This window comes from Paenibacillus sp. FSL R7-0204 (assembly GCF_038002225.1).
GTDB lineage: Bacteria > Bacillota > Bacilli > Paenibacillales > Paenibacillaceae > Paenibacillus_AQ.
Genome location: NZ_JBBOCA010000001.1, coordinates 230,687 through 461,372 on the forward strand (window position 1 = coordinate 230,687; position 230,686 = coordinate 461,372).

Sequence of the window (230,686 nt, forward strand, 5' to 3'; positions counted from 1 at the left end):
GACCAGGAGAAGGAGGAAGCGGTACGGCTGGGCAAGAAGCTGGATGAGCTGACCCTGACCTTGAAGGCCAAAGCAGGTGAAGGCGGCCGTCTCTTCGGCGCTATCACCAGCAAGCAGATCGGCGAGGCACTGGCAGCTACCCAGGGGATCGTAATCGACAAGCGCAAAATTGAGCTGAGCGATTCGATCCGCCATGTAGGCACGTTCCAGGTAACGGTAAAGCTGCATACTGAAGTAAAGGCTAACCTCACGGTTCAGGTAACGGAGGAGTAGGATGGGTGGAGATCTCTTTTTCGATCGGGTTCCCCCGCAGAATCTGGAGGCAGAACAGGCCGTACTGGGTGCCGTTCTACTATCGGATGAAGCGCTAATTACCGCGATGGAGCGGGTGAATACCGAAGACTTCTACGACAAACCGCATCAGATGATATTTGAGGCGATGGTGCAGCTCGGAGAAGAGAGCCAGCCGATTGACCTGATTACATTGACATCCCGGCTCCAGGATAAGGGGGAGCTTGAGGATATCGGCGGGGTCAGCTATCTGGCGAAGCTGGCACATGCGGTGCCGACTGCGGCCAACGTCGATTATTACGCCCAGATCATTGAAGAAAAGGCGATGCTGCGGCGGCTAATCCGCACAGCCACGCAGATTGTCAGCGAAGGCTATACCGGCGGCGAAGATGTGGGCATTATGCTGAGTGACGCCGAGCGGCGAATCCTGGAGATCTCGAACCGCCGCAGCGGCAGCGGGTTCATTGCCATTCGCGATGTGCTCATGCAGGTATTCGACCGGGTAGAGCTGCTCCATCAGAATAAAGGCGGAACCTCGGGGATTCCGACCGGGTTCGTTGACCTTGACCATATGACGAACGGCTTCCAGCGTAATGACTTAATTATTGTGGCGGCCCGTCCTTCCGTCGGGAAGACGGCCTTTGCCCTGAATATCGCGCAAAACGTGGCGGTACGGGCGAAGGAGACGGTAGCCATCTTCAGTCTGGAAATGTCGGCGCCCCAGCTGGTTCAGCGTATGATCTGCGCAGAGGCCAATCTGGACGCCAATATTATGCGTACCGGTGATTTCAAGAGCGATGATGACTGGTCCAAGCTCACGATGGGCATCCAGTCGCTGTCCGAGTCCGAAATCTACATCGACGACACCCCGGGCATCACGGTTACCGATATCCGGGCGAAATGCCGCCGGCTCAAGAAGGAAAAGGGACTCGGAATGATTGTCATCGACTACCTGCAGCTGATCCAGGGCCGGGGCAAGGCCGGCGAGAACCGCCAGCAGGAGGTATCGGAAATCTCCCGTACCCTGAAGCAGATTGCCCGTGAGCTTGACGTTCCCGTCATTGCCCTGTCCCAGCTAAGCCGCGGTGTGGAGCAGCGCCAGGACAAACGGCCGATGATGAGTGACCTTCGTGAATCAGGCTCTATCGAGCAGGATGCCGATATCGTAGCGTTCCTGTACCGTGATGATTATTATAATCAGGATACCGAGAAGAAGAATATTATCGAAATTATTATCGCCAAGCAGCGTAACGGTCCGGTAGGGACGGTGGAGCTTGTGTTCCTTAAGAACTTCAACAAGTTCGTCAACTACGAGCGGGCCCATGCAGAACCATTTGCAGGTTAGGCAAATTTGGTACAATACACGAACGATCGCACATTCCAGTCTGTGATCGTTCGTTTTTATTTGACTTTAAAAAGTGCCGCTGTTACACTGATTATTGTGCTTTGGCGGCCTGCCCGCCTGGTGTCCGGAGGGCTGCGTACAAGATGAAGCGCGTACAGAGCCCCTATGATAAGCGGAAAAATAATGGTGCTTGCTAGCACCTACGGAGGAATGTACATGTCAACGGTAGTCGTCGTGGGAACACAATGGGGAGACGAAGGCAAAGGCAAGATCACGGATTTTCTGGCGGAAAGTGCAGATGTGGTCGCCCGGTATCAAGGGGGGAACAATGCCGGTCACACGATTCTGATTGACGGAAAGAAGTTCAAGCTGAGCTTGATTCCATCTGGTGTATTTTATAAAGAGAAGACTTGTGTTATCGGCAACGGAATGGTTATCAACCCGGAAGCGCTGATCCAAGAAATTAATTATATTCATGACAATGGCTTCGATACGAAGAACCTGGTAATCAGCGATCGTGCCCATGTCATTATGCCTTATCATATGGTGCTGGATGCACTTGAGGAAGACCGCAAAGGACCGAACAAAATCGGTACAACACGCAAGGGGATTGGCCCGTGCTACATGGATAAGGCTGCCCGTAACGGCATCCGGATTGCCGATCTGATGGACGCTGAGGAGTTCGAGCTGAGACTTCGTCCACTGATGGAAGAGAAGAATCAGGTGATCACTCAGGTATATGGCGCTGAGCCGCTGAATGTGGAAGAGATTCTGACCAAATATCTGGAGTATGCAGAAGTGCTGCGCGGCTATGTAACTGACACTTCGGTGGTGCTGAATGATGCGATTGATGCGGATTCCCGGGTGCTGTTCGAAGGTGCGCAGGGCGTGATGCTCGATATCGACCAGGGAACTTATCCGTTCGTTACTTCATCGAATCCATCAGCTGGCGGCGTCTGCATCGGCTCGGGCGTGGGCCCGTCCAAGATTAAACAGGTTATCGGTGTGGCGAAGTCTTATACTACCCGCGTCGGCGACGGCCCGTTCCCTACAGAGCTGAACGATGCGACCGGTGATTATATCCGCGAGACCGGGCATGAGTACGGAACAGTAACCGGACGCGCCCGCCGCGTAGGCTGGTTCGACAGTGTAGTGGTGCGTCACGCCCGCCGCGTCAGCGGAATCACCGGCCTGTCGCTGAACTCGCTGGACGTTCTGAGCGGTCTTGAGACTGTGAAGATCTGCACCGGCTACAAGTACCGTGGAGATATTATCACACATTACCCGGCAAGCCTGAAAATGCTGGCAGAATGTGAAGCGGTCTACGAGGAGCTTCCAGGCTGGAGTGAGGACATCACTGGGGCGAAGACGCTGGAGGATTTGCCGGCCAACACACGCAAATACGTGGAACGTGTATCGGAGCTGACGGGGATTCCAATCTCGATCTTCTCTGTAGGCCGCAACCGTGAACAGACTAATCAAGTACTGCCAATCTATATCTAGACTGAAGCAGAACTAAATAGATACGTATAGGAGCAGGGGCCTTAGTAGGGCTCCTGTTTCTGTATGTCCAGATGTTTTTTCAGCAGGTTAATCAGCCATTCTGTGCTTCGGGGACGTTTCCCGGACGTTGTTCTAGTCAATACTGTGAGAATGGGATCATAGCGAACTGATTCTTCAGAGGTTGAATAGAGCAGGGTGTAAGGGAGTGAGATTGGTGAAAATAGTGAAGCGTGCGCTGAGCGTCTGCCTGATTGTGGTGCTGGCGAGCAGCCTGTCCATGCTGACAACGGCCTATGTGGTGAATACGTATATCCAGTCGGTGCTGGCCAGCTTCGATATCAAGCTGGACGGGCCAGGGCCGGGAATCGGTGGCTTCGTGAAGAGTCTGACTGGTATGGGCGGCAGCGGGGCTGCCTCCAAGGAGAATTCCAAAGCGGCCTCAAGCGAGACTAAGAACTCTACCAAGGAGGCTGATTCTGGCAAGACGGACGGGGAGAAGAAGGATAGCAGTGGCGGAAAAGCCGGGAATCTTCAAGAGAAAGCGGTGGACGAGACGGTTCCGGATAATGCACTGCCTGTGATGGGACAAGCCGCGGCGGGAGAAGAACAAAGTGAGCAGGGGCTGGACCAGAATCTGGTAATGACGCCGGAGGCTATGAACGATCTGAAGCAGAATCTGCCCGCTAATGCGAAATCCAATATCTTCAATATTCTGATGAACAAGCTTCCCCAGGAGGAGATGATTAAGATCTCCGCTGCCCTGGAGGGCGGCTTGACAGAGAGCGAAGTTACAGAACTGCAGGGTATCATTGCGAAGTACGTCAATGAGGATGAATATAAGGCGCTGATGAAAATGCTTACACCGGATAGTAGTGGGATGAACCAGAATTAAAAATTGTCATTTTTTGGACACGATTTCGCCGTTTAAAACGCATATTTTGGGAATAAACCCGCGAATTTCGCGGGTTTCGCCATGGGAGCAAAGTTGAAATATTTCTTCAGGCTGTGGTACAGTAAAAAAGGACTAATAAGGGTTAATATTTTGTAACCTTTTTCGAAATATAAGAATGTATATCTTTCACGCTATACATTATCCTTATATTTCTCGCTGGAACGGTGCCGTCCTTCAAAAGGACAGCAAAGCCGTTTCCACTTGTATGCGTCATACAGTCATATTCGTACTCATGCAAATCGGATGCGCGAAGCATATACATTCTTGTTTTTACAGCCGAAAGGGAGAGTTTCATGAAAGGATTTAAGTTTATACGCCGGATGGGGAACCTGCGGAACCGTGCAGAAGCATCCGCAGGATCTGGTGCAGCAGGTGAACAAGGTACAGATGCAATGACTTCGGGTGAATCCCGTGTCTTTCAGCCGGAGATGAAATCCCGCCGCCGCCGGCGTTCATGGATAATGGCTTCTGCCGGTCTGGTTCTGCTGGCCACCTTCCTGGTGGGGGCACAGAAGAAGCAGGTAACAGCGAATACAGTAACCTACTACAAGGTGCTGGTGAACGGCGAGGAGATTGGTGCGCTGAACCAGCAGGCGGAGTTGAACAAGCTGTTCGAGGAGAAGAGACGGGAATATCAGCTCAAGTATCCTGACTCTGTGATGGTCCTGCAGACCGGCGGTATTACTACCGAGGCCCAGCGGGCTTACAAGCCGGAGGTTAACAGCGAGGCTACACTGGACAAGCTGGATGGTATGCTCAAGGCTTATGCTGTAGGCGTACAACTGGCTGTGGACGGGGAACCGCTGGGAATTGTGAAGGATCAGGAGACGGCGGCGGCAGTGCTTCAGGCCGTTAAGGCGCATTACGCTCCGCAGAATGCGGCAGCTCCGGGTGCGAAGCTGAAGAAGACGGCGGCCAAGGCGGGAGCGGCTGGTTCAGCCGCCAATGATCAGGTGGAGTCAGTCAAGATTCGGGAGGAAGTCAACATCGTTCCGGTGAAGGCAGATCCCAATAAGGTGCTTAGCGTAGAAGAAGCAGTCAAGGTACTCACCGAAGGCAGAGAGGCGCCGCTGCGCTATGCGGTTCAGGAAGGCGACACAGTCTCTGCTATTGCTTCCCGGTTTAACATTACCCAGGCGGAAATTTTCCGCAATAATCCTGGGGTGAAGGAGCTTAGTCTGCAGATTGGGGATGAATTGCAGCTAACGGTGCCGCAGCCTGATCTTACGGTAGTGACCGTAGAACAGGTAACCGAAGAGGTGGTCACGGAGCCTGAGGTTATTATCCGCAAGAGCGACCAGCTGCCGGCAGGCAAGCGGAAGGTAGTCCGTCCGGGACAAACCGGGCTTAAAACGATGAATTACAGGCTGACCAAAGAGAACGGACAGGTGGTTCAGGAGGAGTGGCTAGGTCAGAGCGTAGTGAAGGCTTCTCTGCCCGAAGTGGTCTATTCCGGCACCAAGGTTGTAGGTGAAGGAACAGGAATGTTTGCCTGGCCGGTTAGCGGAGCGATGATCTCCAGCAGCTACGGCGAGCGTTGGGGACGCACACACAAGGGAGTCGATCTGGTATCTGGCAACCGCACGATCAAGGCTGCGGATGCAGGGACGGTAAGCTTCGCCGGTGTGCAGAACGGTTACGGCAATGTGGTGATCGTTAACCATAACAACGGATACGTTACGTACTATGGGCATTTAAGCAGTATCTCGGTCTCAACCGGACAGAAGCTGGGACAGGGCAGTTCCATCGGTATTATGGGCAGCACCGGGCGCTCGACGGGGACGCACCTGCATTTCGAGATCCGCAAAAACGGGACGGCCATCAATCCGATGAAGTTCCTGAAATAATGGATAAAAGCTAGACTACCATTCTATAATTCTTTTCTGCCGTCCGGATGAATTCGGGCGGTTTTTATTTTCCGTTGTAACGCATTTCTACTTGAATTATAGGTTTTTGGGGCCCCCGGAAAGTACCTGAGTTATCCTCGAAGCTAAAGCCTCACTTTGTGGGGTTAATTTGATGTGACACTAAGCCAGGTATGTTAAAATAAAAGAATCAGGGTTTCGAGTATCGTTAGAAAGGTGAAGCTGAGCATATGCAAATGGGAACGATTCTGGTAGTGGATGATGAACAACCTATTGCTGATATATTGAAATTCAATCTGGAAAAAGAGGGCTACGAGGTCATCTGCGCCTTCGACGGCAACAGTGCGGTGGAGCTGGCTCTGTCCAAACGCCCCGATCTGATGCTGCTGGATCTCATGCTGCCCGGCAAGGACGGAATGGATGTCTGCCGTGAGGTGCGCTCTGCCCATCTGGATATTCCTATCATTATGCTTACCGCCAAGGATGGGGAGATTGATAAAGTGCTGGGTCTGGAGCTTGGTGCGGATGATTATGTGACCAAGCCGTTCAGTACCCGTGAGCTGCTGGCCAGGGTTAAGGCCCAAATGCGACGCCAGCATAAGCCGTCCCCGTCGGAAGCGCCGAGTGAAGCGGTGGAGAGCAAGCAGGGTGTCTATCATTTCGGATTATTCATTGATACGGATATGTACATGGTCTACAAGGATAGTGAGCCGCTGGATCTGACACATCGTGAATATGAGCTGCTCTATTATATGATCCGCCATGCGGGCAAGGTAATGACCCGGGAGCATCTGCTGCAGGCTGTGTGGGGCTTCGAATATTTCGGCGATGTGCGGACGGTGGATGTGACCATCCGCCGGCTCAGAGAAAAAATTGAGGAGAATCCCAGCAAGCCGGAGTATATTCATACCCGGCGCGGACTCGGTTATTTGATGCATAGCCCCAAAAACGGAGGGTTGTAATGAAGGCACTGTCCTTTTTCCGGACGATTCAGGCCAGGCTTATCGTAATCTACGTGCTGCTGATTCTGATTGCGATGCAGCTGATCGGCGTATACTTTGTCAGCTCGATGAAGAACTCGCTGACGGATAACTTCACCAAGGATCTGAAGGCCCGGGCCGAGATGCTCTCGATCCTCACCGCTGACAAATTCGGCAGTGAGACAGGAACAGCCGATGAGGAGTCGGCGGTGGAGAGCCTGCGCGGCATGGTGAATAATCTGTATATCAATGGTGCAGAAATTCAGGTGCTGGATGCGAGCGGCAAGATTATTACCACCTCGATCCCTTCACAGAATGACTATGTCGGCCAGCGGAACACGCAGACCGTGGTCAGCCGCGCCTTGCAGGGCATCAGCGATAATGAGGAATATATCATCGCTGATGATAATGTGCGCAAGAAGGTAGTGGCGAAGCCGGTAATTTCCGGTGATAAGGTGGTAGGCGCCATCTATATAGCTGCCGATATGAAAGACTTATATGCCACCATGAGCCGGATTAACAGTGTGTTCCTCTCGGGGCTGCTGCTGGCGCTGGCGTTGACGGCCGTACTGGGGGTCATTCTGGCCCATACGATCACACATCCGATTAAGGAGATGACCAAGCATGCCACGGCTGTGGCCGAAGGGCGCTTCAACCGGAAGGTTCCTGTGTTCGGCAATGATGAGATTGGCCAGCTGAGCCAGGCCTTCAACTATATGACGGACCGGCTGCGCGAGGCGCTGCTGCAGAACGAAGAGGAGAAGGAGAAGCTGTCGTCCATTCTCGCCAATATGAGTGATGGTGTCGTAGCCACAGACGAGAGCGGCGCGGTCATTCTGATGAATACACGCGCTGCCCTGATGCTGGGCGCGGAAGGACCGCTTCCGGCAGGAGCCTCGCTTGGCGGGCTGCTGGGGCTGGAGCCTGAGCAGTCTGTCTCGGTAACTCAGGGCGTTCCACAGTCGGCTATGCTCCATCTGTCCCCCATGGTCGGCGAGGACCCCAATATTGTGCGGGTGACCTTCACCCCGATTCACCGCCGCGAAGGCGGACGGATCGCCGGGACGATTGCGGTGCTGCAGGATGTTACGGAGCAGGAGAATCTGGAGGAGTCCCGCCGGGAGTTCGTGGCGAATGTGTCGCATGAGCTGCGGACGCCGCTTACGACGATCAAGAGCTATGCGGAGGCGCTGGATGACGGAGCACTTGAAGATCCGCAGCTCGCCGTGCGGTTCGTCGGCGTTATCCGCAATGAGACGGAGCGCATGATCCGGCTGGTTACGGATCTGCTGCATCTGTCGCGGCTGGATTCCAAGGAATCCAGCCTGCGCATTCAGCAGACGGATATCACCGAGATGCTGGAGGATGTGGCGGACCGCTTCTCCTTCCAGATCCGCCAGAAGCGGATTCACATCAGCACCAGGGTGCGTAAGGATGTCGCTACAGCCTGGCTGGACCGCGACCAGATTGATCAGGTGCTGGGCAATCTGGTTTCCAATGCCCTCAAGTATACGCCAGAGGGCGGGACGATCCAGCTGGAGGCGCATAAGAACGAGGACGGAATGCTGGCCGTGTCTGTCCGCGACTCCGGTATAGGGATTCCGAAGAAGGATATTGAGCGCATCTTTGAACGCTTCTACCGGGTCGATAAGGCGCGCTCGCGGAACATGGGCGGTACAGGTCTGGGGCTGTCCATTGCCCGGGAAATTGTCAAAGCCCACGGCGGCTCCATTTCCTTGCAATCGGAGCTGAATGAGGGCTCGGTGGTCACGTTCACACTGCCTTTGATGAAGCAAAGGGGGAGTGAGGCGTGAAGGAGAGAATCAAATCATGGATGCTGGTTCTGCTTATACTCGGAAGCCTCGTGGAGAGCTATTACCTGATCTACAGGCTGCCCGGCAGCGACTCGGCGGTGTTGTCGAAGACCTTATATGTGAAGACGGATAATATGGGGCCGGAGGAGAAGGTGGAGAACCTGCTCTACCCCGATAAGATGATTATTCATATGGGCGGGGACAAGCATACGCTGTTCTACCCCAGCTCCACCTTCTATAATCTCATTATGAACCGCCTGAAGGGCCGCAGCTTCGAGAGCTTCCAGCGGCGGTCCGTACAGGACTTCGACTGGGACAAGATCCGCAGCGAGAATCCCGGCATTGAGCTGTCGTTCGGGGCAGGCATTCCGGTAACGCTGCTGCAGCGGGTTATGCAGATCTCGCCGGATTCGCTGTTCGAGGGGGAGAGTATTGACCGGATCTGGATCTATAATATCAAAAACGACTCCAAAGCCCATGCCATCTTCTTCAGCACACGCGGGGATATTGTGTACGAGGCGGCTAAGGCCGATCTTACGGTTCAGGATGTGCAGCAGCATGTGGACTTCGGCAAGAATCTGACTCTGTATACAGCCGTGAACGGTGAGTATTATATCCCTGAGGCGGATGTTCCGCTGGTTAAGGTCGTGATGCCTGCGGGTATGTATACCATTGAGCAAATGCAGAGCAATCTGTTCTTCGATGCAGGCAGCACCAGATACATTCCGGAGAAGGATGGCTCCAAGATTTATACGGATAGCAAGCGCAGCCTGCAGGTAGACCAAGAACAGAACTGGATGAGCTATAGCGACCCGGCTGCACTGCCGGATGGCGACAGTACGCCGGCAAAGGATGCGCTGGAGGCGGTGGATTTCGTGAACCGGCATGGCGGCTGGAACGGAACCTACAGGCTGGCTGCTACGGAGGAGGGCCGGCAGGACCGCAAGGTTTCTTTTCAGCAATATTATGGCGCTTATCCGTCCGGCTCCTATCCGATCATGAGTAATCCGCAGCTTCAGTACGGCGTAATCCATCTGGAGCTCCAACAGGGAACGGTCTCTTCCTATGAGCGCTCCCTGATGTATACGAATGAGGAGAAGTCTGAGAAGACCATTGTCGAGCTGCCCGGCGGCGAACTGCTGAAGCAGCGGCTGGCGCAGATCGGCAGCTCCTTGCGGATTATTGAGCTTACACCTGCCTATATGCCTGCGCTGGCCGGGGAGAGGCTGCAGCTTTATCCGGTCTGGCGGGTTACGCTCAGCGATGGCAGTGAGCTTACACTGAATTAGGGCGGAGTTAAACCAGGCGGACAGAATACCGATTCGAGGAGGGACGTTATGGACTGGGGAAGGGCCAAGAGTGTATTGATATATGCCTTTCTGGTGCTGAATCTGCTGCTGTGCTATCAGCTATGGATTGATGTGCGTGATCAGGTCAGCGCTGGACTTGACTTCACTTCCCTGTCTGCTGAGACTCAGGCGGTAATGGAAGAGAAAAACATCCGGCTGCTGTGTCCGATTCCGGCTGGCACTCCACAGCTGCCTGATATCACGTACCGGTATTCGGCCGAAGAGCAGAATGAACTGCCTGTGAAGCTTAAGGAGCCGATCGACAGCAAGCTGATGTACTCCTCATTCTCGGAGCTGAGCAACCTGCTGAAGAGCCAGATTCCCGACATTGCCAATTACCGGTTCGATTCACAGGAGAGTGAAGTCGGCAAGTTCGTCCTGCATCCGCTGGTGGATAACAAGTGGTCCCTGTTCAGAGTGCGGCTGGAGCTGATTAACAGTGACCAGAAGATTGTGGCCTACCGCTGGCCGAAGATTGAGATCGCAGCAAGCCGGAGCGAGGATCTGCAGAAGGTGCTCCCGGCGTCACAGGCGCTTAGCAGTCTGATCGAGAAGTATTTTCCTGCGGATGCCGCAGTGAAGGAGATTGAGCTGGGCTATTACGGTGAGCTGTTCAACTCCGAGAGCCAGGTGGCTTCGCCGATGTGGCGGTTCATCTTGGAGGACGGCAGCGCCTACTATATGGATGCGATCAGTGCGGACATTATCAGTCCGAAGACAACAGAGTAGAAGGAGCAGGAGAGATATGGGGATTTCATTTACAGTACTGTCCAGCGGTTCTACCGGGAATGTGACAGTGGTGCGCAACGGCGAGACCACACTTATGATCGACGCGGGTCTGAGCGCGAAGCGGATTGACGAGCTGCTGGCCATGCGCGAACTGACGGGAGCGGAGCTGGACGGAATTCTTGTGACCCACGAGCATTCGGATCATATTAAGGGGCTGGGCGCGATGGCCCGCAAGTATAATCTTCCGATCTATGCGAATTCGAACACCTGGGGAGCCATTGAGAAGGGGATTGGCAAGATTGAGGAGCATAACCGGGTCATTATGGAGACCGGGCAGCACCGGGATTTCGGCAGTATGCGGGTGGAATCCTTCGCCATCTCCCACGATGCTGCGGAGCCGGTAGCTTACAATTTCTATGACGGCAAGGAGAAGCTATGTGTTGCGACAGACCTCGGGTATGTCAGCGACAAGGTGAGAACGGCCATATCGGATGCCGATGTACTGGTGCTGGAGTCGAATCATGATATCGAAATGCTGCGGATGGGGCGTTATCCCTGGAATACGAAGCGGCGGATTCTCGGCGATCTGGGGCATCTGTCCAATGAGGCGGCAGGCGCAGCGCTCAGCGAGATTCTGAGCGGGCGGACCAAGCGCGCCTATCTGGCCCATCTGAGCAGAGACCATAATATGATGGATCTGGCGAAGATGTCCGTGCGCGGGGCTATGGAGGACCGGGGCTGCTTTTACAAAGACAGTGAGTTCAGGCTCTGCGACACCTACTATGACCGGCCTACGCCATGGGATAAGGTGAGCCAGTCATAAGGCGGTCAACCTCGGTAATCTTGTGCTCCAGCTCCTGGCGGGAGAATAGCCCTTTATCAATTAACAGCTCAATCATTGCATGCTGGACAAGAATCAGCTGATAATGTTCATCCTTAAGGTCCCCTAGCTTGCCAATGAATTGCACCAGATCTTTACTTGTTGAAAAAGATTCCATAGTCCGGCCCTCCTTGTGAAATGGATAGTAATGAAGCTGTGAATAATTTACATTTATTTAACAGAGAAAACATGTGGGCAGCGCGGCTGCCTGTGATACAATCATATAGAGCGTTCTAATCCTATTGTAGTCTTTTAAGTTGCAAAATATTCCGGATACAAGCTGTTAAACTTTTTAGTAGCTTATTAGAATAATAGACATCCCTTGCGCTTAGAACCCACTGGAATGTGGTGAATAAATCAAGTGAAACCTTTTAGTACTTCGTGAAGTCTAAGAGATATAGCGGTTAAGCTCGGGCGTGGTTGCTTGGCGTTCAGTCGTGAATGCGGTGGCAATAGAGGGGAGAGAGTGTAACATGGGATTATTTGATGATGATTTCTATTCAACCAAGGTGTCACGGCGCAAAAGCGGCAAATCTAACTCAACCAGCGGATATGCTGACGGCAAGTGGGCTGTCCGCAAATCGAAGCGGTCGCTGGCAACCTGGCAGATCTCGCTGATCAGCTCTGTCTGCAGTGCTGTAGCGGCTGTGCTGCTGTTCAGTCTGGTAACGGGACAGTTCACCACTGAGAGAGCTCAGGCCCCGGTGGTTATTGATAAGGTGGCTGCGAGCAGCGCAGATCCGTATGACCGGATTATTCAGGCTGCTGCACATATCCGACCTGCGGTAGTGAGCATCATTAATCATAAAAAAGATAATAAGGAACTTAATATTCTCGATGAATCCGCTCTAGGCTCGGGAGTTATCTATAAGAAGGACGACAATAAGGCATTTATCATCACGAATAACCATGTCATTGAGGGTACCGGCAAGCTGGAAGTGGTTACAGTAGACGGCGTGACACACAAGGCTGAGCTGGTGGGCGCCGACAAGGTGAGTGATATTGCTGTACTCTCCATTGACGGCAAGGGAATCGACCGGATTGCTGAGATCGGGGATTCCTCCAAGCTGCGTCTGGGTGAGACTGTCATTGCCATCGGTAACCCGCTAGGACTTGGGGATACACTAACTTCCGGCATTGTCAGCTACACAGAGCGGACGATACCGGTGTCACTGAACCAGGACGGCGTGTACGATTGGGAGCAGGAAGTGATCCAGACGGATGCAGCCATTAACGAGGGCAACAGCGGGGGCGCTCTGGTCGATCTGGACGGCAAGGTGATTGGTATCAATACGATGAAGATCTCCGATACGGGGGTAGAGGGATTGGGCTTTGCGATTCCCGCCAATCGTGTAGTGGACACAGCCAATGAGCTTACCTCCAAAGGCCGTATAGCCCGGTCATACCTGGGCGTCTATTCAGTGGATCTGAATAATCCGTATGTGCCGCTGGCCGATGACCAGCGCAAGGAGCTTAATCTTCCGTCTACAGTAACGGATGGGGTTGTGGTCCTGGATGCTGTGGGACCGGCGAAGGATGCAGGCCTGCAGCTTAACGATGTGATTACGAAGTTCAACGATAAGCCGATTACCTCCACGCTGTCGCTGCGCAAATATCTGTACGATCATACCAAGATCGGAGATAAGCTGAAGATTACCTTCTACCGTAATGGTGAAGTGAAGCAGACAACAGTCCAGCTTCTTGAGAAGCCAGAGGAATAAAATTGGAAATGGCCGTATATAATAATGAGGCAGTCACGATTACGGAAACAGTTTAAGCCGTCCTTTTCAGGAAAAAAGAAGAGGGCGGGGCTGTTTCAAGAATAAATAAATGGGGTAATTGGTAGTATTGGGTATAAATATTACAAATCATTATGACTGGTAGCCCTTACATTGGGAAGTAGTCCTTATAAGGGGAAAAACGGAGAAATTAGGATGGAACAGCTTGCCTTTGTTATTAAGGTGTGGTAACATGAAATCATTCATACATTGATACCTTATTCTCGCATTGAAAAGGGCTGTCAACCAAAGCTACAACCTTTCTCAATGTGTGAATTTTTTCTTTGTCTGAAGATAAAAAGAACATATTAATTTAAATTTGTGGAGGTAACACACATGCAAACAGGTACAGTTAAATGGTTCAACGCAGAAAAAGGATTCGGTTTCATCGAAGTTGAAGGCGGAAGCGACGTATTCGTTCACTTCAGCGCAATCACTGGCGACGGCTTCAAAACTTTGGACGAAGGCCAACGCGTTGAATTCAACGTTGTTCAAGGCAACCGTGGACCACAAGCCGAAAACGTTGTAAAACTGTAATTAATAGAAGATACCGTCCCCGCTTGTGAAAGTTGGGACGGTCTTTTTTTATCGTTACTTGCTTGCAACATAAAGGAAGGAGGAACGGCAATGAACTACCGGAAAAAGCCTTTGGAGGAAGTACCGGAAGAAAATACCGCAATTTGGGCCTGTACCAATGAGGATTGTAATGGATGGATGAGGGATAATTTCGCATTTGAACATGCACCTTCCTGCCGTCTCTGTCATTCCCCAATGGTTCGTAGCATGAAGATGCTGCCGCAATTGCTTAATTCAAATGGCGATCTCAAATCGCTTAAGAAAGGTATTTCCATTACCTAGACCAATACCTTTATGAGTCAAGACAACTTATATATGATAGACACATTCAAGACGGTGAATCCGTCTTATTTTTTTTGCTTTTAAACGCAATATTGTGATATTTGTCACAAATTTATTGTTTTTTATGCCTAAATGGGGCGTATAATGTGATAATTATCACACTTCGAGTGATAGAAATTTGACAAAATAGACATACGAAATGGGGAGAAGGAAGGGGAGAAATATGGATACAGTACTGCTGTCGCGTATACAATTTGCGTCGACGACGATTTTTCATTATTTCTTTGTGCCAGTATCGATCGGACTTGCGCTCATAATTGCCATTATGGAGACCATGTACGTAAGAAAGGGCAATGAAGAGTACAAAAGAATGGCGCAATTCTGGGGGAAGCTATTCCTGATTAACTTCGCAGTAGGTGTAGTAACAGGGATCTTGCAGGAATTCCAGTTCGGAATGAACTGGTCAGATTATTCGCGCTTCGTCGGTGATGTGTTCGGGGCTCCGCTTGCGATTGAAGCCTTGTTGGCCTTCTTCCTGGAGTCCACGTTCATCGGAATCTGGATCTTCGGCTGGGATAAGGTGTCCAAGCGGATTCATCTATTATCCATCTGGCTGGTCGCCTTCGGGACGATGCTGTCGGCATTCTGGATTCTGCTGGCTAACTCGTTCATGCAGCATCCGGTCGGCTTCCAGATTAACAATGGCCGGGCTGAGATGAATGACATCTTCGCACTGATTACGAACGGCCAGCTGCTGGTGGAATTTCCGCATACAGTGCTTGCCGCTTACGCTACAGGCGCCTTCCTGGTAACAGGGATCAGTGCTTACAAATTGCTTAAGAAGCAGGACGTTGCCTTTTTCCGAAAATCATTCGAGATTGCAGCCATTGTAGGGGTTATCTCTTCCTTCGGCGTTGCGGTTGCAGGACATGCACAGGCTCAATATCTGGTAGAGACACAGCCAATGAAGATGGCCGCATCCGAAGCGCTGTGGGGTGAGAGCGGCGACCCGGCACCTTGGACCGTATTTGCCAATATCGATGTGAAGAACCAGACCAACAGCAATGAAGTTCAGGTTCCGTATCTGCTGAGCTTCCTGTCCTACAGTAAATTCTCCGGTGATGTGAAGGGGATGCTGGAGCTGCAGAAGGAGTATGAAGTAGCCTACGGACCAGGAGATTATATTCCGCCCGTCAAAACAACCTTCTGGAGCTTCCGGATCATGGTTGCTGCAGGCACGCTGATGATGCTGTTTGGGGTATATGCTATCTACCTCATGTGGCGCAAAAAGATGGACAGACCGAATACCTGGTTCATGCGCTTCATGTTCTGGGGACTGTTGCTTCCGCCGATTGCCAACACGGCCGGTTGGATTATGACAGAGATCGGGCGTCAGCCATGGACGGTATTCGGACTTATGACTACAGAAGACAGTGTGTCGCCTAATATTACAAGCGGACAGGTGCTTTTCTCGGTGATTTCTTTTACCGCGATCTATGCCATATTGGGTGCAGTGCTGGTCGGCCTGTTCGTCAAAGTGATCAAAAAAGGTCCTTATGCTATGGATAACGAACACGGTGAATCCCACGATCCGTATAACAAGGAGGGCTAACCAATGTCACTTAATGAATTATGGTTTCTGCTGATTGCGGTGCTGTTCGTCGGATTCTTCTTCCTGGAGGGCTTCGACTTCGGTGTAGGGATGGAGACGCAGATTCTGGCCAAGAATGATACGGAGCGCCGGATACTGATCAATTCGATCGGGCCGTTCTGGGATGCAAATGAGGTATGGCTGATTACGGGTGCCGGTGCAATGTTCGCGGCCTTCCCGCATTGGTATGCTACGCTGTTCAGCGGTTTCTATATACCGTTTGTATTTGCTCTGCTGGCGTTGATCGCACGTGGTGTCGCCTTCGAGTTCAGAGGTAAACGCGATTCCAAGGCTTGGCAGAAAACATGGGATGTCTGCATCTTCTTCGGCAGCTTCCTGCCGCCGTTCCTGCTCGCCGTGGTATTCGCCAGCTTCATCAAGGGCTTGCCGATTGATAAGGATATGCAGATGTATGCCGGATTCTTCGATATCGTTAATGCATATACGGTGGTTGCAGGGATTACGGTTGTCCTGCTGTGTCTGGTACACGGGCTGATGTTCACTACGCTCCGCACGCTTGGAGATCTGCAGGAACGGGCACGTAAGCTGGCCCAGAAGCTGCTGATTCCACTGGCGGCGCTGCTGGTAGCCTTCGTAGTGATGACGTATACTATGACGGATATCTTCGATAAACGCGGAACGCTGCTGTGGATTGTAGTCGTTCTCGCTGTAGCCGCTTATCTGCTGGCCGGATATTTCATGATGAGGAAGAAGGACGGCTATGCCTTCGGAATGACTGGTGCAGTGATGGCGCTGTCTGTTGCATCGATCTTCATCGGACTGTTCCCGCGGGTGATGATCAGTTCGCTGGATCAGGCATTCAACCTGACCATTACGAATGCGGCCTCCGGCCAATATTCGCTGAAGGTGATGACGATTGTAGCGCTGACTCTGCTGCCGTTCGTGCTGGGCTATCAGATATGGAGTTATTTCATCTTCCACAAACGGGTTCATGAGAAGGAGCATCTTGAATACTAATGGATAAAAATTTGCTTGGGTACAAAGGAGTTAAGCCCGTCTTTCTGCTGGTTGGCTTCCTAACCCTGGTGCAAAGCTTCTCCATTCTTCTGCTGGCGAAGTCGCTGGCAGAAGCTGTCTCTGCGCTGTTTGCGGGAGAACCGCTGAAGGAACAAGGGGCTAGAGCGCTCTTGTTCCTTCTTGCGTTTCTTGTGCGTCATGCCTGTGCTATGCTGATGAGCCGGGCGGCGTACCGCTTCGCGGAAGCGACCGGCAGCAGCATGCGGAGACAGATGATGGACAAGCTGTTCCAGTTAGGACCAAGACTGGCTGGCGACCGGGGGACCGGAAATATGGTCACATTAGTCCTTGAAGGAGTAACGAAGTTCCGCACATACCTGGAGCTGATTATTCCACGGATGGTCGGTATGGCGGTAACACCCGCTCTGCTGCTTGTCTATGTGTTCACCCTGGATACGTCCAGCGGTGTCATTCTTACCTTAACGATGCCGATCATTATTGTATTCATGATCCTGATCGGGATGACGGCCCGCAAGCAGATGGACCGTCAGCTGAAGTCTTACCGTACCTTATCGAATCACTTTGTGGATTCGCTGCGCGGTCTGGAGACGCTGAAATTCCTTGGACGAAGCCGCAGTCACAGTGAGAGTATCGCCAAGGTCAGTGACCGCTACCGTTCAGCAACTATGCGTACGCTGCGAGTGGCCTTCCTGTCCTCGTTCGCACTGGATTTCTTCACCATGCTGTCTGTCGCTTCGGTAGCGGTAAGCCTTGGTCTGCGTCTGGTCAATGAACAGATGACGCTGGTTACCGGACTGACGATCCTGATTCTCGCGCCGGAATATTTCCTGCCGGTGCGGCTGGTGGGTGCAGATTTCCATGCCACATTGGACGGCAAGGAAGCTGGCGAAGCAATGAAGGACATCATTGACCGTGAGACCGTCCAGGCGAAGCTGCTGGAGCCGGGTGGGCAGAAGGAGATGGCGGGCCTGGGCGGAGCTTGGTCAGACGACTTTTTCACGTGGAACAATAAGAGCCACCTGAAGCTTGACGGGGTAGGCGTGACCTATGAAGCGGACGGAGTGACGTCACTGGAAGCTGTTCATCTTGAATTCAGCGGCTATCGCAAGATTGGCATTATCGGGGAGAGCGGCGCAGGCAAGTCTACACTCATAGATATTCTGGGCGGCTTCCTGCATCCAACCTCTGGAGCGCTTACGATTAATGGAGGCCTGGTCAGTGCGCTGACCGATGAGGGATGGCGGAAGCAGACGGCTTATATTCCGCAGCGCCCGTATATCTTCAGCGGCACGCTGGCTGATAATGTCCGGTTCTATTATCCCGAGGCTTCGCAGGAGGCTGTAGCTGCCGCGCTGGAGTCAGCCGGTTTATCGAAGCTGGTGTCCTCGCTGCCGGAAGGTCTGAACGAAATGATCGGCGGCGGCGGCCGTTCGCTCAGCGGCGGACAGGAGCAGCGTGTGGCTCTGGCCCGCGCTCTGCTGAGCAGCCGCCCGATCATGCTGCTGGATGAGCCGACGGCCCATCTGGACATTGAGACGGAATATGAGCTGAAGGAGACGATGCTGCCCCTGTTCGAAGGCAAGCTGGTATTCCTGGCTACACACCGCCTGCACTGGATGACCGACATGGATCTGATTGTCGTTATGCAGCAGGGACGGGTGGCTGAAATAGGCACACACGACGAGCTGACTGCGCGGAGGGGTGCTTATTATGAGCTTATTCAAAGTCAATTGGAGGGAATCCATTGAAACGTGAAGGATGGTTTGCTCCCTATTACTCTGCCTACTTCTGGCGGTTCGTGTTAATCATCTTGCTGGGCGCACTGACCATCTTCTCGGCGTCTTCGCTGATGTACACCTCAGGCTTCCTGATCTCGAAGGCCTCGATTCCGCCGGAAAATATACTGATGATCTATGTCCCTATTGTCGGTGTGCGCACCTTCGGGACCAGCCGGGCTGTTATTCACTATGTGGAGCGGCTGGTGGGACATGACACGATACTGCGCATTCTGTCGAAGATGCGGGTCCGGCTGTACCATATGCTGGAGCCGCAGGCGCTGTTCTTGTCCTCACGCTTCCGTACCGGGGATATTCTCGGTATGCTTGCCGATGATATCGAATATTTGCAGAATGTGTATCTGCGTACGGTCTTTCCGGGTATTATCGCGCTATTGATCTATGCAGCGGCGATGATTGCGCTTGGGACGTTCGATGTGGCCTTTGCTCTGCTTATGGGACTCTATATGCTGGTGCTGGTTGTCGTATTGCCGCTGATCTCCCTCTTACTGACCCAGAAGCGTCAGCGTCAGGTGAAGCAGGAGCGCAACCGGCTGTATCAAAAGCTGACAGATGCTGTCCTCGGCTTAAGCGACTGGGTTATCAGCGGGCGGCAGAGCCAGTTCGTCGATACGTATGAAGCGGACGAGCAGGCGGTTGCCCGCATAGACGGTTCGCTGCGGCGCTGGGCGCGGCTGCGTATGTTCATCGGTCAGGCGGTTGTCGGACTGGCCGTGTTGTCTTTGTTATACTGGGCAGCTGGACAGTATGCTGAAGGGGCGATTGCCGGAACGCTGATTGCGGCGTTCGTGCTGGTGGTCTTCCCGGTGGCGGATGCCTTTCTGCCCGTATCCGAGGCCGTGGAGAAAATTCCGCAATACCGGAATTCACTGGTGCGGCTGGAGGGCGTGGAAGCCGCAGCGGGAGATGCACCGCTTAGCGCGGGAACTGCTGCTGGGAGTGCGGGAGCGGAGGCTGACGCTGTGCTGCAGGCGGCTAAGGCCAGCGGACAGGTTCAGATTGAACTGAAGTCGGCGGGCTACCGCTATGCGGCGGGCGACGACTTCTCTGTTCAGGGGCTGGACCTTGCGCTGCCGCAGGGGCGGAAGGTTGCCGTGATCGGCCGCAGCGGAGCCGGTAAATCGACACTGCTCAAGCTGGTGCAGGGCGTGATAGCGCCCACCATCGGCTCCGTGACGATTAACGGAATCGATGCTGCGGCTTACGGTGAGCGGATTCCGCAGCTCATCGCGGTGCTGAACCAGAGCCCGCATCTGTTCGACACCACGGTGGCGAACAATATCCGGCTCGGGGACCCGGGGGCCTCGGAGGCAGCGGTCCAGCAGGCGGCAGCCCTGGCGAAGCTGGATACGCTGATCTCTTCGCTGCCGGAGGGCTATGATACTCCGGTACGCGAGGCGGGGCAGCGCTTCTCCGGCGGAGAGCGCCAGCGGATGGCCCTGGCACGTATTCTGCTGCAGAATACGCCGGTGGTTGTGCTGGACGAGCCAACCGTTGGACTAGACCCGCGCACGGAGCGCGAGCTGCTGGCCACGATGTTCGAGGCAATGACCGGCAAGACGCTGATCTGGGTCACGCATCATCTGGTGGGCGCCGAGCAGATGGACGAGGTCATCTTCATGGAGAACGGCCAAGTGGAGATGCGCGGCACCCATGCCGAGCTGATGGAGCAGCAGCCGCGTTACCGCAAGCTCTATGAGCTGGACCGGCCGGGTCAATATCTGAATGGGGCAGATGGTGTGTAGAGGCTAGGATTAGAGCCGAGGTAAGTGTGTGAGTACAACGGAAAAGCTCTTCCTGTCCCGCTGGGGGCAGGAAGAGCTTTTTTTGCACGTGGGCCCAATGTAATCGGAAAACCGATCACATTGGGCGAGTGCTGGGTGTGCGGGCGGGATGTAACCGGAAAACCGATCACATTGGGCGAGTGCTGGGTGTGCGGGCGGAATGTAACCGGAAAACCGATCACATTGGGCGAGTGCTGGGTGTGCGGGCGGGATGTAATCGGAAAACCGATCACATTGGGCGAGTGCTGGGGTGTGCGGGCCGGATGTAATCGAAAAACCGATCACATTGGGCGAAAGTGCTGGGTGTTGGGGCCGGGTGTATGCGGAAAAAGGTGCCTGGCTGTGGATGGGACAAGTTCATGAACTAAGGTATACTGAAACGGATGATCCTGTCAGGATCAATTAGAACGGGGTGGAAGCATGTGATAACGGAGGGCTCCTGCGATTATAAATAAGGAGAGATTAATCAATGGAATCAACAACGTGCGAATTAACATGGAATCTGGACCGGATCTATCCCTCGTTCAAGTCGGAGGGATTTCAGCAGGACCGCAGGCAGGTGGAGAGCCTTGCCGGGGAGCTGAATGCATGGTCGGCCTCGCAGCCCATCAGCGGGCTGGACGCTGCAGACCTGATGGAAGAGTTCCTTAAACAATATAATGCGTATCAACAGCTATATTTGCGTCTGTTCAGCTACGCGGAGCTGCGGTTCAGTGCGGACAGCCAGTGTGAGGAAGCTGTAAATCTGATGGACGAGCTGGAAGAGGTGACTAGCGGGGCAGGGGAAGCCTTGGTCCGCTTCAGCAAGTGGCTGGCAGGGGTAAGTGCGGTTGAACTGGAGCGGAGTCTCCGTTCAAGCGCTTATCTGGAGCAGCATAGCTTCTATCTGCGCGGGTTACAGGGGAAATCGCAGCATATGCTCAGCGCAGAAGGCGAAGCGGTGATTGCCCGGATGCAGAACACCGGCTCCAAAGCGTGGGAGCGGCTGTACATGCAGACGCTGTCTACACTGCGGACCGATCTGGAGCTGACAGGGGTGACCCGCAGTGTGACGCTGGCGGAGCTGCGGAATCTGGTCTACGACCCCGATCCTGCGGTACGGCAGGCAGCGGCTGAAGCAGAGCATGAGGCTTGCCGCAGCGTAGCGGAGCAGAGTGCTGCCTGTATTAATGCCGTCAGTGGTGAGGCAGCGACTGTCTATGAGCTGAGAGGCTATGCCTCCCCGCTGCATAAGGTGCTGGAAGCAGCACGGATGGATCAGGTGACGCTGGAGGTAATGCTTCAGGCCATCCGGGAGAGCCTGCCGGTCTTCCGGCAATATTATGCCGGGAAGGCGGGGCGGCTGGGGCATGCGGAGGGACAGCTGCCGTTCTGGGATGTTTTTGCGCCCGTTGGTACGGAGTCTTCAGTCCGCGTAACCTATGCCGAGGCCCAGGCGATGATTATCGCGGGGTTTAACAGGTTCAGCCCCGAGTTGGGCGGGTTCGCCCGCAAGGTGTTCGGGGAGCGCTGGATTGATGCCGAGCCGCGCAGCGGAAAGGGCAATTTCGGGATGTGTATTGATATCGTCCCGATAGGAGAGAGCCGGATCATAACAAGCTTCCACGGCCAATATATAGATGTGAGTGTGCTGGCCCACGAGATTGGGCATGCGTATCATACCAGCCGCCTCGCAGGACATACGATGGTCAACATGGATTATCCGGTGCCGATTGCGGAGACGGCGTCGATTTTTTACGAGAGTCTGATTCATGTTGAACTCTTGAACTCGCTGGCTGCGGAGGAAGCGGATGCGATCCTGGAACGGAGTCTCTCGGATGCAGGGTATTATATTGTCGATTTCTATGCCAGGTACTGCTTCGAGAGCGCGCTCTATGCCCGCCGGTTATCCGGTCCCCTTCCATTAGAGGAGCTGAACGCACTGATGCTGGAATCAATGGCTGCGGCTTACGGGGACAGCGTGCTGCCCGGGTCCATTCATCCTTACCAGTGGATTAGCAAGGCGGGGTATTATATGGCAGGCAATGAGTTCCTGAACTTCCCGTATTCCTTCGGGCTGCTGTTCTCCAAGGGGCTGTATGCCCAGTACCAAAAGCAGGGGCAGGCGTTCGTGAGCCGCTATGAACAGTTCCTGTCAGCGACCAGTACCCGGAGCATCGCAGACGCTGCGAAGCTGATGGATATTGATGTGCATTCCCTGAATTTCTGGCAGGAGGCGCTCGGATTCATTGCCGGGGATGTCCGGAAGTTTACGGGGCGGGAATAGAGTCGCGTTTTGCGCTGCGGGAGGTTCCTTTTTGCAGGGAAGTGTGGTAGAACAGTAGTATAAGTCTACGCCGCAGCGGCACAGAAAGGGATGCTTGATTGAATGTATGTAGTCTGTAAGGAACACGTAGAGCTGGCCATCGACAAATTTGTGGACGAGTACGAGGATGCACCGGATGTAGTCGATCTGAAGGAGACGGAGTTCTCGGACTGGGACCCGCCGGCGAAATGTGCGGAATGTGAACGAAATGCGGAATATCTGGTCGTCTGAGGGCGGCCGGAATAAGAAACACCCTGTGGCCGTGAAGGCTGCAGGGTGTTTTGGCGTGCGGGCGTATGTGCGAAGGGTACAGTTGCGGATTTAGCATTACCTAAAATGTCTCTAGCAGTCTGCGGCTTTCGCGATCTCGGACAGCGGGCTTCGCTGACTGCCCCGCAGGTAGATGAAGGCGGAGCCAATCGCCACGATTGCCGCAACTGATAAGCCCCAGTAGATGTTGGAGTAAGCGGCCTGAAGCGGCAGGCTGCGCTGCCATTCCAGGGCGCTGGCGGCCATCGCTACGCTGAAGGCACCGCTGAAGAACTGCAGCAGCTGGAAGAGTCCCATCCCGGAGCCGATCTGCGAAGCAGGCAGGATACGCGAGATTTCATTCGACACACTGCTCGACAGTACAGTGAAGGACAGGCTCATGATCATGTAGACGAGCATGACGGCGATCCAGGATTGTCCGGCGAATAGGGCGAACAATACGGTGGCGGCCAGAACGAGCAGCGGTGCGAAGCGCAGAATTCCGGTGTTGCCGTAGCGGTCAATCATCCGTCCGACCAGGCGGGAGACGAAGATGGCCAGCAGTGAGCCCGGGAAGATGACCAGACCGGCATGGCTGGCGCTGAAGCCGAAGCGGTGAGTCAGAATCTGCGGCAGCAGGAACAGGGTAGCGAAGCTGCACAGGTAAGAGGCAACCCCGATCAGTGCCAGTACGAGATATGGCCGGTTGCTGAACAGCGCGGGCAGCACGAATGGATCAGGGGTTGTGCGGATACGCCCTACAAATAAGGCAATCGCGGCGATACCGGCGATCAGTGCGATCCATAGTCCGCTGGTCAGGAACAGCAGCAGGCCTGTAGTACCCACGCCGAGGAAGATCCCGCCCAGGACGTCGAATGAGCCGCTAGCCGGAACTTCCTTAGGCAGCAGGATCAGGAACAGCGGCACCAGCAGCAGAATGGCGGCAGTGACTGCGAACAGCCAGGTCCAGCCGAGGTATTCAACAATGGAGCCGCCGGCTACCGGACCCAGACCCAGTCCCAGGGAGACGGCTGACATGATCGTCGCCATGGCTTTGCCGCGCCGGGCCTGCGGAATGTAGCGGGTGAACAGCACAAGGGACAGCGACATCACGGCGCCTGCACCTGAGGCTTGCAGAATACGCACAATCAGCAGGAAAATGAAGCTGGTGCTGAAGAATCCGGCCACAGCAGCAAGCCCTAAGGTGAGCAGCCCGATAATCAGCAACCGGCGGATCGGCAGAAAGTCCGAGAGCCGGCTGTATGTGATTGAGGCAATAGAGAACATGATGGAATACCCGGTTACAATCCAGGAGGCGGACGCTGCGGTGATGCCGAAGGTCTCGGTCACATCAGGCAGGGCCAGATTGAACATCGCTGTGTTCATAATAACGAGGACGACAGCAACGCTGAATAGCAGAGTTAGCAGTCCTTCCCGTGGAAGAGCCGCTTCCAGAGCAGCTATTGAATGCTCTTGATCGCCCTCAGAAGCAGGTGATGAGGTCATGAGAAAGCCACTCCTTCATTAAGTTATTATATAGTTCGATTACTTACGAACTATTGAAATATAGCATGCGCTAATGTAAAATGCAATTAGGAAATCATCGTGAAAAGAAGTACTATTATATACTCTGAAGGAGTCTTATTCATGAAGCAGCTCCATCATCCGGACCGCAAGGACATTCAGCTCGCCTCGGTGCTCTATGCGCTTAGCGACCCGATCCGTCTATATGTAGTGTCGGAGATCTGTAACCACGGCCCCAAGGCCTGCAACAGCTTCAAGGTGCCGATTGCCAAGTCCACGTTGACCCACCATGCCCGGACGCTGCGCGAGGCGGGTGTCATTCATACCCGGGTGCAGGGTACCCAGCGTATTCTGTCCCTGCGGACGGAAGATCTCGACGAACGGTTCCCCGGGCTGCTGGATTCCGTATTGCAGGCTTACGTCCGTCCTGGCCCAGATGAGGGATTCGGGGAAGCGGAAGAAGAAGGGCAAGAACAGGGATAATTAATTATATTACGCATGATATCATCGCCACTCCGGGTTCTGGGGTGGTTTTTTGATCTGTTTAGAGCATACAAGCGTTACCATTGACAGAATTGTATCGGTTGCAGTAATATTTTAAATTGTAATGATAATCATTCTCGATTAGAAAAGAGGAAGTCAACGCTATGTTCGCATCTAAAGGTAAGAGGCTGCTGCAAGGCCTGCTCGTATTATTGGTTATCTCCATGGCCGCTGCAGGCTGTTCATCGAATACTACGGAGAAATCATCGGCTGCCGGAGACCCGCAAGCCACGAAGACCATTACAATGGCGTGGCCCCGGGATATCGGACCGATGAATCCGCATTTATATAATCCGTCCCAGCTGTTAGCCCAGTCTATGATCTATGAGCCGCTTGTCAGTTATCAGGACGGGAAGCTTGTTCCGGCTCTGGCCGAATCCTGGACACTGTCGCAGGATGGCAAGGTATACACGTTCAAGATCCGCAGCAACGTCAAGTTCTCGGACGGCACGGCTTTTACCGCACAGCTGGTGAAGAAGAATATGGATGCGGTCTTACATAATAAGAAGCTGCACACGTGGCTGGGCGTGATCCCGCTGATTGAGAAGACAGAGGCGCTTGATGACACTACGTTCCGGCTCACGCTGACGGAATCGTATTACCCGGCACTGTACGATCTTGCGGTGGTGCGGCCGGTACGCTTCCTTGGCGAGGCGGGCTTCCCCGAGGATGGCGATACGTCCAAGGGCATTCGCAGCCCGATTGGAACCGGACCTTGGGTGCTAAGCGAGTATAAGAAGGATGAATCGGCAACCTTTACACCGAATCCTTACTATTGGGGCGATAAGCCGAAGGTGGACAAGGTGGTGGTGAAGGTGATCCCGGATGCACAGACCCGTGTGCTGTCTTTTGAAAAAGGGGATCTGGACCTGATCTACGGCGAAGGTCTCATCAGCTATGACGCCTACAAGGAGCTTGAGAGCAGCGGAAAATATGTCACTAAGCTGTCTGAGCCGGTCGCAACCCGCAATCTGGTGCTGAATACCATGAACGCGAAGCTGGCTGATCTTAAGGTCCGTCAGGCACTTAGCATGGGCTTCAATAAGGAAGCGATGGTCGAAGGCGTGACGCTGGGGCTGGAGGAGAAGGCGGACAATATCCTGCCGCCGAATCTGCCTTATACCAATATCAAGGTGAGCCCGGTAAAATATGATGTGGAGCAGGCGAATGCGCTGCTGGATGAAGCGGGCTGGAAGCTGCCTTCAGGTGTGGGCGTGCGGGAGAAGCATGGACAGCAGCTTGAGCTGGAGCTGATGTATGACAAGGCGGATCAGACGATGAAGGCGATGGCGGAGACTCTGCAAGCTGAATGGGCGGGGATCGGTGTGAATCTGAAAATCACCGGCGTCGAGCTGACCGTCTACATCCAGCGCAGAAAGGCCAATGAGTTCGATATGAATTTCTACTCGACCTTTGGTGCGCCGTATGACCCGCATTCCTTCATGACAGCCGTGGTTCAGCCGGGCTATGGGGTCTCGGATACCCTGGCGGCCTTGCCGATGAAAGCTGAGATTGATAAGAAAATCAAAGCAGGGATGGCAACAACAGATGATAATGCCCGTACCGGGCTGTTCAGCTCTGTGCTCACTACGCTGCAGGAACAGTCTTCGATCCTTCCGATCTCTTACATCAAGCAGATGGCAGTGTACCGGGACAATGTGACTGAGTTCAAGTTCCCGTCCAACCGGGATGAATATCCGCTTCAAGGCACCAAGAAGAACTAGCAGTCACGCGGGAGGGTTCTAAGTGGGCATATATATTGGAAAAAGAGTGCTGGCGATCATCCCCATCCTTCTGTTCTCCTCATTGCTGATGTTCGTGATGATCCGGGTGGGGCCGGTCGACCCGGCTGAGGCTTATCTGGCAGCGGCCCATATCCAGCCGGATGATGAAGTGCTGGCCGCCAAGCGGCATGAATTCGGGCTGGACCAGCCGCTGCTGACGCAATATGTTCAATCGGTAGGCCGGCTGCTCCGGCTGGATTTCGGCCATTCCTATCTGTCCAATATGCCCGTATGGGGAGAGGTTGCCCAGAAGCTGCCCGCAACGCTTCAGCTTGCGTCCGCCAGTATCGTGCTGGCGCTGGTGGTCAGCATCCCGCTTGGGGTGCTGGCGGCGATTTACAAAAACCGGCTGGTGGATCATGTGATCCGGGTATTCGCCTATATCGGCGCCTGTGTTCCGGTCTTCTGGATCGGCTATCTGCTGATGTTCTTCATCTCGGTCAAGCTGGAATGGCTGCCTGTGGAGGGCAGAGGGTCTGTGCAGCATCTGATTCTACCGTCTATTACCCTGGCCCTCTGGCTGATTGCCATCTACGCGCGTCTGCTGCGGACGACCGTTCTGGAGGAACTGAAGGAGGCTTATGTCCGTTATGCCCGGGCCAGAGGGATTAAGGAGCGTGTGATTCTGTATAAATACGTGCTGAGAATTGCCATAGCACCGCTTATTACAGGACTGGGCATCAATCTGGGGAAGCTGCTGACAGGAGCGATTATCGTAGAACAGGTATTCTCCTGGCCGGGCTTCGGCCGGTACTTCATTGAAGCGATCATTAACCGTGACATTCCGGTGATTCAATGCTATGTCATGCTCTCCGTCTGTGTGATTGCCGGGAGCAATCTGATCGCCGATCTGCTGCAGCTGTTCCTGGACCCGCGAATTGCGCGTAAAGGGAGGGCCAGTCAAGGATGAATAACTTAAGCAGCCGTCTCAAAGGCAGGAGAGTGATCATGATCTGCGGCAGCCTGCTGATCCTGTTTGGACTTGCCGGCCTGTTGGCCCCGTGGATCTCACCGCATGACCCGATACGGGTGAACCTGGCAGCGAAGCTCAGTCCGCCTTCGTGGGAATATCTTCTTGGGACAGATCAGCTGGGGCGGGACAATCTATCCAGGCTGCTGTATGGAACACGGATTTCGCTGGGCTTTGCTTCACTTGTTTTTGCCGCTTCTTTAGGGGTGGGACTGCTCGCAGGTGTGGTTTCGGGGTACATCGGCGGGTGGCTGGATGCTGTGCTGATGCGGTTGTGCGATGGCATTATGTCTTTTCCCAGTATGATTCTGGTCTTCGGTCTAATCGGGATTCTGGGGCCGGGCCTGTCTCAATTGGTTATTGCGCTGATGCTGGTGCAGTGGGTGTACTTCGCCCGGATGTTCCGGAATATGATTGTCAGCCTGAAGGAGCGCAATTTCATCACGGCAGCGCGGATCAGCGGCTCCTCCCCATGGCAGATCATGAGCAGGCACCTTATTCCCAACATTCTGCCGTCGATTGTGGTGATTGGGACGCTGGAGATGGGCTGGGCGATTATGGATATCTCCGCGATGTCCTTCCTGGGCCTGGGCGTCCAGGCGCCTACACCGGAATGGGGGGCGATGCTGAACGAAGGGAAATCCTTCATCCGCAATCATCCCGAGCTGATGCTCTATCCGGGCTTGATGATTATTATGGTTGTAGCTTCGTTTAATCTGTTGGGCGAGGCGCTGTCTGAACGGTATGGGATCAAACGAGGCTCCTGAAAGAAGGAATGAGCGAATCATGGAACAAGCGGAAGTTCTGCTGCAGGTGAAGGGTCTGAAGGTATCTGTGGAGACAGCGGCAGGAGTTCTGCCCCTTATTGAGGATGTTAATCTGGAGCTGAAGCCGGGGCGTGTGCTGGGTCTTGTGGGGGGCAGCGGCAGCGGAAAAACCGTTACGGCGCTGGCGCTCCTTCAGATGCTAGACCGGCAGACGAGCGTGATCGAAGGCAGTATCCGGCTGCATACCTGTGAGCTGAACGGGCTGCCGGAGAAGGACATGCGCAGGCTTCGCGGCAGTAGTCTTGCGCTGATTATGCAGAATCCGATGACGGCCTTCTCTCCGGTGTATACCATTGGTGCGCAATTCGTGGAGTCGATTCGTACACATATGAAGCTGGGGAAAAAAGAAGCCAGAGCCTGCATGGTCCGTTCCCTGGCCGATGTGAATCTGCCTGATCCCGCAGCGCTACTGCACAAGTATCCTTATGAGCTGAGCGGCGGGATGCTCCAGCGGGTGATGCTGGCGCTCACCCTGTGCCTGAAGCCCTCCGTGATCATTGCCGATGAACCTACTACGGCTCTGGATGTATCCAATCAGCTTCAGGTGCTGCGGCAGCTGGACCGAATTCGGCAGGAGCATGGAACTGCTATTCTGCTGATCTCCCATGACCTCGGCGTCATTGCGGAGCTGGCTGATGAAGTTGCGGTCATGCAGCACGGGCGGATTGTTGAGACCGCTGATGTATTCGAGTTGTTCGACCATCCCCGGCATGAATATACCCGGGAGCTGCTTGCGGCAAGGCCGCTGCTTCAGCTTAGTCCGCAGTTAGGGGGCCAGCTATGACTGGAATAGCGGCAGAATACATGCTTGAGGTTAGGGAAGTTACCCATACCTATGCTGCATCCCGCCGGTGGAGGCGTTCGGAGAAGCAGGAACCTGTGCTGTCCGGCGTGTCTCTTCATATAGAGGAGGGAACCTGCCTGGGGCTGCTGGGATCAAGCGGAGCCGGTAAAAGCACACTGGGCCGGGTTATTCTCGGGCTGGAGCCGCCCCGCGCGGGCCAGGTGCTGATTCAAGGCCAGGATCTGTATAAGCTGAGTCCGCAGGCGCGCAGGACCATACGCCGCGATCTGCAGGTGGTCTTTCAGGATTGTTATTCAGCCGTGAATCCCCGGATGACAGCCGAGCAGATTATTGGCGAGCCGCTGTCCAACTACGAATCCTTGAGTGTTCAGGAGCAGAAGCGGACGGTAGGCGAGCTGCTGGAGTGTGTCGGACTAAGCGCGGCAGACATGCAGAAGCAGCCCTACCAGTTCAGCGGAGGACAGCTGCAGCGGATTAATATTGCCAGAGCGATTGCGCTCAAGCCTAAGCTCATCGTGTTGGATGAGGCGGTTAGTAGTCTGGATATGATTAACCAGACTACTATTCTGCGGCTGCTGGGGGAGCTGCGGGCTGCGTTCGGCCTGTCATATCTGTTCATCACCCATGATATTAAGGCCGCCTGTATGATCTCAGACGCACTGGCTGTCATGGATCAGGGCAGGATCGTGGAATATAACGACAGCAAGGAGCAGTTCCTGCATTCCTCTCATCCTGCGGTTCGGGGCTTGCTCGACTCCATGCTTGCGGAGCATCCGCGGAACCGGCACAGGGATCTGCCTGGGAATGCTGCACAACGGTAAACATCCGGTGAGCAACAGAGGAGACTATGGTCTCGCCTCTTGCTCACCTTTTTGATGTGGATCAAGCTCCTTATAGGACTCATTTGCTTCCGCCAGTACCTCCGCTCCGCCCGACGCCAGGAACTCCTCCACGAACTCTCCGAATTCCTCAAGCGGACGCTCCCCGGTGATGAAGGCAATATATGCCTGGTCTCTTAGCTTAATAAGCCCAGGGCTGTTCCTGATCAGAGAGGGCGTAGCTACCTCCAGAGCATTATAGATTCCGTCGTGATCCAGCCCCAGGGTTGCCGCCCATTGCTCGCTCCGTCCGGCAGGAAGGATGGGCAGGGTCATGCCGATCCCCGCGCCGATCGTATTCTGGTAGCTGAACATATGGTTATACGGCGGCAGCAGGATGATGTCCTTCTTGTCCGTTCCGGCCCAGTCCCAGTGTGTCCCCTGAATACCATACTGCAGAGATGCCGCCTCATCGGGGTCAGGATTTGCGCTGACGTAGTCCAGCAGCTGGAGGATCTTCTCCAGCTTGCCCGGCTCCTGGGTAGCATCCGCGCCAATGGCGGTGAAGCTCATCAGCATATCGTAGGCTTTGGAGCCGCGTTTGCCGTCCGGACCGCTAACCGGCCGCCCGAAAGCGATCTTGGCCTGCGGATGCTTCGCGGTTAACTCCTTGACGTTAAACATTGCTTCTACCGGAACCAGCCTGGCTGCCTTCTGGTCATCCAGTTTCCAGTCCGTATAATCTCCTGCCTGTGTCCAGTGATAATAATTGCCCATGGAGGTCATGCCGATCCGTCCGTTAATGAAGGCGTGCGACAGATGCTTGTAGCCTCCGCTATTCTCCCCGGTGATGAACTCGGGATCAATGACCCCGTCCTTGTACCATTTGCGGAGATAACGCAGTGCTTCCTGCATATCCGGCTCCAGAGCGCCAATGACCAGCCCCTGATCCTTCCGGCTGAAGTAGAGCTGATCCGTGAAGACCATCTGCCCGAATGCGCCGAAGACCACATTCATGCCCTCCTGAGACAAGCCATAGGTGTCCCGGATCCCGTTGCCGTCCGGGTCTTCGTTCGCTATGGCATAGATGAATTTCTCGAAATCGGCCAGGGTGTCCGGCACCTTAAGGCCGAGCTTATCCAGCCAATCCTGCCGGTAGACCACAGGGACCCGATAGATATTGGTAGGATTAATGACTGGAATGCCATAATAGGACCCGTTAATGCGCCCATATTGCTGATAGGCGGGTGCATTCTCGCGGATGGCCTTAAGAATATTGGGAGCGTAGGTGTTCAGCAATTCCTCAGGAATAGGGGCGAGCACGCCCTGCTGCTGGTACTTCAGCAGATCCTGGGTCTGCCGGACCCGGAACAGGTCGGGAATGCTGCCTTGCACCAGCTTCAGGTCGAGCAGGGATTCGTATTTGTTATTCGGCAGATTCCAGAACTCCAGATCTACCTTGAACTTCTGCTCCAGCTCCCGCACCATTACGGCATCCTCCGCAACCGGCAGATTCTGATGCATCGTCCAGGAGATTTTGAGCTTCGGGGCAGAGGCAGCAGGCACAGCAGAATCAGCAGAATCAGAAGCGGAAACGGATGTGTCCGGCAGCTCTTGTCCAGGCGCAGACGAGAGGGAAGCGGACTGCCCGCTGCAGCCGCAGATCAGCCCCAGGAGGGGCAAGAGCACTAATCTTTTATACATATACATATGGCACCCTCCTTATCCCAGGCTAATCTCTGCCTGCGGCGGCAGTGTATTCACGGTTCGCAGATAATTCCCCGGCGTACAGCCGTAGATCTCCTTGAAGCGCTTGATGAAGTAGGGAGTCGTTCCATAACCGACCGTGCCGGCAATTTGTTCGATCGACATGTTGTTGTTCTCAATCAGCCGCCGGGCCTCTTCCATCCGTATGCCCGTAATATAGTCAATGTAGGTGATCCCCAGCTCTTCCTTGAACAGCTTGCTTAGATACTTGGGACTGATGAAGACCTTGCCGGATACGGCATCCAGCGATAGATCCCCGGACAGATGCTCCCCGATATAGGCCTTGGCCGCTTCAATGGTCGAGAGTGCGCGGTCACTGTTCCGCTTCTGCGTCTCCATAATGAAGGTGCCGATGGAAGCGGCGAACCACTCCTGCAAATGCCGGATATCCGGCAGGGCAATATATTCGTTATACAGATCCAGAGGCCCGTGGGCGGAAGGGGTGTAGCGGATGCTTTTCAGATAATCTGAGTACATAAATACGGTGTTCGCCAGAACGAAGTGGCAATAATCCGCCGGGTAGCTGCCTTCCCGCATGACGGCTATCAGCTGCTCCAGCGCGGCCAGAGTCTCATCCAGCTGCCGGGTCTGCAGCTTATCCTTGAATCTCATCAGCACAGGCTGCGGGATTTCGTCAAGACTCTGCTCCTTCATCAGCAGCTCCCGGTCCTTCAAGACCCTGCTCTCCGGCAGAAAATAAGCATATTTCATCAAGGTCTGCGCTTCAGCGTAGCTCGTGTGGAGAAGGCTGATGGCATCCACCCAGCAGCCCTGCGAGAGCTGAATATTCAGCTGGAACTGCTGCTCCGCCGCTGCTGTAATCCGGTCCGAGAGCTGTTTGAGCAGCGTCCCGGAGGCTTCGCGCGCGCTGATAATGACAACGGTCTGCTTGTCCGGCAGCTCCTCAGCCAGAATGCGGATTCCTTGAAGCCGGATCGCCTCAAGCGTCCCGGTCATCCCGCTCATGGCTGCCTGCAAGCCGCGTAGACTCATGCGGGCGTAGGCTCCACGGGTGTTGAGGAGCAGGCAACAGTAATGGCGGTGTTCCGGGGAGAGTCCCAGGAATTGCGGATCTACAGTTACGCTGCCCTGGGCAGGGCTGTCCTGAAGGAGATTCAGGATCATGTTCTGCCGGATATGCGGACTGCTGGCCTCAAGCGTCCCCTCCAGTGTGGTGATTTTGTCGTTCAGGCGGATGAAGGCGGAGTCAATAATTCCGAATTCGTTAAGGGCTGGTCCCCGCACTCCTGGCACCTCACGCCCCGGGCCGTAGAGGTCCTTGATAGTCCGAAGCAGCCGCTTAAGCGGACTGTAATTCAATTTGGCCAGAATGCCGGACAGACAGATTCCTACCAATAGAGCAAGCAGACACAGGGAGAGGATGACCCTTTGGACAACGAGCCATTTCTCATAGAACAGGTTCGCCGGAGCCGCACTGAAGAGCTTCCACCCGGTGGTCGGCAGGTCCTGATAGGAAATGATGTAGGTGCTGCCCCCGATCTCCTGGCTCATGTTACCGGATGTCTCAGGAGAGGCTAGCGCATTCGAGATACTGGCAGCATAGGTATCGGCCTGGGCCGCAGCATCCGGATTCGAGCCGGCCACGATTCCGCCGGAGGGCGTAGCAATGAAGCTGCTCTGATAGCGGGCAGGCATCATATTCTGCAGAATGGCGCGCAGGGCACTCTCCTTCAGATCAATGGCAATCAGCAGCTCACTGGCTGCCCCGGGGGACTGGAACGGATAGCTGTGCACATAGGTGATCAGCTGGCTGCCGCTGCCGCCGGGGATGCTGGAGACGATATCGTCCGGCACGAAACGGGCCTCCGTCCAGAGGCTGTTACGGGAATTAAGGTTCATGCCGTTCACCCAATCCATCCAGTAGGCGGCACCCGCCTGCTGGTCCGCACGGAATTTCAGCCCATACAGCGAGGACAGCAGGAGATGCTGCCTGGGAGCATATAGATGTACGGCTTGAATCAGGTCCGAATGATTGGATACCTGCATGTTCAGCGACTCCTGGAGACTGCTTACCTTGCTGAGATTCGCTGGAAGTGAGGCATCTGGCAACATACGGAGCGCAGCCCGCTGGTTCAGAGAGACTTCCAGATAGATCTGCTGGACCCGCTGAAGCACGGAGGCTTCAAGGGTACGAGCGGTATTGTCAAGGATGAGCCGGTTACGGCCCTGAAGCTCTTCCTTATAATGGTTCGAGAAATACAGATAGAAGGCAGAGCAGAGTAAGAGGACAATGACTAACACAACTGAGATGTATGAAGCGGCTAGGGCGGCAAAGGCAGAGTTCCATTTTCGCAAGATGTATTCTCCTCCCAGGCGGATTATACACTAGCCCCTCACCAATCTGTTCGGGATTCATGTTAAATCCATGTAAAATGGCCGGAAAAAAGCTGAATTGTTCCCAAAATCATAGAATTGCGAAATTGTGTTATTGAGCGGCGGTGGAGGCAGGTGCTATATTGAGTCCGATTCAGGCAATCAAAATAACAAGATAGGGGCTGACACATTGAACTTGAAGTCGAAAAGAAAGCTGTTGTCTGTTACGGCAGGTCTGGTACTCCTCACGAATTCTATCGCGGTACATCCTGCAGAGGCGGCCACGGGTAATTCATTAACTGAGCTGCCAGCTGCTCCGGCTTGGGGACATTTCGTAGATACTTATAAGAATAACACACCTGTGAATACGGCGGTGTATTCCAATCCCTCGATCGGCGTTCTCTCCGGCTTCCTGGATCTCTGGACACCGGGCGCCACCTGGGATACCGGAACGAAGCTGAACAGCAGTGTGCTGGATTACAACATTCAGTATGTGGCGGATCTGTCTAAGACCCGTACTCCGGCAGAGGAGGAGGCAGCGTATTACGATGACCGGCGGAACCAGACCTATGGAGCGGCTGACGGCCTTGGACCATTATCTGAGGTGTACCGTACGATGTCAGGGACCTTCACGACCATTAACAGCATTCCAGATGATGCGACTTCCGTGAAATATAGTGACGGTAATGACAGCAACAAGGCCGGTGATTCCAATTCAAGCTTGGGCAAAATGGTAGACCTGATCGGAATCATCCGCGGCAATTATGCTTCAACCAGCCAGGCCAAGAACTTCTACAGCTACAAGCGTCCGTTCCGCTGGAAGGATACCTCTGTCATCGTACCGACACTGGTGCCGGCGATGAGCAAGACGCCTGCCACAGACGGCGGCTTCCCGAGCGGACATACCAACGCTTCCTATCTGGCGGCCCTGGCTCTGGCGTACTCCGTACCTGAGCGCTTCCAGGAGCTGATGACCCGGGCCTCGGAGATGGGCAACAACCGTGTCGTCGCCGGGATGCACTCACCGCTGGATGTTATGGGCGGACGAGTGACGGCAATGGCTTTCGCAGCAGGTGCGCTGACAGACCCGGATAATGCGGCATTGAAGCAGGCGGCCTACACTCAGGCTCATGAGGTGCTGCTCACACAGACGGGTACCGCAGAAGACCGGTTCACGGATTATGCGAAGAATAAGGCCCAGTATACCCAGCGGCTGACCTACGGCTTCCCTCAGATTCACTCCACGACTGTGCCTGCTGTTGCTCCTAAGGGAGCGGAGGTCTTGCTGGAGACCCGCCTGCCTTACCTGACTGCGGATCAGCGTAGAGCAGTTCTCGTAACAACGGCACTCCCTTCCGGTTATCCACTGTTGGATGATCCCGAAGGCTGGGGACGATTGAACCTGTTCGCCGCTGCTGACGGGTACGGTGCATTCGCTGAGCCTGTAACGGTAGCGATGGACGCTGCGAAGGGCGGCTTCCATGCCGCAGACCGCTGGCGCAATGATATCTCCGGGACGGGCGGACTGACCAAGGAGGGTACAGGCACGCTTAAGCTCGCGGGCAGCAACACGTATTCCGGCGGTACTGAAGTGAACGCGGGTGTCCTGGAAGGAGACACGGCAACAGCCTTCGGCAAAGGGAATGTGACGAATACCGGCGGTTCTGTAGTTGAGAACGTCTACGGTAAAATAGTGATCGGCGGCAGCTTCACCCAAGCCTCCGAAGGTACGCTTGTCCTGGGCCTTACCGGAGCAGACGATATCCTTGAAGTTGAGGGTGCCCTGAAGGTTGACGGGAAGCTGAAGGTGAACTTCGCGAACAGCTACGTTCCAGGCAGCGGCCTGATTCCGCTCATTACGCATGGCGTCAGCCAGCGCAGCGGGCAGTTTGCTTCCGTGCAGGTTGAAGGATTGCCAAGCAAATATAACGCCCAGGTCGTCTACCTGAGCGATCAGATCGCGCTTAGTATTACAGATACGACAAGCGGAGGAACTGGCGGCGGTAATCCGGGCGGAACGCCGGGTACTCCGGCTGGAAATACCGGCACGGTACCAGGGACTGCCGGCACCACTCCAGGGAATGGAAGCACTACTCCTGCTGAACCGGAAAAACAGCCACAGAGCGGCGTTAATCCGTTCCAATCCGGAGTGGTGAGCCGCGAGACAGTATACAAGACCGTGACTGAAGCTATTGCGGCTTCGAAGAATGAGAGCATCAGCTTCAAGGATACCGCAGGCCACTGGGGCAGCAGCACCATCGCTACAGCCGTGAAGCTGCAGATCATCAGCGGCTATGCGGACGGCACCTTCCGTCCGGATGCACCGGTGACCAGAGCTGAATTCGCAGCGATGATCGCCCGCTCCTTCGGGATAGGCACTACATCGGAGGCCTCTAAATTTGGGGATACAGCCTCCAATTGGGCGGCTGGCTATATCGGTGCCTTGGCGGACAAAGGCATCGTAACCGGCTACGCAGACGGCAGCTTCAAGCCAGGGGCGACCATTACCCGAGCTGAGATGGTCACGATTATCGGCCGTGTGCTGAATCTCGGTGCGCTTCAGACTGGCACCCCGGCGAGCTTCACCGATGTCAGCAGCAGCTACTGGGCAGCTGACGCCATCCGCCAGGCCGCTTCGGCTAATCTGGTGAAGGGCATCTCTGCTTCTGCGTTCGCGCCAAAGAGTCAGGCTACCCGCGCCGAAGCGGTGGCTGTGATTATCCGCGCGCTGGAGAGCGACAGCTCGGTTAAGGCTTTGATTGCGGGCTTGTAGGCAGCGGGGTTGTTAACTGCAAGTGAGTGAGAGGTAGGCTGTAAGTAAGAATTCTTATGGATAGAAAGCAGGAAGTACAAGCCGTTGGCTTGTGCTTTTTGCTATGTTACAGTCACTTAGCCACTTTGGGTGTCGTTTTGCGTGCATTCATCACAATGCGGGACAATAAGGGCATATTTGACAAATTCAATCTACAAGTGTAATGTATAGAACAGAGATTGTATCTACACTTGTAGATCTAATGCCGCCACCACGGAATGGAGCTGTTATGATGAGTACAACGCCGAAGATTTCGGAAGCCGAATGGGAAATTATGAAGATTATCTGGGAGCATCATCCGCTCACCTCGGAACAAATCACCCGGCTCCTGCCTGCATCTGTGGAATGGAGCGAGCAGACGGTGCGCACCTTCGTCACCCGGCTGCTTAAGAAGAAGGCGATAGCGTATGAGAAATCCGGCCGGAGCTATCTCTATTATCCGCTGGTGTCAGAGAATGAGTGTGTCCGGGCCGAGAGCCGCTCTTTCCTGAAGCGCGTATTTGGCGGGGCTACCCAGTTAATGGTAACCAGCTTCCTGGAGGATGTCGAGCTGTCCAAGCAGGAGATTGAACAACTCGAACAGCTGCTGAGGGAGAAGAAGTCGCAGGGTACCAGCGGCAACTCAGGTAAGCAGGAATGAATATGGTCTACGGATGGTTTGCCGGTATCGCGGAACAGACACTGGCGGCAAGCATGGTGATTCTGGCTGTATTGTTCATTCAATATGTTCTGCGGAGATTCATCAACGCCCGGGTGCGTTACCTCCTGTGGCTGCTTGTTATCGCCCGGCTATTATTGCCTGCCGTACCGGACAGCCCTGTCAGCATGTTGCATATTCTCGGCAATAGTAAGCATCTCTTAACAACTATCCTGGACAAGGGGCCGGACATCGGGGCTTCTCAGGGTGAGTATCAGGAGCTTCCGCCGGGAGAGGGAGATCGGGTTACATATCCGGTCAATAACACCGCTCTGAATGTACAGGGGCAGGCAGACACAGTCCGGCAGAAGGATGGTGCTGTAGCGGATAACCGCAGCTCTGCGCAAGCCGCAGGCTACCCGCTCTGGATGAAGATCGGCACCATGATCTGGCTACTGGGTGCTGCGTTTATGCTGTTGAATGGACTCCTGTATATCCGGCGGATGCACCGCGAACGCAGACGGCTTAGACGGGTGAATGCCCCGGAGATTCTTAAGGTGGTTCTTGCTACCAGACGCCAGTTTGGAATCAGGAGAGCGATACCTATCTATACCGGAGGTTCGGCTAACAACCCATATCTGTCAGGACTAACGCGTCCATGGATTTTTGTCCCGGAGCAAGCTCTGCGGGAACTGGATGCTTCCCGGCTGCGGCACATCCTCGCGCATGAGCTTGCCCACTACAAGCGGAGGGATATGCTATGGAACCTGCTAGGGAGCCTAGCCGCAACGATACATTGGTTCAATCCCCTGATGTGGCTGGCGATCCGGCGGATGAAGATCGATAGAGAGGTTGCGTGCGACGCCTATGTGCTGGAGGTATTGGGAGAAGAGGAGGCAATTGATTACGGGCTTACTCTGGTAGAGTTCCTGAAGCGCTTCTCACGAGTCCGGGAGCGGAGGGGGCATCTTTATTTCTCTAACCCGCAGCAGCGGCAACAGATCAGGAGAAGAATCAGTATGATTCAATCCTTCAAAAAAGGCTCCTACCGCGTCTCCGCAGCAGCTGTAATTCTGGTCGCCCTGCTCAGCGTCGTGACGCTAACAGGTGTCTCTGGGGAGCCCGGTGGCTCTGCTGTCACGGAACCTGAGGCCAATTCCGCTGGCACGCATGCAGAAGTCGTTGCTGCGGGGGAACGCGTAGAAACGGCAACGGAGCAAGGGGAGACACTGGTGCCGTTAACGAGCATAGATGAACAACAGACGGAGTATGCCATCAGGCATAATCTTCTGGTGCCGATGAATGTGGAGATTGAGCAAGACGGTTACCAGGTCACAGTGACAGGCTTCATGGCAGACAAGAACCAATTCCTTATCTTCTATACTGCGAAAGTGGACGGCGGTAGGTCACTATTCTCCGGTGATCCTCGTTTTGTAGAATGCATCATTACGGATGGTATTACCGGCAAGGTGATCAACGGCCGGACCCACGCGCTGGTCAGCAGCAGCAGCCCGGAGCCGCATATTGCATATGCGGTTGCCAGACTTAAGTTCGCGACTCCTTTGACGGACCTGCCCTCAAGGATTAAGGTGGAGTTCCATTTGCGCACACTGGCAGCCAATGAGTCCAACATTCAGGAGTCTCCGGCACTCCAGACAACCTTTGATGTGAGGTCAAATTACTGGAAGCAAGAGACGCATACCATCACATCGCCAGAAACGCTTAATGTAGCGGGACACAAGATCAGAGTGAAATTACAATTGACACCCTTAACAACCATAGCCACTTTTTATTCAGATGAACCTTTGTTTAAGAATAAGGAATTTATGAAATCATTCCATGAGAAGTACGGTTCTCCATTCCTGTGGTGGAGCAAGACTGGAACGGAAGACTATAGGCAGCAGCCAGGCACTTCATCAATTACGTTTACAGACTATGAAATGAAGATGGTTACAGAAAGCTATTATTTGTTAGATAAGCTGCAATCTCTGCGGCTGGAATTCATGAAGAGTCCGGCGAAACTTACTGGAATGAAGGATCTTGAGCATACATACCAGATGACCTTTGATGTTCCCGGACAGGATCAGAGCTGATCCGGATGAAACAACCAACTTGTATTGAAGGAGAGTGTAGTAATGATTAGTATGAAGCGGGATACAATGGAGATTAAACATATGGCACAGACGCATCCAGGACAGGAACAAAAGCAAGGGTCGGCACCAAATAAACGGCGGTCCTCCAGGAACCGGCTATCTACCGCCATCGTCGCAGTCATGACAACCGCAGCGCTGGTGCTTAGCCCTTTTGCTGTGACAGGTCAAGCTTTGGCCGCCTCGGCAACCGCCGCGAAACCGTCGGCAGCGCTTGCCCCCTTTGTAAATCCCGAGATTCAGGGTTATCGACAGGTTGAGTATGCCATCAAACACAATCTGGTGCAGCCGCTGAACACAGTCGTCAAAAAAGACGGTTACCAGTTGACGGTGAACGGCTTCATCGCAGACAAATATGAGCTGATCATCCTTTTTACAGCCCAAGCCGACAGTAAGAGAGCATTCGTGTTCATGCCGCCCAAGGGTCATAGTCTCCAATTGTCTGATGCGGTTACGGGCAAGGTCATCAGTGGCAAGAAAATGAATGATGCTTCCATTCAAAGCACTAGTCCGGCAAAGAAAGATCATATTATGTATGGAATTGCTAAAATTCCGTTAAGCAGTCCATTGACCACGCCGCCCAAAAAAGTAGCCGCACAATTTCAGTTAGGCACCTTAACCGCCATTGAGCTGAACCAGCTAAAGGCACTGGATGCTGAAATGCTCGCTGCCGCCGAAAAGGCCCGTGCGGACAACCCGGACCAGACCTCATCGTTCAGCTACAGTCCTGAACTGCTGAAGAAGTATGATGTAATCAAGTCCAACGTGAAGTATAGCCCTGTGCTGAAGGTGGTCTTTGATATCAATCCCAAGGTCTGGAAGCAGGAGACCCGTACACTGACGCCGGAGGAAACGATTGATGTGGCAGGGCACAAGATTAAAGTAAAGCTGGAATTGACACCGTTCACGACGATAACCACACTATCCTCAGACGAAGCATTGTTTAAAAACAGAGAGTTTATGGAGACCTTCTATATGGAATATAATCCATCGCTATTGGTCAAGAACGGAACCGGTGATTATAAATCGCAAGAGGGAGCTTCTGTCTATACCTATGCAGACCATGAGATGAAAATCGTGTCAGAGAGCTACTTCTTCTTGAATAAACCGCAGTCGCTTCGCCTGGATTTCACCAATATGAAAGACCGTAAGATTACACAGCAGCTGATTGTTGATATGTCTAAGCAGTAAATTACAGGCTATCTGAAGTATCTTAGGGCCATCCGTGAAGGGTGACTCTTCTTTTGTTGGGTACAGGGTGTGCGGGGAATGTCTTCTAAGCAGGGCATGTTATGGGCAGGGATGTGATAAAATACAGGGACATGACAAGATCAGACCGATGGAGGAATTATGTTAATTCAACTGATAAGCGTAGGCAAATTGAAGGAAAAGTATCTGACGCTCGGCATCGCGGAATATGCGAAACGGCTCACGCCCTACCTCAAATTCCAGATGATTGAGGTGGCGGATGAGAAGGCCCCTGATAACCTCAGCGACGCGGAGGTTGTTCAGGTTAAGGAACGCGAGGGGGAGCGTATCCTCGCGCAGATTAAGAGCGAGGCGCATGTCATTGCGCTCGCGATCGACGGCAAGCTCTGGAGCTCCGAGGAGCTTGCCGCCGAGATCGACCGGCTCGGCACCTACGGGACGAGCCATGTCGTCTTCGTCATCGGAGGCAGCCATGGGCTCTCCGATGAGGTGATGCGCCGCGCCCAGCAGCGCATGAGCTTCGGCCGCATGACGCTGCCCCATCAGCTCATGCGTCTGGTGCTGGTGGAGCAGGTTTACCGGGCGGTGAAGATTAATCGGGGGGAACCGTATCACAAGTAGGGGCAAGTTTTTACTGGTGAAACCGCCAATTTAAGGAGAGGGTTACTCAGAATCCGATCCTAAAAAACCTCATTTGCGAGGGGTGCTTCTGTTGTATGGGGTATTTTTGGGAGAACTGCTCAGATGGTGAGGCTATAGGCAGCAGCGAACTTTTGCCGAGAGACAACACAAGTCCCTGCATGTTGAGTTGCTGGTAGGGGAAGTCGTTTTGAATGTGTTAGACTGCAGTACTCATTGTCCATGCTACTTTCGTGGTTTGTCGGTAAGCAAGAGAAAGCAACCTCCGTCCAAAATGGATAGAGATTACTTTACTATGAATACGGTGGCATAAGATCGGATTAAGCTGCTTGCCTGTTGTACGAAATTCTTTCTCACATGGTGTACAAGCAGTTAATTAATTATGGTAAAATGAGGATATTCAACTACAAGAGGAAATATAGTTTTTGAATATATATGCTGAATTATGTAATACGATTTTAGCTAGAGGGTAAATATGGCTGCTCCTGTACATGAAATTGACGAGTATTTAAGTGTACAAACCCAAAAATCTAGGATTTATGCAACCGGTATTATTAATAATGAAAAAAAGAGGTGACAAGTATGAGTATTTCATTAGTAACTCAGGATCAAGGTATTAAGCATATTGTACAATTATTTCTTAATAAAAACTTAATACCACTATTTGGTTCTGGTTTTACCGGGAATTGTAAATCTTTTAACTCAGTTGTACCTGATGGTAATAAGGCAACAAATATAATGAAGCAACTTATACTAGACAATTGCCAAGAGATCTCATTAGATGATATAAAGGACTTTGACTTTAATGAGACTTCTAAATATTTCTATAAACTCGTGCCACCAGAAAAAAGATTGATTTTTTTTAGAGATAATTTTACACATGTAGAAATTAGTGATTATCGAAAAGACTTTCTAGAATTAGCGTGGTCGTATGCTTATACATTAAATATTGACGATGGTATTGAAAGAACAAAGCTATTCCAAGCTGTATTACCGTACAAAAAGCTAAATAGACCAGATACTTCTATAAGGCTATTGTATAAACTGCATGGTGATGCATTAACCGAAGTTACGTATAAAGACTATGAAAATATAATATTTAGTGACGAGCAATATCTTCAATCTATCACAAATGAACAAAATAAGGATTTTTCAAATAATTTAATTGGCGATTATTCGCAAAAAAACTTATTGTTTATTGGTTGTAGTTTGAAAAATGAACCTGATTTAAAATATATATTTAGAAAGATAGAGGATAACAGGAATACTCTACGTATTTATGTTACGAGCAAAGAACCTACTTTTTTGGAGTTATCAAATTTAGAGGAATATGGAGTAAATCAAATATTGTTGGTTTCAGACTATGAATTGTTTTATCGGGAATTTGTTAAGGAAATAAAGGCGCTACAAATGGAAACTGAAACCGATATCTTTAGTTATACGAATCCAATGGTAATTGGTAAGAGTGAAAGGGAAGAAGCAATTGAATTAATCTCGGGAACAAATATTTTCAAAAGCAAGAATAATGAATTTTATAAAGGTGGGCTTCATGTCCATAGAACAATCATTAAAAGTCTTGAGAATAAAATTGATAAAAATGCATGTGTAGTAGTGAGGGGGAGAAGGTTTAGCGGAAAAACGTTTCTTTTATGCTCTTTATTAGAACGCCAGAAGAAGTATACTACCTACTTTTTTCCATCAATATCTCAAGTAGATGAAGAACTTATTTTTAATCTATTTACTAAGTGCAAGAAGTCGCTATTCGTATTTGACAGTAATTCTCTTTCTTCAAGTGCATATAAATTTGTAGCAAATAGCCAACAATTGTTGGAAGAAAGAGAAAATAAAATTGTTGTTTCAGTGAATTCGAATGATAATTATATTCTAGATAGTATGAGTGCTGATATGGTTGAAATACCTAGTTTTTTTGATGAGACTGAGCTAAGTATAAGTCGGCAATTATCTAATACATATGGTCTAATAAATCGAAGAAGAAGTAATACCAACATTGATTACTTAGTGAGACTCTCAGAAGAGCAAAAAATAAGCATCACATTATCTGATTTCCATAAGAAACTAACATATAAAGAGAAAATTTTAATCTTGTTGCTGTGCGTATTGGATAAAGTATACCTGACAGATGTATATGCCTTAGGTATTTCCCCAAAAGAAATTCAAAGTTTCGTAGAAAGGTTCCCAACTTTAATAGAGGAAATTCCTGTAGATCGAAATGAGGCTAACACTCATTCTGCTTATAAAATTGTGCACAACAGTAAAATTGCTTTGCTTTTTATGTTAAACACATTACCTAAAAATGAAATAATAGAAAGTATAAACTATATTGTTCTAAAACTTAAAAATGATAGACAGAGATATAGAATGTATATTGAAGTAATTCTATTTGATACATTAAATCAATTATTTGGTGGGAAACATGGAGCAGGTCATTTGATTTTTCAGGTTTACGAATCATTAGAAAAAAAGTTAAGTTTCGATATGCACTATTGGTTACAAAGAGCTAAAACAATTTATCGTTTATTTCCCACTGACAAACAAAAATTAGATGAGGCATATAAGTGGGCAAAGAAGTCTTATGCTGATGGAAATAAACCTATTAGATATAAAGCTGCTTTAACTGCCTCATTGATTTGTTGTTTGTTATATAATTTAGAGGAAGACGATAAGGAAAGGTTTTTTAATCAACGAGAAGCTATTATGCTTGGGTACGATGCATTGTTTCTAGACTTACATTTTAATTATAAATACATTAATAGTGAGCTGCTAGAGAGTAAGAAAAGGGACTACAGCGCTTCACTTTTACTAAATATTTGCAAAGACTATATTGCTGAATATCCTAGCCATGAATTATGTGATAAAGCAAAGATAATATGCGAAAAATTGCAAGAAATATCTGAGAAGTATGAATATGCTAAGGTTTAACTATTAAAATAATAAAAGCCGATAGCGTATACCTAGGATTTATATACTGAATTTTGTTTAGATATCACGCGACGGCGGATTATGGACTTCGCCAAACTGCAGTTCGTTGACAAGAACCCTTGTCCGATTTATGGACAGGGGTTCAATATAGTCATACTGAAACTTCGCTCGACCAATCGTTGAGTCTTTTTTTATAATCAAAAAACTCGCAGGAGCCTGTATTTGCAGCATGAGGTCCATAGGAGCTAGATAGGTCACGCTCCGGTCGGAACGGTGCGTAAACGGGCTTCTGCGAGTTTATTTGTGCTATAGAATAATGATGTACCTGAATGAAGCCTTGCCATATTAGGATGAAAGCTTCTTGCGCGGTTTTGGCTAAAGGTCTGAGGTATTAATAGTTGTTGTATTTGGATGTTTATTAGAATCTGGGGTTTATTAAAATTAGGTAAATATTTCTCTATTATATTAGCACTTCCATTTTTCGGATATTCAAGTTAAAATTACCCTATAATTTACTATGCAAATGAAGAAATGAATTTTTGATTATCAATACTGGTTTAGACAGAATTAATTACATCGTTGCTTTAATGCTTAATTTAATACGCCCTAATTGATTTCTGCAAAAAATAACCGTGAAAGAGGTCTCCTAATGCTCACAGTAGATTCTTTAATCAGAAAAGGATATTTTCTACAGAGACTTTGGCAGATACACTTAATACCATTATTCAAAATATAAGTAACTATCCTGATAAACCAGCAAGTGCCACTAAGCACTCAATACCTAGAGTTAAGCACCTTCGAAGAATGTTGAGCATTCCTAATCCATTACTTCAGATTAAGCTATGCAACGCTATTGAAGATAACTGGAATACTATTGATGGATTCTTGTCTAATACGAATATGACTCTTACAAAACCAGTTATTTTGCAAGATTCCAAAAGAGCTGTCTCACGTTTACGTCATTATTCGTATATTCCGGTTCAGCAGGCATTAGATTCGACGAGTGTAAGGTATGTGTTGCGAACAGACATTTCTCGTTTTTACCCAACTATATATACCCATAGTATTCCGTGGGCTTTGCATACAAAAGAAGTAGCAAAAATCAACAGAAAAGATGCCTTATATGGAAACTTACTGGACAAACGTGTTAGAAACTCTATGGATGGTCAAACTTTAGGCATCCCGGTGGGACCAGATACATCATTAATCATTGCAGAAATTATTGCAACGTCAATGGATGTGAAATTAAGAAGTAGACTGGGCGATATTAAAGGGTTTAGATATATGGATGACTACTATCTTTACTTTAGTTCTAAACCCGAGGCTGAATTTGCTTTAAGTACTCTCCATAGCATTATGAAAGATTTTGAACTTGAATTGAACCCTAATAAAACTTTTATTGAAGAACTTCCCGTATCATTGGAACAAAAATGGGTTTCGGAATTAAGGAATTATAATATTAGGGAAACAGTTAAAGGCCAACATACAGACCTTATCGGATATTTTAGCCTCGCATTTGATTACTCAAAAACGTATACTAATGATCGTGTGTTGAAATATGCCTTATCAAGAATTAAAAATATAGAGATAAAAAATGAAAATTGGTCTTTGTACGAAAGCTTAATATTAAATTCCGTGATTGCAGAGCCCAGTGTAATACCCATTGCTGCATTAATTTTTTATAAACGAAAAGATGAAGGTCATATAATAAATACATCTCTCATTTCAGACACAATTACAGAAATAATCATGAATAGTGTGAAATTTAATTATGACAATGAGGTTGCTTGGTGTCTCTGGATGAGCAAATTGCTTAACATCGAAGTTAAGGAAAGCGCCGCAATAGAAATTTCAAAATCTGATGATAATGTAGTTGCTTTAGCGGCACTAGATTTGCTCAATAGTAACTTGATACCAAGAGGTTTAGATAATAGAAAGTGGAAATCTATAATGAAGAGTAGTGAATTATATACCGACAACTGGCTTTTAGCTTATGAAGCTTATGTTAAAGGATGGCTACCCTCAGCAAGTGGACGAGATTATGTTTCGAGCGATGGATTTTTCGGAACGTTGAAAGCAAACAATGTTGAGTTTTACAGAGGTGTTACCCCGTTGATACCTGCTCCTTTAATTGCTGAAGAAACAAGAGATGCAGAAGATACTACTGACAATGTTGGGAACGATACACTTGACCAAGATGAAACAATAGACTATTAGTATAACTAAGAACCTTTATCAGAAAAACATAAGGAATTCATAATTATAGATTAAGTAAAAATCAATTAGGGGAGGCCAGAAAATGGATCTCCCTTAATTTGCTTTTGAAAATAAATTAAATAAAACAATATACAACGAACCGCGGAGGGAGAGGAAGAGGCAATGCCAACAATGGCAAACTCATCAATACCAGCTCCAAGAGAATGGAATGAATTTGAGGATATAGTCGCTAGTTGCTTACGGATACGCTGGGGAAATAAAAATTTGAGTAGAATTGGAAGAAAGGGACAAGTTCAACACGGTGTTGATATTTATGGCAATGATGATCTAGGAAGAAAGGCGGGCGTGCAGTGCAAACTAATAGAAGGTAAAATAAACTTAAAAGTTGTAGTCTCAGAGGTTTTAAAAGCTGAAAATTTTGTTCCTTATTTAGACATATACTACATAGCAACAACAGCATCTCGCGATGCCAAATTCCAGAGAGACATACGTATGCTATCTGAACAACGAAAAACGGAACATAAATTCCCTATACAAATGCTGTTTTGGGAAGATCTTATTCAAGATCTAGCAACTGATTCTATGGAATTAAATAAGCATTACCCGGAATTGAATTTAAGAACGAGCAATGAAAAAAATAAAAGAAGAGCAATTCAAATAAACAATAAAGTTTTCAAACTTTTTTTAATTCCTATTTTATTAATATTGTTATATATTTGGCAACCTGTTCTTATAAAAGATGTATTAAATTCCAGTAGCATTATCTTATTTGAGAATTTAGTGGGTTTAATTTTATACTCTATTTTAATTGGTTTTATAGTTATAGTACTAAGGATTAGCGATTCTAAATTTAATGAAGAAATAAAAGAGAGTTACCGGCCCAAAATATATGAATCAAAAGAAAAGACACCCATATCAACTAAAGTATTTGATGATGACTTTTTATATAATGGCAAGTGGAGAGTTTTGCGTGAAGTACGCATTCTGAACACTACTGGCTATGATATAAAAAATATTGTAGGTAAGGTAATATTCTATGATAATCATTATAAAGTAGATGAAATCAACTTTATCGAGGATGATATTCCATCACGAAAAGGTATAAGAATTGATAAACTTGTTGAGCATAAAAAGGAAGAAAACTGGAATGAGTTCCATACCGAGATCATCTCCATGGAGTCGAGTAAAGGGACAGAAAAAGATATAAAGATTTATGGGACATACTTTATAAGAACTTATTTCTTGTTACTGAATCGGTATAATTATATAAGGGCTTTTGGTAGACGCATTTTGCCTTATGAAATTACCTGGCTTAGGATTGTAGGTAATGATTTATGGGACAGGCTAATGTTTATGCCGTCCAGTTGGAGTTCAAAAGGCATTAACAAGGGCCTATTTTGGATTCGTTTAAGAAAGCGTCTCATACAGGTAACCGTTATTCTTTTATCTGTATGTTATTCGTCCTATGCTATAGGTAGTTTTATCATTATGGTTATCAAGTTAGTAGTATGCTGGTATAGCTTAGCTACTGTTTATATTTAAGCATATTTGAATATTTTAAGAGGTGAATTATTGATAGTTGTTAAAAATTGTCCCTTTAAGTTACGAAGCTGGAATACTTTTTATCCAAACGTACCGCTGCATGTCGAATATGAACTTACCGAGAGCGGTCAAGGAGCAGAAAAGGTATTGTGATTTAAATCCCTCCACTTTAGGATGGCCTTTAAACTTGCCGCTAAAGACAGCGCGGTGAACCGTATCATAAATGACGGCTAAAAAGGAAGTATCAAGTGATATAAAGTATCTTGGTAGACTTGGTATTCTTAACGAATTATAATTTAGTTAAAAATGGGCTTATGGGTGAACAAAGTGGATAGAATAACTAAGAGTTTGATAGATGATTTCTCTAAAGTAATGGAATTGGAAACCAAAGATCAAAGTAAATTGTTTGAAATGTTCGCCACTTATTCAATCTTATCTAAGCATCATAGTGAAAAATTTGAACTTGATGATGTAGTTGGTGGAGAAGGAGGAGATTGTGGAATAGATGGACTAGCAATTATTTTTAGTGGTGTTTTAGTAAATACTCTAGAAGAAATTGATGATATATTAGAACGTTCTGGTATTATATCTGAAGTTAATATTATTTTAGTACAATCAAAGACTTCTGCTTCCTTTGATGGTGGGGAAATGAGAACTTTTGGAGACGGTGTAGTCGACTTTTTTTCGGAAAATCCAACACTAGTAAGAAATGATTTTATTCAGAAGAAGGCATTATTAGTTGAAAAAATTATCAGTATAGCTGCAAAAGTGAAAAAAATAACATGCAAGATGTTTTATGTTACAACTGGTAAATGGTTAGATGATCAAAACTTGTTGTCAAGGATTTCTAAAATACAGGAGGACATTGAGAATTTAAGTTTATTTAAAGAAATTTCCTTTTCTACACTAGGAGCTAAAGAAATTCAAAAATATTACAGAGAAACACAGGAAAGAGTTAGTGCAACGATAAAATTTCAAAACAAGGTATTGATTCCGGACATTGATGGGGTTCAAGAATCGTATATTGGAACTTTGGAATTAAAAGAATTTTTAAATATAATAATCGATGATTTAGGCAATATTAAAAGAGGGATTTTTTATGATAATGTGAGAGATTTTCAAGGAGAAAATGACGTTAATGTGAGTATTGAAAAAACTTTGCGTTCTAGTAAATCTGGAAGGCTAGCAGTTCTTAACAATGGAATTACAATAGTTACAAAAAGTCTGACAGTAGCTAGAAATGACTTTTCTTTAGAAGACTATCAAATTGTTAATGGGTGTCAAACATCTCATGTTATCTATAATAATAGAGACATTGTGAATAAAGATATTTCTTTACCGATCAAGATAATCGTCCCTGCGAATGACGAAGTGATAAATGATATTATTATTGCAAATAATAGTCAAACAGAAGTGAAGAAAGAAGAGTTAATGGCGCTGAGTGATTTTCAAAAAAATCTTGAGCTTTTTTACAATACTATTGATGATCCTAAAAAACGTTTATTTTATGAAAGAAGATCCAAGCAATATGATTCTGACTCTGGAATAGAAAGAGTGAGAATTGTTACTATATCCTCACAAGTGAGAAGTTTCGCGTCAATGTTTCTTGACAAACCTCATCTTGCTAGTAGGTTTTATGGTCAATTGTTAGAAGAACTAAGAGATGTAGCTTTTTTAGAAGACCATGAACTTTTACCATACTATACTAGCTCTTATGCTTTATATAAATTAGAGTTTTATTTTAGAAATAAAAATTTAGATTCAAAATACCGGAAATTTAAATATCACATATTAATGATGCTTAAAAATTATACGAATAATGAGAAAGTTCCGCCGTTTAACTCTAAAAAAGTTAATAAACTTTCAGAAGAAATTAATAAAATTTTGTATAACAGTAACCTACTTGATATATTCAAAGAACTGACTTCTATTATTGAAGAAGTTGTAGAAGATATTAATGATACAGAAACAACAAAAAGAATAAGCCTAAATAAAGAGTTAGTTGATAAGTTACAAGAATTAAAAAAGGAAACCGTCTGATTAAAAGGCGCATTTCGCAAATTTTGCGAGTGCGCCTTTTATGTGAATTCACTAGCCGTTATAGCGTGTACTATTTAAAGTCGGATTCCTGAGGGCTATATCTAAAACGGCGAGACCTGGACGTTCATTGGAGCGAAATATGTCTCATCATCGGATAGTCCGGATTTTCCTACAGACAATGTTGACGAATTTGATATTCATAGATTATTGAGATCTCAATTAAAATTCGAAAAGAGATCCTGAACGATAATGTTAGTAATTAATAAAATTTTTCACTAATAAAAAGGCGCCCATCGAGGTGCCTTTAAAAATATCCTCAATATGTAGAGCAAAGGATTACTTCTGTAGAGGCGGAATCTGTTCATGAATCAGGGACTAATCCTTGCCCATGCACATAGTTGCAAAAGCATCCTGAGAAACTGCCGACCATTGTATGAGCGGAGGATGACGCTAGCCTCTCCAGGCTGTGTATGGGCCTTTAAGGCCTATTACATCCCCATCCTCAAACACAACTCCTCCAAAACCTCACCCGCCCGTCTCATCACTCTCTTCATATCCTCGTCCGTTATCATCTCTAACTCCTTCCCCTCCCCGTTAACGAGATAATTCAGTTCACCCACAAACACCACAATCTCAAGCCCAGGATGATAGTCGGTATGTATCAGGAGTAACAGATCATTTAATGATATCTCTGAGCCGAACTCTGTCTTGTATTGTTTGTGATTTCTCATAATATGAGCTAATTTCATGTGATAACGGGCTAGACTTGTATAGTCGTTGATTTTCTCTTGCAAGCTTCTTTCCATAGTGAAAGCCTCCCATAGCATATTTGGAAAAGTATTACACCTATTATAATACCTATAAGTATTATAATAAATAATAATATCTATTAATTGGTGTTTACCTTTAGGAAACTTGTCTACACTTTGGACATGGAGAGGTGAATACGGTGATGGATAAGGAAATATTGAAGCAGGTAGGAGCTCGGATACGTGCTCTTCGGAAAGAGCGGGCACTGTCACAAGAGGCGCTTGGGGAGAAGGGCGGATTTCATTTTTCATACATAGGGCAGATCGAACGTGGGGAGAAGAACGTTTCTTTATTGAATTTACATAAGATTGCAGAATCGCTTGAAGTGAGTATTATTCAGTTATTTGCGTACCAGGGTGAAGAGTTCATGGTTACCGCAGCAGAGCGTGATATTCAGGATATTGTAGGCATGCTCCGTGAGGCCAATGATGAGAAATTACGTGTGGCTAAAAATGTACTGAAGGAATTATTATAAAGAATAATTATGAAGCAAGCCTCTCAGGGCAAAAAAGATCGTTAGAAACAAAAGCGCAAGCCATTGGTTTGTGCTTTTTGCAGTAGTTTAAGACCTGACGATATACTTTTAAGAACACCTTTGGACAAAATCAATGGTGCTGAGTTTGAGCGGTTGTGGTCTCTGTACTTCAGGGATCAAGGGTATAGTGTTAAAGAAGTAGGAGTAGGAGGTAGGGATGGTGGTGTGGATTTGGTCATTATTGATAAACGTGGCGAGAGAACTGCGGTTCAAGCCAAATGTTATGCTGACCACAATAAAGTACAGGTTATGACGGTTCGTGAACTGGTAGGCGCTAAAAGAAATCATGACTGCTTTCTATCTTTGCTGGTCACTACTTCCGATCCTACAGCAGATGCGAAGCCTGTCGAAAGACCAAGGCTATATAGGCGTAACAAAAATATCTTTAATAAAAAAATGTCGCTTTAACTAGTATGCACAACTTGCCGCTTCAGCCATCGCGGAGAAACGTACCATAAGTAGGGGCAAGTTTTTTGTTGGTACATTTCAGAGCTATTAAACAGGATAATACAGTTAATAAATGAAACTTTCTGGCGATAAATGAGCAAGGGAGGTCAATAAGATTATCGAAAAATACGGAAGTGACAGAGAGCGGTTTCTAATGGATTTAATCAATTTGATGGTGCCGGTAAAGGGGGGGACCATTGAATTACGCGATTATATTAACACAAATAAATGGTTTAGCTCTGACTACAGGTTATCAGATCCTGGAAGTAATAAAAAAGCTATTACATGGACTGAAACGATCGAACCTTTCCATGTAATGAAGTATCCGGTAACCCAGCAGTTGTATCATTTTGTCATGTATGAAGAAGAAGTAGAACCGAATGTGAATAATCTGCCAATTACGGAAGTTTCGTGGATGGACTCGCTTGTCTTTTGTAATGAATTGTCCAGAATGCTTGGAAGGACGGAATGCTACATATTCACAAATGAAAGTGAGAACACGATATATAGCAAGACAGCAAATGGCTTTCGATTACTGTCAGACGCTGAATGGCAATATGCGTGCAAAGCGGGAACTACGGGATACCGATATGCAAGAATTGATCAAATTGCATGGTATCAAGAAAACTCCAATGACTCCGTTCATCAAGTAGGACAACTGCTTCCTAATCCATGGTGACTTTTTGATATGATTGGGAACGTTTGGGAATGGTGCTGGGATCTATATGATACTGAACGATATGGGAACTATAGAGTCTTCCGGGGAGGTAGCTGGGCTGAAGTTGAGAACAACTGTGGTTCTACCAGTAGAAGGAAAAGCATGCCCGATCTCAAGATAGATGATCTTGGTTTTAGAATAGCACTTACAAAACCTTGAGAACGTGACATCAAGCATGCCGAAATTGACTTAAATTCATCATGAATACCATTCTGCAAGGATGATCCTCAACTTGCCGTTACAGACAGCGCGGAGAACCATACCATAAGTGACGGCGAAAATCAATTTATAGAAATCGGAAGCCACTTCTGATATTTCGCGGCCATTGGCCGAGGTGGACCGCGTCCACATGTGCGGCTGCAGGCGACCCGGTCCCTCATTCCTAATTATCTGGCCAGTCAGAATTCTGATTGGCTTTTCTGTTTTACCAAGCCACAACTCCATGCTCATCAAAAAATCCACCAGTTGGGCCATCACTAAGTATTGTGGCAAGCTCCACTACAATGGAAGCTGCTTGTTCGACTGTACGATAGCCACTATTACCATTTAGATCGGTAGCTGTAAATCCAGGGCAAACGGAGTTGATTTTAATAGGAGAATCGCTTAAGTCTTTAGCTAAGGAAACGGTTAAAGCATTTACAGCCGTTTTAGAACTATTGTAGGCGAGCGAATTCGCATTATAAAATTCCGACGTTGAGTCTGAATTCAAGGTTGAGGAACCTAATGCGCTGGAAAGATTAACGATTCTTCCGGCAGATGAATTTCTGAGCAGTGGAAGCATTGCTTTAGTGACAGAAAATACACCGAAAACGTTTGTCTCATAGGTACTCTTGAGAACAGACAATTCCAGTTCACTTGGAGTGGTGTTTTCTTCGAAAAACACGCCTGCATTATTAATCAAGATATCAAGCAATCCATACTCTTGCTCAATCCATTCTGCTGCGGAGAGAACAGAGCTGGGGTTCGTGACATCAAGAACCACTGTTTTAGCTTTAATGTTCTCCTTTTCCAATAACGTTACGGCCTCATGTCCTTTATTTTCGCTTCTTGCTCCTATTAAAATCTTATACCCCATATTTCCCAATTGTCTTGCTGTCTCAAAACCGATACCTTTGTTTGCACCTGTAATTAATACGATCTTAGATTTATTCATAAAATTGCCTCCCTACATTCTTGTTTTAATACGGCTGCGTTTACCGCATGAGTTAAGAATATCAAGGGGACGAATACATTTCTTTGCCTACAAGCTCATTCTATTTGTTTATTTAGCTCATTTTTTAGCCTCTTTAGGCATCCTTCTTCAACCTCTGCTGACGTCTAAACTCTGACGGTGGAAGTCCGAATCTTTCCTTGAATACTTTGGAAAAGTGAGCGATATTTTCGAATCCGGTCGAAAAACAGATATCCGTAACAGATAACGCTGTTTCCGCTAACAGTTCCTTGGCTTTATCCAGCCTTCGATTGCGAACCCATTTGAGCGGGGAGGTGTTGTATATTGCTTGAAAATCCCTCTTGAACGCCGCCAGGCTTCTGCCAGACAAATAGGCCAGGTCGTTAAGGGAAACGGGGTTCATGAAGTTCTCCTCCATGATCTTTGTGATGCTGCTTCTGTCCTTGCTTATGGGTTGCATCATTTGATGCAACAAACGATCATTCGAATCTGCTATGTGAAACAGCAATTCCATCAGTTTCACACGTACCAGTCCTTCTTTGACTTCGTCAGGGTGCTCGAAATAGGGTTGTAACGACTCGATATAGCTTCCAAGGCGGTCATTGATCGGAAAGACTGTTATCGGAACAACATCATTCACGAGACAAATTGGTTTTAAACCGGCGAATTTCAGGAATTCATCTACTATCTTCTCGTTCAGAAAAAACATCATATAGTCGAGGATGTAATCGGAATCGGGTTCACCCGCTTTCTCGTACTCGACTCCCATTGATTTATGAATAAACATCATTTCGTTGCTCCGCATCGTATATTCTTGATCACCGAAGCGAACTGTATAGACACCCGACTTGACGATTAGCAGAAGATGATCCTGCAAAAAAAAGGTTCCTTTTATGCCTTGCGTGTAAAAGCAGATTTCGATAGCGGACATCCCATCCAGCTTCAAGCTCCCTTTTTTATTCGGAAACTTTACCAGTTCATTAGGCACCTTGACCATTTTGCTTGATCTCATAGTCATGGACGTCCCGCTCTACTTGTACCTGCGATTGCTCTAGTTTCCATTTTTTAATCATCCTTTCAGTTATGCCATTCTGCGCTTACCTGTAGAATAATTTTCTTGACAAACGTTTCAACACTTATCCTTTTAGTATAACTGGAACGCGGCGAGAATACTTTGCTGAAAAGCTCAAACGACTTGTTCATTTATCTCCAAACGAGCAAGTTTTCCTAGGCGTTCCGATGCGGCGGATGTTTCCCCGCGCATTAAAGACGTTCAAATGGACACCCTTCTGATGGACGACGGTACGATCTGGCTTCAGCGACCGTGGGCAGCGTCGGGTTATCAGAAGGTGAACGTTGGCGCCTCAGCAATTTACAGTGCTAAACGTGCTTTTAGCGAATTATACGACTATGGAATTTCCAGTAAAGGTGAACTCATTTTATGGTACAATGGTTCTCTTCCTACATTTGATTCAACGCAAAACGACATCAAACTGGTTACGGGGCAATACTATTTGAAAAATGACGGCTCGGTGTGGAGCCTGCAAAGCCGTAAGCAAATAGAAAGTTTAACCGACATTTCATTGCTTGCAACAGGCTTTCGATCAACAGCTTATGTGACGAATAGCGGAGAGATTCATCACAATCTATAGTCTCCTCAGCAGGTGGTCAGAAGTGGCTGGTTCTGCAGACGAATGGAAGTTGGAACATCTACGGTGAGGCCTTACCAGTGGATTACGGAGGTGAATAATAATGGACAGCCAATTAGTTGATCCCTACGAGTTACAGTTACGCAAAGCGCTTAACAAAGTACTACCGGATGCCTATGAAAGTCTAAAAACCCTCGACCAAATGCCAACTGAAATTGGAATGAACGTGCTGGGGGTTCTTGTTAATTATGCTTGCGAGAGTCAGAACATAACTGTAATTACTTTAGCAAGAGATGGTATTAAGAAAATACCACACAAGTGGTTGACACAATACTATCCTGAAGTTGTTAATAGAAGTATTGATTGGGCGGACGAATGGCAATATATTAGATTACTAGAAGTGACACAAGAGGTAGCTCCAGAATTATTAAAATTATTTATTGATCGAGGATTATTCTCAGAAAATGATGAAATTCATGAAACAGCAGAGTGTTTTAGGAGCAAGTTGAACTGAAGCTGAATGCACCATAAGTAGGGGCAAGTTTTTTAGCCTGTGTAAAGTCGATTTAAGCCATTGATTGCCTATTCCCTAAATCTATCCAATGCTATGATTTTACATATCAGATGTGCACCTGATGGCAGTGAGTTGTGAATCAAGTCAAGGAGATGAGAAGATGAGTAAAGATGATTTTTTGCGGTCCATGCTATCCGATAAGGTCAACATGACCCCGAATGGGTTCGTGGCCGATCAATTAAGCCCCGAACAATTCAAGGATTGTCACGAGCTGATATTTGACAGTCTATTTGAAATTCATACGTCTGACATATCGGGAATAGGGGGCTATGGACGGTTCAACGAGGATGGCACACCGGAATATGAGAGTGGTAGAGATTTTCTGATCGACACGTTTGCTGAGGACAAAGAAGGGTATTGGTATAATTGGAGGGAGATGTTCGGAACGACGGTTTTGCAACGGGATTTCTTTGAGCAGTACTACAAAGAGATGGAGGCTCGAATTCCTTATTGCGAGGGCAGACGTTATTTAGTAAATAACTTTACGTTTTTCATCAACATGATTACGGATGGTAAAACCACGGTGGGGTTTCCCGACTGGAGCTACTCTGGCATTGGAGACTGCCTGATCGATTTTGCAATCATGGACTTAAACAAGCCTTATCTGCGAATACCGGAGCTTCTCATGGAGTACTGCAAGAATCGGAAAATCATCATTCCCGACTTCAAGGAAAGGTTCTTATGTATGGCGTATTATAAAGGGATAGATGGATTGCGCTGGCACGCATCGATCGACGATACAGAATCGTGTACAAGTATGATGAAATCTATCAGCGAACTAAAAGATCGAATTTACGCTTTGTAGACGGTGATAATATGAAATATGAGAATGGCAGCGACATCCTTCCAGAGGAACTATTGAGAGAAGTTCAAAAGTACGCCTCAGGTAAACTTGTTTACATCCCCGCTGGAGAGGAAAAGAAAGCTTGGGGTGCAGCCTCCGGTTACCGGGAGCAGTTGCAGAGAAGAAATCGTATGATTCGCAACAAGTACGCCCATGGACGTACCGTGTCGGAGCTTGCTGACGAATACTTCTTATCTTTGGATTCAATTAAAAAAATCCTTTACTCGAAGAAACAGGCTGACTATGCAGCATATGCCCCGACTATTGAGTCGGCTGTGGAATATGCGAATGGCGGGATACTTGAAGAGTGGATGTATTGCTACTGGCAGCTTTCTAAAAACGCATCTGTCCATACAGAAAATGCCGTTGTAGACCGAATCTATTTTGGGGTCGTAAAGTTTCCATTGCGTCTTATTCAAAGGGATGAATTCGATATCGGTAACTCCCATGTGAATGTAACCGAAGATCATTCCGCTCTACCGCCTCTTATCATTGAGTATCATCAAGGGAAGTTTTACTGTACCGAACAGAAGGAGATATTGGCGGGACTGATCCAACGCAAGGTTAATTCGTACCCGACCATTATCGTGTTGCGGGAGGTTACCGATTATAAGAGGTTTACGAATCATTTTGGAACTGTGCTATTTTTTGTAAAATAAATCATAAATTGGGTAATCTCGCAAAGGATGGCCCTAAAACTTGCCACAGCGCGGGGAATCGTACCATAAGTAGTAGTAAGCGGAAAGCAACACAGCTCCTCTAAAACCTCACCCGCCTGTCTCATTACTCTCTTCATATCATCGTCCTTAACCATCTCTAACTCCCTTCCTTCCCCGTTAACGAGATAATTCAATTCCCCACAAATACCACAATCTCAAACCCAGGGTGCCTTCCAGGCCGCCCTTTGTTTTCACCTGCGTGTCCAGAGTCACGCATTATCTAGTTGGGAAAGTCCAACCAAAGGAGGGACCAAGCCACCTTTGTAGCTAGGATGCTTGCACATGGCGAAATCTGTGTGTAGAAGCGTATCGACGAAAGTACCGGTCAAAGACCGGGCGAGCAACAATTCAGGCCGCAACATGAAGTGAATCCTGCCGCGTCGTCAAAAAGGCCCTGCGAAAGGGAAAAGAGGGGGCCGAGTCCTGGAACTATGGATGAGGGCCAAGGAGAACAACAAGCGTAAATTCCATGCCTTGTACGACAAAGTCTATCGGTGGGATGTGCTATGCGAAGCCTGGAAACGGGTGAGCGCGAATAAGGGAGCTGCGGGAGTGGATGCCGTGACACTCGCTGAAATCGAGAAACAAGGAGTTACGAGATTTCTCAAAAACTCATATTGTCGAAGTAGCCTTGGATATCGACGTCGACTACCTAATTTCCTTTGCGGTTGCAGGCTTTTCGGATTCGCTCGAGCGCTCCTTTCGCACTTCATTTCGGACGAAATCCGAAGGAGACTTCCTTAAAATCGGCTTCAAAGATGGGTTCAATCATCGTTTTGTTGCCAACTGTAGGACCCGGTCGCACACGGTGGGAATGCTTAGCGGTCTTGGCTTCCCGTCCTTCTTCGGGATGTCGTGCCGCCGAACGGGCTGCGGATGTAATGGCCTTCTTTCAGTTCTCGCTCATCAGGAAAAACTCATGAAACTGGTACAGATGCGTATCAATGACAGGTAGATCATTTGATTTCTACATAATCAGGTTAATTAAGCTCCTAACGGGCAGGAATGGCGACATCTGCTTCTGTTTTACCAAGCCACAACTCCATGCTCATCAAAAAAGCCACCAGTTGGACCTTCACTATTTATTGTGGCAAGCTCCACTACAATGGAAGCTGCTTGTTCGACTGAACGATAGCCGCTCAGGACTATCAATTGCTTGGTTCGCCTGGCGCTGTAGAGGATCGTGTGTTATCGAGTCTATATAGTGAAAATACGAATAGAATTAGAATTCAAATGCTTCAAGAGCTTATTGAACTTGCGAAAAAGGAAGGAGCTATCCACTCTTCCGTCTCTTTGGAGACTGTTCTTGAATTGTTAAACGCGATTGGAACCCTTCAATTATCTTGGGCAAAATCAGGAAACTATAAAGAAAAGATGGCTGAGATGAACCGTCTGTTGTTATTCGGGTTGATTGGCAATTAGTGGGGATTGGCATGTGCATCTAGAGGATACGGATGCCGTTTGGGATGAGGAAACGGGTTGACAAATGCCGGAATATAAGTAATGGTAAAGCGAGGAATTGAAATAGCGATATATTTGAACGCGTATGCTGTGATAGAAGCGGATACTTCACACATGAGGTATCCGCTTTACTTTGCCAATATAGACTATACCGTAATTAACTTAATTCTTCGTAAATACACCATTGTTTCTACTAAAAGGAAGTAATTCGAAATATTGGACTAACCTATTCTGTGTAGGAGTTGCATGGGTTTGGATACCAGAGCTGGTCTTGCTGCTACCCAAGCCACTGTAAGAGTCGTCAGGACACAAAGGCCAACACCATACAGCATCCATTGGATGTCAAGATGGACAGGCAACTTGAACATAAGTTTAAGGGCAGCCGTCGTTAACAACAAAGCAATCCCTGTACCTGCTATTCCTGAAACTAACGACAAAATAAAATTTTCTAATAGAATAGACCGCAATGTTTTGCTATTGGAAACACCCACTACCTTAATAATTGCAATTTCTTTACTTTTTCTTAGAAGGCTAATCACAATCTGATTGCCGATGGTAAGAATAGCTGTAATGAATGCAAATAAAGTGACTATAGAGAAAAATACGCTAATCATACGGATCATTGAATTTAAGCTTTCGGAGGCTGTACTTGAAACAGAATACGCCATTGCCGAGACTGGAAGGGAAGCGTTTAATGCTGAGAGTAATTCTGATGTCTGAGTCCCTCCGTTAATAGAGAACATAACTCGGGTAGGCGAACCATACTCGGATAGTATATTTTTTGTAGTTCTCATACCCACCGTTTTTACGAAGCCTGACTCAAAAAAGCCTATGATTTTGAACGGAATCTGCTTGTCTCCAAGTGTGATTTCAATTGTATCACCCGTCTTGATCCCTAATTGTTGATAATCACTCAATAATAATGCAGTCTTCTGCGAAGAATCGTCTTGGGTGAGATCACGTCCTCCTATAACCGAATAGGATCTGATTTCCAGGGAAGGGTCAACGCCCTCAATGCTCAATTTATTGGTTGTGAAAAATTTATTTTGCTCAGCTTTTTCCTGAAAAAGAGAAGTAGCTTCGCTTCCATTAATTGAATTAAGCCAACCATTCATTTGGATACCTGTCGTCCACTCCTCAACATTGAGATGATGGAATGTTTGTTCGACCGCATCAGAGTCATGCAACGCGCTCGTAACAAGAAGATTTCCCTTGGCTTCAGACTCTAACTGCTGACTGACAGACTGAGTTAAGTTATCAGCAAACAATTCGCTGGCTACTGCTGATGTAACACCAACGCTTAAGATGAGCGCTAGTAATCCATATCTTTTTCTTCCAGAGGATAAATTATGAAAAGGGATATACCAACGAGGAGGCATGTACATTCTCAAGCCCCCAATCACTCTGAACATAAACGAAAAAATAGAAGAACATAGTTTCACTAATACACTCGCCATTATAACGATAAGGAGGACTCCCAGAAAGGACAAAGCGACTTTTGCACTAAGTGATTCGTTAGAACCAAGAAAAAGTGTTTTTTGTAAGTAAAATGCTACAGTTAATGAAAGGAGAACAATTAAAAATGCTCTCTTCCAAAAATGCATCCGGTAGGGAGGAATTTGGTAGTTTCCTTCATGCAAGAGCTTCATAGGTGAGACCAGCAGCATTCCTTTTAGTGGAATCCATGTGGATAGAAGTGCCACAATCATACCTGTAACAAAGGTAATGAGGGTAACTTTCCATGAGAACTCCCAAGATAATGGAATTGCTAGCATGCTGCCCAGATAAGAAGTCAACCAGGTACTCACTAGGAGGCCGGATGCTAATCCTGCTAAAGTTCCTAGGGCTCCAATTAGAACTCCTTCGGTTAAAAAAGTGCTTGCGACCGAACGTGAGCGTACGCCTATAGCCTTCATAACAGCAATATCATGCATTCTTGTACTCATCGCCTGCTTCATGGTATTAGAGACTGTAAGCGCACTGGTTGCCAGAGCAAGCAGGCTGAACAGTTGCAGCAGCAGCAGAATAGTTTTTGCTTGAGCAAGGCTTTCATTTGTCCGTTCTTCCGTATCTATCAGGGTGACACTTGGAAGTTGTTTCTCTATTGCTGTTTTCCAGGAGGATCCGGGTATACCTGCATTCCAATGAATGAGTATTTCATTCGTTTTATTCGCTGGAGTATTTAATAGATTAGCGGCTTGACTTAATTGAAGGTAAGCTGTTCCGAAAATATCTGCATCCCCATAGGACTCTTGTACATTATGTACGAGCCCCTTTACTTTGTATTCATTCATACTTCCATCGGATGCGCTTGGCAGCCAGATATGTTCACCTACCTTAACCTGAAGACGATCAGCTGCCCCCTCAGCCAAAAGAACCTCATTCTCTTGAAGAGAACGGACACCGGGATATTGATTCTCTCCATAATAAGGGTAAGTCTGCGGATCAATTCCTTTTATAATAATACTTGTTGTTTTATTCTTTGACTGCACCATACTTTGTCCAACGTAGGAGGCTGACAAACTGGAGTTTTTATCCGCTTGAAGGATTGCTTTTTCCACTGACTTGATGTCCAGCGGTTTCAGATAGGACTGAACTAGAACATCTCCACCAAGCAGTTGCTGGGCGGAATTCTCGATCGAACGTGGTGCCAGCTCGGACAATAAAAACATACAAAAGAAGCTGGCGCTTCCAATAGTAAGAGACAGGATGGTGAAAATCGCTCTAAGTTTGTTACGTAATATGCTCCTTCCAGCAGAGCTTAGCCATATCATTACCTGTTCACCGTCCTCTGCTCAGCTGTGTGTTATCAGATTCAACTCGTCCATCCCTAATATGAATAACTCGGTCAGATTTAGCGGCTACTTCTGGGTCATGGGTAGCAATAATGAAGGTCATACTCAATTGCTCTTTTAAGCGAAATATCAGTTCTAGTACTTTCTGTCCTGAATCCCGGTCGAGATTTCCTGTTGGTTCATCTGCAATGACTAACGACGGCCTATTTATTAATGCTCTCGCAATAGCGACACGCTGCTGTTGTCCGCCCGACAGTTGGTTGGGTAAGTGCTTCATCCGATTACCCATTCCCACTAGCCTTAGCATTTCCTCGGCCTTTCTACGTATTTCACTGTGTCTGATGCCTTTGATGCAAAACATCGGCAGCATTACATTTTCAAGAGCAGTCATTGTCGAAATAAGGTTAAAGGATTGAAATATAAAACCGATTTTTTGAGCACGGTAATCTGACAACTGCCCTTCAGATAGAGCCTCAACGGATTTCCCCTCCAGCGCTACTTTCCCTTTACTCGGCTCATCAAGGGTTCCCATGATTCCAAGCAACGTTGATTTACCACTGCCGCTGGGTCCCATAATACTTACAATTTCTTTTTTGTAGAACTTCAGATTAATTTCTTTGAGGATAGATATCATGCCGGCTTCGGATTCATAATTCTTGTCAAGATTTTGGATGGCTAGAATCGGTTGCTCTACAATCAATAGAATGTACCTTCTTTCGTTTGATTTTTTTGACTAACAATATTATGAAATTAAAGATCAATATTAAGCCTACTATCAAAAATCCTCTAAAGTCGTTCCAATTCCAGGATTGTAGAAGCTCGGTAAAGGAGAAGATATAACGCAGCATATAAACTAGGGCGATGCTGAAAACAATCAGGTATAAAAAGGAATAGGCTAAAAAAACTTTTTTGTAGACACTGCTCATACTGAGAATAGTTGCTCTGAATTTCTCACGTGCAAGTGGTTTCATGCATACATATCCTAGTAGTCCTTGTTTCATTAATGTAAAGGTTCTAGTATGCAGGTTGGGAATCCCGAGCATGTCGGTAAGCACCCAAAAACCATCAAGACGCAACAACGGATTTAAATTGCTGATAATAGACAGAAGAATAAAATGATTAGCTGTAAATAATATGCTGCTCCCTATTATTATAGATGATATTTCGTATAATATGAATATCCATAATTGAAAATAAATCCCTCCAAGATCAATCACTACCCGTTGTTTTCTGCTGGCTTTCCAAGCATCACTTAAGTCAACAAATAGAACAGGAGCTAAAAAGAACAATCCAATGCCCATATCCTTTGGTTTCACCTTATACCGAAAAGCGGCCACGGTATGCCCAAATTCATGGATTATAGCTGAAAACAAAATCATTAAAAAAGTAATGCCCCAAAAGAGATAAGAATTCAAGTCTGCTTGTAGAGCCGCATGATTTAATTTATACACATAACTGTACAGTGCAATACAAATAAAAACCCCGAAAACACAAACACCTGTTAAAGAGTAAAGAGGCTGGAAGTAACGGGAAACCCCCTCTAGCCGACCGGCATTAAATAGTGGGGTGCGAAAGCGGATAGCAGAGGAATGTTTAGCTATTTTCTCTTTCCCAACAACAATTCCTTTCTCCGTTAAAAGGTGTTCCAGCAAATACTGAAGCTCTTCTGGGTGTGCGGAAATCTGATATTTGTCAGATAGAAGCTCAGAAATCTCATTAATTGAGTTTTTGCCGTCCATATAGTTAAAAATGGTTGCGATTTTTTCTGTGACTTTCATCCGCAATCCATTGTCGAAATGAACTAAATAGCGTGTCCCATCTTCCCAAACATCCATTTCTTGAATTTTATACGGGATTAATTGGGGATAAGTTATTGCAGCTATCGCACTCATAGTCATCCTCTTCCTTAGACGGTACCCAATGCTTCGAATAGGTGCTTATTATATCTAAGATATGCTTCTATTGTCTCATTTGCATAATTACAGTAAGGTTTGGTAATGTCTCCATTTCTCATTAAATTGGCATAAGCGCAACCACCGCCGCAAAAAAGAGAGATTGAACACTCGGTGCATTCCTTGGAATCTGTAATTCCTCTGTCCCATTGTTGATGGGCCTCTGAATTTAGTTTATATTCCGGGAAAAAGGTTCCTATAGCGGTTTCGGCACGGCCCACAGAATCAGGGCAGGCATAAATGAGTCCCTCTGTTCCGAATGAATAGAACCGTTGTTCACGCGCACTGCATTCTTTAAAGTGGGGAACACTGGTAACACCTGAAGAAGTACAGGTATCCATATCATTCATTCTGCTCCAGTCAAAAGAACGAATCGTATTTCTAATTCTTGAGGTACGCATATTTATTACCGAACCTAATCTTGCGTTATATTTATCAATAAAAGAATCCAAGTCACCGAACATTTCATATAAGGCAATTAACAGTTCATGTTCAGGTAAGTGATCTGGCATCGGTTCACTGAAATGATTAGTAACGGGAGTAACCTGCCAGCCAAAGTGAGGTTGAGTATTCCAACCCTTATATTCAATAAAATTAGCGAGTTCGGTCAGATGCCCCAAATTTTCTTTATTTACATTCGTCCGGGCGGCAACTGCAAAACCTCTTTCCAGGGCCATATCAATATTTTGGACAATACGGTCATAAGTTCCTTGCCCGCCAGCCATAATCCGCCGTTTGTCATGAACTGCCTGTGGACCATCAAGTGAAATTTGGAAAAAATCCCAGTGTTCATGATAGGGTTGAAATATATCCATAAACTGATGCAAAAAGGTCCCATTGGTTATAGCGCACATACGGAAACCGTATTCATTAACCGCACGATCAACGATTTCTTTAACGCTATCCTTAGTTTTTGGAAGAAGCGGCTCTCCTCCATAAAGCACCATTCGGTGCTGTGCTCCTATGAAGCGCCCACGGGCTTCTTCCATTTTGATGATGTTGGAAATAGCTTCGAACATTTTAGTTATTTCATCCGAATCCAATGCATGGCTAAAATCATGAATTTGGTGACCTTGATAGCAATAGGGACACCGCAAATTACAAGCATATGTCGTACATACGTTGAAGGTCATTCCCCACTTGCTTTTTGCCGTCATTTTATCCATAGCATCCTTAACTCTAAAGAGAATCTGCCGTTCTTCTGCAAGACTATTGAAAACATATCCTCTCTTGATAAAAAAGGAGAGCAGCTCTTGCTCATCAGGATTGTCTTGCTGAGGATTCTTCTGTTCAATCTGATCAAGCCGTTCTTTAACGCTGCTGTCTACTACATCTACTGCGCCACTAAGAGAATTAATTAATATATAGTTCCCCTTGTTTATAGGATGAACAGAATTATATGTACTTCTAATCATAAAATAACCTCCTCGTATCGTATACGTTCCTCCTGCAATTCATTCAGATAATCACCGAGCATCCTCTCGGCATTGGGACAACAAGGGGAGTCAAGACTACCGTATGTCGATAAGGCTTGTGCAGCACAGCCCCCACCGCAAATCATCGCGGCAGAACAATCTTTACATTGAGGTATTTGTAGAATGTTGAAATTTCTCCATTGTTCAAAAACCGGTTCTTTAATAAAGGCAGGAGAAAATTGCCCGATACGATATTCAGATTTCCCGACTAAATCCGGACAGGCATACATATTATTGTCGGGTCCAAAAGCATAGGTTTTTCCTTCAGCAGCCTCACAGTAAACAAGCTGCGGCGAAATAATCCCAACTCTATCTTTTAATTCAGGATCAAGCAGCATGCCTGTCCGGAAGAAGCGGAACATCTCAGGACTAAGACCAATTTTTTTTTGTTTCTCAAGCTCTATAAAATCAGGAACATGCCGAATCAATGATTTTGCAATTTCATAACCTTTCATCAAAGTAGAGCTTAGTCCCTGGCAAGTATGGTCTGTTACAGGAGCAAAAGTTACTGAGAAGGAAGGGTGATTAAAAAAGCCACATTGATGATAGTAATTGATTAGTTCGGGGACGTTGTTGATATTAGTTTTATCTATATTAATTCGGATCATAACAGAAATATTGCGGTTTAATAATTCATTAATTCCTTGATGTATCCGTCCAAAAGTACCCTGTCCCCCCGATAAGAACCGGCGGCGATCATGTATTTCTTCAGGGCCATCAACCGAAACCATCACACTTAAACAATCACGAAAGCGTTCAAAAATGTCGGCGAAAGCCTTTAAATGATAGCCATTCGTATTACAGCCAATTATAAAATTTCGCTTAGCTGCTTCTTCGCATATTTTTTCAACAAGATTTTTGGCGGGGGGCATGAGAGGTTCACCGCCGAAGAGATTAATTAATCCTTTATCCAGTTTGCTCTCTTTGTGGAGAATATCAATTGCGGAAAAAACATCGGTTATTTGTTGATCTGTCATGAATTGTGTACTTTCATGAAGTAAGTGATCTTCAAAGCAATAGCTACAACGGAAGTTGCAGGCATAAGTGGGACAAACAATATAATGCATAAATTGATCATAATTAATAATTTGTGAGGCTTGGTTTATCCGTAGTTCCTGTCCTTCATTATTCTCAAACATGTAGCCCCTCTTTAATAAGAGATCAATGTCGTCTTTATCAAACACATCTGATAGATCAGACAGTTCCCGATTCTCTGCTGAATCCAGTAAAGCAAGCATTTCTGGAGAGAAAAAATCTACTGCACCAGTCAAAGTATTGATAACAAGCGCTTTCTCGTCGAACTCATATTTTAGGTAATATTTATTCACTATCATACAGTTTCTCCTTACCTTATATACTTTTGAAAATATTAAAATAGTTTAATTAAACACATACTGGTGTGTTCAAATGAATTAATCGTAAAAAAAAGCCGCGCAAGACGGCTTTTTTATTCCTCAAATTTGAAAGCAACAATTCCAGCAGCAAAGATTAATGCAGGCCATTTCGTCACGATTTTCCAAAGTTTCTACTTGATCAAATAATTCCGTCCAGAGATCCTTGTCCTCGTTCACAGAACGAGCCTTAAACTGATTTTCGCTCGACATAATAAACCTCCTTATTAATAGTTTTATCCAAATGGAAATTTGAATAAAATTGTAAACAATTATATTCACAAGCCAATAATCCTCTTTATTTCCATTAGACAACGAGTCCATTTTATAACTTTCTATACTTTTATTATGTGAAAATTGTCACAATATTACATTTGTTGTGATTCAATTGGAAAATATCATCCGGAAGGTTGGTCTGTTCATTTCGCAAAGGACGGCTTGGAACCTTATCATAAAGAGGTGGGTTTACTTTTATAAATAATGGTCTGATTATAAGCTATCAGACCCTGGAAGGGGAACGGATCGGAAGGTTGTTACATGGACTGAAACCATAGAACCTTTCTACGTTATGAAGTATCCGGTAACACAGTGTCTATATCGTTTTGCCATGTTCGGGGAGGTTATGGAATCTATTATGAGTAACCTGCCTGTTACGGAAGTTTCATGGCTAGATTCGCTTGTCTTTTGTAATACATTGTCCAGAATACTTGGCAGGGTTGAATGCTACACAATTAGTAACGAAACTGAGAATACGATATACGACAAAACAGCGAACGGCTTTCGGTTACTAACAGACGCTGAATGGCAGTATGCGTGTAAGGGGGGAACGAAGGGATATCGGTACGAACGTATTGAGCAAATTGCATGGTATAAAGAGAACTCCAATGGATCAGCACAACCCGTCGGAGAACTGCTTCCAAATCCATGGGGGCTTTATGACATGGTAGGGAATGTATGGGAATGGTGTTGGGATCTATATGATACCGAACGATACAGGGATTATAGGGTTTTTCGGGGAGGCAGTTGGGCTGAAGTTGAAAACAACTGTGGTTCTACGATTAGAAGAAAAAGCATGCCGACATTCAAGATAGACGACCTTGGCTTTAGAATTGCCTGCAGAAAGCAATTCTAAGCTGCAAAAGAGTGAATTACATTTTAACTGCTCCCGCTCCACTTTTGCCCTGAGTCACCGCACACAAATGCCGTTGAGGAACAAGCCGACCAAATGAGCAATACGATAGGCCCGTTAAACTAAAGGGATCAAGGCTGCATAACCTTCACCATTTGCGCCTCGAATTCGGCGTAAGTGATTTTACCCAAAGCCAAATCCATGCTATGAAGGTGTATTTGTTCTGTTTTCGAATAGTCGCGCTTCACTTTCAGTGACTGCTCCTCCCCCGGGAGGGGCTCCAGGACATGACACTTGTTCGAAAAAGCTTCGAAATAGCGGTAGCCGAATTTGCGTTGCGAAACTGCGTTTATATGAATTCCATCAGGATTCGCGGTTAACTCTGCCGCTGTTACAAAATAACAATTTGTCTGTTCGTTAGCGAAGCGCTGCAATTGTTCATTGATCTGTCTATACTCTGTCGCTTGCTGTCCAAAACCAGTCTTCCCAAGGAAATCACCAAGTCCGCCAATGATGAGCGGCACCTCATCAAGCTTCAATTCGTTTCTTAGGGTCCCGATGATAAGGGTTAATTTCTCGTAATACGTTTCATGCAGCGATTGATAACTGTCGCTCTCACCTTGGTGCCAAAGAATTCCGCAGATCTGACTGGACCGCAAGGCGAAGCGGGCTTCGGACAAAGCATGCTGAAAAAGGATGCCCTCAGGATGCCAATCATTCAAAGAACTGCCGCCTTCTGCACAAGGAATCAAACCAATTTCTTCATTAGGATTGGCGTTCGACCAGGCATCGGCGAAAGACGCCGCCAGGCTTACACCGGAGACCGGACGGTCATAATTAATCGGCTCTGTCATCATCTGCCACTGTCCATTACGCAGCATTTTTATTTTTTCATTATATATAGGGTCGACTTCATGCAAGAATCCACGGCCTGCCATATTAGATTGACCCAACATTAAAAATGATTTTATCATGTAATTTTCACTCCTTTACATAGCTATTATAGACTAATTGAATCATTGTATAGTCTGTCTTTTCGTCGCAGGATGAACAACAGCAGATGATACACACCAACTTTAAAGGAATCTCACGGACATGAACCTGCGTTAAATCCAGAATGCCTTCTTTATTTTCGAATTTTGGGGAGTCCGGTGCAGATGCATTGGTGCGAACCTAACTTAAAGTTTTCTTTAAGTTTCATTAACGGGCTAATCTATCATGATAAAATACAACGAGGAAAATCACTATAATCTATCTTACTTCATGGGGAAAACTCTATGAAAAGGCGAATGGTCCGTTTGTTGATATTATTGCTGCTGGGCTTGCCCCTCCCCGCTGCTTACGCGGCAAGCGAGGGTACATATTCAGACGCTCATGGGCACTGGGCGGAGAAACAAAACCAATGATGGATTGGATACGTTTAAATCATGCCCGCGCCGAGATGATCGTCATGCTTTTATCGGGGAAGTATCCTAAGAAGGAGGAAGAAGAATGCGTAAAAAGATAAAACAGCTTATGGCCTGCGTTCTATCTTTTCTGCTGATAACAACACTGCTGCCTGAATGGCTCGGGGAGAAGGCCTATGCTGCAGATCTTTATATCATCAGCACGTTTGCGGGCACGGGTTCTAGCGGTTATTCAGGAGACGGGAAAGCGGCGACGTCGGCCCAATTGAACTCCCCGACTGGAGTGGCTGTAGACAGCAGCGGGAATGTGTATATAGTGGATTCATATGAAAATCGAATTCGGAAAGTAGATTCGACGGGGAAGATTAGCACGTTTGCGGGCAAGGGTACTGGCGGCTATTCAGGAGACGGAGAAGCGGCGACGTTGGCCGAATTGAACAACCCACGTGGAGTGGCTGTAGACAGCGGCGGGAATGTGTATATAGCGGATTCTTATAACTATCGAATTCGGAAAGTAGATCGGACGGGGAACATTAGTACGTTTGCGGGTACCAGTATTACCGGCGGCTATTTAGGAGACGGAGGAGCGGCGACATCGGCCAGATTGAGAAACCCGACTGGAGTAGCCGTAGACAGTAGCGGGAATGTGTATATAGCGGATTCATATGACAATCGAATTCGGAAAGTAGATTCGACGGGGAAGATTAGCACGTTTGCGGGCACGGGTACTGGCGGCTATTCAGGAGACGGGGAGGCGGCGACATCGGCCCAATTGACCTCCCCGTTTGGAGTGGCCGTAGACAGCAACGGGAATGTGTATATAGCGGAAAATGCTACCAATCGAATTCGGAAAGTAGATTCGATGGGGACCATTAGCACATTTGCGGGCACGGGTACTCGCGGCTATTCAGGAGACGGGGAAGCGGCGACGTCGGCCCAATTAAACTCCCCGACTGGAGTGGCTGTAGACAGCAGCGGGAATGTGTATATAGCGGATAATTCTAACCATCGAATTCGGAAAGTAGATTCGACGGGGAATATTAGCACGTTGGCGGGTACCGGTACTAACGGCGGCTATTTAGGAGACGGAGGGGCGGCGACATCGGCCAGATTGAGAAACCCGACTAGAGTAGCCGTAGACAGTAGCGGGAATGTGTATATAGCGGATTTATATAACTATAGGATCCGGAAGCTGACTTTTGTTGCTCCTGCACAAACAGTCAGCGCAGCTGCAGCCACTCCTACTCCCGGAGCCGGCGTGGATGACGCAATCACGCTGACCGTGAAGAACGCGCTGGAGAACACGGATACGGCGTTCAGCGGAGCGCATAATGTGACGATATCCGGTTACGTGCAAGCACCGGACGGCTCGTATGGCAGCTTCAACGGGACGGCCTTGACCGCGTCACCGAACACGATCAGCGTGACGTTTGCGGACGGGGTAGCCACGGCGAATCTGAAGCTGAACAAGGCAGCAGAGCATACCATCGCCCTGAGCGTGGCAGGCGTGGCCACGCCGGCGGCGAATACACTGAGCATCACGCCAGTGGCGGGAAGCACGTCTTCGATGGCACTGACCACGGACGTTACGGCACCAGCCGGCAACGGAGGCGCGTTCGCACAGCAGCCGGTCGTGACGCTTCGCGATGCTTACGGCAATACGAGCGTGAGCGACAATAGCACCATCGTGACCGTATCAAAGAAGGATACAGGAACGTGGACGCTGACAGGAACGGCGACGGCGACGGCAAGCGCGGGCGTCGTGACCTTTAGCGGTCTTGGCGCAACGAACGCAGCCGGGGTAACGGGAGCGCGGCTCGCCTTCGATGCGAGCGGCCTGGCGCAGATTACGAGCGCGGCCGTCACGCTTCCAGCGCCTACACCAGCACAAAAGGTCAGCGCATCCGCAGCCACTCTTACTCCCGGAGCCGGTGTAGACGATGCGATCACGCTGACCGTGAAAAATGCGCTGGAGAACACGGATACGACGTTCAGCGGAGCGTATGATGTGACGATATCCGGTTACGTGCAAGCGCCGGACGGCTCGTACGGCAGCTTCAACGGGACAGCCTTGACCGCGTCACCGAATACGATCAGCGTGACGTTTGCGAACGGGGTAGCCACGGCGAATCTGAAGCTGAACAAGGCGGCAGCGCAAACCATCGGCCTGAGCGTGGCAGACGTGGCCACGCCGGCGGCGAATACGCTGAGCATTACGCCAGTAGCGGGAAGCGCGTCTTCAATGGAGCTGACCACGGACGTTGCGGCACCAGCCGGTAACGGAGGCGCGTTCGCACAGCAGCCGGTCGTGACGCTTCGCGATGCTTACGGCAATACGAGCGTGAGCGACAGCACAACGGTTGTGACCGTATCAAAGAAGGATACGGGGACGTGGACGCTGACGGGAACGGCGACGGCAACGGCAAGCGCGGGAGTCGCGACCTTTAGCGGTCTTGGCGCAACGAACGCAGCCGGAGTAACGGGAGCGCAGCTCGCCTTCGATGCGAGCGGCCTGGCGCAGATTACGAGTGCGGCTGTCAAGCTTCCGGCTCCGACGCCAGCGCAAAAGGTCAGTGCAGCCGCAGCGGCTCCTGCTCCCGGAGTCGGGGTGGATGATGCGATCACGTTGACCGTGAAGAATGCGCTGGAGAACACGGATACGACGTTCAGCGGAGCGCATAATGTGACGATATCCGGTTACGTGCAAGCGCCGGACGGCTCGTATGGCAGCTTCAACGGGACGGCCTTGACCGCGTCGCCGAACACGATCAGCGTGACGTTTGCGAACGGGGTAGCCACGGCGAATCTGAAGCTGAACAAGGCGGCAGCGCAAACCATCGGCCTGAGCGTGGCAGACGTGGCCACGCCGGCGGCGAATACGCTGAGCATTACGCCAGTAGCGGGAAGCGCGTCTTCAATGGAGCTGACCACGGACGTTGCGGCACCAGCCGGTAACGGAGGCGCGTTCGCGCAGCAGCCGGTCGTGACACTTCGTGATGCTTACGGCAATATGAGCGTGGGCGACAGCACAACGGTTGTGACCGTATCGAAGAAGGATACAGGAACGTGGACGCTGACAGGAACGGCGACGGCAACGGCAAGCGAGGGAGTCGCGACCTTTAGCGGTCTTGGCGCAACGAACGCAGCCGGAGTAACGGGAGCGCAGCTCGCCTTCGATGCGAGCGGCCTGGCGCAGATTACGAGTGCGGCTGTCAAGCTTCCGGCTCCGACGCCAGCGCAAAAGGTCAGTGCAGCCGCAGCGGCTCCTGCTCCCGGAGTCGGGGTGGATGATGCGATCACGTTGACCGTGAAGAATGCGCTGGAGAACACGGATACGACGTTCAGCGGAGCGCATAATGTGACGATATCCGGTTACGTGCAAGCGCCGGACGGCTCGTATGGCAGCTTCAACGGGACGGCCTTGACCGCGTCGCCGAACACGATCAGCGTGACGTTTGCGAACGGGGTAGCCACGGCGAATCTGAAGCTGAACAAGGCGGCAGCGCAAACCATCCGCCTGAGCGTGGCCGGTGTGGCTACGCCGGCGGCGAATACGCTGAGCATTACGCCAGTGGCGGGAAGCACGGCTTCGATGGTGCTGACCACGGAGGTTACGGCACCAGCCGGCAACGGAGGTGCGTTCGCGCAGCAGCCGGTCGTGACGCTTCGCGATGCTTATGGCAATACGAGCGTGAGCGACAGCACCACGGTGGTGACCGTATCGAAGAAGGATACAGGAACGTGGATGCTGACGGGAACGGCGACGGCAACGGCAAGCGAGGGAGTCGCGACCTTTAGCGCTCTTGGCGCAACGAACGCAGCCGGGGTAACGGGAGCGCGGCTCGCCTTCGATGCGAGCGGTCTGGCGCAGATTACGAGCGCGGCCGTCACGCTTCCGGCTCCGACGCCAGCGCATACGGTCAGTGCAGCCGCAGCGGCTCCTGCTCCCGGAGTCGGGGTGGATGATGCGATCACGTTGACCGTGAAGAATGCGCTGGAGAACACGGATACGACGTTCAGCGGAGCGTATGATGTGGCGATATCCGGTTACGTGCAAGCGCCGGACGGCTCGTATGGCAGCTTCAACGGGACAGCCTTGACCGCGTCACCGAATACGATCCGTGTTACGTTTGTGAACGGGGTGGCCACGGCGAATCTGAAGCTGAACAAGGCGGCAGCGCAAACCATCGGCCTGAGCGTGGCAGACGTGGCCACGCCGGCGGCGAATACGCTGAGCATTACGCCAGTAGCGGGAAGCGCGTCTTCAATGGAGCTGACCACGGACGTTGCGGCACCAGCCGGTAACGGAGGCGCGTTCGCGCAGCAGCCGGTCGTGACACTTCGTGATGCTTACGGCAATATGAGCGTGGGCGACAGCACAACGGTTGTGACCGTATCGAAGAAGGATACAGGAACGTGGACGCTGACAGGAACGGCGACGGCAACGGCAAGCGCGGGAGTCGCGACCTTTAGCGGTCTTGGCGCAACGAACGCAGCCGGGGTAACCGGAGCGCGGCTCGCCTTCGATGCGAGCGGCCTAGCGCAGATTACGAGCGCGGCCGTCACGCTTCCGGCTCCGACGCCAGCGCAAACGGTCAGCGCAGCTGCAGCGGCTCCCGCTCCCGAAGTCGGTGTAGACGATGCGATCATGCTGAGCGTGAAGAACGCACTGGAGAACACGGATACGACGTTCAGCGGAGCGCATAATGTGACGATATCCGGTTACGTGCAAGCGCCGGACGGCTCGTATGGCAGCTTCAACGGGACAGCCTTGACCGCGTCACCGAATACGATCCGTGTTACGTTTGTGAACGGGGTGGCCACGGCGAAACTGAAGCTGAACAAGGCGGCAGCGCAAACCATCCGCCTGAGCGTGGCTGGTGTGGCTACGCCGGCGGCGAATACGCTGAGCATTACGCCAGTGGCGGGAAGCACGGCTTCGATGGTGCTGACCACGGAGGTTACGGCACCAGCCGGCAACGGAGGTGCGTTCGCGCAGCAGCCGGTCGTGACGCTTCGCGATGCTTATGGCAATACGAGCGTGAGCGACAGCACCACGGTGGTGACCGTATCGAAGAAGGATACAGGAACGTGGATGCTGACGGGAACGGCGACGGCAACGGCAAGCGAGGGAGTCGCGACCTTTAGCGCTCTTGGCGCAACGAACGCAGCCGGGGTAACGGGAGCGCAGCTCGCCTTCGATGCGAGCGGCCTGGCGCAGATTACGAGCCAGTCTGTGACACTCCCCTGGCCTGGAGTAGCTGCGCCGAGAGTGGAGTCTGTTACAACGGGAGCCAGTCATGTGCTTTTGAATTGGAGCGAAGTGTATGGGTCAGTCAGCTACGCCGTGTACCAGGGGACAGCTTCCGGCACTTATGGAGATGCGGTCGCTACAGTGACCGGATTAACGTATGATGTCAGGGGATTAACCAATGGGACAACATATTATTTTGTCGTAAAATCCGTGAATCCATCCGGAATCAGCACAGCTTCTGATGAAGTGAGCGCAACGCCGCAAGTTCCAGCGCCTGGAGTACCGGTACTGGGGCCAGCTACTCCGGGAGATGCTCGAATAAGCCTAAAGTGGGATCCGGTGATCGGTTCCACGGGGTACAAAATATTCAAAAGTACAACCTCCGGCGCTTATGGATCAGAGGAAGCTTCGGTAAGTGGTTCGGTATACGGCTATGATGTAATGGGATTAACGAACGGTACAACGTACTATTTTGTCATCCAAGCTACGAACCCGGGAGGGGACAGCACTTCTTCTAATGAAGTGAGCGCAACGCCGCGAACGGTTCCATCGGCTCCAACGGGCGTAACTGCAGTAGCTGGCGATGGACAAGCAACGGTAAGCTTCACTACCCCAGCCAATGGCGGAAGTGACATCACTTACTACGAGGTCACCGCTATGCCGGGAAATATTACGGTAAAAGGAGCGGGCAGCCCAATCACGGTAACAGGGCTATCCAATGGAGTGACGTATACGTTTACGGTGCAAGCTGTCAATAGTGCGGGCAGCAGCGTAGCTTCTGATACCTCTAATGCCGTGACGCCGAGACAACCATCCGGCGGCACGGATACATCGACGCCATCGACGCCATCGACGCCATCGACGCCATCGACACCAACGACACCATCGACGCCATCGGCATCATCGACACCTAATCCGGCACCGACTCCTGGTTCTCCAGAGCCTACGGTTGATGTATTTAACAATAGCATTGTTAATGAAACCAATCTAGTAAAGACGATTGAATCCAAAGTAGCGGAAGCGAAGGAAGCAAACGCTACAATTGATTTTACTGACACGCAAGGGCACTGGGCTGAAAAGACAATCAATATCTTCGTCCACTTGAAACTGATAAATGGCTATGACGATGGTACGGTTAGGCCGAATAATCCGATCACCCGCGCGGAGTTCGCCGCGATGCTGAATCGCGTGTTCAATATCCAAGCTGGTAACAATACGAATGTTGTATTGAAGGACATAGATGATCACTGGGCGAAAGAAGCGGTTGAGAATCTAGTAGCGGCAGGGGTAATCAATGGCTACACGGACGGTACGTTCAAGCCGAATCAGACGATTACACGAGAAGAAATGGTGGTCATGCTGTCCCATATCGTAGACGTAAATAACGTGGCGAAAGATACAATAAAGGGCAACTTCAATGATTTGAATGGTGCTTATGCAGCTAGCGAGATTATAGCAGCAGCGCAAGCAGGTATTGTTAGCGGTAAAGGGAATGGAAGATTCGATCCCAAGAACAATGCCACACGTGCAGAAGCGTTGCAGATCATCTTGAATGTGTTGGAGCTTAACCCCCAGTTGAAGACGTTGTTGGATTTGCTCAGCTAGTGTCGATTTTCTGAATATTTCAATTGCAAAGGACGCCCGATCAGGGCGTCCTTCATTTCGCTATATAGATGGTACGCTGAACCGCATCATAATAGTGGTAAAACGACGAGTGGAATTAATGATTAGTTCAAAGTACACGATAAGACTTTGTCTCCAAATGCCTTAATATCCTCCAAGTAGTCGTATCCTGGTGGATTTGGACCGACTTGATTGTACATTCTAACCGCGACTAGCCGATGTTCAGGAATAACCAAACAGGCACAGCCAGTTAGTCCTAGAATTTGGTAGGACCCGGGTGGGAGTGTGTTCCCTATTTCAGAAACAGCTCTAGGCTTATCCTGAATCCACCATGCGAAGCCATTTCTAGGCAAAGTATCATCAAGATTTGCGGGGCTCTGATTGATTGTAGCTTGTTCTATAACCTCTTTCGGAACAAGCTGTTGTCCATTAACGAGTCCACGGTTCAAATGAAGGTGACCCCAATAAGCCAATTCACGGGTACTTACAAAAAGATTGGCTTCTTCCCCTTGGTCATCAGCATATTCTTCATTTAACCATACTAAATTGTCATCGCTGTTCTTAAACCAACCAGTCTCAATGAAATTGCAGGGTTTGAAAGCATATTGTTGCATGACCTCTGACAGGGGTGCTTCAAATAATTCCCGTATTAATCTAATGAGCATATTGATTCCTATATTGTTATAATTCCAATTCGATCCCGGCGGGAAGAGTTTCTCTTGATTATTTTTGAGTCCATGAGTATGTGTTAATAAATGTCTTATTCTAACCCCTTCTACAGCAGCTAGGTTTAGATCTTCTAAGTATTCTGAAATATAATCATCAATGCTTGAGAGCTTATTTTGGTATAAGGCCAAGCTGATCGCAAAGCCAATGTATGACTTTCTTACTGAAGCAACATTAAACCGGGTTGAGGGCATCACTGATTGTATCTTTGAATTATACTCATATGAGCCAAAGTAGCTTTCATTAACAATGGTGTCATTATGGATGATAAGTGTAGCGGCTGCGGAACAGGAGATTTGGTTCTTAGCTTTAATTACATAGTCAGTAAGCGCCAAATATTTATCATTTTTAGTATATACTACTTCTTTTTGTAGGAACATAATCTCGTTTCACCTCTGTTTAAAATAAAGATGCCGGTATAGAATATAAAAATCATATCATTTTTTGGAAGTTTTGGGCTATAGTAACGCTGGAAAGGTACATTGGGCTATCTTATTTTGAGTGGAACATTTCCGTCACATCCCACGGAAGGAAGATGGTGTCGCATTCGTTGTATATGGATAGTAAATTCACATCAGTGCAAAAAGGTATTTTCCTTGCTATAATAACCTCTCTTTACCTCCTCATCCTCCAACACAACTCCTCTAAAACCTCACCCGCCCGTCTCATCACTCTCTTCATATCCCCGTCTTTTATCATTTCTAACTCCTTCCCCTCCCCGTTAACGATATAATTCAATTCCCCTACAAACACCACAATCTCAAGCCCGGGGTGATAGTCGGTATGTATCAGGAGTAACAGATCATTTAATGATATCTCTGAACCGAACTCTGTCTTATGCTCATAGATGTATAACGCACGAATCATGGAGATAAGGGATGAATGACAAAGAAAGAACGCAGTCTTGTATTGCTTGTGATTTCTCATAATATGAGCTAACTTCATGTGATAACGGGCTAGACTTGTATAGTCGTTAATTTTCTCTTGCAAGCTTCTTCCCATAGTGAAAGCCCCCCATAGCATATTTGGAAAAGTATTACACCTATTATAATACCTATAAGTATTATAATAAATAATAATATCTATTAATTGGTGTTTACCTTTAAGAAACTTGTCTACACTTTGGACATGGAGAGGTGAATACGGTGATGGATAAGGAAATATTGAAGCAGGTCGGAGCCCGGATTCGTGCTCTTCGGAAAGAGCGGGGACTGTCGCAGGAGGCACTTGGGGAGAAGGGTGGATTTCATTTTTCATACATAGGGCAGATTGAACGTGGGGAGAAGAACGTTTCTTTATTGAATTTACATAAGATTTCAGAATCACTTGAGGTGAATATCATTCAATTGTTTGCGTACCAGGATGAAGAGTTCATGGTTACCGCAGCAGAGCGTGATATTCAGGATATTGTAGGCATGCTCCGTGAGGCCAATGAGGAGAAGGTACGCGTGGCTAAAAATGTACTGAAGGAATTATTATAAAGAATAATCATGAGACAAGCCTCTCAAGGCAAATAAGGTTGTTAGAACAAAAGCGCAAGCCATTGGTTTGTGCTATTTGCCGTAGCTTAAATGTAGTTTCTTATTTTATGATCAATGGTGCTAAGTTTGAGCGGTTAAAAGAAGTAGGAGGTAAGGATAATCTATGACTGAATTATTAGCGCCAGCAGGCAATATGGAAGCTTTGAAAGCTGCAATATCCAATGGTTGTGATGCGGTATACTTAGGGATGCAAAAATTTGGTGCACGCGCGTATTCATCTAATTTTGACTTGGAAACGTTAAAAGAGGCTGTTACGTATGCGCACCTGAGGGACGTTAAAATCTATGTTGCCATGAATACCATCGTGTTCGAAAACGAAGTGGAAGAGATGAAAGAGCAGATACACGAATTAAATGAAATCGGTGTGGATGGCATTATCGTCCAGGACCTGACGGCCTTCGATTATATCGTTAAAAACTTTCATGATATGGAAGCACATTGTTCCACTCAGATGGGAATAGACGATGTAGACGGAACTTTATTGTTTAAAGAACTTGGTGCGAAAAGAGTGGTTCTGTCCCGTGAGGTTAAGATTGAAACAGTAAAAGAGATCAAAAGAGTAGCTGACATCCCTTTAGAAATTTTCGTTCACGGTGCGTTATGTGTATCGTATTCGGGAAACTGTCTAATGTCAGGATTACTCGGCAATCGATGCGCAAATCGCGGAAGATGTGTGGGTTCATGCCGTAAGGAGTATGAGCTAATGGATAAGACAACAGATACCTCTTTAGGGAAAAGCTATATTCTATCTACTAAGGACTTAAACACAATCGATTACATCCATGATTTGAAAGAAATCGATTCTTTAAAAATAGAGGGTAGAATGAAAGCACCTACGTATGTGGCTAATGTTGTATCCAAATATCGCATGGCCTTAGATCATAAAATCACCGAAGAAGATAAAGAAAATCTGAAAAAAACATTCAATCGGACATTTACTAAAGGATATTTGTTTCACGAAGACCGGAGAAATATTACGAACATCTCAAGACCTAATAACTTTGGTTATGAAATTGGAACCATCACCAAGATTGAGAAAGACAGGTATGAAATAACGCTTACACGTACTTTAAATCAAAACGATACCATCCGGATAAGTCATAACAATGAAGATGTTAATTTAGCGATTGCCAAACTATACGATAAAAATGGCGACTTAATCAACAAAGCAGATGATGTCTGCTATATCAAAGTCAAAGAAAAGTTGTCTGTGGGAGATATAGTCTATAAAACGAAGGATTATTTCTATCACAAAGAATTAGAAGCCTCACTGGAAAAAGAATTTAAGCGGTTTGACCTGGATCTTAGAGTATATGCATATCCAGATTCAAAGCTTGTCATAGAGGCGGAGGGCTTAGGCTTTAACTATTCCTATGAAAGCGAGGAAATACTAGGCGAAGCCATTAATAATCCAACAACCAAAGACCAGGTCATCAAGCAATTCTCCAGATTAAATGATTCGATATTCGAGCTTAATCATGTCGATTATGAGGAAGGCAATGCTTTTATTCCAGCTAAACTGTTAAATGCAGCAAGAAGAGATATTGTACTGGGCTTGTATGACTTAAAGCTTAACAGCCAGCAGAAAAGAACCAAGGCTGTGAAAGCAAAAGAAAAAATAAGCTTTGCCCCTGAACAACCATACCTTACGGCCTCTGTAACGAATCAGGAACAGTATGATGCTTGCGTGAGCTATGGAATTAAGGAAATTTATTTTGACAATGTGGTTAGAAGAAATCAGAATGATTATGAGGAAAAAGAAGGACAGCTGCTGATCGGAGGATATGGCGGGATTCATCACTACAAAGGAACAAATCCGTTCGTTACGGACTATTCTCTAAATGTTATTAATGCTACTAGCTGCTATGAACTATATAAATTAGGTGCCAAACGAGTCACTTTATCTTATGAAATGAATAAGAGCCAAATTGAAGATGTAATAAATGCCTATGTTGAAGAAAATGACGGCTATCCTGCGCTGGAAATGATTGTGTATGGCAAGGCTCCGTTGATATTCACCAAATATTGTCCGATGAGAAAAATGAATCAATGCAGAATTTGCAGAACGAAGAGCTATGAGTTAAAAGATGAGCAAGGAACGTTCCCTATCCTTTCCCATGAGGATTGTACAGCGACTATTCTTAATGGGAAGACGCTTAATCTGTTGGATGAGCTGCCAAACCTCAAAGGAATCGAGGCGCTCCGATTAAACTTCACAGTTGAATCTAAAGAGCAGGTTGTGGAAGTCATTAATATGGCCTCAGGCAAATTAAATAACTCGATGAATAATGCGGCCTTCAATCAGGAAACAGACACAAGAGGGCATTATAATAAAGAGATTGTGTAGTCGTGGAATTCATTAAATGTTCTAAAATCAATCATAAGGATGACCTTCAGATGAAAATATTATTAGTTGAAGATGATAAGACGATCGCGTCGGGACTGGAATATTCGCTGCAGCAAGAGGGTTATTGGACTGTTCTCTGCCATGATGCCGCTTCAGCCCGAAAGGTGCTCGCCGAAGACATCGATCAGTTCACTTTGTGCCTGTTCGATTTACAGCTTCCAGACGGAACGGGCTATGAATTATGCAAGATGGTGAAGGAACGACGGGATATCCCGGTCATTTTCTTAACAGTGATTGATGATGAGGTCAATGTCGTGATGGGACTCGATATGGGAGCCGATGATTACATTACCAAACCTTTTCGGGTTCGTGAGCTTCTCTCCCGGATCAAGTCCGTCTTGCGGAGATACCAGAAGCTGTCCCATGCCGGAGCGGTCATCGACATTGACAATGTGCGCATCCATACGCTGGAAGGCAAAGTATATAAAAACGGTGCCGAAATTTCGCTAACCGCTCTGGAATACCGCTTATTGCTGATCTTTGGCAACCACGTTGGACAGGTCCTCACCAGGAATCAGCTCTTGGAGCAAATCTGGGACGTGGCCGGCGACTTCGTGAATGACAATACGTTAACGGTTTATATCAAAAGGCTAAGGGAAAAGCTGGAGGATAATCCAGAGCAGCCGGCTCTGATCAAAACGGTACGCGGTTTAGGCTATAAGGTTGGTGATTAGATGCTGCGCAATCGGGAAAATCAAATATTATTACTCGTCATGGGTTCGATCAGCTTATCGGCGATCGGCATTGCTGCTTTCATTTCGTCTGTCACCGCAGCCCTGGTTATTATTGTATCCGTGCTGCTTACCGGCACAGCTGTATTATTCACAAAACGGAGATATTACGAGCTAGAGAAGCTGTCCGTCTATTTGCGGGAGATTAGCAGCGGCCTGGCCTCCCTTGACCCTCGCGATAATCAAGAAGGTGAGCTTAGCATCTTAAAGAATGATATTTACAAGGTGACACGCATGCTCTCCGAGCATCGTTCGCTATTGCAGCGGGATAAGCTTCAACTGACCGATGCCATCTCCGATATTTCACATCAGCTCAAAACACCGATCACCTCTATGACAGTCATGGCAGATCTGTTAAGCGCCCCTGATCTGCCTCCACTCAAAAGAACGGAGTTCACCCATCATATTCGCATTCAGCTTGAACGGATCGATTGGCTTGTTTCATCCTTATTAAAGCTAGCGAAAATGGAAGCGGGAACTATCCCGTTCAAAAAAGATCGAATACACATGAGAACCTTAATCCAAAAGGCACTGGAGCCGGTTATGATTCCGATGGATATTAAAGGACAGACCGTTTCCATCACAGGGGATGACAACGTCTCTTTTGCCGGCGATTTCCGTTGGACTGCTGAAGCGGTTATCAATATTTTGAAAAATGGAGTGGAGCATACACCTGAGGGCGGTGCGATTACCATCACATTTTCCGACAACGTGTTATACACGGAAATCGTTATTGCTGACAACGGAGAGGGCATTCCGAAAGAGGATTTGCCTTATATTTTCAAACGTTTTTATAAAGGAAAAAATGCAAATGAAGGAAGCATCGGTATAGGGCTTGCGATGGCTCACAGCATCATTGCAAGCCAGAACGGCGTGATTGATGTAACGAGCGACAGCGGGAGGGGTACAGAGTTTCGGATCAAATTTTATAAGCATGTGATTTAACAGCATTCCGTAAGTGACTGAACTGTCACCTCCAACGTCACTGTAAAGTCATTTTGGACAGTTAAAATGATATTTATCAGATGAACAATGGAGGTACAACCATGCAAATGAACCAGCAACGCAAGATTACTTTTATTATCACGATAGGCTACGCCCTGATTATTCTTTATTTTATGTTTTTTGCTTTCGGCAGAGCGGATACTGTAGATCAAACCAGTCAGTACACCTTTATTTTTTTGCCGGACGATTTTTTTAGGGTGCCGGGTCTTTCCGATCTTCTACATCCTACACTGATGGACTTGGTGGGTATTGGAAATATTGCAGCCTTCATACCTTTGGGCATACTGTTTCCGCTGTTATACCGCACCAGCTTTGTTCGCTTCATGACAGGGTTTATCCTGTCCATTCTTGTGGTGGAGACCATCCAGGCACTAACATTCCTCGGCAGCTTTGACACGAACGACGTCATAAAGAACTCATTGGGCGCTGCTATTGGATTCGGGGCGTACCAGATTGGCTTCCGTACAAAAAACTACTGGAGAAATATCACTGCTACGGGAATTGCCGGTGCTGTCTTAATGCTCGGCGTGTGGGGGGTCTTCGGAGTAGTTGATCAAGTGTTCACCAAAGAGTTGGCCCCTTTTGTAGCGATAAACGAATGGGAAGATAGTACCGGAAATCGAGTAACGGGAACCAAACAGGACAGTCTTAAGATTGGCGGTCAAGACGTGACACCCCAATATAATGTGTATGGCATCGAAGGTAAAAAGAAGGAAACATATACGTATTCGCTAGGCAATAAGAGTGATCTGTATCTTAGCTTGAATTATGGAATTCCTGATCATAAGGATTTTCAGGGCAGCCTTAAGGTTACCGTGGACGGGCATGAGCTCCTGTCTGTATCTGCAGAAGATCAGCTCCATGAGCCGGACAATAGGATCCTTCATCTCACCGGGGCTAATGAGCTTAAGATAACCATTGAGGGGAATGAAATCCTTTGGGATGTTGGATATAGAGAGATGGTATATAACTGGAATTGAGCTTCTAGGGAAGGAGGGATGGAAATGGAGATTTTAACCATTGAAAATTTGTCCAAAATATACGGCACAGGCGAATCGGCGGTGAAGGCGCTTGATGATGTTTCCTTTTCGGTCCAAAAAGGTGAATTCGTCGTAATTATCGGACCTTCCGGATCGGGGAAATCGACACTCCTTCATATGCTGGGCGGTGTGGATCGACCGACTGGCGGGAAAGTGTATGTTCAGGATACGGATATGTATACCTTGGACGAAACGCAGCTGGCCATCTTCAGACGCAGGCAAATCGGGCTGATCTACCAGTTTTTCAATCTGCTTCCCGTCCTGACTGTGGAAGAGAATATTACGCTGCCGCTCTTGCTGGATCAACAAAAGGTAGATCAAAAGCAGTTGGCTGATCTTGTGAATACGTTGAATTTGCAGCATCGATTAAACCATCTGCCGAATCAGCTATCCGGTGGACAGCAGCAGCGTGTCTCGATTGGCAGGGCGATCATCGGCAATCCTGCGATCATGCTGGCCGACGAACCCACCGGGAATCTGGACAGCAGGAATAGCAGCGAGATCGTCGATTTATTGAAAATGCTGAATAAGACCTATCATCAGACCCTGCTCGTAATCACGCATGACGAACGGATCGCCCTGCAAGCCGACAGAATCATTTCAATTGAAGATGGGAGGATTGCCAAAGACGAGGTGATAAGGCGATGAATATTGTCAATACATTAACCATCCGGCATCTGAAGCAGAACAAGAGACGAACACTTGTGACTATTCTTGGCGTAATTATTTCGGTATCCATGATGACCGCTGTCATTACGCTTATTTTTTCCTTTGCGGATTTAATGATCAGACAAACGATCACAGATACAGGGGAGTGGCATGTTCAGTATCAAGATATAACCAAGGAACAGCTTGCGGCGATAAAGGGCGATGATGCAACCAAAACGGTTGCAATCACAAGAGACCTTGGGTATGCCCCATTAGAAGGGGGACAAAATTCCAATAAGCCGTACTTGTTCATTAAGGAATATGATGTGCAAGGGTTCACACAATTTCAGATTGAAATAAGCAAGGGGCGTCTTCCGCACACGGACAAGGAGGTTGTGATCTCCGAGTCTGTTGCAACAAATGGCAAAGTGAAGTACGAAATCGGCGACCGTCTAACGCTTCGCGTCGGCGACCGATTCAAACAAGGGGGCGATCATCCCCTGGATCAGACGGAACCGCTGCGCAGGAAAGACGGCACATTGACCGAGACATTACAGCATAGCATAATTAGGGATTATACGGTGGTAGGCTTCATTAAACGTCCGGTGTCGGAAACGGCTTGGGCCCCGGCTTATACGATCATTAGCTATGTCGATGATCATATCATCGGAGGGGACGATCAGGTCGATGCGTCGGTGGTCTTGCAGCAGGCCAATCCGTTCTTGTTCGCACATGCGGAGAAGCTGGCTGAGAAAAACCAAATTGACACTGTCCAATATAATAACGATTTGCTTCGTTATTATGGCTTGTCCAGCAGCGGAGCCTCATCCAGCATGATGTTCTCATTATCGGCAATCATTATGGGGGCCATTATAATTGGCGCGGTTGGACTCATCTATAACGCTTTTGCGATATCCGTCTCGGAACGTTCCCGCCATTTAGGGATGCTCGCGAGCGTGGGGGCGACGAAAAGGCAGAAGCGAAATTCCGTATTTTTTGAAGGTATCGTCATTGGTTTGATCAGCATTCCCATTGGCATCTTATGCGGTCTTGCCGGAATCGGAATCACCTTTTCGTTCATGAACACAATGATTGAAGGGGCATTATGGACTAGTGAAAAGCTGAGGCTTATCGTCACGCCGTTATTGCTCTTGATTACTTGTCTTGTTTCGATGCTGACGATTTTCGTTTCGGTGTATCTCCCGGCGGTTAAAGCATCCAGGGTATCTCCCATGGACGCGATTCGCCAAACCACTGACGTAAAGCTTACGGCCAAAGCAGTGAAGACGCCGAAGATCATTCGTAAGCTCTTCGGAATCGAAGCAGAAATCGGGCTGAAAAACTTAAAAAGGAACAAACGAAGATATCATGTTATTCTTTTTTCGCTTGTCATCAGCATCGTTTTGTTTTTGACGATATCGTTTTTCACGACTGGCCTGACACAATCTCTGGCATTGTCGCTGGAAGGCATCAATTACGATATTGAAGTGTCGTCCAGTAATGGCGAAAGACTAGATGACCGGTTGATGCAATCGCTTGTATCTCTGGATGGCGTTACGGAATATAGCGTCAGTCATGAGTTAGTCAGGAACGCTTGGGTCGATGCAGCAAGCATCGCCGACGAGTTGCAAGAGAAGGTTAAGCAGGATAAAAGTATGCTGCAAGACGGGAAATACCCTTACGAAATTAAGCTCTATGCACTGAATGATTCGAGCCTGCAAGCCTATGCCAGAGCGGCCCACGCAGATTACGAACAGCTTACGGATCTGGATCATCCCGCCGCAATCGTGATGGATACGATTCATTACAAAGATATAGATACGGGTAAATATATTCAGACGAAGTCCATATATGCGAATATCGGTCAACATATCGAGCTAACGAGTTTTTTTAATGAGAGCGGGGAAGAAACGAAGGCAAATAAAGTGATAGTTGCCGCATTGACGGATAAGGCACCGATGGGGATGAGCCCGGTAGGCGTAGGCGGGTTAAATATGATCGTGTCGGAACGCGTCATGAATCGGCTGGCAGACAGCGAGGAGCTGGCTAACGCTTCGATGTACCTCCATTTGAAAAGCACGGAATCGGTGAAAACGCAGCAGGAAATTGAAGCGATGAATGAGACCAATCTGAATGTCTACAATGTATATCAATCCAGAATAAGAGAAGAACAACAGATTCTGCTGATGAACGTCTTTTCTTACGGTTTCATCGTATTAATCTCTGCGATTTCCGTTGCGAACATCTTCAATACGATCTCAACAGGGCTGGCTCTTCGCAAACGGGAATTTGCGATGCTGAAATCCGTAGGCGCGACGCCAAAGGGGTTTGCAAAAATGCTGAACTATGAGAGTGTTTTTTATGGGGTCAAGTCGCTCTTGTATGGTCTTCCTGTCAGTTTCGCCGTGATGGTTCTGATCTATAAAGCATTTGCGAACAAATTCAGCTATGGGTTCACCCTGCCCTGGATGAGCATTCTGTCTGTCATTGTGTGTGTATTTGTCATTGTCAGCTCTGCGGTTGTTTATTCCGGAGCTAAAATAAAAAAGGAGAATATTATTGATGCATTAAAGCAAGAGAATATATGATTTTTGGCGTTTAGGAAGTTCTGTAAAGAAGATTTAGTATTCACACACGGTGACTACAGCCTGCCAATCCTATGGTGTATCAGAGATTGATTATGCAAAAATAAGATTCTACCAAGTTGTAGAGCATTTGGTTTGGGCCTGATATGAACACAAGGAGGATACGGGGATGAGAATGCCAAGCGACAGCGAGCTGACATTGCTACTCGAAGGAGATGAGCAACAGCTGCAGCAATTTTCTTTTGCGAACAGCGTCATCATAGATTGGAGAGAAGAGGACGAGGAGATCGTTCGATTGTTCGGTAAACAGCTTCCCGATGAAACGGTCGAGGTGACGCCTACGGACAAAGGACTGGATGTTACCTACAATGGACAAATGCATTCGATTGCGCTTACCTTTATCGGAAATGATCGTTATATCACGATTCGCGGTTTTCAGGAGCTGATCCGGGACAAATACGAAATTCGACTGTTTGAGGCCTCGTATCTTTCCGATACGCACGAATTTTTGATTTTACCGAAGCGGAAGTGGGAGGAACTAGATGCCCGTTATCCGGTGCGGAGTAGGGAGATATTCCGTGTCATCGATGATGAGCTGGATTTTCCGTGATTAGAACATGATGAATTTATATGGAGCGGAGCATCACTTGATGGTGGTGTCAGATTCGATTGATGCGGAAGAGCACCGGCATTCTTTTTTACAGGTGACGATCTCATTAACAGGCGAATTTGACATTGAGGTGGCAGGGCAAAGCTTGAGTGGTCCAGGGATCATTATCAATTCGAATGTCGTTCATCGCTTAAAAGAAGCAGGACACCCGTTGATGCTCCTTCTGATAGACAGCACCTCTGAGATGGCTGCAAGCTTTAAGCGGCTTCTGGCGGGGCAGCAGGTTCATATGTTTCCGCAAGGAATGATGAAGAGCATTCGCGAATTTGTGCGTAAAGAGTATGCTGGCGTTAAGGACCCGGACAGCTATCGTTCTTTTCTGGGACAACTCATGATGCTATTGGGCGTACAACAGGTGAATACTGCTATTGTTGATCCGAGAATAAGAGAGTGTATTCAGCTCATCAAAGATTGCACCGACTCCGAACACTCCATCAGTCAATTTGCCCGGCAATTTGGTTTATCCAACAGCAGATTGTCGCACCTCTTTAAAGAAAATACTGGCATATCGCTTAGCGGGTACATGGTGCTGCACAAGCTGCAGAAGGCAACCTATTTCATTTTTGAGGGGCTCAGCATCACGGATGCGGCTATGGCCGCAGGATTTGACAGTCCGTCCCATTTAGCCGCCACCAGCAAGCAATTGCTGGGAATGACGGCGAAGGGTATTCGCAAAGATAGCGTCTTTTTAAAAGTTTCTTGCCTGCATTAACCTTACAATGGGTGCAGGAGGTGTGTTCCATGAGTGCATACTTGAAGGAAACCGAATTGTTGAACTATTCTCACCCGTTAATCCAGCAAATTGTTCACAGCCGCCAGTGGGATTCGATGTCCAGGAAGGACCAAATTCTCGGCATCTATAACTACGTTCGTGACGAAATCCGCTTCGGCTATAACCGGGCGGATGATATTCCGGCATCGGAAGTATTGCAGGATGGCTACGGTCAGTGTAATACAAAGGGAGTGCTGTTTATGGCGCTGCTAAGGGCTGTGGGCGTGCCATGCCGTATGCATGGATTTGCCATCGACAAGAAGCTGCAAAAGGGGGCAATGAAAGGGTGGTATTACCGATTATCCCCCCAGGAGATCATTCATAGCTGGGTTGAAGTGCTATATGAAGATAAGTGGTTGAATATTGAGGGATTTATACTGGATGTCCCCTATTTGACCAAGCTTCAGCAAAAATTCGAACAGTGTACGGGTTCATTTTGCGGTTATGGCGTTGCGACCGATAATTTTCAAAAGCCGGAGATCTATTGGAACGAAAATGATACCTATGTGCAAAAAGAAGGCATCGTTCAGGATTTCGGGATTTACGACAGCCCCGATGCCTTCTTCACGGGTCATCCGCAAGGGCTCAGCCCGTTCAAGAAAATAATCTATAGCAGGATGGTCCGGCATCTGATGAACCGGAACGTCGATCACATCAGGCGGGGGTAAGATAAGCTAACGGTTTTAAGGACCATCCTCAATACCCGACGACTTAGCCCCGCGCCATCGTATTTGCGATCAAAGGTTAGGAGGTCCCCTCTTTTTTCTTAACCTACATGAGCCACAGCCCGAACCTCTACCCACTGTTCCGGAAATGCCAGGTAAGTCACCCCGATCATGCTCCCCGCCGGCCGATGCTCTCCGACATACTTTTTGAACAGTCCGATCGCGGTTTCCCCGTGCTCCTGCGCCCCTTTACTTCAAAGTAAAGCTATTATAGACTGAGCGAAAATAAAGGGATAGTACGCACAAACAAGTGGGCTACTATCCGAAAGGATAGCGTGAATATGGGCATTTCTGATTTGAAGGGCAAGGAGACGGTGATCCAAGACACACCATTCGGTTATACGATGTCGGTGATCGGCGGGAAGTGGAAGATGGCGATTCTGTATCTGCTGTCCGCCAAACCCTCGATTCGGTTCAACGAAATGCAGAGACAGCTCGGAGCGGTGACTTACAAGGTTCTCAGCGCGCAGCTTAAGGAATTGGAGGCTGACGGGCTGGTGAAGCGCGTGGAGTATCCGCAGATTCCGCCCAAAGTGGAGTATTCGCTGACACCGAAAGGGCAGACCCTTCTACCTGTGTTGGAGCAGCTGTGCGAGTGGGGAGCACAGAATCGGTGAGGTTCCTACATTCACATTAGCGCCAAAATCATACCCATGGGCACGGGCTACCAGCTAGGGCTGGGGATTTCATAGACAACATAGAAGTTCCAATTTATAAAGTGTATGGAAAGGGTACCAGATTAATTAGTCCTGCCTCATTCACAATTCCTGTAATGCTAGGGCTCTCACAGCAGCTTGTTTTAAAGCATCCATCAAGATCAAGTACGGATGCGGGCCGTAACTGATGCGAGCGACGCCTAATAATGCCAGCTTCTGGAGTGGGGGTGAGTCCGAGGAAATCATAACATTAACAGGGATTGAAGACTGCTGGCATAATTTCTCGATCAGCCTCTCGTTACACAAACCCGGCACAAAAATTCCGTGAGCTCCGGCCTCTGTATAGGCATGTACCCTTTGAAGGACAGCATCCAAGTGAGCCTCGTCATGCTCATCTGTTGGTGTCTCTAAGAAGACATCAGTTCGAGCATTAATAAAAAGGGGAATCGAAGTATGCTCAGCGGCTTCCCGCACAGCTGCGATACGCAAGGCTTGCTCATCTATGGCGTATAATCCCGGCTCATGGATCTTTTGATCTTCAAGATTGACTCCTACGGCTCCACACCCGATGATCTTTAGCACATTGTTCTTGATCATTTCGGGAGATGATCCATAACCGCCTTCTATATCAATTGTAATGGGCAGATCTACGCTATTGCTTATCCGCTGAAGATTGGATAGAACGAGGTCGAAAGGAAGCTTCTCTCCATCCTCGTATCCATGTGCAGCAGCTACAGACCAGCTGCCGGTGGCAATGACTTGGCCCCCTGCTCCTTGAATAATTTGCGCGCTTCCTGCGTCCCAGGCATTGACAAGGACTAGCGGATTGCCGCTTCTGTGCAGATCGTGTAACTTCTGTGCCTGTTCAAGTTGATTGTTCATTTTTTGAACCCCCGGTTTTCTCATGATTTAGCAGCCATTCTTTGCGTGCGACTCCACCGCCATACCCGCCGAGTTCACCACTGACGTTAATTACGCGATGACAGGGAATGACGATCGCCAGTTGATTGGCCCCATTCGCTTGTGCTACCGCACGATATGCGGTGGGCTTGCCAAGCGCCAGTGCGATATCGGCGTAAGAGCTTGTTTCGCCCGCTGGAATCTTCTGTAACTGTTCCCACACACTCTTCTGAAATGGCGATCCCATTAGATGGAGAGGGGTCTTAAATTCGGTTAACATTCCTTCAAAATACTGGCTTAGTTCATTCTCGATAGACTGAATAGGGGTGGTCTGTCCTGGTATAATTGCCGCTTGAAGTCTTGTCCTTAACCGTTCGACCTCACGTTCTAGACCTCGGCGATCTACGAATTCCAGGAGATATAGCTCATTGTCATCCGCTATTGCCATCATAGGGCCGAGTTGCGTGTCCAGCCAGGATGCCCTAAGAATAAGGCTATCATCTAACCGCGTAGGCGTTGCGCCCATAATGCGGGAGAAGGCGTCACGGAATCCGCTGCTGGAATCGTAGCCAGAAGCTAATTGTGTATCAATAATCTTTCCCCCCGACCGGATGCTCTTCAAGGCCAGTCCCATTCGACGGGACCTGGCATATTCAACGAATGTCATGCCAAAGCGCTTTTTAAATTGACGGCGGGCGGTCGATTCGTCAATGGATAATGCCTTGAAGTCTTGTCCCTTCCACCGCTTCTCCGGGTTTTGCTCAACGGCCTCGACCAGTAGCCGGACGATATCGGAGACATGATTCGGGTGGGACAAGGGCCGGCAGCGCTGGCATGGGCGGAAGGAGGCTAGAAGTGCCTGCTGCGCTGTCTCGTAGAACTCGCAGTTATCGTACTTTGGCTTCCTGGCTGGACAAGTAGGTCGGCAAAATACGCCGGTGGAGGTGACTCCCACATAGAAGACACCTTCATAGTCAGACTTTTTCTCGATAAGGGCTTTATAATACTCCAATTTGCGTTCCTCATTTTGAATCATGATCACACCTGCATGTTTCAGGATGAGTATAGTATACCTCCTGCTAACAGCGTCCATAGCCGAAAATCAGGCACGTATTCTCTTTTCAAGCAAAATGCTGGGCGATATTAGTTAAATACTCTTCTTCATCCGTATTTTCTTTCATCTGAATGAGCATCTTTGCATCCTCTCCAACAATATACCGGAATTGATTTGTACCGTCTGTGGCCGCTTGGTATATGGTTTCGGCAACGATTTCTGGAGGGGAGGCGTAGGACGTTTGTTTTTCCATCTCACCCAATTTCGTGCGAAACGCAGCAGTAAATAGCTTGTAGTCTGTTAAATCATCATTATAAAAGAATTCCATGGACCTTCCACCGAAGTCCGTATGAATAGCACCGGGTTCAATCAACTTTACTTTGATGTTTTGTGATGCTAATTCATAAGAGACGGACTCAGAAAAACCCTCTACTGCAAACTTGGACGAATGATATAAAGACATCGTAGGGAAGGTCACTCTCCCACCCATAGAAGAGATGTTGATCAGCATCCCTTTTTGATTCAATCGGAAATGTGGCAGCATGGCTTTAGTCATACGGATCAGACCAAAAACGTTCACTTCAAACTGTCTTCTAATCTGCTCCTCCGTAGCGGCTTCTATCAGACCCATTGTTCCATATCCAGCATTATTGAGAAGAACATCAATAGTACCGAACCGCTCAATCGCTTCTGTTAACGCAGTTTGAATAGTATCTGATTGTTCAACATCAAGCCTTAGTATCAACACATTATCCAGTGTAATAAACTCAGTTTCTTGTTCAGGTGAACGCATCGTGGCAACTACGTTCCATCCTTTTTCAGCAAAATGCTTTGCTGTAGCTCTCCCAATGCCTGATGAAGCACCCGTGATAAAAATTGTGTTCATATCCATTCCTCCTATAAATTCTGCTCTTGCACTAACTTCTCCAGGCTTACCAATCCCTCAGCAATGGTTGTAAGTTTAGCCTTGTATTCTTCTATCCCGATTTGGATGCAGATGATCTGTGCTGGATGCATTTCATCTTTATAAAGCGAATATTGCTCAAGTAATTGATCTAATTTGGTGTTTGATGCCTCTTGGGCTTGCTTCAACCACACAATCACCTTGTCATATCCGACGAATTCACCAAAATACAGCCTCATCATAAAATCAGATTTCCTGATGCTGTCTCCTTCTAGCGGGCCTAGTAAATAGGCGTTAAAACATTCTCTGCCTTTAGGCGTTATAGTTAGAAGATTCTTATTAGGCTTACCGTCCTGGAGCACATTTTCCTTAGTGATTAACCCCTCCTTTTCCATTCGGGCAAGAGTGGGATAGATCGTTCCATAACTGGAACTATAGAAATTAGAGAATACATTTTCTAATGACTGTTTTATTTGGTACCCAGTCGACGCTTCTTTCATAAGTATGCCTAAAATAACATCCTGACTGTTCAAAATTTGGCCTCCTTATAGGTTAGGGAAATTTGTATATCACGACCACAATATATCACTTAGATATATATCAAGTCAATATATTATCATTAGATATATAAAATTTTATTGTTTTTGGCGATCAAGGGGGGTAGCCCCAACCAACTAGTCGTGACCTATGAGACAAACGGAGGCTCGGCGATTAGCCTTGACCCCGGCGATCGGCACGGTGAGTGCCGACGTTCGAGATTTACAATGCAGACGGAATAACGAAAGCAACGACACTGGAGACGGGCATGAAGGTCATCGTAACCTCGAAATCTGGAGCGAATAAGGTTACGTGCACGATAATAGTGAGTTCTCCGAATTTAGCATTGAATAGACCCGCGACGGTGGAGCAGTACGTGCAACGCTTCGCAACTGCGGCCAAAGCTGTGGAAGGCAGCGTCATTAATGATAGCAAGTGGTGCTCCAAGTCCAGCAACCGTTGGCTGCAGATTGATCTTGGCTCCGTGATGCAAGTGAACCAATTCATCATCAAGCACGCAGCAGAAGGCGGAGAGACGACTTCATATAACACGAAAGCGTATAATATTCAGGTCAGTAATGATGGGGCGAACTGGAACACGGTGGTTAACGTAACCAACAATAGGCTCGGTATTACGGCAGACAATATAACAGCAGTATCGGCCCGATATATTAAGCTTAACGTAACGGTACCTACACAAACCACGAATGCTGCGGCAAGAATCTATGAGTTTGAGGTATACGGACCAGGGTTTACAACCTAACATTGCGACGTATGTGGATGCAGGTTTTGGATTAAAAGAGGGTGTCCCATAAGCCATGAAATGGCTGGGACACCCTCTAAGTGCGGACACTCCTTTATATCTAATATTACCCTTCAATTTCGCTTGCTAGGAGGCTTTTGTTCATATAGAAATGTAACCCTTGGAGTCAAACCGTACTTTATGCTTAGATACACTACGGTGAACAACGCGTGAGAATGGCATCTAAATTGGGTTCCTCAATGTTCTTTGGGGCGAGAGACACGTTCCATTAGCATAGCTGCCCTGTGCCGGGGAAGAAAACGGCCCATCTGAGCGGCCAGGTGATTATTTCGCCCGTCGACGATATAACTGCTGCCTTTGTCGATCCCGCGAAATCCGGCTTGAACGACTTTCTCTGGAGTGGACAATGTGCTACCCGCCGCCATGTCCCTGTTGCCGACAGCATCGAAAAAGCCTGTATCCGTCGCACCCGGGCAAAGGGTAAGGACGCGCACCCCGCGTCCACGGGTTTCGGCCCACAACGCTTCGGAGAAAGATAACACGAAAGCCTTGGTTGCACCGTAGACAGCCGAATAGGCGCAAGGTGCAAATGCGGCCATTGAAGCCACGTTGACGACGACTCCGTCCTTGCGTTCCAGCATGCCGGGCAGAAAATGATGCGTCAGGTCGACAAGAGCCGCAGTGTTCAGCATAATTTCCGCCTGCTCGCGCTCTGGATCAATCTCCTCAAAGCGGCCATGCGTGCCAATGCCTGCGTTATTGATTAGAATATCTACCGTTAGGCCGAGCGCTGCAATGGATTCGGCCAGCTGGCGCGGGGCACCTGCTTTGGCCAAATCGCAGGGCAGGGCATAGGCCTGCACCCCATGCTTACGTTGAATTTCGCCGGCCAATGCTTGCAGCTTCTTTTCTGAGCGTGCAGCTAGTACGACATGGCAGCCTCGTGCCGCCAGCGCCCCGGCATACACTTCGCCAATTCCGGATGAAGCCCCGGTGACCACTGCCAGCTTGCCCTGATATGAATATGTATTCATGACACAGCCCCCCTCGTCTTGATATCGTGTTATGATCATACCAACGATAGAAGGGGCTAACCACTGTGCCTCTTTACTATTAACGGAACTAACAGGCTAAGCTTGCGGCCGCCCTTCGGCGTCTTGCTTCAGCAGGTCCGCTAGCCGCTCTTCCGTTCCCGAACCGGGTGTAGGAACGAAGAAGCACCATTGCAGTCCCGGATTATTGTCGAGGGCCGCGCAATGGATCGTGAACGACAATTCCTGTCCGCCTGGAAGGAGATAATGGACCGGGGCAGAGCTTTTTTGCCTGATCTCATGCCACTCCCACAACCGTATGAAGTCTTCGCTATTCTGTCTAAGACGCTCATATCGTTCCATGTACATGGGGTTGTTTTTGTTGCTGTCGAAGCCTGCCCGGATTAACGCCGTCATGAAACGGGCAAATTCTTCCCAGTTGTCAAGCCTCTTGGGGTACTCCGGATCCAGAAACACCAGCGTCACCATGTTTCGTTCGCTTTCCGGCAATCGGCTGAAGTCCGCGACAACGAGCTCCGCTCCCCGATTCCAGACGATCATATCGGCAAACTCATTGGCAATGAAAGAAGGATAACGCATTTGATCCACAAGGTTTTGCAAAAATCCGGTATCGGGTTGTTCTGAACTCCGGGTCATGCTGAAGCTGATTGAATCAGGTGCGGCCAGGTCAAATAAGTGCTTCCGCTCGTCTGCATCCAGTTGCAGCGCTTGGCTGATGTTGGACAAGATTTCCGGGGAAGGATTCCTCTCCCGGCCCTGTTCTAGCCAGGTATAATAAGTTACGCTGACATTGGCCAGATAGGCGACTTCTTCCCTTCGAAGTCCCGGAGTACGTCTTCGGCCAGGCAAGGGCTTGATTCCCGCATGTTCAGGCTGAAGCCGATGTCTGCGCGATTTGATGAATTCCCCCAGTGCGGATGAAAAATCGTGGTTCTCCATACAGGCGCTGCCTCCTCTAGCGTTCCATCTTTACTGTGATATACATAGAGTATACCCGCTCAAGTAAGGTCAATGATAAGGAAAGTTTCATCCATAAACAACGGGTGTAGCTACTCTTTTACCATCCGAGAAAGTGGGCAATACAAAAGTTCATAAAATTAATTTCTACATGGGGAAAGTCCCTGAAGGTGTAACAAAAATAGCTGTAGCTGTAACTCTGACAGAGGATAATAGCACGGGATTTTCGAAGAAATTGGTCGAGACGCTCTAATTGGGGGGAGTGGCTGTCGCAGGTTTATTCAAATGACACAGACCGCTTAATTTGCCGTCTTATTGACAAAATCAATCTCATTTCTGATCCCTTTATGGGCGTCATTCCACAGGCCCTTGGTCAGGCGGATGCGCAGCAGGCATGTGTTAGGGTCCTCATCGTTATTGGCTTCGTTATACCAATCGGCGAATATTGTGCGCAGCTTGGTCATCATCCCGGCATTTTTCTCGTCACATACCCAGCCCAGGTTTTCACCGATACCATCTGCCGTAAAGTTCTCGACGATGATACATACGGCGACTTCGGGGTTTTGGGCGATCTGTTGCATCTTGCCTGAGGTCGCGTAAGTGACGGTGTAGAACGCGCCGTCCTCATAATAGGCATCCACAATGCGGGCGGCGGGACGGCTTGAGCCATTGGCCCCCGGTTCCAGCGCGATGGTGGACAAAGAGATTAGGCCGTCCTTGTTCCCCACTTGTTCTTCCAGCAGCTTCATGGCTTCGTCGTATTTGCTCATTATATTCCCTCCTAAAGTGTCATAAGGCATATTAACAAGTTTATCATTGTAAAGTCTTAGAGCATGTGAAGAATAATACGATAAAAAAATTAAATCGCCGCTTGAAGTTAATTTGGTTCAGCTGTTTGCATATCAGAATGAAGAGTTTTTGGTCATCTCAGCAGAGAGCGATATTCAGGATATCGTAAGTATGCTAATGCGGAGAAATCTTAAAATTTTCATAATCTTCTTTGCAGAGGAAGTTTTATGCATTTATCTGTCTTGGTACAATTTCGAACTCGCTAGGCTGTAAACTAACGGGATACGATATTTCAATAATAAGGAAGTTCTGTTCGAAAGCCACACTAAAACGCTACTGACAAACCGCTGTCAGTAGCGTTTTAGTATACTGGATTCAGCTTAAGTAAAAAGGAGTTGCGTTCGGCAATGGATACGAAAGAAACGTTGCGTAAATTCGAGGATACGGAAAATGGAAGTCCTTCATATTGGATAGGGGTCGTCTCAGCGAACCACGCGCAGGGGGGCGTTAATGGCGGCTTTGCCCAGATGTGTCACGGTAAAGCAGCGCCGTTACGCAGGATGCAGCCTGGGGATTGGCTTGTGTATTATTCTCCCCGCATGGAGATAGGAGAAGGCGAGCCGCTGCAAGCGTTCACCGCTATTGGCCGGGTTATGGACGACCGTGTATACGAATATGCGATGTCCGCGACGTTCGTACCTTACCGCAGGAAGATTGAATATGTTCCCTGCCAGGAGGCGAGAATCAAGGGCTTACTTGATCGGTTGGCCTTCACACGCGGCCAGCGGAATTGGGGCTACCCCTTCCGTAACGGCCACTTCGGAATAAGCCGTGAAGATTTCTTGATTATCGCGGAAGCAATGCATGTGGCCATCCCAGTGGTGATAACTGGTATGTATCAGCAGCAATAGATCATTTAATGATATCTCTGAGTCAAACTCTGTCTGATATTCAGGATATAGTAGGCATGCTAATTAGAAACAAAAGCGCAAGCCATTGGTTTGTGCTATTTGCCGTAGCTTAAGTGTAGTTCATATTTTATGATTAATGGTGCTGAATTTGAGCGGTTATTGAAGTAGGAGGTAAGGATAACATTCTACCATTTATCTTCATATTGCATTTCAACCCAGCTATGAATGATCTCCTGGTAGGGTGGTTCGGCATCTGATGAACCGGAACGTCGATCACATAAGGCAGGGGTAATAGATGCACTAAAGAAGACCAATAGGAGGGGAAGTCATGCAAGATCAAAAAGAAATGCTTGAGATCAACAAAGCAGGATGGGATGAAGTAGCTGATCAATATTTTGGAATACATGCTTTGCCGCAATATGGGCCATATGCACCTACAGAGGATGAATTGCATCTTCTAGGTGATGTTACTGGCAAGACAGTACTTGAGATAGGCTGTGGCAGTGGACACTCGCTCTTGTACATGGCAAACAGAGGCGCAGGGGATATCTGGGGAATTGATTTATCGACGACTCAGGTTAATTACGCTAAGGAACTGCTCCAGGAGAACAGATTGACCGGGAACATACAACAAATGTCTATGGAAAACATAGATGACTTGCCCAGTGAATATTTTGATATCGTATTCTCTGTTTATGCATTAGGCTGGACAGTCGATATGGCACGGACACTATCTAACATCTACAAAAGACTAAAAAACGGCGGGGTATTGGTATTTAGTTGGGAACATCCCATACAAAGCAGACTGATGTATGAGGATGACAAAATAACCTATACTCAATCCTATCATTCCGAAGGACCTTATAAGGTAACTTGGCGTGGAGTACCCGTGATCATGCACCATCGAAAAGTCAGCACAATATTAAATGAACTTTCAAATGCTGGCTTTTTTATAGAACGGGTAATTGAAGAATCACGAGTTCCTGAGACAGACGAAAGTTCACCGACTACATGGTATTCGGGGATGAAGGCACGTTTAAGTCCTCCAACCATTATCATCAAATGTATAAAGAAATAAGCTAACTATTTCAATTTTATATCAATTCAATCAACTGAATGTGAATCCATCCAAAAGTGAAATATACCCCTTTTTAGGTATGTATGTGTGGACTGGAATGTAATAAAATGTCGAAGTAAGCAATGAGTATCTGAAAATGAAGAGGAAAGGAGTGACATATATGTTTCCACCAAGAAGCGGATTTAATAACAAAGGTGGCAGGGGACCGCTACAAATTGTAGTGAACCTACTTGTGAACAGCGAGCAAGTGAGAACAGCGCCTGCCAAATAAGCATTCGGTACGGGAAGAGCTGCACCTAAGTCTTTGGACTTTCGGGCAGCTTTTTCTTGTGGGACAACATTCATCCGATAAGTAAGAAAAAGAACAGATCTACATAATGCAAGGAGTTGGAATTAATCAGATGAGCTATTACTTTCAAGTCTGCAGTTCAGAGAGCTATCAGGATAAATACATGATATTTCTATTGGAACATTACAATGAACTAAATCTGCCGTATCCTTTTTCAATCTCGCTGAGTTTTCTGGCAAGCTCTGTTCTAATGCAAAAAGAAGCTATCTTGTGCTTCAACGATGAGGATGAAGTTGTCGGGGCGATTGGTTACATTTGCGGGACTGCGGAGAACCAATACAAGGATACGCATGTGGCACAAATCCAGATTGTTTTCTTTATTGAAACGTATCGCCGAAGCCGGCTGTTCCTAGAGAGTCTGCAATTTCTGGTGCAATATATATCACAACTACCTGAGCCTATTGTTGAGCTCCGTTTTTGGGTCCCGGTCCATCTCCGGCTGCAAAGACTTCTTACCAAGCTTGCAGAGAAAACAGCGACATGGGATACACAGCAAGGTGGGATTGATGAATATCATGCCGATTTCAAGGAATGGCAAGCATACGTAATGAAGTTCAGAAATGAAGACTATTTCACTTCTCAGTGCTTGCTCTGTTGTGATTCTTGAGATAGCTAAGCTCATATGAACGATTAGGAGGTGGGGCGGTTTATGCTTGCCCATTACAGGAATTGTCAAAATGATGAAGATTATGCGCAGTTTACTTTATATTTTATCCGAAACCGAAAAGATTTTAACCGCCAATTCTCACTTGCGGATGCACTTGTACATGTGTTGGAATTCATCCCCAACTCCCACATTATATTAATAACGGACAAGATGGGGGCAATGATAGGTTGGGGGCATTATCGCTATCTCAATACTGAGAATGAATTTGATCCCAAAGGTGAAATTGTTTTTGTTAATTCTGTCATTGTCCACCCCCCCTATCGCAGCAGTCGCGTATTTATTCAGGGGTTCCGCTATTTGGTACAACAAATTGTCGCAGAGAATTGTGGCGTTAACTATCTACAATTTTGCGCTCAGATCGACAACATTTATCTAAATCGACTGTACGCGAAGTTTTCCCGCGTTATTGGGCAAAGAGAAGGCTACCATGGAATTGAAAATGTCTATTCCTCGGATTTCGGACAGCTACTTCAGTATCTGAAGCTCAGTTGAGGTATTTCCCTATCGGGCAGGTTTGTCCTGATCCGGATGCTTATGTCGACTGCTTTTCGAAAGATGCACTTGTTCTCGATGAAGGTAAAGAATGGGCAGGCAAAGCTGCTATAAAACAATGGAGTGCCGAATATCATTTTGGAGCTAACATAACACTTGAACCCATACAGAATAAACAGCAAGGGGAAGAAAACGTAGTAGTTTTCAAGGTTGATGGGGATTTCGACAAAACCGGCCTCCCGGACCCTCTCTATTTGGATTTTTATTTTCAGATTCGCAACGATAAGATTAAGCAGCTTGCGATCCGGCTGTCTAAAGGATTGGAATAAGTAGACAAAGGCTAATCAGATAAGGAACGTGAGGAACCCAAAGATGATACTAAATCATGTGTTATTGAAGCTGAAGGACCGGAGACCGGAGCATATCGAGCAAGCTCAAACCGTTCTACTAGGCTTGAGAGGGAAAATAAACGTTCTTCTCGATGTTCAGGCTGAAGCTAATGTTCGCCCTGGTCTTTCAGCATACGATTTGATCCTGATCACCAAGTTTGCTTCCTTAGAAGACATGGATGAATACCTTATCCACCCGGCTCATCAGGAAGTCGCCAGGTGGATGGGTACGGTTCTGGAAACACAGGCGTCTGTCTGCTGCTCAATCTAATAGAAGTTAGCTACCAATGCCTCTTCAGTCACATAACTGCGAAATATTAACAGCGCCATGTTCTTCATTAGTGAAGAGTATGGTGCTGTTTTCATTTACGTAAGGTCTTAAAAGGGTTTCATGGTTATCGATCACAGTGATTTAGAATGTTCACAGATTGTATTATTACCTGCGGTGATCCCCTCTCTTTTAAGATGGTTATCGCCAGCATCACACATTTCTTTTAATAGTGGAAGGAATGTCCGGCCATAGTCTGATATTGAGTATTCCACTCTAATGGGAACCTCGTCTGCATATACCGCGCGATGCACTAATCCATCCTGCTGCATTTGCTTTAATTGTTCGTTTAAAACTTTATGTGAGACGCCTTCACAAATCTTGAGTAAGTCTTTTGTACGCTTTTGCTCATATCCTAATTGATACAGAATAATGCTTTTCCATTTACCACTAATGATATTTTGTACCACATCAAATCCTGTATTTATTGTATTCATGAGATCCTCCTTACTTTGAAGTAACCTAGTGACTATAAAGTGCAGTATTTTCAATTGTATACGCTCCAGATAATATGATTATAACAAATCTAAGATATGGGAGGCGTTAAAATGAGTCTGCAAGATATTATTCTAAAAAGGAAATCAGTCAGACATTATGATCCTAACTATACGATTGAAAGAAAGGAAATACTTGATTCGATTGAACTGGCTGCCAAATCACCCAATGGAAATAACATTCAGAGTACACGTTATTTACTCATCGAAGATAAGGAGTTGCGCGCCAAAGTTAAACCAATTGCATATAACCAGGAGCAGGTTGAAACCTCCAGCTATTTGATTTTGATCTTGGGGGATTATCGTGCTTTTCATAATGAGAATATCCATGCTATTCAAGACAAGGCTTTGGAGAAAGGTTATTTCACCCAAGAGACTAAAACGTATTTAACCAATGCAGCCATTGGTTATTATCGAAACATGTCTAATCAAGATTATTTAAAAGAGCTGGTCCGCGATGGCAGTCTGGCTGCAATGGCCTTAGTCCTTATTTTGAACGAAAAAGGTTACCAGACCATCACGATGTCAGGTTATGATAAAGCTGCTCTTTTCGAAGAGCTCAATATTCCCCAGCACTATGAAGACATTATGTTATTAAGTGTGGGCAGAGGGATTCAAGAGGGTCATTCCACTGTAAGACATGATATTGAGGATATAACGTTTATAGATAGGGTACCTTCGTTGCTACTTGGCAATGATGGGAACCCATAATTCCTGCTCTATTTTGTCTCCTGGAGCCAAATAAGTTTGCAGGAATATGCTATGTATTTTGAAACGATATTAGTTGAGCCATAGAGGTGAACGTTATGAGTTTTGGAGAAAAAGATGCAGTACCCTTTGAATTCCTTGAGTTGGTTGGAGATGACGAGGCTTCATTGATTTGGGTGAATACAGCGAAGACTTATTTTATTCAGAGTGAAAGTGGATTAAATAAGTATTTGAAAATTCAGGAAATCGGTAAAGCTGAATCTTTAGAAAGACAAGCCCAAAGGTTATTGTGGTTATACAATAAGTTACCTGTTCCGGAGGTTATTGATTTCGGTGTGATCGGGAATTATGAGTTTTTATTAACACTTGAATTGCCAGGTGTTGAAGCTTCCAACAAGCAATATTCTTCAAATACAGAAGAAATGATCTCTTTATTGGCACGAGGTCTTCGGAGAATTCATGAAGTTTCAATTGAAGATTGTCCTTTTGATCATTCATTTGAACAGCTTATGAGCACTATTCAGTACAAGTTGAGTAGAGGGATTAAGTTTGATTCAACGGAGCTGCACAGAAGATTTGGTGAGGACAATGTTGAAAAGTTGCTGATTGAAGTCAACAATTATTCCCGGGAACTCAAAGAAGATTTAGTATTCACACACGGTGACTACAGCCTGCCAAACATCATCATTGCTGATGATTCTATAAGTGGATTTATTGATCTGGGGAATTGCGGGATTGCGGACCGTTATTACGATTTGGCAGTAGCTGAGAAGAGCATTATCAGAAACTTCGGCGAGCAATGGGTCAAGTTATTTTTTTCATCCTATGGTGTATCAGAGATTGATTATGAAAAAATAAGATTCTACCAAGTTGTAGAGCATTTGGTTTGGGCCTGATATGAACACAAGGAGGATACTGGGATGAGGATGCCAAGCGACAGCGAGCTGACATTGCTATTCGAAGGAGATGGGCGACAGCTTCAACAATTTGCTTTTGCGAACAGCGTCATTGTAGATTGGGGAGAGGAGGACGAGGAGATCGTCCGCTTGTTCGGTAAACAGCTTCCCGATGAAACGGTCGAGGTGACGCCTACGGACAAAGGACTGGATGTTACCTACAATGGACAAATGCATTCAATTGCGCTTACCTTTACCGGAAATGATCGCTATATCACGATTCGCGGCTTTCAGGAGCTGATCCGGGACAAATACGAAATCCGGCTTTTTGAGGCCTCATATTTTTCGGATACGCACGAATTTTTGATTTTACCGAAGCAGAAGTGGGAGGAACTGGATGACCGTTATCCGGTGCGGGTTAGGGAGATATTCCGTATCATCGATGATGAGTTGGATTTTCCGTAACTGTGCAAGTGGTTAACCAAGCTTCAGCAAGAATTCGAACAGGCTAATGCATTTCTTACACTACAAGGAAACATAGTGATTAGTGTAGCCTTCTTTGAACAATCTGAAGGTTTTGAAATCACGGAAGAACAAGCGGAGTTACTGGGAGATCTGCATTTTAGAAAGATTGATCTTTCTGACGAAATCTTCGTGATTGATGTAAATGGCTACATTGGCAACAGCACAAGAAATGAGATTGAGTATGCTGGAAAAACGGGTAAGGCCATCCGCTACTACTCTGATGGAGAGATTCCGCAAATTCTAAAACGCTACTGACATTACTCTGCCAGTAGCGTTGTTTAGTTGAACCCTCTCTCTTTTTCTTAACCAACATGCGCCACAGCCCGTACCTCTACCCACTGTTCCGGGAATGCCAGGTAAGTCACCCCGATCATGCTCCCCGCCGGCCGATGCTCTCCGACATACTTTTTGAACAGTCCGATCGCGGTTTCCCCGTGCTCCTGCGCATTCGTCAGATACAGCTCCACGTAAGCCAGATTATCCTTGGTCGCTCCGAACTCTTGTAACACGGTATCCAAATTCTTCAGCGTCTGTGTCATCTGTGCCTGAATATCGCCTGCTCCAACGAAGCTGCCCTCCGTATCATGGGAGAACTGTCCCGAGATATACAGCGTGTTGTCGACAAGGTACCCCTGCGAAATCCCGTGATCCCAGAGGGTATGGTTGTACGTTCGAATGGTTGTCATTGCTTTAGCCCCTTTACTTCAAAGTAAAGCTATTATAGACTGAGCAAAAATAAAGGGATAGTACGCACAAAGAAGTGGGCTACTATCCGAAAGGATAGCGTGAACATGGGCATTTCAGATTTGAAGGGCAAAGAGACGGTGATCCAAGACACACCATTCGGTTATACGATGTCGGTGATCGGCGGGAAGTGGAAGATGGCGATTCTGTATCTGCTGTCCGCCAAACCCTCGATTCGATTCAATGAAATGCAGAGACAGCTCGGAGCGGTGACTTACAAGGTTCTCAGCGCGCAGCTTAAGGAATTGGAGGCTGACGGGCTGGTGAAGCGCGTGGAGTATCCGCAGATTCCGCCCAAAGTGGAGTATTCGCTGACACCGAAAGGGCAGACCCTTCTACCTGTGTTGGAGCAGCTGTGCGAGTGGGGAGCACAGAACCGGTGAGGTTCATACATTCACATTAGCGCCAAAAGGTAATTTCCTCGCTACCCAGGCGCACGGACTCATGGCCCTCATCTTTGGCCTTGCCGATGGATAAGATCATGACCGGAACATACCTGTGGTCGTCCAGATCAAAGGCGCTAACGATCTGATCACGTTCAAAGCCTGCCATCGGATTGGTGTCATACCCATGAGCACGGGCTACCAGCATCAGTTGCATCGCGAATAAACTTGCATCAATTTTGGCAATTTCGATCTTTAATTCTCTAGGTATTTGCGGATACATGCTCAGAATTTGCGCAACCTGCTTGTCGCGTATGTCTTTGGGCATTTTTCCTTGCTCCACAGCAGTATCATAGATTTTCTCTACATATAAATCGCTCTGCGTATCTCCCAAAATGATGAGCATCGCCGCAGATGTATCATTTTGCCGCGTATTGAACTGGACCAGAGGCCGAAGCTTGTCTTTCCCTTCAGGGGAGTGAACCACGATTATACGCCATGGCTGCATATTCGCAGAAGAGGGCGCAAGGCTTGCTTCTTGAATCATAGCGTGCAGCTCTTCCTCCGAAATTTTGACGTCCTCATCGTACTGTCGTATGGAACGGCGGCCGGTTAGAATGTTGACAAAATCATTATTTTGAATAGATTCCAGCATAAATGCACTCCTTCTGATGTAACCCATTATTTTGACAGTAGTGCTGCCCCGGGTTATCATATTTTTATTTTGAACTATGAACCTTGGTTTATAGCAAATATAAATGAATGATTGATTTAGAAGGAGCAGAATATGAGAGCGAATGAAGTTTCCAGGCTGACGGAATTACCCATATCCACCTTGCGATTCTATGAACGTAAACAGTTGATTCCCGAACAGTTTATTTCGAGGGATGAAAATAATTACCGCGTATACGATGAAGGAGTGGTCACCTATTTGCAGGATGTGAGAATGCTACTTACTTTAGGTTTAACGATCCAGGACTTAGTTTTACTTATCAATGAGAGCTCGTATATTAAGAAGGAAGCATTGGTAAAGGAGAAAATCAAAGAAATCCAGGAGTTAGAAGCCAAGTTGAATGCATCCCAAAAGTTTTTGGGTGATGTGCTGGAGGGCAGAGCGCATTTTCAGACCGGATGTAAATCGCAGTAATGGTGCTTATATAAACTTTAACGGCTCTGTGAATTTCATAGATTACGTCACCACAACAACGTCCGAATGTAGCGTCAGGCTACAAAGAGAGGTATGAAGCCCTTAAGATTGACTTTGGACCGGAGATAGCCGAAGATCAGGCGCTTATTTTGTATTAGCAGTATGCCCGATAAAAGCATAGTAAAAAGAGCCGCCACTTTTATGTTAGTGAAGGCTCTATGCTACGTAGTGAGATAAAAAATAAGTTTTAATGAGTCCTTTCAAGACGACGGCCATTGATAAACCAACTTGGCACCAAAACAAGAATTGTGAGAATACATTCAATCCCAAAAACCGTTTGCAAACCGGCAACAATACTGTGCGTTCTATCTTGAATCGCAGCGGGATCAGGTGAATGGTGAAGATAACGATTGGCTCTGGATGACATGATGCCGACGAACAAAGCGATGCCAATTCCCCCGGCAATCTGTTGGAGCGTATTGTAGATGGCTGTGCCGTGGGGGACCAGGTGACGCGGAAGCTGATTCATTCCTGCTGTCTGAGCCGGCATGACGACAAACGATATGCCTAAGAATAATAGGACATGATCGAACAGAACGGAGCCTCGGGTTGTATCGCTATCGATACCGGCAAACAGCCACAGTGATAGGGCGATCATGAGCAGTCCGGGCATTATGACGAATCTCGGCCCGAATTTATCGAACAATTTTCCCGTTACAGGCATCAGTATTGCGTTCAAAATACAGCCTGGCATCAGAAGTAACCCTGTCCCGAAGGCCGTTAACTGCATCACATCCTGCATATAGATCGGCAGCAATGTCGTGGTGGCGAATAAAACCATCATGAGCACCACTATCAATACAGCTACCAAAGAAAAAGCGGGATACCGGAATACGGAAAGATCAATCAAAGGCTCTTTAATTTTGAGTTGCCGCCAAATAAGTAAGAGCAAGAAGAGCCCGCCTATAGCAATCAAACTGTAACTCCCAGGACTAGCCCCGACACCGGTCTGGCTAAAACCGTAGGTGATAAAACCAAACCCGATGGTTGACATCACAATGGATAGAAGATCGACCCGTGGTTTTGTTATTTCTGTAACATTCTTTAAATTTATGAATGCATAAATAATTGAAAACAACACGACAGGAATCACCATGTAGAACAGCCACCGCCAGTCCAAGGTATCGATAACCAAACCTGACAAAGCCGGTCCGATGACTGGGGCGACCATGATGACAAGCCCCATGAGACCCATGGCAGCCCCCCTGCGTTCTGGAGGATAGAGGGCAAGAATTGTATTCATCATCAGCGGAATCAATAATCCTGTCCCGCAAGCCTGAACAACCCTGCCTATCAGCAAGACTTCGAATCCAGGGGAGACTGCACACAAGCAGGTACCTGCTAAAAATAACGCCATTGCGGACATAAACATCCGGCGAGTCGTGAACCATTGCTGCAGCAATGCGGTCACCGGCACCAGTATGCCGATCATCAGCATATAACCGGTAGATAACCATTGTATGGTTGAAGCGGTAACGTTGAACTCACGCATTAATCCGGGAAAAGTATTAGTAAGTAAATTTTCGTTAAGGAACGCAATAAACGCACCGATGAGCAGGGCGGCTAGCATCGCCCCACTCTTCATTCTGCTTGTCTCTTGAACCTGTTCGTTCATCTTCCACCTCCAGAGAATATTCATTACCAAATCTTCACCTGTCTGATTGTGCAGATTATCCTACACCATCACCTTCTAATAAGGAGTAGAAATTATCGCGGTCTTCATCATCAAATTTGCCAAGCGCCTGTACCCTGACAAATTGATGTCCGCCATACATATCGATCTCCTCACCATTACTATTGTAGAGCGCGATCATATGACCATCCCGATTCCGCTCTATATACCCGTAACAAGCTGCCTCGGGCTCTTCCCCGAAAAAGAGTGAAAATCTGATTTTGTCCACACTATTCATACAGATCTCCCTTCCGAATTTCTCATTGATCTGAAGACTATTTTACGTGACACCGTTTCAAATGGAAAAAGCGATATCACTCTGCATACTCGGGAATCCATTCCTATTTTAATAACATAAGGGGGTCTCCCTCGCTATGCCGCTCATTCTCAAATTATTTCTTGACGGGACGCGATTAGGGGAGTATTATACTGTGCCGGTTCATCAATCAGAGTAAATCCGCTATCGCGAAAAGCTATGACCAATCATGCTTTTTACATATAACCTGCATTCTTTGCCCTCATGCTATACTCAGTACACTAAAAAGTTGTAAGGAGATGTAGCGATGATACCCTTTCGCAATGATCATGTAGGCAGCTTCCTGCGTCCTGCGAACTTAAGCCAGGCGCGTGAACAATATAAAGCAGGCAACATCACATATGAAGCCTTAAAAGCGGTGGAAGATCAAGAGATTATCCGGATTATTGAGAAGCAGAAGGACAATGGCGTATTCGCAGTGACGGATGGGGAATTCCGCAGAAGCTGGTGGCATTTTGACTTTCTGGGCGGCCTAGACGGCGTAGAGCTGTATGAGGAGATCGACGGGCCCAAGTTCCATAATATGCAGACCCGTAAGGGTGGCATTCGTGTGGTGGGTAAAGTAGATTTCTCCAGCCATCCCTTTATCGGGCATTTTGAGTTTTTGCTAAAGCATGCAGGTGACGCCGTAGCGAAGCAAACCATTCCAAGTCCCAACATGCTGATCTACCGGCTGGAGCCTGGGGCTAATAGTTATAACGACCGGGAGCATTTCCTTCAAGATACGATTGCGGCGTACCAAAAAGCCATTCAAGCGTTCTATGATGCCGGATGCCGGTACCTGCAACTGGATGATACAGCATGGGCAGACCTTTTCTCAGAAGCGGGTCACGATAAGCTGCGGGCAAAGGGTCTGGAACCGGCGGAAGAGCTCAAGATCATGCAGCGCATGATTAACGAAACCTTGGCTCATAAACCGGTAGACTTAGTTGTGACGATGCACATTTGCCGGGGGAACTATAAATCCAACTACTTCTCAACCGGCGGCTATGATTACGCTTCTGAGGTCATTTTTGGCGGCTTAGACGTAGATGGCCTATTCCTGGAATTTGATGATGAGCGTTCAGGCAGCTTCGAGCCCTTGAAATATGTGAACCGGCCGGATTTGAAAATCGTGCTGGGTCTGCTCACATCCAAAACAGGCGAACTAGAAGATAAAGAGCATATTAAAGCCCGGATTGCCGAAGCAGCAACCTATGTGCCCCTTGAGCAGCTGTGCTTGAGCCCGCAATGCGGATTCTCCTCTACAGAGGAAGGCAATATTCTTACGGAAGAACAACAGTGGCGCAAGCTTCGTTATGTGAAGGAAATTGCCGAAGAAGTGTGGAAGTCAGACCAAGAGACCGTTGTTGTGGAGGCCTTCATTAATGGTCAGAATGTACCCTCCCTTTCGCAGTCAGCCAAAGAGAATCCGGCGAAACCGGCTGAAATCGTAGGCTATTTCCCTGTCACTACGAAGGAACAAGCGGTGGAAGCGATTGAAGCGGCGGCAGAAGCTTTTAAAATATGGAAGAAGACCTCGATTGATGAACGTATTACCCGGATGCGTAAGGCAATAGAGAAGATTAGAGCAGCGGAGAATGAAATTGTCCATCTGCTGTCCAGAGAGCATGGCAAGCCCCTATATGATGCCCATGGTGAGATTTATGTCTCGTTAATGTGGATGGAGTTCGCTTGTAATGAAGCTGCATCCGTTCTACAGGAAGAGGTCCAGGAGCATGATCAAGGTAAAACCATCCTGTCCTATGATCCAATGGGTGTGGTGGCAGCGATCAGTCCATGGAATTATCCGATTGCGTTATCTACGATTAAAATTGCTCCTGCCTTACTTGCGGGCAATACGATTGTGCTCAAACCGAGTCCGTTTGCGCCACTGGCGGCGGCGAAGGTGGCAGAGCTGATCGCAGGTGAGTTCCCGGCGGGTGTCATCAATGTCGTTCATGGGGATGCGGATGTGGGCGTTGAGCTGACGAGTAATCCTCTTGTCTCCAAAATCGCCTTCACAGGCGGAACCGCAACAGCCAAGCACATCATCAAAGCGGCTTCGGAAACGATTAAGGATATGACGCTGGAGCTGGGCGGCAATGATGCGGCGATCTTCCTGGATAGCTTTGATGTTCAAGATGAGCGGGCCATGCGCCGGATTGTTATTTCTAACTTCCTGACGACAGGCCAGATTTGTATGATTGCCAAGCGTGTATACGTACACCGTTCTATCTATGATGCTTTTGTTGAAAAATATATCGAGGCGGCTAACCGCTGGATTCGCATCGGTGATCCCTTTGATGCCAATACGACAGTAGGTCCGGTGAATAACCTGAAGCAGAAGAATTACGTGCAGGGTCTGATTGAGGGTGCACGCCAGCGCGGAGCTAAGGTCATTCCGCTCGGCCAAATTCTGGATCAGCAGCGGTTTGAACAAGGGTATTACCTGCAGCCTACGCTTGTTCTGGACTGCGATTACCATGATCCTATTGTGGTGGAGGAGCAGTTCGGTCCTACCGTTCCGATTCTGCCCTTTGACGATGTGGAGCAGGTGATTCATCTGCACAATGAGAGCATCTATGGATTGACGAGCTCGGTGTGGGGGCAAGAAGAGGAGGCCATCTTGGTCGCACGTCAGCTCGAAGCGGGAACGACCATGATCAACACGGCTGCTGTGCAGGGGCTCGATGTCCGGTTCCCGTTCGGCGGCTTCAAGCAGTCCGGTATCGGCCGTGAATACGGCGCAGAGGGCATCCGTACGTATACAGAGCTGCATGTGATCAATGTTCCGAAGACACTGGATCTTCCTTATATCCCAGAGTAAACCGGCAGTTTTTTGGAGAAACATGATATCATTAAGGAGCGGGACTGCTCAAAGTACGGGTTTAAGGAGATAAAATCATGAAGAAAAAGAAGATTGCTTGTTTACACGCCCACTATTCAAATATCCAGTATATTCAAAACGCTCTTACCTCTGATGAGTTGGAATTGGTTCATTTTGTGGATCCTGGTTTGATGAGTAGAATTACATCAGATAAAAATTTCGATGAAGGACAAGCCAAAAATAAAGTCATCGAACAAATAGAATGGATATCACAAGCAAATGTTGAGGCTATTCTTATCACATGTACTAATTATATTGCTCTTCTTGAAGAAAACCGGCTACATACATCTATTCCTATAATAAAAATCGATGAGCCTTTCTTTAGTTCGGTCTGCAGTATTACAGAACCACAAGTTCTATTATTCACTAATCCAGCAACCGTCGCAGGGACAATGAGCAGGCTTAATGAATTTGCTTCTATCCAGGATAAGCCAATTCATATTGAGGCACGTGTCATAGAGAATACATTTGAGCTAATCATGCAAGGTAAAAATGAGCAATACGTTGAAGAATTATCAAAGTACATAAAGGGGATACTTGCATCAGAAAAAAACAAGAAAATTTCTGTTGCACAATTATCTATGGTGGAATCAGCCGTTAAAGTTGAGCAAGAGTTAAATGTAAAAATCGGGAATCCGTTGGATTCACTGATAATACATTTCGAGAGCTTGTTGCTCAACTAACGGGCAATGTGAACATTAGGCAGACAACAATAAACCGACCAAAATCCTTAGTGGACTTTGATCGGTTTATTCCGTATTTTTCCGAAGAAAAATCGAACGAAATATTCTTTATTCCCCAATATATAGTGTAAGACCGAAGGGAGGGGTGATGAATGGAGCATCCAAAAGAATATTCTCAGCTCATTACGCTTACGCTAGCCGGCAGTCGTGAAGCATTTAGTGAGCTATATGAAGCCACGATTAGGGATGTATATCAAACCGTTCATTTCCTCGTTCGCGAAACATCTGAGGTGGATGATATCGTTCAGGAGATTTATATTCAAATGCGCAGATCTCTTGACCATTTTGACATCAGTCGTCCCTTTAGACCCTGGCTTATGGGAATAGCAGTGCGACAAATTCATGCCTACCGGAGAAAGAGATGGACGCATCTCCGAGTTCTCAAAAAGGCAGAGCAGGTCAATTTGGTGGTGGAGCCTGAATTCACAAGTAAGATTGTCGACAAGATCTCTAACCACTCCTTGCTTGCTAGCGTAGATAGTCTTCCGTATAAGCTGAAGCAGGTGATTATTCTGCATTATTTAAATGAATTATCGCAGGAAGAAAGTGCCGTAATCCTCGGGATTCCTCTAGGTACCGTGAAATCCCGTATTCATGCTGCACTGCGCAAGCTTCGTCAGAAGCCAGAGAATCAGACTCTTTTTAAGGGAAAGGTGGAGGATCTGCATGAATTTCAATGAAAAGCTGCGAACAGTTCTGCAGGAAGAGGCCAGAAATTTAAATGCCCCACCGGAACTGAAGGAGAGAATACTAAATCAGACCGTAACCGGACAAGGGGGAAGACGAATGAAAAAGAAGTGGATCGTAGCAGGCGTTTTGGCAGCTACTTTATTAATTCCTACTGGAGCGTTTGCCGGATATCATTATCTGGCGGATAGCATATATGGTTCGAAAGAAGCAGCTGCTACGATTGGCCTAAGCCAGCAGAAATATGAGGAGTTAGAGGCTAAGCTGCAGAGGTTGAAGCATAATTTTAGCGAGGAAGAAGCTGCCACGGTTATGTCCTTATTGAAGGAATTAGGCGATTACAATCTACTGGCAGCAGATTCAAAGGGGAGTTTTCACATAGAACGGCTTAATGCAGAAGATCAGAAGGCTTACAAGAAATTACTGGTGGAGCTTGAACCGTATTTCAAGAAAATGAACGAAACGGATAAATCCAAGGCAAAGGCATCTGGTACAGATCGTGGCGCTTTCTGGGATAGCTTGCTTGAGAAGGCTGAACAAAGACTCGCTAAACAGGACTATAGGGAGCTTGAACCCATAATAAATGAGTTGAAAAGCTATGATGCCAAGGTAACTGATCCAGACGGAAGTGTTCATATGGATCGCTTGTCGACAGAAGAAATACAAAAGCAAGAGAAGTTATTGGAGGCGCTCACCCCTTATGCTAATAAGCTGGACCTAATGGTTAAAAAAAGCTCTTAAACCTTACTCTCTCAGTATGACTTGAAAACCAGTCATTATGATTCAAAACTCGCAGAAGCTTTATTTACCAGCAAACTGACCATACAGCAGGGGAGGTCGGAATGGTGCATAAATGGGCTTTTGCGAGTTTTTTGTGCTACAAAATTTCTTAGCAAAAAACTACATGAAGCCGATAGATAAAGAAGAAGAAATGAGTAGGAGAGGGATACTCTTGGCTAATTTTTCATGGAATCACCAAATGAAAATGAAGTACATCTTTTTATTCCTGGGGTTACTATTAGTTGTTCTATCGGGCTCACGCTTATTATGGATGGAGTTGTTTGGCGGTTTACAACAGGATTCGATAAAAAACGGGGAACTCCATTTGCGTAATTGGAATGCAGAAGACGGGCAGATTGTTTTGCTTGACGGGGAATGGGAATTGTATTCCTCACATTGGTTCAAGGATGGCAAAAAGCAGCAGGGCTTGGCCTTGAGTGAGCCAAGGATGATTCAAGTTCCAGGGGGATGGAATCAAGCTGTGCATCCCGGGACCTCTACTCCATATGGATTCGGCTCGTACCGCTTACGAATATATGTGAATCCGCAGCAGTATCTCAACTATAGTATTCGTGTGCCAAGTATACGCACTTCGTCGGAAGTATACGTAAACGGCCGGTTACTGGCTAAATCCGGGCGGGTAGCGGATTCGGAAGAAGCCTCTATCGCTAAGAATCTTCCGTATTCTACGACCTTTAGGGCCGACAAAGATGGTGTAATCGAATTGGTAATTCAAGCGTCCAATTATGTGGATAGCCGGAGCGGTGGCATTGTCCGGTCTATTAAATTCGGGACAGAAGAAGCAATTACCCAGGAGATGAAACTTTCGGTATCTATGCAGGTTCTGACAACGGTTATCTTTCTGATCCATTCTGCCTATGCGTTTATATTATTTGTATTGGGTAACAAGCAGACAAAGTTGCTGTATTTCTCTTTGCTGACATTCTCTTTCACACTAAGCGGTGCGTTAAGCAGTGATGAGAAGCTGTTCCATCAAATCATTTATATCGGCAACGTATGGGATTTCCGGCTATCCAATGTAGCTTTTTTAGTTGGAGCCTATGCATTATTGGAGTGTACGAATCATCGCGAACTAGCTCTTTGGCACAGAATATATCCTGTATTTAGGGCACTGATCTTGGGGACCGCAGGGATTACGCTATTGTTGGATACCTATCAGTTAACCAGCATCTTCCCTGTGTATAATCTGCTAGGCGGTACTGCTGGAGTCGTTGCAACGATTGCGATCTGTAGAACAGTGGTCAAGGATATGAGAGGGAATCTGTTATTGTTGTTCTCCATCCTTGCGTTGATCCATCATGTGATCTGGATGCTCTTCTGGCGGGAGGGCGGTTATAGTCTTCTCTATTATCCGTTTGATTTGATTATTTCAATGGGGTGTTTGGCCTCAGTATGGTTTAGGAATTATTTTAAAATGTACGAAAACACGAATGAGCTTGCAACAACCCTGCAAAGAATGAATGACCATAAGGATCAATTCCTGGCGAATGCTTCACATGAGTTCAAAAATCCGCTGCACAGCATGCTCAACCTATCACAATCTGTTATGAAACGGGAACAGCATGTAATGCAGGCGAGAAGCATCAAAGAGCTTGAAACTGTTTCTTCTGTAGGGCACCGGCTAACCTTGATATTAAACGATTTGATTGATGTGATGAGCCTGCGGGAAGGCAATCCCCGTATCAGCAAAAAGGTTATACCGATCCAGCCGATCGTGACGGGAGTACTTGATATGCTGCAATTGAATGCAGAGGTGAAATCTATACAAATTACAAATCAAATTCCTGAAGATTTTCCTCTGGTCCATGCAGATGAGAACCGGATTATTCAGATCCTCTTCAATTTACTTCATAATGCTGTGAAATACACAAATGATGGAGTTATTTTGATTTCGGCTTATGTAAACGACGGGAGGGCTTATGTCGTTGTTACTGATACCGGAATTGGAATGGATGAGGACATGCTCAAATGCCTATTCCACCCATACGAGCAAGCCAACACAACGGAGACCATGGTTGAAGGCGGCTTCGGGTTAGGGCTGAGTATAAGCAAACAACTGGCGGAGCTTCATGGGGGCACATTGGATGTAACCTCCATTAAAGGAGAAGGTTCGCAATTCAGCTTCTCTTTACAACTGGCAGGCTTGGAAGCGGAGGCGGAGAGTGCGCCGGCGAACTCTTTTGAACCGTTACCCATATCTGCTGTAGAAATTCAAGAACCTGTTCCAATGAACATGGGCAACGCAAATCCCCTGAGTGACGAGACACCGGCAACGTTCTTCAAGATGGATTCCGACCGTCCGGTTCTATTAATTATTGATGATGATCCTGTTAACCTTCAAGTGCTTGAAGCCATACTGCCACCAGACGAATATGATACAACCATGGTAACCAGTGCCAGACAGGCGTTGGCTATTCTGGGTACGAAGGAATGGGATGTGGTAATCTCTGATATCATGATGCCGATGATGTCCGGATATGAACTGACACGAAGGATTCGTGAGCGATTCACCTTCACAGAGCTTCCGGTTCTGCTTCTTACTGCAAGAAGCCAGCCACAGGATATACACAGCGGTTTCCTGGCGGGAGCAAACGATTATGTGACGAAGCCGGTAGAGGCCATAGAACTTAAATTGCGGATACAGGCGCTAACGACGATCAAACAATCCATTCGGGAACAGCTGCGATTAGAAACTGTATGGCTGCAAGCCCAAATTAAGCCTCATTTCTTGTTTAATGCTTTGAATGCTATATCAGCATTAACGGATATTAATCTGGAGAAAATGCGTGATTTGCTTGATGAATTCACTAATTATCTGCGAAACAAATTTAAATTCCAGAACATTGCAAGTCTTGTTCCGGTTGCAGAAGAGCTGAGTTTAGTGCGTTCTTATTTATATATTGAACAAGTACGGTTTGAAGAGAGGCTGCAGGTGATTTGGGAGATTGATGATCACAGGTGCATCAAAGTCCCGTTTCTTACGATTCAGCCTCTCGTTGAGAATGCAATTAAACATGGAATCATGAAGCGCAAGCGTGGAGGCAGCATTGTCATACGTATTTCCTGCGTGGAGACCCGGGCAGAGATCACAATTAAAGATGATGGGGTCGGAATGGATGAGGTTCAATTGCAGCGATTATTGGAAAGGCATAAAGGAAGTGATTCCGGCATCGGATTAATCAATACGGATCAGCGATTGAAGCGGCATTTCGGAACAGGCCTTCATATCACAAGCTCGCTGGATGCAGGGACAACGGTAACTTTTCACGTTCCGCTCAGCAGTAATGAATAACAATGATGAGATCGGACGGAAGGATGAAGTGGAAACGGTACCGTCCTTTTAAAGGACGGTACCGTTTCCACTTGTACAGTTTAGTTTCGTACGCAGCGTTAATGTTATCCACGCGATCCAGACCTCGGCTTCTCCAACCGGCTACGTTCACGCATAGCGTTGATTTGCCTCGCATGTCTTTCGTCCCGGCGGCCTTGTCTCGTTCGGAGTTGGCTCAGCATAACGAGCAGGCCCAGGGTGCCGAGTACATAAGAGACGATGGGATTCACTTCATTCCACAGGTTGACACCGGCCAGAAGTAATACTGCGCCAATGATGGTGGCAATTAACCGCTGTGTATTTTTATTCTGCGTCTCGATTAATTTTTGCTCGAGGGAGCTCGCCAGCTTGACCCTTAAGCCTCCGCTATCCATTTTATCGATTGCAGACATGAACTTCTTGGTCGTTGGAAGGATGTCTTTGAGCATATTCTTGCCATCCTCTACAACTTTGGAGATGACACTTCCCCGCAGATCCCTCCGCACCACCTGTTCCACATAAGGCTTAACCGTCCCGACCAGATCAAGGTCCGGGTCCAGTCCGGTACAGAGTCCGTACACGGTGCCTATGGCTTTGCCCAGGAATGTGGTATTGGCAGGTAATTGAAAAGGCTGAGAGTAGAGGAAATTGCGTAATTCCTCCACATTGTCGCCTGACGTCACAAAACTCAGGTCAAATGTATCGCCGTTGATTTGTTCGAATAATAACGTAAGGTTCCTGGAGAAGACCTCCAGATCAACATTCCGTCTTAAAAATCTTAACCGGTTCAGGGCATCGATGGCGCCGTGTGCGTCCTTCAAGTATACGGCCAGCAGGAGGGCGACCATCTGGGTCTTCATATCTCCGGGAATTCGCCCAACCATGCCAAAATCGATCAGGGCGATGGTGCCGTCAGGCTGCACGAGCACATTGCCAGGGTGGGGGTCTGCGTGAAACAAGCCATTCAATAAAATCTGTTCCACGAACATTTCGATCAGCGATGTTGCCAGTTGGGTCCGGTCTACCCCCCAAGCCTCGAGCTTGGCGAAATCATTGATTTTGACACCGTCCATAAACTCCATGGTCAGCACCTGCGATGTAGTACAGGACCAATGGATGTGCGGAATCACGACATCCTTCCGGTGGGCTAGCTGCTGCTTGAACTCTTCGGCATTACGCCCTTCTTGCTGATAGTCGAGCTCTTCCATAATGGTGTCATGAAACTCATCGTACACGGCATCAAGATCCATGAAGTCTGTAATCATCTTCTGGCGCTTCAATAACGAAATAGCGACCTGAATGGATTTCCAATCAATCGCGATAATGTCCTCCACCCCGGGCCGCATCACCTTCACGGCGACTTGCTCACCTGTCCGTAAGGTGGCCCGGTGGACCTGTCCAAAGGATGCTGCTGCAATAGGAGTCTCGTTGAACTCAGCATACATCTTGCTGATGGATACCCCGAGTTCACGCTCTACCTTCTGCTGGATCTCGGAGAAATCTACGAATTCTACAGAATCCTGCAGCTTGGACAATTCTTCAATAACTTCCTTCGGCAGCATATCTACCTGCGCACTCACATGCTGCCCAAGCTTGATAATTAACCCGCCCATATCCATGGCGGTTGTCGTGAAATACGCTGCCTGCTTGCGGTATAAGGCTTTGGTTCTCGCTGCAAAGCGCCGCCGTGACATCAAGTACTTCAGCTTGCCCAGCCACCAGAAATCCCAGGCGAACTTGAAAATCATCCGCATGGTTCTTCGGAACCGTACATCCTTCATTAATTTAAGGAATTCGCTCATTCTTGCTCACCTACCAGAGGTCCATTATGCTGCATCCCAAATCTCTCCTTCTAATCATCCATGTGCCTAATTGTATGATATTTCATACCAGACAGATATACAATTAAAGGCTTGGGCGGCTGGCTGCTGATGACTCAGGTTCGTCCCTGAATGCCCGGCGGCCGAGCAAGCCGACCACCAAAGCCAGCGATGTCAGAACCGCCGCCAGCAGATACAGGTTGACGATCCCGAACCGTTCGGCCAGTCCTGCCATGACCAGCAGCGAGATGCAGAACACCAGATGCAGCAGCGAGGCTTGCGCCGACAGCACCTTGGGCAGCATCTGCTTACTGGTGCTGCGCTGGATGAGGGTGCGCCGGTTAATCACCGACAGCTCCGCGAACGGTCCCATCAGCAGGACAAGGACCAGTGCTATATACGGCTGGGTATTCAGAGCATACACCATGGTGAGCAGGCCATAGCCCGCCATACCGATGAGCATCGCCCCCAGATAACGGTTGCCGATGAGACGCACTGCCGACAGGACCAGCAGCCCGCCGCCGACCGTTCCTGCGAAATAGGCTGCGTTAATGAAGCCCCACCATTCTTCGCCTTGCTTCAGCGCCACCTGGACGAAGGCCAGTGTGAACGCGCCGACCCAGACCGAGCCACCAAGCATGTCGATGATGTCCATGAAGGTCAGCATCCGCAGGCGGGGCATACGCCAGATGACTTGCCAGCCTTCGGTCAAGGTCTTCCATTTCGAAGAAGAAGGTTCCGGTTCCGAGTCTGCCTTCTGTCCCTGCATCTGAGCCATTGCTTCTGCTGGCTCTCTCACTCCAAGCGTAAATGCGGCTGCTAGCCCGTAGATGGCCGCTGTCAGCAGCAGCGCCGGGCTGGGCCCAAGGAATGCGACCAATAGGCCGCTCAGTCCCCAGCCCGCAAACTGCACGACCTGATCACTGACGCTGATCAGACCGTTGGCTTGAAGCAGCCCCTCCTCCCGCGTTACGAGCCGCGGCACCAGTGCATTACGGGCTGGAACGCTCCAGCCGTCCAGGAAGGACATGACGAAGACCAGGGCAAAGACCAGTGTGAGTGAAGCCGCCGTACTGTTAAGCTGGAGGTACAGAGCCAGCACCACAAACAGCAGGAACTGGCCTGTCTGGGAGATCAGCAGCAGTGAGGGCAGCTTGAACCGGTTGATAAGCAGCGGGGCGATGAAGCCGCTCACCATCTGGGCGGCGCTGCGCATCAGCGGCATCAGCGCCGCCGAGACAAGCGAATCCGTCCGGTCCAGCACCAGCACCGTCAGCGCCATAATATACAGGACATCGGCGGCATTCGCCGCCGTCTGAGTTGTCCAGAGATAATAGAAGGAACGTGTTAATAACCGTGGTTTCAAGAAATTCCGGGCCTCCATTTCTGCATCCATAACCTCAAATGTAAGATAAGGATAACAATAATGGAAATTTCAGATTTTGACAAACCTTACTGAGGGAACATGAAGTCGTTAGATTGTTCATTTCATATGACGGGTCAATGCCCAGAATATCAGAGCCAGAGCACTGACCATTGCACCGAGCAGGCACACTCCATTCCAGCCCCAGTAAGCATACATGCTGGTAGATGCGATTGATCCGGTGGCGCTGCCAATCGAATAGAAGACCATATAACCGGCAGTAATTCTGCTGCGGGCTTCCGGGCGCAGATGAAGGATCATGCTCTGGTTGGTGACGTGTACGGCTTGTACGGCCAGGTCAAGAAGGATAATCCCAATGATTAACGCGAGCAGCGAATGCGGGGTATAACTGATTGGCAGCCATGAAAGAAGCAGCAGAGTCAGCGCTACGCCGGTGGTCTTTTGCCCCAAACCCCGATCGGCCAGACGGCCTGCCCGCGCTGCTGCTAACGCCCCGGTAACTCCGGCGAGACCAAACGCTCCAATCGCGGTATGTGACAGGGACAGCGGCGGAGCACTGAGGGGCAGCACCAGGGAAGTCCACAAGATACTGAACGCGGCGAAAATCAGCAGGCATAACACAGCACGGACTCGCAGCAGCCGTTCTTGTGCGAATAGCGTGAACAGTGAACGGAGAAGCTGCGGGTAGGATAAAGATTCTCTCCGGGGCTCAGACTGCGGCAGCACCCTGAACAATACACCTGCCATGATTAACGTGAGTCCTGCGGAGACAAGGTAGACCGAACGCCAACCGGCCAGATCCGTTAACGCGCCGGCGAATGTCCGCGCCAGTAGAATACCAATGACAATTCCGCTGGTCACCACACCGACTGTGCGCCCGCGTTCGGCCGGGGCAGACAAGGTGGCTGCGAATGCAACAAGCGTCTGTGTCACTACCGCAAGCAGTCCGACCGCAGCAATGCCTATGAATAACACCATGCTGGTGGGGGCAGTACCCACGACAATCAAAGCCATCACGGATACCAGCATCTGTCCGGCAATCAGCCGGCGCCGACCCAGCAGATCGCCCAGCGGCACCAGCAACAGTAGTCCAAGGGCGTAGCAAATCTGAGTCACTGTAATCACGATGCCGACGGAAGAATGCGTAATCCCGAATTCGCTGGAGATCACGTCCAGTAAGGGCTGGGCGTAATAAATGTTGGCTACCGCCAGTCCGCAGGTGATGGCAAATAAGAGCGCAACCTTACGGGTCATTAAAGATGCAGATACTGGTTCTGCTGCTACGTCATTAAATTTCGGTTCTTTCACAAAGCCCGCCAAACATAACGCCTCCTTCGATATATGGATATAATAATATACTGATCGGTATGAAATAATTCCTGATTAATATACCGCTAACCAAAATTAATTGTCAAGGAGTAACTGTGTATGTTCACTCTGATTGACAGGAGGATCTGCGGCAAATACAATCGTAATATACCATTCGATATGAAATGAGGGAGTTCAATGGCCCGGCCGCGTGAATTTGATGAGGATAAGGCGCTAGAGGCAGCGATGCATGTGTTTTGGGAAAAAGGGTTCGAGGCGGCCTCTTTAAGCGACTTAACCGCAAGAATGGGCATTCAGCGTCCAAGCCTATACTCTGCCTTTGGAGATAAAAAAGGATTATTTGAAGCTGCCTTGCGAAAATATACAAGTTCCCATGCCGCGTATGTCCGGGGCAGTCTGCACAAGCATTCTTCGGTGAAAGAGGCATTCCGTACTTTTTTTGAAGATGTGGTGTCCAAAGAATATGAGAAAAGCCCGAGCACGGGGTGCTTCTGCATCAATTCAATGGTGGAGCTGGCTCCCCATGATGAGAAGTTCGAGATTCTGACCAGGGAACATCAGATGTACCTCTCGGTCATCTTCCAGGAAACGATTGAACGGGGTATGCAGTCAGGGGAGCTAGATGCCGGGATTAATGCCAAGAATCTGGCGCAGACACTTGTCATCTCGTTAATAGGACTTACGGTGTTCCTGAAGTCCCGTCCTGACATGGCAGTTGTTGATACTTTTGTAAAAGAGATACTTAACTTATTAACCATATCCTAATCAAAAGAGGAAAGGTGATGGCCATCTTCATGGAATCAACTAAAGAGAGGGAACTCTCCTTCGATATCCGCAGAACCTTTATCTTGGGTGCCTATATGCGGGAGTGGCAGATGCCGGAATACCGGGTCATTCTGAAGAAGCCCGAAACAGGAGCCTATGTTGAGATCTATTATTTTCCTGCAGTGGAGGGGGAAGAGATTACGAGGTTTGCAACAGTCGGGTTATCCGCGACTCACCGCCCGAATGGGCAAGCTGTGGGTACAGAGTGGGTGATGGCTCTGACCTCTGACTTAGGCGGAGAGTCTATGGACCGGATATTTACCTATCTCAGTGATCTTATCGCCCATCATATAGAGGCTGCCGGTGATTCGCGGATACCTAGGGTTATGGAAGAGAGCCCGCTTGCCCCGGCTAACTGGACAACCACTGCTTTTCTATTGGATGAGCTGAGGGGGGAAAGTGAAGAGCTGGAGGAGATTCAGGTCGGGAGCGAGAGGGTTGAGATCCTATGGGCGCTGCCAGTCACGGCGCAGGAGGCTGCATTAATTTTAAATGAAGGCGTGGAGGCCTTTGATTTCTACATCGAGGAGATCGAGCATTCCATTATTGATCCGCGGCGCTAGTCAGACTCCAGTTCGCCGATACGTTCTGCGCCGTATAACTGGTTTAGATGTTCGATATGCGTGATTCCCCAATCATTCATGGCCTGCATAATGCCTGACAAGCTTCGTCCGTATTCCGTGATGGAATACTCCACCTTTGGCGGGATCTGGTGGTAAATCTCGCGGTGGACAATATTGTGGTATTCCAGCTCACGCAATTGTTGTGTGAGCATTTTCTTGGTGATCTCAGGAATGGCTCGCTGTAATTCGCTGAATCTCATGGTTCCGTTAGAGAAGAGGCGCAGCAGAATGACGGGCTTCCATTTCCCCACGAAGATTTCTAATGCGGACTCGAATTTGCAGTAGGTCATGCCGCTGCCCCCTTGATTCACGTAAGGTATCTTTTAAGTAACTAGGTTTAATAAAAGTGTCTACTTCTCATGTGAAACCCTTCATATTATTATGCAACTAAGGTTTCTGGAGCGCAAGAAGAACCGCCTGTCCGGGTGGATGGGATGCGGATGGTGTTTGCGTGAACATATGAGAGGGAGTGACACTGTACATGAATATTGTGCTATGGGTCTTACAAATTGTTCTAGGTGCGGGGTTCTTGTATTCGGGCTGGCTGAAGGCATTTCAATTGGAATCGGCCCGGGCGGCCTGGAGCTGGGTGAATGATGTGCCGCAGGGGCTGGTTATGGGGATCGGCATCGCTGAGCTGCTGGGGATCTTAGGGTTGATTTTACCGATGGCGCTCCGAATCCAGCCGCAGCTCACTCCGCTCGCCGCTATGGGTCTGGCTGCTGCCGCATGTTCCGGCTTGGTCTTCCATCTACTGCGGGGCGAACCGGATGTGTGGATCAACATCATCTTTATAGTGCTGGCGATCATCATTACTGTTGGGCGTTTCCGGCTGTTGCAGGGAGGTTAGGGGTCGTCCCTTGACCCCGCAGTAGCACTATCATTATTTATGATACTCACCTTCTCTTCTAATCATTTTACCTGACCGCTGTAACAGCCTACACTTTGTATGAAGCCACTACAGCGTAAAACAGGAGGATATGAAGATGAAGGCAATTACACTTGGACCGCAGGGTCTGCAATATACGGATCATCCGGACAAGCGTCCTGAACAGGGGCAGGTCAAGGTAAGGCTAAAGACAGCCGGACTCAACCACAGGGATTTGTTCATCATCGCGGCTGCCGCTTCTGCTACAGAAGGTGCGTCTGGTCCGATTCATCCTTGCGTGCTTGGTTCAGACGGGGCTGGCGTAATTGCAGAGACGGGTGAAGGGGTAACCGGCCTGTTTCAAGGGATGGAAGTTATCATTAATCCGTGTCTGGGCTGGGATCGGGCGGATGAGGTGCCTGTGGTTCCTGACATATTAGGGTACCCTGCAGACGGGACTTTTGCGGAATATGTCATTGTGCCAGAGCAGAATGTTGTGCCTAAGCCAGCGTATCTGTCCTGGGAAGAGGCGGGTGTGTTACCCTTAGCGGCACTCACTGCGTACCGGGCGTTATTTACCAGAGGGGACCTGAAGCAGGGCGAGCATGTGCTGATTCCTGGCATTGGCGGCGGAGTGGCTACGTTTGCCGCTCTTATGGCGGCAGCGGCTGGGGCGCAGGTTACAGTCACGTCCAGAAGTGAAGCGAAGCGTGCGCAAGCTCTGCAATTACCGGTTACACGGGTGATAGACAGCAACAGCCGTTGGCGGGAGGAGCTTCAGCATCAGCCTGTAGACCTGATCCTGGATAGTGTAGGGCCGGCGACATTCGGGCAATACTTCGAGGTCATTAAGCCTAACGGGAAAATCGTCATGTTCGGCGCAAGCTCAGGCGATGATCTCACCATTCCGGCAAGAGCGATATTCTTCCCGCAGCTTCAGTTGCTTGGAACGTCTATGGGCAGCCATGAAGAATTCACCGCTATGCTTCAGTTCATGGAGCAGCATCAGATACACCCTATCCTGGATAGCGTGTATTCCTTAGCGGAGACTCCGCTTGCCCTTCAGCGGATGGAGCGCGCGGAACAGCTGGGGAACATTGCCCTGAGAATAGGCTAAGGGTAAAGAGACAGGACATAGAGACGCTACTGATTCGGCCCGATAGCCTTGCGCCAGCCAAATGTGATCGGTTTTTCGTCTACAATAAAAACGCTACTGACATAACGTTGTCAGTAGCGTTTTTTTATCATTGGACATGTAAACATTCAAGAAAGGATGAACACTTATGAATTTCGCTTCGATACGTATCATTACTGACGACATTGAGGGTCTGGTTGAATTCTATGAACAAGTGACGGGGGTGACAGCGGAACGGCCCGCTCCTGTATTTGCCGAATTCGTAATGCCTTCATGTACACTTGCCATCGGCCACTCCAAGACAGCGCAGCTATTCGGTACTGACTCTGTAGTGGCGGCCAGTAACCGAACGGTCATTCTGGAGTTCCGCGTTGACGATGTTGAAGCGGAGTATGCACGCTTGAAGCCAACTGTTGAGGATTGGGTACAGGAGCCAACCACGATGCCGTGGGGGAACCGTTCGATGCTGTTCCGAGATCCCGACGGCAACCTGGTGAATCTTTTTCAGCCGGTGACGGAGGATGCGGTTAAACGGTTTGAGGGCAGGTAACGAAAGAAAAAGCTGAAGGTCCCGACGGGTAGCCTCCAGCTTTTTTGTGCATAAAGCCATGTCTAGTCCCCGTAACTCTTCAGCCACGATTTCAGTGATCGGCTCATAATCTCATATTGGCTCTGTGCATCATCGGGATGCAGCTCAATTCCCCCGGACGGGCCCAGGATAATCATATCTACACGGGTCTGGTCCTTAAAGGTAATGGTCCCGGTGTTGCTCGCTCCGAACGAATTCCCTGCATCAAAAGGTCTAAGCTCAGCATCCTGTATCATTTGGATCATTCTATTCGTTTCTTCTTCGTTTAATACGGTGGGGTTAATCATGCCGATGCTGATTTCCTGAACCTGCCCCGAGTCCAGCTTCTCTTTGAACTGCTCTGACCAGCGGGCGTCTGCGCTGCCAGAGGAGCAGCTGGATACCATCATGATGAAACCGGCGATTACCAGGACCACACCGGTTACCCGTTCCACCCCTAAGGCCAGCCCGCTGGGCTCCGCATTCTTAAACCTCCAGCCCAGCCGTAAATACCAGGCTACCTTAGGCCAAATGGCGATAACCAATCCAATAGCTATGATTACAGCACCCATAAATCCAGTCAAATAAATCACATCCTATGTCGGTTCATTCATATTTACTACGGGGAAATATTCGTTCAGGTTTCTTATATAGAAATGCCATCCTGCGAAGGATGGTCTTTACCCTTTTGAAGGGAAAACGCGGCAGCTTACAGAAATAGTATATTAGACAAGAAAATCAATCCAATGAAAGGATAGGGCCATGAGTAACTTCATCCAGAAGCATTGGACGGAGGAGCGTGAGCTGCCGGGGATCAATTGTATTGCTTGGGCAGATGGGGAATGAGGGCTTCATTGCCTGCACCGATGCGGGCGCCGCAAGTAGAATCAAGAAATGCCTTTGCCAGTATTCTAAAATGAACATAGAGCGGTTGGAACGAGGGGGTGAGCGGACGGTGTACGAGTGGCACAGGCAGATCCAGACTATTGTCGATGATATGGACCAAAGCATTAAGCAGCATAACAGTGAGGCCATAACGCTGCAATCTCTTGCTGACAAGCTGGGGTATTCGGAGTTTCATACGACGAGGAAATTCAAAGAGATATCCGGGATGCAGCTTAGGGATTACCTTCGCCACCGGAAGCTGGCTTTTGCACTGAAGGAGGTGCGGGACAGCGGCAAAAGCATCCTGGATATTGCGCTCGACTATGGATTCTCCTCCCATGAAGCCTTTACGCGCGCGTTCAAGGTGACCTATGGTGTGGCCCCAAGCGAGTACCGGAGACACCCGTATCCTGTTGTCCTTCGTACCAAAATCAACCCGTTTGACCGCTACTTATTCGGACTAGGAGAGGTTGGCATGATTAAATCTACAGAAGAGGTTAAGATTTATTTCGTAACCATTCCGGCGCACAAATTCCTGCACATTAAGAACTACGAGAGCAACGGGTACTGGGATTTCTGGCAGAAGCAGAGCCTGATTCCAGGGCAGGACTGCGAGACCATCACCGGCTTGCTGGATAGTATCAAGGGCAAGCTGGATGATGACGGCGGAAGCGACACGAACAGCGGCAACGGCCAGATTATGGCCTATATGAATGACCCGGACGGCAGGCTCTGCGATTGGGGATTTCCACGTACAGAGTGCTATGGGGTGCGTCTCCCTTATGAGTATGAAGGTGAAGTCCCCGCGCAGATGCTGATGGCGGATGTCCCCGAGGCCGAGTATATCGTATTCGAGCACGGGCCATTCGATTATGAGCAGGAGAACCGCAGTGTTGAGGAACGGATGGAGCAGGCGATGGCCACTTTTGACTATACAGGCACTGGCTACTGCTTCGATCCCAGCCCCGGCCGGATCATCTACTTCTATTTCAACCCGGATCGGTACTTCAAGTATGTCCGGCCTGTTCAGAAGTCATAATTGCTGCCAAGCGCCTGCTGCTCTCATAGGGTGGGTGCTTTACTGATTTCCATAGAAGAAGAGTAATGTAACTCTATGCATGACATACAGCACTGAGAACATCCATAATTTGTGATTAACTTGTAAGAGTTGATGATGAAAGGGCGATATTCCTTATGGATGTAAAAAATTCCAATACATATGGCGGCGTAGCGGCTCAGGCGCGAATAAGGTATACTCGTCCTCTGCTGCTTGCCCTAATGGCGATACTGCTGATCAGCAGCCTGACAGCCTGCAGCGGCAACTCTTCTGCGGGCGAAACAGCAAGTCCGTCTGCACAATCAGCCAGTCCATCGGCACCTCCTGCCCGATTGGCCCAGGCAACCCCTGGAGCAACCCCGCTAACGACCAAAGCGACCGGCCAGATTTATCTGTATGGCGAATCCCATGGCGTTGCCAAGATTATGGACAAGGAATATGAAGCTTGGTCTGATTATTACCACAACAAGGGCTTGAGACACCTATTCGTGGAGCAGTCCTATTACGCTGCCGAATACTTGAACCTGTGGATGCAGTCGGACAATGATGACATTTTGGAGGAGCTTTATCAGGATTGGGAAGGGACTCAGGGTCACATTCCCTATACGAAGACTTTTTTTCGAAAAATAAAAAGCGGATGTCCTGATACTATTTTCCACGGAACAGATATTGGGCATGGGCGAGAGACTACTGGTAACCGGTTCTTGTCTTATCTGGCGGACCATAATCTGACCGGATCGGAGATGTATACCTTAACAAAAGAAGTGATTCAACAGGGCTGGTTCTATTATAGAAGTCATAATGAGGTATACCGGGAGAATAAGATGACGGAGAATTTCATCCGAGAATTTGAAAAGCTGGGCAGCGAGAGCATTATGGGCATTTACGGTTCAGCGCATACCGGAGTCGACAAAATGGACATCATCACCCAATCGGTCCCTTGCATGGCGAATCAATTACATAAGTATTATGGCGGCAACCTGCATACGGAGGACATAAGCTGGATGGTTAAGGATATTGACCGTATCCGGGTGGATCACATCACCTTGCAGGGCAAGAAGTACACGGCTTCGTATTATGGGAAGCAGGATTTGAACGGGTTCAAGGATTACGCCTCCCGGGAGTTTTGGCGACTGGAGGGAGCTTATGAAGATGTCAATAAGCTGCCACTGACGGGTAATGTTCTTCCCTATGATGAATATCCGATGTTGATCGAAGAAGGACAGGTATTTGCCATCAGTTTTACTAAAACAGACGGTTCGGTGGAAAGAGAATACTATGTGGCTAACGGTAAGCAGTGGGAGGGAAGGGATGCGACGTGGAAACTTAAGATAACGGAATGATCTGCTGTATGTAAGCAAACCTGCGGAAATGGTATATTAGTGTAGGAGTTTCCATTTCTTAAGCGGATGGGCAGGTGTATCATTTGGACATGAATAGTGGAAAAGGAAAAGCTCTTATCAGGGAATTTATAACTTGGGCGGAGGAGCAGGGCTGGGAGATTAGGAGGAAGTCTGGTTCTCAGCTACATTTAGATAGCGTCATTACTTCCCGATATAAAGGACTGCCCGATGAGTATTTAGAATTTCTAAAGGTAGTTGAGACGTGCGTTGCACCGGATGAGCAAACCTGGTTTATTGGTGAGGCTGAGTTCAATCATAGCGCGGAAACCGAGTTTCGGTGGAATGAATTTGAAACGCTTAGTTTGGAGGCCGCAGCGGGTGATTCAGCCTGGCAGTCCGAGATCACGGCCTGGTGGGATCATCACTTGCCGATCGTAATGTCTGTGAAGGATGGATATTCCTTCTATGCCATCGACTTAACAACGGATAGCGGGGCTATTGTCCATGGATATGAGCCTGAATTCGAAGAGGTTGAGCAGGTAGCCGATTCGTTCGGGGAATTCCTGGCCTGGCTGATGTCGGATTCGAGTAGATAGATTCTAAGATGCGAGAAGATCAGAACCTGAGGGAATAGGTTCTGATCTTTTTTATTGATTAGGAGATTATGATTTTCGTCCGATGTGGATAAGTTGTGCATAAAGTTGGGGGTAAGTGTCTTGGAGCATCGGCAGGATGACTTTATTCTGGTTCAGTAATAGGAATGATTTCGCTGATTTCACCGAACAGCCGGATTTGGTCGAAAAACCGATCACATTCGGTGCGGCAGAGGCGTGTGAGCCGGATTTGGTCGAAAAACCGATCACATCCGGTGCGGCAGAGGCGTGTGGGCCGGATAAGGTCGAAAAACCGATCACATCCGGTGCGGCAGAGGCGTGTGGGCCGGATTTGGTCGAAAAACCGATCACATTCGGTGCGGCAGAGGCGTGTGGGCCAGATAAGGTCGAAAAACTGATCACATCCGGTGCGGCAGAGGCGTGTGGGCCAGATAAGGTCGAAAAACTGATCACATTGGGGATGCCGCAGGCATTTTATGCTTGGATAGAGCTTGAGAGTTGCTTCAATCCTGCTCCTGGCCCCGGTCATGCTCTATTTCAACCATTTTAATAAAGTCGGAAGGGGCAATTTTTAACCCTCAGTTGACAGAATTCTCCCATCTTCTTTAAGTGGGGGATGAATGGAAACGGTCTAATCTACATGGATTCTAACCGCCTAAGATGTTATAATCAAAGTATTCAGTCGTATCTTGGAAAGGTCAGTGAAATTAATGAAATTAGACTCGAATAATCATTCAGTGTTCTCCCTTCACTTCCACCTTATTCTAGTCATCAAGTATCGTAGGAAAGTAATTACAGATCCAATATCCGAACGTCTGAAAGAGATATTTGCATACATTCAGCCTACTTACAATGTGACTTTGCAGGAATGGAATCATGACAGGGATCACGTTCATATCCTAATGAAAACTCATCCTAATACCGACATTTCTAAATTTCTCAACGCTTATAAGAGTGCATCATCTAGGCTGATCAAGAAGGAGTTTCCTACCCTCCGAAAATCACTTTGGAAAGAGGCTTTTTGGTCACGCTCCTATTGCTTGCTTACAACGGGTGGAGCGCCAATAGACGTCATTCAAAAATACATCGAAAACCAAGGTGTGAAAGGGTGATCGCCATTGCTGAAAGCCTACAAATACCGTATCTATCCAAGCCAAGGGCAACAACACTACTTCGCTAAAGTGTTCGGATGCGTTCGCTTCATCTACAATAAAATGCTTGCAGATAAAATTGAACATTACAAGCAAACGGAAACGATGCTGAGGAATACACCCGCACAATACAAAAAGGAATTCGACTGGCTGAAAGAAGTCGATAGCCTTGCCTTAGCGAATACACAACTGAATTTAGACAAGGCTTATAAGAATTTTTTTCGGGATAAGAAAACGGGATTTCCTAAATTCAAGAGCAAGAAGACGAATAATCATAGCTTTACAACGAATAACCAAAATGGAACAGTGGCTATAGAGGATGGATATCTCAAGATTCCAAAGCTAAAAACGGGCATTAAAATCAAGCTGCACCGCCCATTCGTGGGGCTGATCAAATCATGCACGATTTCAAAAACACCAACGGGAAAGTATTATGCTTCCGTATTGGTTGAAACGGATATCGTTCAGTTGCCCAAAATGCATACGAAGATTGGCGTTGATCTTGGGCTGAAAGACTTTGCTATGACTTCAAATGGCGAAATCCTATCCAATCCTAAATACTTGCGTACGTCTGAAAAGCGATTAGCGAAGCTGCAAAAGGATGTATCGCGGAAGAAGAAGGGAAGCATAACCGTCATAAAGCTAGGCTGAAAGTTGCCAAGCACCATGAAAAAATAGCGAATCAGCGTAAAGACTTCTTGCATAAAACGTCTGCCAAAATGATAAACGAAAACCAAGTTATCGTGATGGAAGACTTACGTGTAAAGAATATGATGCAGAATCACAAACTTGCAAAAGCGATTAGCGAGGTATCTTGGAGTATGTTCCGTTCGATGCTTGAATATAAGGCTCAATGGTATGGCAGAGAACTTATTATTGCCCCTAAGCACTATGCAAGCAGTCAGCTTTGCTCCTGTTGCGGTTATAAGAATGCAGAGGTGAAGAATCTTGCCTTGCGAGAGTGGACTTGTCCAGAATGTAACGTGCATCATGATCGCGATGTAAACGCTGCTCAAAACCTACTGAAACTAGCCATGTGATATTGCAATGATTGGGCTAGGGACTAGCCTTTGAGCTTGGGTAAACTTGGAGCAGTAGCTTCATTGACCAAGAAGCCGCCACCTCTTAGGTGGATGGTAGTTCACACCTCTGCAAAGCTCAAATATTTTGGTAATGGATGGCTCGTTGCGGCCGACCTCGATCATAGAGAAATAGGAACGATCTACGTTGCATTCGTGAGCAAGGTCCTCTTGGCTCAAGCCTTGCTTGGCTCGCATCGCTTTAATGATTTTTCCGATAATTTGTTTAAGTGTGTTGGGTGTATCGTTCAAGGAAAATACGCCTCTAATCCATTTGGAATTGTTCCAGTAACAGTTACCTACACCTGCCCGGCCATTTCCAAAAACCTGGACATTGCACTGGAAAGCACGGAGTTGCGGCGGTATATCAACCATACCTCTAGCTTCCGGTATTCTTCGGGCAGGCGGTGGGAGATGATTCGGCCGGCCTCTTCTGCCTTGCGGATCGAGGACTTAGGCAGCAGCGATACGCCGAGTCCGGCAGATACTCCGTGTAGTATCATTTCCAGCGTGCCGAATTCCCGGATCTGAACCGAGTGCACCCCGCTCTCGCGCAGGAAGCGCTCCGCTTTGATGCGGTGTGTGCAACCAACGTCGAAGAACAGCATAGGCTTGTGCAGCAACTCATGCAACTCAGTTGTCCCCGGTTCAGCAATTAGCACCAGTTCCTCCTCGTATGCCGCAACATGCCCGATCTCCGGCTGGTCTATAGGTCCATAGACAAAGGCGCCATCCAGCTTATGGTCAAGCACCTTGTGCAGAAGGTCATGTGTTTCGCCTGTGATGAGCGACAGATGGACGTCGGGGTAGCGGGAATGGTAGCCGGCGATCATGGATGTGAGATGAATGACCGCAGTCGTCTCAATAGAGCCGATTCGCAGCGGGCCAGCCGGGTGCTCTGAGTATTGTGTTGATTGTACAGCCTCATCCATTAGCATCAGTATAGCATTCGCGTATTCCAGCAGATTCTCGCCCGCAGGCGTTAACGTCATTCCACGGTTGGACCGGTGAAACAGCGGGACCTTCAGCTCGGCCTCCAGGAACTGAATCCGGCTGGTCACATTGGACTGAACATAGTTCAAGGCTTGCGCAGCCTTCGTAATCGTACCCTCACGGGCCACAGCCTGAAAAATCCTCAAATCTCCACTTTCCATTGCGGTGTCACCTTCTGTATATCATAATCTGTGATCGTTCCTTCGAATGCTACCACACCCCGAAGCCCGGATCATACTCCCGGACGGCCGAATTAATCGCCTCCACTATACGGGGAAGGTCCTCTTCCGGGTAGCCATAGTCCTCGGGCATGGCCTGCGGGTGAACAATAGCAGATACGCTGCCGGGGTACAGCTCAATCTTATGCTCTTTCATCCCAATCTCGAAAGAATCCTTGAATGTCAAACCGTCATGGACCAGAAAAAAGTACAGGTCGTGTATATCATCCTCTTCAACGATGAGCACACCTTGTTCGTTCAGCTTCATAAGATAACCTCCTGCTCGAATAGGGTTACATCTATTATATTCGATTTGTTATGAGAGAAGCTCGGTAGGACAGGGGAGTTGCCGACTCGTATTTCTTGAAGATCTTAATGAAATAACCGGCATCGCAAAAATTCAAGTGATTGCTGATCTCGTTGATTGACCAATCCGTTGTTGCCAGCAGCTCCTTCGCCCACCCGATCTTCATGCGGGCGACATATAGGGAGAAATGCTCTCCCATCTCCCTGGTGAACAGGCGGCTGAAGTAGCTCGGGCTGATATGGCATAGCTGTGCCAGCGATTTCAGCGAGAAATTCTCCTCCCGGTGGCTTAGCATATAGTCCAAAGCAGGCTGCAGCGTAGAACTTATGCATTCCGTCTTGTATGCGCTTCCCGAAGAGGCCGGAGTCTTGGGAGCCGAGGGCGGCTCTAGGGGCAGCGCAGACAGCCCGGGCTTCGGCTTGGACTCCTGCTGCGGGTTCAAGGCCTCATGCTGCTGGTTCCGCTCCAGCAGCTCATACTTCAGGATCGATTCCTTGACCACATAGTTGCACAAATGATAGAGCATGTCGGCGGTGGCCACGATCTCCTCATACGTCATGACGGGCAGCAGCTCATACTTGCGGGCCCGTTCCTCCGTCATGGCGTCCTGTTGCGGACGGGATACAATCTGCTCCAGATTCGGGCCGCTTCCCTCCGCCAGCCGGATCTGTCCGGCCATCAGCGCACCGATGTACTGATTATCGACAATGATAGGGATAGCAATGTCGAGAATATCGAAGTGGCAGCGGTAGATATAGGGCCGGCTCAGCCGTACAGCCTCCAGACCTCCGCGCGCGTCACATTTTTGACAATAGGGCGAGAATTCCTTGTCGCTGCGCACGGTCTGGCAGAAGGCCTGACAGCGGCTATGTGCTGTAACCGGCACGCCTTTATAATCGACCATAATGATGGCCATGCGCGTCACTAGGGACAACGATTCCTGAAGCTTGCCCCATTCATCCATATCAATGATATATTTCAAATCGAATTTAGATTGCATTCGGCTCACCCTTTCCATCTACAGTCACAAGTGGGAACAAGATAATTATAATTCAGATGCTGACAACATAATAATACTATTTTGCAGCATATTAATTCGTTTGCTTTGTCCCATGCGCCCCTCTAACCACTTGTCTATAATGGGGACATACGACTCGAGGAGGAATGAAAGAATGAGAAGAACCTTTATTAGCCCGGCTAAATACACACAAGGTGAGGATGAGCTGCTTCAATTGGGATACTTCGTCAGTACTTTCGGCACATCGGCTCTGCTGATTGCGCACCCGGATGATGTGAAGCGTGTGCAGGCCAAGCTCGATGCCACCAGCAGTCAATTCGGCATTACCCTCGTGAAGGGGGATTTCCAGGGCGAATGCTCCCGGCAGGAGATTTCCAGACTACAGGAGCTGGCCCGTGAGCACAAGTGTGCTTGTACAATCGGTCTTGGCGGAGGCAAAGCGATCGACACGGCCAAATGTGTGGCAGAAGGCGATGCGCTGATTATCGTTCCTACCATTGCGGCCACCGATGCACCCACCAGCCATTCCGCTGTGATTTACACTTCTGAAGGCGCTTTCGAGGATTATGCTTACTTCAAAGCCAGCCCTTCGGTGGTGCTGATTGATACGACTGTTATTGCGCAGGCTCCTACCCGCTTCCTGGTATCCGGGATGGGCGATGCCCTCTCCACCTACTTCGAGGCCAGAGCTACTGCGGCATCCTATTCCAATGTCAATGCGGGGCTTCCTTGCGGAGTGCATGCAGGCGTGATTACGGAGGCCAAAGGCACCAAAGCCGCGCTGGCCCTTGCCCGCTTATGCTACGATACACTGCTGGAGGATGGCGCCAAGGCCAAGCTGGCTTGTGATCAGAACGTGGTGACACCAGCGCTGGAGAATATAATCGAAACGAACATCCTGCTGTCGGGACTTGGCTTCGAGAGCAGCGGTCTGGCTGCCGCACATGCCATCCATAACGGCCTGACGGCGCTTGAAGGCACCCATCATTATTACCATGGCGAGAAGGTGGCCTTCAGCACGATTGCCCAGCTCGTTCTGGAGAACGCGCAGCAGGCAGAGATCGATCAGGTGTTGTCCTTCTGCCACTCTGTGGGCCTTCCCGTATGCCTGGCCGATATTGGTGTCGCTTCTATCTCCCATGAGGAGCTGCTGGAAGTGGCCCGCAAGGCGTGTATCCCGGAAGAGTCGATTCATTCGATGCCGTTCCCAGTTACCGCTGAAGCGGTTGCCGCTGCCATTACTGTCGCTGACAAGCTGGGCGAAGCCTTCAAGAAGAGTAAGGAGCAGCGCGTATGAAAAAGATAATCAACGATCCGGCCAATCTCGTCCGTGAGATGTGCAGTGGACTGGTGATGGCTCATCCGCAGCTGACATTCGACAGCAAATACAAAATTGTCTCCAGGTCTGCGCCGAATCCTGACAAGGTAACGCTGATCAGCGGCGGGGGCAGCGGCCATGAGCCGGCGCATGCCGGGCTGGTCGGACCGGGAATGCTGGATGCCGCAGTCTGCGGCGATGTCTTCGCCTCCCCGTCACAGATTCAGGTCTATCAGGCGATCCGCAACCATACCGGCCATAAGGGCGCTCTGCTGATCATCAAGAATTACAGCGGCGATATGATGAACTTCCAGAATGCGGCTTATCTGGCGGCTGAGGACGGCCTTGCTGTGGACTATGTGAAGGTTGATGATGATATTGCAGTAGAAGACAGCCTGTATACGGTGGGACGCCGAGGGGTTGCTGGCACGATTCTGGTGCATAAGGTTGCCGGGGCGGCTGCTGAGGCCGGACTGCCGCTGGCCGAGGTGAAGCAGGCCGCGCAGCATGCAGCTGCTCATGTGCGCAGTCTTGGTTTTGCTTTTACTTCCTGTACCGTTCCGGCCAAGGGTACGCCTACCTTCCAGCTTCAGGAGGATGAGATGGAGTATGGGGTCGGCATTCATGGGGAGCCGGGCATCCGCAGAGAAAAGCTGCTGACCGGCGATGAGCTGGCGGAACGTATGATCTCTGCCCTGCTGACCAGTCTGAACCTGGATCAGCCAGGCGGCGGAGAGGTGGTGGTGCTGGTCAACGGCTTCGGCGCAACGCCTCTGCAGGAGCTGTACCTGCTCAATCACTCCGTGATCCGTAGTCTGGGAGAACGGGGGATCATCATCCGCCAATCTCTTGTAGGCAACTATATGACCAGCATAGATATGGCCGGCGCTTCCATCAGCCTGATGAAGCTGGATGATGAGCTGCGCAGATGGCTTGCTGAGCCTTGCGATACTCCGGCGCTCCGGTTAACGGGTGAGCTTGCGCCGGTGCAATACGTCAGCCCGCTTCCACAGCAGGAGGCTCAGGCTGAGGTGAGCCTGACGGCCGAGACCGATCCGGGCTTCGCTGTCCTCCGTGACGAACGGCTGCGGCTTACGAACATCATCTATCTGGTGGATAAGATGAGCGAGATTATTATCGCGAATGAGGCTCCCTTCTGTGAGCTGGATGCTCATGCGGGTGATGGAGACTTCGGGATGAGTGTCGCCAAGGGCTTCAAGCAATTGAAGCGGGAATGGAAGGAGCTTGTGCAGCATCACTCTACGGATATCGGAAGCTTCCTTCAGGCCTGCTCTCTGATCATTATGGAGCATTGCGGCGGAGCTTCCGGTCCAATCTGGGGCTCAGCCTTCCGTTCAGCAGGCAAATATGCCATAGGCCGGACCTCGCTGAATACGCTGGAGATGGCCGGGATGCTGGACGCGGCGGCTCAGGGCATCCAGGCTACTGGTGAACGCTCCTTCGGTCGCGGGGCAGTCGTGGGTGACAAGACGCTGATCGATGCGCTGATTCCTTGTGCCGAAGCCTGGAAGAGCAGCGCGCAGCAGCAGCTGTCCTTGAAGGAGGCCTTCGCCAGGGGGGCTGAAGCCGCTGTCACGGGGGCGGAGCGTACGAAATCCATCGTTGCGCGGATGGGCCGGGCCGGGACGGTAGGCGAGCGCAGCATCGGCTACCCGGATGCGGGCGCATTTGCCCTGGGGGTTATTTTCACAGAGCTGTCTAATGCTGTCCAATAGACCTTCCATGGCCATAAGCCCGCCTGCCACTTCACCGTGGCGGCGGGCTTATTCTTGTCTAATAAACGAGGAGCCTGGAACATATGCAGGGTGTGATATGATGGAAGACAATCGGCCAGGCCATTATGTGACATTCTTTGAATATGCAGGAGGGATCATCATGGAATTAGAGAAGCAGGCTGATCAGCTTGAGCGGATCAGGACGAAGCTGGAGCAGGCCCTGTGCAAGGATGCGGAGTTCGCGGAATTTGGGGCTTCATCGCATCGATATAAGCTGAAAGAGAAGCTTACAGCAGGCGAGCTGGCGGACTGGGAGGCACAATATGGGATCAGGCTTCCTGAACCGTTCGCCCGGTTCTTGACAGAGATCGGGAACGGCGGGGCCGGACCGTATTACGGGATTTATCCGCTTGCACAGGCCACCTCCTATACCGAGCTTCCGGCACTCCAAGGCCGGGCGGCGCTTCATCCCGGAATGACCGCAGAGGAATGGAATCTATTGACGGAGCCTCTGACGGGGGAGCGGGACATCTCGGATGAAGAGTACGAGGAAGCGAGAAACAAGGCGCTTGGCGGAATGCTGTGTATCGGCACCCAGGGCTGCGAATATGAGATGTATCTCGTGCTGGAAGGGGAGCACCGGGGGAGGATTGTGTATACCTCGGAATTTTTCCCTGACCGCCCGTTCTTCTTCGTCTATGAAGATAACTTCCTGGACTGGTACGAGCGCTGGCTGGATGAGATTATTCTGGATTATGACAACGCATGGTTTGGCAGCCGGCTGCCGGGTGACGAGAATACGCTTATTCAGCTGTATCGGAACACTCCTGACGGGAAGCTGCAGGCCAAGGCGCTGGAGGCCATGTTCAAGTTCAAGCGAATCGCCCCGTCGACCCTGGAATTCCTGAAGCATGTGACGGAGCATAGCCCCCGGGATTCCACAACAGCCATCTCGCTGCTCTGCAAAACGTCCTTTGCGGCGGGCAGGCCCTATCTGCAGAAGCTGCTACAGTCGGATGATGCTGAGGGAGCGCTCCGCGCCTTAACCATTCTGCATACTTACGGCAAGAATGAGGACCGGACCGAATTCATTCCGCTGATCCGGCAGAGGCTTGAGAGGCTTGAAGGGATTAATGATGCGGAAACTCTGCGTTATGCCGGTTATATTCTAAAAGACTGCGATGCTGTGAACCTCCGCGATTTCGCACCCTTCCTGTGCCATACCAGCCTGGTTATGCAGACGGCTGCGATCTATGCCGTGAGAGACTGCGGGAATAAGCAGGAGAGCTGGCAGATCATTGAGCAGATGTTCCGTACCGGAGGTACAGAGGTACTGCGCAGCTCCATTTCACATTGGGACGTTATTCCACATGAGAAGCTGCTGCCTTACTATAAGGCGATATGGCCCGAATACAAAGGAAATCCTAATTTCAGGGAGAAATTCACCGCTTGCCTGCGGGAGCTGCACCTGCCGGATGATTATTTGGGCTGAGCGGATGGGGGCGATCTATTCCAGATTAGATGTAGACCTCACCGCCTCATCCAACTGTTGTCTCCGAGCCTCATTTAAGCTAATACTGGTTGAAGATGGTGTATTGTACGATTAATAAGAAAAGTTAGACTATGCAAATAAAACAATATTCTAATAGGAGAATTCCCATGAGACTTCGAGATAAAGTCGTTCTCGTTACAGGCGTTACGGGCACGGCAGGAGATAAAATTGCCAGAAAATGTGTTAGCGAGGGAGCGGAGGTCAAAGGGCTTATCCGAAATAGGGACCAGATCGCGCTATGTGAAGAGCTCGGCATTACACCCGTCATCGGAGACTTGACAGATAGAGCTGTTATCGCGGAAGCGCTTCGGAATGTGAATATTATTATTCACGCTGCGGCGTATCTGGGGGAGGATCGGGCAACTGCCGAGGCGTCCAATGTTCAGGGGGTCCAGAGTCTGGTTGACGGTGCTGTATCTGCGGGAGTGGAGCGCTTCGTGCATATTTCTACGGTATCGGTCTATGGTCATTTTGATGGAGAGGTGGAGCTGGATGAAGCTAGAAGCCTTGCCTTCGGCCACGGGGAGGTATACATTTCAACCAAATGTGAATCGGAACGGATCGTACAAGCTGCAAGGGCTAACGGTTTGACAAGTGTGATCCTGCGTCCTGGAGTGATCTGCTCCGAATCCAACTCGCACTGGGGCGACCGACTGATCACTAAGCTTGCTGATTCCGGGGAAGTGGACTGGATTCATCCAGAGGACTTAACGCCCTGGGTGCATGCGGACAACCTGGCTGAGATGTGTGTACTGGCAGCGACGCAGCCTGCGGCTGGGAACCAGTGCTATAACGCAATTGACGGAAATTATCCGGAAAAAGATTTTACGATGCGTATCGGTCTTGCCCTGAACAAGAAGTTCGTTATACCGGGCGGAGACCCCATAAGAACGGCGTATAGCTGCGACAAAATAAAAAACGAGCTCGGCTACAGCCCGGTCAAAACGTTCGAGGAGACCGTTGTCCGGCTGGAGCAGCAAGCTAGGGGAGAGCGAAATGTATCATAAACCGAAGGCCATGCGTTCCGTTCTAGATCCAAAGTATTTGGAATATTGCCTTAGTCCTCTGTACGACATTGGAGATTGGCGAGATTGCCTGTTCTGGTTACGCGGCTTGAACGATACTTACAGAATCCGTACCGGCAGAGGCACTTATATTCTTCGGATCTACCGCCAATCGATAGCTGAAAGTGATGTTGTCTATGAATTGTCTCTCCTGACACAGCTGGAACACCAATTAAGCGCAGTAAATACAAAGGTTTCCGTTCCCCTGCCTCAAAAGAACAGCAGCTTATATACGGTCATCGATGCGCCGGAGGGCCCGAGAGTTGCCGTGATTTACAGCTATCTGACAGGCACTGAGAACGTGCTGCATGATGAGGAATCATGTGCTTCTTTCGGAAAATCTGCTGCTGAATTGCATGCTGCCATGGACAGGGTCTCCTTAGATTTGCCTAGACCGGATCTGGATACCTGCGCTCTGATCTCCCGGCCGCTGGACCGTATTGTGGATTATCTCGGTGAGGGACACCGCTCAGCTGCGTACCTGCGCGAGTTCGCCGGGGCATTAACGGAGCGGATCAATGCTGCTAGTCCGGGCCTGGACTGGGGCATCTGCCACGGAGATTTGCACGGGAATAACAATGCCTTCCAGGAGGGCGATACGTTCACGCATTATGATTTTGAATGGGCGGCACAAGGTTGGCGAGCCTACGACTTGGCCCAGGTCCGGCACAGAAAACGTCTGCCGCAGGAGAAGAAGGAACCGCTGTGGCAGGCGTTAATGTCGGGCTACCGCTCGGTCAGAGACTTCTCCGAACAAGATGAATCTGCAATTGATCTGTTTATGATTGCCCGCCGGTTGTGGGTGATGGGACTTGATGTCGAGTTCATCAGTGACAGCGGCGCGCTGGATTACACGGAAGACTGGCTGGAGGATTTCATTAGTGAGTTCCGCTCTTATGATATAGTGTGATGATCCATGAGGAGGAGGACGGGGATGTACACCATCTATAAGCATTGTCCTGTCTTTAAAAATGAACAGATCACCCTGCGGCCTGTGCAAGAGGAGGATGTTGCAGGTCTGCTCAACTGTTACGGGGATCAGAAGGCGGTACCCTTATTCAACGCGGATAATTGTAACGGCGATACATTCTACTATCCCACAGCGGAGCGGATGAAGCAGGCGCTTGATTTCTGGAGGTACAGCTATGACACGGAGCAGTTTGTCCGCATGACGATCATCTGGAATCCTACTAACGAGATCATCGGAACGGTGGAGATGTTTAACCGCGGGGAGGCTCCCGGCTATGGGGTGCATGGCGTTTTGCGCGTAGATGTGATGAGCGTATATGAGCAGGAAGAGGTGCTGAGTGCTGTCCTGGAGCTGGCGCAGGAGTATTTCTACCATGCATTCGATGTGGAATGGATCATGACCAAAGCCATCGGCGCTGCGGTAGAGCGCAGGGCTGTTCTTACAGGGCAGGGGTATATTCCGCTCAAGGAGTTCGAGCTGTCGGATTATTATGGCCGCGTAAAAAAGGAGCTCTAGTGCCGATTACCCTCCGCTAGGCAAGATGCTGTTAAAAGCCCACTCCAGCTGGGCATCCGCCCAGGCATCTTCTCCGCGAATGCATATGATGATTATGCCTAATGAAGCGAAAGAGGAGCGATGGATATGGGATTTATACCAGTGCCGGGAGGCGGCGGAGGATTTCCGGGGATACCGGGATTTCCGGGTGGACCAGGCTTGCCGGGAGGGCCGGGGATTCCAGGGATACCAGGCGGAGGGCCTGGGGGATTTCCGGGGACGCCCGGGGGTGCGCCGGGAGGAGTAGCCGCACCGACGGCGCCACCGCCGCAATTCGTACCGCAAGCACCAGCGGTCACGGCTTATGCGGTTGACCCCGGGGGCATTAGAGGATGCCTGTTCCGCAACACTTATATCTGGCTGAACAATGGTGAGCAGTTCTGGTTCTACCCGGTATTCGTGGGCCGTAATTCGGTCGCAGGCTTCAGATGGAATGGCTTCTTCTGGGGATACTACGGCGTTGATTTGAACCGGGTTAGCTCGTTCACCTGCTTCTAGCCTGGCTGCATCTCCCTGTTTGGCGTACCGTGACTTGGTTAAGTATAGATCAAGATCACGGACAGGGAGGTGTACTATGGACAACCTGTGGATGGCATTCGTCTACCCTGGCAGCTTCTTGAGTCTGCTGGGGGTAGTGTTACTGATTATTGGTTATCAGCGGCGGCGCACAGGCCGGCGTACCCGTCTGGAGAGTGTGGCCCAGCCGGGTACGCCGGCACCGGGTGGACCCGGCACAGCATCGTTCCAGCGGGAGGTACGGTATTCGCTGATGGGAGGCATTCTGCTTGGAATCGGACTGCTTCTGTTCGCTGGACTGGGCATTACTTCACTGTTCAGCTAGGACAAGCCTTAACTTAGCACGCTTATAAGAGCAGCCGGGCCAGCCGGTGAATCCCCTGCTCAATCAAGTTCTCATCCACCTTGGCAAATCCCAGCACCCAACCCTTCCTGCGGCTCTTAAGGCAGTAATGGGCAAGCGGATATACCCGGATTCCCTGCTCCAGGGCTAACCGGGTCACGGCTTCCTCGTCGCAGTCTGGCTCCGCCTCAAGGAATACATGCAGCCCCGTCTCTGCTCCGCTCAGGATGAACCGCTCCCCTAGACCACTGGACGTTATCGCCTTGGTGATGGCTTCATGTCTGCGGCGGTACACATTGCGGACTCTGCGCATATGGCGCATGAAATGACCCTTCTGGATGAAGTGTACTAAAGTGAGCTGATCCATCACCGGAAGGTGGCGGTAGGTCAGCTCCTGTATACGCGCCAACTGGGCAATGGCCCGTGCCGGGCCGATAATCGCCGAGATGCGTATGGCCGGGGCGATCATTTTGGAGAAGCTCATCAGATACAGGGTATTATTCGGCGCCTGGCTATAGAGCGTGGGCAGCGGGTCGCCACGGTAGCGGAATTCACTGTCATAGCCATCTTCTATAATCCATAGCTGGTCCTGCACAGCCTGATGCAGCAACTGCTGCCTGCGCGGCTCTGACATCACGGAGCCTATGGCGCACTGGTGCGAAGGGGTCACGAAGATGAGCCGGGATTCGGGGTGGATCTGGTCAACCACAAGACCCTGCCCGTCTACAGGCACAGATGCTACGCGCATCCGCCGGTAATTCATCGCCATCCAGGCCGCAGGGAAGCCGGGATCTTCCACAGAGACGGTATCTCCTTCCGTGAGCAGGGATTGGGCAATCAGGTCAAGGCTGTGCTGCGCTCCTGAGGTCAACAGAATCTGATCGGGCTCAACCCATATGCCCCGCTCAAGCAGCAAGTAACGCTGAATCTGTTCCCTGAGCGGCAGGAGACCGTACGGATTGCCGTAGGACCAATCGGATAATTCCATTGCAGCGGAGGCGTGAAGCAGCGATTGCCGCCATTGATTCTGGAAGGTCCTGTCCACATAAGGCTCATGGGGGGTGAAATCAATTTCCACCCCTTGAGGCTGATGGCCTCCGAACCAGTCCTGCAGCTGATCTACCGCTGAGTTCAGCAGGGGAAGCGATGGAGGAACGGGTCCTTCTGGTATGATCTCCCGGGTTGTCTGGGTGACAGGGTTCCAATGGCTTACCCGTGTTCCGCCCCGCCGGGAGGTTACGGTATACCCTCTGCTGAGCAGCTCCTCGTAGACGAGCTGCACCGTGGAGCGTGATACCCCGAGCTGCTCGGCGAGCTCACGGGAAGGGAGCAGCAGCTCGCCCGGCGCCCAGATGCCTTGTGTAATATTATGAATGGCCTGATTCAGCAATTGCTGCCAGATCGGACTTGCGTCGTTACGGTTGACGAACATTATAAGGAATCCCCTCCCGGTTGTTGTTTTGGTACAGTGTCTTAATTATGGATTGCTCGGAACCGTCCTCTTTGGATATTTTAGCACAGTCCAATAGTTGATATACTACCGAATAACGTATACGCGGAGGACGCGGGGAGGAGAGGGTTCGATATGAATCCGGTTCGTTACAAGGTTAGGGAATGTAAGGATGAGGCGAGGATAGAACAGTTTTTGAAGCAGGCGAGAATTGGGTTCTTGGGATTAGCGGATGGGAATCTCCCCTATGTTGTGCCGCTTAACTATGTATGGATGGGCGGGAAGCTGTATATCCACGGGGCCGGAGATGGAAGACGCAATCAGGTGATGAGTGAGAATTCAGAGATATGCTTCACGGTCTGTGAGGAATACGGAACCATCACGAACCCCGTGCCCGCCAAGACGGATACCGCCTATATGAGCGTGATGGTATTTGGGCAGGCAGAGCCGGTGACGGATCTGGATGAAGCTACGGAGGTCCTGCAGGAGATGATGAACAAATATGTACCCGGATACTATAACCGGCCTCTGTCCAAGCAGCATGTTGAGAAATACCGGTCGGCTGTGTACGGCGGGCCCGTACAAGTGTACCGGATCACTCCGCAGCATCTGACAGCCAAAGAGAATCCGGTTGAAGCAGAGAGTATGTACAAGCCAGGGACGAATGATGGGCAGAGCGTGTGACGTCTGCACTCCAAACTGAATAGAGAATGAGCGCTCGGGCCGGTAACGGCCCGGGCTTGTTCGCGTTATGGCATGGGCGAATGTAATCGGAAAACCGAATACAATGGGCCGGGCAGGGGCGCGCGGACAGAAATGTAATCGAAAAACCGATCACAATGCGCCGCGAGGGGGGGGATGGACGGAAATGTAAGTGGAAAACCGATTACAATGGGCCGGGTGGGGGCGCGTGGGCCAAATGTAATCGAAAAACCGATTACAACGGTGCGACCCCCTTATCCCGGAGTCCTCCGTATCAAATCGGTACTTGTCGTAGATATGCTCTTTATTTCGCTTTTTCTCTCGGCCAGAAGAAGCGGGAGCGGTCTTCTTGGGTCAGGACCCACTCCGCAAAGGTAGCTGGCGGCATGTTCCGAAGGCTCGTATGCATTCTGCGGTTGTTGTAGAAGTCCATGTACCGATCCACCGCTTCATAGGCCTCTTCGAACGTGTCGAAGGCCTCTTTGCGGAACAAATCCCGGTCGATATTACTGTGGAACGATTCAATAAAAGCGTTTAAATCCGGCGTTCGAGGCGGAATGCGTTCATGGGTCATTTCCCAGCTTTCACACATGTCGCCAAACAGATGGCTGACGAACTGTGGGCCGTTGTCGGTGCGGATCACCGGGCGTGCGCTGTCAGGGGCGCAGTGTTGCTCCATGGCGCGTCCCAGCGTCTGGCAGGCGTGCTTGGCCTCACACGACGATCCGCGGTGGTAGCCGACGATGACACGGGTAAACACATCGATAATGCTCAGGACAAAGAAATGCCGGTCGCGGCCCGCCACGTACCCGTACTTAATGTCCATCTGCCAGAGCTGGCCTGCTCCGGTAATGACCCGGTTCTCCGGCAGCTTCCGGGGATGCTTAAAACGCTTGTGACGCTGCGGCTGCAGGATATCCAGCGCCTGACACAGCCGGTAACTTTTCTTGTGATTGAGCTTTAAACGGTGCTGGTTCCACAAGCACTTGGCCAGCAGTTTGTATCCGTACACGTGCTCTTCTCCAGCGATTAATTCTAGCAGCCATTCCTGGATTTCCTCGTCGCTAATTTTCGCTCCAGACTCGGTCAGAGAGTAGCCGGGTACGGGTCTTCCGCGCCCCTGGAGTACGGCCTGTGCATCCTGTGACTTGCGTTTCTTACGGTCGTAGTACGTGGACTCTGCGAGCCCGATGAGACGTAGTACCAACGCTGCGGAATATCCCTGCTTAATGAACATCTCGGCTACCTCGATTTTTTCGGATAAGCAGGGGTTGGCTTTTTTAGCAGTTCACGCAGAATCTCAATCTCTAACTCCTTTTCACCGAGCATCTTGACCGCCTTCTCATATTTCTGCTCGACCTCTACCAGGCGCTTCAGTTCCTCTACCTGCTCCTGGGGGTACGGATGATCTTGTTCTCCATGGGCTTCCCGGTAATCCCTCACCCACTGATTCACCGTGGACGGAGTCACCCCATACTTTCGGGCAACCACCGCCGCCTTAATGCCAGATAACACCTCTTGCGCTGCCTTCTCTCTTGTTCCTGTTAAGTGTCCCATACCGTTCATCCTCCTCCTATCTCTAGTCTACATTTTTGTGGGGGAGGACTCCAACTTCATTAGGGGGCTGTGGAGACAATGCGCCGCGAGGGGGGGATGGACGGAAATGTAATCGAAAAACCGATCACAATGGGCAGGGTGAGGGCGTGTGGACCAAATGTAAGCGAGGATAGAGGGCCGGCAAAGTTGCTGTGAGCCCCAGGATATCGTATGGTTGAGTTAATATAGCAAACAAAGGTAGTATAGAGAATATTAGTAGGATCGAGAATACAGGTAGGATCGAGCAGAAAGGATGAAGCAAATGTCCACAGATAACCAAGCTCTTCCCCCGGCTCCGATTACAGAACCCGGACGGTATGTCCTTGATCTGACGGGGCCCGGCAGCCACACGCTTGAACGCAAGCCCGGTATGGGCAGCTTATCGATCGGCCCCAAGGGCTTGAAGCAACCAGCGGAGGTGCTGGTCGCTGCGGAAGAGCGCATCAACTGGTCCGTCTTCGAGCCCTTCGCCACCCCGGCCGGCTCGCCATGGCCGCGTTATATAAGCTATACCGGCGGTGATGCGGGGTTCCTCGAGTGGGCGGAGCGGCGGCCTATTGAGACTATAAGCTGGACCCCGGTGCTGCCGGAGGGTGCATCCTTGGACGGTAGTCAGGCGGATATCTATACCCTGGGTATCAGACTGGGTCCTCTGGCAAATGGACAGCTGAGCCTGGTCCTGCCGGACAAGCTGTACAACCTGAGCTTGTCTGGTGATCTGACCCGCTTCTCGGCTTCCGGCCATCTGCCGGCTTATCTGGGCCTGGTGCCGGACACGAACCGGCGCAAGAGCGATGCGCCTTACCGGTTGCCGGACCTCGGCGTGCTGAATGGGGTGACCACTCTGGCGTTGAATAGCCCGCCCTTGGGCCAGCCCATCTCGCTGGACGGCCTGGAGCAATTCCCGAACCTGGAGTCGCTCAGCCTGTGGGGAAGCTTCTGCGATCTGGAGGCGCTTGCCCGCCTGACGGGGCTGACCAGCCTGGAGCTCCGTTTCATGCCGGAGCTGGAAGGCCTGCCTTCCCTGGATACATGGCCGCTGCTGAACCGGTTCATCGCCTACAATGTCGAGGAGGCCGTAGGCAAACGTCTGCGGCAGCAGATGAAGGCGCGCGCCAAGGTGCGCCCTTGGGATGAGTATGCGTCGGTGAGCCAGCTGAGGAAGCCCGAGTGGTGGGTGAGTGAGTACGGCCGCCCGTTCTCCGCCTGGCCGAAGCGTCTCGCCAAGCTGGCGAACGAAGCCTACGATACTGCACAAGCAGATATGGCGGAGGCCCGCAATCTTGAAGAGGCGGAAGCAGCCATTACCGCCTTCACCCTGTGCTTCAATTCACTGAAGGGCATCGAGACTACCGAGAGGGAAGACCTTGGCGAAGCCGTATGGCAGCTCAGCCAGTCAGAGCACCAGATCGGGCAGCCTATAACAGAGGAATTGGCGCAGAGCTGGTTCGATGCGGCCCGTGATTATTAACTAAAAAGTTTATAAAAAATAAGATAAATCTTAAAATTTAGTTTCATTAGTGATAAACTAGGATCAGGATTGATCCAAACGGTGTGTGACCTGGTCCGCGCTGGCTTGCTATGGCGCCTAAGCAGGAGTGTCTGCATCCTTCCTGCAAATCGTAGGGTAGAAGGACGGTATAATATGAGCAACCAACAAACAAAAACAGACGTTATTTTAATTGGTGCTGGAATCATGAGTGCAACACTTGGTTCATTGTTAAAGGAATTAGTACCGGATTGGCAAATAACCGTGTTTGAGCGGCGTGCGGGTGCCGGGGAGGAGAGCTCAGGTGAATGGAACAATGCGGGAACGGGGCATTCTTCACTCTGCGAGCTTAACTATACTACAGAGCAGCCGGACGGATCGATTGACATCAGCAAGGCGATTAAGGTGAACGAGGAATTTCAGTTCTCCAAGCAATTCTGGTCCTATCTGGTGAGCCAGAAACGAATACACAATCCGCAGGATTTCATTGTTCCTGTGCCACATATGAGCTTTGTGGAAGGGCAGAAGGATGTTACATTTTTACAAAAACGATTTGAAGCGCTTTCAAATAGCCCGCTGTTTCAAGGGATGGAATTCTCCGATGATCCAAAGCGCCTGATGGAATGGATTCCGCTGATGATGAAGAACCGGAAGCTGGACCAGCCGATAGCGGCGACCAAAATCGATTCGGGAACGGATGTGAACTTCGGCGCCCTGACCCGTATGCTGTTCAACCACTTGCAGAGCAATAACACCGATATCAGATATAATCATCAGGTGGATGACCTGAAGCGCGCGCAGGACGGCTCCTGGGAGCTGAAGGTGAAGAATCTCGCCAGCGGCGTGACAGAGCGTCATAACGCCAAGTTCGTCTTCATCGGCGGCGGGGGAGGAAGTCTGCATCTGCTGCAGAAATCCGGTATCCCGGAAGGCAAAAAGATTGGCGGATTCCCGGTAAGCGGACTGTTCATGGTCTGCAAGAAGCCGGAGATTGTAGCCCAGCATCATGCCAAGGTGTATGGAAAGGCTGCGGTGGGTGCGCCTCCGATGTCTGTTCCGCATCTGGATACCCGGGTGATCGATAAGCAGGAATCCCTGTTCTTCGGGCCGTTTGCCGGCTTCTCGCCTAAGTTCCTGAAATACGGCTCTATGTTCGATCTGATTACCTCGGTCAAGCCGGATAATCTGGTTACGATGCTTGCAGCAGGAGCGAAGAACCTGTCATTGACCAAATATCTGATCGGGCAGGTCATGCTGTCCAAAGAACAGCGCATGGAAGCGCTGCGGGAGTTCATCCCGGATGCGAACAGCGAGGATTGGGAGCTGGTGGTGGCGGGCCAGCGGGTGCAGATTATTAAGGATACAGCGGCCGGTAAGGGCATGCTTCAATTCGGAACGGAAGTGATCAGCAGTGCGGACGGCTCCATCGCCGCATTGCTGGGAGCCTCGCCAGGGGCGTCAACAGCCGTCTCTGTCATGCTGGAGGTCATCACCAAGTGCTTCCCGCAGCAGATCAAGGCCTGGGAGCCGAAGATCAAGCAGATGATTCCTGCCTACGGCATGTCCCTGTCCGCTAACCCGAAGCTATTGAACGACATTCATGCTTCTGCAGCGCACACGCTGGGCCTGACGAATGGAACAGATGGGCATGAGCCGCCGGCCGCGGTCAATCATCTATAGCCATAGAGAGCGTGCGGCTGACCACCAGCCAGCTCTTATATACATGCAAAGAGGCCATCCCCGGGGATAGCCTCTTTGTCTTGCTGTGTTCATCTCCCGGACTGAGTACTTCAAGGGCGATCAAGCCTTATGAGTCTTGAACAGCCGGATCGCCAGAATCAGAGCTACCGCCACAGCGGCGAGGCCCGCCCAGTTCAGGTGGAGCACAGAGGTACGGCTGATCACATAGCCGCCTAAGCCCGATCCCAGCGCGAATCCGAACTGGATGAAGGATGTATTTACGCTCAGGGCCATATCCGGGTTCCGGGGAACCAGGGTGACCAGCAGGAGCTGCTGTGCAGGGGAGATGCTCCAGGTCCCCAGCATGAAGATCATCAGGATCAGGAGGAGGAAGATCACAGGAACGCCCGTTAGTGCGAACAGGAGGAGCGTGGCTGCCTGTAACAGGAGTCCTGCGATAATGGTGAACTTCGATCCTTTAGAATCGGCCAATTGCCCGCCTAACTTGGAGCCCATGAAGCTGCAGACTCCCGCCAGGAAGAGCACCCCGCTAATTTCGGTGACAGACAGAGAGGATGCGGCCTGCAGGTAAGGGGTAATATAAGTGAAGAGTGTAGCGTAACCCCCTACATACAATAAGCTGATCGCCAGAGCGGTAACAATTCTGGAATCCTTAAGCACAGAGAGCTGCATCTTCAGGGTGACGGCTTCTTTTTCTTTTATGGCAGGGACCTTGGCTGAGATGATGAACAGCGGAATAAGGCTGAGCCCCCCGACGATGATGAACAGAGCCCTCCACCCAAAGTATCCGCTGAAAAAAGTGCCGGCCGGTACGCCCAGAACCAGCGAGCTGCTGAGTCCCATCAGAATAATGCCAATCGCATTGCCTCTGCGCTCCTTCTCCACGAGCCTTGTAGCTACAGCCATGGCGACTACAGTAGCTATGCCCCCGCTTGCTCCTTGAATAACCCGTACCCCTAGCATAGCTTCATAGGGCAGTCTCAGAAGCATCAGCCCATTGCTGGCAATGAATACGCCGAGGGCGGTCAGCAGCAGCTTTTTGCGGTCCATATTGAGAGTCAGTGCAATGAGCACCGGTGCAATAATCGCTGCGGACAGCGCGAATACAGTCACCAGCAGCCCCGCTTCGGAGGTGGATACGCCCAGATCTGAGGCAATCATCTCAATCACACCTGTAATAATGTATTCAATCGTCCCGATCAGAAAAACGGCAAGTGCCAGAATATATATCGTCAATCGGTTATTCAAGTTCATTCGCTCCTTGTGGTTTCATATCCTTGTACATTCATAACGGAATCGGCCGCCGTTCTTGTCATCACTCTACGATGCTGTTAAGGTTAAGTCAAAGAAACGTTTCTGAATGAAACGTTCATTTTTTTTGAACGAAGGAGTGACATCGAATGGAATTGCGCCAACTTAGAACCTTCTATACGCTGGCTTCCACGCTTAATTTCGCCCGCGCCGCCGAAGCGCAGAACTATGTTCCCTCAACGGTTACGATGCAAATGAAGGCCCTGGAGGAAGAATTGGGGGTGAAGCTGGTAGACCGGCTCGGCAAAAATGTAACGTTAACCGATACCGGAAAAACGTTCCTGCGTTATGCAGACAACATCCTGTGTATGGTGGAGGAGGCGCAGCATGCCCTCAAGCAGCCCGGTGAGCTGACAGGCACCATCGTGATCAGCGCAGATGAGACGTTATGCACCTACCGGCTTCCCGCCGTGCTGCAACGCTTCCGGCAGCTCCACCCCGGGGTCCGGCTGATCTTCCTGCCGCTCGTGAGTCCAAGCCTCAGGCAGAGCCTGCGGGACGGGGATGTCGATGTGATCTTCATGCTGGATGAAGTGAAGGGCGAGAGCGGATTTTGCGGAGAAAAAATAAGAGACGAGCGCTTCTGCCTCCTGGCTGCTCCCGATCATCCGCTGGCATCGCGTCCGGCGCTGGCTATCCAGGATTTTCACGGCGAGACCTTCCTGCTGACAGAGCAGGGGTGCTCCTACCGCAGCTTCTTCGAACGCAGCCTGTCCCAGAAGGGGATGGCGGGTATCACGGAGCTGGAGTTTCATAGTGCAGAGGCGATCAAACAATGCGCGAAGCTGGGGATGGGCATCGCCATCCTGCCTGAAATGGCCGTAAGCGAAGAATTGAAGCGGGGGGAGCTGGTCTCCCTGCCGTGGGATTTGACCGCAGTATCTTTTGCCACCCAAATGTTCTGGCACGAGGAGAAGTGGCTCTCCCCGGCAATTGAGGCTTTTATCCGTCTGGCCCGGGATCTCGAATCCTCCCCTTGACCTTAGGTCAGACCTAGGGTGTATCGTAGAGATATTCCAAGCCGCAGTCCGGGGAGTGATTAGAATGAGAAGTGAAATAACGATTAGTGAACTGGCCAAGCTAATGAATGTGTCGGTCCACCAGATCCGGTATTTTGAAAAGAAGGGTGTTCTGGGGCCTGCTTATACCGGTGAGAATCAGTACAGAATGTACAGTATGGATCAAGTGTATCAGCTCGCGCATATCCTGCTGCTCCGCAAGCTTGAAGTGCCTGTTCAGTCGATTAATGAATGTATGGGCTATAGTCCGGAGCAGCATCGCGGGCTGCTGGAGCACTCTCTCGAAGGCATTGAACAGGAGCTGGCGCGTCTTCGGGAGCTGCGGCAGTTCATCCGCAAGATGCTGGAGGAGGAGCAGAGCTACAGCTCGCAGGCGGAGCCCTTTCAGAGGGTGTTGCAGCCTGAAGTCCATCTCTCCCGGATGCTGCAGCTGGATTCGTATAGTCAGCTCAGTGCGGCACTGCTTGCGGAGCAGGCAGCAGGGATACAAGATTTGTTCGAGTCGGATATTTATTATGTGGCGGAGGAGCAGGCTACCGTGGCCCTATATCTGGAGGGGCAGGCTCCAGGCGATCTGACTCTTCCGGCTGGTGAGTACCTGACGCTGCAATGTGTGATGCAGGAAGAGGAGCTTGAAGAACAGTGTGACGGTCTCTTCACCTATGCTGCCGCAGAAGCGATTCCGCTGGCGGGACCCCTGGTGGTGATTGAACGGTCGTATCTGTCGCTGTTCGCTCCGGGCAAGCTGCACTATGAGCTGAAGGCGCTGATTCAGCCGGGAGCACCTGCGCAAGGGACGGTTTCCTTATGAGCGCAGCCCCGATTACGATAGAGCCGATGCGGCCGGAGTATAACCGGCCGGTAAGCCGGTTGCTGGCCCAGGCGTTCCAAGCCAAGTTCCAAAGGCGGCTGCACCTCAGCGGGGATGTGCTGGCTGAAGGTCTGGAGGCGCTGCTCGACTATGCTCCGGCCGGACCGTTCGTCCTCAGAAGCGTCGCCTTGCAGCAGGGAGAGGTGATTGGCAGCATCGGGATGAAATATAAGCCTGCGGCGGATCAGCAGGTAAGGGGTAAGCTGCTGCCCGCGTTGCCTGCTGTATTCCCTCTGCTAAGGAGACGCGGCATGGTCCGGCTGCTGGCTGGTCTGGCGACACTTGAACATTACCCCGAGGCCGGCGAGTGTTATATTACCGATCTGGCGGTTCATCCGGCCCACCACAGCAAAGGCATAGGCCGGCTGCTGCTCGGATGGGCCGGGGAGGTTGTGGCTGCCGATCCCGGCCTGGACCGCCTCGGCCTGCATGTTGCAGCCAGCAATCCGCGGGCCAGACAGCTCTATGAGCGGCTGTTCTTTCAGACAAGTGCCCGTCAGAACAGGCAGCTCCTGCACTTATTATTGGGCGAACGGACATGGGAATACATGGTCCTGGCCCAAGAAGGGGGACAGATAGAGAAATGATGAGGAACAAGAAAATTTGGATTTATTTATGTGTCGTAGTGCTTTTGCTGATTGGCGGGGCAGGAATGTATATCGTGCAGCAGAACCGTTTTGCGATGACGGAGCAGGCCATCCAGATTGCGTCGCCCGAAGGCAAGCTGACCGGAACGCTGGTGTTGCCTAAGGAGTCTTCCGCTTCCGGCAAGCTGGGATTAGTCCTCTTCATTCATGGAGACGGGCCGATTAATGCCTCGCATGATGATGGATATAAGCCGCTATGGGAGCGGTTAGCCACTCTGGGGTATGCCTCCTTGTCTCTTGATAAAAGAGGGATCGGCGGTTCCGCAGGCGATTGGCTGGATCAGAGTATAGATGACCGGGTGGAGGAAGCCCGCGAGGCTATCGCATGGGCCCGGAAGCAGCCGAATATCGATTCGGACCGGATCGGGGTGTGGGGCGCCAGTCAGGCAGGCTGGGTGATTCCCAAGCTGGCGGGCAAGGAGCCGCTCGCTTTCAGCATCCTGGTCTCCCCGGCTATTAACTGGCTGCGCCAGGGTGCCTATCATACCCGGCAGCAAATGCTGCAGGAAGGGAAATCGGAAGCAGAGATTCAAGCGGAAGTGGCATCTAACAACGAGGTTCTGGAGATTTTGGCGCGGAAGGCGAGCTATGAAGACTATCTGGCTGTAGTGAAGGAAGATGACCCGATGACGCGGGAGCGGTGGACCTTTGTCAGCAAGAATTACCTGTCGGATGCCGGGGAGGATCTTAAGCAATTCCATTCCCCGGTGCTGTTGCTGCTGGGCAAGCAGGATATTCATGTAGACTGGCAGGAGACAGAGCAGGTGTACCGCAAGCTCGTCCGGCCGGAGCTGCTGAGCGTGGCGGTCTTCCCGGAGGCTGAGCATTCGATGCTGAGCAAGAAGACGGCGGATTCCAGCTTCAGAGCGCTCATGATCAGCCTCTTCGCCCCGCGCCACATTACAGTTCCAGGCTATATGGATCGGATTGGGGAATTCCTTAAGGAGCTGGAATAGCAGCCCGCTCCCTTAACACCGTAATTACTACGTATACCGGCTCATCATTTCAAGCAGGTACTTACGGAATTCTTCACGGTAGTCCTTCGGCTCCATAATCTCCAGATGGGTGCCGAAGCCGGCCAGGAATTGATATCCGATCGGGTGCTGCGGAATATAGAACGTAGCCAGCAGTTGTTCCGCGTTATAGGCTTCGATGCTCTTGCGGCCATAACGTTCAATGAATTGATCCTTAATCCCCGGCGAGATCAGCGCCTTCACTTCGGTTAACTGCGGCGGAACTTCAGCCTCCCGTGCCTGATTCAGCATATCCGCTCTGGGGCTGAAGGTCTGTTCCTTCCGCTCCAGCTGCTCCATCCGGGAGAGCTTGAACATCCGTGCCCCCATCCGCTCCAGGCAGAAGCCCTTCAGATACCAGCTCGATTCACTGAAATGAAGCTGGTAGGGCTCCACTGTCCGTGTAGTCGGAGTGCCGGATCTGTCGGTGTAGCCGAAGGACAGCAGCCAGCTCCCGGCGATGGCCTCCTGACAGAGCTTCATGGCTCCGGCAAGCTCCGCGCGGCCCGCCCAATCATAGAAGGAGAGTTGAACTGACCCCTTAGGAGCGATGGGACTTACCATCGCTTCTATTTTGCGCAGCGTCATGGCCACGTCCTCGCTGATCATGAGCTGCTCCAGACCGCCGAGTGCAGCCAGTATATTCTCCAGGTCGGAGCTGCTCAGCAGCCGCTTGTCCATCTTGTATTCTTCCATAATACCGTAGCCGCCCTGCACGCCGGGTGTGGCATATATCGGAATGTGCGCCAGACTGAGCGTCTCCATATCGCGGAGAATCGTCCGTTTGGACACGCCGAATAATTGGGCGAACTCTGAGCTGGGCACAATGTCTTTTTTGAGCAGAATCATGATGATGGTAATCAGCCGCTCCACCTTGTCCATCCGGTTCCCTCTTTCTTGAGTTGAGTACGAAACGGTGACATACTGCCGTCACCTATCGTGTATTATACTACATTTATCTTACGAAGGAGGTTATGCTCTATGTCAGCTATTGCTTATCTTAATTTCGGTGGTGTTGCCGAGCAGGCGATTTCATTTTACACAGAGGCTCTACAGGCCACCCAGGTGAAAAAGGTCAAATTCGGAGATATGCCGCAGGACCCGAATTATCCCCTGTCGGACAAGGAGTCAGCGATGATTATGGAATCCTCTATAGAATTCGCAGGCGGCAAAATTATGATGTCCGACCTTCTGCCCTCGATGCAAGCGGTAATGGGAGAGCTGGTGAAGGGGAACAACCTCACGATCAGCCTGGTCATTGAGGACAAGCAGAAGCTGGAAGCGTACTTTAAGGGCCTGTCTGCGGGCGGACATGTCATCATGCCTTTATCCGCTACACCATGGTCTTCGTGCTTCGGCTTGCTGGTGGATCAGTATGGTGTGGGGTGGAAATTCAACAGTGATGCCGTGCAATTCCTTGATAATGTGCTGGCCAGCCGGGGCAAGCTCTGAAATATTTTGGCAGAATGCGGAAGAGTGGAAGGATTTATCCATCATGTATTGAAAGATAGGAGTACCTGATACCGGTGTATATCGCCTAAGCGAATAAGAGTAGTGATTTTACAGCTGTGGTGGTTGTGTTGCTGGCGGCCATCCGTTCAGGAATCATTGGTGAAAAGAGGAAGTTGAGCTGATGTCAAACCTTCGTCTGAGCAATACCCGGTTATCTGGAGCGGATGGCGTTCGTGCGATCGCCTGCCTGTCAGTCATCCTGCATCACTTGTCGCAAAAGCTGATCATGCCCGCACAAAAACCCTGGCTCCAGGAGCTGCAATCCGTGCTGCTTCTGGGGAACAGCGGGGTCAGCTTGTTTTTTCTGCTAAGCGGCTTCCTGCTGTCGTTCCCCTTCTGGAGTGCGTATCTGAATAACGATCCATATCCAAGCCTGCGGACGTACACCCTACGCCGTGCCGCGAGAATCATGCCCGGCTTCTATGTGTCCCTGCTGGTGTGTCTGTTCCTGACCTGGAGGCTGGATATTCCGATGGAGTACTTAGGGCGGCGTATTGTCACAGCCTTCACCTTCACATCGGGCTTCCACTACACCACGTTCTTCCCCTCCGACTTGAACGGGCCGCTCTGGTCGATCAGCTTCGAGGTATTCTGCTACCTGCTGATGCCACTCTTCATGGCAGTGTTATTCATGCTCGGCAAGCGGCATTCCTTCGGTAAGGCGATCCTGTTCTGGGTCGCCGTATTTGGGCTGGTGCTTGCTGCCAATGCCCTCATTCATCATTGGTTTACTCCAAGCGAGCAGGGCCGGGGCTGGGACTATGGCCAGGTCGGCGGTGCGAAATTCTGGATGCCGAATTACAATCCGGTCGGGTTCTTCGGCCACTTCACCATTGGGATTCTGGCGGCAGGCATAACGAATGCCTTGCTGCAGCGCCGTACCAGAGTGGAACGGCTCAGCAGGCTGGGCGTGTTCGATGCTGCCGCAGTGCTTGCTCTGGGTCTTGCCGGTCTCCTGATCTGGCGAATGCGCCACGCAGGCGAATTCGACTTCAGTCTCCAACAGCAGCCGTATATGTTCCCGGTCTATGCTATATTGTTCGGCATCGTACTGTTCTCGGCACCGTTCAGCCGGTACGCCGGGCGCATGCTGGATAACCGCTTTTTCCGGTTTACGGCCAAGGTGTCATTCGGCCTGTACATATGGCACTACCTGTTCATTACCTTGATCGAGAAGTATGGCCTCCAGGATTTCCATTACTCCGGGGTCAGGGATGTGTGGCGCTGGCTGGGCATCAGTATGTCTGTTGTGGTCATCTCTTACGCAGCGGCCACTATTTCGTATTACGCCATAGAACAGCCGTTCATTAACTGGTCCAAAGGCAAGCCGTTCTTCCGGCGCAAGCCGAAGGAGTCCTCATCGTCTACAGCCGCATAGGATTGACTTTTTCATAACCCCCATGATACATTGTGTATACACGGAATACACAATTTGTTGAGGGGGTTAGTTATGCTGGCTTTAGATATCCGGAATTTAAATAAAAAATATCCTAATTTTCAGATTAAAGACGTCTCTTTTCAATTGGAGCAGGGTTATATCATGGGCTTCATCGGGGTCAACGGTGCGGGCAAGACCACCACGATCAAATCGATCCTGAATATGGTTCAGGCCGACAGCGGCGAGATCAGCATTCTGGGCAAGAACATCGCTGAACATGAAACAGAATTGAAGCAGGACATCGGCTGCGCCTTCGGCGATATCGATTTCTATACACGCAGCAGGCTTAAGACGCTGACGGGTATTACGAAGAAGTTCTATAAGAACTGGAGTGACGAGACGTATTACAGCTATCTGAACCGGTTCAAGCTGGATGAGAATAAAAAAATAGCGGAGCTGTCCACCGGGATGAAGGTGAAGTACAGCCTGACTCTAGCCTTATCGCATGGCGCCAGGCTGCTGATTCTGGATGAGCCGACCAGCGGACTCGATCCGGTCTCCAGAGACGATCTGCTGGATATTTTCCAGGAGCTTATCATGGGCGGCGAGATCAGCATTCTGTTCTCCACGCATATTACCTCTGACCTCGAGCGCTGTGCGGATTATATCACCTTCATTGAGCAAGGGCAGATTGTGGCAAGTAGCGAGAAGAACGAGTTCAAGGAGTCGTACCGGTTACTTAGCGGCAGCGAGTCGCAGCTTAACGAAGTGAAGGGGAAGCTGATCTCCTGCAAAATCAACTCCTTCGGCTTCACCGGATTGATCCATACCCGGGATCTTGATCCCGCCTGGACGTTTAGCACGGCCATCCCGACTCTCGACGACATCATGATCTACTTTGCCAAAAAGGAGGGTGCATATGTATAATCTGGTGCTGAAGGATTTGAAGCTAGGCGTTAATCCCTGGTTCTTCGCATTACCTGTAATTTTAGGCGGTCTGATGCTCATTCCGGGCTGGGTCTACTTTATCGTCCCGATGTATTTCTGCTTCATTACCGTACCGAACATGTTCGGAGGATTTAAGAGCCAGAATGATCTCATATTCAGCACGATGATGCCTGTGACCAAACCAGACATCGTGAAGTCCAGAATAGCTGTGATTGTCATTCTTGAGCTGATGCATCTGCTCATTGCCATGATTTTCAGTATCTTTACGTTTCGCCTGTATCCGCAGATGACTTATATTTTCTTTCCGCCTTATATGGGCTTCTGGGGCTTGTGCTTCATTATGCTGGCGGTGTTCAACCTTATATTTATCTCGATGTACTACAAGACGGCATATAAGTATGGCGCGGCTACGACTGCATCGACGGCTGCGGCGATCCTGTTCGCGGGCCTGGTCCAATGGGCCGGAATTCAGAATAGCTGGATGCACGGCATTTTCTACGGCTCCGGGACCGAGAATACGGCGCTTCAGTTCTCGATTCTGATCGGGGGCATCCTTATTTTCGCAGCCTTCACCCTGCTTGCCTACCGGATTGCGGTACGAAGATTCCTGAAAGTGGAGATCTTATGAACGTAACGATCTCCAGCACCTCCGACAAGCCGATCTACCAGCAGCTGCACGAACAGATCAGCGCACAGATTCTTGGTGGCGAGCTGGAAAGCGGCTATTGCTTACCCCCCATCCGGCAGGCTGCCCTGGAGCTGCATGTCAGTGTCATCACGGTGAAGAAGGCCTGGGAGGAACTGGAGCGGAGCGGCTTGATCCACACGGTAACTGGCAAAGGCTGCTTTGTCGCCGAATTCTCACCGGATGAGATGCTGCGGATTCGTAACGAGATGGTCTTGAAGCAGATGGAGGGCGACATTCAGTATTACAAGTCTTTTGGCCTTACGCTTGATGAAGTGACCGCGCTGCTGGGGAAGATTTACTAAGTACACCGAAACAGGCTTTTCGCGATCCCTCTTCCAATGGGAGCAGAAAAGCCTGTTTGTTGTTAGGGAGTATGCTTTTAATAGAGCAGGGCGTGGGTGCGCGAAGGCCAAATGTAATCGAAAAAGCGACTACAATGGGACCGGGGACGGCGCAAAGGCCAAATGTAATCGAAAAACCGACTACAGTGGGACCGGAATTGGCGCGAAGGCCAAATGTAATCGAAAAACCGATCACAATGGGACCGGGGACGGCGCAAAGGCCAAATGTAATCGAAAAACCGATCACAATGGGACCGGGATTGGCGCGAAGGCCAAGTGTAATCGAAAAACCGACTACAATGGGACCGGGATTGGCGGGAAGGCCAAATGTAATCGAAAAACTGACTACAGTGGGACCGGGATTGGCGCGAAGGCCAAATGTAATCGAAAAACCGACTAAAATGGGACCCGGTGGCGGGCTATGATCCTATCTTTAATGATAGTGAGGGAACTGTTCCACTACAAAGATTTGGGAGAGTGAAAATTGAAGCTACTTCGTTTACTAAAAGCGAACCTGTAGAGTTTGAACTATGGTCAGGCTTATATCAGCACACCCCTACCTTGGAAATAGTGGAGGGGTGTGCTGTATACCTGCATCACTCCTCAAATTTGACATGATCCAGTATCGTATTCCCCCACTCAGGGAGCAAGCGGGCCTCTCCCGCAAAGCGGCTTCCGGCGATCGAGCCGTTTTGAAACAGCGCCCCCTCAAAGCTGCATTCCTCGAACCGGCAATACAATAATAAGGCACTGCGGAAGTTGGCGTCATCAAAGCGGCAGCGGGTGAAGGATACATCATTTGCAATCACTTTGCTTAAGTTGCAGCCGGTGAAATCACAATCATGGAACTCTTTGCTCATTCTGGCACCATTCAGCTTCGCTCCCCGGAAGGAACAGTGGCCAAAGGTATGGGTCACGAATCTGTTGTCCAGCTTGACCCCGTCCAGGCAACAATGGGTAAGCGTTGAGGTATTGAGGCTTGCCGCATCCTCGAAGCGTGAATAAGAGAAATCAATGCCCTGTAGAGTGAGGTACTGTATGCTCTCTATCAGAGTAACTCCCCGGTAATCTTCCAGTCCTGCCTCCGTCTGTCCATAAGGGGAGAGGGGAAAGGAGCGGTCTTGTTGATGGAGATTATGTTTACCTGAAATCGCGGCTAGACGGCGGTTCACTTCAGAGAGCTGGTCGTCCTGCCATCTGGCCAAGAGGAATTTCTTATTCAAGGTAGCCCCTCCTTACATTAATTTGGTAAAATAAATGAAATCTAGTTTATATGTTAGTATGCCAAGTAACTATAGACAAGCCATTAAAGGAGGCCATCCACCCGTGGGAAGATCGTTTGCAAATCTGCATATCAAGTCAGGTGACCTGGAGAAGACCCTGCAAGCCTTACAAGAGCTGACCAGCAAGCATGGCAAAGTACTGGGTTATCCTGAGGCGCCGGAGCGTAAGGCCGTTATCTATGTAAGCCAAAGTAATGAGGGCTGGATCAGCGTGCTTCACGATTATTTCGTATGGGGTACGGTGAAAAAGGTAGGCAGAACGTTGTCCGGGCTGCTGGATGAGCCGGTGATGACGGTGGCATATATGAATGAGGAGATTTTCGAGCTGTCGTTCTTTGAGCAGGGGGAGATCCAGGCCGAACGAATCTTCTGTGAGCCGTGGACCCGGGAGGAGTATGAACAGCTGCGGGAAGAGCGTATAGCAGACGAATATATCCAGCGGGTGCTCGGCATGCAAGCTGATGAGGAGAACTTCGGCGGATTCACCAGCCTTACGGGCCCGGAGCAAGCGGTGGAGCGGTTGTCCGAGATTACTGGAATGTCTCTATGGAGCGATGCGGAATGGTTACCGTATGAAGAGACGCTCAGAGCACGCTTTGTTACGTATGAATGGTAGAAGAAGATGCTAAAAAACAGCGGATTCTACAAGCTGCGCTTCTTCATCACACCCGAGGAGCTTAAGAGAGTCGTAGAGCTTCTGGAGCCAACGCAGGTGCGGTACTATTTAACCAATTATACCCATACAGAGCATGATCAGAATCAGGTAGTGGAGATGTATCGCGCCTTCTATCAATATTATACAGCTGCGGAAAAAGAGAGCGGGGTCCGCCCTTTCTTCATCTATTCGATGTCGGTTCTGCCGGATACGGAGAGCTTTGGTTTTTTTGCGAGAAATGAGGGGATTTCTATTCCCTATCACGGGCAATGGGCAGAGAACGAGCTGCCCTGTATTCTGATCTCCTGCCCTAAGGGGCACCGCGTCAATGCTCAGGATGAGCAAGGGGAGTATTATCTCTATGAGGATGTCCGGGAGCACAAGCCGCTAAGCTATGCCCTGTACAAGGAAATTACCAGCTCTATTCAAAAAATGACCAAGCCTCTCCGCTTCTCGGCGCAAGACCCGGAGGCGATGGAGGAACAGAAGCCCTCTGCACGCATAAGCCGTGCTGCGGCTGAAGATTTAAGCAACTCGTGGATGGTCAGACAATATGGACTTGTGATCCATGGGCAATCAGGGCCTAGCTGATGTATTGGGTTATCCATAAAAGGGAGGGGAGCGGATGGCGCTGAAGTTGATCTGTACCTGGGGTGTGCTCGCTCTATCATGCTGTGCGGTATGGTGGAGCTTCAAGACCGAAAAGCTGATCGCCGTCTCCTGGCTGATGTTCCTGCTCCCTGCCATTCTCCAGCTTGTTGCTGCTGTGCGGATCGGGCCGGGCAAAGCCAAGTTATTTCTTGTATTCGGCTGTATTAATCTACTGTTCGCGGCCCTGACCGGTGCGGCCGTCTGGTACCTGGTCCAACTGGCAGATGCCTATAGAAGGGGGAAATAATTCAAGTGATGCCTTAAGCCGGGGAGGGAGACTAATGCAACTGGGTTTTACGCTGGATACCCATGGAACATGTGTGGGTGTACTTAGAGATGAATTGGTCCCGTTAGAGGAACTGGCGAATACATGGGAGTTCCCCTATGCGATCTTTGTGGTGTTCCGGGTATTGCCTGACAGCTATGGACGGAGAACGTTCAGACGCTTTGACAGCGGGGATCATACCCTCTATTTGGATCTCAGCCTCAGCTATGAACAGTACCAGCGTATGTCCAAGAATGAGCAGCGCGAGGCCTTGGGCATTCACCTGTACAGCTATCTGACAGAGTCCATTGCCAAGTATACCAAGCAAGCCGGTAAGACTGCCCAAGCGGAGCTGCTGGAACGGGTGAAATGCTGGATGCTGGCCAATAACTGGCTGGAAGGGAAAATCCATCAGGCACGCCTCCTCCTCTCCCAGGAGCTGGGGATCTATGAGGTCAGTCAGGCCTTGAAGCTGCCGCTGGAAGAGATCGAGTATATTCTGCTGCGCATGAATGACGATGCGCCCGCTGTTGTTCATCCTGACAATCTTTAATCATCCCTTAGCAGGGAAAGGGGAGTACAACTATGTATGAGCGTCTGAACTTTGACACCTCTGCCCCCGATGAACAGGGAGAATTCCCGGTCATGCGTTATGACCTGATGAACGATCTGATCGAGGAATACGCCCCGACATTCGCCGGATTCCTGGAACAGCTGATCGACGAGAGGAAATAGCCATGAATACGGAACAGGAAGTACAGCGGCTGGCGGCGGAGATCGTGGAGGCGGCGAGAAGGTCGTTTCGGGAGCTTTTTGCGAATGGGGAGCATTATTATTACTGTACGTTGTATACAACTGGTGAGGGACATGCACCCAGCCTCTCCGCCTGGTCGCGGGAAGCGCTGGAGCAGGAGGCGGCCAGACAGGCAGGGGACGGCAGCACACCGGCAGCAGAGATCGCCGAGCTTATCAAATGGTCTTATGCCGATTCGCCTTATTGCTGCTTCGGGGATGAGCATTTCGATGAGGTCAAGCAGTCCTTCCAGGCGCGTCCGTCCATTGCAGTGTTGGAGGCTGACGCATGGAACCATGAGTTCGGGCTGCGGCTGGAGGCCATGGAGCTGGCGATGCGGATGCTGGATGCTGAGGGGCTGTTCGCGCTCAATCAGCCCAGGAAGGACGTATGCGTGCTTGCCGAAGTGATGCCGCCGGATGAGGGGAATACGGACATTGCCCTGCGGCTGAACCAGGCAGAATCTCCGGCGATGCGGGCCTGGCTGGCGGAAGCCGCAGAATAAGGTTATTGATGAATAACTCACGCAGGAAACCGGGGGAATGACGAATGTATATCGTATCTGAGCCCAAACGGCTGTCAGAGCATCACAGTCAGCAGCTCGAAGCAGAGAATACCGTTCTGTATCCGCCAGCGTACCTCCAGTTCTTGCAGCGGTATGGTGAAGGGACGTATCGCGGGTGGATGAATGTGCAACTGCCTGACCCGGAGGTGCTGCGGCCTTTTGCCGAATACGGGTTATGGGAGCATGATGAAGACAGTCCTATAACGGAGCAGCAGATCGGCGAGTGTACCGCTATAGGAACCACCGTGGACGGTGATTTCCTGGCGGTCCATCCCGGGGTGAACGGGCTGCTGTGGCTGCCCCGTCATGCAGAGCAGATTCAAGCGATCCCGCTGCCAGCCGGGGAAGAGGAAGAGGCTGTTGGCTATGCCCTGATCCTGGACGGCATCTACCGCCGGATGTATGGGCGGAGCCAGGAGGAGAGCGTCTATTATGAGCCGTGGACGGGAACCCGCGAGCATTTCTTCCTGCGGATGCCGCCGGGAGAGGGCCAGCTGGCGCTCACGGAGCTGGCTGACCTGTGCCGGGCGGAGTCTCCGCCGGATCTCTTCATTGAGAATTCTTACGTCTGCTACCTGTTCTACCGGAATCTGGGCGGCTATATCCGCCTGAATCTGGCGGGTGGGCAGGAGGTAGCCGTCTTCTATGAGCAGGCTGCCGGGCAGGTATCTGCCAAGATGAAAGAGTGGCTTCTGTCTAAGGGATGCGTGCTGTATTCATAGGAGTGAAGAATAAGGAGGAGTGCGGATGATTGTCCTGAAGGACATAGGGAAATTCGAGGTGCTGCCGGAGCGGGCGATGCAGATCTATCAGGGGGATGTTCCGGCCTTGCAGGCTGCCATTGCTGCGGGCTGGGATATTGAAGCGGGGCTAGAGCTTAGCAAGCATACCACAGTCAGCCCGCTCGACCTGGCGATTATCACGCAGCAGACAGGGGTGGTGAAGCTGCTGGTGGAGCAAGGCGCGAAGCTGAATGTCCGCCAGAATCCGGCCTTCCTGCGGGCGGTCCGTTATGGCAAGGAGGATATCGTCCGCTACCTTGCTTCACAGGGCGCGAAGCTGGACCTGCTCAGCCGGACAGGATCGGGCGCTTATTCACAGGCCTACTACGGTAACAAGAAGAATATCCCGCTGATCCAGGAGCTGGTTCTGGACATCCGGCAACATGCTGGAGCTGTGCTGCGGCAGGCCGCCTCGGACCATGACCTGAAGACGCTTACCTATCTGATGGAACAGGGAGTCGATATCAACTACAATAAGCCGGATATGGTCTATCCTTACGGGGCGACGCCGCTGACGGTGGCTGCCCGGATGGGGAATCTGAACATGGTCCGCTTCCTGGTAGAACGCGGTGCAGACCTAATGATTGCGGAGAAGGACGGCGAGCGGCCGTATACAATTGCTGTCAGCAGCAAGGATGCCGCCATGGCGGAATACCTGAAATCGCTGGAACCGCCGGATGTCCATAATGTGGAGAACAAGAAATACGAGCTGGCCAAGTATAAATTGCCCGATGAGCTGGTCCGCTTCCTTACAGGGGACCAGCTGCGCCTGACGCTGGCCCCCAATGAGTATGAGATCGGGTACATCGACTTCTTCAGCTTCACTGACACGATAGAGATGAAGGCTGGCCGGCGCAAGCTGCTGCGCCTGTCTGCCGATATTGACAATTATTCCGACCTGGTTCTGGTCTGGAACCCGCAGAAGAAGGGGCAGCTCGGCTGCTATGATCTGGAGCATCAGACGTATGCGGATCTGTGCAGCTTCCCGGAATTTGTTGCGCAGCCTGAACACTACCTCATACAGTTCATGGAGGGAGAGCTGGACGGGTCATGAAGGAGAGTCTGTCTAAAGTGAATCATAATCATGAGACCTATGAGACCCCGGAGACCCTGAACGGACTGGAGGACATGCGCTCCGAGCTAACCGGGTATTGTTACCGGATGATGGGCTCCATCTTCGAGGCGGAGGATGCCGTCCAGGATACCATGATCCGGGCCTGGCAGCACCAGGAGCAGATGAGGCAGCAGGCCTCTCTCCGAGCCTGGATGTACCGGGTAGCCACCAATGTCTGTCTTGACCGGTTGAGAAGCGCCAAGCGGCGGGCGCTGCCGATGGATCTCTCGGAACCGGCCGCTGCCGTTACGGAGCCTAGGGAGAGCCTGCCTCAGCATTCCTGGATCTGGCCCGCTCCGGGCTATGTGGATGACCCTGGTAATATTCTGGTCAGCAGAGAGACCCTCCGGCTGTCCTTCATTGCACTGCTTCAGCTGCTGCCGCCCCGCCAGCGTGCTGTGCTGATTCTGCAGGAGGTGTTCCGGTGGTCGGCAGCCGAGACCGCCGGGGCACTGGAGATGACTGTGGCCGCAGTGAACAGCGCGATGCAGCGGGCACGGGCAACCATGGCCAAGGCACAGCTCCGGTCCGAGGCCTTGCAGGCTGATGATAATGAAGTGGACGAAGGACTGATTACCCGGTACGTGGAGGCTTTTGAACAATACAATATTACTGCGTTGTTAGACCTATTCCAGGAGAACGGCAGCCTGTCGATGCCGCCGTTTACGATGTGGGTGCAGGGCGGCGCGGATATCGCGGCCTTCTACCAGATCACACACAGTCACTGTGTGGGATCACGGATGGTGCCCGTCCAGGTGAACGGGAACCGGCCCGCATTTGCCCAGTACGTTCCCTCAGGAGAAGATGGATTGCTGGTCCCGTGGGCGATTCATGTGCTTGAGCTGAGCGGGGGGAAGATCGCGCATGTTCATCATTTTATAGATGCTGAATTATTTATTCGCTTCGGATTGCCGGAGCACCGATGATTCTGCCGCGGCCGGAACGTCTATACTAATGAAACGCACAAGCGAGACCATTCCGAACTCAAGGAGGAACACACAATGACTATCAAACTTACTCCCTACATCACCCTGGAGGGGCGCACGCGGGAGGCTATTCAATTCTATGCACAGACTATGGGGGCTGAAGTTCTCTCTATCCTGACGTATGGTGATATGCCGGACCTCCCGGACACGTTCCCGGATGAGGTGCGGAGTCTGGTGGCCCATGCCAAGGTACAGGTGGGCGGCACGGAGCTGATGTTCTCGGATACTCCCGGCGGTACACCGGTTGAGAGCGGGAAGCGGGTAACGGTCTGCGTTACTACGGACAGTGTGGAGGAATCACGGAGAATTTTCGATGCCCTGCAGGAGGGCGGGAAGGTTAATATGCCGTTTCGGGAGGAGCCGTTCAGCCCCGGCTTCGGCGATCTGACGGACAAGTTCGGGGTGACGTTCCAGATCTATACGGAGCTTGGGTAGAGTGGAGAGCGAGTAGGAGAGGGTTTCGGGCATGATGAAGACGAACATTGAAGTACCCATACGTTGTACAGGTGTTGCTGTAGTATTGCTGAAGAATACACCCTCTGGTCATCATGTCCTGTTACTGAAGCGGGCCGGTTCGGTACTGAGGGATGCCTGGTGCTACATCGGTGGAGGGATTGAAGAAGGAGAACAAGCGTGGGAGGCTGCGCTAAGAGAGATTCGGGAAGAGACCGGGATTACGCGGGTCGCTCTCTACACCTCCAATACCTTCGACCAGATCTATTCGGCAAAAGAAAACTATATCTACGTCGCCCCGGTGTTCGTGGGATACGTGGATGAGACCCAGGATGTCATTCTTAATCATGAGCATAGTGATTATGAATGGCTGCCGGTGAATGAAGCCATTGAGCGGGCCGCTTTACCGGGAAATGATGACGTGCTTGCTGCGGTCGAGAAGCATTTCATCAAGAAGACTCCGGCAGAGTGGTTACGTGTTGACACGCCATAAGAGGGCCGGAGAAGGGCTGCACGCGATGAGCGTGCAGCTTTCTTTTGCTCTCTGGTGAGTGCATCTGCCCAATGTAATCGAAAAACCGATCACATTTGGCGTTGCGTGGGCGCGTGGGCTCAATGTAATCGAAAAACCGATCACAATTGGCGTTGCGTGGGCGCGTGGGCTCAATGTAGTCGAAAAACCGACCACATTCGGCGTTGCGTGGGCGCGTGGGCCGAATGTAATCGAAAAACCGATCACATTTGGCGTTGTGTGGGCGCGTGGGCCAAATGGTAGGTCTATTTCTATCATTTTCGCAAAATAGCCAGTCCATGCAAACTATACCCGAGCAGACTCTTGTCCTCACAGGTCCGCAGATGAAGCTGAAGCCAGCGTTCAAAATCTTCTTGCTGTGCCTCATTAATTTGCGTAGCAAACAGATAACCGACCCCGTCTGTTCCAATATGGGCCACGATCTCTGTGTGATAGGCAGCTGCCATGTGTTCCATTTCAGAGGGAGACATATGTAGGAATAGGCCATCTTTCGTCTGGTTGGCATGCCAGGTAAGTACATCTTCCATATTTCCTAGTCTATCGCCTACGCCTAATAACGAAACTGCTGCATTGTTAATATAGGAGACCGCAAGCAGCCCTCCCGGCTTCAGCACGCGAAGGCATTCGGTCATGGCCAGCTGTCTGTCTTCATTGCCGATATGGTAAAAAGCGCCCATGTTCAGGACAACATCAAAGACTTCACTGTCAAAACGGGATAAATCCGTGATGCTTCCTGTATACATATCAGCTAATACCGGGCGTATGCGCTGCTTCTCTCTGATGAGTTCTACATTATGAGGAACAATATCTCCGGCAACGACCTTATGCCCCAATTCTGCAAGCTGAAAGGAGTAATTCCCCGTTCCTGCGCAGCCGTCAAGAATGTAGGCTTCCGGCTTAAATAGCTTTTTGAAGTAAGACATCGTTGTGATCCATTCGATCTGATGCCCGTTATCCCTGAACAGCCTTCCCTCCTCATCATAGGAATCATAGTAATCCGTTATCGCACTCACCATATTGCCCTCCTTATCGTTGGCCGGGCCTTATTAAGCACAACTGCCCTCCCCCTACCTTAACGGATCGGGGGAGAGCAGGCTATGACGGGAGTTACTTGAAGATCCGCTGCGAGAACTGATAGAGTCCGCTGCTCCAGACCTTGCCTTCATGTCCGCCTACATCCAGATACCACAGATGCGGAACATTCATGCTGGTCAGGCTGTTATGGAAATTCTGGCTGACATAGAGCAGGCCGTCCGAAGCGCCGCAGGAGATCCAGAGCAGCTTCAGCTGGCTGGCCGTCTGCGCCGGATTAGTGATCAGCTGTGAGGCCGATTTCGTATTCGGAGCAGAGGAGAACGCGCCGATCCAGGAGAACTTGTCCAGATGCTTCAGGCCGAAGTTCAGGGTCTGTCCGCCGCCCATGGATAAGCCTGCCAGGGCGCGGTTTTGCTTGTTTTTGTATACCGGGAAGTGAGAGTCAACGTAAGGAATGAGATCATTAATCAGGTCAAATTCAAACCGCTCGAAGGCGGCTACCTTGTCCGGTGCATAAATATCGCCGATCGGGCGGTCATCCGCCATGGCGCGGCCATTCGGGAACACGACAATCATCGGCTCCAGCTTGTTCTGGGAGTACAGGTTGTCCAGAATGTTCCGCGGATTCATCCCGTTCAGCCATTCGTTCTGATCCCCGCCGATGCCGTGCAGCAGGTAGAGCACGTTGTAGGTCTTGGAAGGGGTATAACCCGGAGGGGTGTATACCATCGCGTTTCTTGACTTGCCTACAGTAGTCGAATAATAAGAAATCTGCTGTACGTTGCCGTGGGGAATATTATTACGGTATCCGTCATAGCCTTGCGGAGCGGGAGTGATGGTGCTGGTTACAGCCGCAGCGGCATCCGCAGAGAGGCTCAACTCCTGCTCTTCTGCTACAGGTGATGCAAAAGACATTGCAGGCAACAGCAGGACTGTCGCCAGAGCCAGACTTGCAATTCGGGTCATTATTTTCTTCATTTCATATCTCCTCCTTCATTCGATTGGTGAAGCCTATTTGCCCTCCCTCTACAGAAACGGAGCCGCCTCCTCCTCTCCCGACATAATATGTAAGCGCATCCATATCGAGAATACCATATATAGGATATTATGTAAATTGTTTTCGGAGATTTTTCATAGAAAAAGGTAAGTCAGCAGTACTTCTTAATGTTGTCATACCGGAAGCAGCAGGGTAATAGATAGGAATAGGAGCTTCCAAATATCTGGATTTGAGGCGGGAGCCAAGGACTGGAGGGATGGATCATGATAGGACAGAGTGTATCAGGAATCAGTCCGGTACAGGTCATCATGGCCTACGGCGGCACACAGAGCGATGTCAGTTCCCTGGAGAAGCAGCGGAACCGGCTGATGATGGAGCTGGACCGGGTGAACGCGGCGCAGGGCGGGCAGTCGACTTCCTACCGCCGGGAGCAGCTCCAGCGGCAGATCCGCCTCCTTGAGGTTCAGCTCGCGCACAAAGCCGGAAGCAGCGCGGTCACGGATGTAAGCACTGCCGCCCAGAAAGTTCAGGCTCCGCCTTGGCGGATGGAGTGGAAGGGCGGCCTTAAGGGTATCGGCCAGACCGATCCCCGGACGGCAACGGTGAATGCAGAGGGGCGTTTCGATGCTTTAATCTAAGCCGAGAGTCAAAAATTTCCTTTAATCCATTGTGACTCACCCAGAATTTCCTGGAATAAAGCGCTTTAAAAAAGCATTGACATCGTCTGATTAAAAACATACAATATGGCTATATTAAGGAGTGTCACTGATACGATCAGGCACCACCATTGTCGATGATTCTACAAGAAATGTTTTTTCTTGTGTATCTGACTGTGGTGGTTTTTTGTTTTCAGAGGGAGGAAATGTAGATGAAATTCAAGAAATCCCTAAACAATAACATCGCCTTGGCAGAAGACCTGGAAGGGAATGAGCTGATAGTCATTGGAACCGGAGTGGGTTTCAAAAAGGTAAAGGGGCAGGAGCTTAAGCAGGAAGACATCCAAAAAACGTTCCGAATCGGCGCTGACGAACGATACCAGCGGATGGAGCAATTCTTCAATGAAATCCCTTTGCAGGTCATAGATGTCACGGATCAGATTATTCAGTTAGGCAAACAGAATATCAGTACGAAGCTAAATGATTCCATTCTTCTGCCATTGGCCGATCATATCCATTATGCCTTGGAGCGTCTGAAGAATGAGCTGGAGATTCAGAATCCGCTGCAATGGGAGATTAGGAATCTCTACCCCAAAGAGTTCATGACAGGACAAACGGCTGTAAGCCTGATTAATGAAGCCTTCCAGGTGAAGCTGCATGATTCCGAAGCCAGTTTCATCGCACTGCATTTCGTGAATGCCCAGATTGACCGCGGGACTATGAGTCAGACGATGAAGGTTACAACGATTATTAATCAGATTATCGGGCTGATGACGGAGCATTTCAATATCAAGCTGGAGCAGGATTCGATTAATTACTCTAGATTTATCACGCATTTGCGGTATTTTATTGTCAGGCAAATGAACAAGGTTGTGCTTTCGTTCAAGGACGAGCATTTTCTATATGACGTATTATCGTCAAGATATCCCGACAGTTACGAGTGTGTAGGAAAGATTAAGCACTTTGTAGAAAAGGAATACGGTTTCTCAATTAACAAGGACGAAATGGTCTATCTAATCATTCATGTGGAGCGAATGACTTCGCGCTCCGGTACAGAGTGATTCCCGGTCCTTGAAATATGGAGTGTTACTGACTCGATCAGGCACCACCAAATGTTGCCGACTCTGCGGCTCAAGCAGAACGGGATTACATTTGGTTTTTTTTATGCCTACATTCTTAGGAGGAATGACAAGTGAACAACAGAGAAATGTCAGAGGAGATTATCAGCCGTATAGGGGGAAATGCGAACATCGTTCAAGCCTGGCACTGCATTACAAGGCTGCGCTTCAATGTAAAGGACGAGAAGCAGGTTCAGGTCGCTGAAATTACGAAGCTGCCGGGGGTACTTGGGGCACAATTTCAGAATGACCAGTTCCAGGTCGTGATCGGAAATAACGTGGCTTCCGTCTATACCGAGGTAGAGAATGTTATGAAGGAAACTGCATCGTCTGAGTCAAGCGGAGCAGACCGCTCAGGCTCAGGAGCGAGAGGCTTAAATGCCGTGCTTGATACGATCTCCGGAATATTCACACCTATTCTGCCGGCGATAGTAGGCGCGGGAATGCTCAAGGGCGTACTTGCTCTATTGGTCTCACTGGGCTGGATTTCACAGAGCAGCGGAGAATACAGCGTATTTACAATGATTTCTAATGCCTCGTTTTATTTTCTTCCGTTCCTGCTTGCCGTCTCTGCTGCCAGAAAGTTTAAGGTGAATGAATATCTGGCTCTGACACTGGCCGGAACCCTGCTGTATCCAACGATCTTGGATGCGTATACTGCCGGAAAGCTTGAAGCGATTCCCTTTCTAGGTCTACCTGTCTCCATTGTAAATTACACACAATCGGTGATTCCAATCATTCTGGGCGTATGGTTGCTCAGTTATGTCTATCGTCTAATCGACCGGTTCATTCCGAATACGCTCAAAATCATCTTCACACCTATGCTTGTTCTCGCTATTACGGTGCCTATCATGCTTATCGCTATCGGCCCCCTGGGGAATTTCGGGGGAATCTATCTGGAGAAGGGTGTCTCCTGGCTGTTCGCCCACTCCGGGCCGCTGACAGGGATTGTGCTTGGAGGGTTGATGCCGCTGATTGTAATGACAGGTATGCATTATGCTTTCTTCCCGGGAACCTTGCAGAATTTAAGCAAACTGGGATACGACGTTCTGTTGTTGCCGATTAATCTAATTACCAATCTGAGTCAAGCGGGAGCGGTACTCGCCGTATTTCTCCGTACCCGAGATCCGAAGATGAAGTCGGTGGCCCTGTCGAGCGGGATTTCCGCATTGTTGGGAATTACGGAGCCTGCACTGTACGGCGTTAGCCTTAAGCTCAAAAGGCCCTTCTACGCTTCAATTATCGGTGGGGCGGCAGGAGGCGGGTTCATCACTGCCGTGGGCCTGAAATGTTACGGCTTTGCCGTCCCGGGCCTGTTATCGCTCCCGCTCTATATTGAGCCAGGTGGGGGAATGAGGAATTTCAGTTATGCGCTGATCGGAATCGCCATCAGCTTCGTCGTCTCCTTCGTGATGACGTTAATCCTCTGGAAGGAGTCAGATCCTGCAAAGCCCGGCAGGGTTAAGCATAAGGGGAAGGCTGGAGGCGAGCAGAGCGAAGCAACTTCCGCTGTACCTGAGGCTATCCAATCTGTACAGGACAAAAAGAATGAAATCTTCAGTCCCTTCCAGGGCGAGCTGGTTCCACTTCGTGACTTGCCGGACAAGACCTTTGCCAACGAGCTGACAGGTAAAGGGATTGCGGTTAAGCCTACCGAAGGGCGGATGAACGCTCCTTTTGACGGAGTGGTTACGATGGTGGCCAAATCGAAGCACGCCGTAATGCTGCGCTCCAATGATGGGGTGGAGGTGCTGGTTCATATCGGATTAAATACCGTATCGCTTAAGGGCCAGCATTTCGAGGTAAAAGTCGTACCCGAGCAAAAGGTGCAAAAAGGCGACCTGCTGGTCGAGTTCGATCTGGAGGCTATTGAAGCCAAGGGTCTGAATGTAGTCTCGCCGGTCATTGTGACCAATACGCCGGACTATCTGGATGTTGTTCCCGTTCACGTGAAGGGGGTGATTCCAATGAACGGAATCCTGCTGTTCACAATTAAATAATTAGCAATTCTAAAAATAATATAATTTTGGAAGGAGTTCGATGAATCATGTTAAAACATACTGAGGGATTATCGTTTCCACAAGGATTCTTATGGGGAGGAGCTACAGCCGCCAACCAATTGGAGGGGGCTTACGATGCAGATGGCAAAGGCCTGTCCACCTCCGATATGGCACCATTTGTTCCGCATGAATTGCGGGGCGGCAAGGACTTTACGTTCGATGTAGATTCTGTACAACTTGAGGAGTACCTCAGCGGCAATAGCGAAGTTTATTTTCCCAAGCGGAAGGGCGTAGACTTCTATAATCATTATAAAGAAGACATTGCCCTTTTTGCCGAAATGGGATTTAAGGTCCTTCGTATTTCAGTAGCCTGGACGCGCATTTTCCCTACAGGAGAAGAAACAGTGCCTAATGAAGCTGGTCTGGCTTTTTACGATAAGGTTTTTGATGAGCTGCTGAAGCATGGCATTGAGCCGCTGGTTACGATGTCCCATTATGAAATGCCCGTGGAACTGTCTCGGAAATATAACGGCTGGGAAAACCGTATTATGATTGACCTGTATCTGAAGTTTGCCAATACTCTATTTGACCGTTACAAAGATAAAGTGAAGTACTGGATCACCTTCAACGAAATGAACATGATCCTGACCAGCCTGTACACCGGAGGCGGCATTCTCGAAGACCGCATTCAGGGAACCAAGGAGCAGGTGGCTTATCAGGCTACCCACCACCAGTTCGTGGCCAGTGCGCTGGCGGTCAAAAGCTGCAAGGAAAAAATCCCTGGCGCTCAAATCGGCTGTATGATCTGCCGTCTGGAGACCTATGCCGCATCCACCAAGCCGGAAGATGCGCTGCAGACGCTCAAGGAGGATCAGATGAACCTGTTCTATCCGGAGGTTCAGGCACGCGGGGAATACCCGGCTTACATGGACCGGTACTTCAAGGAGAACCAGATCGAACTGGTGAAAGAACCCGGTGACGATCAGATTCTAAAGGACAATACGGTTGATTACATCGCGTTCAGCTATTATATGACCTATATTGGCAAATACGACCCGAATGACAACAGCAACTCAGGTATGCTCGTTAGCCAGATCAAGAATCCGCATCTTCAGGTTTCGGAATGGGGTTGGCCGATTGATCCGATTGGCCTGAGAATTACGCTGAACCGCCTGTATGACCGCTACCGGATGCCTCTGTTCATTGTTGAGAACGGTCTTGGGGCGAAGGATGTTGTGGAAGAAGACGGATCTATTCATGATTCATACCGCATTGATTATCTCCAGAAGCATATTGAGCAAATGAGAGAAGCGGTTCAGGATGGAGTAGAGCTGATGGGCTTCACCAGTTGGGGGCCGATTGATATCATAAGTTGTTCGACTTCAGAGATGGAGAAACGTTATGGCTTCATCTATGTCGATCAAGACAACTCCGGCAAGGGAACCTTGAAGAGATCACGCAAGGACTCCTTCTATTGGTACAAAAAAGTGATCGAAAGCAATGGTGCAGAGCTGTAAAATAACCCCACAAAAGTGGAGCTTTAGCTTCGGTGCTTACTCAAGTACTTTGCGGGAACCAGAGCATATAAATGATTATCACCGCCGGACTATGTTCCGGCGGTTTTTTGCATATGGTGCCGGCTTAAGGCTGGCGGATGAGTGGAAGGGCGGCCTAGAACAGTATAATTGTGTCCCTGGAGAGTGGGTTTGCCACCCTCCTTTCTTTTTGGCCCGGGATTATAGTAAGGAATGACTCTATGTATCCTGCTGGGAATTGAAAGCGGTTGCCTGGAGCCAAATCGATCTGGAGGAGGTATTTATGCTTACTCACAAAGTCATGAGATTGCTGCTGGTGCTTGCCGTTGCATTCACGGGGTTCATCCCGCAGACCGCCGGTGCAGCTGAACCGGAACCGGGAACGGAACCGGTACCGCAGGTGGCCGCCGCTGGCCCGGCAACCATCCAGAATTACCCGATGCCGTCTATCTATACTCCGTCTTCTGTTTACTCGTTGAAGGTGAACAATGAGGCGGTCCCCGTCATCAAGTATTTGCCTGATTATGACTACGCCCAGTTCTCCTTTGACGGAACGGTCAGCCTTGAGGTGACGGCAGACAAGCCGATTACCTCGTATTCGATCAGCCCGCTGGCCAAGAACATCACGGGGACGGTCAACGGCAACAAGCTGACCTTCACGCTGTCGGCCTCTACCTATGTGATCGTAGATATTAATGCGCCTGCGAACGAAGATCCGAATGAGAAGGACCCGGACAAGCGCCGAAAAAGACTCGTGATCGCCGCCGATCCGCTGGAGACTGACATCCCCGCGTCCTCCGGCCCGGGAATCTACAATGTGACCGCTGCACCGTACAACGCAGACAAGACGGGGGCGACGATAACCTCGGGCGCTATCCAGCAGGCGATTGATGCTGCCAATCAGGCCGGAGGCGGTATCGTCTATATTCCGGCGGGCGTATATAAGAGCAGCAACCTGACCCTCAAAAGCAATGTCACCTTCTACCTGGCCGGAGGAGCCGTCATTGTTGGAACAGGCCGGGGCGAGGACTACCGGAATGACTTCCGCAAGGATTCGATCTCGGATGGAACCTATTTCATCCGCACCGCTACTAATTCCGTGAATATCACCATGCGGGGACGCGGAACCATTGACGGCAAAGGGATAGAAATGCGCAAACGCAAGATGACGAACCCGCCTGCAACCCATAAGCAGGGAGAAGGATTCATTAATAACCTGGTGGTGCCGATGGCGACCAGCAACTTCAAGTTCGACGGATTAACCCTTCGGGACGGCGGCTTCTGGGCGTTTCTGGTCGTCCGCTCCGATAACGTAACCATCACCAACTATAAGGGATACCAGGATTTATTTACGCTTGAGGATGATGCCATCGATATTAACGAGAGCCAGAACGTGCTGGTGAAGCATGCGCTTGCCATCTCGGATGACGATACCTTCTCCACCAAGACCTGGCCGCAGAAAGGAATGTCCAAGGACTGGCCGGGAGCCATCGAGCATCTGGAGAATGTGGTCTTCGAGGACTGCTTCGCCTGGACACGCTGCGCCGCCTTCAAGCTGGGGATGGGCATATGCACGCCGCAGATTGGCGTAACCATCCGCAATTCGTATGTATATCAAAGCGCGCGGGCGCTGCTGGTGGATCATGCCTATACAGAGAATCCGCTCCCGGTCGAAGGCTGGGCCCAGGATGTGACCTTCGAGAATATCGATATTGAACGGGTGGGCATCAACCAGTTCGGCAATTACTGGCTGCGGGTCTCCACCAGTACAGCAGGGGATGTAAGCAATGTTATTCTCCGGAACATCAATGTCCGCGAGACGGGAGGAGATTCTCCTATTCAGGGCAATCCCACCAGAGGCGGGATGGTGAACGGGGTTACTTTTGAAAATGTGGTGGTCAAAGGAACGCTGGCGAAGAATCTCAGTGATCTGAAGGTGAGCATCAAGAATGAGAATGTAAGCGGAGTCGTCTTCGCGAATACGGATCAGGCCTGGTTCAGCGATCACTTCACCTCCGGGCTGCTCCCGGATTGGACCGTGGCTTCAGGTACCAACAGTTGGGCGGTAACCGATCGAACAGGGAACCGGGTGCTGTCCACCAGCCAGACCACGACGGCGCTGATTACCGCCAAGGCCGGTACATCCTGGACAGATTACACGTATGAATCCAGAGCCAGACTGCCTCTCATTAATGGAAGCGAGAACGCAGGCATTGTCTTCCGGGTGCAGGATCAGAACAACTTCTATATGTACCGGATCGATGCCAGCACAAGCCAGCTGCAGCTCTACAAGGCTGTAGCCGGAACGTTGACGCAGGTCTCGACTACCTCGTTCGTGCCTGTTAAGAACCAATGGTATACCCTTAAGGCGACGGTCCAGGGCAACACTATCAAAGGGTATGTGGACGGAGTGCTGAAGACAACATGGACCAATCCGGTCAATGAATTAACCACGGGCGGAATCGGCTTCCGCACCACTTCAGCCGGGGTCTGGTATGACGATGCCAAGGTGACTGCCATTCACAATCCGCCCACTGATATTACACTCAGCGCTACCCAGGTGCCAGAGCTTACAACTCCAGGAGGTGTAGTGGGCACCTTCACTACAGCCCATCCGGATGCGGGCCAGACCTTTACTTACGCGCTGGTTCCCGGGCAGGGAGACGCCGATAACAGCAGCTTCTCCATTGCCCCGCAGGGAGACAGGCTGATCCTCCGCACTATGCCCGATTATGAAGCGAAGAGCAGCTACAGCATCCGGGTGAAGAGCATTGATGCCAATGGCCTGTCTCTGGAGAAGAGCTTCACGATTCAGGTTACAGATGTGGACGAGACTCCGATTGATGCCAATCCGAATTCCGTCCGGTTCACGGATAACTTTGAGGATGGGAATACGACGGGCTGGACGGCTGCCAGCGGGACCTGGAGTGTAACCACTGACGGCAGTACGAAAGCCTTGATCCAGACAAAAGGAAATGGGGCGGGGCTCATTACAGCCGGGGATTCATGGCAAGATATTGCTATGGAAGCCAAGGTGAAGGTTCCCATCGCGAATGCTAATGCCGGCATTCTTTTCCGGGTGCAGGACGCCAATAACTATTACATGTACCGCATCAATGTAAACGACAAGAAGCTGGAGCTGTTTAAGGCGGTAAACGGAACGCTGACCCCTGTGTCCAGTACCCTCTTCGCCGATGCGGCTGCGGGCCAGTGGTATACGCTGAAGGCAGTCATCAAAGGAAATAGAATTCTAGGCTTTGTGGACGGCCAGTTGAAGCTTGAATGGACGAACCCGCAAACGGAATTAACTGCAGGTAAGATCGGCTTCCGAACAACCTCCCAGAATGCGGTGTTCGATAATGCCCGCGTTACAGGGATACACAAGGTGACGGCCAATGCGCTTAAGACGGTAACCCAAGATGTGTATGAAGCGGTTACGCCTGAAGGTAACCGGCTCAGCGTTAGCCCGGGCAGCCCTTTTGCAGGGGAAACACTTACCCTGACGGCCGAAGGCCATAACCAGAGCCTGGTACCTGCCACCCCCGGAGATGAACGTTATCATCCGGAGGCCTGGAACTCCACAGAGGAAGGTATGGCAGGCGTCTTCACCGTAACGGATGATGTGTATCAGGCTGCATATGTTCCGTCTGCTGTAGGTGATTACAAGATAACCGTTATCTACCGCAAGCAGATATGGGACGGCTCAGCCTGGGCCGATACGGAGCTGACGGATACCCTGATGGTAGACATTAAGGTCATCCCGAAACCGGCAGATGTGGAGGATGACAGCACCACTGAGCAGGACCCGCCGGTCCTCGGTTAACCTATAGATTACTATCTCTATCCCGGTGTGTAAGCAGTGATATGCTTATGTGCCGGGATTTTTTGCGTTAAAAAAGATTAGCATATAAGTGCAACCGGCACCCGGAATTCTCTACTATATAGATAAGAGGATACCAAAGGAGAAACAGCAGATGGAAGATCAGGGAATCATTCAGCTATACTTACAGCGCTCACAGCAGGCCATATTCGAGACCCGGAACAAATACGGCGCGTACTGCCGGGCGATCGCCAGGAACATTGTCGCGAACTCTTCCGATATCGAAGAGTGTGAGAACGATACATACCTGGCTGCATGGAACGCTATTCCGCCTAACCAGCCGAGAAGGCTGCCGGTATTCCTGGGGCGGATCACCCGCAATATCGCGCTCGACAAGCATGGTTATAATACAGCCAAGAAGCGGAGCCGCCAGCTTGAGGTGATTCTGGAGGAGCTGGAGGACTGTCTGCCTGCGGCGGAGACCGTGGAAACTCAGTATGCCGCCGGTGAGACCGCGCGGTTAATCAATGAATTCCTGTACGGGCTGGAGGAGGGGACACGAAATTTATTCATCAGGCGGTATTGGTATGCGGATTCCATAGAATCCCTGGCCGGCAGGTTCGATATGAGCAGCAGTAAGGTGAAATCGAGCCTATTCAGGACCCGGAACAAGCTTAGAGTTCATTTAGACCAGGGGGGCGTTCACGTATGAAGCGGGAGGACTTGTATAAGGAGATCGGACTGATTGACGAGGAGCTGATTGCGGCGGCTGAACACAGCGGAGTAAGGGGCAGGGGCAGGGGCAGGAGACACCGGTTCTCCAAAAGATGGATCGCACTGGTCGCCTGTCTGGTCGTGTACAGCTCAACTTCTACCGTGCTGCTTGCCACAGAATACACCAGAAATAAAACGGAGGAGCCCTACATCCGTTATCTGACAGCGGAGGATATGGAGCTGGAGCCTCCTGCCAAGTATACTGCGGACAAATTCCTGCAAGCCTTAACCAGCGGGAACGATGACAAGGTATATATTGCGGTGAATCGGCTGGTGGAGGGCTTCAATGATCCCAAGGCGAGGGAGCTGGCGCTTCAGAAGCTGCGGCCCTTCTTGACCAGTGATTCCGCGAAGATTGCGGAGTCGGCGGCTTTTGCCACCGATATCCTGTCGAAAAGCTACCAGAGTCCGTATCTCCACAAAATGGCTGACGGGAGCATCGTATTTGCCTTATTCAACAACTATTCGGATTACGGCACCCAGAATGTGCTGTGGCGCATACAAGATGATGTGCTGGAACCGTATTTCAGCTTCGCGGCCCCCTCCATGTATATCAAAGAAATGATCGCGTCACCGGACCGGAAACTCCTGGCGGTGGTCACTGGCTCCAATAAGAGTGAATTCGTGCAAATCCTGAATGTGGAGAAGGGGACGATCAGCCCGGAGCTGGTAGAGTCGGCGAGAATCAGACATGGCGCGCAGCGTAAGCTGGATACTTGGACGCGCAGTGATCATGAGAATTACAGCTATCCGAGTCAACTTGTGTGGAAAGATAATGACACGTTAGCGTTCGAGGGCTCCCTGGCCTACGATAATACAGCGATTATTGAGAATGTTACCGTAACCTATAAGTTTAGCAATAAGCTCATGGAAGTGAGAGACCTGAAGTAATCTGTGCTGTACATCATAATAGCTGCGAATGGATGAGACATCCGTTTGCGGCTTTTTTGCTGCTGGCGTGAAGCCGGCCATGCCGAATGTGCTGATGCGCAGAGAATTTAAGAAAGTTTTAATCTTTACCCGACTTGTTCTTAAACAGTTGAGCCTATTCTTGAGTACAGGGAGGGAGCAACTTGAAGAATTGGGCCCGTAAAGATTCATCGATTGCATGGTTGTTTCTGGCACCCAGTGTGGTTGGGTTCGCCCTATTCTATCTGATTCCGTTCGGCATGGGCGTGTTCTACTCCTTCATGGACCGCACGGTGGGCGGCCAATACGTGGGACTGCAGAATTACCGGGAGGTGATTGCCGGCGAATCCTTCCGGAAGGCGGCCTCTAATACCTTCTACTTCAGTATGGTGAGTGTTCCGCTGCTGATTGTGCTGTCGCTGGGACTAGCGCTGCTGCTGCACCGGAAGTTGTATTTTCAGAAATGGCTGCGGACGGCGTATGTCCTCCCGCTGGTCGTTCCTGTCGCCTCGATTATACTGGTCTGGCAGATCCTGTTCGACTGGAACGGAGTATTGAACGCCTGGCTGAGCGGCTTCGGCCGGACGCGGGTGGACTGGATGAAGACGGAGGCGGCGCGGAATGTCATCATGCTGATGTATGTCTGGAAAAACATCGGGTATAACGTGATCCTGTTCCTGGCCGGCTTGCAGCAGATTCCGAAGGATTATTATGAGACCGCCCAGATCGAGGGGGCCGGACGGATAAGGCAGTTCCGTAGCATTACGCTGGTCTATTTAACCTCAACGATGTTTTTTGTCGTCATTATGTCGGTCATTAATTCCTTCAAGGTCTTCCGGGAGACGTATCTGATAGCCGGAGCTTACCCGCATGACAGTATCTATATGCTGCAGCACTATATGAACAATATGTTCCTGTCGCTTGACCTCCAGAAGATGACGGCTGCCTCGACCTTAATGGTCGGCGGCATTCTGATCATCGTGCTCGGATTGTTCGCTATGGAACGCCGCTACCGGCGATATATGGAATAGAGGTGGAGAGGTCTTGCCAGTTGGTAAAGTCGTATACAAGCTAACGTTAAGCGTCCTAATGGGGGCGATTGCCCTACTGATGCTGTTCCCCATCGGAGTGACCCTCATCAATTCGTTCATGAGCAGCCGCGAAATCGGGATCAATTACGGCCCCATCGGACAGATGAATCAGGTAACTCCAGGCAGGAGCGATCCGTTCGCCAACCTGAAATGGCTGCCGGATCAGGTCTCTCTGGAGCAATATGGCAAGGTGTTGCTGGACAGCCCGATGTACTTGTCGATGTTCTGGAATTCGGTCTTCCTGGTGGTGCCGATCATTGCCGGACAGACGCTGATCGCCGCGCTCGCGGCCTATGCGTTCTCCAAGCTGAGATTCCGGGGCCGGGAAGCGCTGTTCCTGGTCTATGTCCTGACGATGCTGATGCCCTTTCAGGTCACGCTGGTGCCCAATTACATCATGGCAGACCGGCTGGGGCTGCTGAATAGCGCGGGGGCCATTATCCTGCCCGGTATTTTTGCCGCCTTCGGTGTGTTCATGCTCAGGCAGTTCATGCTGGATATCCCGTATGCCTACATCGAAGCGGCCAAGATGGACGGAGCCGGACATTTGCGTATTTTCTATACGATTATTGTTCCGATGGTCCAGCCGGGCCTGGCCGCTCTGACGATTCTGTTATTCGTCGATTATTGGAATATGGTGGAGCAGCCGCTTATTTTCCTGGACGACCCGCTGAGGCAGCCCTTATCCGTCTACTTATCGAATATCAGCAGTGAGAAGGGCCTGGCGTTCGCCGCTTCCATGATCTATATGGCACCGATGGTCCTGCTGTTTCTGTATGCGGAGACGTATTTCATTGAAGGGATTCAATTGTCCGGAATCAAGGGCTGATGTTCGTGTGTGAGGGATTTTAATGGCAGGAGGAGATAGACGGAATATGGAGACTACAGGAGTGCCCGCAGACCGCAGGCGCAAAAAAAATATCAGAACAGCCTTCCTTCTGCTCATGGGCGTGTTACTCTTCTTCACCTTCTTCAGCAATACGCTGCAGTCGTTGACCCTGCCCAAAGTGACCACGGTAAAGCCGCAGACCAAGAGCCTAGAATTCACGCTGGAGGGCAGCGGGAAGCTTACGCCCGTGAGTGAAGCGAAGCTCCTGAATGCCAGCGGCTGGAAGGTCCGGCAGGTTCTTGTGAAGGAGGGGGAACGGGTTACGAAGGGGCAGCCGCTGATCCGCTATGACAGCCAGGCGGCCGAAGCGGAGCTGAAGGATGAAGTCGCGGCGCTCGATAAGCAAAAGATCGCGCAGCAGACGCTGCAGGATCAGTTCATTCAGATCTACGCGGAAGGTGATGAGCTTCAGATTCGCAAGGCCCGGCGCGAGATTGAAGCGGGTAAGGTCGATCAGGTCACCCAGGCGCGGAAAATTGCCGGATTGAGAGAGCGGTTAACGGCGCAGCAGCAGCTTGCGGCCCCCTTCGACGGGGTGGTTACCCAGGTGAATGCCATTGCGGGAATGCTGTCTGCGGGGGAAGCGGATCTGGTCCTGTCGAGCAGCAGCAAGGGGTATCGGTTCGACTTCACGGCAGACGCGGAGCTGTTAGCCAGCCTCGGGGTTACCTTGGGGGAGCAGCTTGAGGTGCAGGTTCAACCGGCAGAGGGCAAGCAGGCCCGTTCCTTGCAGGGTAAGGTTGCAGAGATCAAGGATGCTCAGGCGCGTACCGGCAGCGCATCTGCTGAGGAGAACGGCAGGGTGGAGCAAATTGCGCAGAAGAATGTCTTCATTGTGCTGAATGAAGAGTCGCTTAAGGGGGGTGAGCAGGTTCAGATTAAGCTGAAGAAGCCTTCCCGGCAGGAGGGACTCCTCGTATCCAATAAGGTTATCCGCCAATTGGGTGAGCGCAGCTATATCTATAAGATCGAGGAGCAGAGGGGGGCGCTGGGCAATACCTTTATCGCCCGCGAGGTTACGATCCGCTCCAGTACCACCAATGGCATAGACAGCATCATCCAGACGGATAACCTGTATGAGGATGAGCTGATTATTCTGGAGAGCAGCGAGCCCCTGCAGGACGGCAACCGTGTACGTCTGCAGTAGCTACAGTAGTACAACCTATTATACGAATGATTATTAGGAGGAATTTCGATGAGAACGAAGCTGAAGATGGGCTTTCTGGGAATGAGTCTTGCTTTTACAACGGTGATGACCGCATGCAGTTCGGGGAACAGCGCGGAAGCTCCAAGCACAGACGGAAAGACCGTTCTGACATTATCGGTTAGGCAGGACAGTGAATTCTACCGTGCGCTGGAGAAGAAATTTGAGCAGGCCTATCCCGACATTGACCTGCAGGTGAAGGCGTACAAGGCGATTGGTGAGAAAGCACAGGATTATGAGAAATACATCAAAAGCGCCGGCACGGAGCTGCTCTCGGGCAAAGGAGCCGATATCTATGAAACCAGCAGTCTGCCAGTCAGCGAATACGTGAACAAGCAGCTCTTCCTGAATATGGACGATTACCTGAAGCAGTCGCAAACGCTGAAGCAGGAGGATCTGGAGCTTAATGTGCTGAATGCCCTGAAGCTGAACGGCGGCACCTATATGATTCCTTCCGGGTACGGTCTGAGAGCGTTCCTTGGGGACGGGGATGCGCTGAAGCAAGTGAACGTAGACGATAAGAGCTGGACCTGGCAGCAATTCAGCGGGAGTGCCAAATCCATGATTGAAGCCGGGCAGAAGGCCGGCTCCGGGCACCGCTTCGCGCTCCAGGAGTATCCGCCGGAGATGCTGCTTCAGGAGATGGTCATGGACGGCTATAACCAGTTCGTAGACGCTGCGGCGCGCAAAGCCAAATTCGATTCCCCTGCCTTCATATTTATGATGCAGCAGATCAAAGAGATGTATGACGATGGAGTGATGAGCGCCGGCTCGGGAGAAGCCGATAATCAATTGTTCTACTCCGCGTTTCTGCAGACCCCGGCTGATTTCGTCAATGTGCCGTATACTTACTTCGCCAATCCGAAGCTGCTGATTAAGCCGCATAGCGGAAGCTCCGGCGCCATGCGGATTGTTCCGACCGCTACGTTCTCGATACAGGCCAATTCGCCGGTGGCAGAACAGGCCTGGAAGTTCATGAAGTTCCTGCTGTCGGAGGAAGGGCAGGCCCTGCAGAGCGAGGAAGGCTTCTCCATGCTCAAATCGGTAAATGACAAGCGGCTCAGCGAGCTTCAGCAGGAAGTGAAGAACGGGACGTATAAGCTTCCAAACGACCAGCCTGCAAGTGTGCCTGACGAGCAATTCAAGGTATTCAGAGAGATGATGAATACTGCGGATAACTTCGCCATGCTGGATGTCAAAATTCTGAACATCGCCGGAGAAGAGGCAGCCTCCTTCTTCAGTGGACAGAAGACAGCGGAGGAAGTGGCGAAGCTGATCCAGAACAAGGCGACGACCTATCTGAACGAATAGATTCAGGTCTAGGAGGGCTCCGGTATGAAGCGAGTTACTATTCTGATCGCAGAGGACGAGAAAGAGATTGCCGGCCTGATTGCCCTGCACCTGGAGAAGGAAGGGTATCACTGCATTCAGGTATTCGACGGACAAGCGGCCGTGCAGGCTATTCAGTCCCAATCCATTGATCTGGCCATCCTGGATATTATGATGCCGAAGCTGGACGGATACGAGGTCACCCGCCAGGTGCGGGTGAAGCATAATCTGCCGATTATTTTCCTCAGTGCCAAGACTTCTGACTTCGATAAGATTACCGGTCTTGTCATGGGCGCGGACGATTATATGATCAAGCCGTTCAATCCGATGGAGCTGCTGGCCCGGGTCAATTCCCAGTTACGGCGCTCCCTGCAGTTCAGCCAGCCTCCGGGTGCCTCTCTGACTTCGGTTCTGGAGCTGGGCGGGCTGATCATCTCCCCTGACCAGCACACCGTTACGCTGTATGGAGAAGAGATTGACCTTACGCCGAAGGAATTCGACATCCTCTATTTGCTGGCGAGCCACCCGAAGCAGGTGTTCAGTGCAGAGAGCATATTTCAGCAGGTATGGGGCGAGGCGTACTATGAGAGCGGGAATACAGTGATGGTACATATCCGCACCCTGCGCAGGAAGCTGGGAGAGGATCAGAACAAGGACCGGTTCATCAAAACCATCTGGGGTGTCGGGTACACGTTCAATGCCTAAGAGACGCCAGGGCTTCAGAACCAGACTGGTTCAGTTACTGGGCGTAAGCATGCTGCTCTCCGCCGGGATCACCTACGGGATCTTCAAGCTGCTTCAGCTCTATTACGCCGGGGTGAAGTGGGAGGACCCGGAGGCGGAAATCCGCCGGTTCATCTACAGGATCGGAGACTTCAATGTGTCTCTGATGCTGTTCATTCCAATTATGCTGATCTTATTCTTCATGTTCACCAAGCCGTACATCCGCTACCTTAACGAGATTTCCAAGGGGATTCATCATCTGGCGGGCGGAGATTTCCATAATCAGGTGCGGATTGCCTCAAGGGATGAGTTCAGCGCAATCGCAGAGGATCTGAATGTGGCCGGAGCCAAGCTGCAGGAGGCGGTGCAAAGAGGTGATTTCGCCGAGAGCAGCAAGGACCAGCTAGTCGTCAATCTGGCGCATGATCTGCGTACACCGCTGACGTCTGTTCTCGGATATTTGGATCTGATTCTGAGGGATGAGCAATTACCAGTGGAGACGATCCGGCATTACGCGACGATTGCCTTCACCAAGTCCCAGCGGCTGGAGAAGCTGATTGACGAGCTGTTCGAGATCACCAGGATGAACCATGGCACACTGCCTGTGGTGAAGACATATCTGGATATTACCGAATTACTAAGGCAATTGAACGAGGAGATGTACCCGGTATTCGAGCGCAATGGCCTGACCTCCCGGCTGAATGTGACTCCTGGCCTAATGATTTACGGGGACGGGGATCTGCTGGTACGCGTATTAGGCAATCTGCTGACCAACGCCGCCCGTTACGGGCAGGAAGGCGGTTATGTGGATATTAACAGCCGTCTCGATGCAGGTGCAGTAGCGGTTGAGGTCATCAATTACGGAAAACCCATTCCGCCGGAGGAGCAGCCGCATATCTTCGAGATGTATTACTCGGGGGACCGGGCACGGACACATCAGGAGGGCGGGACCGGCCTGGGACTGTTCATTGCACGCAATATTGTAGAGCAGCATGACGGGAGCCTGTCTGTAGAGAGCAATGAGCTGCGGACGAGGTTCGAGGTCCGGCTGCCGCAAGCTTAAGCGAAGTTAAGGGAGGAGAGAATTATGAATCATACCACTAGAAAATATGCTGTCGCCATGCTAAGCCTGGCGGTTCTCAGCCAGTCCATCGCCTTCGGAGCCTATGCGGCGGCCGGGCCTTCAGCGGGAAAGGCGGCTACAGCCGCCGTGTCCACGCTGGAGGGACTGGGGGCGGTCTCATTGAAGAGCGGGGTGAGCGTGAAGCTGCTGGACGCTGCCCTTCAGCCCCAGGAGAGCGGGAATATGATTACGTACACCCTGAATTACGTCAACGGGAGTAACAGCAGCGTGAGCCTGATTGATTATTTCTCCAAGGTTACTACCTCAAGCGGCGCAGTTATTCAAGGCAAGCCGGTGACGGGCAGTGCTGCGATCAAGTCTATTCCGGCTAATAGCAGCCAGTCGGTCACGTATTATGTCAATGCGGGTAAGGCTGCCAAAATAACCGGAGTCCGAATCGCCCTGTTCGGCTGGGACTTCAGCCAGGCGAATTACCAGAAGAAGCTGGGGATGTTCACGATTCCGGGTTCCTATTCGGTAGCCACCGCCAGAGGGCAGAGCAAGAAGCTGGTCCTGGCGGGTATGCCGGTGATCAGTAAGGCCGAGAGCCTGCAGATCGTTAAGGCTAACGGAAAAGTGTATGCCAGGGTGGGCATCAGCTTCGCCAATTCGGGCACCAAGGTGCTTAAGGACACGGGTCTGAAGGGATATCTGATAGCCTCGGGAGGCTCCAGATTTGAACTGAATGCCGCTCCTGCCGATTATCAGATTCAGCCCAAGGAGAAACGGACCGTGCAGTATCTGGCGGACATCCCCTCCTATACGAAGACGGATAATATGTCCCTGCAGTTCGTCCAGGAAGACAGCGGGCTGCAGCTGAACCTGCCGGTGGCTGAGTATAAGCTGCCTGCTGCACAGTCGCCTAACTTCACCGTACCCGTTAACGCTGTCGCCAAGCTTAAGGTTGCCAACAATTCTATTGACACCCAATTGGCAAGCGCAGCGGTATATTCGGAGGATAACCTGGCGAAATGGAGCCTGAAATTCCGGGTGCGCAACACAGGCAACCAAGCGGTGACGATTCCGGCTTACCCCTTCAGCCTGACGACTGCCGAAGGGTACAGCTATCCGGTCAGCAATAAGGCGCTGGCCGGTCTGAGTCTGAAGCCGCTGGAGGAGCGGGTAGTCGAGCTCAGTGCAGAGCTGCCCCTGAAGCTTAATCAGGGAGTGCTCCAGCTACAGATGAACGAGCCGGCAGAAGAGGGCCGGATCGCCTTCCCGGCGGCTTACTATCAGATTCCCTACTCCTTACAGCCGAATCATCTGCTGGCGACTGAGTACCCCGTGCAGAACAGTCTGGGTACCTTTGTAGTGAAGCTGGAATCGGTGGAACGCCTGCCGTGGTCGGACCGCGATCAGGTCGTGACCAAGATCAGCCTCCGCAACTCAGGGTCCACGAATGTTCAGCTTCCGGCCCTTACAGCGCTTCTGAAGGCGGGGGATCTAGATATCAGCGGCAGTGCGCAGATGGTGATCGAAGGCTCCAAGAGCCAATTGGCCCCGCAGGAGATAGCGGTTCTGTACATTACGGGGAACCTTCCTTATTCTTATCAACTGACGAAGCTGAAGGTGATCCTCCAGTATCCTTCGGAAGAGACCCAGGCGAATTTCCTTACGCTGTTCACCAGCCAGGTGGAGAATACCTTAAGAACCGCAGCGGCCGGGGAACCGTTCCGCCTGGAGCTGGCCGGCAAGAAGGCAGAGATTCTGGAGCGGCAGACCCGGATCTATCCCGGCACGGATTCCAAGCTGGTCTATACTGAACTGGTGATGACCAACGAGGAACTACGCAAGACCCAGCCGGCGCAGCTGGTGGGGTATTACCGGACCCCGGATCATCAATATTTCGAGGCGGTAATCTCGCAGTCCGCCGCGGCCCTGAACCCCAAAGAGAAGAGTCTCGTAACCGTCTGGAGCAAGCTTCCTCTGGAGATCAACGCGTCGGATCTAACTCTCTTCCTCGGGGAAGGCATCGCCGAAGGCAAGCTGACCGCACCCGGCGCAGTGCCGACCGCTTATATCGAGACCGTGGGCCTGGGGCTGAGTCCGGCCAATCCTGCTCCGCAGCCGTCCCTTCAGAAGCTGGACCTGTTCCCGTACTCCCTGTCCGTGAACCAGGTGACCGCTACGATGCCTGAAGACCGGGAGTCCATAGAGGTACAGATGAACTACCGGCTCACCCGCAGTGAGCAGTATGTTGCTGAGGCGAATGAGCATAAGCTCGTAGCCGAGCTGATCGATCCGTTCGGCCAGCCTTCGGAGAAGGTTCTGCCTCTGGGCGAGGAACTGACAAGTGCAGGATTCTCGGACAGCTTGTCCTTTACGCTGAACAATCGGGCATATAAGACTCTCACTGGTGCCACAGTAAGGTTGAACATCTATGACGAGTTCCAGGGCAAGCGGATGCTGCTGGGCAGCGAGAGCTATGCTGTGGTGTATGAGCGGCCTGCGGTGAAGAAATGGGAGGGGGAGTGATAGTGCAGATTAAAGAACAGGCTGCTTTCCAAGTGATGGATAGCAGCCTGTTTTTCTTATATTGGTTTGGATGACTTCCGTCTTCTGAGGTAGATCCACATTATGAATACGACTGCTAGTGCAATTAGAGCGCTTATCATAATAGGTCTTAGTAAGTTCTTACTATCATCAGTATTGTATGCAGAAGCAACAGTTCCCGAACCATCTTTGGCATTCTCTGATGAATCGTTTTGTAAGGATTGCAGTACATCTATTAAATGCTCCGGTGGCTGAGGTTCTGAATTGCTGCCTAATCCTTTTGATTCTGTTGATGAGGCCTGCTGTGGGGCAATAATGAGCTCCTGATTATCTTTTTTGAAAGCAGCGATATATTCGTCCCGCTCACGGATAAGGGTAGGCTCACTCACATTCCCCTCAGTTTGCAGAGCTTGAATGGCATAAGCCAAGGTTTCAGGATTTGCCCCGAACTCGTTAACCTGATAAGAACCGTTTGAATCTTTTTGAATGACCATCTTAGATTTGGTTACCCCATTCGACAAAATAAGAAATTCCCACGATTCCTGAGGAGTGACTGTTTCAAGTAGACTGTCAGAAGCTTCCATCAATTTTGCGCCATCAATGAAATGAATCTGCATTCCTTCACCGACAGTAATTTCACCAATCTCTGTTTCATTTGTATAACCGTATCCTTCGGGGTCCTTAGAGAACCCTTCTTTAATTAAGCTCAAGCCCTCTGTATTGGAAAAAGAAACCACATCTTCTACAATGCCTTGGGCCTGTATAGGTGAGAGTAAATGTAGAAGTAACAAAAATGAGGAAACACTTGCCAGGAATATCTTTTTCCTCATGCAAATCCCTCCTTAAATATATTTGTTGAAGCCATGAAGTCCCCATCTACAAGTTCTATCGTAGCTGGAGCCATCTTGAACGTTGGTGTATAGTTCTGAGAAGTGTAAATAATAAAAGATTCGATTCAACTTTAGAAACGAAGGACATAAGGGGGAAGTTGCACTTAATTGGAAAAAAATATAATTTGGGCCTGTAAAAGATTCAGGGCAAAAAGACGAGGGCAGGGAATTTGTTTTTCATAAAGGAAGAAAAAGTGGCGTCACGGCTGAAATAGTCGGTGTTTCCAGGAATACAATAAGCTCCATAGAAACGGGGCAGTTTAATCCCACTGCAAAATTGGCTTTGATTTTATGTATTGCACTGGATAAAAAGTTTGAAGACATGTTTTACTTTTAAGAAGCTTTTGAGCAAAGCAAAGGAAACAGGGAATGGTTCTGACACCCCAAAACAAGCCTACAGAATATCTTCCAGGGCTTGTTTTGGGTGTATTAAATTACGCTACGCTCTAACCAGCAGCCCAAACATCCAGTTCAATCTTTAACTCAGGCAGTCCCAAGCCCTGGATATAAGCAACCGTCATCGAAGGAGGTGTAGGGCCGAACACTTCATTCCAGATGGAATAGAAATGATCCCAGTCGATTTCCTCCGTGGCCCAGATGTTGATTTTGATGACATGGTCCGGGGTTAGCTGCTGTGAGGACAGAACGGCGACAATATTACTCATGGTATTGGTTACTTGCTGGTTGAGATCGGCAGGAATATTATTGTTCTGATCGATCCCGATTTGACCGGAAAAGACATACATTTCAGCGTCTCTGCTGATCTTGGTCACATGGCTGTAGCTTCCAACCGGTTTTGCTATATTTTCAGGGTTATATCTTTGAATGACATTATTATTTAGGCTCATAATTGTAAGTCTCCTTTTAAATTGGCTGTTTTTTTAGAAAATAGACAGACCTGTCCCGTCCGCATTGATTCTAAAAGAAAACAGCAGTCGAATACCCGATTCCAGCAGACAAATATTGAATAGATCTCTTTTTCATCAGGTACCCCTCCTAATCATTTAAAATTTAACTTACTGTAAGAATGATAACATACCCTCAATAAAAAGCCAAAATACAGGATGCGATAAGAGGAGGGACATGCCATAAGTTAAAATTTACCTCCGTCGTAATACTTCCGCCCTGTTGGCCCGCTGGACCGTGTGCGATGATGGAACCATCAAACGGCTGCAAGATCGCCGGGAGATCTTCAGGCTATTACGGTCCTTCCTTCTACTCAATTGGATGAATTAGGGCCGCAGCTCTCCTGAAGGATGCTTACTCAGAGAGGAGGCGTCCAGGCTATTGTATTCCTTCCTTCTACCCATGGACTTAAACCGAGTAGGGATAGGGCTCTCCTGGACACTTTTACTATGCAAATAAACCGGATCTACCTGCGTAGAGCAGGCAAAATGATGCTGAAACACACACCTGACGCTGCTGACACGAAGAAGCTCCCGAAGGGGTACTTGGCCGCAGCCCTCCGCAATCTGCAGGGGCTTGGGTATACCCTGTCTCCTGCCTTGTTCCGGGCGGTCCAGAAGCTGCCCCGCGAGGCCTTCGAGCAGCTGTACTATCCGCTGATTGCGGATGTAAGACGGATGGTTGGCGCGCATGTGCATTATGCACCGATGTATCCGGGGTTCCCGGAGCAGGTCATGCAGGAGGACGAAGCAGAGCTGTATTTCAATGCGATGTTCCATTATTACACCTGGGAGCTTCCATATGCTGATTCTGTGCAGCAAACACCCCTTGAGGAACAGGTGAAGCTGAAGGTCATTGATCTGGGGAGCATCACAGAGTTCCGGACCCTAATCCGCCAGCTGATGGAGGCCAGAGGCTCGATCTCGGCAGAGGATCAGAAGGATATTGATGCAGTGATTGCGAATACAGCCAACGAAGAGCTGGATGAGCTTTTGCCGGAGGAGATCCCGTTCAAGGAGAATGCCGGATTCGTGGCTGCCTCGCTGCTTAGGCATGGTAAGGCGGATGTAGCGAGAATAAGCCCTTACTTCAAGACAGCAACCGATGTGCTGCGGCTGGCGGTGGCCTGGTCGGAAGGCGATGTTAGTCTGGCCTTGCCCACCCGTTTCCGCAAGTTCAAGCGTAGTGAACGCCGGCTGCTGCTGGGGCTCTTGGAACGGTGCCATCCCATCACCGAGGATATGCTGAGATACCGGGAGCGCTGGATTCGCCTCGGCGAGATCCTGCATCCATCTGAATATAAGCAGCGGTATAAGCGCTGTGAGGAAGCTTTTGATATCCTGCGTAACAAAAAAGCCTTCACGACCTTTAACGGAAGTGTGGAGCTGGCCCTTCAGTATCACCAGATGTGGACGGCGCTGGATCTGCTGGCGAAGCGTCCGGGTGAATTCGCACGAAGACTGGCGAAGCTGCTGCGGATGACCCGGGAGCCTGAGTATGTCGTGATGGCCTTCGGCGAAGTGGCCGGTCAGGTATCGACTCCGGTGCTGCTACAGGTGAAGAACTTCTTCGAACGCCAGCGGGAGCAGTCTGAGCTGAGGGTGTTTTTCCCCAAGGGAAATGTCGCTAAAGCCTGGGCCACCCCTAATACCCTGCCGGAGATCAGTGAAGAAGCCTGCCGGGATATTGTGGATCTCTGCGAGCAGACGCTGGTGGCACGGTTTGCTGTCCGGCCATCCTTGGGAAAGGTATATGTGGATGAGCGTCTGAAGGACTATCTTGTGCCGTTCTCCCAGCGGTCGGCCAGCAAAGCGCTGCATACCCTGGTACGGGGAAGCCGGATTCCGATGGAAGAAGGGAACACGGTCCGTTTCTTCTGCTGGTGGAAGGAAGGGAAGATGGACGGTACCCCTACAGGCCGCGTTGATATTGACCTGTCAGCAGTGATGTATGATAAGAATTGGAATTATGTCGAACATATCTCTTATACCAATCTGCGCTCGGCACAATATCATGCAGCCCATAGCGGGGATATTGTAACGGCACCCTACGGGGCCAGTGAGTTCATCGACCTGCATATTCCTTCTATTGTTGAATATGGCGGAAGGTATGTGGTAGCTGCCCTCCATTCTTTCACAGGACAGCCGTACTGCAATCTGCCGGAGTGCTTCACGGGGTGGATGATGCGGAAGAAGCCGGGGTCCGGTGAAATTTATGAGCCAGCCACGGTGTCGAACAAGATTGATGTCACGGCGGATACCCAAATCGCCATTCCTGTGATACTGGATCTGGTGGAGCGGACCGTGATCTGGACAGACCTGTCCCTGACCAGAGATCCTTTCTATCCTAATAATGTGGAGGTCAACCAGAAGGGGATGGTGATCATCGGCAAGGCGATGACCTCCTTGAAGAAGCCTGATCTGTATGATCTCTTCACGCTGCACGCCAAGGCCCGCGGTCAGCTGGCCGTATCACCACAGCAGGCCGATACCGTATTCTCGGTAGACCAGGGAGTGACTCCGTACCACATTGAGCAGATTATGGCCGAATATGTAGTATGAGCAGAACGGGCAACCGGTTTGTTCAAAAAAGAAAGGGGTGTCTCAGCCATGATATGGCGTGGGACACCCCTTCTTTTATTAGTTCTTTGCAGTTAAGAGAAATCCTGCAAAAAGTGCAACAATGCTGCTCCTTACAAGCGGCCGACGAGAGAAGGCACCGGCATCCTTCACCAGTTAGGACGGTACCTACTCAATCCCGATCCCATACCAGCCGTCTGCAAGTGTAGTCAGCTTATACTTAACCGGCTCTGCTGCATAGGCCTGCTCCACCATGCTCTGACTTGCGCAATAGACAATATGATAGGTGGGGCCATGCTCCCTTTCCCAGTCGAATACGAACCGGAGGAGCGGCTTCCCGTCCTGCCTGCTGTAGCGCACGAAGTCCAGGCTGTCCCCGGACCATGCAGCGATCTGCCGGATTTTGTCTTGCAGGCCGGGATTCATTCTGTCATGGAGCCGGGGGGCAGCGGCATTGCCATTATTGGAGTAGATGAAAGTATTCGCGATATCGCTCCGTTCATCCAGACTGTCCATCAACAGCAGGGTCTCCGACTTCACGGCCTCAAACTGCCTGCTATGCTCACGGAATAGTTCGTATTTCGCCTCTGAGGAATTGTAGCCGATGATGGAGCCTGCTCCTGCAAGCAACAGTATAACTGTAATGCCAAGTAAGATTCGTGTCCTGCGGCTCAATAGCTTCACCTGCCTGATTGAATTGAAATTAATTCACGGAGCCGCTAAAAGGCAGCTCGTAGTCAATTGTTGTAATGAACGGCACATATTTGCCGTTGAACAGTTTGAAGTGCTGCAGGGTGAACCAATCCATAAACCCCGGGAAATTAATTTCATCATCGGCATCCAAGCCAAAATGATCATAGAAATGGAATGCCAACTTGCCGCTGAATTGATTTCCATTGATCTTGAAGTCCTTGACCGTAATATTATGGCCATGGAAAGCGTGAATGGCCAGAGATAACGCCAGATTGCTCTTCTCCGTAAAAACCGGATACGGGCTTGTCGGAAATTGATTCACGTAATTATTCACGATATTCCGGCTACTGTTCGGGTCAAATTTCAGCCTGGACAAATCACCGTTGTTATTGCGCAGCTCCTGCACAACATAATTCTTGATGAGCCCTACATAGTTCTGGGTGCTGGAGTCAGTGCCCTGAGCCATGCTGGTCAGCACACTGGTCAAGATACTGCTCCCCAAACCCACTGTATATATGACGATGCCATGGTCGGCAGCCCGCTTAGTCAGTGCGGTGTCATAAGAGCCTTCCCTGTCGGTAAGCATAATAATGTACTTCAGGACATCCGTTCTGCCGCCGGCGGTGAACAGACTAATCGCACTGGCAATCCCGCTGCTCAGAGTTGTTCCGCCGTTCGCATCAATTCGCCCCGCAAGGGCGTGGAAAACGATGTTATTTCTTGGAGTATATGAATCTATGATATTTGCATAAAGAGGTTTAGGCAACAACAAATGGAAAAAAAGAACCTAATCCTCCAAATGATTGGTTCTCAGCAGGCGGCCGAAGACCGCGATCTCAAAATTTGTGGAAAACGGGGCTTGCATCCCTTCATAAATTCTGTTATCTTGATATTAACAAAATGTAATTATCAATTGGTTAATAACTAATTCGTTTTGCGGGATACAGAGAAATCGGAGGGATGAGCATGAAGAAGGCACCCGGCAACTGGAGCGGGTTTGAACTCGCCTGGCTGGTGATATTTACGCTAATTGCGGTTGTTTTTACGGTGATCTCCAAGGATTCGCTCTTCGGGTTCACGGTATTCATCACCGGGGTACTATGCGTGGTGCTGACGGCGAAGGGGAAGCTGGCGAGCTATGGATTCGGGATGTATAATACGTTCGGTTATGCTTATTTGGCCTATATCAACGGATTATTCGGCGAGGTTATGCTGAATCTGCTATTCTTTGTGCCGATGAATATTGTAGGCTTCTATATGTGGAAAAGAAACATGCACGGCGGCAAGCTGTCCATGCGCCAAATGGAGACGAGGGGGATTCTTCTTACCATTGCAGCCTGTGTGGCAGGGGCGCTGCTGCTGGGCTTCGGCTTATCGTTCATTCCCGCGCAGAATTCACCTTACATCGATGCCCTGACTACCGTGTTATCGGTAGTGGCAACGATCCTGATGGTACGGCGTTTCAAGGAGCAATGGCTGGTCTATATTGTGCTGAATATGTTCACTGTGCTGCTCTGGGTGATCCGGACGCTTGAAGGCAGCGGGGAGGGTCTGCTGATGATTGTCATGTGGAGCGCCTATCTGATTAATGCAGTCTACGGCTACTACAACTGGAATAAAGGGGCTAAGGAGGCGCTGTCATGAAGACACTTGGATTAACACTCGGGAAGTTCGCTCCGCTGCATAAAGGGCATCAGTTCATGTTCGAGACGGCACTGCAGGAGGTGGACGAATTGATCGTGGTGATCTACGAGACGACCGTCTCTCCAGTCCCGCTGCAGATCCGGGCGAACTGGATTCGCAGCCTTTATCCTGCAGTCCGGGTAATAGAAGCCTGGGATGGACCCGATGGATACTCGGATGACAGGGAGCATGAGATCCGGGAGGAGCGGTATATTCTCGGACTGCTGAAGGGCGAGCAGGTGACTCATTTTTATTCGAGTGAATTCTATGGAGAGCATATGAGTCAGGCACTGGGCGCTATTGACCGGCGGGTGGATGAGACGAGGGTGCAGGTGCCGGTATCGGCTACGATGGTCCGTTCGGACCCCTACAAATACCGTGATTATGTCAGCGGGATTGTGTACCGCGATTTGATTACGAAGGTCGTGTTCGTAGGGGCGATGTCTACCGGTAAGTCGACGATCACCGAAGCACTTGCCCGGAAGTACGGCACTTCCTTCGCCAGCGAATACGGGCGGGATTACTGGACGGAGCATCAGGTGGACCGCCGGATTGGGCTGGAGGCTTTTGACGAGATTGCGGTGGGGCATCTGGAGCGGGAAGAGCAGGCGCTGCTTGAGGCCAATAGGTATTTATTCGTCGATACGAATGCGATCACCACGTATATGTATGCGCTGGATTACCATGGGAAGGCACCTGAGCTGCTAACCCGGCTATCTCTGGAGAATGCGCAGCGATATGATCTCTTCTTCCTGTGTGACGATGATATGCTCTATGACGACACGTGGGACCGCAGCGGGGATCAGAAGCGGCATGTGTTCCACCAGCAGATTATCGCGGACCTGAAGGAGCGGCGGATTCCTTATATTACCCTGAGGGGGACGCTTACGGAACGTATAAGCAAGGTAGACAGTGTACTGGCAAAGTTCAAGCCGTACGGGAACTATTTCGGAGAGCTGGAGCATTGAGCCAGAGACAGAAGGAGGCGGAGAGAGTGGAATTGAGAGATGCTAACGGACTTACAGAGCGTGAATTCCTGGAGCAGTACCGGGCCGGGGACTATGAACGGCCTTCCGTGGCGGCGGATATGGTGATCTTCACCGCCACGGATACAGCGGCAGACTATGAACCCGGGGCTGCGGCGAAGGAGTTGCGCCTCCTGCTGATCCGCAGAGGCGGGCATCCCTGCCTGGGTAAGTGGGCGCTGCCGGGCGGCTTCGTCCAGCCGGACGAGACCACGGATCAGGCGGCCGCACGCGAGCTGGAGGAGGAGACCGGTGTTACAGGTGTATATCTGGAGCAGCTTCGCACCTTCTCTGACCCCGGGCGTGATCCCCGTACGTGGGTGATCAGCAGCAGCTATATGGCGCTTGTCGACAGCCGCCGCATCCAATTAGCGGCAGGGGATGATGCCGAGGCTGCGGCATGGTTCAAGGTAAGTTACCGGCTCCGGCAGGAGCATAAGGAGCTGCTGGAGCAAGGCTGCATCCGCACCCGTACCTATGAGCTTCGGCTGGAAGCGGGCGGGCAGGAGCTGGCAGCAGTGATTGAACAGACGGTGACAGCGACACCGGCGGCCAGATCGGTGCAATATGCCGTCTTGTCCAATGACGGACTCGCTTTTGATCACGCCAAGATCATTGCCTATGCCATTGAACGGCTGCGCCAAGAGTCGGAAAGAACAGGAATCGCGCTGCTCTTAATGCCTGAGCAATTCACCCTGGCCGAGTTGCAGCAGGTCTGCGAGGTGATTCTCGGCCAGGAGCTGCCGAAGGCTGTCTTCCTGGACAAGGTGGCTGCGCTTATAACTGCAACCAACCTGTACACAGAGCATACGGAAGACACCCCCTCCCGCCGCTTGTATCAGCGGAACTGGGGAGAAGTCTGAATTTTTAATTAGGAGGCATCATCAATGAACGCAGGAAGAGCAATATTAAAAACCATGGAATTCAGCCACGAACTGGATGTGCAGCACAACTAGATTACACAATCCAAGATGCCGGTACGCAAAAGTGACTCCTTCGATAAGCAGGTCATGCTGCTCGAAGAAGCCCAGGGTGAAAGCGCGTTTTAATCCACCTACAAAAAGATGAAGAAGGTCAACATCCTGTCCGGTCTGTTCGCCCTGCCGGTGCTGCTGGTGGTTGCCATCGCCGCGATCTACGGCAGGTATATTAACCGGGGTTATGATGTGTTCGGCTATTTCATTTGCTCAGGCGCGGTAATGCGCATCGTGACCTTCCCGCCCCCGGATGGGGAGACATTGCTGAGGTGCAGACTGCCTCCGTGCTGCTCGGCCACAGACCGCGCAATGTAGAGCCCCATTCCGTGATGATCCCCGGAGCTGCGGCTCGGATCGCCCCGGTAAAATTGGTTAGTCGCCTCCCGGAGGTCGGCCGCTGAGAAGCCGCTGCCGGTATCGGTAACCGTGAACTGAACCGCCGCCGCTTCACCCTGGACGAGCAGGGCAATGCTTGCCCCGGGCGGGGTGTGCTCGGCCGCATTGGCGATCAGGTTCATGATTCCCCGCAGCAGCAGCTCCTTGTGGATGTACAGGAATTCCGGCAGCTTCTCCTGCCGGACAGAGGTCCGCAGGTCCCTGCCCGCAGCGAGGGCCTTCATCTGCCGCTCCAGCTCGGACATAATCTCTGCAGCCGGGACCCGAGTCTGCTGGCGGGATGAGCCGGCCTGCAGACTGGACAAGTCAATGACCTCCTGCACGAAGGCTTCGATGTCTGCGGCGCTGCGGCGGATATAGCCGCTGTATTCACGCTGCGGCTCAGTCTCTACAATCTCCTGCAGCAGCTCGGCATTGCCCCGGATAATGGTCAGCGGCGTCTTGATGTCATGGGCCAGTGCGGAGATCTGTTCCCTGCGGGAGCGCTCCAGCTCCCACTGCTTCTCCAGTGAAGTCTGCAGGGCATCCTTCATCCGGTCCAGGGAGCCCAGCACCTCGTCAATCTCCCGGATGCCGCTGGGCTGGACGGTGAACTCCAGATTCTCGCGCCGGATGTTCTCGGTCGCTTCCTGCAGCCCGGCCATCCGCTCCGAGAGCTTCCGGCCGAACCTGGCCGCGAGCAGGCCAGCCTGAAGCAGAAATCCGAGCACGAAGAGCACGGGGGCCAGCAGCTGGGGATTCGGCAGCGAGCTGCGCAGCACTGGAGAAGCATACTGCGGTGTCAGAACATAGCGGAAGATCCACAGCTTCTGCCCATGCTCGGCGGTGGTGTAGTAGTAGGAGCTTCTGTTGTTCCCCTCCTGGACAATTCTCCAGGCTTGCTTCGCCTCTTTAGCCGTCAGATTGCCGGCCAGCGGCTTTCCGTCCAAGGTAAATACGGTGTAATCCAGCCGGTCCGGGACCTGCGGGGCTGTGTCCGCTGCACCCGCAGCCAACTGCTGCTTGAACTGGTTGATCTCCTTCTCATCATAGTTGGCAGGCAGCACGGCACCCCAGGCGAACGCCAGCGTGAATGCGCCAAGCAGTCCTCCCAGCAGCAGAAGCGTGCCCAGACTCAGCAGCAGCAGGTATTGCAGGAAAAAGGTGCGCAGCCGCACGGTTTTGCGTTGTTTTACAGCTTCCACTTATATCCGATCCCCCAGATGGTTTCAATGGCCTCAAGCCCGTACCGGCCCAGCTTGGCGCGGATGTTCTTGACATGCTCCGTAATGGCACTGCTGTCACTCTCCCCGTCATATCCGAAGACCCCTTCATAGATATTCTCCTTGGAGAAGACCTGACCGCGGTGGCGGGCCAGAAACTCGCAGATTTCATATTCACTTTTGGTCAGCGGCACCTTGTCCTCCCGGGCGTACAGCTCTTTACCGGAGAGGTTGAAACGTACAGGGTCCATATACAGAATATTGCGCTTCTCCCGGCTCTCCCGCCGCAGATGAGCATTGATCCGCGCCCGCAGCGCACCTATGCCGAAGGGCTTTATAATATAGTCATCTGCCCCCAGCCCCAGTCCGTACATCAGGTCACTTTCCAGCGTCTTCGCCGTCAGGAACAGGATCGGACAATCCACCGCCGTGCGGATCTCCCGGCACAGGGTGAAGCCGTCCACGCCGGGCATCATTACATCCAGCAGAATCAGGTCATATGCACCGAGGTCGATCCCGCGCACCAGCGTGGAATCAGAGAAGGTGGTTACCAGATGGCGGTCGGTACTGAGCGCGTTGGCTATCAGGGACAGGATGGCGGGTTCGTCGTCTACCACAAGTATTTTGGCCATAGTCATGGATTCCCTCATTTACAGATTAGTAGGCTAGTTATCCGCAGAGCGGCCCTCCCACTTGTAGAACCATAACATACTGAGGAGGCCGGCAGCTATCGTTGCTACTATACAGATGGATACGCCGGTGGCCAATCTCGTTTCGGCAAAAGGCGGCAACCCTCCCGAATGCTGAATCTCCAGCAGGGAGAGGAAACGGCCGCCCCAGGCGAAGGGGATATACGGCCACAGGATATCGCCAAGACCGGTCAGCATCAGGGCAGCGAGCAGGCTTCCCGTGATTCCTATGCCGATAGAGACGCCCCGTCCGAAGCGCAGGCTGACTGCGAAGTGAAGCAGATAGAGCAGGATATTGCTTGCGAACAGGATTACAGAGCCGGTGAGATAAAAGGGTATGCCGTGCCGGTCCTGCCCCAGCATTCCGGCAAAGCCCAGGCTGAACAGGACGAAGACCAGCAGGACAGCCCCCAGGCTGAACCCCAGCAGGAGCAGCAGCTTGCTCAAAAAGGTTGTTGTCCTGCCCGCAGGCAGAGCCAGCATCCCCTGGAACCCTCCGGAGGCGGCCTCCTGCTCCGCCGCCATCGCACAGACCAGCCCGATGAGGGTAGGAAACGCACAAGCGACTGCCTGCATGAACCCCATCACCTTGCCCGCTTCACTGGCAGAGGAGATGGAATAGTAGGCCAGGAACAGGCCGGCCCCGATCAGCGGGGTCAGCAGATGGATCAGGAGAAACGGGGTGCGCCGTATTTTGAGCAGATCGGCCCTGAGCAGACCCGGAAGTGCATTCATACTACTTCGCCTCCTGTCTACGGAACCATAAGGTGGTGAGCAGGAACAGGATGGCGAACCATCCGAGAGAGACCAGCGTACCCGGAAGAATCATGTCTGTGCTGCGTAGCGGACTGTCCGCCGGGACCGGCAGGCCGTTCGGCAGGATGGACAGCACCGGACACATGAGCCTGAAGGTAATCGTATAAGGAATGTAGTCCCACAAGCCGCCCCGGTCGAATTCAACTACACCTAGAATAGTACCGGCCAGATTCAGCAGGACTGCTGCGAATAATCCGAGGCGGGCAGCCAGGAACAGGCAGAGCGGGATCTGCCACAGGAAGGTGAGGAAGATCAATATGCTGCCCGCCAGACTGCTCAGCAGTGTAATCGTCTGTCCGAACAGTAGCCCCCCGGCTGTAACACCGGTCAGGAACACGAGGAGCGCAGCCATTAGCCAATACGCACAGGCGATGATTTTCCCGGCCCAGAGCGTTCCCGGTGTAAAGGGTAAGGCCAGCAGTCCGCGGTACTTCAGCTTCGCATCCTTCTGCAGCGCCAGCGAGCAGACCAGGCTCAGCGCTCCAGGCAACAGTATCGTGTACCACCAGTTATAAGACCCGCTCTGAAAAAAGCTGCCGCCCATCAGAACAGCGCACAAGAACAGAGTGAATACAGGAGCGATCCAGGCCAGCTTGGGAATGAAGGTACGCCGCCATTTCAGGTGTTCCGCCCTAACGATATTAAGCATGAGCACCACCCTCCCTCCGGTGGGCTGTTACGACCTGCATGAACAGCGCCTCCAGGTCCTGATCGGGGGAGATCGCCCCCTGATAGCCCAGCGCGCCGCCCGCGATGATGCCAATATGGTCGGCCGTCTGCTCCACCTCGGAGAGGATGTGGCTCGACAGGATGACGGTGATTCCCTGCTCCGGGAAGGAGCGGATCAGCTCCCGCAGCTCCTGAATCCCGATCGGGTCCAGCCCGTTCGTCGGCTCGTCCAGAATCAGCAGCTCCGGCTGGTTCAAGAGTGCAATGGCGATGCCGAGCCGCTGCTTCATGCCCATGGAGAATTGTCCGGCGCGTTTTTTCCCGGTTGCGCTCAAATCTACAATAGCAAGTACCTCTTCGATACGCGACTGCGGCAGTCTCAGGGCCAGCGTGCGTACCTTGAGATTTTCCCGGGCGGTCAGATTATCGTACAGCGGCGGTGCTTCAATCAATACGCCGATCCGGCTTAAGTCCTTCCGGGTCCATTCCTGCCCCTGGAAGCGGATCGTTCCGGAATCAGGACGCAGCATGCCGGTAATCATTTTGAGCAGGGTCGATTTGCCTGCACCGTTCGGACCGAGCAGCCCGTAGACGGAATTGCGCGCGACTGTTAACGATACGTTATTGACGGCTGTCTGGCGCTTGAAGCTTTTACATAGATCCTGTATTTCCAGAATATTGTCCTGCATAGTATATCATCCTTTCTCTACCTCTACTCTAAGGGCAGATTCTAAGGTTTCTGTAAGGATGACATGGCAGAGCCCCTGCCTGGGTGAACAGGAGGGGCTCTGTGTTGACTTTGCAGCGGCCGGCGGGAAGGATTAACGGCGCCGGAAGGCGCCGCCGCGGGCCAGGGCAAAGAAGATCAATAGTGCAACGATGGAGCCGATAATGGCCGGAACAATGTGGAAGCCACCTACTACAGGGCCCCTTGGACCAAGCAGCTCGGAGCCCAGCCAGGAGCCGATGAACCCGGCGATTACATTGCCGAGTACGCCTCCCGGAACATCACGCCCGATTAGATTGCCGCTTAGCCAGCCGATGAGTCCCCCTACGATGATTACCCAGAGCAGATACATTGATTTGTCCCCTTTCTAGTTGGTTTATTCAAGGTATGTTGAGAAGCGGGCAAGGTGAACCATCTGCGAAGGTTTATTTTTGGAAAGCGGTGAAAACAGGTGATCTGCGCTGCGGGGAGATTAACGTCCTTTGCCGGTGTTAATATTAAGTATAGAAGGAGGGATCGGATGAACAAAATTCTCGTAATCGATGATGAAGCGGCTCTGCGGGACCTGATCGAGCTTGTGCTCCGCAGAGAGAATTATGAGGTGCGGACAGCGGAGAACGGAAGTGCGGGGCTTACGACCCTGGATGCTTTTCAGCCGGATCTGGTGGTACTGGATCTGATGCTGCCCGATTGCTCCGGCTATGACCTGTGCAAGGAGATCACCAAGCGGCAGGCGGTTCCTGTCATCATGCTGTCGGCCAAGAATGAGATTATAGATAAGGTCCTGGGGCTTGAGCTGGGGGCGGAGGATTACATGACCAAGCCGTTCGATAACCGGGAGCTTCTGGCGCGGATCAAAGTAGTGCTCCGGAGAGCCCAGAATAGCGGCCTGCCCGCAGATACTGAAGATACCCGGATCACTCATGAGGAGCTGACCTTCGATCTGGAGACCCGGGTGGTGCAGAAAGGCGGCGTTCCGGTGGCTCTGACGGCCAAGGAATTCCGGATTCTGGAGACCCTGCTGAAGCGCCCGGACAAAATCTATACCCGGGATGAGCTGCTGGAGATCGTCTGGGGCTATGACTTCATGGGCGACAGCCGCAGCGTGGATATGACGATTATGCGCTTAAGAAAGAAGCTGGAGGATGATGCCGAGAATCCGAAATACATCAGGACGGTCTACGGCTTCGGTTATCAGCTGGGAGGTGGCTCCGCCTGAAATACGCGACCCGGCTGGTGCTAATGTATTTGCTGTTCTCGGTGCTGTCCTTTGCCGTTATCATTATTTCGGTGAATAAGGCGATTGACTATTTCAGCTTCGTAACGATAGAGAAGCAAATGATGGAGAAGGCGGATCTGGGCGAGATGTCCTTCAGGGAGGTGCTCTCCAGGCACGAACAAGAGGTAGATGCAGGGCAGATGGAGGAGGTGGCGAGAAGCGCGCTGGAGACGTTAAAAGCCTCCGTCAAGGAGGTGCGGATCTACGACAGCAGCCAGAAGCTGCTGGGACTCGCCGTTGACGGGATTGTGATCAATAACAAGACCCCCGTCATTTTTCCCGGGAATATCCAGAACGCCCTTAAGGGCAATTATGCATACACGGTCTCTGAGGATCACCTGCTGTACTTCGCGGTTCCGATTCAAGACAAATATTATCAGAACAGCTATGTGTACGAGTTCGTGGAGGATGTCTCTTATTTCTATACGATGATGGACCAGATCCGCTATATCCTGTTCGCCGGTGCGGGAGGATTCATTATTCTGATTACGCTCTCCAGTCTATTCATCGCCCGCAATATGACGAAGCCGATCAAATATCTGCTTGGCGCGACGGAGAGCTTCTCCAACCAGCAGTTCCGGGAGGTGCGTCTGAACAGGAAGGATGAGCTGGGCATGCTGGCTGCGGGCCTGAACCGGATGGGCATTCAGCTCAGTGACTATATCCAGTATCAGAAGCAGTTTGTCTCGAACGTATCCCATGAGCTGAAGACGCCGCTTGCGGCCATTAAGGGGTTCTCACAATATTTGTACGAAGGTGAGGATGAGGATGAGGAGCTGCAGCGGATCTACTTCCATCTGGTGAATGAATCGGACCGCCTGACCCGGCTGGTCAATGAGCTGCTCATGCTGTCGCGCTTCGATAAGGCAGGGCAGGACGGAATCGATGCCGAGAAGACGGACCTGGCACAGCTGGCCGCAGGGGTAGCCGCTGGATTGAGGGTCAAGGCGGAGAGTAAGGGGATAGAGCTTACGATCCGGCAGGGTCCGCCGGCCTTCGTCTTTGTGAATCAGGTATTGATGTCCCATGCCATTGCGAATGTACTGGACAATGCCATTAAATACTCCGGTCCACGTACCCGCGTAAGCATTGAAACTTCAGTCCGGGAGCAGGAAGCCATCGTGCAGATCAGCGATCAGGGCATCGGAATCAGCGCGGATGAACTTACCCGTGTACAGGAACGCTTCTACCGGGCACGGAATGCCAGCGCGGCAGGCGGAACGGGGCTGGGGTTATCCATCTGTAAGGAGATCGCCGAGAAGTTCGGCGGACACCTCAGCATAGAGAGCCAGCTCGGAACCGGAACCACGGTCTCCATCCGTCTGCCGCTCCTGTGAACAGGTGTTACAAGACTGATACAACTCTGTTATTACACTAATAAATGGTTTTCGTATACTAACCTCATACCAAACAAACAACGCGTCCATCGCGTACATTCATGGAGGGATTACTTATGGGAACATTTACAAAACCGGCAGCGCTGCTGCTGCCCGCAGTATTATTAATGACACTTCTGGCAGGATGCCAGTCCGATTCGGCCGCTCCGGCGGCCACTCCTTCGGCAGAACCTACAGCTGAAGCGGTGGCCACGGCGGCACCGGAAGCTTCGGCTACTCCGGCTGCTGAGCCAGCGGCGACTGAAGCTGCTACGGCTGAGCCAACCCCTGCGGCTTCAGCAGGCAGCTCCGAGGCGATCAAGGAGGGAACCATTGAGAAGGAAGGAAATGTGATTCTGAAGGAGCTGGCTTTTGTCCATAAGGATCACACCATCGCCCTCTCCGACATTGTGGATGATGCTAAGCTGGAGAGTATGCTGGGCAAGGCAACGGCGAAGAAATCGCACACGTATTCCCTGGATGACGGTAAGAATATGGATACCCTGATCGGCAGAACAGAGAAGACGTATACCTTCCCGGGCCTTGAGATTAAGACGATTGATTCGGGTGATGGCAAGCAGTTCTACATCTTCAGCATGAAGATTACCGATCCGAAGTACACTACGGTCCGTAATATCAAGGTCGGAGACAGCCTGGATACACTCAAAAAAGCCTATCCCGAAGGCAAGCTGACCGGAGACGGGGCACCCGAGGAAGAGGATGACTACCGGTTCGCCCCAAGCAACTATGTGGATTATATCCTGTTCCATGTCAAGGGCGCTAAGGTTGAAAGCATAAGCATCTCTACTCTGCTGGACTAAGCCTGTCCCCCGGTTTAGCCGGACTGAATAAGAACAGCCCTGCCGCTTCACGACCGTTACAGGCCGTGAAGCGGTCAGGGCTGTTTGTCTCTGTCATTTTTTCCGGCGGCTCTACCTATTCCACAGGAGCTGGCTCCAGCACCTTCACCGTCTCCCCCTCAACCAGCTCAGGCAGATAGTAGGTGCTGTTCTTCAGATCTTTTTTACCCTGTAGCTTCTTAATGACCCATTCGGCCGCATCCCGGCCCATCTGCTCCTGCGGGTGGGTTAAGGTCGTCAGCTTGATGCCTGCATTCTTGGCAATATAGGAATTGTCCTGCCCGATAATCGACAGCTCCCCCGGAATCGAGATCCCAAGCTCGCGGCACACCTTGACTACTTCCAGCCCCACTTCATCGTTATAGCAGACGATAGCGGTCAGCACCTCTCTGTTATCTGTAAGGAATTGCTCCAGATTGGCCGACAGCGCCTGCTTCGATTCGGTATCGAAGGAGAGCACCTGCTCCGGGTGGAAGCGCAGCTTGGCTTCGCCGAGCGCCTTGATATAGCCCTTCATGCGGTATTTGCCCTGGAGATCGTCCATTTTGGCAATAATCCCGATCTGAGTATGGCCCTTCGAGATCAGCTCCCGGGTGGCCAGATAGCTGGACTGTACATCATCCAGACAGAAGAACGGCACCTCCAGCTCCTCATAGTAAGCGTTAATCATGATGAACGGGACATCCTGCTCTTTGAACGACAGGTAGTAGGCGATATTGGGGTTATACAGGTTGCTCTTCGTAGGCTCAATAATCAGCCCGTCTACCCCGAAGGACAGCATCATCTCCAGCGCCTTCTTCTCCTGGGCCACATCATTATTGGTGCTGGCGAGCAGCAGTGAATAGTTGTCCTCGTTGAGCCTGCCTTCAATCCCCCGGATAATGGAGGGGAAAATATAATCGGAGAGGTAAGTGGTTATTACGCCGATGGTCCGTTTGCCCGCGCCATTCCCGGATTTGGACCGGAACTGGTGGCTGACATAGGTGCCCGAGCCCTTCTCGCTCCGCAGGAACCCCTCGTTGGACAGCTCCAGAATAGCCTTACGCACGGTCTGGCGGCTGACGCCGTACATCTCCTGCAGCGCAGATTCTGTAGGGATTTGTTCGCCCACGCTGTAGGTGCCGGACAGGATATTGCTTTTGAGTTCATCGAAGATGATCTGGTACTTGGTTCTCACACGGGTCACTTCTTTCATAGTTGTTCTTATATAGAGTGGAAAAATCAATGTAGTTGTACGTACATATTATAGCTTGAATATAAGCTTAATATCCTCCGGTGTCTACCATATATATTGTTTTGCGTAAAATAGGGCTGATTTTCCGGTAAATTTGTAGGTATATCTTATATAAATTGTTGACAAATGTACGAACAAAAAATATACTAAACCTGTTCATAAAGGAAGCGCATTCTTTAGATTCGTAAGTAACACAGTTTGGTTCAGAGAGGAGTAACGTGGGCATGGATCAGAACATCAAGCAAGCGATACTTAAGGGAGAGACATCACTGGGTATCGAATTTGGGTCCACACGTATCAAGGCCGTCCTGATTAATGAGGGATTCGAGACGGTTGCATCCGGAAGTTATGAGTGGGAGAACCTGCTGGAAGGCGGGTACTGGACGTATCCCCTCACCGATATCATCAATGGGCTGCAAGCGGCTTACCGTGAGATGAAGCAGGAGGTTGCACAGAAATACGGGGTTACGGTTACTACTGTCGGTTCGATCGGATTCTCAGCAATGATGCATGGATATATGGCCTTTGACAGCGCGGGCGAGCTGCTGGTTCCGTTCCGGACCTGGCGTAATGCTACAACCGGTGCGGCGGCCAAGGAATTAACAGAGCTGTTCCAGTTCAATATTCCGGAGCGCTGGACCATTGCCCACCTATATCAGGCTATTCTGAACGGGGAAGAGCATGTTCCACAGGCAACGTTCGTAACGACGCTGGGCGGATACATCCATTGGCTGCTCACCGGCAGCAAGGCGATCGGGATTGGCGATGCCTCCGGGGTCTTCCCTATAGATGAGGCTTCGCAGAATTACCATCCGGCTATGGTCAGCCAGTTCGATGAGCTGATTGCCGCTAAGAATTACCCTTGGAAGCTGAGTGATCTTCTGCCGGAGGTCTACGCTGCAGGCGAGCAGGCTGGTGTGTTAACAGAAGCCGGAGCGAGACTGCTGGATGAGTCCGGGGACCTGCTGGCAGGCATTCCGCTCTGTCCGCCGGAAGGCGATGCCGGAACAGGAATGGTCGCCACGAACAGTGTCCGCAAACGGACCGGTAATATCTCTGTAGGCACCTCCGTATTCGCCATGATCGTACTGGAGAAGGATCTTACAGCGGTATACCCTGAGATTGACATGGTAACCACCCCGGATGGCAGTCCGGTGGGAATGGTGCATGCCAACAACTGCTCCAGCGATATCAACGCCTGGGTCGGCTTGTTCCGGGAATTCTCGGAGGCGATGGGCTTCAAGGCTGATCCGGCGCAGCTGTTCAGCGTTCTGTTCAATAAAGCGCTGGAGGCGGATGCCGATGGCGGCGGCTTGCTGAGCTACGGTTATTTCTCTGGTGAGAACATCACCGGGCTGGAGAAGGGACGGCCGCTGTTCGTCCGTTCGCCGGAGAGCAGGTTCACGCTGGGCAACTTTATGCGGACGCATTTGTTCTCCGCTTTTGGCGCGCTGAAGATCGGTATGGATATTCTGACCTTGAAGGAGCAGGTGTCCATCGACAGCATTCTGGCGCATGGCGGCTTGTTCAAGACGCCTGTTGTCGGACAGAGAATCGTAGCTGCTGCGATGAATGTTCCGGTCTCTGTGATGGCAACAGCCGGAGAAGGCGGCGCGTGGGGCATGGCGATTCTGGCTTCTTATATGAAGAACAGAGCGCAGCAGGAGCGTCTGGATGATTTCCTCGACCAGAAGGTCTTCAAGGATATCGAAGGCGAGACCATTCATCCGGTTGCGGCGGATGTGAAGGGCTTTGAATTGTTCATGGAACGCTACACGGCGGGTCTGGCGATTGAGCAGGCCGCTGTAGATCATCTCGTAGAGAACGGGGGGAATTAACACATGCTGGAGCAACTGAAGGAAGAGGTATGCGAGGCCAATCTGGAGCTGCCTAAGCACGGGCTGGTCAAATACACCTGGGGCAACGTGAGCGCGGTGGACCGGGCGAGCAGTCTGTTCGTCATCAAGCCGAGCGGAGTCAGCTATGACAAGATGAAGCCGAGCGATATGGTCGTTGTGGACTTCGATGGCAATGTGGTGGAGGGAGAGATGCGGCCTTCCTCGGATACAGCGACCCATGCTGTACTCTACAAGCATTATGCCGAGATCGGCGGCATCGTGCATACGCATTCTACGTGGGCAACCATCTGGGCTCAAGCCGGACTGGATGTTCCGGTTATGGGGACGACACATGCAGACACCTTCTATGGTTCTGTACCATGCACACGGTTCCTGACCCAGGAAGAGATTGACCGCGGGTATGAAGCAGAGACCGGGCATGTGATCATTGAGACTTTTGAACAGCGGGGGCTGGATGTGATGGCGATTCCCGGCGTTCTGCTGAAGGGCCATGCGCCGTTCACATGGGGCAAGGATGCCCACGCCGCTGTTATGAACAGTGTGGTGCTGGAGGAAGTGTCCAAGATGAACCATTTCGCCCGCCAGCTGAATACGTTCGCCGAGGAGCTGCCGCAGCGGATTCTGGACAAGCATTATCTGCGCAAGCACGGCAAGGACGCGTATTACGGACAGAAATAACTGACTTTTACCAAACTAATAGAGAAGAGGATGAATGATATGTCAACAGTAAGCAACAAGCAATTCTGGTTCGTCGTAGGATCGCAGCACCTGTACGGAGATGAAGCACTGGGTGAAGTGAAAGCTCATGCCCAGGAAATGACCGATGCGCTCAACAATAGCGGGGTGCTGCCTTATCCGCTGGTATTGCAGGATCTGGCCGTTAGCGCAGACAAAATCACTTCCATCATGAAAGAAGTGAACTACCGTGACGAGGTTGCCGGTGTAATTACCTGGATGCACACCTTCTCCCCGGCCAAAATGTGGATTCGCGGCACGAAGCTGCTGCAGAAGCCGCTGCTGCACCTGGCTACCCAGTACAATGAGAGCATTCCTTGGGCTACAATTGACATGGACTTCATGAACCTGAATCAGGCTGCCCATGGCGACCGTGAGTATGGCTTCATCAATGCACGTCTGAAGAAGCAGAATAAGGTCGTTGTAGGATACTGGGAACGCCCGGAAGTCCAGAAGCAGATTGCAGAATGGATGGACGTTGCCGTAGCTTATAACGAAAGCTTCAACATCAAGGTTGCCCGCTTCGGCGACAACATGCGCAACGTGGGCGTGACCGAAGGCGACAAGGTAGAAGCCCAGATCCAGTTCGGCTGGACCGTGGACTACTTCGGCATCGGCGATCTGGTAGCTTATGTGAACGAAGTGAAGCAGGAAGAGATCGATGCCCTGTTCGCAGAATATACCAAGCTGTATGCCGTTGATTATGGCAAATACAGTAAGGAAGATTGGGAAGCCAGCGTGAAGGTGCAGGCGAGCTACGAGATTGCCCTTAAGCGCTTCTTGGATGCAGGCGGCTACAATGCCTTCACCTCTAACTTCGAGGACCTGCACGGCATGAAGCAGCTTCCGGGTCTGGCTGTTCAGCGCCTGATGGCCCAAGGCTACGGCTTCGCCGGTGAAGGGGACTGGAAGACTGCGGCCCTGGACCGCCTGATGAAGGTGATGAGCCACAACCTGAATACCGGGTTCATGGAGGATTACACTTACGAAATGGCTGCCGGACAGGAAGCGATTCTCCAGTCCCACATGTTGGAGGTTGATCCGAGCCTGGCCGCAAGCCAGCCGAAGATCATTGTGTCCCCGCTGGGCATCGGCGACCGTGAAGACCCGGCCCGCCTTGTCTTCGACGGCAAGGCAGGCGAAGGCGTCGTGGTATCGATGGCCGACTTCGGCACCCACTACAAGCTGCTGATCAACGAAGTTACCGCCTTCGAGCCAACCGTTCCGGCTCCGAATCTGCCGGTAGCCCGCGTACTATGGCAGGTGAAGCCTAACTTCCAGGACGGAGTCAGAGCCTGGATCGAGAACGGCGGCGGACACCATACCGTCGTATCGCTCAACCTGACTACCGACCAGATCGTTACCTACGCCAAGCTGGTAGGTCTGGAGTATGTAATTATTAAGTAATGAGAGTTACTTGTTCAAGTAACTAGCGGGCAACATGTGAAGAAGAGCGAAGGGGCTATAGGCCTCTTCGCTCTTTTTTAATTGGCAGGTATGGTGAGTGCGGCGGCGGTATGCAAAAGACATCTGCCCGCCCCGCTCACTTCCTATTCCGCGCACGGTATTGCTGCGGCGTGGTGCCGACGATCCGCTTGAACAGGTTGGAGAAGCTGCCGAGGCTGGTGTATCCGACCTGCTCTGCGATGTCTGTGATCCTCAGCTCGGTCTCCTCAAGCAGTTGCTTGGCCTTCTGCAGCCGCTCCTGAATAATCACATCGGAGATCGACAGCCCGGTCTCCTTCTTGAACAGCCGCGACAAGTAGGCCGGGTTCAAGTAGACATAGGCCGCGAGTTCGTCGCGGGTGATCTCTTCGCTCAGGCGGGAGCGGATATACTGCCGGATCTTGGTGACCGTGGTCGAGGATACGTTATTGCTGGTCTGCAATAAGCGCATTACAGCTCGCAGGCATTCCAGCGCCCAATGCTGGAGTGAAGCGGACTGCTTCGGATAATTCTCCTTATCCATCAAGGGCTTCAGCTCGGCTGAGGCGTGTGCGGATAAGCCTTTTTTGGCTAGAACGGTGTTTACAATGAACAGGATGCCGTGGATAAGCTGACGGTGCAGCTCACTTGTCCAGCGGCCGGGCTCAATGCCCGAGAACCACAGCGTCACGCGGCGCTCCAGCTCCTCCAGCTCGCCAAGCTCCAGAAGGGTCGCCCACTCCCCGAAGATATGCATAGGCGCTGCCTGAGGCCCTGGCGCAAGCGGCAGATCTCGGCCATACACCTGATCCTCCGGTCCGAACACCTGACGAGAACGATTCAGGTTGCGTTGTTCCCGCTCCGTGACATCCGTGTAAGCGCTCATGATACCGGACAGAGGGACACCCGCGCTGATGTAGATCGACAGGGAGCAATGCAGCAGCCGCCCGCAGGTATCCAGGAAGTTGCGGCCATTCTGCTCCAGCGTATGCCGGACGGCGTTCATATCACCACGCACGTAGATGACCGCCAGATTATGGCCGACTTGATCCTGCAGCACAGTGCCTTCCAGCCCGCTTAGCAGCAGCTCATCGGCCATGTTGCGCAGTGCATATTCCATAATCGTCTCATCCCGTGCGCTAAGATTCTCCTTCCACTGCTCCAGCCCCAGCAAGGCAAGGAAGTAGCGGTCCCCGGGCTGCAAATCCAGATTGTAGGTGTTCGCCGGAAGGGTGAGCGATTCCAGCACGGGCGCCGCCCGCTGGCTGAGAATATCCTGCCAGAACCGTTCCACCAGCAGGGGAAGCTGATGCTCCCACTGTCTCCGGTACTCCTGGATCAGGGTCTCGAACTGCTGCTGCTCCTTCTGCTTGCTGATCTCGAATAGCGCCTCATGGGAGATCTTCATCAATTCCTCATAGTCTACCGGCTTGAGCAGATAATGGAAGGCACCGTGATAAATCGCGCGCTGGGCATACTCGAAATCGGCATGGCAGGTCAGCATAATCGTCAACGTGCCGGGAGCGGTTTGCTTCACCCAGGCCAGCAGCTCCAGGCCGCTTTTGCCCGGCATTTCGATATCGCAGATCAGCAGATCTACGGGCTTCTGCTCAAGAATAGCAATCGCCTGATCCACGTTCTCCGCCAGACAGACATCCGACACGCTAAGCGCGCTCCAATCCACCCCCTGCTGGAGGCCGAGCAAGGCGAAGTATTGGTCGTCAACGATTAGAACTCTGTACATTGAACGTCACAGCTCCTTTTGAACGGGTAGTCTGATTTCCACAACCGCGCCTGCATCTGGAGCATTGTGGAAGGTAAGCCGTGCCCGGTTGTTGTAGAACATCAGCATGCGTCTGTATACGTTCCATATTCCCAGATGGCGGTCTGTCGGCTTGCGCTCATACACGCCATGATTGAGCATGTCGAGCTGAGCCTCGGAGAAGCCCGGCCCGGAATCGCGGATCTGAATGGCAATGCAGGAGTTGCCGCTCTCCCCAGCTTCTTCACTGACGGTTATGCCAACGTTGAAGGGCTTCGAATTGTTGATGAAGCCATGCTTGATGGCATTCTCGACGAAGGGCTGGATCAGCAGCGGCGGAATCAGTGTAGACTCAAGCTCCTGCGGAAGCTGCACCTCATAAGACAGCTTATTCGGATACATGACCATCTGAATCTCGATATAATTCTGAATATGGCCCAGCTCGCCGCGCAGCGGAATCCAGGCGTCATTGGTATTCATAATGAAGCGGAAGTGGGAGACCAGATGTCCGATCATCTTTTTGATCAGCGCATATTGCTTCAGCTCTACCAGATGAAAGACGATATTCAGGGAATTCATGAAAAAATGAGGATTGATCTGCGCCTGAAGATGCTTCAGCTCGGCCTGCTGCACCTTCATCTGCTCCTCATACACATCAATCTTGAGATTGCCGATCTGCTCGGCCATCTGGTTGAATTGCATTGTAATGATCTGGAATTCCCTGCTGTTGCCGTCCTTCAGCCGGTATTCCAGCTGTCCCTTACCAAGGATACGCATCCCGCTGGTCAATTGCTGGATAGGCTTGAACACCAGTCTGCTGAGCAGAGCCAGCAGGATAACCATCACGAGGATAATGGCAAAGGGAATGACCTTGATGATCCGCTGGAAGATCGGCAGCTCGTCCAGAATCGATTTCTCGTCAAGCAGGAAGAAGACATTCAGATTGGAATACTGCGAAGGCTTGTCAATCAGCAGATAAGAATTGCCGTTGCTCAGCCGGATCGCTGCATCCACCGGACGGTCAGGGCGGCCCAGCTGGGTGCGGATGAGCGCAAGATCTTCACTGGCGAACTGGCCCCAGAGCAATTTACCGTCATTGTCGATCATGCCCACCTGCCCGCTGCCTCCGGTAGACTCCAGCTGGGTCAGCGGCTGGGCCAGGGAATCGATACTGACCAGTACCCCCATGAGAAGCCGTCCGCTCTTGTCCGGCAGCACCTTGAATAGCACCGGCTCGTCGCCGAGGGTCACAGTCTCCCACTTCAGGGAACCCTGGAGATTAGGCGACTTCAGGCGCGAGGACAGCCCGGAGGCAATGACCTCCTTCTCCTGGTAATATTCTCTCTGGCTGCTGAGGAATAACTCGTCCCGGTCCTGATGGTAGACGAAGACACTGCGGATAATAGTGTAGTAGCTGACATCGCTGTACCACTGGTCCATCAGCTTACGGATGGACAGATAATAATTGACGCTGTCGGGACCGCTATCCGAATAGAGCTCCAGCAGCATATTTTCATTGGCGGTACGCAGCAGATAATGGCTGGTCTGCTCCAGCAGCTCATCGAGAGTACCTAAGTGAAGGGTCAACGTGTCCGAAGCAGACTTCGCAACCTTCTCCCGGACAATGTTGGTGGAATAGAGATTGGTGTAGGAGAGAAAGAGGAACAGCGGCGTGACCAGCAGCAGGACAAGGGCACTCACTTTGAATCGCAATGATAGTTTCACAGTCTTCCCCCTTATCCTTAGGTACATTTACACGCTGAGCGGCAGGAAAGGGGAAGGACGGCAGCCGTCCTTCCCCTTAGCTTAAAATATAAGAATTTGTATGTTCCACACGACAACTTATCCTTATATTTCTCGCTGAAACGGGTGCCGTCCTTAAAAGGACGGCATAGTCGTTTCCACTTGTTTGTTTAGGATTGTTTGGCCTTCCAGGCATCGTATTGCTTCTGAACCTCGGCGCGGATCTCTTCAATGCCGTTAGCCTTCAGCTTATTATTGTATTCCGTCAGCACCTTGTCTACTCCCAGGCTGCCCGTTTCCAGCAGCGGGCGGAATTCCTTGATAATATTGCTGACCACAGAGACCTGTGTTTTGACAGCGTCGGTATTGAAGTTGAAGCCGAAGGACTTCACCTTATGGGCACTCTCGTTATAAGCCTTGAACTTCTCCCACTTGTCTGCACTTTCACCTTCCCACAGATAGGTGATGGTCTGGTTGCCGAACATCCATTCAATTCCCGGTGCCCAGCCGGTATCGGCACGGGTAGCAATGCCGTCAGGCAGCTTGATGAAGTTGTCCTTGCCTTCTACCTTGACATACTGCCGTCCCTCTACGCCGAAGTCAATCAGATTGACCAGAACCGGGTCGGTATGCAGCAGGTTCAGCAGCATCATCGTCCGCTCGGGATCAATCGAGGTGCGTCCGATGGCCATCATGGAGTTGCTGACACTGGCTGTGCTGATCTCGGGTTCATTCCCCTTCAGCTTCACCAGCTCAATGCCGGTGGCGATGGAATCTTCCTTGTCCGAGTCCGGTTTGTCTGAACCGAATTTCATCCAGGTCTTGCCGGCCTTGAAAGCGTCTTCAGTACTGGTCTTGGTCGTTGCCGCATCTTTATTGATATAGCCTTTGCTGAACCAGTCGCCGTAGAGCTTCATCCGGTAGATCGCGGTGTCGGACTCCATGGAGCTGATCACCATCTTATCGGTCTTGGTATCCAGGACGATTCCGGCAGGAGCACCTGCCACCAGCTCATAGCGGAAGTTCTCCTTCATGCTCTCTTTGGTCTTGTCGAAGTAGCCCAGGGTATCCGAGCCGCTGCCGGAGAGCCAGATCGGCGCGATGGCCGGTTCCTTCTCCTTGATCGTCTGCAGCCATGGCTCCAGATCCTCCAGCGTCTCAATTGAGTTCACATCGAATCCGTATTTATCCACCAGATCCTTGCGGAACATAATGGTATGGCTCTCGCCGATTTCCTTATTGGTAGGAATCGCATAGATTTTGCCGTCAACGGTTCCGCCGTCAAGGAAGCGGGGATCAAGGGTGTCTTTGATGCCTTGTCCATATTTGGCTAACAGATCATCCAGCGGGAGAAATGCGCCTTTGGCTACGTTATTGGCGAAATCCGCCCAGTTGGGGGCGAAGGTCAGATCGACCTGTTCACCGGATTGATAGGCCAGTGCCATCTTCTCGGCCCAGGAGGACCAAGGGAGTCCCTGGAAGTCAATCTCGGCGTTGATTTTTTCTTTGAGATACTTGTTGATCTCGTCTACAACCGCCTTGGTATCATTTTGCGGGAAATTCCCGACCGTGTAAACTTTCAGCTTGCGGAACGTTGAGGTATCAGGATTCGTGCTGCCTTCCGTGCCTGCTGTTGTAGCTGCTGCTGTCGATTCTGCCTTGGACGGGGCGGATGCACCTGAATTGCCCCCGCCGCATCCGGTAATGCCCAGTATCACGGCGGTTAGGGCAGCAAGCACCGCGCCCGAGCTTCTGGTTGTTCTCATGATTATGAACCTCCTCAATGATAATTAGATCATATATTCTAACCGGCATTTACGCCAGAGCTAGACCAATTAACCTTTGATAGCCCCAATCGTGAGGCCCTTGGTGAAGTACTTCTGGAAGAACGGATAGATGAACAGAATCGGACCAATCGACAGCACGACCATGGCCATCCGCAGACTTTCGGTCGGAACGGATTCCTGTACCATCAGGGCGACACCGGTGCCGGCAAGCTGGGTTTTGAAGAACTCGGCCTGGCGGATCATCTGAATCATGACGTACTGCAGCGAGAACTTGTTGGTGTCATTAATGAATAACATGGAGTTGAACCAGTCATTCCAGTACATCAGCGTAGTGAACAGTCCGATGGTCGCCAGCACAGGCAGGGAGATCGGCAGCACCAGCTGGAAGAAGATCCGCCACTCCGAGGCCCCATCGAGCTTGCCGGATTCAATCATCTCCTCCGGGATCGTCTGCTGGAAGAAGGTACGGGTGATGAAGATATAGAAGGCATTGGACAAGCCGGGCAGAATCAGCGCAACCAGCGAGTCCTTCAGATCGAGATAGTTCACGTACAGCAGGTAGAAGGGGACAAGCCCTCCCGAGAACAGCATGGTGATCAGCAGGTAGAAGTTGAATGTCTTTTTAAAAGGGAAATCCTTCCGGTATAGCGGATACGCATACAGCGCAATCAGCAGCACGGCCAGCACAGTCCCGATAAGGGTAACGGTCAGGCTGACGCCATACGCCTTAACCAGGGTCTCCGAATGCTTGAACAGATATTGGTACGCGGATGCGTCGATATGATCGGGCCAGAACTTGTAACCCTGCAGCGTCAAGGCCTTCTCGTTGGTTAAGGAGATAGCGACAATGAGCAGGATCGGCAGGATACACGCCAGGCTGAAGGCGATGAAGAACACATTCAGAATAATCTGGGCGGTAGTGGAGCCTTTGGTATAAGGGTTGCTTCGGGATGCAGTAGTCATTAAGAATCCTCCGTTTCTAGAAAAGAGCCGTATCGCGGTTCAGCTTACGGGCCAGAGCGTTCGCGCCGATGACCAGGAAGAAGCCGACAACAGATTGATAGAAATTCGCCGCAGAGGACATCCCCAGGTCATTGAGCTGGATCAGGCCCCGGTAGACATAGGTGTCGATGACGTCTGTAGTCGAGCGCAGCGCACCGGAGTCTAGGGTCACATGGTAGAACAGCCCGAAGTCAGAGCGGAAGATACCGCCCATGTTAAGAATCGTGAGAATCACCATGATCGGCGTAAGCAGCGGCAGGGTGATTTTGGTGATCTGCTGCCATTTACTGGCCCCGTCCATCACCGCAGCCTCATACAGCTCCTCGCTGATCCCGGTAATAGCCGCCAGGTAGATGACACTGCCGATCCCGATGGAGTGCCACATTTTGGTGATCCACAGAATGTAAGGCCATGCGTTAGGATGCATATAAGCGTTCACCGAGGAGTAGCCGAACATCGGCAGAATATGCTTGACCAGGAAGCCATACTCCGGGTGCAGGAAGGCATAGACGATGAAGCTGACCACGACCATGGACAGGAAGTTCGGCATAATCATCACGGTCTGGAAGAACTTCGAAGCCAGCTTGTTACGCACCTCATTGATCGCAATCGCCAGTGAGACGGAGAGAATGAGGCCTGAGATGATGAAGACCACATTGTACCCCACGGTGTTGATCGTCACCCGCAGGGCGTCAGAGGTAGCGAAGAGGAACCGGAAGTTATCCAGCCCGGCCCAGGGACTGCCCATAATGCCGTCAATGTAGTTGATGTTCTTGAAGGCAATGAATAATCCGAACATCGGAATATAGCAGTTGATGAAAAAGATAATCGACGTGGGCAGCAGCATCAGCAGCAGCACCCGGTATCGCACGATATTGTGCAGCAGACGGCCGAAACGGCCCTGGGACGGTGTCGCTAGCTTGGTGTTCAAAGCTTGTGGTGCGGGATTTGCCATAAGTTCTAACCTCACTCTACTTGTTCTGGATGAATTTATTATAGTAGAGCGGATGAACGGAATTCTTTCTTACAAATGACTCTGTTTATTCAAAAATGACCTCATTGTGCAAAACTCCTGCTAAGCATTGAGACTTTTTTCACAGATGATTGCTCACATTGCAAGTAATATGTTAGAATATCGGAATGCATTAACGCATCACCAATTTAATACAGTACAAGAGCTATGATTGCTATGGATCACACTATAGCAGGAGCAGCTTCTGGAGAGACTGCGGGGAACCGCAGCGCCGAAGGGTTCACAATCTCAGGCAAAAGGACAGAAGAGTACCGAATTGTATTTTGCCGTGCGGATTAGCCTCAGCCCCGGCAGAAGCTTATTTGGAACTTCTTATGAACCGGGAGATTGGATGACATCCAGTCTCTTTTTTTGCGTATTTTCAGCGTTGTATACATTAAGGGGGAAACAGGAATGGCACAGACAGAATTAAAGCGGGAGCTGGCGAACCGGCATGTACAGCTTATCGCTATCGGAGGTACGATTGGCACAGGGTTATTCCTGGGATCGGGCAAAGCCATTCAACAGGCCGGGCCCTCCATCATGCTCACGTATCTGATCGTGGGAATCGCTGTGTTTTTTGTGATGCGGGCGCTGGGAGAGCTGCTGCTCTCGAAGGCGGGGTATCAATCTTTTACAGACATTGCTGAGGATTACTTGGGGCCGCGCGCGGCCTTCATTACAGGCTGGACCTACTGGTTCTGCTGGATTATGACGGCGATGGCCGATGTGATTGCGGTGGGCGTCTATGTGCAGTACTGGTTCGATATTCCGCAGTGGGTACCGGCCGTGATCTGCCTGATCATTCTGCTCGGACTCAATCTGCTCACGGTCAAAAGCTTCGGCGAACTCGAATTCTGGTTTGCTCTGATCAAGGTGGTTACGATTCTGGCTCTGATCGGCCTGGGCATAGTCCTGCTGGTAATCGGGTTCAAGACGGATGCAGGCTCAGTGTCGGTCCGCAATCTCTGGGAGCACGGGGGCGTGTTCCCGAACGGGGTAAAGGGCTTCCTGTTCTCCTTCCAGATGGTGGTATTCGCTTATGTAGGCGTGGAGCTGGTGGGGGTATCGGCAGCGGAGACGGCGAATCCGGAGAAAAACATCCCATCCGCGATCAACAAAATTCCGCTGCGGATTCTGTTTTTCTATGTAGGCGCGCTCTTCGTACTGCTGTGCATTAACCCCTGGACCCAGCTTAGTGCGGCTGAAAGTCCGTTCGTGCGCACCTTCAGTCTGGTCGGGATTCCGATTGCTGCGGGGATTATCAATTTCGTGGTCTTAACCTCGGCGGCCTCCGCCTGCAACAGCGGGATGTTCTCGACCAGCCGGATTCTTTACAATCTGAGCAGACGGAATCAGGCCTCTCCTCAGCTTGGGAAGCTGAACCGGAATCATGTACCTGCGAATTCCTTGTTCCTCTCCACGCTGGTGATCTCTGCCGGGGCGCTGCTCAGCAAGCTCATTCCGGGTCAGGCCTTCGGCATCGTGACTACGATCAGTGCCATTTGCTTCATCTGGGTCTGGGGCGTTGTGCTGGTCTGCCATATCAAGTATAAAAGGAACCGCCCGGACTTACATTCCGCTTCCAAATTTAAAGCGCCGTTCACCCCGCTAATTAACTATGCCGTCCTGACGCTGTTCGCCGCCATTCTAGTGATCATGCTCTTTGCTGCCGAGACCCGTCCGGCGCTGCTGTTCACCCCGCTCTGGTTCATCCTGCTGTTCGTTCTGTATTCCATTAGAAGCCGTAAGGAGAAAAGTGATCAGGAAATCAGTATAATTAATACATAAACTGATTTCAGGATGAAGAGGGTGCAGCCGCCGCATGAACAAGACAGACCGCATGTTAGCCATCGTACTGGAGCTGCAGCGCAAAGGGGTCGTACGGGCAGAGGATCTGGCGTCCGTCTTCGAGACTAGCGTAAGAACCATCTACCGCGATATCCAGGCGCTTAGTGAAGCCGGAGTGCCGGTGGTAGGAGCTACGGGTCAGGGATATTCACTGGTAAAAGGGTATTTCCTGCCCCCGGTCAGCTTCACCGCCGAGGAGGCAGTGACCCTGCTGATCGGGACGGATTTCGTGGAGCAGCGGTTCGATACGGAGTATGGTAACCGGGCCTCTGCAGCAGGCAGGAAGATTGAAGCGATTCTGCCGGGTGATATCAAGGAGAATGCCGCCCGGCTCCGCCAGAGCATCCTGCTGCTGAGTACCAGTAAAGATAAGCTGCAAGGACAGGAGAAGGAGTACATGGAGCAGATCCGCCGCGCGATTCTGGAGCAGCGGAAGATCGGCTTTGGGTATACAAAGGGCAGACAGGAAGCTGACGGAAGTCACCGCAGTGTCCGAACCGCCTCGCCGTATGGACTTGTCTTGAACAGAGGCGCATGGACCCTGGTCGCCTGGTGCGGACTGCGGCAAGAAATCCGTCATTTCCGGTTATCCAGAATGAGCGGGCTTACCATTCTGGATGACCGGTTCGAAGTGCCTGCGGATTTCGATCTGCACGAGTACCAGCCGGAGGATGACCGCCATGTGCGCGTGTGCATTTTGGTGCATCCCGAGATAGCTGACAAGGCTGCTGAATCGAATAACTTTTATCTGGAGGCAATGGAGGACCAGGCAGACGGCAGGCTTATGACCTTCCGCGTGCGCCAGCCCGAGGACCTGCTGCAATGGGTACTTGGCTGGGGAGCGGGGGCGGTTGTCCAGGAGCCGGAAGCCTTGCGGAAGCTTGTACGGGCGGAAGCGGCGAGAATGCTGGAACGCTACTGACATAACGTTGTCAGGAGAGGTTGTGTATATTCAGGTCAGACCGAAGAATAAAGGAGCTGCCTGAATATTATGAATATGAACCCTGCAGAAGCCTTACAGCAATTTGAAAAGACTGCGAATCACTATCTTAAGGAATTAGATACCTTCAGTATGGAGCAGCTGCTGCGGCAGCCGGCTGAGGGAGAGTGGTCTCCCGGGCAGATGGTTCAGCATTTGATACAATCGGCGCTGTACATGCAGCTCCGTAATATCGATCTGTGTCTGGCCGGGAACGGGGGAGCGGCGGGGAAGGAAGCAGAGATGACTCCGGATGGTAAAGCGGTTTTTGCCGGGGGCAGCTTCCCGCCTGTACGCGTTCATGTTCCGCCGTCACCGCAGTACACGCCAGTGCAGCCGGAGAGCAAGGAGCAGCTGATCCAAGGCCTGAACACAGTGATCGAGCGGATGCGGGAGACCCTGCCGAAGCTTGCGCAGGCACCTGAGCACAGCACTGTCCCTCATCCCCGCTTCGGCCCTTTGAATGCAACCGAATGGTATCTGCTGATCGAGATGCACTACCGCCACCACTTGCTGCAGCTGGACAGACTGAAGAATGCAATAGGATCAAGCATGGCGCAATAGATGAACCGCTAATAAGCCGAAGCCTGTCAGCAATAGACTGACGGGTTCCGGCTTTTTTGGTTGAAGAACCGGCCACACTTGGCACGTTGAGAGTGAATGGGGGAGATGTGGTCGAAAAACCGACCACAATGGGCGCGCCAGCAGGTAGGCTAAGAAAATAGGGGTACCGCTTGAAGCCCCCGTATCCTTCACGCGTCAAGCCGATGTTGTGCTTATAAATCAATTTTTAATTATCCACTTTTGAATAAAGGATAGTGATCAAAAAATGTCGAACCTTAGTTAAGATCTTGCTGAGCTGAGCAATGAAGCTAACTGAATAAAAGGAGAACCGCATCTATGAAAAACATCGTCCGCTCCCTTGAAGAACTAGTAAATCTGGCGCCCATTCTGAAAGCTGCCTTTCCTTACGATATCTCAATTGCCATCTGCGACACTGAGAAGTTTCTCGCCTATTACCCCGGGGATTCCATTGATCTGGGGATTCGCGCCGGGCAGATTATTCACGCGGACGAACCTCTGTATCACGCACTGAAAAATGATGAATACTCAAGGGCCAATGTTCCCAAAGAGTATTATGGATACGAATTTGTGGGTACGGTCCTTCCGGTACATGGAGAGGATGAACGTGTCTGCGGGGCGGTCTGCATTCAGGTGCGCAGACAGACCGAGCTGCGGGAAATTGCCGACCGGATGGCACTGTCCCTGAATCAGGCTAATGCGCGGATCGTGCAGGTAGCGGGCGGGTCTAACCAGCTGGCCGGCTTCTCGCAGAAGCTGCTGGTCCAGTCTGAGACCACTGCTGCAAGTGTCCAAAAAAGCGATGAAGTGCTGGCCGTCCTGAGGAAGGTTGCCGACCAGACGCATCTGCTTGGAATTAATGCGGCCATTGAGGCCGCCCATGCCGGAGAGAAGGGCCGGGGCTTCGATATTGTCGCCAGAGAAATCCGCAAGTTCTCACAGGAGACCGAGCAATCCGCCCAGCGGATACGGGACACCCTGCGGGAGATCCAGACAGCGATGAAGGGAATCGGCCAATCAATTGGTCAGATTGCCTCAGTGGGGCAAGAGCAGGCAGCTTCAACGCAAGAGATCTCCAGCTTCATTGAGGAGATCCGGGCGATGTCCGAGCAGTTGAACCAGTTCGCGCAGAAGCTGTGAGGCAAGTGTGGGAGCTCCCTGCATAATCCAGCGAATCTTACAGATGTGCGATCAGTGTGGCTGCCAGCGCCAGGAAGGCAGGGAGGCCTTGCATCAGCAGGATGGATCTCTTGGAGGTGAGTCCGCCGTAGATGGCCGCAACCGCCACGCAGATCAGGAAGAACAATTGCAGCTGGTAACCGAAGTCTGCGTTTGGATGCAGCAGGCCCCAGATTAGACCGGCTGCCAGGAAGCCGTTATATAAGCCCTGGTTGGCAGCAAGCGACTTCGTCTCCCGGGAGAAGGCAGGGGTCAATCCGAATGCCTTCTGTGCTCTCGGGGTGGTCCACAGGAACATTTCCAGTACCAGTATGTACACATGCTCTAGTGCTACTAAGGCAACAAGAATTAAACTTACAGTCATCATAACGAGTCCCTCTTTTCAAGTGATGTGAATCAAATTAAGTCTTTATTTAAATTGTGCAAAATATAATTTTACGAACTTAAATATACCGGACTTTTTGATATTTGTCAATTTACTACAAATCGTAAAATTGTAATGCAAAGGGGGCAAGAAGAGTGATGCATATAAGAACGTTAACCCCGTCTGATGCCGAAGACTACCGGGCGCTTCGTTTGCAGTCGTTGCAGCAGCACCCGGAAGCTTTCCTTAGCTCTTATGAAGCGGAAGCGAAGTTGTCTATTGAGACTTTCCGGATTAGGCTGGACTCCTCGGATGAGCATTTCACCCTGGGTGCCTTCTTGGATGGGGAGCAGAGGCTGGCGGGAACGGCCACGTTGTTCCGGGAGAGCAGGCCCAAGATTCAGCACAAAGCCCATGTCTATGCAGTATATGTAGAACCGGGTGCCCGTAAACATGGCGCGGGGCGTGAGCTGATGCTGGAGCTGATTGCCCAGGCGAAGGCTGCACCAGAACTTGAACTGTTGACGTTGACCGTAACCTCCAATAACGTTCCGGCTAAAAGACTCTACGAATCCCTGGGATTCGTCCGCTACGGCACAGAGCCGAAGGCGATGAAGCTTGGCAGCGAGTATCTGGACGAGGATCTGATGGTATTGATGCTGTAGAATACAGCAAAAGCCCCTCCCGCCTTTTCGGCAGAAGGGGCAGAGATGAAGAGACAGTTGCTTACTTCGCAGACTTTCCGCTCAGGATAGCCTTCACCTGGCTGACTATTGCCGCTGCGTCAGCACTGGTGACACCGTCCTGCGGACGGAAGCTTCCGTCTTGATCCAGCTTCACGATCTTGAGGGCAAGCGCGGTCTGAATAGCTCCCGAGTTCAGGATATTGATCTTGTCATTATCCTTGATCTCCACCGGGATCAGCTTGATCATCGGCAGTTGGCCGCTGGTCTGGAGCGTGTTAATGAGCAGATTGGTGAACGATTCGCGGGTCACGCTCATATTCGGATCAATCTTGATCTGCAGGTTCGCCTCAGGTCCGACAGCGTCCTTGATGTACTGGACGGCTTCGGTGGCTGTGATGTACTCATTTACAGCATTAGGTGCCGGATGTGCCTTCAGATAAGCCAGTGCATTGCTGATGGCTACTGCCGCTTCCGCACGGGTGATCTCCTGTTTCGGATTAAGCTTGCCGCTGCCATCCAGCTTCAGGACACCGTAATTCAGCGCACGCTGCAGGGCACCGGAGTATTCTGCCTTCACCTGATCCTGATCGGCATACTCCACCACCACTGGCTTAATCATCGGCAGACGGTTCGTATTCTCCATCGCATCAATGAGTTGGTAGGTAAAATCTTCGCGGGTCAGCTTCTCACCAGGCTTCAGATCCGCCGGCAGGTCCAAGCCGTGCACACCGGCAATAATCAGGGCCTGTGCGTACCAGGCGGAGTCATTGGCATTCTTGAAATAGTCGGTGGCATGCGGCTCCTTCACGAACCGGATCGTATCCAGATTCAGATCAAGCGCACCCACAATCATCTGCACCCCCTGGGCTGCTGTGATGCTGAGGTTCGGGCCGAACAGATCCGAACTGATGCCTTTAATCAGGCCGCTGTTCTGAAGCGCGATAATCTTGTCTTTATCCTGCACGTTATGGATATCCTTGAAGGCTGCGGCCGAGGCGAATTGTTGTCCTGTGAAGCTGAGCGCCAGAGCGGCAACTGCGGATAGTGTGATCATCTTGAATGTCTTCTTCATGTCCAGTCACCTCGTAGAATAGTTTGTGGTTTATTTGTGATCATAGACGGCGGCATAGTCAAAAAGGTTCCAGCAAAAATAAAAAAACAAAATTATAAAAAAGCACTGGCCGCATCGGGCTAGTGCCGTTTTTTCATACAAATCTCCTGCCATCTCATAAGCCATTCATACTGCTCGTCACAGAATTCTTTCGTTACAGACTGTAGCCCCTGGCAGCGGATAATGCGGGAGATAATCTGATAATGCCTTACCGCAATGAAGTCGAAAATCGCGTAGATCTCAATGTCACTCAGGGCTCGAACCTTAGAATACCCGTTATAGAAGCGTTCAAATAAACGCTGGGTAGCATCATACATGGAGTCGTGATATCGATTGAAATGAGTAGCGTCAGACATGTATGCCACGTCCATGCCGGGATAGTCGCCGGAGGCATCATCAAAATCCATAAAGATATACTGCCCATGGCGGTTACTAATCATGTTGCCTGTATGAAGGTCGCCGTGACAAAAGCCATGTGGAAGCTTTGACATACGGTCCCACAATTGATTTCCATATTGCTCAAGAGCAGCCATGGAGTTCGAATCACAGTCCAGTTCGCTCATAATAGAGAGATAATCATCAATATATTCTTTTTTTGTCCGCTTAATCAGTTGTTCTCCAGGGTAATTCTGCATTAGCTTATGAAGCTCGGCTGTCTGGTAACCGATAAGCTCCGCTTCGGCAAATCCATCAGGATTGTCACCCTCTACATAGTCGTAGAGCACAGCAGTAAGCCAGCCCTCCTGAGCTTCAAGAAGAATGTGATTCTTTTGTCTGACAGTTCTCAGGACCGTCACAGCCGGAAAGGAATGAGCCTGCAAGTAGTCAAGAATTCGAAGAGACTGCATGGCATCGGCTGTTTTGAAGCTGCGGTATATTTTGAGTACATAACGTTTACCCCCGCCCTCTGCAAAATAAACCGAGCCAATCATCTCCCGGTGAAGCCTGATCTGCTCAATACGTAACGGGTAGGATTGGTTAATCTCACGGATAAGATGATCATGGTTCATCTGGCAGCGTCCCCTTTATTGAATGGCTCCAACTGCTATTCATTATCCTAGGAGAGAAACACAGATGTATAGAGAAAGATTGATTATAATTAAACCTCCGCCGCAACAATCTGATTCCGGCCCTGATGCTTGGCGGCGTACAGGGCTTTGTCGGCAGACTTGAACAGCTCGTTCAGGTAGGTGGTCGCATCCATGGCAGGGGGGATCTTGAATTCGGCGATGCTGAGCAGCCCCATGCTGATGGTGATGGACACGGGCTCATCGATATAATCGATACGGATAGTGTTATGTTCAACCTCGGATTTGAGCTGCTCCGCCAGGCGCCTTGCCTCGGCTCCATCCGTATCCGGCAAATAGATAATGAATTCCTCTCCGCCGTAGCGGGACAGGATATCGGAGGGCCGCAGGCTGCGCTGCAGCAGCTCCACCGTGTTGCACAGGACCACATCTCCGGCGAGATGGCCGTGCTGGTCGTTGAGTTTTTTGAAAAAATCGATGTCGATCAGTATAATAGTCGAAGGTGTCCGGGTATCGCTGACCCGCAGCGCCTCCTGCTCCAATTGCTGCATCAGATAATGCCGGTTGTAGCAGCCGGTCAGGCTGTCGGTGATCGCCAGCTTCCTCAGCTTGGCGTTCGTCTGGAACAGCTCCTCCTGTACCTTCACCAGCGAGTCGTTGCGTTCCTTCAGGATGGCGTTCTGCTGGTTCGTCTCATCGATGAGACGCCGGATCTCGGTAACATTCTGGAAGGTGACAATCCGTCCGACCCGGCTGCCGCTCACCATAATTGGTGCTGCATGAATACTGACAACCATTTGGATACGAGGATGCAGAATTTCCAGCTCAGCCGTCTCCAGCGGATACTCATGGTATTTCTGCAGGAAGGGTTCAATCTTCATGGCAGGATCATCCGGCAAATAGCTGCTCATGTTGAACGCTGCACCCGTCACAAGCGGAATATAGGGATGCAGGGCATGATTAATCTCTACCACCTGCTCCTGGTCATCCAGCACGAGAATTCCGTATTCCATGGTATTGATAATATCCTGATGGGCGATAGTTACGATATCGAATACTTTGTCCTGGTGGATCGTAATCACGAAGAACGTAGCCGATACCACTATACCCAGCGAAGTGAAGCCGGGAATCACCGGCAGATAGTCATCCAGAATGACATTGAGAAGCACATCGATCATAAGGAAGACGCATAGCGCTGTAATGCCTTTAAGCATGTACATAACCTGATTCTTGATCCGCGCGGCCTGGTTAGAGGTCAGAGCCATGTATATGACATACATGGATATGAGCGCATCAATGACAAGAAAGGCCATGCTGAACCAGAAAATAGGTCCGTAGGTCCGCTCCACGTATCCGCCGTTCACCGGACGGACGAACCATCCATAAGGATTGAGCACCACTCCAAGGGATGTCAGTACTGCAGGGATTATCAGCGCGGACACCATTCTTTTAGTAAGGAACTGGGATTGTCCGGCGAGCAGAATCGTGAAGAAGATCCAGCCCAGGCCCAGCAGGGAAGCATCCACGAAGGCAAGCTTCACATAAAAGAGCTGATAGAGAGGATCATCGACGGTCCTGATGGCAAACTGGCAGTAGGGCCAGATCAGCATGGAGAAATGGAACCCTAAATAGACCTTATGCAGATTGGTAATGGTGACCGTAGCCACGATATAGATGAGCAGCAGGAACAGAAGGAAACACATCATCAGGTCAATCCAAGAGGCTAAGGCCAATATATTACACCTTCTTGATTTTAATAGTATTTATTGATTTTTATGGGTCTAAGGTCTTATATATTGTTTTTAATATATAATTAGCGTGTGCAGATTACAAGATTTTTAGATAAATCTATCGGAAAATATTGGATCGGGAGGGGAACGCATGAAGTCTATCAGCGTGCAGAGTCTTGTAGAGAAATTCCATCTGGAGGTGCTCGCCGGAGCGGGCCGGATGGACCGGAACATCACCCGTCCAAGGACGCATAGACCGGGTCTGGAGTTTGTCGGTTATTTTGATTTTTTTCCGATGGAGAGGGTGCAGGTCCTTGGACGTAAAGAGATTAACTACTTGTTAACACTGAGTGTAGAGGAGCGGATGCTGCATATCGGCAACATCGTCAAATACCATCCTCCGTGCTTCATCGTGACCAGCGGCCAGCAGGAGATTCCTTATCTGACGCTGTTCTGCGACCAGGAGGGCATTCCGCTGCTGCGGACGCCGGAGGTGACCACCGAGTTCATCGCCAAGCTGGACAGCTTCCTGGTGAAGACGCTGGCGCCGGAGTTGTCGATCCACGGGGTATGCGTTAACGTGTCGGGGATCGGTATTCTGCTGCGTGGCAAGTCAGGGATTGGTAAAAGCGAGACGGCGCATACGCTGATCCGCAGGGGCCACCGCTTCGTGGCGGATGATATTGTGGTGCTGAAAAAACTGGGTCCGGCGACGCTCCTCGGGACCCATAATGAGACCACGCGCGAATTCCTGGCGCTGCGCAGCATCGGCCTGATCAACGTCGTGCGGCAGTACGGGCGGCGGGCGTTCCAGGATGAGACGCGGATCGTGCTCGATATTGAGCTTGCCCCCTGGCAGGAGAATTCGCTCAACAATGAGCTGGAGCTGGTGCCCCAGTTCACCGAATATCTCGGGGTGCAGATCCCTCATATCGAGGTCCAGCTTCAGCCGGGCCGTGATGTAGCGGGTCTGATTGAAGCGGCTGCGAACAACTGGTATCTCAAGCAGCTCGGATACAGCGCGGTGGAAGAATTCATGCAGCGGATTGAGGACGGGATGCAGTCTTAAAGGACGACAGGGAATGAAGGTCCGCACTCCTGGGCAACTTATGAGGAAAGACAGCAAGGGAGTGTGTCCTTAAATGGCGAGAAGAAGCAGAAAGTATGCTGTACCCGGGTCCGCCCAGGGAATGCAGACGTTCAAAGCGGAGGTTATGCGGCAGGAGGGATATCACGTAGATCCGAATCACCCGGACGATGTGAAATACGAGGTGGCCAAAGAACTGGGCATTCCGCTGCAGGCCGGTAATAACGGTAAGCTGACCACCGAATCGGCGGGACAAATTGGCGGCAGAATCGGAGGCTCCATGGTCCGTGAGATGGTGCGTCTGGCCCAGGAGAAGCTTGCGGGTAAGCAGAAGTCTTAGCATGCGCCCTAGTATTTTTATGCCGCAAACCAAGAGATCCCCTTTCTTAATCAGAAAGAGGATCTTTTTTGGCATGTGCTGACTGTAGTTAAAGCTGCAATTACGGTTCAAGGTACAGGCTCCCGCTGTAATATTTATACTCTGAATAAATCTTGAATCCGGCACGGAGATAGAGATTCAGCGCCCGGACATTCCCGGTGACAACACTTAGGCGAATAACCGGGTAGGGCTTCTGCGACAGGATACCGACGGTCTGTCTTAGTACCTTTTCGCCAGCCCCCTTGCCCTGATGGGAAGGCAGGATACAGAAATTATGAATAAAAGCCGTATCCTCATTGATATAGTTGACCCGGATCAGGCCGATTCGTTCACTCCCTGTCCAAGCGATATACGTTATCCGCTCTGGCTCATCCGTCTGCGTGAAGTACTTGCGCGTATCGTCTTCCGATTCTCCAAAGGCCTGGGAGGAGCAGGAGACCATGAATTCGAAATCCTCAGGCGCAGCGGGAAGCAAGATTAGCTCTGAAGGAAGCGGGCTGGCGGAATTCATACCGGCGTAGGACATGGCGTATTCTGACCGGTCAAAATCCCCGCCCAGGGCCTGCGCCGCCAATAGTCCTGTCGGCGAGCTGGCGGGAATTTTGTAGCTGAGCAGGTGTACGCCAAGAGGCTCAATGTCTGCTCTAGCACGTTTCACAAGGCTGCGGAACACACCTTGCCGGCGGTAATCCGGATGGACCATGGCATTGATCTGCGCATATTCACTGTCCGCAGCGAACCAGCTAAGCAGGCCAATGAGCTGATCTTCGCGGTAGCAGAGCAGGGCATGGTCGCCGTCTTCCTTGACGAGATGCTCCAGGTCTGAGCTTAATTGGATAGAATCGGCTTGGCTGCACTGCTGCTCCAACGCCTTAATGTCCGCTGCCTGCTGCTTGGAATGGTAGGTCATTGGTATAATGTTATTCAATTGGAGAAGCCGCTGGAACTCCGCAACATTCTCCAGAATGCCGTCCGGCGCAAGATCATAGGCCTGACTCTGGAAGGTGGGTAGCCAACGTACAGCGTAGGTCTGCATCCCGGCAGCCTTGCCTGCGAGAATATCCGCATTGCTGTCCCCTACGAATATGGCCTGGGATGGTTCAATGCCCAGTGTTCGCAATGCCGAATGTATACCTTCGGGATCCGGTTTTGGCTTCGCCACATCATCGCCGGTAATCGAGATATCGAAGAAACGCTCCAGATCCAGCGCTCCGGCCGATATCTGATAAGCCCGTCTGCTTTTTCCGGTGATGACCCCAACCTTTATTCCTTGGGCCTTCAAATCTTGAAGCAACGCTATAAGGGTATCGTCATTCTGAAATTGTTCGAAATGTCCCCCGAAATCAAACAGTACAGCTTGGATAGGCATAAGAGGGTACTTCCTTTCGAAGGAAATAGAGAAATTAAGCAGTAGGCGTGCCCTGGATCAGGCTGTTTCTGTAATTCATGAGCGGGGCCAGCCAGACCATGCCGGTTCCCCGGTACACGTTGACCAGGCCTTCGCCTGAGGCGGCGGAGCCCAGACGGGTCTTGCCTGACTTCTCGACCGTGAAGTCCAGAGAATTCGACCACATGAGGGCGAAGTTACCGTCCACCTTCAGCACATCATTCTGCAGCTCGACCACGACAGCTTCCTCGGAAGGAATGGGAGCTTCAAGGGCAAGAATCCCTTTGCCGCGCGCGCTCAGGTTGAACAGCCCTTCACCGCCGAGGACGGCAGAGGAGATGTTCTTGCGTGCCGCAACGGAGATGTCGAGCGTAGTCTCGCAAGCCAGGAACATGCCGTCATCGATCACGATATGGTCGTTGTCCACATCAATCAGCCAGAGGTATTTGTAGGTGGTCTCCAGCAGGATCGTTCCGGTTCCCTTGTAGAGCGGTTTGACTGCACTGGTTCCGGTTGCCGCCCCGGATAACATATTGCGCATCAGCCCTCCTACGCCTTTGATGCCGGAAGTCATCTCGATATTGCCGATCATATACTGCATGGCTCCGGCGCTCA

210 protein-coding genes, 6 pseudogenes and 1 riboswitch (2 of these 217 cut by a window edge) are annotated in these 230,686 nt (G+C 50.3%); of the genes and pseudogenes, 149 read left to right on the forward strand and 67 right to left on the reverse strand.

Features of this window, described 5'->3' with window-relative positions:
• The 10 genes from rplI to MKX42_RS01190 all read left to right on the forward strand — a co-directional run.
• Nucleotides 1-273 carry the 3' portion of a 50S ribosomal protein L9 gene (gene rplI, locus MKX42_RS01145; protein WP_340750544.1) on the forward strand. 174 nt of this gene lie to the left of the window's left edge, so 273 of the gene's 447 nt are visible here — the last part of the coding sequence; the start codon falls outside the window, past its left edge; its stop codon occupies nt 271-273.
• A gap of 1 nt (nt 274) precedes the next feature.
• A complete protein-coding gene (dnaB, locus tag MKX42_RS01150) occupies nt 275-1,636 on the forward strand; it encodes a replicative DNA helicase (RefSeq protein WP_036699821.1) in 1,362 nt (453 codons plus the stop codon).
• Between the two features lie 216 nt (nt 1,637-1,852).
• Entirely contained in the window at nt 1,853-3,139 is a 1,287-nt protein-coding gene (locus tag MKX42_RS01155; protein WP_076081902.1) for an adenylosuccinate synthase, read from the forward strand.
• 214 nt (nt 3,140-3,353) lie between these two features.
• Nucleotides 3,354-4,031 carry a hypothetical protein gene (locus MKX42_RS01160; protein ID WP_340750546.1) on the forward strand — a complete coding sequence of 226 codons (678 nt, stop codon included), beginning with the start codon at nt 3,354-3,356 and terminating at the stop codon, nt 4,029-4,031.
• Between the two features lie 353 nt (nt 4,032-4,384).
• Nucleotides 4,385-5,938, forward strand: a complete 1,554-nt coding sequence (locus tag MKX42_RS01165) for a M23 family metallopeptidase (protein WP_340750548.1) — start codon at nt 4,385-4,387, stop codon at nt 5,936-5,938.
• A gap of 248 nt (nt 5,939-6,186) precedes the next feature.
• Entirely contained in the window at nt 6,187-6,918 is a 732-nt protein-coding gene (yycF, locus tag MKX42_RS01170; RefSeq protein WP_340750549.1) for a response regulator YycF, read from the forward strand.
• Nucleotides 6,918-8,750 (forward strand): cell wall metabolism sensor histidine kinase WalK, encoded by a 1,833-nt coding sequence (walK, locus tag MKX42_RS01175; RefSeq protein ID WP_340750551.1) that lies wholly within the window; start codon nt 6,918-6,920, stop codon nt 8,748-8,750. Before yycF ends, walK begins: the two co-directional genes overlap by 1 nt.
• Nucleotides 8,747-10,039 (forward strand): YycH family regulatory protein, encoded by a 1,293-nt coding sequence (locus tag MKX42_RS01180; protein WP_340750553.1) that lies wholly within the window; start codon nt 8,747-8,749, stop codon nt 10,037-10,039. The genes walK and MKX42_RS01180 overlap by 4 nt, the downstream gene beginning before the upstream one ends.
• Before the next feature lie 48 nt (nt 10,040-10,087).
• On the forward strand, nt 10,088-10,828 hold the full coding sequence (gene yycI / locus MKX42_RS01185) for a two-component system regulatory protein YycI (RefSeq protein WP_340750554.1): 741 nt from the start codon (nt 10,088-10,090) through the stop codon (nt 10,826-10,828).
• A gap of 16 nt (nt 10,829-10,844) precedes the next feature.
• A complete protein-coding gene (locus MKX42_RS01190) occupies nt 10,845-11,651 on the forward strand; it encodes an MBL fold metallo-hydrolase (RefSeq protein WP_036699804.1) in 807 nt (268 codons plus the stop codon).
• Here MKX42_RS01190 and MKX42_RS01195 read toward each other — a convergent pair.
• Nucleotides 11,620-11,826, reverse strand: coding sequence for a hypothetical protein (locus MKX42_RS01195; protein WP_209879260.1), 207 nt, complete (start codon nt 11,824-11,826; stop codon nt 11,620-11,622). The two genes, MKX42_RS01190 and MKX42_RS01195, sit on opposite strands and share 32 nt — an antisense overlap.
• 355 nt (nt 11,827-12,181) lie before the next feature.
• Between MKX42_RS01195 and MKX42_RS01200 the strand changes: the two genes are divergently transcribed.
• The 9 genes from MKX42_RS01200 to MKX42_RS01240 all read left to right on the forward strand — a co-directional run bounded on the left by MKX42_RS01200 (nt 12,182) and on the right by MKX42_RS01240 (nt 23,110).
• Nucleotides 12,182-13,429, forward strand: coding sequence for a S1C family serine protease (locus tag MKX42_RS01200; protein ID WP_340750556.1), 1,248 nt, complete (start codon nt 12,182-12,184; stop codon nt 13,427-13,429).
• Between the two features lie 393 nt (nt 13,430-13,822).
• On the forward strand, nt 13,823-14,023 hold the full coding sequence (locus MKX42_RS01205; protein WP_019914582.1) for a cold-shock protein: 201 nt from the start codon (nt 13,823-13,825) through the stop codon (nt 14,021-14,023).
• Between the two features lie 90 nt (nt 14,024-14,113).
• On the forward strand, nt 14,114-14,344 hold the full coding sequence (locus MKX42_RS01210; protein ID WP_036699797.1) for a cold-shock protein: 231 nt from the start codon (nt 14,114-14,116) through the stop codon (nt 14,342-14,344).
• A gap of 223 nt (nt 14,345-14,567) precedes the next feature.
• Nucleotides 14,568-15,956: a cytochrome ubiquinol oxidase subunit I gene (locus tag MKX42_RS01215; RefSeq protein ID WP_340750559.1), complete on the forward strand. Its 1,389-nt coding sequence runs from the start codon at nt 14,568-14,570 to the stop codon at nt 15,954-15,956.
• Between the two features lie 3 nt (nt 15,957-15,959).
• A complete protein-coding gene (gene cydB, locus MKX42_RS01220; RefSeq protein ID WP_340750561.1) occupies nt 15,960-16,973 on the forward strand; it encodes a cytochrome d ubiquinol oxidase subunit II in 1,014 nt (337 codons plus the stop codon).
• The gene (gene cydD, locus MKX42_RS01225) at nt 16,973-18,742 is read left to right on the forward strand and encodes a thiol reductant ABC exporter subunit CydD (RefSeq protein WP_340750563.1); all 1,770 of its coding nucleotides are present in this window, start codon (nt 16,973-16,975) and stop codon (nt 18,740-18,742) included. Before cydB ends, cydD begins: the two co-directional genes overlap by 1 nt.
• Entirely contained in the window at nt 18,739-20,535 is a 1,797-nt protein-coding gene (cydC, locus tag MKX42_RS01230; RefSeq protein WP_340750565.1) for a thiol reductant ABC exporter subunit CydC, read from the forward strand. The genes cydD and cydC overlap by 4 nt, the downstream gene beginning before the upstream one ends.
• 508 nt (nt 20,536-21,043) lie before the next feature.
• Nucleotides 21,044-22,840 carry a M3 family oligoendopeptidase gene (locus MKX42_RS01235; RefSeq protein ID WP_340750567.1) on the forward strand — a complete coding sequence of 599 codons (1,797 nt, stop codon included), beginning with the start codon at nt 21,044-21,046 and terminating at the stop codon, nt 22,838-22,840.
• Nucleotides 22,841-22,942: 102 nt separating this feature from the next.
• The gene (locus MKX42_RS01240) at nt 22,943-23,110 is read left to right on the forward strand and encodes a CxxH/CxxC protein (RefSeq protein ID WP_063829067.1); all 168 of its coding nucleotides are present in this window, start codon (nt 22,943-22,945) and stop codon (nt 23,108-23,110) included.
• A 111-nt stretch (nt 23,111-23,221) separates the two neighbouring features.
• Here MKX42_RS01240 and MKX42_RS01245 read toward each other — a convergent pair whose 3' ends face one another.
• Nucleotides 23,222-24,634 carry an MFS transporter gene (locus MKX42_RS01245; protein WP_340750569.1) on the reverse strand — a complete coding sequence of 471 codons (1,413 nt, stop codon included), beginning with the start codon at nt 24,632-24,634 and terminating at the stop codon, nt 23,222-23,224.
• 141 nt (nt 24,635-24,775) lie between these two features.
• On the opposite strand from MKX42_RS01245, the gene MKX42_RS01250 reads away from it, so the two are divergent.
• The 6 genes from MKX42_RS01250 to nikE all read left to right on the forward strand — a co-directional run bounded on the left by MKX42_RS01250 (nt 24,776) and on the right by nikE (nt 30,402).
• On the forward strand, nt 24,776-25,135 hold the full coding sequence (locus MKX42_RS01250) for an ArsR/SmtB family transcription factor (protein ID WP_340750571.1): 360 nt from the start codon (nt 24,776-24,778) through the stop codon (nt 25,133-25,135).
• A 164-nt stretch (nt 25,136-25,299) separates the two neighbouring features.
• Entirely contained in the window at nt 25,300-26,919 is a 1,620-nt protein-coding gene (nikA, locus tag MKX42_RS01255) for a nickel ABC transporter substrate-binding protein (protein WP_340750573.1), read from the forward strand.
• A 22-nt stretch (nt 26,920-26,941) separates the two neighbouring features.
• Nucleotides 26,942-27,889, forward strand: a complete 948-nt coding sequence (gene nikB / locus MKX42_RS01260) for a nickel ABC transporter permease (protein ID WP_340750576.1) — start codon at nt 26,942-26,944, stop codon at nt 27,887-27,889.
• Nucleotides 27,886-28,716 (forward strand): nickel ABC transporter permease subunit NikC, encoded by an 831-nt coding sequence (gene nikC / locus MKX42_RS01265; protein WP_340750578.1) that lies wholly within the window; start codon nt 27,886-27,888, stop codon nt 28,714-28,716. Before nikB ends, nikC begins: the two co-directional genes overlap by 4 nt.
• A 19-nt stretch (nt 28,717-28,735) precedes the next feature.
• Nucleotides 28,736-29,560: an ABC transporter ATP-binding protein gene (locus tag MKX42_RS01270; RefSeq protein WP_340750581.1), complete on the forward strand. Its 825-nt coding sequence runs from the start codon at nt 28,736-28,738 to the stop codon at nt 29,558-29,560.
• A gap of 20 nt (nt 29,561-29,580) precedes the next feature.
• The gene (gene nikE, locus MKX42_RS01275; RefSeq protein WP_340757590.1) at nt 29,581-30,402 is read left to right on the forward strand and encodes a nickel import ATP-binding protein NikE; all 822 of its coding nucleotides are present in this window, start codon (nt 29,581-29,583) and stop codon (nt 30,400-30,402) included.
• A gap of 24 nt (nt 30,403-30,426) precedes the next feature.
• Here the strand turns inward: nikE and MKX42_RS01280 are convergent, their stop codons facing one another.
• Both MKX42_RS01280 and MKX42_RS01285 read right to left on the reverse strand, forming a co-directional pair.
• The gene (locus MKX42_RS01280; protein ID WP_340750583.1) at nt 30,427-32,103 is read right to left on the reverse strand and encodes an ABC transporter substrate-binding protein; all 1,677 of its coding nucleotides are present in this window, start codon (nt 32,101-32,103) and stop codon (nt 30,427-30,429) included.
• Nucleotides 32,104-32,121: 18 nt separating this feature from the next.
• Nucleotides 32,122-34,482, reverse strand: a complete 2,361-nt coding sequence (locus MKX42_RS01285) for an AraC family transcriptional regulator (protein WP_340750585.1) — start codon at nt 34,480-34,482, stop codon at nt 32,122-32,124.
• A 208-nt stretch (nt 34,483-34,690) separates the two neighbouring features.
• Here MKX42_RS01285 and MKX42_RS01290 point away from each other — a divergent pair, with 208 nt between their 5' ends.
• The 9 genes from MKX42_RS01290 (at nt 34,691) to MKX42_RS01330 (ending at nt 50,686) form a co-directional block, all read left to right on the forward strand.
• Nucleotides 34,691-37,273, forward strand: a complete 2,583-nt coding sequence (locus MKX42_RS01290; RefSeq protein WP_445669289.1) for an S-layer homology domain-containing protein — start codon at nt 34,691-34,693, stop codon at nt 37,271-37,273.
• 271 nt (nt 37,274-37,544) lie between these two features.
• Nucleotides 37,545-37,952 carry a BlaI/MecI/CopY family transcriptional regulator gene (locus tag MKX42_RS01295; protein WP_209987532.1) on the forward strand — a complete coding sequence of 136 codons (408 nt, stop codon included), beginning with the start codon at nt 37,545-37,547 and terminating at the stop codon, nt 37,950-37,952.
• Between the two features lie 2 nt (nt 37,953-37,954).
• On the forward strand, nt 37,955-40,042 hold the full coding sequence (locus MKX42_RS01300; RefSeq protein ID WP_340750587.1) for a M56 family metallopeptidase: 2,088 nt from the start codon (nt 37,955-37,957) through the stop codon (nt 40,040-40,042).
• A 42-nt stretch (nt 40,043-40,084) separates the two neighbouring features.
• Entirely contained in the window at nt 40,085-41,290 is a 1,206-nt protein-coding gene (locus MKX42_RS01305; protein WP_340750589.1) for a DUF4179 domain-containing protein, read from the forward strand.
• A gap of 159 nt (nt 41,291-41,449) precedes the next feature.
• Entirely contained in the window at nt 41,450-41,929 is a 480-nt protein-coding gene (rlmH, locus tag MKX42_RS01310; protein WP_340750592.1) for a 23S rRNA (pseudouridine(1915)-N(3))-methyltransferase RlmH, read from the forward strand.
• Between the two features lie 600 nt (nt 41,930-42,529).
• Nucleotides 42,530-44,887, forward strand: coding sequence for an SIR2 family protein (locus MKX42_RS01315; RefSeq protein WP_340750594.1), 2,358 nt, complete (start codon nt 42,530-42,532; stop codon nt 44,885-44,887).
• 699 nt (nt 44,888-45,586) lie between these two features.
• Entirely contained in the window at nt 45,587-47,104 is a 1,518-nt protein-coding gene (locus MKX42_RS01320) for an RNA-directed DNA polymerase (protein WP_340750596.1), read from the forward strand.
• Nucleotides 47,105-47,266: 162 nt separating this feature from the next.
• On the forward strand, nt 47,267-48,646 hold the full coding sequence (locus MKX42_RS01325) for a hypothetical protein (protein ID WP_340750598.1): 1,380 nt from the start codon (nt 47,267-47,269) through the stop codon (nt 48,644-48,646).
• 318 nt (nt 48,647-48,964) lie between these two features.
• The gene (locus MKX42_RS01330) at nt 48,965-50,686 is read left to right on the forward strand and encodes an AIPR family protein (protein WP_340750600.1); all 1,722 of its coding nucleotides are present in this window, start codon (nt 48,965-48,967) and stop codon (nt 50,684-50,686) included.
• Nucleotides 50,687-51,174: 488 nt separating this feature from the next.
• On the opposite strand, the gene MKX42_RS01335 is transcribed toward MKX42_RS01330, so the two are convergent.
• The gene (locus MKX42_RS01335) at nt 51,175-51,492 is read right to left on the reverse strand and encodes a hypothetical protein (RefSeq protein WP_340750601.1); all 318 of its coding nucleotides are present in this window, start codon (nt 51,490-51,492) and stop codon (nt 51,175-51,177) included.
• 143 nt (nt 51,493-51,635) lie between these two features.
• Between MKX42_RS01335 and MKX42_RS01340 the strand changes: the two genes are divergently transcribed.
• The 3 genes and pseudogenes from MKX42_RS01340 (at nt 51,636) to MKX42_RS01350 (ending at nt 53,355) form a co-directional block, all read left to right on the forward strand.
• Complete coding sequence (locus MKX42_RS01340; RefSeq protein ID WP_340750603.1) at nt 51,636-51,971, forward strand: helix-turn-helix domain-containing protein; 336 nt, start codon at nt 51,636-51,638, stop codon at nt 51,969-51,971.
• Between the two features lie 120 nt (nt 51,972-52,091).
• On the forward strand, nt 52,092-52,439 hold the full coding sequence (locus MKX42_RS01345) for a restriction endonuclease (RefSeq protein ID WP_340750605.1): 348 nt from the start codon (nt 52,092-52,094) through the stop codon (nt 52,437-52,439).
• A gap of 193 nt (nt 52,440-52,632) precedes the next feature.
• A pseudogene (locus tag MKX42_RS01350) lies at nt 52,633-53,355 on the forward strand (formylglycine-generating enzyme family protein).
• Between the two features lie 265 nt (nt 53,356-53,620).
• Here MKX42_RS01350 and MKX42_RS01355 read toward each other — a convergent pair.
• A complete protein-coding gene (locus MKX42_RS01355; protein ID WP_340750607.1) occupies nt 53,621-54,349 on the reverse strand; it encodes an SDR family oxidoreductase in 729 nt (242 codons plus the stop codon).
• 133 nt (nt 54,350-54,482) lie between these two features.
• Nucleotides 54,483-55,379, reverse strand: coding sequence for an AraC family transcriptional regulator (locus tag MKX42_RS01360; protein ID WP_340750609.1), 897 nt, complete (start codon nt 55,377-55,379; stop codon nt 54,483-54,485).
• Between the two features lie 280 nt (nt 55,380-55,659).
• On the opposite strand from MKX42_RS01360, the gene MKX42_RS01365 reads away from it, so the two are divergent.
• The 5 genes from MKX42_RS01365 to MKX42_RS01385 all read left to right on the forward strand — a co-directional run bounded on the left by MKX42_RS01365 (nt 55,660) and on the right by MKX42_RS01385 (nt 59,575).
• Nucleotides 55,660-56,019, forward strand: coding sequence for a hypothetical protein (locus MKX42_RS01365; RefSeq protein ID WP_340750612.1), 360 nt, complete (start codon nt 55,660-55,662; stop codon nt 56,017-56,019).
• 100 nt (nt 56,020-56,119) lie between these two features.
• Entirely contained in the window at nt 56,120-56,530 is a 411-nt protein-coding gene (locus tag MKX42_RS01370) for a hypothetical protein (RefSeq protein ID WP_340750614.1), read from the forward strand.
• Nucleotides 56,531-56,690: 160 nt separating this feature from the next.
• Entirely contained in the window at nt 56,691-57,395 is a 705-nt protein-coding gene (locus MKX42_RS01375; protein ID WP_340750616.1) for a hypothetical protein, read from the forward strand.
• Nucleotides 57,396-57,406: 11 nt separating this feature from the next.
• Nucleotides 57,407-58,093 (forward strand): CD3324 family protein, encoded by a 687-nt coding sequence (locus MKX42_RS33355; protein WP_445669290.1) that lies wholly within the window; start codon nt 57,407-57,409, stop codon nt 58,091-58,093.
• Nucleotides 58,094-59,386: 1,293 nt separating this feature from the next.
• The gene (locus MKX42_RS01385) at nt 59,387-59,575 is read left to right on the forward strand and encodes a hypothetical protein (protein WP_340750617.1); all 189 of its coding nucleotides are present in this window, start codon (nt 59,387-59,389) and stop codon (nt 59,573-59,575) included.
• 260 nt (nt 59,576-59,835) lie between these two features.
• On the opposite strand, the gene MKX42_RS01390 is transcribed toward MKX42_RS01385, so the two are convergent.
• From MKX42_RS01390 to MKX42_RS01410, 5 genes are read right to left on the reverse strand one after another with little or no spacing between them, the layout of a single operon-like run.
• Nucleotides 59,836-62,388 carry an ABC transporter permease gene (locus MKX42_RS01390; RefSeq protein WP_340750620.1) on the reverse strand — a complete coding sequence of 851 codons (2,553 nt, stop codon included), beginning with the start codon at nt 62,386-62,388 and terminating at the stop codon, nt 59,836-59,838.
• A gap of 7 nt (nt 62,389-62,395) precedes the next feature.
• Nucleotides 62,396-63,109 (reverse strand): ABC transporter ATP-binding protein, encoded by a 714-nt coding sequence (locus tag MKX42_RS01395; RefSeq protein ID WP_340750622.1) that lies wholly within the window; start codon nt 63,107-63,109, stop codon nt 62,396-62,398.
• Entirely contained in the window at nt 63,069-64,301 is a 1,233-nt protein-coding gene (locus MKX42_RS01400) for a peptidase (protein ID WP_340750624.1), read from the reverse strand. Before MKX42_RS01400 ends, MKX42_RS01395 begins: the two co-directional genes overlap by 41 nt.
• 14 nt (nt 64,302-64,315) lie before the next feature.
• Entirely contained in the window at nt 64,316-65,776 is a 1,461-nt protein-coding gene (locus MKX42_RS01405) for a radical SAM/SPASM domain-containing protein (RefSeq protein WP_340750625.1), read from the reverse strand.
• Nucleotides 65,773-67,170, reverse strand: a complete 1,398-nt coding sequence (locus MKX42_RS01410; protein ID WP_340750627.1) for a radical SAM/SPASM domain-containing protein — start codon at nt 67,168-67,170, stop codon at nt 65,773-65,775. Before MKX42_RS01410 ends, MKX42_RS01405 begins: the two co-directional genes overlap by 4 nt.
• 607 nt (nt 67,171-67,777) lie before the next feature.
• Between MKX42_RS01410 and MKX42_RS01415 the strand changes: the two genes are divergently transcribed.
• Complete coding sequence (locus tag MKX42_RS01415; RefSeq protein ID WP_340757592.1) at nt 67,778-68,359, forward strand: formylglycine-generating enzyme family protein; 582 nt, start codon at nt 67,778-67,780, stop codon at nt 68,357-68,359.
• 128 nt (nt 68,360-68,487) lie between these two features.
• Here the strand turns inward: MKX42_RS01415 and MKX42_RS01420 are convergent, their stop codons facing one another.
• Complete coding sequence (locus MKX42_RS01420) at nt 68,488-69,330, reverse strand: sialate O-acetylesterase (RefSeq protein WP_340750629.1); 843 nt, start codon at nt 69,328-69,330, stop codon at nt 68,488-68,490.
• 517 nt (nt 69,331-69,847) lie between these two features.
• Between MKX42_RS01420 and MKX42_RS01425 the strand changes: the two genes are divergently transcribed.
• Nucleotides 69,848-76,621: an NHL domain-containing protein gene (locus tag MKX42_RS01425; RefSeq protein ID WP_340750631.1), complete on the forward strand. Its 6,774-nt coding sequence runs from the start codon at nt 69,848-69,850 to the stop codon at nt 76,619-76,621.
• A 122-nt stretch (nt 76,622-76,743) separates the two neighbouring features.
• Here MKX42_RS01425 and MKX42_RS01430 read toward each other — a convergent pair whose 3' ends face one another.
• Together MKX42_RS01430 and MKX42_RS01435 are read right to left on the reverse strand one after the other, a co-directional pair.
• Complete coding sequence (locus MKX42_RS01430) at nt 76,744-77,745, reverse strand: serine hydrolase domain-containing protein (protein ID WP_340750633.1); 1,002 nt, start codon at nt 77,743-77,745, stop codon at nt 76,744-76,746.
• 235 nt (nt 77,746-77,980) lie between these two features.
• Nucleotides 77,981-78,367 (reverse strand): hypothetical protein, encoded by a 387-nt coding sequence (locus tag MKX42_RS01435; protein WP_340750635.1) that lies wholly within the window; start codon nt 78,365-78,367, stop codon nt 77,981-77,983.
• 143 nt (nt 78,368-78,510) lie between these two features.
• Between MKX42_RS01435 and MKX42_RS01440 the strand changes: the two genes are divergently transcribed.
• From MKX42_RS01440 to MKX42_RS01485, 10 genes are all read left to right on the forward strand, one after another.
• Complete coding sequence (locus tag MKX42_RS01440) at nt 78,511-78,846, forward strand: helix-turn-helix domain-containing protein (RefSeq protein WP_339221309.1); 336 nt, start codon at nt 78,511-78,513, stop codon at nt 78,844-78,846.
• 163 nt (nt 78,847-79,009) lie between these two features.
• Nucleotides 79,010-81,253 carry a U32 family peptidase gene (locus MKX42_RS01445; protein WP_340750637.1) on the forward strand — a complete coding sequence of 748 codons (2,244 nt, stop codon included), beginning with the start codon at nt 79,010-79,012 and terminating at the stop codon, nt 81,251-81,253.
• Between the two features lie 50 nt (nt 81,254-81,303).
• Entirely contained in the window at nt 81,304-81,987 is a 684-nt protein-coding gene (locus MKX42_RS01450; RefSeq protein WP_042141824.1) for a response regulator transcription factor, read from the forward strand.
• Nucleotides 81,988-82,989 (forward strand): sensor histidine kinase, encoded by a 1,002-nt coding sequence (locus MKX42_RS01455; RefSeq protein WP_340750639.1) that lies wholly within the window; start codon nt 81,988-81,990, stop codon nt 82,987-82,989. It abuts the gene before it with no gap.
• 101 nt (nt 82,990-83,090) lie between these two features.
• Entirely contained in the window at nt 83,091-84,029 is a 939-nt protein-coding gene (locus tag MKX42_RS01460) for a VanZ family protein (RefSeq protein WP_340750641.1), read from the forward strand.
• A gap of 24 nt (nt 84,030-84,053) precedes the next feature.
• Nucleotides 84,054-84,737: an ABC transporter ATP-binding protein gene (locus tag MKX42_RS01465; RefSeq protein WP_076243716.1), complete on the forward strand. Its 684-nt coding sequence runs from the start codon at nt 84,054-84,056 to the stop codon at nt 84,735-84,737.
• Nucleotides 84,734-87,325 carry an ABC transporter permease gene (locus tag MKX42_RS01470; RefSeq protein ID WP_340750643.1) on the forward strand — a complete coding sequence of 864 codons (2,592 nt, stop codon included), beginning with the start codon at nt 84,734-84,736 and terminating at the stop codon, nt 87,323-87,325. The genes MKX42_RS01465 and MKX42_RS01470 overlap by 4 nt, the downstream gene beginning before the upstream one ends.
• Nucleotides 87,326-87,491: 166 nt before the next feature.
• Nucleotides 87,492-87,932 carry a hypothetical protein gene (locus MKX42_RS01475; RefSeq protein WP_340750645.1) on the forward strand — a complete coding sequence of 147 codons (441 nt, stop codon included), beginning with the start codon at nt 87,492-87,494 and terminating at the stop codon, nt 87,930-87,932.
• A 40-nt stretch (nt 87,933-87,972) separates the two neighbouring features.
• The gene (locus MKX42_RS01480) at nt 87,973-88,704 is read left to right on the forward strand and encodes an AraC family transcriptional regulator (protein ID WP_340750646.1); all 732 of its coding nucleotides are present in this window, start codon (nt 87,973-87,975) and stop codon (nt 88,702-88,704) included.
• A gap of 29 nt (nt 88,705-88,733) precedes the next feature.
• Nucleotides 88,734-89,432: a transglutaminase-like domain-containing protein gene (locus MKX42_RS01485; RefSeq protein WP_340750648.1), complete on the forward strand. Its 699-nt coding sequence runs from the start codon at nt 88,734-88,736 to the stop codon at nt 89,430-89,432.
• Nucleotides 89,433-89,530: 98 nt separating this feature from the next.
• Here the strand turns inward: MKX42_RS01485 and MKX42_RS01490 are convergent.
• A pseudogene (locus MKX42_RS01490) lies at nt 89,531-89,674 on the reverse strand (RidA family protein); the annotation flags it as partial.
• 96 nt (nt 89,675-89,770) lie between these two features.
• Between MKX42_RS01490 and MKX42_RS01495 the strand changes: the two are divergent.
• The gene (locus tag MKX42_RS01495) at nt 89,771-90,106 is read left to right on the forward strand and encodes a winged helix-turn-helix transcriptional regulator (RefSeq protein WP_076085712.1); all 336 of its coding nucleotides are present in this window, start codon (nt 89,771-89,773) and stop codon (nt 90,104-90,106) included.
• 141 nt (nt 90,107-90,247) lie between these two features.
• On the opposite strand, the gene MKX42_RS01500 is transcribed toward MKX42_RS01495, so the two are convergent.
• The 4 genes from MKX42_RS01500 to MKX42_RS01515 all read right to left on the reverse strand — a co-directional run bounded on the left by MKX42_RS01500 (nt 90,248) and on the right by MKX42_RS01515 (nt 93,536).
• Complete coding sequence (locus MKX42_RS01500; RefSeq protein WP_340750649.1) at nt 90,248-91,027, reverse strand: isocitrate lyase/PEP mutase family protein; 780 nt, start codon at nt 91,025-91,027, stop codon at nt 90,248-90,250.
• Complete coding sequence (locus tag MKX42_RS01505) at nt 91,011-92,081, reverse strand: bifunctional transcriptional activator/DNA repair enzyme AdaA (RefSeq protein ID WP_209987165.1); 1,071 nt, start codon at nt 92,079-92,081, stop codon at nt 91,011-91,013. Before MKX42_RS01505 ends, MKX42_RS01500 begins: the two co-directional genes overlap by 17 nt.
• 85 nt (nt 92,082-92,166) lie before the next feature.
• A complete protein-coding gene (locus tag MKX42_RS01510; RefSeq protein ID WP_340750651.1) occupies nt 92,167-92,985 on the reverse strand; it encodes an SDR family oxidoreductase in 819 nt (272 codons plus the stop codon).
• Nucleotides 92,986-92,996: 11 nt separating this feature from the next.
• A complete protein-coding gene (locus MKX42_RS01515; RefSeq protein WP_339221286.1) occupies nt 92,997-93,536 on the reverse strand; it encodes a PadR family transcriptional regulator in 540 nt (179 codons plus the stop codon).
• 380 nt (nt 93,537-93,916) lie between these two features.
• Between MKX42_RS01515 and MKX42_RS01520 the strand changes: the two genes are divergently transcribed.
• The gene (locus MKX42_RS01520) at nt 93,917-94,303 is read left to right on the forward strand and encodes a discoidin domain-containing protein (protein ID WP_340750652.1); all 387 of its coding nucleotides are present in this window, start codon (nt 93,917-93,919) and stop codon (nt 94,301-94,303) included.
• A 236-nt stretch (nt 94,304-94,539) separates the two neighbouring features.
• Here MKX42_RS01520 and MKX42_RS01525 read toward each other — a convergent pair whose 3' ends face one another.
• From MKX42_RS01525 to MKX42_RS01535, 3 genes are all read right to left on the reverse strand, one after another.
• Nucleotides 94,540-95,337 (reverse strand): SDR family NAD(P)-dependent oxidoreductase, encoded by a 798-nt coding sequence (locus MKX42_RS01525; RefSeq protein ID WP_340750654.1) that lies wholly within the window; start codon nt 95,335-95,337, stop codon nt 94,540-94,542.
• A gap of 96 nt (nt 95,338-95,433) precedes the next feature.
• Nucleotides 95,434-96,294 carry a helix-turn-helix transcriptional regulator gene (locus MKX42_RS01530; RefSeq protein WP_340750656.1) on the reverse strand — a complete coding sequence of 287 codons (861 nt, stop codon included), beginning with the start codon at nt 96,292-96,294 and terminating at the stop codon, nt 95,434-95,436.
• A gap of 317 nt (nt 96,295-96,611) precedes the next feature.
• A complete protein-coding gene (locus tag MKX42_RS01535; protein WP_340750657.1) occupies nt 96,612-97,082 on the reverse strand; it encodes a pyridoxamine 5'-phosphate oxidase family protein in 471 nt (156 codons plus the stop codon).
• Between the two features lie 426 nt (nt 97,083-97,508).
• Here MKX42_RS01535 and MKX42_RS01540 point away from each other — a divergent pair, with 426 nt between their 5' ends.
• The 6 genes from MKX42_RS01540 to MKX42_RS01565 all read left to right on the forward strand — a co-directional run bounded on the left by MKX42_RS01540 (nt 97,509) and on the right by MKX42_RS01565 (nt 101,258).
• Nucleotides 97,509-98,012 carry an EVE domain-containing protein gene (locus tag MKX42_RS01540; protein WP_340750659.1) on the forward strand — a complete coding sequence of 168 codons (504 nt, stop codon included), beginning with the start codon at nt 97,509-97,511 and terminating at the stop codon, nt 98,010-98,012.
• A 328-nt stretch (nt 98,013-98,340) separates the two neighbouring features.
• Complete coding sequence (locus MKX42_RS01545) at nt 98,341-99,090, forward strand: class I SAM-dependent methyltransferase (protein ID WP_340750661.1); 750 nt, start codon at nt 98,341-98,343, stop codon at nt 99,088-99,090.
• Between the two features lie 401 nt (nt 99,091-99,491).
• Nucleotides 99,492-100,046, forward strand: coding sequence for a hypothetical protein (locus tag MKX42_RS01550; protein ID WP_340750663.1), 555 nt, complete (start codon nt 99,492-99,494; stop codon nt 100,044-100,046).
• Between the two features lie 42 nt (nt 100,047-100,088).
• Nucleotides 100,089-100,598, forward strand: coding sequence for a GNAT family N-acetyltransferase (locus MKX42_RS01555; RefSeq protein ID WP_340750665.1), 510 nt, complete (start codon nt 100,089-100,091; stop codon nt 100,596-100,598).
• Entirely contained in the window at nt 100,595-100,927 is a 333-nt protein-coding gene (locus MKX42_RS01560) for a nuclear transport factor 2 family protein (RefSeq protein ID WP_340750667.1), read from the forward strand. The genes MKX42_RS01555 and MKX42_RS01560 overlap by 4 nt, the downstream gene beginning before the upstream one ends.
• Before the next feature lie 43 nt (nt 100,928-100,970).
• Nucleotides 100,971-101,258, forward strand: a complete 288-nt coding sequence (locus MKX42_RS01565; protein ID WP_340750669.1) for a Dabb family protein — start codon at nt 100,971-100,973, stop codon at nt 101,256-101,258.
• Nucleotides 101,259-101,389: 131 nt separating this feature from the next.
• On the opposite strand, the gene MKX42_RS01570 is transcribed toward MKX42_RS01565, so the two are convergent.
• A complete protein-coding gene (locus tag MKX42_RS01570; protein WP_339252514.1) occupies nt 101,390-101,752 on the reverse strand; it encodes a winged helix-turn-helix transcriptional regulator in 363 nt (120 codons plus the stop codon).
• 111 nt (nt 101,753-101,863) lie between these two features.
• Between MKX42_RS01570 and MKX42_RS01575 the strand changes: the two genes are divergently transcribed.
• From MKX42_RS01575 to MKX42_RS01590, 4 genes are all read left to right on the forward strand, one after another.
• Complete coding sequence (locus MKX42_RS01575; RefSeq protein ID WP_340750671.1) at nt 101,864-102,520, forward strand: nitroreductase family protein; 657 nt, start codon at nt 101,864-101,866, stop codon at nt 102,518-102,520.
• Nucleotides 102,521-102,615: 95 nt separating this feature from the next.
• Nucleotides 102,616-103,413 carry an APH(3') family aminoglycoside O-phosphotransferase gene (locus MKX42_RS01580; protein ID WP_340750673.1) on the forward strand — a complete coding sequence of 266 codons (798 nt, stop codon included), beginning with the start codon at nt 102,616-102,618 and terminating at the stop codon, nt 103,411-103,413.
• Between the two features lie 24 nt (nt 103,414-103,437).
• Nucleotides 103,438-103,878, forward strand: coding sequence for a hypothetical protein (locus tag MKX42_RS01585; protein WP_340750675.1), 441 nt, complete (start codon nt 103,438-103,440; stop codon nt 103,876-103,878).
• Nucleotides 103,879-104,193, forward strand: coding sequence for a hypothetical protein (locus MKX42_RS01590; RefSeq protein ID WP_340757593.1), 315 nt, complete (start codon nt 103,879-103,881; stop codon nt 104,191-104,193).
• Nucleotides 104,194-104,240: 47 nt separating this feature from the next.
• Here the strand turns inward: MKX42_RS01590 and MKX42_RS01595 are convergent, their stop codons facing one another.
• Complete coding sequence (locus MKX42_RS01595; RefSeq protein ID WP_340750677.1) at nt 104,241-104,624, reverse strand: RidA family protein; 384 nt, start codon at nt 104,622-104,624, stop codon at nt 104,241-104,243.
• A gap of 105 nt (nt 104,625-104,729) precedes the next feature.
• Here MKX42_RS01595 and MKX42_RS01600 point away from each other — a divergent pair, with 105 nt between their 5' ends.
• Nucleotides 104,730-105,065, forward strand: coding sequence for a winged helix-turn-helix transcriptional regulator (locus tag MKX42_RS01600; RefSeq protein ID WP_076085712.1), 336 nt, complete (start codon nt 104,730-104,732; stop codon nt 105,063-105,065).
• A 16-nt stretch (nt 105,066-105,081) separates the two neighbouring features.
• On the opposite strand, the gene MKX42_RS01605 is transcribed toward MKX42_RS01600, so the two are convergent.
• Nucleotides 105,082-105,720, reverse strand: a complete 639-nt coding sequence (locus MKX42_RS01605; protein WP_340750679.1) for a nitroreductase family protein — start codon at nt 105,718-105,720, stop codon at nt 105,082-105,084.
• 132 nt (nt 105,721-105,852) lie between these two features.
• Between MKX42_RS01605 and MKX42_RS01610 the strand changes: the two genes are divergently transcribed.
• Nucleotides 105,853-106,212: a helix-turn-helix domain-containing protein gene (locus tag MKX42_RS01610; RefSeq protein WP_340750681.1), complete on the forward strand. Its 360-nt coding sequence runs from the start codon at nt 105,853-105,855 to the stop codon at nt 106,210-106,212.
• Nucleotides 106,213-106,459: 247 nt separating this feature from the next.
• Here the strand turns inward: MKX42_RS01610 and MKX42_RS01615 are convergent, their stop codons facing one another.
• Together MKX42_RS01615 and MKX42_RS01620 are read right to left on the reverse strand one after the other, a co-directional pair.
• Nucleotides 106,460-107,887, reverse strand: coding sequence for an MDR family MFS transporter (locus tag MKX42_RS01615; protein WP_340750682.1), 1,428 nt, complete (start codon nt 107,885-107,887; stop codon nt 106,460-106,462).
• Nucleotides 107,888-107,942: 55 nt separating this feature from the next.
• Nucleotides 107,943-108,182, reverse strand: coding sequence for a hypothetical protein (locus MKX42_RS01620; RefSeq protein WP_076085696.1), 240 nt, complete (start codon nt 108,180-108,182; stop codon nt 107,943-107,945).
• Nucleotides 108,183-108,507: 325 nt separating this feature from the next.
• On the opposite strand from MKX42_RS01620, the pseudogene MKX42_RS01625 reads away from it, so the two are divergent.
• The 6 genes and pseudogenes from MKX42_RS01625 to MKX42_RS01650 form a co-directional block, all read left to right on the forward strand.
• Nucleotides 108,508-109,590, forward strand: a pseudogene (locus tag MKX42_RS01625) (5-methyltetrahydropteroyltriglutamate--homocysteine S-methyltransferase); the annotation flags it as partial.
• A complete protein-coding gene (locus MKX42_RS01630) occupies nt 109,582-111,069 on the forward strand; it encodes an aldehyde dehydrogenase family protein (protein WP_340757594.1) in 1,488 nt (495 codons plus the stop codon). The pseudogene MKX42_RS01625 and the gene MKX42_RS01630, both read left to right, overlap by 9 nt.
• A 74-nt stretch (nt 111,070-111,143) precedes the next feature.
• Nucleotides 111,144-111,812, forward strand: a complete 669-nt coding sequence (locus MKX42_RS01635; protein ID WP_155991243.1) for a hypothetical protein — start codon at nt 111,144-111,146, stop codon at nt 111,810-111,812.
• Nucleotides 111,813-111,964: 152 nt separating this feature from the next.
• Nucleotides 111,965-112,552: a sigma-70 family RNA polymerase sigma factor gene (locus tag MKX42_RS01640; RefSeq protein ID WP_340750684.1), complete on the forward strand. Its 588-nt coding sequence runs from the start codon at nt 111,965-111,967 to the stop codon at nt 112,550-112,552.
• Complete coding sequence (locus MKX42_RS01645; RefSeq protein WP_340750687.1) at nt 112,539-113,300, forward strand: DUF3600 domain-containing protein; 762 nt, start codon at nt 112,539-112,541, stop codon at nt 113,298-113,300. Before MKX42_RS01640 ends, MKX42_RS01645 begins: the two co-directional genes overlap by 14 nt.
• A gap of 238 nt (nt 113,301-113,538) precedes the next feature.
• Nucleotides 113,539-116,652: an ATP-binding response regulator gene (locus MKX42_RS01650; protein WP_340757595.1), complete on the forward strand. Its 3,114-nt coding sequence runs from the start codon at nt 113,539-113,541 to the stop codon at nt 116,650-116,652.
• Nucleotides 116,653-116,756: 104 nt separating this feature from the next.
• On the opposite strand, the gene MKX42_RS01655 is transcribed toward MKX42_RS01650, so the two are convergent.
• The 3 genes from MKX42_RS01655 to MKX42_RS01665 all read right to left on the reverse strand — a co-directional run bounded on the left by MKX42_RS01655 (nt 116,757) and on the right by MKX42_RS01665 (nt 121,128).
• Nucleotides 116,757-118,472: an ABC1 kinase family protein gene (locus tag MKX42_RS01655; RefSeq protein WP_340750689.1), complete on the reverse strand. Its 1,716-nt coding sequence runs from the start codon at nt 118,470-118,472 to the stop codon at nt 116,757-116,759.
• Nucleotides 118,473-118,575: 103 nt separating this feature from the next.
• Nucleotides 118,576-119,856, reverse strand: coding sequence for an MFS transporter (locus MKX42_RS01660; RefSeq protein WP_340750690.1), 1,281 nt, complete (start codon nt 119,854-119,856; stop codon nt 118,576-118,578).
• A 117-nt stretch (nt 119,857-119,973) separates the two neighbouring features.
• The gene (locus MKX42_RS01665) at nt 119,974-121,128 is read right to left on the reverse strand and encodes an MFS transporter (protein WP_340757596.1); all 1,155 of its coding nucleotides are present in this window, start codon (nt 121,126-121,128) and stop codon (nt 119,974-119,976) included.
• A 252-nt stretch (nt 121,129-121,380) separates the two neighbouring features.
• Here MKX42_RS01665 and MKX42_RS01670 point away from each other — a divergent pair, with 252 nt between their 5' ends.
• Nucleotides 121,381-121,968, forward strand: a complete 588-nt coding sequence (locus MKX42_RS01670) for a TetR/AcrR family transcriptional regulator (protein WP_340750692.1) — start codon at nt 121,381-121,383, stop codon at nt 121,966-121,968.
• Nucleotides 121,969-121,997: 29 nt separating this feature from the next.
• A complete protein-coding gene (locus MKX42_RS01675) occupies nt 121,998-122,591 on the forward strand; it encodes a suppressor of fused domain protein (protein ID WP_340750693.1) in 594 nt (197 codons plus the stop codon).
• On the opposite strand, the gene MKX42_RS01680 is transcribed toward MKX42_RS01675, so the two are convergent.
• Nucleotides 122,588-122,941, reverse strand: a complete 354-nt coding sequence (locus MKX42_RS01680; RefSeq protein ID WP_076085670.1) for a winged helix-turn-helix transcriptional regulator — start codon at nt 122,939-122,941, stop codon at nt 122,588-122,590. The genes MKX42_RS01675 and MKX42_RS01680 overlap by 4 nt on opposite strands.
• A 191-nt stretch (nt 122,942-123,132) precedes the next feature.
• Here MKX42_RS01680 and MKX42_RS01685 point away from each other — a divergent pair, with 191 nt between their 5' ends.
• The 3 genes from MKX42_RS01685 to MKX42_RS01695 all read left to right on the forward strand — a co-directional run bounded on the left by MKX42_RS01685 (nt 123,133) and on the right by MKX42_RS01695 (nt 125,204).
• Nucleotides 123,133-123,501: a DoxX family protein gene (locus tag MKX42_RS01685; protein WP_340750695.1), complete on the forward strand. Its 369-nt coding sequence runs from the start codon at nt 123,133-123,135 to the stop codon at nt 123,499-123,501.
• 136 nt (nt 123,502-123,637) lie between these two features.
• Nucleotides 123,638-124,636: a zinc-binding dehydrogenase gene (locus MKX42_RS01690; protein ID WP_340750697.1), complete on the forward strand. Its 999-nt coding sequence runs from the start codon at nt 123,638-123,640 to the stop codon at nt 124,634-124,636.
• Nucleotides 124,637-124,802: 166 nt separating this feature from the next.
• Nucleotides 124,803-125,204, forward strand: coding sequence for a VOC family protein (locus MKX42_RS01695; RefSeq protein WP_076085661.1), 402 nt, complete (start codon nt 124,803-124,805; stop codon nt 125,202-125,204).
• Nucleotides 125,205-125,266: 62 nt separating this feature from the next.
• Here the strand turns inward: MKX42_RS01695 and MKX42_RS01700 are convergent, their stop codons facing one another.
• On the reverse strand, nt 125,267-125,806 hold the full coding sequence (locus MKX42_RS01700; RefSeq protein ID WP_340750699.1) for a DUF6199 family natural product biosynthesis protein: 540 nt from the start codon (nt 125,804-125,806) through the stop codon (nt 125,267-125,269).
• Between the two features lie 371 nt (nt 125,807-126,177).
• Here MKX42_RS01700 and MKX42_RS01705 point away from each other — a divergent pair, with 371 nt between their 5' ends.
• From MKX42_RS01705 to tnpB, 6 genes and pseudogenes are all read left to right on the forward strand, one after another.
• Nucleotides 126,178-127,146, forward strand: a complete 969-nt coding sequence (locus MKX42_RS01705) for a helix-turn-helix transcriptional regulator (RefSeq protein WP_340750700.1) — start codon at nt 126,178-126,180, stop codon at nt 127,144-127,146.
• Nucleotides 127,147-127,301: 155 nt separating this feature from the next.
• Nucleotides 127,302-128,507, forward strand: a complete 1,206-nt coding sequence (locus MKX42_RS01710) for a hypothetical protein (protein WP_340750703.1) — start codon at nt 127,302-127,304, stop codon at nt 128,505-128,507.
• An 89-nt stretch (nt 128,508-128,596) separates the two neighbouring features.
• Nucleotides 128,597-129,103, forward strand: coding sequence for an SMI1/KNR4 family protein (locus MKX42_RS01715; RefSeq protein WP_340750705.1), 507 nt, complete (start codon nt 128,597-128,599; stop codon nt 129,101-129,103).
• 136 nt (nt 129,104-129,239) lie between these two features.
• A complete protein-coding gene (locus MKX42_RS01720; RefSeq protein ID WP_340750707.1) occupies nt 129,240-129,671 on the forward strand; it encodes a hypothetical protein in 432 nt (143 codons plus the stop codon).
• Between the two features lie 160 nt (nt 129,672-129,831).
• Nucleotides 129,832-130,233, forward strand: a complete 402-nt coding sequence (gene tnpA, locus MKX42_RS01725) for an IS200/IS605 family transposase (RefSeq protein ID WP_143803733.1) — start codon at nt 129,832-129,834, stop codon at nt 130,231-130,233.
• A 6-nt stretch (nt 130,234-130,239) separates the two neighbouring features.
• Nucleotides 130,240-131,312: pseudogene (gene tnpB, locus MKX42_RS01730) on the forward strand (IS200/IS605 family element RNA-guided endonuclease TnpB).
• Nucleotides 131,313-131,372: 60 nt separating this feature from the next.
• Here tnpB and MKX42_RS33360 read toward each other — a convergent pair.
• The 4 genes from MKX42_RS33360 to MKX42_RS01745 are packed head-to-tail and all read right to left on the reverse strand — an operon-like array spanning nt 131,373 to nt 133,869.
• Entirely contained in the window at nt 131,373-131,726 is a 354-nt protein-coding gene (locus MKX42_RS33360) for a helix-turn-helix domain-containing protein (protein ID WP_445669291.1), read from the reverse strand.
• On the reverse strand, nt 131,651-132,505 hold the full coding sequence (locus MKX42_RS01735; protein ID WP_340750708.1) for a LysR family transcriptional regulator: 855 nt from the start codon (nt 132,503-132,505) through the stop codon (nt 131,651-131,653). Before MKX42_RS01735 ends, MKX42_RS33360 begins: the two co-directional genes overlap by 76 nt.
• A gap of 49 nt (nt 132,506-132,554) precedes the next feature.
• Nucleotides 132,555-132,830 (reverse strand): hypothetical protein, encoded by a 276-nt coding sequence (locus tag MKX42_RS01740; protein ID WP_340750710.1) that lies wholly within the window; start codon nt 132,828-132,830, stop codon nt 132,555-132,557.
• 34 nt (nt 132,831-132,864) lie between these two features.
• Nucleotides 132,865-133,869, reverse strand: coding sequence for a PocR ligand-binding domain-containing protein (locus tag MKX42_RS01745; RefSeq protein ID WP_340750712.1), 1,005 nt, complete (start codon nt 133,867-133,869; stop codon nt 132,865-132,867).
• A gap of 172 nt (nt 133,870-134,041) precedes the next feature.
• Between MKX42_RS01745 and MKX42_RS01750 the strand changes: the two genes are divergently transcribed.
• The 8 genes from MKX42_RS01750 (at nt 134,042) to MKX42_RS01785 (ending at nt 141,923) form a co-directional block, all read left to right on the forward strand.
• A complete protein-coding gene (locus tag MKX42_RS01750; protein ID WP_076080577.1) occupies nt 134,042-135,184 on the forward strand; it encodes a glycerol dehydrogenase in 1,143 nt (380 codons plus the stop codon).
• Nucleotides 135,181-136,941: a dihydroxyacetone kinase subunit DhaK gene (gene dhaK / locus MKX42_RS01755; RefSeq protein ID WP_340750714.1), complete on the forward strand. Its 1,761-nt coding sequence runs from the start codon at nt 135,181-135,183 to the stop codon at nt 136,939-136,941. The genes MKX42_RS01750 and dhaK overlap by 4 nt, the downstream gene beginning before the upstream one ends.
• A 160-nt stretch (nt 136,942-137,101) precedes the next feature.
• Nucleotides 137,102-138,433 carry an SMI1/KNR4 family protein gene (locus tag MKX42_RS01760; protein WP_340750716.1) on the forward strand — a complete coding sequence of 444 codons (1,332 nt, stop codon included), beginning with the start codon at nt 137,102-137,104 and terminating at the stop codon, nt 138,431-138,433.
• Nucleotides 138,434-138,600: 167 nt separating this feature from the next.
• A complete protein-coding gene (locus MKX42_RS01765) occupies nt 138,601-139,500 on the forward strand; it encodes an NAD-dependent epimerase/dehydratase family protein (RefSeq protein WP_340750717.1) in 900 nt (299 codons plus the stop codon).
• Nucleotides 139,490-140,467, forward strand: a complete 978-nt coding sequence (locus MKX42_RS01770) for a phosphotransferase (RefSeq protein ID WP_340750719.1) — start codon at nt 139,490-139,492, stop codon at nt 140,465-140,467. The genes MKX42_RS01765 and MKX42_RS01770 overlap by 11 nt, the downstream gene beginning before the upstream one ends.
• A gap of 24 nt (nt 140,468-140,491) precedes the next feature.
• A complete protein-coding gene (locus MKX42_RS01775; RefSeq protein ID WP_340750721.1) occupies nt 140,492-141,043 on the forward strand; it encodes a GNAT family N-acetyltransferase in 552 nt (183 codons plus the stop codon).
• Between the two features lie 126 nt (nt 141,044-141,169).
• Nucleotides 141,170-141,580: a collagen-like protein gene (locus MKX42_RS01780; RefSeq protein ID WP_340750723.1), complete on the forward strand. Its 411-nt coding sequence runs from the start codon at nt 141,170-141,172 to the stop codon at nt 141,578-141,580.
• Between the two features lie 76 nt (nt 141,581-141,656).
• Nucleotides 141,657-141,923 carry a hypothetical protein gene (locus tag MKX42_RS01785; RefSeq protein ID WP_340750725.1) on the forward strand — a complete coding sequence of 89 codons (267 nt, stop codon included), beginning with the start codon at nt 141,657-141,659 and terminating at the stop codon, nt 141,921-141,923.
• Between the two features lie 22 nt (nt 141,924-141,945).
• Here the strand turns inward: MKX42_RS01785 and pdxR are convergent, their stop codons facing one another.
• Nucleotides 141,946-143,376, reverse strand: coding sequence for a MocR-like pyridoxine biosynthesis transcription factor PdxR (pdxR, locus tag MKX42_RS01790; RefSeq protein WP_340757597.1), 1,431 nt, complete (start codon nt 143,374-143,376; stop codon nt 141,946-141,948).
• 150 nt (nt 143,377-143,526) lie between these two features.
• Here pdxR and MKX42_RS01795 point away from each other — a divergent pair, with 150 nt between their 5' ends.
• On the forward strand, nt 143,527-144,075 hold the full coding sequence (locus tag MKX42_RS01795; RefSeq protein ID WP_340750727.1) for a pyridoxamine 5'-phosphate oxidase family protein: 549 nt from the start codon (nt 143,527-143,529) through the stop codon (nt 144,073-144,075).
• Nucleotides 144,076-144,397: 322 nt separating this feature from the next.
• Here the strand turns inward: MKX42_RS01795 and MKX42_RS01800 are convergent, their stop codons facing one another.
• Nucleotides 144,398-145,330 (reverse strand): IS3 family transposase, encoded by a 933-nt coding sequence (locus MKX42_RS01800; protein ID WP_340750729.1) that lies wholly within the window; start codon nt 145,328-145,330, stop codon nt 144,398-144,400.
• Between the two features lie 5 nt (nt 145,331-145,335).
• The gene (locus tag MKX42_RS01805) at nt 145,336-145,650 is read right to left on the reverse strand and encodes a helix-turn-helix domain-containing protein (protein WP_340750738.1); all 315 of its coding nucleotides are present in this window, start codon (nt 145,648-145,650) and stop codon (nt 145,336-145,338) included.
• Nucleotides 145,651-145,951: 301 nt separating this feature from the next.
• Here MKX42_RS01805 and MKX42_RS01810 point away from each other — a divergent pair, with 301 nt between their 5' ends.
• Together MKX42_RS01810 and MKX42_RS01815 are read left to right on the forward strand one after the other, a co-directional pair.
• A complete protein-coding gene (locus MKX42_RS01810) occupies nt 145,952-147,160 on the forward strand; it encodes a hypothetical protein (RefSeq protein WP_340750739.1) in 1,209 nt (402 codons plus the stop codon).
• 174 nt (nt 147,161-147,334) lie between these two features.
• Nucleotides 147,335-148,858, forward strand: coding sequence for a malate:quinone oxidoreductase (locus tag MKX42_RS01815; RefSeq protein WP_340750741.1), 1,524 nt, complete (start codon nt 147,335-147,337; stop codon nt 148,856-148,858).
• Between the two features lie 120 nt (nt 148,859-148,978).
• Here the strand turns inward: MKX42_RS01815 and MKX42_RS01820 are convergent, their stop codons facing one another.
• On the reverse strand, nt 148,979-150,133 hold the full coding sequence (locus tag MKX42_RS01820; protein ID WP_445669292.1) for an MFS transporter: 1,155 nt from the start codon (nt 150,131-150,133) through the stop codon (nt 148,979-148,981).
• Nucleotides 150,134-150,279: 146 nt separating this feature from the next.
• Here MKX42_RS01820 and MKX42_RS01825 point away from each other — a divergent pair, with 146 nt between their 5' ends.
• The 4 genes from MKX42_RS01825 (at nt 150,280) to MKX42_RS01840 (ending at nt 153,683) form a co-directional block, all read left to right on the forward strand.
• Nucleotides 150,280-151,170 (forward strand): LysR family transcriptional regulator, encoded by an 891-nt coding sequence (locus MKX42_RS01825; RefSeq protein ID WP_340750746.1) that lies wholly within the window; start codon nt 150,280-150,282, stop codon nt 151,168-151,170.
• A 64-nt stretch (nt 151,171-151,234) separates the two neighbouring features.
• Entirely contained in the window at nt 151,235-152,020 is a 786-nt protein-coding gene (locus MKX42_RS01830; RefSeq protein ID WP_340750748.1) for a MerR family transcriptional regulator, read from the forward strand.
• On the forward strand, nt 152,017-152,667 hold the full coding sequence (locus tag MKX42_RS01835; RefSeq protein WP_340750750.1) for a GNAT family N-acetyltransferase: 651 nt from the start codon (nt 152,017-152,019) through the stop codon (nt 152,665-152,667). The genes MKX42_RS01830 and MKX42_RS01835 overlap by 4 nt, the downstream gene beginning before the upstream one ends.
• The gene (locus tag MKX42_RS01840; RefSeq protein ID WP_340750752.1) at nt 152,664-153,683 is read left to right on the forward strand and encodes an alpha/beta hydrolase family protein; all 1,020 of its coding nucleotides are present in this window, start codon (nt 152,664-152,666) and stop codon (nt 153,681-153,683) included. The genes MKX42_RS01835 and MKX42_RS01840 overlap by 4 nt, the downstream gene beginning before the upstream one ends.
• A gap of 27 nt (nt 153,684-153,710) precedes the next feature.
• On the opposite strand, the gene MKX42_RS01845 is transcribed toward MKX42_RS01840, so the two are convergent.
• The gene (locus MKX42_RS01845; protein WP_340750754.1) at nt 153,711-154,622 is read right to left on the reverse strand and encodes a helix-turn-helix transcriptional regulator; all 912 of its coding nucleotides are present in this window, start codon (nt 154,620-154,622) and stop codon (nt 153,711-153,713) included.
• A gap of 99 nt (nt 154,623-154,721) precedes the next feature.
• Here MKX42_RS01845 and MKX42_RS01850 point away from each other — a divergent pair, with 99 nt between their 5' ends.
• The 5 genes from MKX42_RS01850 to MKX42_RS01870 all read left to right on the forward strand — a co-directional run bounded on the left by MKX42_RS01850 (nt 154,722) and on the right by MKX42_RS01870 (nt 158,568).
• Nucleotides 154,722-155,192 (forward strand): VOC family protein, encoded by a 471-nt coding sequence (locus MKX42_RS01850; RefSeq protein ID WP_340750756.1) that lies wholly within the window; start codon nt 154,722-154,724, stop codon nt 155,190-155,192.
• A gap of 181 nt (nt 155,193-155,373) precedes the next feature.
• On the forward strand, nt 155,374-156,630 hold the full coding sequence (locus MKX42_RS01855) for an acyltransferase family protein (RefSeq protein WP_340750758.1): 1,257 nt from the start codon (nt 155,374-155,376) through the stop codon (nt 156,628-156,630).
• Between the two features lie 72 nt (nt 156,631-156,702).
• A complete protein-coding gene (locus MKX42_RS01860) occupies nt 156,703-157,557 on the forward strand; it encodes an ABC transporter ATP-binding protein (RefSeq protein WP_340750760.1) in 855 nt (284 codons plus the stop codon).
• Nucleotides 157,550-158,206: an ABC-2 transporter permease gene (locus MKX42_RS01865; protein ID WP_340750761.1), complete on the forward strand. Its 657-nt coding sequence runs from the start codon at nt 157,550-157,552 to the stop codon at nt 158,204-158,206. The genes MKX42_RS01860 and MKX42_RS01865 overlap by 8 nt, the downstream gene beginning before the upstream one ends.
• Nucleotides 158,203-158,568 (forward strand): GntR family transcriptional regulator, encoded by a 366-nt coding sequence (locus tag MKX42_RS01870; protein WP_340750762.1) that lies wholly within the window; start codon nt 158,203-158,205, stop codon nt 158,566-158,568. Before MKX42_RS01865 ends, MKX42_RS01870 begins: the two co-directional genes overlap by 4 nt.
• Nucleotides 158,569-159,203: 635 nt before the next feature.
• Here the strand turns inward: MKX42_RS01870 and MKX42_RS01875 are convergent.
• On the reverse strand, nt 159,204-159,830 hold the full coding sequence (locus MKX42_RS01875) for a pentapeptide repeat-containing protein (protein ID WP_340750764.1): 627 nt from the start codon (nt 159,828-159,830) through the stop codon (nt 159,204-159,206).
• A 103-nt stretch (nt 159,831-159,933) separates the two neighbouring features.
• Here MKX42_RS01875 and MKX42_RS01880 point away from each other — a divergent pair, with 103 nt between their 5' ends.
• From MKX42_RS01880 to MKX42_RS01930, 11 genes are all read left to right on the forward strand, one after another.
• Nucleotides 159,934-160,506, forward strand: a complete 573-nt coding sequence (locus tag MKX42_RS01880) for a hypothetical protein (RefSeq protein ID WP_340750766.1) — start codon at nt 159,934-159,936, stop codon at nt 160,504-160,506.
• 6 nt (nt 160,507-160,512) lie between these two features.
• Nucleotides 160,513-161,136, forward strand: a complete 624-nt coding sequence (locus MKX42_RS01885; protein ID WP_340750768.1) for a hypothetical protein — start codon at nt 160,513-160,515, stop codon at nt 161,134-161,136.
• Between the two features lie 34 nt (nt 161,137-161,170).
• A complete protein-coding gene (locus tag MKX42_RS01890) occupies nt 161,171-161,443 on the forward strand; it encodes a hypothetical protein (protein WP_340750770.1) in 273 nt (90 codons plus the stop codon).
• 34 nt (nt 161,444-161,477) lie between these two features.
• Nucleotides 161,478-162,014: a hypothetical protein gene (locus tag MKX42_RS01895; RefSeq protein ID WP_340750772.1), complete on the forward strand. Its 537-nt coding sequence runs from the start codon at nt 161,478-161,480 to the stop codon at nt 162,012-162,014.
• Between the two features lie 32 nt (nt 162,015-162,046).
• On the forward strand, nt 162,047-162,196 hold the full coding sequence (locus MKX42_RS01900; protein ID WP_340750774.1) for a hypothetical protein: 150 nt from the start codon (nt 162,047-162,049) through the stop codon (nt 162,194-162,196).
• A 2-nt stretch (nt 162,197-162,198) separates the two neighbouring features.
• Nucleotides 162,199-162,759 (forward strand): DUF4303 domain-containing protein, encoded by a 561-nt coding sequence (locus MKX42_RS01905; RefSeq protein WP_340750776.1) that lies wholly within the window; start codon nt 162,199-162,201, stop codon nt 162,757-162,759.
• Between the two features lie 44 nt (nt 162,760-162,803).
• Nucleotides 162,804-163,541 carry a hypothetical protein gene (locus MKX42_RS01910; protein ID WP_340750778.1) on the forward strand — a complete coding sequence of 246 codons (738 nt, stop codon included), beginning with the start codon at nt 162,804-162,806 and terminating at the stop codon, nt 163,539-163,541.
• Nucleotides 163,542-163,566: 25 nt separating this feature from the next.
• Complete coding sequence (locus tag MKX42_RS01915; protein ID WP_340750780.1) at nt 163,567-164,655, forward strand: ankyrin repeat domain-containing protein; 1,089 nt, start codon at nt 163,567-163,569, stop codon at nt 164,653-164,655.
• Nucleotides 164,652-165,641 (forward strand): sigma-70 family RNA polymerase sigma factor, encoded by a 990-nt coding sequence (locus MKX42_RS01920; protein WP_340750782.1) that lies wholly within the window; start codon nt 164,652-164,654, stop codon nt 165,639-165,641. The genes MKX42_RS01915 and MKX42_RS01920 overlap by 4 nt, the downstream gene beginning before the upstream one ends.
• Nucleotides 165,642-165,716: 75 nt before the next feature.
• Nucleotides 165,717-166,136 (forward strand): VOC family protein, encoded by a 420-nt coding sequence (locus tag MKX42_RS01925; protein WP_340750784.1) that lies wholly within the window; start codon nt 165,717-165,719, stop codon nt 166,134-166,136.
• 31 nt (nt 166,137-166,167) lie between these two features.
• Nucleotides 166,168-166,647, forward strand: coding sequence for an NUDIX hydrolase (locus tag MKX42_RS01930; protein WP_340750786.1), 480 nt, complete (start codon nt 166,168-166,170; stop codon nt 166,645-166,647).
• Nucleotides 166,648-166,940: 293 nt separating this feature from the next.
• On the opposite strand, the gene MKX42_RS01935 is transcribed toward MKX42_RS01930, so the two are convergent.
• Nucleotides 166,941-167,702: a class I SAM-dependent methyltransferase gene (locus MKX42_RS01935; RefSeq protein WP_340750788.1), complete on the reverse strand. Its 762-nt coding sequence runs from the start codon at nt 167,700-167,702 to the stop codon at nt 166,941-166,943.
• Nucleotides 167,703-167,793: 91 nt separating this feature from the next.
• On the reverse strand, nt 167,794-168,699 hold the full coding sequence (locus tag MKX42_RS01940; protein WP_076080678.1) for an alpha/beta hydrolase: 906 nt from the start codon (nt 168,697-168,699) through the stop codon (nt 167,794-167,796).
• Nucleotides 168,700-168,981: 282 nt separating this feature from the next.
• On the opposite strand from MKX42_RS01940, the gene MKX42_RS01945 reads away from it, so the two are divergent.
• The 14 genes from MKX42_RS01945 to MKX42_RS02010 all read left to right on the forward strand — a co-directional run bounded on the left by MKX42_RS01945 (nt 168,982) and on the right by MKX42_RS02010 (nt 188,364).
• Nucleotides 168,982-169,356: a hypothetical protein gene (locus tag MKX42_RS01945; protein ID WP_076080680.1), complete on the forward strand. Its 375-nt coding sequence runs from the start codon at nt 168,982-168,984 to the stop codon at nt 169,354-169,356.
• A 230-nt stretch (nt 169,357-169,586) separates the two neighbouring features.
• Nucleotides 169,587-170,435, forward strand: coding sequence for a BglG family transcription antiterminator LicT (gene licT, locus MKX42_RS01950; RefSeq protein WP_076080682.1), 849 nt, complete (start codon nt 169,587-169,589; stop codon nt 170,433-170,435).
• A 131-nt stretch (nt 170,436-170,566) separates the two neighbouring features.
• Nucleotides 170,567-172,492: a beta-glucoside-specific PTS transporter subunit IIABC gene (locus MKX42_RS01955; RefSeq protein WP_340750790.1), complete on the forward strand. Its 1,926-nt coding sequence runs from the start codon at nt 170,567-170,569 to the stop codon at nt 172,490-172,492.
• A gap of 47 nt (nt 172,493-172,539) precedes the next feature.
• A complete protein-coding gene (locus MKX42_RS01960; RefSeq protein WP_340750792.1) occupies nt 172,540-174,009 on the forward strand; it encodes a glycoside hydrolase family 1 protein in 1,470 nt (489 codons plus the stop codon).
• Nucleotides 174,010-174,310: 301 nt separating this feature from the next.
• Complete coding sequence (locus MKX42_RS01965) at nt 174,311-177,850, forward strand: family 16 glycoside hydrolase (protein WP_340750794.1); 3,540 nt, start codon at nt 174,311-174,313, stop codon at nt 177,848-177,850.
• A gap of 151 nt (nt 177,851-178,001) precedes the next feature.
• Nucleotides 178,002-178,559, forward strand: coding sequence for an RNA polymerase sigma factor (locus MKX42_RS01970; protein WP_340750796.1), 558 nt, complete (start codon nt 178,002-178,004; stop codon nt 178,557-178,559).
• The gene (locus tag MKX42_RS01975) at nt 178,556-179,512 is read left to right on the forward strand and encodes a hypothetical protein (protein WP_340750798.1); all 957 of its coding nucleotides are present in this window, start codon (nt 178,556-178,558) and stop codon (nt 179,510-179,512) included. Before MKX42_RS01970 ends, MKX42_RS01975 begins: the two co-directional genes overlap by 4 nt.
• 182 nt (nt 179,513-179,694) lie before the next feature.
• Nucleotides 179,695-180,561: a carbohydrate ABC transporter permease gene (locus tag MKX42_RS01980; protein ID WP_340750801.1), complete on the forward strand. Its 867-nt coding sequence runs from the start codon at nt 179,695-179,697 to the stop codon at nt 180,559-180,561.
• Nucleotides 180,562-180,619: 58 nt separating this feature from the next.
• Entirely contained in the window at nt 180,620-181,450 is an 831-nt protein-coding gene (locus MKX42_RS01985) for a carbohydrate ABC transporter permease (protein ID WP_445669355.1), read from the forward strand.
• 46 nt (nt 181,451-181,496) lie between these two features.
• On the forward strand, nt 181,497-182,657 hold the full coding sequence (locus MKX42_RS01990; protein ID WP_340750804.1) for an efflux RND transporter periplasmic adaptor subunit: 1,161 nt from the start codon (nt 181,497-181,499) through the stop codon (nt 182,655-182,657).
• Between the two features lie 48 nt (nt 182,658-182,705).
• On the forward strand, nt 182,706-184,025 hold the full coding sequence (locus MKX42_RS01995) for an ABC transporter substrate-binding protein (protein WP_340750806.1): 1,320 nt from the start codon (nt 182,706-182,708) through the stop codon (nt 184,023-184,025).
• 24 nt (nt 184,026-184,049) lie between these two features.
• The gene (locus MKX42_RS02000; protein ID WP_340750808.1) at nt 184,050-184,748 is read left to right on the forward strand and encodes a response regulator transcription factor; all 699 of its coding nucleotides are present in this window, start codon (nt 184,050-184,052) and stop codon (nt 184,746-184,748) included.
• Nucleotides 184,741-185,829: a HAMP domain-containing sensor histidine kinase gene (locus MKX42_RS02005; protein WP_340750810.1), complete on the forward strand. Its 1,089-nt coding sequence runs from the start codon at nt 184,741-184,743 to the stop codon at nt 185,827-185,829. Before MKX42_RS02000 ends, MKX42_RS02005 begins: the two co-directional genes overlap by 8 nt.
• 24 nt (nt 185,830-185,853) lie before the next feature.
• On the forward strand, nt 185,854-188,364 hold the full coding sequence (locus tag MKX42_RS02010) for a hypothetical protein (protein WP_340750812.1): 2,511 nt from the start codon (nt 185,854-185,856) through the stop codon (nt 188,362-188,364).
• A 56-nt stretch (nt 188,365-188,420) separates the two neighbouring features.
• Here MKX42_RS02010 and MKX42_RS02015 read toward each other — a convergent pair whose 3' ends face one another.
• Nucleotides 188,421-189,212 carry a hypothetical protein gene (locus MKX42_RS02015; RefSeq protein ID WP_340750814.1) on the reverse strand — a complete coding sequence of 264 codons (792 nt, stop codon included), beginning with the start codon at nt 189,210-189,212 and terminating at the stop codon, nt 188,421-188,423.
• Nucleotides 189,213-189,468: 256 nt separating this feature from the next.
• On the opposite strand from MKX42_RS02015, the pseudogene MKX42_RS02020 reads away from it, so the two are divergent.
• Nucleotides 189,469-189,609, forward strand: a pseudogene (locus tag MKX42_RS02020) (helix-turn-helix transcriptional regulator); the annotation flags it as partial.
• A 109-nt stretch (nt 189,610-189,718) separates the two neighbouring features.
• Here the strand turns inward: MKX42_RS02020 and MKX42_RS02025 are convergent.
• Nucleotides 189,719-190,120, reverse strand: coding sequence for a RidA family protein (locus MKX42_RS02025; RefSeq protein WP_340750816.1), 402 nt, complete (start codon nt 190,118-190,120; stop codon nt 189,719-189,721).
• Nucleotides 190,121-190,627: 507 nt separating this feature from the next.
• Here MKX42_RS02025 and MKX42_RS02030 point away from each other — a divergent pair.
• Nucleotides 190,628-192,739, forward strand: a complete 2,112-nt coding sequence (locus MKX42_RS02030) for a TerD family protein (protein WP_340750818.1) — start codon at nt 190,628-190,630, stop codon at nt 192,737-192,739.
• A gap of 186 nt (nt 192,740-192,925) precedes the next feature.
• On the opposite strand, the gene MKX42_RS02035 is transcribed toward MKX42_RS02030, so the two are convergent.
• Both MKX42_RS02035 and MKX42_RS02040 read right to left on the reverse strand, forming a co-directional pair.
• Nucleotides 192,926-193,432 (reverse strand): hypothetical protein, encoded by a 507-nt coding sequence (locus MKX42_RS02035; RefSeq protein WP_340750820.1) that lies wholly within the window; start codon nt 193,430-193,432, stop codon nt 192,926-192,928.
• Between the two features lie 28 nt (nt 193,433-193,460).
• On the reverse strand, nt 193,461-194,222 hold the full coding sequence (locus MKX42_RS02040) for a DUF3289 family protein (protein WP_340750822.1): 762 nt from the start codon (nt 194,220-194,222) through the stop codon (nt 193,461-193,463).
• Between the two features lie 194 nt (nt 194,223-194,416).
• Here MKX42_RS02040 and pnuC point away from each other — a divergent pair, with 194 nt between their 5' ends.
• From pnuC to MKX42_RS33365, 4 genes and pseudogenes are all read left to right on the forward strand, one after another.
• Nucleotides 194,417-195,094 carry a nicotinamide riboside transporter PnuC gene (gene pnuC / locus MKX42_RS02045; protein WP_340750824.1) on the forward strand — a complete coding sequence of 226 codons (678 nt, stop codon included), beginning with the start codon at nt 194,417-194,419 and terminating at the stop codon, nt 195,092-195,094.
• Nucleotides 195,091-196,101, forward strand: coding sequence for an AAA family ATPase (locus MKX42_RS02050; RefSeq protein WP_340750826.1), 1,011 nt, complete (start codon nt 195,091-195,093; stop codon nt 196,099-196,101). The genes pnuC and MKX42_RS02050 overlap by 4 nt, the downstream gene beginning before the upstream one ends.
• 26 nt (nt 196,102-196,127) lie before the next feature.
• Nucleotides 196,128-197,021 (forward strand): NUDIX hydrolase, encoded by an 894-nt coding sequence (locus MKX42_RS02055; protein WP_340750827.1) that lies wholly within the window; start codon nt 196,128-196,130, stop codon nt 197,019-197,021.
• 93 nt (nt 197,022-197,114) lie between these two features.
• A pseudogene (locus MKX42_RS33365) lies at nt 197,115-197,450 on the forward strand (DUF6097 family protein).
• On the opposite strand, the gene MKX42_RS02060 reads toward MKX42_RS33365, so the two are convergent.
• The 6 genes from MKX42_RS02060 to MKX42_RS02085 form a co-directional block, all read right to left on the reverse strand.
• Nucleotides 197,333-198,715, reverse strand: coding sequence for a HAMP domain-containing sensor histidine kinase (locus tag MKX42_RS02060; RefSeq protein ID WP_340750829.1), 1,383 nt, complete (start codon nt 198,713-198,715; stop codon nt 197,333-197,335). The pseudogene MKX42_RS33365 and the gene MKX42_RS02060 overlap by 118 nt on opposite strands.
• Nucleotides 198,703-199,365 carry a response regulator transcription factor gene (locus MKX42_RS02065; protein ID WP_340757598.1) on the reverse strand — a complete coding sequence of 221 codons (663 nt, stop codon included), beginning with the start codon at nt 199,363-199,365 and terminating at the stop codon, nt 198,703-198,705. The genes MKX42_RS02060 and MKX42_RS02065 overlap by 13 nt, the downstream gene beginning before the upstream one ends.
• 33 nt (nt 199,366-199,398) lie before the next feature.
• Complete coding sequence (locus MKX42_RS02070) at nt 199,399-200,157, reverse strand: lantibiotic immunity ABC transporter MutG family permease subunit (RefSeq protein WP_340750831.1); 759 nt, start codon at nt 200,155-200,157, stop codon at nt 199,399-199,401.
• Nucleotide 200,158: 1 nt separating this feature from the next.
• Nucleotides 200,159-200,887 (reverse strand): lantibiotic immunity ABC transporter MutE/EpiE family permease subunit, encoded by a 729-nt coding sequence (locus MKX42_RS02075; protein ID WP_340750832.1) that lies wholly within the window; start codon nt 200,885-200,887, stop codon nt 200,159-200,161.
• Complete coding sequence (locus MKX42_RS02080; protein WP_340750833.1) at nt 200,880-201,596, reverse strand: lantibiotic protection ABC transporter ATP-binding protein; 717 nt, start codon at nt 201,594-201,596, stop codon at nt 200,880-200,882. The genes MKX42_RS02075 and MKX42_RS02080 overlap by 8 nt, the downstream gene beginning before the upstream one ends.
• 132 nt (nt 201,597-201,728) lie before the next feature.
• Nucleotides 201,729-201,986, reverse strand: a complete 258-nt coding sequence (locus MKX42_RS02085; protein WP_036722871.1) for a GlsB/YeaQ/YmgE family stress response membrane protein — start codon at nt 201,984-201,986, stop codon at nt 201,729-201,731.
• 168 nt (nt 201,987-202,154) lie between these two features.
• Between MKX42_RS02085 and MKX42_RS02090 the strand changes: the two genes are divergently transcribed.
• The 3 genes from MKX42_RS02090 (at nt 202,155) to MKX42_RS02100 (ending at nt 205,110) form a co-directional block, all read left to right on the forward strand.
• Nucleotides 202,155-202,853 carry a response regulator transcription factor gene (locus MKX42_RS02090; RefSeq protein WP_340750834.1) on the forward strand — a complete coding sequence of 233 codons (699 nt, stop codon included), beginning with the start codon at nt 202,155-202,157 and terminating at the stop codon, nt 202,851-202,853.
• Between the two features lie 23 nt (nt 202,854-202,876).
• On the forward strand, nt 202,877-204,250 hold the full coding sequence (locus MKX42_RS02095; RefSeq protein WP_340750835.1) for a sensor histidine kinase: 1,374 nt from the start codon (nt 202,877-202,879) through the stop codon (nt 204,248-204,250).
• A 116-nt stretch (nt 204,251-204,366) separates the two neighbouring features.
• Entirely contained in the window at nt 204,367-205,110 is a 744-nt protein-coding gene (locus MKX42_RS02100; RefSeq protein ID WP_340750837.1) for a hypothetical protein, read from the forward strand.
• 115 nt (nt 205,111-205,225) lie between these two features.
• Here the strand turns inward: MKX42_RS02100 and MKX42_RS02105 are convergent, their stop codons facing one another.
• Nucleotides 205,226-206,326, reverse strand: coding sequence for a GntR family transcriptional regulator (locus tag MKX42_RS02105; protein ID WP_340750839.1), 1,101 nt, complete (start codon nt 206,324-206,326; stop codon nt 205,226-205,228).
• Between the two features lie 281 nt (nt 206,327-206,607).
• Between MKX42_RS02105 and MKX42_RS02110 the strand changes: the two genes are divergently transcribed.
• From MKX42_RS02110 to araA, 3 genes are read left to right on the forward strand one after another with little or no spacing between them, the layout of a single operon-like run.
• Nucleotides 206,608-208,221, forward strand: coding sequence for a xylulokinase (locus tag MKX42_RS02110; protein WP_340750841.1), 1,614 nt, complete (start codon nt 206,608-206,610; stop codon nt 208,219-208,221).
• Between the two features lie 3 nt (nt 208,222-208,224).
• A complete protein-coding gene (locus MKX42_RS02115) occupies nt 208,225-208,920 on the forward strand; it encodes an L-ribulose-5-phosphate 4-epimerase (protein WP_340750843.1) in 696 nt (231 codons plus the stop codon).
• Nucleotides 208,921-208,959: 39 nt separating this feature from the next.
• Entirely contained in the window at nt 208,960-210,384 is a 1,425-nt protein-coding gene (gene araA / locus MKX42_RS02120; RefSeq protein ID WP_340750846.1) for an L-arabinose isomerase, read from the forward strand.
• Nucleotides 210,385-210,520: 136 nt separating this feature from the next.
• Here the strand turns inward: araA and MKX42_RS02125 are convergent, their stop codons facing one another.
• The 5 genes from MKX42_RS02125 to MKX42_RS02145 form a co-directional block, all read right to left on the reverse strand.
• Nucleotides 210,521-212,146: a response regulator transcription factor gene (locus tag MKX42_RS02125; protein WP_340750847.1), complete on the reverse strand. Its 1,626-nt coding sequence runs from the start codon at nt 212,144-212,146 to the stop codon at nt 210,521-210,523.
• 6 nt (nt 212,147-212,152) lie between these two features.
• Complete coding sequence (locus MKX42_RS02130; RefSeq protein ID WP_340750849.1) at nt 212,153-213,889, reverse strand: sensor histidine kinase; 1,737 nt, start codon at nt 213,887-213,889, stop codon at nt 212,153-212,155.
• A 188-nt stretch (nt 213,890-214,077) separates the two neighbouring features.
• Nucleotides 214,078-215,673, reverse strand: a complete 1,596-nt coding sequence (locus MKX42_RS02135) for an ABC transporter substrate-binding protein (protein WP_340750851.1) — start codon at nt 215,671-215,673, stop codon at nt 214,078-214,080.
• A gap of 69 nt (nt 215,674-215,742) precedes the next feature.
• Nucleotides 215,743-216,657, reverse strand: coding sequence for a carbohydrate ABC transporter permease (locus tag MKX42_RS02140; protein WP_036691686.1), 915 nt, complete (start codon nt 216,655-216,657; stop codon nt 215,743-215,745).
• A 16-nt stretch (nt 216,658-216,673) separates the two neighbouring features.
• The gene (locus tag MKX42_RS02145) at nt 216,674-217,651 is read right to left on the reverse strand and encodes an ABC transporter permease (RefSeq protein ID WP_340750853.1); all 978 of its coding nucleotides are present in this window, start codon (nt 217,649-217,651) and stop codon (nt 216,674-216,676) included.
• A gap of 252 nt (nt 217,652-217,903) precedes the next feature.
• A riboswitch (glycine riboswitch) is annotated at nt 217,904-217,983 on the forward strand.
• A 139-nt stretch (nt 217,984-218,122) separates the two neighbouring features.
• Between MKX42_RS02145 and MKX42_RS02150 the strand changes: the two genes are divergently transcribed.
• The 4 genes from MKX42_RS02150 to MKX42_RS02165 all read left to right on the forward strand — a co-directional run bounded on the left by MKX42_RS02150 (nt 218,123) and on the right by MKX42_RS02165 (nt 222,260).
• On the forward strand, nt 218,123-219,499 hold the full coding sequence (locus MKX42_RS02150; protein ID WP_340750855.1) for an amino acid permease: 1,377 nt from the start codon (nt 218,123-218,125) through the stop codon (nt 219,497-219,499).
• A 34-nt stretch (nt 219,500-219,533) separates the two neighbouring features.
• Complete coding sequence (locus MKX42_RS02155; protein WP_340750857.1) at nt 219,534-220,481, forward strand: helix-turn-helix transcriptional regulator; 948 nt, start codon at nt 219,534-219,536, stop codon at nt 220,479-220,481.
• A 75-nt stretch (nt 220,482-220,556) separates the two neighbouring features.
• Entirely contained in the window at nt 220,557-221,102 is a 546-nt protein-coding gene (locus MKX42_RS02160) for a DinB family protein (RefSeq protein WP_340757599.1), read from the forward strand.
• A gap of 336 nt (nt 221,103-221,438) precedes the next feature.
• Nucleotides 221,439-222,260: a methyl-accepting chemotaxis protein gene (locus MKX42_RS02165; RefSeq protein WP_340750859.1), complete on the forward strand. Its 822-nt coding sequence runs from the start codon at nt 221,439-221,441 to the stop codon at nt 222,258-222,260.
• Nucleotides 222,261-222,297: 37 nt separating this feature from the next.
• On the opposite strand, the gene MKX42_RS02170 is transcribed toward MKX42_RS02165, so the two are convergent.
• A complete protein-coding gene (locus MKX42_RS02170; protein ID WP_340750861.1) occupies nt 222,298-222,666 on the reverse strand; it encodes a DUF1304 domain-containing protein in 369 nt (122 codons plus the stop codon).
• A gap of 155 nt (nt 222,667-222,821) precedes the next feature.
• Between MKX42_RS02170 and MKX42_RS02175 the strand changes: the two genes are divergently transcribed.
• A complete protein-coding gene (locus MKX42_RS02175) occupies nt 222,822-223,328 on the forward strand; it encodes a GNAT family N-acetyltransferase (RefSeq protein WP_340757600.1) in 507 nt (168 codons plus the stop codon).
• A gap of 61 nt (nt 223,329-223,389) precedes the next feature.
• On the opposite strand, the gene MKX42_RS02180 is transcribed toward MKX42_RS02175, so the two are convergent.
• From MKX42_RS02180 to MKX42_RS02190, 3 genes are all read right to left on the reverse strand, one after another.
• Nucleotides 223,390-224,421 carry an S-layer homology domain-containing protein gene (locus tag MKX42_RS02180; protein WP_340750863.1) on the reverse strand — a complete coding sequence of 344 codons (1,032 nt, stop codon included), beginning with the start codon at nt 224,419-224,421 and terminating at the stop codon, nt 223,390-223,392.
• A 119-nt stretch (nt 224,422-224,540) separates the two neighbouring features.
• Nucleotides 224,541-225,470 (reverse strand): phosphotransferase enzyme family protein, encoded by a 930-nt coding sequence (locus tag MKX42_RS02185; RefSeq protein WP_340750865.1) that lies wholly within the window; start codon nt 225,468-225,470, stop codon nt 224,541-224,543.
• 89 nt (nt 225,471-225,559) lie between these two features.
• Nucleotides 225,560-227,221 (reverse strand): histidine kinase N-terminal 7TM domain-containing diguanylate cyclase, encoded by a 1,662-nt coding sequence (locus MKX42_RS02190; RefSeq protein WP_340750867.1) that lies wholly within the window; start codon nt 227,219-227,221, stop codon nt 225,560-225,562.
• Between the two features lie 148 nt (nt 227,222-227,369).
• On the opposite strand from MKX42_RS02190, the gene hprK reads away from it, so the two are divergent.
• A complete protein-coding gene (hprK, locus tag MKX42_RS02195) occupies nt 227,370-228,287 on the forward strand; it encodes an HPr(Ser) kinase/phosphatase (protein WP_076080767.1) in 918 nt (305 codons plus the stop codon).
• A 73-nt stretch (nt 228,288-228,360) separates the two neighbouring features.
• Nucleotides 228,361-228,645 carry an alpha/beta-type small acid-soluble spore protein gene (locus MKX42_RS02200; protein ID WP_340750869.1) on the forward strand — a complete coding sequence of 95 codons (285 nt, stop codon included), beginning with the start codon at nt 228,361-228,363 and terminating at the stop codon, nt 228,643-228,645.
• 100 nt (nt 228,646-228,745) lie between these two features.
• Here the strand turns inward: MKX42_RS02200 and MKX42_RS02205 are convergent, their stop codons facing one another.
• Together MKX42_RS02205 and MKX42_RS02210 are read right to left on the reverse strand one after the other, a co-directional pair.
• Nucleotides 228,746-230,053 carry a GNAT family N-acetyltransferase gene (locus tag MKX42_RS02205; RefSeq protein WP_340750871.1) on the reverse strand — a complete coding sequence of 436 codons (1,308 nt, stop codon included), beginning with the start codon at nt 230,051-230,053 and terminating at the stop codon, nt 228,746-228,748.
• A 34-nt stretch (nt 230,054-230,087) separates the two neighbouring features.
• Nucleotides 230,088-230,686 carry the 3' portion of an AIM24 family protein gene (locus MKX42_RS02210; protein ID WP_340750874.1) on the reverse strand. The gene runs 199 nt beyond the window's last position, so only the last 599 of its 798 coding nucleotides appear in the window; its start codon lies off the right edge, out of view; it ends in the stop codon at nt 230,088-230,090.

Bases quoted from the DNA above. Each gene is read 5' to 3' on its own strand.
- MKX42_RS01745 (WP_340750712.1), bottom strand. From the start codon at position 133,869: ATGCAATCTAAATTCGATTTGAAATATATCATTGATATGGATGAATGG.
- MKX42_RS01770 (WP_340750719.1), top strand. From the start codon at position 139,490: ATGTATCATAAACCGAAGGCCATGCGTTCCGTTCTAGATCCAAAGTAT.
- MKX42_RS01575 (WP_340750671.1), top strand. From the start codon at position 101,864: ATGAGTCTGCAAGATATTATTCTAAAAAGGAAATCAGTCAGACATTAT.
- MKX42_RS02180 (WP_340750863.1), bottom strand. From the start codon at position 224,421: ATGAAGAAGACATTCAAGATGATCACACTATCCGCAGTTGCCGCTCTG.
- MKX42_RS01205 (WP_019914582.1), top strand. From the start codon at position 13,823: ATGCAAACAGGTACAGTTAAATGGTTCAACGCAGAAAAAGGATTCGGT.
- MKX42_RS01195 (WP_209879260.1), bottom strand. From the start codon at position 11,826: ATGGAATCTTTTTCAACAAGTAAAGATCTGGTGCAATTCATTGGCAAG.
- MKX42_RS01895 (WP_340750772.1), top strand. From the start codon at position 161,478: ATGCAACTGGGTTTTACGCTGGATACCCATGGAACATGTGTGGGTGTA.
- MKX42_RS02000 (WP_340750808.1), top strand. From the start codon at position 184,050: ATGAAGCGAGTTACTATTCTGATCGCAGAGGACGAGAAAGAGATTGCC.
- MKX42_RS01580 (WP_340750673.1), top strand. From the start codon at position 102,616: ATGAGTTTTGGAGAAAAAGATGCAGTACCCTTTGAATTCCTTGAGTTG.
- MKX42_RS02015 (WP_340750814.1), bottom strand. From the start codon at position 189,212: ATGAGGAAAAAGATATTCCTGGCAAGTGTTTCCTCATTTTTGTTACTT.
- MKX42_RS01470 (WP_340750643.1), top strand. From the start codon at position 84,734: ATGAATATTGTCAATACATTAACCATCCGGCATCTGAAGCAGAACAAG.
- MKX42_RS01970 (WP_340750796.1), top strand. From the start codon at position 178,002: ATGGAAGATCAGGGAATCATTCAGCTATACTTACAGCGCTCACAGCAG.
- MKX42_RS01270 (WP_340750581.1), top strand. From the start codon at position 28,736: ATGGAACAAGCGGAAGTTCTGCTGCAGGTGAAGGGTCTGAAGGTATCT.
- MKX42_RS01245 (WP_340750569.1), bottom strand. From the start codon at position 24,634: ATGACCTCATCACCTGCTTCTGAGGGCGATCAAGAGCATTCAATAGCT.
- MKX42_RS01960 (WP_340750792.1), top strand. From the start codon at position 172,540: ATGTTAAAACATACTGAGGGATTATCGTTTCCACAAGGATTCTTATGG.
- MKX42_RS01940 (WP_076080678.1), bottom strand. From the start codon at position 168,699: ATGAAGAAAATAATGACCCGAATTGCAAGTCTGGCTCTGGCGACAGTC.
- MKX42_RS01610 (WP_340750681.1), top strand. From the start codon at position 105,853: ATGAGAGCGAATGAAGTTTCCAGGCTGACGGAATTACCCATATCCACC.
- MKX42_RS01740 (WP_340750710.1), bottom strand. From the start codon at position 132,830: ATGAAGCTGAACGAACAAGGTGTGCTCATCGTTGAAGAGGATGATATA.
- MKX42_RS01670 (WP_340750692.1), top strand. From the start codon at position 121,381: ATGGCCCGGCCGCGTGAATTTGATGAGGATAAGGCGCTAGAGGCAGCG.
- MKX42_RS01525 (WP_340750654.1), bottom strand. From the start codon at position 95,337: ATGAATACATATTCATATCAGGGCAAGCTGGCAGTGGTCACCGGGGCT.
- MKX42_RS01545 (WP_340750661.1), top strand. From the start codon at position 98,341: ATGCAAGATCAAAAAGAAATGCTTGAGATCAACAAAGCAGGATGGGAT.
- MKX42_RS01370 (WP_340750614.1), top strand. From the start codon at position 56,120: ATGGACAGCCAATTAGTTGATCCCTACGAGTTACAGTTACGCAAAGCG.
- MKX42_RS02075 (WP_340750832.1), bottom strand. From the start codon at position 200,887: ATGCTTAATATCGTTAGGGCGGAACACCTGAAATGGCGGCGTACCTTC.
- walK (WP_340750551.1), top strand. From the start codon at position 6,918: ATGAAGGCACTGTCCTTTTTCCGGACGATTCAGGCCAGGCTTATCGTA.
- MKX42_RS01360 (WP_340750609.1), bottom strand. From the start codon at position 55,379: ATGAGATCAAGCAAAATGGTCAAGGTGCCTAATGAACTGGTAAAGTTT.
- MKX42_RS01455 (WP_340750639.1), top strand. From the start codon at position 81,988: ATGCTGCGCAATCGGGAAAATCAAATATTATTACTCGTCATGGGTTCG.
- MKX42_RS01840 (WP_340750752.1), top strand. From the start codon at position 152,664: ATGATGAGGAACAAGAAAATTTGGATTTATTTATGTGTCGTAGTGCTT.
- tnpA (WP_143803733.1), top strand. From the start codon at position 129,832: ATGAAATTAGACTCGAATAATCATTCAGTGTTCTCCCTTCACTTCCAC.
- dhaK (WP_340750714.1), top strand. From the start codon at position 135,181: ATGAAAAAGATAATCAACGATCCGGCCAATCTCGTCCGTGAGATGTGC.
- yycF (WP_340750549.1), top strand. From the start codon at position 6,187: ATGCAAATGGGAACGATTCTGGTAGTGGATGATGAACAACCTATTGCT.
- MKX42_RS01430 (WP_340750633.1), bottom strand. From the start codon at position 77,745: ATGTTCCTACAAAAAGAAGTAGTATATACTAAAAATGATAAATATTTG.
- yycI (WP_340750554.1), top strand. From the start codon at position 10,088: ATGGACTGGGGAAGGGCCAAGAGTGTATTGATATATGCCTTTCTGGTG.
- MKX42_RS01435 (WP_340750635.1), bottom strand. From the start codon at position 78,367: ATGGGAAGAAGCTTGCAAGAGAAAATTAACGACTATACAAGTCTAGCC.
- MKX42_RS01410 (WP_340750627.1), bottom strand. From the start codon at position 67,170: ATGATAGTGAATAAATATTACCTAAAATATGAGTTCGACGAGAAAGCG.
- MKX42_RS01355 (WP_340750607.1), bottom strand. From the start codon at position 54,349: ATGAATAAATCTAAGATCGTATTAATTACAGGTGCAAACAAAGGTATC.
- MKX42_RS02135 (WP_340750851.1), bottom strand. From the start codon at position 215,673: ATGAGAACAACCAGAAGCTCGGGCGCGGTGCTTGCTGCCCTAACCGCC.
- MKX42_RS01315 (WP_340750594.1), top strand. From the start codon at position 42,530: ATGAGTATTTCATTAGTAACTCAGGATCAAGGTATTAAGCATATTGTA.
- MKX42_RS02050 (WP_340750826.1), top strand. From the start codon at position 195,091: ATGAAGACACTTGGATTAACACTCGGGAAGTTCGCTCCGCTGCATAAA.
- MKX42_RS01405 (WP_340750625.1), bottom strand. From the start codon at position 65,776: ATGATTAGAAGTACATATAATTCTGTTCATCCTATAAACAAGGGGAAC.
- MKX42_RS02185 (WP_340750865.1), bottom strand. From the start codon at position 225,470: ATGAACCATGATCATCTTATCCGTGAGATTAACCAATCCTACCCGTTA.
- MKX42_RS01475 (WP_340750645.1), top strand. From the start codon at position 87,492: ATGAGAATGCCAAGCGACAGCGAGCTGACATTGCTACTCGAAGGAGAT.
- MKX42_RS01680 (WP_076085670.1), bottom strand. From the start codon at position 122,941: ATGACCTACTGCAAATTCGAGTCCGCATTAGAAATCTTCGTGGGGAAA.
- MKX42_RS01850 (WP_340750756.1), top strand. From the start codon at position 154,722: ATGTCAGCTATTGCTTATCTTAATTTCGGTGGTGTTGCCGAGCAGGCG.
- MKX42_RS01995 (WP_340750806.1), top strand. From the start codon at position 182,706: ATGAGAACGAAGCTGAAGATGGGCTTTCTGGGAATGAGTCTTGCTTTT.
- MKX42_RS02090 (WP_340750834.1), top strand. From the start codon at position 202,155: ATGAACAAAATTCTCGTAATCGATGATGAAGCGGCTCTGCGGGACCTG.
- MKX42_RS01460 (WP_340750641.1), top strand. From the start codon at position 83,091: ATGCAAATGAACCAGCAACGCAAGATTACTTTTATTATCACGATAGGC.
- MKX42_RS01810 (WP_340750739.1), top strand. From the start codon at position 145,952: ATGTCCACAGATAACCAAGCTCTTCCCCCGGCTCCGATTACAGAACCC.
- MKX42_RS02065 (WP_340757598.1), bottom strand. From the start codon at position 199,365: ATGGCCAAAATACTTGTGGTAGACGACGAACCCGCCATCCTGTCCCTG.
- MKX42_RS33360 (WP_445669291.1), bottom strand. From the start codon at position 131,726: ATGGTTGATATACCGCCGCAACTCCGTGCTTTCCAGTGCAATGTCCAG.
- MKX42_RS01890 (WP_340750770.1), top strand. From the start codon at position 161,171: ATGGCGCTGAAGTTGATCTGTACCTGGGGTGTGCTCGCTCTATCATGC.
- MKX42_RS01605 (WP_340750679.1), bottom strand. From the start codon at position 105,720: ATGCTGGAATCTATTCAAAATAATGATTTTGTCAACATTCTAACCGGC.
- MKX42_RS01300 (WP_340750587.1), top strand. From the start codon at position 37,955: ATGGTCTACGGATGGTTTGCCGGTATCGCGGAACAGACACTGGCGGCA.
- nikE (WP_340757590.1), top strand. From the start codon at position 29,581: ATGCTTGAGGTTAGGGAAGTTACCCATACCTATGCTGCATCCCGCCGG.
- pnuC (WP_340750824.1), top strand. From the start codon at position 194,417: ATGAAGAAGGCACCCGGCAACTGGAGCGGGTTTGAACTCGCCTGGCTG.
- MKX42_RS01990 (WP_340750804.1), top strand. From the start codon at position 181,497: ATGGAGACTACAGGAGTGCCCGCAGACCGCAGGCGCAAAAAAAATATC.
- MKX42_RS01855 (WP_340750758.1), top strand. From the start codon at position 155,374: ATGTCAAACCTTCGTCTGAGCAATACCCGGTTATCTGGAGCGGATGGC.
- MKX42_RS01555 (WP_340750665.1), top strand. From the start codon at position 100,089: ATGCTTGCCCATTACAGGAATTGTCAAAATGATGAAGATTATGCGCAG.
- nikA (WP_340750573.1), top strand. From the start codon at position 25,300: ATGTTCGCATCTAAAGGTAAGAGGCTGCTGCAAGGCCTGCTCGTATTA.
- MKX42_RS01650 (WP_340757595.1), top strand. From the start codon at position 113,539: ATGAAAATGAAGTACATCTTTTTATTCCTGGGGTTACTATTAGTTGTT.
- MKX42_RS01665 (WP_340757596.1), bottom strand. From the start codon at position 121,128: ATGACCCGTAAGGTTGCGCTCTTATTTGCCATCACCTGCGGACTGGCG.
- MKX42_RS02085 (WP_036722871.1), bottom strand. From the start codon at position 201,986: ATGTATCTGCTCTGGGTAATCATCGTAGGGGGACTCATCGGCTGGCTA.
- MKX42_RS01485 (WP_340750648.1), top strand. From the start codon at position 88,734: ATGAGTGCATACTTGAAGGAAACCGAATTGTTGAACTATTCTCACCCG.
- MKX42_RS01720 (WP_340750707.1), top strand. From the start codon at position 129,240: ATGACTTTATTCTGGTTCAGTAATAGGAATGATTTCGCTGATTTCACC.
- MKX42_RS01965 (WP_340750794.1), top strand. From the start codon at position 174,311: ATGCTTACTCACAAAGTCATGAGATTGCTGCTGGTGCTTGCCGTTGCA.
- MKX42_RS01805 (WP_340750738.1), bottom strand. From the start codon at position 145,650: ATGGGACACTTAACAGGAACAAGAGAGAAGGCAGCGCAAGAGGTGTTA.
- MKX42_RS01235 (WP_340750567.1), top strand. From the start codon at position 21,044: ATGGAATCAACAACGTGCGAATTAACATGGAATCTGGACCGGATCTAT.
- MKX42_RS02005 (WP_340750810.1), top strand. From the start codon at position 184,741: ATGCCTAAGAGACGCCAGGGCTTCAGAACCAGACTGGTTCAGTTACTG.
- licT (WP_076080682.1), top strand. From the start codon at position 169,587: ATGAAATTCAAGAAATCCCTAAACAATAACATCGCCTTGGCAGAAGAC.
- MKX42_RS02070 (WP_340750831.1), bottom strand. From the start codon at position 200,157: ATGAATGCACTTCCGGGTCTGCTCAGGGCCGATCTGCTCAAAATACGG.
- MKX42_RS01155 (WP_076081902.1), top strand. From the start codon at position 1,853: ATGTCAACGGTAGTCGTCGTGGGAACACAATGGGGAGACGAAGGCAAA.
- MKX42_RS02175 (WP_340757600.1), top strand. From the start codon at position 222,822: ATGCATATAAGAACGTTAACCCCGTCTGATGCCGAAGACTACCGGGCG.
- araA (WP_340750846.1), top strand. From the start codon at position 208,960: ATGTCAACAGTAAGCAACAAGCAATTCTGGTTCGTCGTAGGATCGCAG.
- MKX42_RS01710 (WP_340750703.1), top strand. From the start codon at position 127,302: ATGGATGTAAAAAATTCCAATACATATGGCGGCGTAGCGGCTCAGGCG.
- MKX42_RS01535 (WP_340750657.1), bottom strand. From the start codon at position 97,082: ATGAGCAAATACGACGAAGCCATGAAGCTGCTGGAAGAACAAGTGGGG.
- MKX42_RS01190 (WP_036699804.1), top strand. From the start codon at position 10,845: ATGGGGATTTCATTTACAGTACTGTCCAGCGGTTCTACCGGGAATGTG.
- MKX42_RS01735 (WP_340750708.1), bottom strand. From the start codon at position 132,505: ATGGAAAGTGGAGATTTGAGGATTTTTCAGGCTGTGGCCCGTGAGGGT.
- MKX42_RS01565 (WP_340750669.1), top strand. From the start codon at position 100,971: ATGATACTAAATCATGTGTTATTGAAGCTGAAGGACCGGAGACCGGAG.
- MKX42_RS01900 (WP_340750774.1), top strand. From the start codon at position 162,047: ATGTATGAGCGTCTGAACTTTGACACCTCTGCCCCCGATGAACAGGGA.
- MKX42_RS01760 (WP_340750716.1), top strand. From the start codon at position 137,102: ATGGAATTAGAGAAGCAGGCTGATCAGCTTGAGCGGATCAGGACGAAG.
- MKX42_RS02025 (WP_340750816.1), bottom strand. From the start codon at position 190,120: ATGAGCCTAAATAATAATGTCATTCAAAGATATAACCCTGAAAATATA.
- MKX42_RS01975 (WP_340750798.1), top strand. From the start codon at position 178,556: ATGAAGCGGGAGGACTTGTATAAGGAGATCGGACTGATTGACGAGGAG.
- MKX42_RS01280 (WP_340750583.1), bottom strand. From the start codon at position 32,103: ATGTATAAAAGATTAGTGCTCTTGCCCCTCCTGGGGCTGATCTGCGGC.
- MKX42_RS01820 (WP_445669292.1), bottom strand. From the start codon at position 150,133: ATGAACTTGAATAACCGATTGACGATATATATTCTGGCACTTGCCGTT.
- MKX42_RS02110 (WP_340750841.1), top strand. From the start codon at position 206,608: ATGGATCAGAACATCAAGCAAGCGATACTTAAGGGAGAGACATCACTG.
- MKX42_RS02145 (WP_340750853.1), bottom strand. From the start codon at position 217,651: ATGGCAAATCCCGCACCACAAGCTTTGAACACCAAGCTAGCGACACCG.
- MKX42_RS01200 (WP_340750556.1), top strand. From the start codon at position 12,182: ATGGGATTATTTGATGATGATTTCTATTCAACCAAGGTGTCACGGCGC.
- MKX42_RS01305 (WP_340750589.1), top strand. From the start codon at position 40,085: ATGATTAGTATGAAGCGGGATACAATGGAGATTAAACATATGGCACAG.
- MKX42_RS01540 (WP_340750659.1), top strand. From the start codon at position 97,509: ATGGATACGAAAGAAACGTTGCGTAAATTCGAGGATACGGAAAATGGA.
- MKX42_RS01390 (WP_340750620.1), bottom strand. From the start codon at position 62,388: ATGATATGGCTAAGCTCTGCTGGAAGGAGCATATTACGTAACAAACTT.
- MKX42_RS01695 (WP_076085661.1), top strand. From the start codon at position 124,803: ATGAATTTCGCTTCGATACGTATCATTACTGACGACATTGAGGGTCTG.
- MKX42_RS01885 (WP_340750768.1), top strand. From the start codon at position 160,513: ATGCTAAAAAACAGCGGATTCTACAAGCTGCGCTTCTTCATCACACCC.
- MKX42_RS01570 (WP_339252514.1), bottom strand. From the start codon at position 101,752: ATGAATACAATAAATACAGGATTTGATGTGGTACAAAATATCATTAGT.
- cydB (WP_340750561.1), top strand. From the start codon at position 15,960: ATGTCACTTAATGAATTATGGTTTCTGCTGATTGCGGTGCTGTTCGTC.
- MKX42_RS01910 (WP_340750778.1), top strand. From the start codon at position 162,804: ATGTATATCGTATCTGAGCCCAAACGGCTGTCAGAGCATCACAGTCAG.
- MKX42_RS01445 (WP_340750637.1), top strand. From the start codon at position 79,010: ATGACTGAATTATTAGCGCCAGCAGGCAATATGGAAGCTTTGAAAGCT.
- MKX42_RS01585 (WP_340750675.1), top strand. From the start codon at position 103,438: ATGAGGATGCCAAGCGACAGCGAGCTGACATTGCTATTCGAAGGAGAT.
- MKX42_RS01750 (WP_076080577.1), top strand. From the start codon at position 134,042: ATGAGAAGAACCTTTATTAGCCCGGCTAAATACACACAAGGTGAGGAT.
- MKX42_RS01765 (WP_340750717.1), top strand. From the start codon at position 138,601: ATGAGACTTCGAGATAAAGTCGTTCTCGTTACAGGCGTTACGGGCACG.
- MKX42_RS01845 (WP_340750754.1), bottom strand. From the start codon at position 154,622: ATGGACAAGGTGGAGCGGCTGATTACCATCATCATGATTCTGCTCAAA.
- MKX42_RS01915 (WP_340750780.1), top strand. From the start codon at position 163,567: ATGATTGTCCTGAAGGACATAGGGAAATTCGAGGTGCTGCCGGAGCGG.
- MKX42_RS02115 (WP_340750843.1), top strand. From the start codon at position 208,225: ATGCTGGAGCAACTGAAGGAAGAGGTATGCGAGGCCAATCTGGAGCTG.
- MKX42_RS01215 (WP_340750559.1), top strand. From the start codon at position 14,568: ATGGATACAGTACTGCTGTCGCGTATACAATTTGCGTCGACGACGATT.
- MKX42_RS01240 (WP_063829067.1), top strand. From the start codon at position 22,943: ATGTATGTAGTCTGTAAGGAACACGTAGAGCTGGCCATCGACAAATTT.
- MKX42_RS01690 (WP_340750697.1), top strand. From the start codon at position 123,638: ATGAAGGCAATTACACTTGGACCGCAGGGTCTGCAATATACGGATCAT.
- dnaB (WP_036699821.1), top strand. From the start codon at position 275: ATGGGTGGAGATCTCTTTTTCGATCGGGTTCCCCCGCAGAATCTGGAG.
- MKX42_RS01905 (WP_340750776.1), top strand. From the start codon at position 162,199: ATGAATACGGAACAGGAAGTACAGCGGCTGGCGGCGGAGATCGTGGAG.
- MKX42_RS02170 (WP_340750861.1), bottom strand. From the start codon at position 222,666: ATGATGACTGTAAGTTTAATTCTTGTTGCCTTAGTAGCACTAGAGCAT.
- MKX42_RS01930 (WP_340750786.1), top strand. From the start codon at position 166,168: ATGATGAAGACGAACATTGAAGTACCCATACGTTGTACAGGTGTTGCT.
- MKX42_RS01985 (WP_445669355.1), top strand. From the start codon at position 180,620: ATGGGGGCGATTGCCCTACTGATGCTGTTCCCCATCGGAGTGACCCTC.
- MKX42_RS02030 (WP_340750818.1), top strand. From the start codon at position 190,628: ATGCAAATAAACCGGATCTACCTGCGTAGAGCAGGCAAAATGATGCTG.
- MKX42_RS01425 (WP_340750631.1), top strand. From the start codon at position 69,848: ATGCGTAAAAAGATAAAACAGCTTATGGCCTGCGTTCTATCTTTTCTG.
- MKX42_RS33355 (WP_445669290.1), top strand. From the start codon at position 57,407: ATGAAATATGAGAATGGCAGCGACATCCTTCCAGAGGAACTATTGAGA.
- MKX42_RS01385 (WP_340750617.1), top strand. From the start codon at position 59,387: ATGCTTCAAGAGCTTATTGAACTTGCGAAAAAGGAAGGAGCTATCCAC.
- MKX42_RS01935 (WP_340750788.1), bottom strand. From the start codon at position 167,702: ATGGTGAGTGCGATAACGGATTACTATGATTCCTATGATGAGGAGGGA.
- MKX42_RS02010 (WP_340750812.1), top strand. From the start codon at position 185,854: ATGAATCATACCACTAGAAAATATGCTGTCGCCATGCTAAGCCTGGCG.
- nikC (WP_340750578.1), top strand. From the start codon at position 27,886: ATGAATAACTTAAGCAGCCGTCTCAAAGGCAGGAGAGTGATCATGATC.
- MKX42_RS01210 (WP_036699797.1), top strand. From the start codon at position 14,114: ATGAACTACCGGAAAAAGCCTTTGGAGGAAGTACCGGAAGAAAATACC.
- MKX42_RS01165 (WP_340750548.1), top strand. From the start codon at position 4,385: ATGAAAGGATTTAAGTTTATACGCCGGATGGGGAACCTGCGGAACCGT.
- MKX42_RS01780 (WP_340750723.1), top strand. From the start codon at position 141,170: ATGGGATTTATACCAGTGCCGGGAGGCGGCGGAGGATTTCCGGGGATA.
- MKX42_RS01480 (WP_340750646.1), top strand. From the start codon at position 87,973: ATGGTGGTGTCAGATTCGATTGATGCGGAAGAGCACCGGCATTCTTTT.
- MKX42_RS01365 (WP_340750612.1), top strand. From the start codon at position 55,660: ATGGACGACGGTACGATCTGGCTTCAGCGACCGTGGGCAGCGTCGGGT.
- MKX42_RS01465 (WP_076243716.1), top strand. From the start codon at position 84,054: ATGGAGATTTTAACCATTGAAAATTTGTCCAAAATATACGGCACAGGC.
- MKX42_RS01830 (WP_340750748.1), top strand. From the start codon at position 151,235: ATGAGAAGTGAAATAACGATTAGTGAACTGGCCAAGCTAATGAATGTG.
- MKX42_RS01595 (WP_340750677.1), bottom strand. From the start codon at position 104,624: ATGACAACCATTCGAACGTACAACCATACCCTCTGGGATCACGGGATT.
- MKX42_RS01295 (WP_209987532.1), top strand. From the start codon at position 37,545: ATGAGTACAACGCCGAAGATTTCGGAAGCCGAATGGGAAATTATGAAG.
- MKX42_RS01640 (WP_340750684.1), top strand. From the start codon at position 111,965: ATGGAGCATCCAAAAGAATATTCTCAGCTCATTACGCTTACGCTAGCC.
- hprK (WP_076080767.1), top strand. From the start codon at position 227,370: ATGAAGTCTATCAGCGTGCAGAGTCTTGTAGAGAAATTCCATCTGGAG.
- MKX42_RS01450 (WP_042141824.1), top strand. From the start codon at position 81,304: ATGAAAATATTATTAGTTGAAGATGATAAGACGATCGCGTCGGGACTG.
- MKX42_RS02160 (WP_340757599.1), top strand. From the start codon at position 220,557: ATGAACCCTGCAGAAGCCTTACAGCAATTTGAAAAGACTGCGAATCAC.
- MKX42_RS02100 (WP_340750837.1), top strand. From the start codon at position 204,367: ATGGGAACATTTACAAAACCGGCAGCGCTGCTGCTGCCCGCAGTATTA.
- MKX42_RS01675 (WP_340750693.1), top strand. From the start codon at position 121,998: ATGGAATCAACTAAAGAGAGGGAACTCTCCTTCGATATCCGCAGAACC.
- MKX42_RS01860 (WP_340750760.1), top strand. From the start codon at position 156,703: ATGCTGGCTTTAGATATCCGGAATTTAAATAAAAAATATCCTAATTTT.
- MKX42_RS01925 (WP_340750784.1), top strand. From the start codon at position 165,717: ATGACTATCAAACTTACTCCCTACATCACCCTGGAGGGGCGCACGCGG.
- MKX42_RS02140 (WP_036691686.1), bottom strand. From the start codon at position 216,657: ATGACTACTGCATCCCGAAGCAACCCTTATACCAAAGGCTCCACTACC.
- MKX42_RS01655 (WP_340750689.1), bottom strand. From the start codon at position 118,472: ATGAGCGAATTCCTTAAATTAATGAAGGATGTACGGTTCCGAAGAACC.
- MKX42_RS01530 (WP_340750656.1), bottom strand. From the start codon at position 96,294: ATGGAGAACCACGATTTTTCATCCGCACTGGGGGAATTCATCAAATCG.
- MKX42_RS01785 (WP_340750725.1), top strand. From the start codon at position 141,657: ATGGACAACCTGTGGATGGCATTCGTCTACCCTGGCAGCTTCTTGAGT.
- MKX42_RS01335 (WP_340750601.1), bottom strand. From the start codon at position 51,492: ATGGAAAGAAGCTTGCAAGAGAAAATCAACGACTATACAAGTCTAGCC.
- cydD (WP_340750563.1), top strand. From the start codon at position 16,973: ATGGATAAAAATTTGCTTGGGTACAAAGGAGTTAAGCCCGTCTTTCTG.
- MKX42_RS01815 (WP_340750741.1), top strand. From the start codon at position 147,335: ATGAGCAACCAACAAACAAAAACAGACGTTATTTTAATTGGTGCTGGA.
- MKX42_RS01600 (WP_076085712.1), top strand. From the start codon at position 104,730: ATGGGCATTTCAGATTTGAAGGGCAAAGAGACGGTGATCCAAGACACA.
- MKX42_RS01495 (WP_076085712.1), top strand. From the start codon at position 89,771: ATGGGCATTTCTGATTTGAAGGGCAAGGAGACGGTGATCCAAGACACA.
- MKX42_RS01250 (WP_340750571.1), top strand. From the start codon at position 24,776: ATGAAGCAGCTCCATCATCCGGACCGCAAGGACATTCAGCTCGCCTCG.
- MKX42_RS01775 (WP_340750721.1), top strand. From the start codon at position 140,492: ATGTACACCATCTATAAGCATTGTCCTGTCTTTAAAAATGAACAGATC.
- MKX42_RS01825 (WP_340750746.1), top strand. From the start codon at position 150,280: ATGGAATTGCGCCAACTTAGAACCTTCTATACGCTGGCTTCCACGCTT.
- MKX42_RS02150 (WP_340750855.1), top strand. From the start codon at position 218,123: ATGGCACAGACAGAATTAAAGCGGGAGCTGGCGAACCGGCATGTACAG.
- MKX42_RS01505 (WP_209987165.1), bottom strand. From the start codon at position 92,081: ATGATTCAAAATGAGGAACGCAAATTGGAGTATTATAAAGCCCTTATC.
- MKX42_RS01615 (WP_340750682.1), bottom strand. From the start codon at position 107,887: ATGAACGAACAGGTTCAAGAGACAAGCAGAATGAAGAGTGGGGCGATG.
- MKX42_RS02095 (WP_340750835.1), top strand. From the start codon at position 202,877: ATGTATTTGCTGTTCTCGGTGCTGTCCTTTGCCGTTATCATTATTTCG.
- MKX42_RS01715 (WP_340750705.1), top strand. From the start codon at position 128,597: ATGAATAGTGGAAAAGGAAAAGCTCTTATCAGGGAATTTATAACTTGG.
- MKX42_RS02200 (WP_340750869.1), top strand. From the start codon at position 228,361: ATGGCGAGAAGAAGCAGAAAGTATGCTGTACCCGGGTCCGCCCAGGGA.
- MKX42_RS01420 (WP_340750629.1), bottom strand. From the start codon at position 69,330: ATGATAAAATCATTTTTAATGTTGGGTCAATCTAATATGGCAGGCCGT.
- MKX42_RS01835 (WP_340750750.1), top strand. From the start codon at position 152,017: ATGAGCGCAGCCCCGATTACGATAGAGCCGATGCGGCCGGAGTATAAC.
- MKX42_RS02080 (WP_340750833.1), bottom strand. From the start codon at position 201,596: ATGCAGGACAATATTCTGGAAATACAGGATCTATGTAAAAGCTTCAAG.
- MKX42_RS01620 (WP_076085696.1), bottom strand. From the start codon at position 108,182: ATGAATAGTGTGGACAAAATCAGATTTTCACTCTTTTTCGGGGAAGAG.
- MKX42_RS01400 (WP_340750624.1), bottom strand. From the start codon at position 64,301: ATGAGTGCGATAGCTGCAATAACTTATCCCCAATTAATCCCGTATAAA.
- MKX42_RS01795 (WP_340750727.1), top strand. From the start codon at position 143,527: ATGAATCCGGTTCGTTACAAGGTTAGGGAATGTAAGGATGAGGCGAGG.
- MKX42_RS01870 (WP_340750762.1), top strand. From the start codon at position 158,203: ATGAACGTAACGATCTCCAGCACCTCCGACAAGCCGATCTACCAGCAG.
- rlmH (WP_340750592.1), top strand. From the start codon at position 41,450: ATGTTAATTCAACTGATAAGCGTAGGCAAATTGAAGGAAAAGTATCTG.
- MKX42_RS02155 (WP_340750857.1), top strand. From the start codon at position 219,534: ATGAACAAGACAGACCGCATGTTAGCCATCGTACTGGAGCTGCAGCGC.
- MKX42_RS01510 (WP_340750651.1), bottom strand. From the start codon at position 92,985: ATGAACACAATTTTTATCACGGGTGCTTCATCAGGCATTGGGAGAGCT.
- MKX42_RS01920 (WP_340750782.1), top strand. From the start codon at position 164,652: ATGAAGGAGAGTCTGTCTAAAGTGAATCATAATCATGAGACCTATGAG.
- MKX42_RS01800 (WP_340750729.1), bottom strand. From the start codon at position 145,330: ATGTTCATTAAGCAGGGATATTCCGCAGCGTTGGTACTACGTCTCATC.
- MKX42_RS01945 (WP_076080680.1), top strand. From the start codon at position 168,982: ATGATAGGACAGAGTGTATCAGGAATCAGTCCGGTACAGGTCATCATG.
- MKX42_RS01550 (WP_340750663.1), top strand. From the start codon at position 99,492: ATGAGCTATTACTTTCAAGTCTGCAGTTCAGAGAGCTATCAGGATAAA.
- MKX42_RS01375 (WP_340750616.1), top strand. From the start codon at position 56,691: ATGAGTAAAGATGATTTTTTGCGGTCCATGCTATCCGATAAGGTCAAC.
- MKX42_RS01685 (WP_340750695.1), top strand. From the start codon at position 123,133: ATGAATATTGTGCTATGGGTCTTACAAATTGTTCTAGGTGCGGGGTTC.
- MKX42_RS01500 (WP_340750649.1), bottom strand. From the start codon at position 91,027: ATGAACAATCAACTTGAACAGGCACAGAAGTTACACGATCTGCACAGA.
- MKX42_RS01645 (WP_340750687.1), top strand. From the start codon at position 112,539: ATGAATTTCAATGAAAAGCTGCGAACAGTTCTGCAGGAAGAGGCCAGA.
- MKX42_RS02125 (WP_340750847.1), bottom strand. From the start codon at position 212,146: ATGTACAGAGTTCTAATCGTTGACGACCAATACTTCGCCTTGCTCGGC.
- MKX42_RS01865 (WP_340750761.1), top strand. From the start codon at position 157,550: ATGTATAATCTGGTGCTGAAGGATTTGAAGCTAGGCGTTAATCCCTGG.
- MKX42_RS01325 (WP_340750598.1), top strand. From the start codon at position 47,267: ATGCCAACAATGGCAAACTCATCAATACCAGCTCCAAGAGAATGGAAT.
- MKX42_RS02165 (WP_340750859.1), top strand. From the start codon at position 221,439: ATGAAAAACATCGTCCGCTCCCTTGAAGAACTAGTAAATCTGGCGCCC.
- MKX42_RS02205 (WP_340750871.1), bottom strand. From the start codon at position 230,053: ATGCCTATCCAAGCTGTACTGTTTGATTTCGGGGGACATTTCGAACAA.